The sequence below is a fragment of the Streptococcus sp. HN38 genome (genome assembly GCF_028335765.1).
Classification (GTDB): Bacteria; Bacillota; Bacilli; order Lactobacillales; family Streptococcaceae; genus Streptococcus; species Streptococcus suis_P.
Genome location: NZ_CP116604.1, coordinates 287505 through 518190, shown reverse-complemented (window position 1 = coordinate 518190; position 230686 = coordinate 287505). Strand labels below are relative to the sequence as shown.

Genomic DNA, 230686 nt, shown 5'->3' with positions numbered 1-230686 from the left:
CCCACGATTGGAGCATCTGATACCAAGTAGGCCAATTCAACCTCTGTCCATACTGGAATTCCTTTGCCAATTGCTTTTTCAACCATAGGATTATCATAGCGAATTCCTGGATTTTTTACCATCAAAGCGAAATCTTCATCCAATAATTCCAAGGGATGGCTCCCGCAAATTACACGGATACCATCTTCCAACAAAGATTGAGCAGTCGGATTTTCTTCAAAAGGCTTTCCATCGTTAACAGTGACGATAGCACCCAATTTATCTAGGAGACGGGCTGCAGATTCCCCTGATTTAGCTAAGCCTAGCACTAACACTTTCTTATTTTTTACAATATCAATCATCTTCATCTCAAATACCTTTACTTTCTAACACCTTATTTTACCCTTTACGAAGACCTTTTTCAAGCCAGAGGACAGAAAAACCGACGCAAAGCGTCGGTTACAGATTGCAGACAAACATCGTTTTGGTGTTTGTCTTTTTTACTGTTTTTAGAGAAAAATGGCTGTTTTAATGCTGAAACCACCCCATCTGGACAAAATAAAAAGGCCTTCTTGCCATCCTTTTAGCTAGTTTTTTGAGATTTAAGCACGCCAAAGTCAGTCCAATCTTATCCTCCATTTTGGACTTGCCTTTTTCTCTCGTGTAGCGCAGATTATGGTATTCCTTGGCTGTGCCAAATAGCCGTTCAATCGTCTCTTTCCGATGTTGGTAGAGTTCCTTCATCCCTCTTTGATGACGAATATCCTCGCACTGTTCCAAATACTCCTTCCAAATATGCCGCGTGACAACTTTTTGATGGTTCTTACTGGTCGTACATACTGATAATAGGGGACAGTTGGCACAAATTGCTGGATCGCTTTTGTATTCTCGGTAGCCTTCTCGGGTAGTCGTGCGATAGGTCAAGGCCTGATGTTCAGGACACAGGACACAATCGAAGTGTTCGTCATAGACAAAATCTTTAGGACGAAGTTGTCCCTTCTTCCCACGGGGACGGGTGTAGGGAAGGACAGGAGTGATTTCCTTATCAATTAGAAACTTGGCAATACTGGGAGTTTTATAGCCCGAATCTGCAATGATATACTCTGGTTTCAAGGGTTCAAGCTTGGCGAAAAGTGCAGGAAAAGCCTGACTGTCATGGATATTACCAGCCTCAACACTATAAGCAAGTGCCCAGCCATACTTATCACAGGCAACTTGGGCAGAATAAGCGAAAACTTCCTTATGATCACCTTTGTGGAACCAGCCACTTTCTGGGTCGGTTGTGGAGATTTTCTTAGCGATGGGCTCTGGCTCTTTGGCGGGCCCGAGCGGCTTTTTTCCGTGCTTTACCCGATCTTGATTAATTTCGATTTCCAGCTGTTCACTCATGAATTTGGCCTGCTTTTCCACCTCTTGGTTGATAAACTTACGATTATTGGCCGCAGCTTTAATATGAGTTCCGTCTATGAAAATCTCCGTCGGGTCAATTAGGCCTGCATTGATACACAGCCCAAGAATATGCGTGAAAATGGACTCAATCAACCCTTTCTCTTGAAAGCGACGGGAATAATTTTTGCCGTATGTCGTGAAGTGAGGCACCTTGTCATCTAGGGTTAAACCAAGAAACCAGCGATAGGCAGTATTCACTTCAATATCCTTGATGGTCTGACGCATGGAACGAATACCATAAAAGCACTGAATCAGAGGAATTTTAACTAACATGACAGGGTCAAGACTAGGACGACCATTATCAGACGAATAGGTATCTTCTACTAGGTCATAAATGAAGTCGAAGTCAATCACAGCTTCCACTTGGCGCAGGAAATGATCTGCAGGCACAAGCTGGTCAAGGGTATAGAAACCGTACTGATTGCGGTTATAGTCAGGTTTTTCTTTGTGTAGCATAGGAGAACCTCATAAGTCCTTTTTCTTATATTATACTCCTAAATACGAAGAAAAGCCCTTAGAAAATCAATTCTAAGGACTTTGTCTTCAGTCTGAAACCGACGCAAAGCGTCGGTTAATTTCATCTATATCTATAAGGACCAGGTCGCTCTGTTCTCCTCTGCCTGTCTTTCGGTTCTTTATCGAGATAATAAATATCCCGCATCGCCCAAAAACCAATCAGAATCATTAGTAGACCAACCCAAATTTCCTTTGAAAATTGCATGATTCTTAAAAATCCAAGTACCAAGGCAATCGCTAATGCTACCAGTAAAAATACTGCCGCAATCAAATTCATAGTCCCCTTAATATTGCGAGGTGCCACAAATATATAAAAAAGTACTAACATGATGGCGAGGATTAAATAAAACATGCTTCTTCTCCTAGAAATTATTCCTCAGTCGCTAATTTTTTCTTCTTCGCAGCCTTATCACGCTCTGCCTTGTTCAAGATTTGCTTACGAAGACGGATAGACTCAGGCGTTACTTCCATGTACTCATCATCGTTCAAGAATTCTAGTGATTCTTCAAGAGTCAAGATACGTGGTGTCTTGATAACTGACGTTTGGTCTTTGGTAGCTGAACGAACGTTGGTCATTTGTTTAGCAGTCGTAATGTTAACGGTCAAGTCATTTTCACGTGAGTTTTCACCGATAATCATTCCTTCATAAACCTCAGTACCTGGGTTAACGAAGATTGTACCACGCTCTTCGATACGCATGATTGAGTATGTTGTTGCCTTACCTTGATCGATAGAAACAAGGGCACCACGGTGACGACCACCGATCTCACCTTGAACAACTGGCAAGTATTGGTCGAAAGTATGGTTCATGATACCGTAACCACGAGTCATTGAAAGGAATTCTGTTGAATAACCAATCAAACCACGCGCAGGAACAAGGAATACAAGACGAGTTTGACCATTACCTGTCGCAACCATATCCAACATATCACCCTTACGCTCAGATAGAGATTGGATAACAGAACCTTGGTATTCTTCTGGAGTATCGATTTGCACGCGCTCGAATGGCTCCATTTTCACGCCGTCGATTTCCTTGATGATAACTTCTGGACGTGATACTTGAAGCTCATAGCCCTCACGACGCATGGTTTCAATCAAGATAGACAAGTGCAATTCACCACGACCTGAAACAGTCCATTTGTCTGGCGAGTCTGTAGGGTCAACACGGAGAGAAACGTCCGTTTGCAATTCCGCCAAAAGGCGCTCTTCAATTTTACGTGATGTTACCCATTTACCTTCACGACCAGCAAATGGTGAATTGTTGACCAAGAAAGTCATTTGAAGAGTTGGCTCATCGATACGAAGAACTGGAAGTGGCTCAACCGCATCTGTCGGAGTCACAGTTTCACCAACGAAGATGTCTTCCATACCAGAAACGGCAATCAAATCACCAGCTTTAGCTTCTTGGATTTCCTTACGCTCAAGACCGAAGAAACCAAAGAGTTTTGTAACACGGAAGTTTTTGGTTGTGCCATCTAGTTTAGAAAGGGTAACTTGATCACCAACTTTAACAGTACCACGGAAGACACGACCGATACCGATACGACCTACGAAGTCATTGTAGTCCAAAAGGGATACTTGGAACTGCAAAGGTTCATCTGAGTTATCCACTGGTGCAGGGATATGCTCAATGATGGTATCAAAGATTGGTGCCATTGTTTCTTCTTGGTCCGCTGGATTGTCAGACAAAGATGAAGTTCCGTTGATAGCTGATGCGTAAACCACTGGGAATTCCAACTGGTCATCATCTGCACCCAATTCGATGAAGAGTTCAAGCACTTCATCCACAACTTCTTCTGGACGAGCAGATGGCTTGTCAATTTTGTTAACAACGACGATTGGTGTCAAGTTTTGTTCAAGGGCTTTTTTCAATACGAAACGGGTCTGTGGCATGGTACCTTCGTAGGCATCGACAACAAGGACAACACCGTCAACCATTTTCATGATACGCTCAACCTCACCACCGAAGTCCGCGTGTCCCGGTGTGTCCATGATGTTGATACGTGTACCGTTATAAGCTACAGCAGTGTTTTTAGCAAGAATAGTGATTCCACGCTCTTTTTCGATGTCGTTTGAGTCCATGGCACGCTCATCCAACTGCGTACGTTCATCAAGTGTTTGGGATTGTTTCAATAATTCATCAACGAGGGTTGTTTTTCCGTGGTCAACGTGGGCAATAATGGCTACGTTACGGATGTCTTCTCTAAGTTTTGTCATAATATCCTCTATATATTTTAATTTAACTAAAAAAGTATATCATAGATTAGCGCAAAAATCACAGATAATCTTGTTGTAAATGTTTTCAGGTAGTTGATTGGAAGAAAAAGAAAAGAGATTGAAAATCAACCTCTTACAAAATATTTTCAAAACTATCTCGCACTTCCTGTGGCCAAACACTGGACTGCACTTCTCCGATATGTTTCTTACGAAGTAAGAACATGGCCAAACGGGATTGGCCGATACCGCCACCGATAGACAGCGGGAAGAGTCCATTCAAAAGGGCACGATGCCAATCAAATTCCAAACGGTCCTCGTCACCTGTAATAGCAACCTGGCGCTTCAGCGCTTCTTCATCCACACGAATCCCCATTGAGGACAACTCAAAGGCTGATCCAAGTGCTTCGTTCCAAACCAAGATATCACCATTCAATCCCTTGTAGCCTGGCTCAGAAGGGCTGGTCCAGTCATCATAGTCTGGTGCACGTCCATCATGTGGTTTACCATCTGCCAGTTCACCGCCGATACCGATTAGGAAAACCGCACCGTATTCTTTGGCAACCACATTCTCACGCTCTTTTGGTGTCAAGTCTGGGAAGTTCTTCACCAAATCCTCCGTGTGGATAAAGGTGATTTTCTTAGGTAAAACAGACTCAATATCATAACGAGCTTCAACTGCAAGCTCTGTCAATCGAATGGCCTTATAGATTTGTTCGACCGTTTCCTTCAAATAAGCCAAGTTGCGACGACCATCAGGGATGACCTTTTCCCAGTCCCACTGATCCACATACACCGAGTGAATCGGATCCAAGGAATCCTCATCTGGACGCAAGGCTTTCATATGTACAAAAAGACCTTCTCCTTCGTGAAATCCAAAGCGAGCCAAGGTATGACGCTTCCACTTAGCAAGTGAGTGAACCACTTCATAGGTCGCATCTGGAATCAGCTTCACATTAACAGTAACCGCATTCTCCACACCGGACAAATTATCCTGCATACCATCCCCGACACGACTCAAAATCGGTCCTTGCACTTCTACGATTTCTAGCTTGTCTTTCAAATACTGAGTGAATGTATTTTTGACGAAAGAAATCTCCTCTTGCTGATGAATGAAGCTTTTCTTCATACCTTACCTCCTTAAAATTTATACACCTTATTATACTCTTTTTTACCTACTTGTAAAGTCTTTTTATTAAATATTCTGATAATTTAATAAATGTTTTTAACCACCGATGTCAGGTATCGAATAAACTCTTCTGTCAACCGTCTAGGACCACGCACCGCCTTGACTCCCAAGTCCATCATGCGCGCTCTCGGCAAAACATCATCGGAAAACTGAGCGAGCAATTCCACCTGCATGAGTTTCTTTTCTGTCGGAATATCTGACTCTCCATGATTTTCCAAGTTTGCTCCTAAGACACGACAAACATAACGAATGGCCTGTACCGGCGCCGTCACGTAGATGGCAACGATGTCCCCGACTTTAATGGTTGATTTTTGCGGCCAATAGACTACCTTATTTTCCGCAAATTCGGTATCAATATCATAGACCTTTGGATTGGCTGGAATAACCCAGTAATCAGGCCCTTGCTCCGCCTTGTAGGTTTTTGGTCCTACCAGATAGCGACTTTTTTCAAGGAGGGCAAACACCGTCTGGTCCTCCACCGTATCATCCAGCAAGACCGACACCCAGGTCTTCTTCGACATATGGTAGGCAGGGAAGATGCCCGACTGACTCAGCAGCTCTGCTATTTCCCGACCATCGACCTTGAGATTGACAATCTCCACCTCTTCTTTAGACCCACTCCCATCCAGCTTGTCCCTCGGAATCTGACTGACCAAGGCATACCACTTGTTATTCGCAGGATGGCGAAAAGCCCCATAGGTCGGTAACTTGGCAAAGGGATAGTCAGGAAGGTCGCCCCACTGCTCCTTGATGAGCTGGGCTATGCGGTTGCTTTGGTCTTTGGTAAATGGCAGAGCGATACAGCAGGCTTCCTCTACTCGAGCCAAAATGGACTGATAAGCCTCACGCACCTGCCCCACAAAAGCCCCAGCTGGCGCAGTCACCAGATGGGCGGTATAGATCTCCTCCATCTCACAATCCCAAACATAGGACGACAGCTGACCAGCCTCATCAACCTCCACCACCGCCTCAAACTGCCCCTCCATGAAGACCTCACGGTAGGTGTAACGATTGTTGGAGAGGATAAAACCGAAAGGGATGAGGGAGGGGAGGTGGATTTTGTAAGAATTGATTTTGTTCATACTAATCCTTTCAATGTATTTGACTCTAATCCCACTCACCAAGGAGTACCTCTTTTAAAAATTTTTTAGGAATCCAAAATGAGTGCTTCGTTATTCTTCTGCCGTCTGGTAGTTTGTCAGTATCTGATAGCTCTATACTGCATAATGCTAGATCCTTCTAATTTTATTTCATCCATTCAGGTTTATTTTGCAAGATATAATGTATATTGTTAACAATATCTATCAATCATAAGTAAATCCTAGATGTTTAAAACAGTTTTTAAACTCCTCCATATTTTCAATATTATTACTATCAATCAATACAACCAATTCTTCTTCTGCTCGAGAACACCCAACATAAAAAAGTTTATAGGCTGTTAAAGTTGATCTAACTAAATTATTATTAAAAATAACTTTCATATCCTTAATTGCAGTTTTCTCTTGAAAAGTAAATGTACTTTCCTTTAAACAGATAAATTTAAAATATTCATTATCTAAATACCTATTATAGATAGTTTGAAAATCACCAAAGTATTCCTTTCTATCACTTGCTTCAATTTTACTCATTTTTTTCCCTATTTTTTCTTCCAGTAGTACAATATCATGATTGAAATTATAATAAAACTCTTGAAAAGCATCAAAATTAAATTCAATATTTCGCCTATAAAAACTTGTGAATAGGTTTAGAAATTCGTATATTTCGATACCTGGCTTACTTGAATTTTCTGCCACAAATAGTATCTTTCTATGTCCCTCTCCTTTAACCCCATGCTGAGTTGAAACCATAGGATTTCTATTATATTCATTAATCAATTTAAATAATTCGATTGAGTAACAGAATAAATCTGTATATAAAAATTCACCATTTCTTTCATATAAGAATATGAAATTATAAAAATCACTGCTGATAATTTTTTTATCCGCCAATTCTTGAATTATAACTCCCAATGGTTGAGTAGATTCTAACAATGTAACGAAGGAATTCATTTTTTCTCTCAGACTTACCTTATCCTTATGAAATTCTATTTTCAATAAATTTCCATCAAATACTGATATCAATTTACCATAAGGTAAGCTTTTTCTAACACTCTTTAAGATTCGAATTACTTCACCATAATTTTTATTATTATATTCATTCAATACTTGAAATAACAAGTTTAAAAAAGACATTAATTCATCAGGGTTTTCATCATAGTTACTGTTAGTCAAAACATCCATTACACTTATACGGCCATAATTAGGATATAATTCCTGATACTTTTCGTAGATTTCAATAGCTGATTTTCCACTATTATTGATATTTTCAAATCTTTTCTTATTGACTGTTCTTAATTTGTAAAACTCCTTGTAATCTCCAACATAATCAGATAAGTATTGTTCAATATCGTCTGTAAAGACTACACGAGGTAGCCTCCCTTTGTTACCTCTAGCAGAAGTCTGTTCCGCTTTATTAGAAGATATGTACAGATTATTTAACAAGTCAACTATCTCTTTGGAAGAACGATAATTTTTAGTAAATGTTTTAGAAATAGAATCGTCAAATTCCGCATATTCCCTCTCGAATGAACCGTCGTACTTATTGTAAATCTCTTGCATCTTATCCCCGAGAAAATATACTTTTGTCGAACTGTTCTTAGTAGAATTATAAAAGAATCTCAGAATATCCGCACCGGTATCTTGAACCTCATCAATAAAAATATAGCTATACATCTCACGTAACTTAAAACCAATCTTAGGAAATCTTTCTATTAGCTTGAACGAAAAATTCAATAAATCATCGTGTGACAGCCCTCCAGTTAAAACGAACGAGTTTTGACGTTCATTGTAATAGATTTCCTTTAAATTTTCTTTAATTCTTTCTTCAGAAACATCACCATTTATGTCAAATCCTTCTTTATACCTTTCAAGTAATTCTGGCTTTGAGTCAAGAATGGTTTTAATTTCTTTTTTATAAAACTCAAAATAGTAATTTAAAACTTTTTCATTTCTAAAGAATGGCTTTAAAAAATTATTTAAAAAACTATGAATAGTCGATATTTCAACATTTGGTGAAATAATCCGCTCTCGCATTACCTCTGAAGCCCTATTCGTATAGGTAATACATAAAATATTGGCAAATGGTTTTTTACCTAAAATATCATTAATCGTCTTACTTATAAAATAAGTTTTCCCACTACCCGCTGGAGCATTCACTCTGTAGAAATTACTTTCTTGTCGAGCCATGACAATCCCTCCTCAATATAGTTAGGTAATACTTCGATTACTTTGTTGTTCATAATAATAGAATACATGAAATTTGTTTTGTTTAAACTCTTCACAATATCTCGGATACTGATGAATGCTTTCTTGTTTGAAATTGAGAATTTTAAGTTTGTTTCGTCCTTTAATTCTTCCCAAAAATTCCTACTATGTCTAACAAATACACCTCTATATTTATTCTTCATTGAAATGTTATATTTTTTTGATTTTATAATTCTTCTAACTCTTTTAACATTACTCCATCCTGAAATCAACTTTCCTCTGTATTTCCTCATATTTACTTCAGAGTAATTTGATTTTGGAATGATTAATTTATAAAAAATAGCTTCTTCTAACGTCCTCGCAAACCCATCTTTAGAGGTCTGTGTAAAAATTTCGATACTATTTCTTCTAATTTGTTTCTGCTGTCGATATATGCTACCTATGTCCCCTGTAGCATCAGATAATAATGAATTTAGTGTTGCATTAGTAGATTTATCTTGTTCTATTTCAGTTATATCTTCCCGTTCTTTACCGTAATCAATATCGGTAAAAATACATGCCTTCATTCCTAATTCATTCAAGAGCGGAAAATATTTATGGGCATATGCTCCTCCACATTGACAATAACTGATATACTGACGAGCCAAATTATCATACTTCAACTGTTTCCTATTAATTAAATTCTCAAAGTACATTCGTTCTGCATCTCCTTCGTAGAAGATAACAGCATCTGAAAAAATTAAATCTGCAAAATTCAATTTAAAAAATGTTTCATAAAATTCTTTATCTCCATTTTTGACAAGAAACAGATGCAAATCAACTATACGATTCATAAAAATTTTTTCTGGACGAATCACTTTTATATCATTAACATCTACATTTTTTACAATTTCCGTAGAATGAGTTGTAATAATTCCCTGAACATTATCCGTTTTACTAAAAATAGTTTCAATATAGCTAACTAGCACTTTTTGCATCTGAATATGCATATGTGCTTCAGGTTCTTCTATGACAAAAAGATTAACACTATTATGTGGATTTTCTTGGATAGCCCTGCTAAATTTATCAATTTGGAGACTGATATAAATTAAATTACTAACTCCAAGTCCTTGAGATTCTTCAGTCAGACTGAATACAAAATCAGCTGAATTATGTGAATAGCTAATTAACAAACTATCTTTAATAAGGTTCAATAAATTCTTTTCATTAAAATTGAATTTTGCTTCCAAAGCTTCAATTTCATTTTTTGATACATTATCTAGACTATCTTTTAAAGTTGCTAAAACTTTTTGTGTTTCTTCTTGAACACTCAAATCAATTTTAGAGTCATCCAAGTTATCAGAAATTTTATTTTTTAAGTCATTAAATTTATTATCCCATGTAGAATCAGCTGATGAGAGAATTAACGTAGTAATCTTTTTATTTTTAAGGTTTTCATCATCTAGTTCTCTATCCGCAGATATGTATTCAAAATGAAATAACTTTTTAAATTCTTTATACTCAATATTCTTCTTATTATTAAAATCTTTGTCAGTATAAAAATAAATACTCTCGGCATTCCGTTCAATAATCTCTCGAAGTATTTCAGATGATTTGATACCTTGTTCAATAAACTCTTTCCGTATTTTTTGAGTATTAAGTCCATAGTTGTATTCAAAATAAAAATTATGCATATCATCTTCTAAATCCATTAAATAGTTTGCAAATAAACCAATAGGTTCTCCTACATCATAAGATAATTTCAGTTGAAGTTTTATTTTTATTTTTTTATCAATACACTCTATAAAATTCATAAATTTATCTTCATCAAACTCTGAGGAAAGATTCAATTCTTTAATTTTTTTATCCAGAAAAGCCTTTAATTCTATAGAGAAATCATTAAAAGTTAGTGAGCGTCTAGATGAATTATTAAACACAAAATCTAATAACTGTATCAAAGATGTTTTTCCACTATTATTCGCACCTGCTAAGATAGCAAAATTTCCATGTTCTAAATTAATAGTCCCCTTATTAAATTTTCGGTACCCATCAATATAAATTTCATCAATTCTCATGCTTTTTTCCTCCTTAAATGTACACATTCATTATACCACAAAACCCAGCCATTTTAGGATGGGCATTTATCATATTCTACCTACTTAACCAATTTTTTCATCTCTTCAATCCGTCCTACTATCACATCATATTTATTGTCATGGATCTCAAAATTTTTATTCTTCATTAAATTTTTCAAGCAACTCAGTTGCAATAGATTGACTTTCCAATCTCAACAAACTAGCTTGGTCATCCGAATGATATATAAAAGGGGATAAATTACCATACCAAACGAGATTACTATCTAAGATGACTGTGGTCGTACCAATCCTTTCTGGTACAAGCTTCACCTTCACATTGTCACTGTTTACCCCCGTCAGCCACTCACTTAACTTATGGCTTTTGGAAATATGAATAACGACTTGTTTTCCTAGGAGCAGTCCCAATAATTCCTGAATCCTACTAGAAGTGAATGAATGCAATTGTAAATGAACTGTTGAACGTGTGTTCAGCAAATCCTCTCTAAATTTCTCTTCGTAATCCCTACCACTATATAATACTTGGGTTTGCTCCTTTTCTCCAACTTGGTATGCCATTTTTCGATAGGCTATCTGACGTTTCTGATACATTCTTTCAAGATAAGGAACGTGTATATCTAGATAATCGACTATTCTCACCTCAGATTTACCTCGATAGGGACGGTGAAGCCGCCCTGCATACTGTATGAGGTTATTTTTCCAAGACAAAGGAGCTGCCAAAATTAGTGTATCCAACTTTGGCATATCGAAGCCCTCTCCAATAAATTTTCCTGTTGAAATGAGGACAAATGGACTATTCTCATCTAGCTCACTGATTCTTTTCAGGAGTTCTTTCGTATCTCTTCTTTTACTCGCTCCACTTAGACAAAAAATATTGGGCATTTCTTTTTCAATAAGTAGTTTTTCCAATAGTTCTATATGTTCCCGTCTATTGACTAAGACAAGGATGTTTCGCTTTTCTTGATATAGTTTGAAAATATCTTGCACAATCAAAGTATTGCGATGTAAATCTTTGGCAAGCCAATCATTAAGGGCTGAAAAGTTCGTACTATTCGACTGTTCTAAGTCCAATTTTCCAAAAGATGTTAGACGGAGTAGCAACCTCTTTTTAAAATCGTATTGGCCTGATTGGGCAGTATGTAAAATTGGGCCAATACGTTGAAAGACAATCGGTTGATGTCCATTTTTACGCTCTGGCGTTGCTGTTAGGCCATATAGATATTGACCAGCAAATTGAGCAACTACTTTTTCAAACTGCAAGGCTGTCACATGGTGGCACTCATCCACAATCATCATATCGTAATTCGACAAAAAGTCGGAAATATTGTCCAATTGGAAGAGAGATTGAATCATAACCACATCCACCAGTTTGCTCCTCCATTTTTTAGAAGCCCCGTATTGTCCGATGTGCCCTATTACTTTTACACGCCCTGAAGGAGTATAGCGAACCGCCTCTTTCTCTTCAATCTCTAAAAATTCACCCAACCTTTCCAACCACTGCTCCATCAGCTGACGATTATGAACTAAGATAAGCGTTCGGCACTTCCTTTGTGCAATCAAGGCTGCCCCTAAAACTGTCTTCCCGAAACCTGTTTCAGCACATAGTAAGCCATTCTCACTAGCTAATAGATCTGCCAAAGCAAGTTCCTGCTCAAAACGCAACCTCCCTTTGAAAGAAATCTGAATCGGAGATAAACTGTTGCGATTGTCCCTAATAGTTACTGTTTCAAATATTTCTTGTAAGCTTGCAAGTATTCCTCTTGGAAGATGCAATGCTTCATCCGTTTCTTCAAATAAATAGATGCGTTCTGGAGTCTGATAAGTTGGCTGTCTAGTCGCTTGTTTTAAATAAAATTCAGGATTAGAAAAAGATGCCAGCTTTCTCAATAAATAATTTGTCTTCGAAGAAATAGTCCTCTTCTCAACTCGAATAACGTTTGATAAGCTACAATCTAACACTGTATCATCTACAGAATCTGAAAACTCCTGTCCTAAGAAATCTAGTATTTTCTTCTGTTCAATTTTCTTAATCTGTTGAAGATAACTCCATTGTTCCAAATAGGGCTGAAAATGCCTATCAACAAAAACGGTTCTTCCCTTCTTGAAAGCTTCCCCTTGTAAGGGCAGTGCGATAAGATTGCCAAATCCTCCCTTGGGCAGAATATCTTGATTTGGAAACATACGGTCAAATGAAGAAAAGCGAATATCTTTTGACTCCTGCATAGCCAATTCCAGCAGTCTTTTTCCAACATTTCTCGCCTGCTGACAAGCAATTTCTTCCTCGAAGAAAAACCAGAGATGAGCACCATTGCCCGAACGAGAGATTTCGATATGCCCCTCAAAACCATGTTGTTCTGCTGTATCTCTTAGAATGGAGACCTCTTCTCTCCAATTATTTTTATCAAAATCAATCGCCAAAAAGGAACACGTGTCTGATAAACTCATTGGAAAAATGCCAATACTGATTTCGCCACGTAGGTGAGCCAACAATACCTGTTTGGTCAAGGGTTGACAAGTTCTCTTTTCAACAGGAAGTTTTTTCCAACCATAGTTGTAAGAAGGAAAATAGTTGATTTTTCCATTTTCATCAATATAGGATTTCGCATAAACATCTACACGTCCCTTAAATAGGCTGAACAGAATGGAGAGTTTTTCATCGGTACTTAGTTGATGTTTTTGTTCTTCAAAGTAATCATACAAATGCTTATCACTTACCAGAAATTGCTGATTGTTATCTTGAAATTGCATTAAATTCAGAATCTTATCGGTAGCATAATAGGGAAAACGAGCAAGATGCTTCGCAACCTTACCCGTTGATTTTTCATAATAATAGGACATGTGAGTTCCTCCAAATTGCCTAACAAGCTTATCAACGAAAAGTCAAAAGCCCAAGTATTCACTGGTCTATTTCCGGATTGAAAACTATCCTGTCTTTATTGATATTCATCTATCCCCAACTCCTCGTACATCCTCTCACTTGATAGATCATTCTGACCGTTCAAGAGGAGATTTTCAAAGAAGGCGGTTAAAAAGGCTGAGCGTTTATTGACTAACTTAGCATTGTCAAGTACAAGGGCATCTCGAAAGTATTTGGCATGTTTTTGAAAAGGTTCGTTGTCAATGTCGAAACCAAGTGAGCGAAGGTATTTGATGAGAAATACTGTGATTGTTCTAGTGTTCCCTTCTCGGAATGGGTGGATTTGCCAAATTCCTGAAATAAAGGATTGGATATGGGCAACAATGGCTTTTTTATCTAATCCAGCATAAGAAAAATCCCTTTCTTGCTGGAAATCATAGTCCAAAGTGGCGGCGATTAGTGGAAAATCTGAATAAATCACAGTGTCCCCCTTTAAAACTGGCTCGTTTTTTGTAATGTTAACCGTTCGATACTCACCAATTGGAACACTGCTATCAAAAATATCCTGAAAGAGCTCTTTGTGGATATGTAAGAGAGTGGTTGGTCGGAGGCTAAAACCATTTTGAGAAAGCATTTCAACAATTCGGAGAGAGACGATATCTGCTTCTTGCGTACTGGCATCAGTTGACTGGTGGTATTTCGTAATTTCCTCGTACACCTGCTCATAGGTGTACTCTCCACGAGCTTGCCTATCCGCCAACTCCTCCATATAAACAGACGGAGTCAACCCATCCACTTTTTGAAGACCAAAACCAGTTTCCCAGAGTTCTTGCTTGGCTTCGTAGGAAAGATTGGGATTATCAATATTGTAAGTTGCTTGCATAGACTCCTCCTGTTTGAATTTCTAGCCTTATTATACCACAAAACCCAGCCTTTTTAGGCTGGGTGTTTTATCCTATTCTACCTACTTAACCAGTTTTTTCATCTCTTCAATCCGCGCTACTGTCGCATCATATTTTGCTTGGTAGTCGGCTTGTTTTTCTTTTTCTTTTTCAACGACTTCTGGTTTGGCGTTGGCGATGAAGCGTTCGTTGCTGAGTTTTTTACCAACCATGTCTAGTTCTTTCTGCCATTTGGCAAGCTCTTTGTCCAGACGAGCCAACTCTTCTTCGACGTTGAGGAGGTCGGCTAGTGGCAAGAAGATTTCAGCACCGGTGATAACGGCTGACATGGCTAATTCTGGTGCAGCAATGATTGAGCTGATTTCCAACTGCTCTGGGTTGGTGAAGCGTCGGATGTAGTTTTCATTTGCCTTGAAGAAGGTTTCAAGCTCGCTATCTGCCGTCTTAATCAAAATGGTAATCGGCTTAGAAGGAGCAACATTGACTTCTGCTCTGCTATTTCGCACCGAACGGATCAAGTCCTTGAGGCTTTCCACACCCTTATGTGCTTCCGCATTTTCAAAGGCTGGGTTGACAACAGGGTAAGCTGCCACCACGATAGAGCCCTCTGCATACTGGGCGAAGATTTCTTCCGTCACAAACGGCATGATTGGGTGGAGGAGGCGAAGGATTTGGTCCATCGTGTAGAGAAGGACAGAGCGGGTCATGACTTTCTCAGCCTCGTTATCGCTGTAAAGGACCTCCTTGGTCAGCTCGACATACCAGTTGGCGAACTCTTCCCAGATGAAGTTGTAGAGGATGTGACCAGCCACACCGAACTCGAACTTGTCAAAGTTTTCAGTGACCTTGGCAATGGTTTCGTTAAGGTTGTGGAGAATCCAGCGGTCCGTCACGTTGCCAGCCTCACCAGTTGCGACTTTGGCAACATTTTCACGCGCCGCATCCAAAGTCAAGCCTTCATTGTTCATGAGGATGTAGCGGGAAATGTTCCAAATCTTGTTGATGAAGTTCCAAGAAGCGTCCATTTTCTCATAAGAGAAGCGGACATCTTGACCAGGAGCAGAGCCGTTTGACAAGAACCAACGCAAAGCGTCCGCACCGTATTTCTCAATGACATCCATTGGGTCAATCCCGTTTCCGAGCGACTTGGACATCTTGCGACCTTCTTCGTCACGGATCAAACCGTGGATCAGCACATTCTTGAAGGGCTGACGGCCTGTGAACTCAAGCGACTGGAAAATCATGCGTGACACCCAGAAGAAGATGATGTCGTAGCCCGTTACCAAGGTTGAGGTTGGGAAGTAACGCTGGAAGTCAGCTGCGTTTTCATCAGGCCAGCCCATGGTTGAGAATGGCCAAAGGGCAGAGCTGAACCAGGTATCTAGGACATCCTCATCCTGTACCCAACCGTCCCCTGCTGGAGCCTCTTCTCCGACGTACATTTCGCCAGATTCGTTATACCATGCTGGAATTTGATGCCCCCACCAAAGCTGACGCGAGATAACCCAGTCGTGTACATTTTCCATCCATTGTAGGAAGGTGTCATTGAAACGTGGTGGGTAAAATTCTACCTTGTCAGCTGTGTCTTGGTTGGCAATGGCATTCTTAGCCAATTGGTCCATCTTAACAAACCATTGGGTTGACAAACGTGGCTCAACTACGACACCTGTACGCTCCGAGTGACCAACTGAATGCACACGATTTTCGATTTCGACAAGGGCTCCCAGTTCTTGCAACTTAGCCACCGTTGCCTTACGTGCTTCAAAGCGGTCCATGCCTGCAAATTCGCCTGCTAACTCGTTCATGGTACCGTCGTCGTTCATGACATTGACTTGTGGCAGATTGTGGCGTTGACCGACAAGGAAGTCATTTGGATCGTGGGCAGGCGTAATTTTCACAACCCCTGTACCAAATTCTGGATCTGCGTGCTCATCCGCAACGATTGGGATTAACTTGTTAACGATTGGCAGGATAACGTTTTTGCCAATCAAGTCCTTGTAACGTGGATCTTCTGGGTTAACCGCCACCGCAACGTCACCGAACATGGTTTCAGGACGAGTTGTCGCAACTTGAAGGGCACGAGAGCCGTCTTCCAACATGTAATTCATGTGGTAGAAGGCACCTTCGACATCTTTGTGAATAACTTCGATATCAGAAAGGGCTGTGCGAGCTGCAGGGTCCCAGTTGATGATAAATTCGCCACGGTAGATCCAGCCTTTTTTGTAGAGTTCCACAAAGACCTTGCGAACAGCTTTTGACAAACCTTCGTCCAGCGTGAAGCGGTCACGTTGGTAGTCCAAAGACAGACCCAACTTGCCCCATTGCTCACGAATAGTCGCTGCGTATTCATCCTTCCATTCCCAGACTTTATCGAGGAATTTTTCACGACCCAAGTCATAACGGGTCACGCCTTGCTCCCGCAAGCGTTCCTCAACCTTAGCCTGTGTGGCAATCCCCGCATGGTCCATACCAGGAAGCCAGAGGGTATCAAAGCCCTGCATGCGTTTTTGGCGGATGATAATATCTTGAAGTGTTGTATCCCATGCGTGTCCCAAGTGCAACTTACCGGTTACGTTTGGCGGTGGAATGACGATAGAATAAGGCTTGGCTTCCGTATCGCCTGACGGCTTAAAGACATCTTGGTCCAACCAAGTCTGGTAACGACCAGCCTCAACCTCGGCTGGATTGTATTTTGGTGACAATTCTTTTGACATTAGTTTTTCTCCTTAACTTTTTTATTAACTAAGTACAAGTTTTGTTACATGCAGATAAATCAAAGATTGTCTTTATCTGATCCAAAAAAATGTTTAATAAGAGCTACCCCAACTAGCGATGAGAATCCTCCAAAAATCCATTTAAAAATTGTTTTTTCTTTGTCATCTTTTTTATTCTGGCAATCAAAACAAAGTTTTTTATCATCCCCTAACTCTCTCTTACATTTTTCACAAAAATATATATTAGTCACAGTCATCAAGTTCCTCCTTATTTTGAGATATGATAAGTTGTTCTGGAATAAAATGAACCTCTAAAAAATCATCATTATTGGCAATAAATTCTGTTAAAGATTTTGTTGATTCTAGCACCTCACTCGAAAAATACTTAAATGGATTTTTTGAGTTCGGAATAAATTCGTCTAATAAAAGTGCATCTCTCCCAGAGAAATCATCTAATATAATATTCTCAAAATCTAGTAAACAATAAAATAACGCCTCATATTCCTGCAATTCCGTTAAACATCCTATTTGAAAACTAAAAGTATCTTTCAAATACTGTAAATTCATTAAACATGTTTCTGCTAATTCATTAGCATCCTTAGTATAACTTTTAGATGTCCATTTTTGAAGCTGATTTCTATTTCTATACTCCTCGTACTGTTTTTCAATTTTATACCTAGAATCATAAATCTGTTGTAATAACAGATTTTTAGCGTTAGTAGCCTGAGAATAGGCTTCCCTTAGTAATTGTTTTCTTGTATCCTCATCTTGAATAAGAAGGGCGGTCTCATATTTTTCTTTAGCAGATAAAACTTCGGCATACCTGTTTAAGTCAAAATTTCTATTGACCTGATTTATTTTACTTTCTAGCAAATCCAATTTTGCTGAAAGATCTTCTAGTTTTTGGCTAAGTCCAGCTGTAGCTATACTTGAACCAAGTTCTACCGGAACTGATTTTATTGGCACTTGAGCAAACATTTTACCTGTACTAGAATCCACTAGGGTCGCCAATGACTCTCCAGTTTTATTTTTTCTCATGAATCGAATAGCACCAGTGGCAAGCATTTCAGAGAACTGAGTCATATCTAGTTCGTATCGTGAATTTTTCTGTAATTCTTCCAAAAATAGAGGAGCATTATTTAGTTGCGCCTTAATTTTTTTTACCAAGATATTTTCTTTTTGTTGGTTATACAATTCGACATTAAATGCACGTCTTCTTATTGGTGAAGGCGGGCTACTTTCGCTTGAAATTATCTCATTTTGTCTTGTAAACATATTTCCTCTACAGCACCTCAATAAATTTTATTCACTGTACATTTTTTTCCGAACAGTTGGACTTATGAAAATTTTACATAAATTGAAATTACTATCTTTATTCATATCCACTCCCCCACCAACTCAATCTTAATCCCATCCGGGTCTTCCAAATAGAGGGCGTAGTGGTCTGGTCCTCCTGCGTGGGGATAGCGGTCGTCGTAGAGAAGTTTGACTCGTCTGGTCAAAAATTCCTTCCGCCATTGGTCAACATCATCAGGTGTTCCCGCATGAAAGGCTAGATGATTGAGACCTATACGGCAACGGTGATAACCTGCCTCTAGGAAATCCTGTGGCGTTTGGACAAAGACCAGGTACTGCTCTGCTTTTTTGTAAGATAGCCCTTCCTCCCACTCCTGATAGAGCGAGTAGCCCAGCTTGGTCAGGAGAAAGTCGTAAAATGCACGCGAAGTTTCCAAGTCAGAAACGTAAATTTCAACATGATGTAGCATATTTCTCCTTTCCAAATGAAAATCCCCGCCTAGACTTGCTAGACAGGGACGAAGTTATTCCGCGGTACCACCCTTGTTCAGATAGATTATCTGCACTTTGCTTATTCGATTCACATCATCAGCAACCAGTTTTGACATTTGTGCGGATTTCTCAGTACCACCGCTTCCTGTGACAAATGGGGCTCAAAACACCTCTGAATGGCTTTATTGTAACAAATTGCACCTTGAAAAGCAAGGGATTTAAGCTTTCAACTCAATCCCTTTTTCCGTCAACTGCTTGATGGTAGCTGGCCCAATACCTTTAAGGGCCAAGAGCTCTTTTTCTGTATGGTTTGCAAAGTCAGACACAGATTTGATACCTGCTTCATAAAAGGTTTCCAAACGCGCTGCCGCAATGCCTTCCAATTCAGGAAGCGCCAAAAAGTCTTCCAATGAATTCACTGATGAAGTCACCTCTGCTACAATATCCTTAATTTTCTCAACAGCTTTTTCTACAATGGCAGCCGATTTTTGAACGACTGCTTCTGTTTGTTCACTTCCTACAACTGCACCCACACGACCAGCGCGTTTCAGATCTGCCAATTGTTTCTTCAATAATTTTTTACGATTGATTTTTTTCTTTGCCATGTTAACTCCTCTCCTTAATAATGTCTTTGGCCAAACAACTCATCTGGCAAATCATGAAAACCTTTGCCAGCATGGTAGTTGGCAAATTTCCCTTGAATGAATCGATAGGCATCCAGCTTGCTCTCATAACGAATATACGCATCCGCTGCCCGCTCATCCTTGTCTTCTTCCAAGACACGACGACTTTCTTCAACCGCCATCTCGTTTACCATGACCTGAGTGTTGACCCAAGCCTCAAATTCTTTTAAAAATTCTTGTTCTTTTGTCATTATTTTCCTCTTTCGCCTGCTTCGATTGAAACACACCGGTTTATTATACCATATTTTCTAGAAAACACAAGAAAACCCTAACTGTAACACAGTTAGAGTCCCCATTTTTTTACCCATTTTTTTACCAAGTAAAACGATAGGTCGTTTTAGACAAAAATTCTTCTCCTTGTTCTAACAAAATCGAACCAAATCCATCGACATTGCATGCATTTGGCAAGGCCTGACACTCTAAACTAAAGACACCATGGTAACAGGCCAAAGCTTCAACAGGAAAATTATATGTATATATAACGACCGCAGGCTGGTTGGTTTTGACACTGAGTCCAATTTTCCCATCTGGACTCAAAACTTCTACCGGAATATCCACCTCTTCCAATAACCATGGGTGGTCATAGCCTTTTACCAATACATTTTGAGGATATTGGCCATCAAATCCCTGAGCAAAAGGCGCAAAATCTCTAAAATCAAACGGCGTCCCTGTCACATCTTCTAAGACACCCGTGGGCAGGTTATCCTCCCCAAGCGGAGCATAGTGATTGGCCGCAATTTTAATACGGTGCTCGGCAACTGACCGTTGAAAATCACCAGTCAAGTTGAAATAGATATGGTTGGTCGGATTGAAAATCGTATCCTTATCCGATACAGCCCGGTACTCAACCATGAGCTCATTGGCATCTGTCAGACGATAAATTGCCTTGACCATCACATCGCCTGGAAAACCATTGAAACCATCTTTTAAGGTAATACCAAAGGTAACTTGATTTCTCTCATGGTCTAACTCAGCGTCCCAGTACTGCTCATTTGCCGTTCCAATACCACCATGCAAGGTCCGACCCGGTTCATTTTCTGTCAATGGATAAACGTGTCCACCAATTTCCACCTGAGCATCCGAAATCCGTCCTGCCACAGGGATAATCGTTGCCCCGGGATAGGGATCCGTCTGCAAATATTCCTCAGCCGCCCCCGCTCCCAAACTGACATTTCGTAAATTGCCACCTTCTTCCACAGGGAGGAACACTCCCACCACTCTAGCTCCAAAATCCGTCAAGGTTACTTGCATCCCATTCTTGTTTTCCAAGCAATACAGTTTTGCTTTTTCACCAAATGTTTTTACTTCAATCATTTCTTTTCCTCATAAGCCAAATGAGGGAGTCACTATTGTAACTCCCTCAGGATACTTAAAGCCTATCAACTATAGAACATTTTATAATTAACGAAAATCAAATCCGTCTGTAACAATCGGCTGAGTTAGCCTCACTCTCTTATTTCTAGGCTCGGGCTGAAACAGTCACTTAGACTTCCCTCGCTATCTTATTTCTAAGCTCGGGCTGAAAAACTCCACTGGAGTTTTTCACTCATCTTCATCACTTGTTAATAGACTATTGACATGAACTAGGTTGCTTGTCCCAAATTCTACATAATCCACAGCTTCTCCCAGCAGGACGCCGTTCAAGAAACCGATAACCATTGGCATGTTCATCCCTGCATAGAGGTCAAACTGCCCACCTTCAATCAATTTTCGTGATACGACGTTGGCTGGTGTACCGCCCAACAAGTCTGCGAAGACAACAAAATCTTCCAATCCTGCAATTGTTTCTTCAAATTTTTTCTGGAAGTCTTCTGGACCTTCTTCTGGTAAAAGAGCTACTGTATAGATATCCTCCTGAGGACCCATAATCATCTCAGTAGATTTCTTCAACTCTTCACAGAAGATACCATGACTTACTAATACTAAACTTCTAGTCATTATGCCATACCAAATACGAAGTGACCGATTGCAGAAAGTCCAACTGCAAGTGCGATGATAATCAAGATAGCTTTAGTAGAAGTCATGCCACGACGACCAAGAAGCCAGAAGACAAATCCTGTAAAGACAGCTGGAACAAGGCGAGGGAAGATTGTGTTGAGCAAGTCTTGAATGTCAATCACTTTCTCACCTACATGTGGAGCCCAAGTCACTTCAAAGTTAATCATAGTTGCAATCAAGGCACCCATCATGAAGACACCCATTACAGACGCAGCATCTACAAGAGCTGTCAACTTATCACGCATAGTTGTGATGAGTTTAGTCCCCTCTTTGTAGGCAACTTCCAACTGTTTCCAGCGGAAAATATCATATGCAACAGCCACGGCTACCCAAAGGAAAATACCTACCGGAGAACCTTCCTTACCCATAGTCGCTGCCACAGTACCCATAATCGCTGGAACAAGAGAACCAAAGATAGAGTCACCGATTGGGGCAAATGGACCCATCAAACCAGTCTTAATACCGTTAACCGCGTCTTTAGAAGCTACACCGTCGCTTTCTTCCAAAGCCAAGTCAATACCTGTGATGATGGTATGGAAGAATGGTGAAGTATTGAAGAACTGGGTATGTAGTTTCATCATTTCCTTCAACTCAGGAGTACCATCTCCATACATTTTACGCAATTGTGGCAAAATCATGTAGAGGTAACCAGACGCTTGCATCCGCTCGTAGTTCCAACCAAGTTGGAAAGTGAATAAACTACGTTTGTTGATTTGATTAAAATCTTCTTTTGTTAATTTGTAATTAGATTTCGTCATCTTCAATTTCCCCACTTTCTGAATTTGATGGAGCAACCACAGTTACTTTTTGGCTATTTTTGAAGTGAAGCACTGAAAGGAATGCACCCACAATAGCGATACCGATCATTGACAAGCCTTTGAAGTTGTTAACAAAAGCTACGCCTGCATCTTCAGGAAGAGTGCCAACGATACCAGCAACTGCACCACCCAAAGCTGATACGTTACCGTAAAGAACAGTCAACATAGCTGTAAGGGCGAAACCTACCGCCAAGTAGTGAAGGTTACGTTTAAGTGGAAGGTAGTGGAGCAAGATTGCAAATCCAAGACCTGGAAGCATACGAGCTGCAAGCGTCAAACCATTGGCAATCCATTGGTATTGTTCAATAGTTTTAACCATTGCATCTACAAACCCACCACCAAAAGCAAGAGCAAGGAAGACTGGAAGTGCACGAGAAAGTGCCCAAGGAATTGCACCAAGCAAGTAGTTGCGTTCGATACCAGCGTAGTCAAAGCGTTCAATCGCAGCATCTACACGGTGTGCAAAGAAAGTAGTTGAGAAACGACCAGCAATATCTGTATAAACAAGAAGTGCTGCTACTGGAACCGCGATAGTAGATACCGCAAGTTCAGGGTCAATACCTTGTGATACAGAGAAGGCAGTTGCCAATACCGCACCAGAGGTTGCGTCGATACGAGATGCACCACCGAAAGTACCTACACCAAGTACCATGAGCTGCAAGCTAGCACCGATTGCCAAACCTGTTGCCATGTCGCCCATGATTAAACCAGAGATGAACCCTGCAAAAACTGGTGATCCAGCTGACGATACGATGGTCAGCTCATCACAAATCTGGTAAGCAGAGTAGAGCGTTAGAAGTAATATTTGCCACCATTGCATAATAGTGATCCTCCTTTAAATTTTTCAAAAATATCCGAATATTATCTAACCTTATCCAATAATGGCATAAAGTCTTTTGGTGAATCGCCAGGTACCATTTGTGCAAATAATTTTACACCCTTAGCCGCCAAGGCATCAAAATCTGCAATATCCTTATCTACAACGTTAATAGAACGAGTTACAGAACGAGTTTCTGGTGATTGTGACATATTGCCGACGTTCAATTCAGCAAGTTCTACACCATATTCTACCAAGCGAAGGAAGTTTTCTGGACGACGAGCAACAATCAAGAGACGTTGCGCATCATATTTGCCTTCCTTGATGTTATTGGCTGCTTTTTCGATTGGCAAAATAGATAATTTTACCCCCGGTGGGCAAGCCAATTTCAAACCTTGTTTCTCAATGTCGTTTTGAGCAACCGCATCGTCAATAACCATGATACGACTAATATTTAATTTAGTAGTCCAAAGGTTAGCAACCTGACCGTGAATCAAACGACCATCAATACGCGTAGCAATAATTGCCATACAGTGTTCTCCTTTTCTTCATAAATCTTTCTGTTAGATGTTCTCTGCAGAACACCTATACCTCTTTATAAACGGGTTCCTGTGAAAAACTAATCTTCTCTCTATATTTTCCTTCCGTCTCGAAGACGACGATTTCATTTTCTCCTTTCTTTAAGTATCCTTTTGGAATATAGAGATAGAGGATTGGTCCTTTTTCCCAGAAACGTCCGATATTTACATTATTAACGAAAACAACTCCCTTACCAAAACCTGTCATGTTTAAGTAAGTATCCGCAAGTTCATCTAGTTCAAACTGATAACGATAGAAAGCAGCTTGACCTTCCTCCCAGCCCTTACTAAAATCCAAGTCCTCAACTGACTCAAGATGCAAAGGATAGGTTTCCCAATGACCAATAAAATGTAAATCAGCCATCGCACCTCGACCAAGCCCTTTAGACTGGGTAGGAGCCGTTAGTTTGTGCCCATAATTGACACGTCCCATATTTTCTACCAAAATATCTAATGTTAGCTTGTCATCTTTAAAATCCAATTCAACATCGTCACCAATCTCTGTCTGATACTGAGTTGCAACGAATTTTCCATCTGCATAAATTTGGATACGGTCACGCGCATCAACCACTCGGAAACGTTCCGCTTCTGTCTTATCCCGCTCCAACTCTGTTCTATATAAAATATAACCTGTTGACTGATCAAGTTCTTCCATATTCTTAGGATAAAACCCTTTTACGCAATCGCTTACATTTTCTAGAGTAGCAAATAAACTCACCTTATCATGAAGCAACACATCTGAAAAAGCTTTTGCCTCTTTTACAAGCGGTTCTGCATACTCTAATTCAGGATAGACTTCTTTCAAACGTTGTTGCAAAATATAAAACTTCTTAGTAGGATTTCCAGCTTCATCCAATATAGCATCATAATCATAAGAAGTTACCTGAGGCAAATCAATTTGACCACGAGCAGAGCAACCATTCATGAAACCAAAATTTGTTCCACCATGAAACATGTACAGATTCAAGGAGCCTAATTCGATACATTCCATAACCGAATCAACCATTTCCTCCGGCTCTCTACGAATAATTTCATCGCCCCAACGATTGAACCAACCATCCCAAAATTCCATACACATGAGTGGCCAATTCTTCTGATGTTCATTAAAGAATGCCGTCATATTTGCAAAATTCTCTCTAGCTTTAGAACCAAAGTTTCCTGTTACAAATACATCGTCCTCTATCAGTGTTCCTGCACGTAATGTTGCTCGCCAAGAACCGTCCGAGGTAAACAAGGGAGCAGTTAGACCATGTTTACGCATCAAGCTAGCCACCGATCTTAGATACTCCTTCTCCTCACCATAAGAGCCATACTCATTTTCCACTTGGAACATAAGTACATTTCCACCCTGTGCGAGTTGGAGCTTGGCCAATTTAGGAATAAGAGAAGCGTAATATTCATCTAAGTGCTGCAAGTACACCGAATCACTCGAACGTACTCTAAGCTCTTCCTTCATCAACCAAGCAGGGAGGCCACCCCATTCCCACTCCGCACAAATATAAGGGGAAGGACGTACAATTGCATAAAGCCCTAATTCTTGAGCCAATTTCAAAAATCGCTCAATATCCAATATACCCTCGTAACAAAACTCACCCTTTCGAGGTTCATGCATATTCCAAGGGACATAGGTTTCAACCGTATTAAAACCAAGGGCCTTTAAGTTATACAAAGAATGGTACCAATCATCAGGATGGACACGAAAATAATGAATCGCACCTGATAAAATCTTAAAAGGTTCACCGTCTAAATAAAATTGGTCTCCAATATAAAATTCTTTCATTTCTTCCTCCGATGCAACCGCTTACCTTTCTATTAATATACTAACACTTATTTGTGGTTATGTCCAGTACTTTTTAAAAAATTTTTACTTTTTTTTTGCAAACACATCTATTTCATCAGTCAGAAAGGGATTACATCTATTTTTTTATGGATTTCAGCTATTTTTTTTGATTTCCATCAATTAATTTAGTATAATGAGTTACGGAAAGGAAGGAAATAAGTATGAAAGTACCTAAGTACCAGCTTGTACAAAATGACTTACGTCAGCAAATCATTTCTGGTAAATTTGAAAATGGCGACAAATTTTACACAGAATCTGAATTAACAAAACTATTTAACGTTAGCTCTATCACCGTTATTCGTGCAGTAAACGAACTAGTTAAAGACGGCTACCTCGTTCGTCAACAAGGTAAAGGGACCTTTGTATCCCGTTCACGCAAAGGACGGCTTGTAGAATTTTCTGATATTGAGATTTTTCCGATGGATAAGGATAAGGTTACTGTTCTCTCGTGCGAAAAAGGCAATAAACCTGATATCCTTGAAAAACTAAATCTTGACAAGAATGAGTTTTACTATAAAATTGTACGCGTCCGCGCAGCAGAAGACACTCCATATATCTTCCACAATTCATATATCCCTCAACGATATATCCAGAATCCCGATGCTCCACTCGAGCACTATCGATCAATCTATCAACGCTTCAAACTGGACTACAATATCCACATGTCCGAGGAACCATTTGTAGAAACAAATGAAATTGTCAGCCCATGTCCAAAAGAGGTTGCCACTCATTTGAAATTAAAAGCGACTGAACCAGCTGTACTACAAAACAAAACAACTACTAACAGTACTAGCGGTGAAGTGATGGAATATACTGAAACTTACAAACACTGGAAGTATTACAAATTTGAAATTACAGCCAATCATCGCTAAAAAAACGCAGACTAACGTCCGCGTTTTTTTCATACCCAATAACAATCAAAAGTAGTCTAGGAAACGAAACCGAAGATAGAACTGGATTTCATCAAGGCTCTTGACAACGAATAATTTTGATTTTCGAAGAGTATTAATTCTAATATCCCCGTTGATGGGTAATCTTGTAACGAAACTGGTCTGCTCTAGCAATACTAAACGTAAACTCGATAATTCTATTCTTATCATTATACGTTTTTCTTACCAAATGAAGCACTGGACTATTGCTTGGAATTCCGAGTATCTTAGCTTCATTATCCAAAGCAATACTTGCATAGAACTCTTCTTCTGCTAGTCGAATTGTCTGACCATAATCCTCAAGAAAGATTTCATAGAGTGGTTTTTCCCTCATCCTGATGGCTGTTAAGGCAGGAAATAGCGAGGCAGGAACATATGTCCTTTCCAACATCATCGGAACCTCATCTGCAAGTCTCAAACGTTCAACTTCAAACACTTCCTCACCCTGACTAAGTTGTAAATGCTGCACAATATAGTCTGACGCCTTAACCAATTTAAAGGATAAAATAGATGTCCTCGGTACTTTCCCAATTTTTTTCATTTGCTCAGTAAAACTATAGGCCTGAGATAAATCAACTGCAGTATCTGAAATCTCAGATACATAGGTTCCCTTACCATGCTTCTTATAGACTAAGCCACGTTTCTCCAATTCTTGCAAAGCCAAACGAACTGTAATACGACTGACACCATAAACCTGTGTCAACTCACGCTCTGAAAATAACTTGTCATTCGGAGCCATCCTCTCACGAATTGCAACTTCCAATTTATCAACCAACTGCAAATAGAGAGGTTTTTCAACAGTTTGACTAACCATAGACTCCTCCTTTCTAACCCACATAAGCTTACAAATCTATTTTACACCAAATTTCATATATTAACAACATCTTAGGTGATAAAATACCAGCTCTTCAAGCTAAAGCAAGGTCACCTCATCTGGCAAAGTAATGGTCTCTTTTCCCTGCTTGTCCATTACCAAGATTGTTGATGGATAAAAAGGATCAAAACGACTACTTAGATCTACAGCCAGTACATTTTTATAACCTTCCTGCGAAAAGACCAGTGTAATCTTACCACGACGATTTTTGATAGAAAAACGGATTACATTTTTCAAAGGAATAACCCCTTTTAAGTAGTGATCAATAACATACCAGAAACTATCAATCACTTCCCCAGGAAGCGAGGTCACAACTCCAAAACTTGCATAGCGCCCATTTGTTTGTTCAAAGGCCATAAGCCCCTCCTTTACAATAAGAAAAAAGCCTGTAAAACAGGATTTTCTTTTCTAACTTTATCTACTTCTCAGTTCTAAATAGCGTTTGTACCAGATATTAACGTAGGCTGGAGAGAATGGTCCGCGCTGATTATTGATCCAATCAACCAGTATCTTGACATTTTCCTTCAAAATAAAATCAATATCATCCGAATACTTCATCGCCTTACGATGACGCTTATATTCATCCACATCCAGCAATCTCTTTTCACCATCAGCAAAGACCTTAACATCTAGGTCATAATCAATGTATTTGAGTGCCTCATTGTCGAGAACATATGGACTAGCAAGGTTACAATAATAGGAAACTCCGTTTTCACGAATCATTGCTATGATATTGAACCAGTATTTTTTATGAAAATAAACGATTGCAGGTTCTCTTGTTACCCAACGCCTACCATCATTTTCAGTCACTAAGGTATGATTATTGACTCCAATAATAGCATTTTCCGTTGTTTTTAATACCATGGTGTCACGCCAAGTGCGATGAATTTCACCGTCATGCTTATAACTTTGAATTGTAATAAAGTCGCCTTCCTTTGGTAATTTCACTTTGTTACCAACTTTCTACAATTACAATTTATCTTGACTATTATATCATATTTTTCTAACCTAGGCTAAATTTTTTCACAGATAATCACGAAGGACAGCCTGAATCCGATCAAAGTCATAACCCTTTCGTGCCAAAGCCTGTATCAACCTTTGCTTCAATTCGTAGCCTTCATATTTACGACTATATTTTCTATACTGCTTATCCAGTTCCTTGGCAATTAAGGCATCTTCATTTTCCTCATCAGCCACAAGTTCCAACTGACCCAGGCTTTGTTTGGCCGTCTCATAAGAAAAACCCTTGCCCATCAATCCCTGTACAACTTTATCTTGCAAAGCTCGAAGAGGCAATTTTCTTTGGTATCTACCCACCAATTTCTCCCCAATCTTCCTAGCAAGCTCTGAAAAATCTTCCTCTGCCAGCCTTTTATCAATCAGCAGTTTAGAAATTCCTTTCTGCATCAACTTCTGACGAAGCATAGCTGGTCCCTTATCTCCATTTAAAGCATTCTGACGAACATAGCTATCAACATAATTCTCATCGTCCAGCCATTTTTCCTCTTCTAATACCGTCACAATCTTGACAATATTGTTTTCTTCAATTTCATATTTTTTTAGATAATCACTAACTTCTTTTTTGGTACGTTGCTTGAAGGAAAGGTAATAAAGTGCTAGATTTTTCCCATAAGAAAACTGAGCAAAATCGCGAAGCTCACGAAACTCCTGCTCCGTGATTTCCTTTCCCTTACTAAGCATGAAGCGAACAATTGTGTCTTCCGTAATATATAAACTATCCTGACCATCCACTTCAAGTAAATAAAGACGTTTCTTCTTTTCAATTTTTGTAATTCTCATTCTTTCATTATACAGGATTTTTCGGTAAAATAATAATATGAATCTACAAGTAAACCAACGAATCCCTTTAAAAATCAAACGAATGGGCATCAACGGAGAAGGCATCGGATTTTATCAAAAAACGCTAGTCTTTGTCCCCGGTGCCCTTAAGGGGGAAGAAATTTTTTGTCAAATTACCTCAGTCAAACGAAATTTCGTTGAAGCAAGGCTGCTGAAAATCAACAAGGAATCAAAATTCCGTGTCAAGCCTGCCTGTGACATCTATCAAGCCTGTGGTGGTTGTCAAATCATGCACCTCCGTTATGACAAGCAACTGGACTTCAAGCAAGACCTGCTCCGACAAGCCTTGAAGAAATTTAAGCCAGCAGGCTATGAGGATTACCTCATTCACCCAACCATTGGAATGGAGCAGCCAAGTCATTATCGGGCTAAATTACAGTTTCAAACCCGTTCATTCAAGGATCAAGTCAAGGCTGGGCTCTACGCTGAAAATTCCCATCGCTTGATTGGAATTACGAATTGTTACGTCCAAGATGCCGAAACACAAGAGATTATCAACGGAATCGCAAAGCTACTCACCAAGCACCGTATTCCTATTTATAATGAGCGCAAGCAACACGGAATCCGCACGGTTATGGTCCGCAAGGCTCGAAAAACAGGTCAAGTTCAAGTGATCTTTATCACCTCTTGTCAGGTTAATCTTATTAAATTAATTGATGAACTCACCAGTCAATTTCCAAGTATAATCACTATTGCTCTAAACTGGAATAGACAGAAAACGAGTGATATTTATGGTGAAAAAACAGAAATTTTATGGGGAGAACAAGCTATCGATGAAGCTGTTTTAGATTACGAATTCTCACTATCTCCACGGGCATTTTACCAACTAAATCCCCAACAAACAGAAATTCTCTATGGCGAGGCCGTCAAGGCTTTGGATATTTCAGGAGATGAAGACTTGATTGATGCCTACTGTGGCGTGGGCACAATCGGCTTCGCCTTTGCTAAAAAGGTCAAATCTGTTCGAGGTATGGACATTATTCCAGAAGCCATCGAGGATGCTAAAGCAAACGCTAAACGAATGGGACTATCCAATACCCACTATGAGGCAGGTAAAGCAGAAGAAATCATTCCAAAGTGGTACCAAGAAGGCTACAGGGCCGATGCCTTGGTAGTTGATCCTCCACGAACTGGACTCGACGAAAAGCTCCTCAAAACCATTTTGGATTACAAACCAGCTAAAATGGTTTATGTATCCTGCAACGTCTCCACTCTTGCAAGGGACCTTGTTGAGCTAAGCAAAGCCTACAAGGTAGAATACATTCAATCTGTCGACATGTTTCCCCACACAGCACGGACAGAGGCGGTTGTTAAACTAAGCAAAAAATAAAAGGCACTATAAGACTATGACGGGTAAACCCACCATAGTCATATAGAGCCTTTTTGAGTGTAGAAAAAAGTCCCCTACGACCTACACTGAAAAACAACAAAACTCATATTTTCCAACACCAAATTAGAAACAACTAACAATCTCATCAAAGTCATTAAAAGAAATGCCTTTGGTTTCAGGAAGATGAAAACTAGAAAAACGGATTTTGATTGCCTTAAACACAAAAAAAGGGAGAACGAAGTTCGTCCTCTCTAGGTGTTAGCTTTTCATCTACCCACTACAGTTGACAAAGATCTAAAAAAGAACATTGCTGCTCTCTTACAATAATCGGGAAGACAGGATTCGAACCTGCGACACCTTGGTCCCAAACCAAGTACTCTACCAAGCTGAGCTACTTCCCGATACTATTAAAAATAAAGCTCCCCTAACGTCTCCATTAAGCGAGTGATGCACCCTAGAGGAGTCGAACCTCTAACCGCCTGATTCGTAGTCAGGTACTCTATCCAGTTGAGCTAAGGGTGCTAACTATTATAATCTTCATGCCGAGGACCGGAATCGAACCGGTACGATGTTGCCATCGCAGGATTTTAAGTCCTGTGCGTCTGCCAGTTCCGCCACCCCGGCCTCTCAAAGCGAACGACGGGATTCGAACCCGCGACCCCCACCTTGGCAAGGTGGTGTTCTACCACTGAACTACGTTCGCAATCTTTCCTAATGCCGGCTACATGACTTGAACACGCGACCCTCTGATTACAAATCAGATGCTCTACCAACTGAGCTAAGCCGGCTAAATTATATTTCTCCTATGCGGGTTAAGGGACTTGAACCCCCACGCCCGAAAGCGCCAGATCCTAAATCTGGTGCGTCTGCCAATTCCGCCAAACCCGCATATGACTCGTGCTGGGCTCGAACCAGCGACCCATTGATTAAAAGTCAATTGCTCTACCAACTGAGCTAACGAGTCGAAAATATGAAGCAAACTCCGTTTGCTCTATCTCCAACTTCAAATAGTCTCCCAGACTATTTGAACGGTCCCGACGGGAATCGAACCCGCGATCTTCGCCGTGACAGGGCGACGTGATAACCGCTACACTACGGGACCTATGGGAGTTAACGGGATCGAACCGCTGACCCTCTGCTTGTAAGGCAGATGCTCTCCCAGCTGAGCTAAACTCCCAATTTGCTAAGCGACTACCGTATCTAACAGGGGGCAACCCCCAACTACTTCAGGCGTTCTAGGGCTTAACTGCTGTGTTCGGCATGGGTACAGGTGTATCTCCTAGGCTATCGTCACTTAACTACTGAGTCTTGTCAACTCAAAATTGAATATCTATATTCTAACAAGAAACCGTGCGCTTGTCAATATTGACTCGTGAGTAATTGTACTCAGGCTAAATTCTTAGTGAAAAAGATAAACTTCCTAGAGTCTATTGACTCTGCGTCAGTTTCCTATTTTCATACAGAATTTGTAACGCCTTCGTTACTTATTCTTGGATAAGTCCTCGAGCGATTAGTATTGGTCCGCTACATGTGTCGCCACACTTCCACTTCCAACCTATCTACCTGATCATCTCTCAGGGCTCTTACTAACATAAAGTTATGGGAAATCTCATCTTGAGGTGGGTTTCACACTTAGATGCTTTCAGCGTTTATCCCGTCCCTACATAGCTACCCAGCGATGCCTTTGGCAAGACAACTGGTACACCAGCGGTAAGTCCACTCTGGTCCTCTCGTACTAGGAGCAGATCCTCTCAAATTTCCTACGCCCGCGACGGATAGGGACCGAACTGTCTCACGACGTTCTGAACCCAGCTCGCGTGCCGCTTTAATGGGCGAACAGCCCAACCCTTGGGACCGACTACAGCCCCAGGATGCGACGAGCCGACATCGAGGTGCCAAACCTCCCCGTCGATGTGAACTCTTGGGGGAGATAAGCCTGTTATCCCCAGGGTAGCTTTTATCCGTTGAGCGATGGCCCTTCCATACGGAACCACCGGATCACTAAGCCCGACTTTCGTCCCTGCTCGAGTTGTAGCTCTCGCAGTCAAGCTCCCTTATACCTTTACACTCTGCGAATGATTTCCAACCATTCTGAGGGAACCTTTGGGCGCCTCCGTTACCTTTTAGGAGGCGACCGCCCCAGTCAAACTGCCCGTCAGACACTGTCTCCGATAGGGATAACCTATCCGGGTTAGAGTAGCCATAACACAAGGGTAGTATCCCAACAGCGCCTCAGTCGAAACTGGCGTCCCGACTTCATAGGCTCCTACCTATCCTGTACATGTGGTACAGATACTCAATATCAAACTGCAGTAAAGCTCCATGGGGTCTTTCCGTCCTGTCGCGGGTAACCTGCATCTTCACAGGTACTAAAATTTCACCGAGTCTCTCGTTGAGACAGTGCCCAAATCATTACGCCTTTCGTGCGGGTCGGAACTTACCCGACAAGGAATTTCGCTACCTTAGGACCGTTATAGTTACGGCCGCCGTTTACTGGGGCTTCAATTCAGATCTTCGCTTGCGCTAAACCCTCCTCTTAACCTTCCAGCACCGGGCAGGCGTCACCCCCTATACATCATCTTACGATTTAGCAGAGAGCTGTGTTTTTGATAAACAGTTGCTTGGGCCTATTCACTGCGGCTCAGTTAAACTGAGCACCCCTTCTCCCGAAGTTACGGGGTCATTTTGCCGAGTTCCTTAACGAGAGTTCTCTCGCTCACCTGAGGCTACTCGCCTCGACTACCTGTGTCGGTTTGCGGTACGGGTAGAGTATGATACATCGCTAGAAGCTTTTCTCGGCAGTGTGACGTCACTAACTTCGCTACTAAACTTCGCTCCCCATCACAGCTCAATGTTAGAGATACAAGCATTTGACTCATATCACACCTCACTGCTTAGACGGGCACTTCCAATCGCCCGCTTTAGTTAGCCTACTACGTCCCTCCATCACTTCATACTCTAGTACAGGAATATCAACCTGTTGTCCATCGGATACACCCTTCGGTCTCTCCTTAGGTCCCGACTAACCCAGGGCGGACGAGCCTTCCCCTGGAAACCTTAGTCTTACGGTGGATGGGATTCTCACCCATCTTTCGCTACTCATACCGGCATTCTCACTTCTATGCGTTCCAGCACTCCTCACGGTATACCTTCTTCACACATAGAACGCTCTCCTACCATAACACTAATGTGTTATCCACAGCTTCGGTAAATTGTTTTAGCCCCGGTACATTTTCGGCGCAGGGTCACTCGACTAGTGAGCTATTACGCACTCTTTGAATGAATAGCTGCTTCTAAGCTAACATCCTAGTTGTCTGTGCAACCCCACATCCTTTTCCACTTAACAATTATTTTGGGACCTTAGCTGGTGGTCTGGGCTGTTTCCCTTTCGACTACGGATCTTAGCACTCGCAGTCTGACTGCCGACCATAAATCTTTGGCATTCGGAGTTTATCTGAAATCAGTAAACCGAGATGGCCCCCTCATCCAAACAGTGCTCTACCTCCAAGATTCTCAAATGTCGACGCTAGCCCTAAAGCTATTTCGGAGAGAACCAGCTATCTCCAAGTTCGTTTGGAATTTCTCCGCTACCCACAAGTCATCCAAGCACTTTTCAACGTGCCCTGGTTCGGTCCTCCAGTGCGTCTTACCGCACCTTCAACCTGCTCATGGGTAGGTCACATGGTTTCGGGTCTACGACATAATACTAATCCGCCCTATTAAGACTCGGTTTCCCTACGGCTCCGTCTCTTCAACTTAACCTCGCATCATATCGTAACTCGCCGGTTCATTCTACAAAAGGCACGCTCTCACCCATTAACGGGCTCGAACTTGTTGTAGGCACACGGTTTCAGGTTCTATTTCACTCCCCTTCCGGGGTACTTTTCACCTTTCCCTCACGGTACTGGTTCACTATCGGTCACTAGAGAGTATTTAGGGTTGGGAGATGGTCCTCCCGGATTCCGACGAGATTTCGCGTGTCTCGCCGTACTCAGGATACTGCTAGGTATAAAGAATATTTCAAATACGAGGCTATTACTCTCTTTGGCCTACCTTCCCAGGTAGTTCTTCTATACTCTTTAAGTCCACATTGCAGTCCTACAACCCCGAGGAGTAAACTCCTCGGTTTGCCCTCCTGCCGTTTCGCTCGCCGCTACTAAGGCAATCGCTTTTGCTTTCTCTTCCTGCAGCTACTTAGATGTTTCAGTTCACTGCGTCTTCCTCTTCACTACCTTAACAGTAGTGAGTGACAGGCATTACCTGCCGGGTTCCCCCATTCGGACATCCCTGGATCATTGCTTACTTACAGCTCCCCAAGGCATTTCGTCGTTAGTCACGTCCTTCATCGGCTTCTAGTGCCAAGGCATCCACCGTGCGCCCTTATTAACTTAACCTTATTAACCTAATTTTTTCAAAAATTAGAAAACTCATTAAATATTCACAGCGTTTTCGGTTTATTTTCTTGTTACTATTTCTTAATGTATCCTTTCAGATACATCAGGAATGTTTGATAGATATTCAATTTTCAATGGACAAATATAAGATACTAAGACCGTCCCGACTTGTCGGGCATTTTTGTAGAAAATTAGGAAACTGATGTAGTGTCGTCAGACACTAGGAAGTTTATCTATTTTCCTAGAAAATGAGGTCGTGTTCAATTACTTGAACAATATCTTTTGGTTTTAGGATAGGAAAACTCATCTCCTTACCCTATGGAGCCTAGCGGGATCGAACCGCTGACCTCCTGCGTGCAAAGCAGGCGCTCTCCCAGCTGAGCTAAGGCCCCGTACATTTTTATGTACCTGTTAACGTATTTAATTGTTTCGATATAATATCATTTTTGAGACGCTGGCCCCTGTCGTGCACTAGCTCCGCTAGTTTCGACAAAGCTTCAACCTAAAGGTTTCGCTTAGCTGAGCTAAGGCCCCACAAGACCTCTCAAAATTAAAGAAGACTGACGTACAGGTTTCCATTTCCTTAGAAAGGAGGTGATCCAGCCGCACCTTCCGATACGGCTACCTTGTTACGACTTCACCCCAATCATCTATCCCACCTTAGGCGGCTGGCTCCTAAAAGGTTACCTCACCGACTTCGGGTGTTACAAACTCTCGTGGTGTGACGGGCGGTGTGTACAAGGCCCGGGAACGTATTCACCGCGGCGTGCTGATCCGCGATTACTAGCGATTCCGACTTCATGTAGGCGAGTTGCAGCCTACAATCCGAACTGAGACTGGCTTTAAGAGATTAGCTTGCCGTCACCGACTTGCGACTCGTTGTACCAGCCATTGTAGCACGTGTGTAGCCCAGGTCATAAGGGGCATGATGATTTGACGTCATCCCCACCTTCCTCCGGTTTATTACCGGCAGTCTCGCTAGAGTGCCCAACTGAATGATGGCAACTAACAATAGGGGTTGCGCTCGTTGCGGGACTTAACCCAACATCTCACGACACGAGCTGACGACAACCATGCACCACCTGTCACCGATGCTCCGAAGAGAAACCCTATCTCTAGGGCGGTCATCGGGATGTCAAGACCTGGTAAGGTTCTTCGCGTTGCTTCGAATTAAACCACATGCTCCACCGCTTGTGCGGGCCCCCGTCAATTCCTTTGAGTTTCAACCTTGCGGTCGTACTCCCCAGGCGGAGTGCTTAATGCGTTAGCTGCGGCACTGAGTCCCGGAAAGGACCCAACACCTAGCACTCATCGTTTACGGCGTGGACTACCAGGGTATCTAATCCTGTTCGCTCCCCACGCTTTCGAGCCTCAGCGTCAGTTACAGACCAGAGAGCCGCTTTCGCCACCGGTGTTCCTCCATATATCTACGCATTTCACCGCTACACATGGAATTCCACTCTCCCCTTCTGCACTCAAGTTTGACAGTTTCCAAAGCGTACTATGGTTAAGCCACAGCCTTTTACTTCAGACTTATCAAACCGCCTGCGCTCGCTTTACGCCCAATAAATCCGGACAACGCTCGGGACCTACGTATTACCGCGGCTGCTGGCACGTAGTTAGCCGTCCCTTTCTGGTAAGATACCGTCAAATGAGAAACTTTCCACTCTTCTCACAGTTCTTCTCTTACAACAGAGCTTTACGATCCGAAAACCTTCTTCACTCACGCGGCGTTGCTCGGTCAGGGTTGCCCCCATTGCCGAAGATTCCCTACTGCTGCCTCCCGTAGGAGTCTGGGCCGTGTCTCAGTCCCAGTGTGGCCGATCACCCTCTCAGGTCGGCTATGTATCGATGCCTTGGTGAGCCGTTACCTCACCAACTAGCTAATACAACGCAGGTCCATCTCATAGTGAAGCAATTGCTCCTTTCAAACATCTACCATGCGGTAAATACTGTTATGCGGTATTAGCTATCGTTTCCAATAGTTATCCCCCGCTATGAGGCAGGTTACCTACGCGTTACTCACCCGTTCGCAACTCATCCGTCTAGTGCAAGCACCAGACTTCAGCGTTCTACTTGCATGTATTAGGCACGCCGCCAGCGTTCGTCCTGAGCCAGGATCAAACTCTCATTAAAAGTTTTGATTCAAACTCAAGCTATTGCTAGCTTTCCGTTTTATTGTTTTGTTTTGTTTTGTCATTGACGATTTATCCTTAGATAAATCACCCTGCACGTTTGGTTCGTCTTCTTTAATTTTCAAAGGTCTTGTTCATCGCTCTCGCGACAACTATCTTAGTTTATCATTTCTTGTGAACTTTGTCAACACTTTTTTGAAACTTTTTTTCGTCCCTCTGTTAACCAGTTCCTCAAGAGACAACTCAATCATTCTATCATCTTCTGATGGTCTTGTCAACACTTTTTCGAAACTTTTTTTTCGTTCCTCTATTAACTAGCCCCTCAAGAGACAACTCATTTATTCTATCACGACTTATATACTTTGTCAACCGGGTTTTTGAAAATAATAAAACAGCTGCAAAAACTGCAACTGTTTTATTATCCTTATTGACGTACCTCTAGAAGACCCAAATCTCCATCTTCACGTCTATACAATACATTTGTTGTACCGTCATTAGCATCTGTATAGATAAAGAAATCATGTCCAAGCAACTCCAATTGGAGGACTGCTTCTTCCATATCCATTGGTTTCAAGTCTACTTGCTTAGTACGAACCACTTTTACTTCCTCGCCTGTTTGCTCAACAAGTTCATCTGTAAAGACTTGACCAGTTGCCACTTTTTGACGATGTTTTCGTTCAATCTTGGTTTTGTTACGACGAATTTGGCGTTCAATCTTATCTACTACAAGATCGATAGAGCCATACATTTCTTGTGAAATATCTTCTGCGCGAAGTGTAACTGCTCCAACTGGAATTGTCACTTCTACTTTTGCACGCTTGTCACGGTAAACTTTTAGATTTACTTTAGCATTCAACTCTTGTTCTTCATTGAAATATTTCTCAATCTTAGCTACTTTCTCTTCTACATAGGTGCGAAGTGCATCTGTAACTTCAAGGTTTTCTCCACGAATACTGAATTTAATCATATTTAGTACCTCTTTCTTGGCTTTCGCCTTTCTTCACTATTATTATATCACATTATTAAATAAATGCAACCGTTTTCTCATCGTGTTAGTGAAAATGTTTTGATTTCTTTCCTACCAATTTTCATGAAAAGTTCTACAGCAAGTTGGATTGTGGCTCCTGTTGTATATATATCGTCGAATAATAATATTTTTTCTGGCACTTCTTTTTCATCTAATAGATAGAACATCTGTTTTGCTTCTAGTCTCTCTGCACGATTTTTAGATGATTGTTTTTGGCTTTCATACTTTCCAAGAAGGGACTGATAGGGAATATTTGTAGCACTCAAAAGTCCTTCCACTTGATTAAAACCGCGTTCTGATAGTCGTTTTTGACTAATTGGTATGGGAACAATTGTGTAGTCAGGAAATTGGCTTAACGCTATTCTAAGCTTTTTAGCAAAAATATTTCTTAAAACATAGTCTCCTTGAAATTTGTAGCGACTAAAATAATGTGCCATCGCTTGATTATATCGGTACAAAGCTGTGTGGACAACTGGTTTCCCTTGATTCTGCCAGTACTGACAATCCTTGCAACTTTCCGATTCTCCATTTTTATAACAATGTGGACAGTGTTGCTCTGCTATTTCCTCAAAAGTCGAAAAACATTCTTCACAAGTGCCCGATTTTTCTTTACTAAAGAAGATGAGATCTGAAAATCTTGTTTTATTTTTCATAGCTTGACCGCACAATAGACAATTAGACATAACCAGCCTCCTTGTTCATCTGTTTAATTTCAGCGATTGCCTTTTCAATGGCTCCTGTACTTCCCTCATGATAAAACTGGAGTAAACCAGTCGGACGTTCCATACTCCTGCCGACCCGGCCTGCAATCTGAACAAGACTTGACGCTGTGTAGAGGTAATGATTGGCTTGAACAACAAAGACGTCTACACATGGGAAGGTCACCCCACGTTCAAGAATAGTAGTCGAGATTAAGACTGTGATTTCTCTCTTGCGAAACCCTTCAACTATTTCAAGGCGATTTTCTGTTTGACTGGATACAAAGCCAATTGTTTCTTCTGGGAATGTTTTTTTCATTATCTTGGTAAATTCTTGACCTTTGGAGATTTCTGGGACAAAAATGAGTAAGGGAAAGCCCGACTTTCTCTGTTCTTCAATCGCTTTTTTCAACTTTGGAACTAGTCTATTTTTCTTTAGGGTATCATCGAATTTACTAAACCAGACTTTTTGCGGGACAACAAGTGGGTTGCCATGAAAGCGCCTTGGCAAACTAAGACGGCTTAATTTACCCATTCTGACTTTTTTATCCAATTCATCTGTTGAAGTCGCCGTCAGAAAAACTTGAACTCCGTCTTCCTTGACCGCATTATCTGCTGCTCGATAGAGCATGGGATTATCTGCATAGGGAAAGGCGTCTACTTCATCAATCAAAACCAAATCAAAGGCCTGATAAAATTTTAATAACTGATGTGTGGTTGCTACAACTAATGGAGTTCGGAAATAGGGTTCAGACTCTCCATGCAGTAAACTAATTGGAACTGAAAAGTCATTTTGCAGACGTTTATAGAGTTCGATACAAACATCAATTCGAGGACTGGCTAGGCAAACCGCTCCGCCTTTATCAATCACTGAGGCAACGGTGTGGTAGATCATTTCTGTCTTACCTGCTCCTGTTACTGCATGAACCAATGTCGCACGATTATTTTCCACGTTTGCAACTAGTCCATCTGAAATTCTTTGTTGCCAATCAGTTAATTGACCTTTCCACTTTAAACACTTAGTGATTGAAAAATCTTTCTGAGGAAAATGATAGAGTTTTTCGTCTGACCGTACTCTGCCTAGAAGCAAGCAGGCTCGACAGTAATAAGCATCGTTTGGCAATTTGTTTTCTTCTTCAAAAGTTGTTCCACAGCGAAAGCAGTTATTCTTTTTTGTAATACTTGGCACTTTTTCTGCTTTTTCTCTTTCTTTTGCTGTCAATTGGTATTTGGTAAATAATCTTCCATAATAATTTTCTAATTCTTTCATCACTTATTTATTCGGAATTTCTTGTCAGTTTTTAAAAAAATTAGTACAATTTGGTTATGAAAGAATTTAAAACAATTAGAGAAGATGGTATTGTTGAAGAAGAAATTAAAAAGTCACGATTTATCTGCTTTATGAAACGAGTGACCAGCGAGGAGGAAGCTCGCGACTTTATCAACAAAATCAAGAAAGAACAGTACAAGGCTACTCATAACTGCTCTGCTTTTGTCCTTGGAGAAAATATGGAAATCAAGCGTTCCTCAGATGATGGGGAGCCGTCTGGTACTGCTGGTGTGCCAATGCTGACGGTTTTAGAAAATCACAAACTGACCAATGTCGCAACGGTGGTTACCCGCTATTTTGGAGGTATCAAACTCGGGGCAGGCGGACTTATTCGTGCTTACGCTGGAGCCGTGGCTAATGCAGTCAAGGAAATCGGGGTTGTGGAAGTCAAGGAGCAGGAAGGGATTTCCATTAGCATGTCCTATGCCCAATACCAAGAGTTTGCCAATTGGCGAGCGGAGCGAGGTCTGGAAGAATTTGATACCCAGTTTACTACTGAAGTTTCAACCATGATTTTTGTAGATAAAGAATTCCTTGAACAAACCTTAGCAAGTCTCACTGACTTTTACCACGGAAAGGTATCCGCGGAAAAAGCTAACTCTCGTATCGTTGAGGTACCTGTCTATTAAAAAAAGCTATCGGCGAGATAGTTTTTTTATATTATACTTTTTAGCTTCTCTACTATATACTAGTGGTAACATAATTTGGAGGTGCCTTATGGCTATTTATCAAAACATTACTCAATTAGTTGGAAAAACACCTGTTATTAAACTCAATAATATCGTTCCAGAGGGGGCAGCGGAGGTCTATGTGAAATTAGAGGCCTTTAACCCAGGATCTTCTGTAAAAGACCGTATCGCCTTGGCTATGATTGAAGATGCTGAAAAAGCTGGTACAATCAAACCTGGAGATACTATTGTTGAGCCAACAAGTGGTAACACTGGTATCGGTCTTGCTTGGGTTGGAGCAGCAAAAGGTTATAAGGTGATTATCGTCATGCCTGAAACCATGAGTGTTGAGCGTCGTAAGATTATCCAAGCTTATGGAGCTGAACTTGTCTTGACTCCTGGTAGCGAAGGGATGAAAGGGGCTATCGCCAAAGCAAAAGAGATTGCTGAAGAAAAAAATGGCTGGGTTCCTTTCCAGTTTGCTAATCCATCCAATCCAAAAGTTCACGAAGATACAACAGGACAGGAAATTTTGGAAGACTTTGGCACAACCGGTTTAGATGCCTTTGTATCTGGCGTTGGTACTGGTGGTACCGTTTCAGGTGTTTCGCATATTTTGAAGACAGCAAATCCAGATATTGCTATCTATGCTGTCGAAGCTGATGAATCAGCTGTCTTATCTGGTGAAGCACCTGGTCCGCACAAGATCCAAGGTATTTCGGCAGGTTTTATTCCAGATACTTTGGACACTAGCGCCTATGATGGCATTATTCGTGTCAAATCCGATGATGCCTTAGCTACAGGTCGTGCTATCGGTGGAAAAGAAGGATTCTTAGTTGGTATTTCTTCAGGTGCAGCAATTCACGCTGCTATCGAAGTCGCTAAGGAGTTGGGAACTGGAAAAAAAGTGTTGGCAATCTTGCCTGATAATGGTGAGCGTTACTTGTCAACAGCTCTTTACGAGTTCAATGATTAAAAAAGAAAGAAGGTTAGGAATGCATCCTATACCTTCTTTTCTTTGTGTTCTTTGAGATAGCCTTTAGCTTCCTCAATCCATTTCGGAAGTTGTTTTGCTAAAGGGGAAAAACCAATTTTATTCCGTTCATTTGTAAAACGATGATGACGCGGAATTTTTTGTTGTTCTTCTTCTAAGGTCCGGATTGATAAACTAGCCTTTTCAGTATATTCATCAAAGTCGACTACCTGTACCAAAACCTCTTGCCCCAATTTTAAATGATCATAAATATTATCAACAAAACCTGTTTTGATTTCCGAGATATGGATTAGGCCCGTCGTCCCATTCTCTAATTGTACAAAGGCTCCATACGGCTGAATGCCCGTTACCGTCCCCTTGAGTTTATCTCCGATTTTCATCTTAATCCTCTATTTCGATGGTCTCAATTACAACATCTTCATGTGGACGATCTGCTGAATCTGTTGCAACCGCTGCGATAGCATCCAAGACGACGAAGGAGTCTTCATCAACTAGATGACCAAACACTGTGTGGCGTTGATCTAGATGTGGTGTCCCGCCATTTTTGACATAGGCTTCTGCAACTTCTTTAGGCCAACCGCCTCGTTCTAATTCTTTCGCATTGTATGGGAAGTTTTGGTTTTGAACGATAAAGAATTGGCTTCCATTTGTATTTGGTCCTGCATTGGCCATTGACAAGGCTCCTCTGAGATTAAAAGCTTCCATTGAAAATTCATCTTCAAACGCAGTACCATAAATAGATTCACCACCCATACCTGTTCCGGTTGGATCGCCACCTTGAATCATAAAGTCTTTGATAATACGATGGAAGATAATTCCGTCATAATAGCCATCTTTAGAAAGAGCTACGAAATTTGCTACAGTTTTGGGTGCAATTTCAGGGAAGAGTTTTACTGTTAACTTACCATGGTTAGTCTTGATATGCGCAACTGGTCCTGTAACATTTTCCAAATCTAATTGCGGGAAATATTTTTCTTTTTCTACCATACCTAATTTCTCCAAGGCATCAAAAATGCCATCTTCTTCTACTTTTTTTGTGATATAATCTGCATGCTTTTGCAGTTCTGGATGCGAATGCCCCATAGCGATACTAATTCCTGCATAATCGAATAACTCAATATCGTTGAGTCCATCTCCGAACACTAGGACATTTTCAGGTTTCAGGCCTAGTTTTTCAACAACCTTAGCAACACCAGTTGCTTTGGAAGAGCCTTTTAGCACAATGTCCGATGAAATAGCATCCCAACGAACACTACGCAATTCCGCTTGCAACTCTTCTGGAAGTTCTACTTCGTGACCATCTTTCTCGAAAGTTAGCAATTGGTAGATGTCATTTTCTTTATAAAAAGTTGGGTTTGTTTCCAAACCTTCATAAATCAAGTCAATTACTTGACTAATGCGGTCAGTTCGTGCAGAAAGTGTCCCTTTTTGACTACCAAGCATACCATATTCGATTCCAATTTCTTTAGCCCAATTTAATACAGATTCTACTAAATTTTGGGGCATCGGCTGATGGTACACTACCTGACCTTTGGCATCTTCTACGTAGGAGCCGTTAATCATAGCGAAAAAGTCTGGCTTTAAGGCTTTGATTTCTGGCACCAAACCATAAGGAGTTCGTCCTGACGCAATTCCTGTCAAAATTCCCTTTTCTTTCAGTGATTTGAAAACCTGCTGAATTGATTCAGGAATGTAGCCTGTATTCTTTACACGTAGCGTGTCGTCAATGTCAAAAAAGACTATTTTTATTTTTTTTGCCTTATATCTGAGTTTTGCATCCATATAATTCCACTATCCTTTGGTTGAAAATTAACTAATTTTCATTATACCACTATTGGTCCTCTTGCGCCACCAAACCATGCTGGAAAGCATAAACAACTGCTTGAGTACGATCGCTAACAGCTAGTTTGGATAAGATATTGGAAACATGGGTCTTAACAGTTTTTAGGGAAATGAAGGACTCATCTGCAATTCGTTGATTATCATATCCCTTGGCTAACAGCGTCAAGATTTCGCGTTCACGAACTGTCAAGTCATCATGTAAATCTGGGTGGCGTTTATGGTGCTCTACTTTTTTCTCTACTTCTGTCTCAATAGCATATTCTCCAAGAGCTACCTTGCGGATGGCGGCTAAGATTTCGTCAGCACTTGACGTTTTTAACATATAGCCACGAGCTCCTGCTTCCAGCACAGGATAGATTTTTTCATTATCTAGATAGGAGGTCAGGATGACAATCTGCGCTTGCGGCCATTCCTTCAGCAAGGCCAGGGTTGCTTCTACGCCAGTCATCTTGGGCATAACCAAGTCCATCACTACAACATCGGGTTTAACCTCTAATGCTTTAGCCAAACCTTCCTCGCCATCACTAGCTTCTGCAACTACTTCAACATCTGGCTGTAAATTTAAGTAACTTTTCAATCCTAGACGAACCATCTCATGGTCGTCAACCAACATCACTCGAATCGTATTCATCTTCTTTTCCTTTCAATAGTGGGATACGAATATCAATCGCCACTCCCTTATTTGGAGCTGTGCGAATTTTTATCGTTCCAGCCATGTCTTCAACCCGCTCACGTATGTTTTGAAGACCGTAACTTAATTCATCATCTGCACCTTGTTGGAAGCCGATACCATCGTCTGCCATTTTCAACTGAAGTTCTGTTTCCTTCTGCAAGAGGTAAACATCCAAATGCTTGGCCTTGGCATGTCGCAAGGTATTACTGATAATTTCTTGCGCAATGCGGAAGAGATGTTCTTCAATTAGTTTCGGTAGCTCCTCTACTTCATGTTGGAAATGAACGATAATATTACTTTTGTCACTAACTTCACGCAAAATCAGCTCAAATCCTTCAACCAAGGTTTTACTTTCGAGTTCACTTGGGCGTAGATGTAATAATAGGATGCGTAGGTCTCTTTGGGCAGACTCAATCATGTCTTTCACGAGCATCAGCTGTTCCTGCAAGGTTTCCTGCGGAAGAGTGGATAGATTGGACGATAATCCTGACAAAATCATGCTCGTTGCAAATAACTCTTGACTAACCGTATCATGCAAATCCCTGGCAATCCGTTTCCGTTCTCCCTCAACAATCTCTTCTTTCTTGACTAAATCTTGATTGTCAACCAGCTGCACCTGACGTGTGAGGTTTCTGACCTTATCCGACAACTGGAGCAAGAGTTGATCACTTTCGGTATCTGTTCGAATACTTTTATTCTTCAAGATAGCTTGTAACTTCGTCCGCATAACCTGAGTGGAGGCTAGACTGACAGTTTGTACCATTACAGCTAGAAAAAGGGTCAAAACAATAACTAGTAGAATGAGAGTAAACACGAGCTGCTCCGTTGAAATCCAGAGCGTAACATCTAGCAATGAATAATTTAAAAGTGGGAGGGTGGAAGCAATCACCACAAAAACAATAAGACAGGCAAACCAGGCGAGGAGTAGGTAGGTACGTTTTCTCATACGCGAACCACCTCCACATCTCCCAGTATATTATTGGTAACGACTTTTACACGTTTGTGTGATTCTTGATAATCGGGACTATTGACCGCTATACTTTCATTCCGCAAATCCCAGTATGATTCACCCAAGAAACTTACTCGTCCATAGATACTAGTTGCTGAAAGTGCTACCTCAACATCAATTGGAACAATAATTTTTGTCTGTCCAAACGTTTTACGAATTACAACAATATTATCTCTACCAACTAATACAGTCTTATCCAAATCAACTACATCATTGCCAAACAAGCGTACAATGTTAATATCTTCAAAACCAAACCTATCTTGAGAGTGGTCGTGGTTGCCAAACCATCTATTTTTCTCTTTTTGAACCTGTAGAGAATAGTCACTAAAAACAATGTGGGTATATTGGTTTCTCTTTTCATAACGTGAAAAGAAATTAATCAGCATGTACACGACTAGTAGCATAATCCCAATAATGAAGAAGGGATTTAAAACAAAGACCAAAAATAATAGAGATAAGGAGCTGACCAGTAAAACACTGTTGACTTTTCTTCCTAGGAAGTACCAAATGATGAGTAATAAGGCAGAGAAAAGTAGCAGGGTCCGACTGGCCTCATTGGCTACCACATCAAAGGCTGCCATCGTAAAAATCATACTTTCTATTAGTAGAAAAAATTGAACTTTCCGCATCTTCTCCATCCTTTCTATACTATTGTAACAAAAAATAAGTAAAAGAACTCCATCCAAAGTAGGAAATATTAGTTCAAAGCAACGAGATGCAGGCTATACTTGGGTACGGCAAAGTAAATTAACGAAGCAAGCAAAATAAACTAAACATGACTATAAACTATGCAAATCACTCCTAGGCCATCACTCTTGATGGACAGAAGGAAACAATTTTGGCATAAGGGATCGCTCACAAGCTACGCTCTCTAATCAAGAGAAAAAGGTTCGGCATCTGCCCAACCTTATTCATCTTTATCGTCCGCTATCTGTTGAAGTACTTGTGCTGGTGGAACTTCCTGTTGAGGAATCACTACTAGTGCCGGTCGATGCAACGGAGACATACAAGGTAACTGTTCCATCAATTGTTGCTCCAGCAGCAGGATATTGTCCAATGACGATGTCACTTGTCGTTGAGTAATAGCTTCTATCTTCTTGTTTTTCAATGCTTTCCACATTGACGCCTAGCGCTTGTAATTGACTACGTGCCTGTGAATAGGTGTAATTGCCAGATGTTAAATCAGGCATAATCAATTCTTTTCCTTTTGAAACAACTAGATTGATGATAGAACCTTTTGTTAACTCTGTATTGGCAACGGGATCTGTACTGATAACCTGACCCGCAGTAACAGATGAGCTATATTCCTGAGTAATAGTTCCAATACTGAAGCCTGCTGTCTGAAGAATTTGAGTAGCATTCTCCTGAGTTTTTCCAACAACGTTTGGCACAACTTGTGGCGCTACTCCTTTGGAAACATAAAGGGTAATTTTTGCCCCCTTCTCAGCAGAACTATTTGCTCCTGGATCTGTTTTGATGACAAGTCCTTGGGCAACTTTTTCGCTATATTCTTCTTTTATTGTCACTTGGAAACCAAGAGCCTCCAATTCCTGCCGTGCAGTATCAGAATCCTTATCTGTCACATCTGGAATAGATACCATCGCAGCCGTTGCTACTACAATATCAATCTTACTTCCTTGACGTCTGGTCGTCTTTGCAGCCGGAGAGGTCCGTATTACCAAGCCTTCATCTACAGTCGCTGTCGCTTCTTCTGTGATGTTTCCAACTTCCAATCCTGCCACTTCAATCATTTCTGTAGCTTTTTCAACGGTTTGACCAGACACATCAGGGACTGTAACTGTTCGTGGAGTGTTGAAAAACACGATTCCAGCCGCTATGACTGTTAACAAAATAGCCCCTATCAAGACTTTGTAGCGTGTACGCATACCTGGCCTTGGTTTTGAAACAGGCTTATTTCCCGACTTCGCCACTTCTTTCTTACCAGGCCCTTTATCCGTCGCAGAAACTTGGGCAGAACTATTTGTATGCGGTACTTTCGTTTCAACATTGGCCTGGGAGAGTTTTGGCAAGGTTTTTGTATCAACCTTGTTCCCTTCTAGTTCAACCCTGGGTTCATTCCGACGATCCATGGATAGAGCCGAAGCTAAATCTGCATACATTTCTGCAACCGACTTATAGCGCTCGTTTAATTTTTTAGCCGTTGCTTTTAGTACAACATTTTCTAAGGCCTGAGGTACGTTGGCATTCTCTTCTCTAACAGATGGGAGAGGTTTTTGGAAATGCTGAAGAGCGATCGTCACAGCACTGTCTCCATCATAGGGAATGCGACCCGTCAACATTTCAAAAAGGATGATCCCCATCGCATAAATGTCACTTTGAATGGTCGCCTTCGAACCACGCGCCTGCTCAGGTGAAAGATAGTGAACAGAACCCAACATGGAGTTGGTTTGTGTCAAACTCGTTTCAGCAAAAGCGACTGCAATACCAAAGTCTGTTACTTTAGCGACTCCATTGGAAGTCAAAAGGACGTTCTGAGGTTTCAAATCTCGATGGACAATTCCTCTCGTGTGCGCCATTCGCATAGCAAGGAGAATCTGTCCCATAATTCGCACCGCAACATCGTTGGAGAGTGGTGCATTTTCTTTTATATAACGTTTTAAATCGAGGCCATTGACATATTCCATAGCCAGATACTGTTGACCATCTTCTTCACCGATGTCCGAAATACGAACGATATTGGGATGGTCAAGTTCTGCCATGGCACGCGCTTCACGTTGAAAACGCTGGATAGCAATTTGATCTGTCTGATAGTTGGTCCGAAGAACTTTAACAGCAACCTCTTCTCCATCTAAAATCAAATCTCTTGCTAGGTAAACATCTGCCATACCGCCTCGACCAATTTGCCGAACGATTCGATACCGACCGGCAAAGATCTTACCGATTTGAATCATTACCTAGCCTCCTCCGTAATGTGAAGCAAACCTACTGTAATATTATCTAGACCGCCTGCATTATTGGCAAAACGTACAAGTGTTTCTACCTTGCTTTCAATTGAAACATCACTCAATACAATATCACGAATGTCCTCGGTTGGTACCATATTGGTTAAGCCATCGCTGTTAATAAGGACATAATCTCCAACCTCAAGAGTTTTCAAAGCAATGTCTGGTTCAATTGGTTCGGCTTGTCCAATGGACTGCGTTACAATATTTTTTTGAGGATGACGCTGTGCTTCTTCTTCTGTGAGCTGACCAGCTCGAACAAGGGCACCTACCAGCGAATGGTCGTTGGTTAGACGTGTGTATTCGCCATCTCTAATCAATCCAACTCGTGAATCTCCAACATGGGCATAGATCATTTGGTTGTCGATGACAACAACTGCTTCAAGAGTTGTTCCCATCCCCTTGTATTCTTCTGTCTGTCCAAGTTCATGAATCTTTTGGTTTTCAGCATCAATGATTGCAACCATCCATTCACGGACATCATTTAAGGTCACTAATTGAGTATCAACCCAAGCAGCTCCCAAATCTGTTGCTGCCATTTCACTAGCAATATGGCCGGCACGGTGACCACCCATTCCATCAGCTAACACGACCAAATCAATCCCTGCGCGGTTTTTGTAGCGATTGATATAGTCTTGGTTGTTCGAACGTTTCTGTCCTACATCAGTAAGTAATGCAATTTCCATAATTTTTATCGTTGCTAAGCAACTTCCTCCTCTTATTCTAGGATTTTCGTCTAAGTTGACCGATGAAAAATCCATCTGTTTGGTATTGTTCTGGGGTTATCAAGAGACAACCATCCACCATAATATCTGTTTTGGGATGGTCCAGCATGACCTGTTCAAAATTGGGATGGTTTTGCAGAAATTCTTGAATAACCTCTTGGTTTTCCTTAGCAATAATCGTACATGTGCTATAGGTTATTATACCACCAATTTTCAAGCTTTGGCAAACACTGTCCAGTATCTGCAACTGGATAGTCTTTAGAGAATCAAAGTCCATCGATGCCTTGTTATAACGAATATCTGGCTTCCGGCGGATGAGTCCAATACCTGAACATGGGGCATCCACTAGGATTTTATCAAAGGTATCTGGACCAAATTCCTCATGAACACGACTGGCGTCCAGACCTTTGGTCTCAATCTTATCTTCTAGGCCTAAACGACGTGCGTTTTCTTCAATCAGGTTTAGTTTATGATCATATAAATCCAACGCATAAACTTTTCCATCCGTAAGATAGCTTGCCATATGACAGGTTTTTCCACCCGGAGCTGCACAGGCATCCAAGATGATTTCATCTCCTTGAATATCCAAAGTCGGAGCTACCAATTGACTGGTTTCATCTTGAATGGTGATGAGTCCTTCCTTGAAATAATCTGTCCCCGCAAAGTGTCCGTGGGATTTGACCAACCCAACTGGTGATAACTGCGAGTGTTGAGCGCCTAGCTCCTCTGCCAATCGCTCCACTTGTTGACCATCTGTCACGCGTACGCTGGCCTTATTCCGATCATGTAAACTTTGGAAAATCTTCTCTGCACGTTCATCGCCATATTCTGCAATCAGGGTTTGGACCAGCCAAACTGGTACAGAATACTGAACGGATAGACGTTTATTTTTTCGTTTGATGTCCGCTGGATTTGGCAAAGTCGATTGACTGATTTTTCGCAAAATGGCATTAACAAATTTGTCAGTTCCAGGCTTTCGCTTGGCAATATTAACTGCCTCATTGACAACTGCGTGGGTAGGCAATTTGTCCAAATATACCAACTGGTAGAGGCTCAACATGAGGAGATAGTAGACCCAAGTGTCCAACTTTTCTCTATCTTCGATAAAATGTGCCAAATACCACTCTAGGGTAATTTTACGAGAAACCGTCCCATAAACCAACTCGGTCGCCAAGCCCTTGTCCTGTGCTGATAAACGAGAAGATTCTAGGGCCTTATTGAGAGCGATGTTCGAGTAAGCACCTTGATCAAAGACTTGTTCCAATACAGATAAGGCTAGACTTCTTGCTGTTTCATGTTTATTGATCACCAAATTGATCTCCTACTGCAATATCTCGACCTGCACCATTTAAAAAGTCTGCAATGGTCATTTTTGGCTTACCAGCTGGCTGGACAGTTTTCAGAGAAAGGGCTCCCTGACCTGTCGCAACGACCAATTCTTTCTTGCTTCGAACAAGCACTTGACCGACTGGACCTGAACCTTCTACTTCGACAGCTTCTTGAATTTTAAAACGTTCCCCTTGCCAATAGGTGTGGGCAACGGGCCACGGGTACATACCGCGAATGTGATTAAATAGTTGACGAGCTGACTTGTTCCAATCCAGTACTTCTTCTTCTGGCTGAATATTTGGTGAGAAAGTTACTTGTTCTGGATCTTGAGCGACTGGTTTCAAGTCACCAGCAATGTAGGCTGGCAAGGTTTGCAATAGCAAATCCCGTCCAACAACAGCCAACTTTTCAAACAAGGTACCAACATTATCCGTTTCTTCAATAGCAAGGCTATCGCTGGAAATCATGTCACCAGCATCCATTTCCTTGACCATTTCCATGATGGTTACGCCGGCACGTTCATCACCGTTAATCAAAGCGTAATGGATAGGGGCACCGCCACGGTATTTAGGAAGAAGAGAAGCATGAACATTGACTGCAAAGTCAACTGAGTTCAATAATTTGGTTGGTAGGAATTGCCCAAAAGCTGCCGTCACAATCCCATCTGCTCCTAAATTCATCAGCTCATCCATTTCTTGACTTCCAGATAGCTTCTCTGGTTGATAGACTGGTAAATTGTATTCCAAGGCTACTTCTTTCACAGGTGTCATTTGGATGACTTTTTTTCGTCCAACAGCTCGGTCAGGCTGGGTAACAACAGCGAGAATCTCATACTGGTCATCCGCCAAAAGCCCTTTTAAGACTGTCGCTGAAAATGCTGGTGTTCCCATAAAAATCAACTTTGTCATCTTTGCTTTCTCATCTCCTTTACATTACATCGTTCGTACTTATTCTATTATCCCTTAATTATACCATTTTTGCTTATTTTTTCCTTAATTAAAGGTTTTTAAAACAAAAAATGCAAGGTCAATAGTGACCTCACATCATATTCTGCGGTTCGTTGTCAATAATCAAACGCAAATCTTGATTTTCTCTCTCCTGTGTCCAATCCAAAATCTGATTCAATACCTCTTCCAAACGGTCCTCATGCCGGTATTTCAAGATGATCTGGTAGTGGTAGAGATTATGGGTTCTGGCAATAGGCTTGGGCGTCGGTCCCAAAATTTGGATAGCCTCCGTTAAGTGTTGACGAAGAAAGGCTACAGTTTCATAGGCTTTTTTCACGACAAATTCTTCTGACTTGTGCGAAAAGGTTAGACCAACTGTAAAATAGTAAGGTGGATAGCCAAGATTTTTCCGAATGCCCATCTCATAACGATAGAAACCTTCATAGTCCTGCTCTTTGGCAAAAGCAATGGCATAGTGATTGGGGTTGTAGGTCTGAATCAGGACCTCCCCTTCCTTATCAGCTCGACCAGCCCGACCAGCTACCTGAGTTAGCAACTGGAAGGTTCGCTCAGAAGACCGAAAATCAGGCAAATTCAGAGCCGTATCCGCATTGAGCACGCCAACTAGGGTCACATTTGGAAAATCCAAGCCTTTGGCAATCATCTGAGTTCCTAGAAGAATATCCGCTTCGCCTCGACCAAACCGTTCGAGCAAGTCCTCATGAGCACCTTTTTTCTTGGTAGTATCCACATCCATACGCAAAATTCGAGCTTCTGGCAAGAGCTCCTGCAATTCATCGTAGGCCTTTTGCGTACCCGTCCCATAATAACGAATAGAACGACTTTGACAGTTTGGACAGGTCTGAGGAATCCCCTTTTGAAAACCACAATAATGGCAATTCATCGTTTTTGTGTCCATGTGAAGCGTTAGGGAAATATCACAGTTAGGACACTGGTCAACGCTACCGCAATCACGACACATGACAAAAGAAGAATAACCACGCCTATTCAACATAAGAACGACCTGTTCCTTACGAGCCAATTTTTCTCTAATCTTCTCAATCAAAACAGGGGTAAAATTACTAGCCTCCTGCTGACCGATATAATCACGGAAATCCACAACTTCCACTTCTGGAATACGAGCCAAGGGATTGGCCCTCTGGTTAAGAGTCAGTCTTCCATAGACTCCTCGACTAGCCCGAGCCCGTGTTTCAAGACTCGGCGTAGCAGACCCCAAGACCAGGGTCGCTCGATTATAGTCTGCCCGCAACTTGGCCACATCACGCGCATGATAGCGTGGATTGCTGTCCTGCTTGTAGGTCGCCTCATGCTCCTCATCAATGATGATAACACCCAAGTTTGTCAAAGGGGCAAAAATGGCCGAACGGGCCCCGACAACCACCTGGGCATTTCCCGCCTCAATCTTCCGCCACTCATCGTACTTCTCTCCGTCAGACAATCCAGAATGGAGAATGGCAACCTGCTGACCAAAACGAGAAATAAAACGATTGGTCATCTGAGGGGTCAAGGAAATTTCAGGCACCAGCATGATGGCCGTTTTCCCCATTTTCAAGACCCTATCAATAACCTGGAGATAGACTTCCGTCTTCCCAGAACCTGTCACTCCTTGCAGTAGAAATGTCTGACTTTCCTGACCGATAGAGGCCACAATCTCCCGAACCGCAATCGCCTGCTCTGGATTCAAATCCAAGGCCTGCGTTTTTTCTACCTTATCAAAAACACCCTGAGTCCGCGACACTTCCTCCTCCCTGACTTCTATATAGCCGTTTTCTTGGAAATAGCGGAGCGTATCAGCTGAATAGTCTGCTTTTAGATTTGAAAGGAGCTGGTCTTCCGAGTGTTCTAGCAGAAATTCTCTTAATTGCTGCCGTTTTTTAGCCCGATTGCTGATGTCTGCATCTTGCAATTTATCTAGACAAACTCGGTACCATTTTTCTGTCTTGATTTGCTTTTTATCCTTGGCCACATAGTCTACCAAGATTTTTCCAGACTGGGCCAGACGCATAATTTTCCCTTGCTCTTTCATGTCTAAGTCAGAAAAACGAATCTGGTCCTTATCACCGAACAGACTGACCTGCTCTGCCATTTCCAAGCCATTCCCCGGTCTGAGTAATTTGTCATAGGTGGAATTGAGAAGACTTGGCAACATGGATTTTAAGAGGGTAATTTTATAGGAGAAGACCGACTTCCTCATCTGGTCCGCCAACCAAAATTGCTCTTGATTGAGAACAGGACTATAGTCCAAAACCTCGGCAAGCTCTTTCAAGTCTTGTAAATTATTTTCGTCATCTTCATCAATCAAGTCAACTACAATCCCTTGAATCAGCCGATTGCCCTTGCCAAAGGGGACATGGACTCGTACACCAACCATAAGCCCCTCTTCTAAGTCAGAAGGAATCCGATAAGAATAAGCTTGATCAGTCTGCATCAAAGGGACGTCTACAATAATCTGTGCTAACATACTTCCTTCCTCCTTTCTGTCAAAACTTTCATCATTCCGTAAGTGAAAAGAAACCCGGATGGCAATCCCAACCGAGTTTTTTATTAAATCTTTTCGCCTTCTTCTTTTTCTTTAGCGATTTGTTCTTTGATTTTCTTCTCTTCTTCTTCTGCCAGACGTTTCGCTTCTTCCGCACGGCGACGAACTGCCTCACGTTTTGCTTCTGGATCTGGGTGGATAACCACATTGCCAGATTCAATTTCTTCCAAGGCACGAAGGGTTGATTTTACTGAAGTAAATTCTTGAGTTGGCTTTGCGCCAGCTTCTAATTCATGGGCACGTTTTGCCTCAAGAATGACCAAGGAATACTTAGATGGTACCTTGTCCAACAAGGTATCGATAGATGGTTTCAACATCATAGTTCTATTCTCTACTTTCTATTAAGGTTCTATTACTTGTTCACATCACGAATCATTTCATCATAGCGACCGATTACGCGATCGACACGGAAATGCTCTGCTTCGATAATTCGTTTGACACGTTCAGCTGCCAAAGGAACTTTATCATTGACAACCGCATAGTCATACTCGCGCATGAGGGCAATCTCTTCTTTGGCACGTTCGATACGTTGCGCAATGACTTCCTCACTGTCTGTCCCACGACCAACCAAGCGATCTTGTAGTTCTTCCAAATCTGGTGGCGTCAAGAAAATGAAAACACCGTCTGGAACTTTTTTCTTCACTTGGAGGGCACCCTGTACTTCAATTTCTAAAAAGACATCAATTCCCTTATCAAGAGTTTCATTGACATAGGTCAGAGGTGTTCCATAGTAATTTCCAACGTACTCTGCATATTCCAACATCTGACCCTGGCGAATCAAATCTTCAAATTCCTCACGACTACGGAAGAAATAGTCAACACCATCAACTTCTCCCGGTCTCTGTGGACGTGTCGTCATGGATACAGAATATTCAAATTTATTATCAGAGCTTTCAAAAATTTCCTTTCGAACTGTTCCTTTTCCAACACCAGATGGGCCAGAAAAGACAATGAGTAAGCCTCGCTCTTTCATGATATCTCCTTTAAAATCTTTCATTCTAGTGTAACAAAAATCCCTAGGAATTTCAACTGATTTTAAATGAGCAGGGTATTTTTTCAAACAGAAAGGGAGCTGACTGGGCTCCCTCTGCATTATTTAGCAATATCTGTCGCTCTTGTTTCACGAATGACAGTGATCTTGATATTTCCTGGATAATCCAAGTTATTCTCAATTTTCTCACGAACATCATGGGCCAAGATGGTAATCTGATCATCAGTGACCTTGTTAGGATGAACGATAATCCGAATTTCACGACCAGCCTGAATAGCATAGGATTGTTTAATCCCTTCAAAACTGTTAGCGATTTCTTCCAAGTCTTGCAGACGTTTGATGTAGGCTTCCATAGATTCACGACGCGAACCTGGACGAGCAGCGCTCAGAGCATCTGCTGCAGCCACAATAACTGCAATAGTACTTGTCGCTTCTACATCGCCATGGTGGCTGGCAATCGCATTGATAACAATTGGATTCTCTTTATATTTCTTAGCCAATTCTGTACCGATTTCAACGTGGCTACCATCAACCTCACGGTCAATTGCCTTACCAACATCATGGAGGAAACCAGCTCGCCGTGCCAAATTCACATTCTCGCCCAATTCAGCAGCAAGTACTCCTGCTAATTTAGCAACTTCGATTGAGTGGCGAAGAACATTTTGTCCATAAGAGGTACGGAAATGCAAACGTCCCATGATTTTAATCAAGTCTGGATGAAGGTTTGGGGCCCCAACTTCATAAGCAGCAGCTTCCCCATACTCACGAATACGATTATCCATCTCTACACGGTATTTCTCAACCAACTCCTCAATACGAGCCGGATGAATACGACCATCTTGAAGCAAGGTCTCCATGGTCATACGGGCAATCTCACGGCGAATCGGATCAAAACCTGATAGAACAACCACTTCGGGTGTATCATCAATGATAACATCGATACCTGTGAGACTTTCAAAGGTACGAATATTTCGACCCTCACGTCCAATAATCCGTCCCTTCATCGCATCATCCGGTAAATGAACCGATGTAATCGTCTGCTCAGCCACATATTCACCTGATATACGTTGCATCGCTTGGGCTAACAAGTCCTTTGCCATCTTGTCAGAACGTTCTTTTACTTCACGCTCTGCTTCCTTGATACGAGTCGCAATTTCATGCGTCAGTTTATCACGTGTATCGGTAAGGATGATTTCCTTCGCCTCTTCTTGACTGAGGGCCGCCACTCGTTCTAACTCCAAAGCTTTTTGTTCTTCGAGTTTTACAACTTCTTGTTCACGCTCATCAATGTGCTTAGCTTTATCGGTCAGACTTTGTTCCTTTTGTTCCAAAGTCTTTTCCTTGTTGGTCAAATTATCGTCTTTGCGGTCCAAGCTGGTCGCACGCTCTGTCAAGCGTGATTCGATTTGCTTCAACTCTTGACGTTCTGACTTAAATTCTTCTGCAATTTCTTCTCGGTACTTACGAGCTTCTTCCTTAGCTTCCAAGAGTAATTCTTTTTTCAAGGTCTGGCGATCGCGCTCAGCTGTTTTTAGAATAACCTCAGCTTGCTCTTCTGCTCGACCACGAACATTACTAGCTTCTTGTTCTGCGTTTAAAAGTGTCAATTCTGCAGTTTCTTTTGCAGATTTCATCTTCAAAGAAATGGCAAAGTAGCCAATTACTAAACCAATGAGAGCAGAAACAAGTGTCACTACTACTGTAATGATATCCATATTTCTACCTCTTTTTTATAATTCGATTTTCACAAAATCTGTATCTATTTTATCATAATTGAACCGATTTCACAATTCCAAATTGTCAAATATGGTATAATAAATTCATCACTTATTTGGAGGAAACCATGAAAAAAGAAGTCACTGTCGAAAGCTTCGAGCTAGACCACACTATTGTGAAAGCACCTTACATCCGCTTAATTTCTGAAGAAGTCGGACCAAAAGGAGACATTATTACAAACTTTGATATTCGCCTTATCCAACCCAACGAAAACGCAATGGATACAGCTGGTCTACATACCATTGAGCATCTATTAGCTAAACTGATTCGCCAGCGCATCGATGGGCTAATCGACTGCTCTCCTTTCGGGTGTCGGACAGGTTTCCACATGATTATGTGGGGAAAACAAGACTCTGAAAAGATTGCTCAAGTCATCAAGTCGAGTTTGGAAGAAATTGCAGAAGGCATCACTTGGGAGGATGTCCCTGGAACAACCATTGAATCATGCGGTAACTACAAAGACCACAGCCTTCATTCAGCTAAAGAATGGGCCAAACTAATCCTTTCTCAGGGAATCTCTACCGATGCCTTTGAAAGAAAACCAATCTAACAAAAAAACGGATACACCGCTCAGAATGTAGACAAACTCCTAAAAATATAGTCGAATGAATTAACTTTCAGACAAGGAACTGAGGCGCAGGTTGCTAGCACAGCCTAGTGGCTGTGCTAGGTTGGAGATATAACTTGCAAAGCAAGTCACTTCTGCAGAGTACGGCAACCCGAAAGTGACGATGTATCAAAGTTAATTCAAATGACTGTATAAAAAATTGAATAAGTTTGCGAAAGATAGCAAGCCATTAAACTCTTAGAAACATTGATATTTCGGCGTTTCTGAGAGTTTTTTTATTTTCAACATAAAGAAAAAAGATTGAAGAAAATTGTCCAAAATGAACTTTTTCTTCAATCTGAAGCAGCTAAAACGCTTTTTTGTTTAATAATCCAAGGCATCAGAATGACCAGCACCATTGCCGACAAAGTAGCCTGTCTTACAATTTATAGAGAATAAGTAGGTCCCATCTGGTTTAAACATATTGTAGTAGCCATTGCCGTTGATAATATTAACTTTTTCCAAGATATATTGATTGCCTGTTATATACCCACGTTGTTGCGAGATAGTCACAATATTTTCAAGAATACCTAGATTGAAATTCCATGCTTCATTGTTTACATCATCAATCATCGCTTGATTATAAGGAACACGACTGCGGTCACGTTGCAAGACGACACCAGCTGGCACGGCAATACCAAAGTCGGTTGTTGAGCCTGAAACCGTTGTTGAAGCGACTTCTGTTGTCGCTGGTACACCAGTAGATACAGTTTCATCAGCACCTTGGTTGCTTGTGACTGCAGCCTCACTTGCTGCCGTAGCCGAAGCGACTTCCTGTTGCGAACGACCAAAATTCACGACCGATGCCAATAGACTGTCGACCGCACTAATCCCTGTCGTTGTCGCAGAAAGAGATTCTCCTGATTTAACCGTCGCCGTTGTATCAATTTCACCATTAACAACGACTTCTTTATCAAACTGGCCATTAATGGCCTGAATGGCTGCAATGGCTTTTTCAAGATGATCATACTGTTCTTTAGCTTTGGTATAACTGTCCGAATTCTTATCCAATTTTTCCAACAGCACTTTCAGTTCTGCTAATTTACCAAACTCTGAATTTTTTAGTTTGGTCAAACTACTATCCGTAAAGAAACTATTATAGAGCTGTTCAAAAGCGGTCACATTCGCATCTGTCGAACTTGATGCTGTCGATGACGTCTGGCTTGTACTTGTTGAACTTGAAGAAGTCGCAGTATTCGATTTGTTAACCGAATTCATCCAAACCAGCGCCGTCGCCATTACACCAATCATTGAAAGCCCTACTGCTGACCAGAAGAAAAATTTCTTTTTCTGTTCCCTATCTGCGCCCTCACTATGGTCCAAGTCTTCGGCTTCATCTTCTTCCAATTCTAAACTAGAATCATCTGCCACTGGAGATAACCCCTCCATTGCTACGGTACTTGCAATCACTGTTTCTTCCAAGGTTTCCATCGGAGTTACCGAAAGTTCTTCTACAATAGGAGTAATCTCCTCACTAACTTCCATAAGAGAAGACTCATTTGCTTCTACCTCTTCCGCGCTTTCATGTCCTTGATTTTTTTCCTCATCAGCCACCTCAACTAAAGGAAGAGGATTGATTTTGGTTTCAAATTTTTGAGATTCAATTTCTGCGCGGTGTTGCTTGATATAACGATCCAAGAGACCATCATCTTCTGTCACACCCGCTTCAATCTCCTTATGTTTTTTGACTGCTTCTTCGATTGTTAAATCTTTCGCCACTTCAAAATCTAAAACTTTCTCCTCATCCAAAGGAAGATGATGACTATTTTTTTCTCCCACGATGTCCTCCTATCCTTGCACTTCTTGCACTTGACGTTTCACTCGTTGACCAAAAAATTGATAAAGATCCACTTTTAGTGTCCCATTATACAGTTTGCGTTTCTTATCCGCTTGCTGTCCAAAACGGGTTTCAAACAACTCATCACTAGTTAGAATAAACTTAGACCATGTTTTGAGTGGTTCAAAAGTCTGCCCCATTTCTCGATACAGGGTAACAATGGCTTCATCATCCAACAAACGTTCTCCGTAAGGTGGATTAGAAATAATGACACCATTAATTTTATCTGTACGCAAGTCTTGCACACGCATTTGCTTGAAAACAATATCCTGCTCAACTCCTGCCGCAAATGCATTCTTCTTCGCAATTTCAATCATACGAGCATCAATATCTGATCCAGCAATATCTAATACCAAATCTGCTTTGATAGAAGCTTGCGCTTCTTTGCGTAATGCAGCCACCAATTGTTCCTCAACCCACGGCCATTCCTCAAATGCAAAACTTCTCTTCAAACCCGGAGCTATATTTTTGGCCAACATAGCTGCCTCAATACAGAAAGTTCCCGATCCGCAAGTAGGGTCAATAAGCGGTTTATCTGGATACCAATTCGATAATTGCAAAATAGCAGCTGCCATATTTTCTTTGATTGGTGCGCCACCTTTTTCCACCCGATAACCACGTTTGAACAAACTAGAACCTGTCGTATCAATCATGACTGTCGCCACATCTTTCAAAATCGACACTTCAATTTTAAACTCTGCCCCCATCTCTTGCAAGGGAACCCCTTCGGGACGAGAGAAGTGTTTCTGCAGTTTCTTTACAACTGCTTTCTTAGAAATAGCCTGCACACTTGGTTCATTATGCAATTTCGATTTGACACATTTGGCCTTGGAAATAGGGAACTTGCAGCCCAGAGGCAAGTAATTTTCCCAGTCCAAGTTAAAAACTCCTTGGAACAACTCTTCAAAAGTCTTTGCTGGAAATTGTCCAACAATGATTTTAATTCTATCTGCTGAACGCAGCCAGATATTGGTTTCGATAATGGATTTTACATCTCCTTGGAATCGAACACGGCCATTTTCCACTTGACATTCATAGCCAAGATTACGAATTTCTCGACCCACAACCGCTTCCAGACCTGCTGCTGCCGTCGCAATCAACTCAAATTGTTTTTTCATTTTTTTCCTCTACAATAAAAGCTAGCAGAGCTAGCTACCTATTTTATGCAATTTTCTGTAAGCCATGTTTTGTTCCGGTGGTACTAGGTTCTACCACCTTCGATAACCATCTGTCTACTGTTCTAAACAGTCAGGATTTCTGTTCATTTCCATCCATCCCATGCCCCGACCAAAGTTTGGGTTGCTAGCTTGAGGGGTTTACCGCGTTCCATTTTTTACGTTTCCATAAAAACTTCGTCACTGTGGCACTTTCAGATCTACTCTGGCATATCAAAAGACTTAGCCATTTTAACCGCCGTAACGCCCAAGGGCGTCCCTAGGCTTATTGATTCGCCTAGCACAAACACTACTGGCATCTCAGCCAGTGCTAGCATGGACTTTCCTCATGGTAGAAAACTACCACGCGATTATCCAAAAATTGCACCTTAATATCTTAGAACTTGTATCTATAAAGCAAGCCACTTTAAATCAAGGAATATCTCTGACACAAATACAGAATGTATTTGTGTACAAGAAAATTACTGCGAATAAAGTGTCAGTTTAGGTGTACAATTTTCTATTCTATTCTTGACCCTGAACGATTTGTTTTCCAAATACTTCTTTCTCCAGACGGTTCAGACGGCGGAGAATATCAAAGTTTGTCGCTGAAGATGGACGTTCTGTACGCAATACGTCGTTCGATTCTTCAGTAGGAAGAGTTGTTCTGGGAGAATTTGCTGCCTGCGCTTTCAATCTAGCAATTTCGCCTTTTAATTCCTTGATAATCGCTTCATAAGCATCATAGTCTTTCATAATATCGTCAAGAAAATCGTTCACTTCATCTTGATCATAGCCACGAAAACCAATTTTAAAATCTTGCTCGAAAATATCTTTTGTCGTAAATTTAATACTTGCCATCTCTCTCTCCCTAATCTAAAACGTCACTACTGCTATTATATTAAAAAAAATAGGGAAAAATCAAGTCAAATTACTCAGAATTTGAAAAATTTTCAGCCTCCTCATTCAATTCTTCAAAGGTAAGCGTTTTTCTATTATATCCTTCTTTCTTTAAGACCATGTGATATAAATATTTCAAATTGGTTTCATTTTCAGAATCGTAAAATAAATAACAACCTGTCGTATTATCCAGTAGAAACTGGTTATAGTCTCTAAACTGCCCTGGGTTTTCATAGCGTGGATAGGCATACTTTACAAAATCAACCTGCTTAAACCGTGCTAACTTTGCTTGGTTAGCCTCATTCCACTGTTCGCCATGATTTTCAAATGGAAATATTGTTGCAATACTCAGTTGATACCCCTCGGCTCGTAAATCTTCTAAGACTTCTAAGGACCAGTATTCAAAACCCAATTGACCTGTCAGTATAAACCAACTAACCCCCTCTTCTAAAAAACGAATAAAATTCCTACGAATTGCAGATTTAATAATGTGCAGTCGAGGATCTTTTTCTGAAAAAATTCCCAGGTCTGTATGTCTATAACCTGTTACCAAAAGGCTCTTAGTATCCATTTCTTGTACTCTTTTCGCTAATTATGGTATAATATGCTGATATTATTTTATCAAGAAGGAGTTCTATGGTCAATTATCCTCATAAGGTGTCAAAAAAAATCAATAGAACCAGTCCTACTTCATCCCAGCGAGTAAACTTTGCTAATCGCGGAATGTCTTTTGAGGCCGCTATCAACGATAGCAATCAATATTACCTTGCGCACGGCATTGCTGTCATTCACAAGAAGCCAACTCCCGTGCAAATTGTAAAAGTTGATTACCCCAAACGGAGCCGTGCTAAGATTGTCGAGGCATACTTTCGACAGGCATCTACCACAGACTACTCTGGTGTTTTTAAAAGACATTATATTGATTTTGAAGCGAAAGAGACACGCCAAAAAGCATCTATGCCCATGAAAAATTTTCATGCGCATCAGATTGAACACATGAAACAGGTTGTAAAACAAGGTGGCATTTGTTTTGTCCTTCTTCACTTTTCAACATTAAAAGAAACCTATCTCTTGCCAGCCACTCATTTGATCGAATTTTATCAAGTAGACATGGGTAGTAAGTCGATGCCTCTAACCTTTATTCGACAATACGGCTTTGAGATTCAAATGGGGCGTTTCCCCAGCATCCCATATCTGGAAATCGTTGAAAAAAATCTATTAGGTGGTGAATCTTTTGAAAACTACAACAATTAAAAAAGCTCTTCTAATCACTGCAAATATTTTACTGGCGGGGGCTATCATTGCCTGCCTGGCCGGAGCTGCATTGGTTGTTTACTACATCCAAAGCGCTCCAGAATTGACAGAAGAATCTTTGACAGCAACTGTGTCAAGTAAAATTTACGATAAGAACGGAAATCTTATTGCAGATTTAGGAGCAGAAAAACGTTCGAATGCCAAGACTGAAGAAATTCCAACAGACTTGGTAAATGCGATTGTCGCAATCGAAGACCAACGCTTCTTCAATCATAGAGGGGTTGACGTGATTCGTATTGCAGGTTCCCTGATTAATAACTTGAGCGGAGGACGTTTACAGGGTGGCTCGACACTTGACCAACAGCTTATCAAGCTGACTTATTTCTCGACATCCGTAGAAGATCAAAATCTAAAGCGGAAAATTCAAGAGGCTTGGCTGGCTACTCAATTGGAACGCCGCAATACCAAACAAGAGATTTTGACCTACTACATCAACAAGGTGAATATGTCAAATGGTAATTACGGTATGAAGACTGCTGCTCTTGCTTTTTATGGAAAAGAGTTAAAAGATTTGACTCTTCCTCAATTAGCTCTTTTAGCAGGAATGCCCCAAGCGCCAAACCAATATGATCCTTATACCAATCCAGAAGATGCAAAAGCACGTCGCGATTTGGTATTGGCTGAGATGCTGGAAGAAAAGTACATTGATAATACCCAGTATGAACAAGCTGTTCTAACACCTGTAACAGATGGTTTGCAACCACTATCTAATGCAGCTGCTTATCCTGCTTATATGGACAACTATCTAAAACAAGTCGTTGAAGAAGTTGAAGAAAAAACAGGTTACAACTTGCTGACAACAGGGATGGATGTCTATACGAACGTCGATCCTGCCGCCCAGCAACAACTTTGGAATATCTACAATACAGATATGTATGTCAGCTATCCAGATGATTTATTACAGGTAGCTTCAACGGTTGTGGATGTTTCTAATGGTAAAGTCGTTGCGCAATTAGGTGGTCGTAAACAAGAAACAAACGTCTCACTTGGTACCAACCAAGCCGTTGAGACCAACCGCGACTTCGGTTCTACAATGAAGCCAATCACAGACTATGCTCCTGCTTTTGAAAACGGTATTTATACATCTACAGCAGATTTAATCTTAGACGGTCCTTATAATTATCCTGGTACAACAACTCCTGTCAATAACTGGGATAAACAATACTATGGCAATATCTCTGTTAAGACTGCTATTCAGTATTCTCGAAATGTTACAGCCGTTAAAGCCTTGGAAGCTACAGGCTTAGAAAATGCCTTGAAATTTTTGAATAGCGTTGGTATCGATTACCCTGATATTTATTACTCTAATGCTATTTCAAGTAATACATCCGACACTGGTAGCCAGTACGGGGCAAGTAGTGAAAAGATGGCTGCTGCCTACGCCGCTTTTGCCAATGGCGGCACATACTACGCTCCGCAGTATGTCAATAAAATTGTCTTTAGTGATGGAACAGTAACAGAATACGCTCCTCAAGGTACTCAAGTCATGTCTGCCGAAACAGCCTACATGATGACCGATATGATGAAGGCTGTTATGTCTTACGGTTATGGATTAGACGCTTCTGTTAGTGGAGTTCCTATGGCAGGTAAAACAGGTACATCAAACTATACCGATAGCGAAACGGATACTATTCTAGCTTCAATTCCAGAAGCAAATTATAGCTACACGGTCGTTCCTGATGAAAACTTTGTTGGATATTCTAGTCAGTATGCAATGGCTGTTTGGACCGGATATACCAATCGTATGACTCCTATCCTTGATAACAGCATGCGAATTGCAACAGATGTCTACCACAATATGATGCTCTTTATGCATTCGGACTATACAGCTACCGATTGGGAGATGCCAAGCGGACTCGTACGTTACGGTTCCAACTACTATCTCAGAGGTAGTCGCTCACTATCCAATGCTTACAACACGTACACTAGCTATAGTACAAGTTCTTCTAGTTCGACTGAAACTAGCGAAACGGCCGAAGCGACGACAACATCAAGCGAAACATCATCTGGAACTTCCACCGAGACTGCAACTTCTTCAACTGAAACTGCAACAACAGGAAACAATCCTGCGACGGGACAGACAGATGGTCAATAAGAAAATTCCCAGACTCTTCTGGGTTTTTCTTTTGCTTAAATTATGATAAGATAAGATTATGAAACCTGAAGTATTTTATAAAACCTTGGCAGACCAAGGTATTCAATTAAGCGACCAACAAAAACACCAATTTCATCGCTATTTCCAACTATTAGTGGAATGGAATGAAAAAATCAATCTGACAGCTATTACCGAGGAAAGCGAAGTCTATCTGAAGCATTTCTACGATTCTATCGCTCCAATCCTGCGAGGCCATATTCAGAACGAACCTCTTCGGCTTTTAGATATTGGAGCTGGAGCTGGATTTCCTAGCCTACCTATGAAGATCATCTTTCCGCAACTAGATGTTACCATCATTGATTCTCTTAATAAACGAATTAATTTTTTACATTTGCTTGCCGAAGAACTAGAGCTCGAAGGTTTTCATTTCTATCATGGTCGTGCAGAAGACTTTGCACAAGATAAGAACTTCCGTGCACAATTTGACCTTGTCACAGCACGCGCAGTTGCCCGCATGCAGATTCTTTCTGAATTGACTATTCCTTATTTAAAGCTCAACGGAAAATTAATCGCACTCAAGGCGTCCAGCGCAGAAGATGAATTGACTCAGGCAAAAAACGCACTCAATCTCCTCTTCGCAAAAGTCATTGAAAACCACAACTATACTCTTCCAAATGGCGACCATCGAACATTGACCATCGTCGAAAAGAAAAAGGAAACTCCAAATAAGTTTCCACGCAAAGCTGGTATGCCAAATAAAAGACCCCTTTAAACATAAGAAAAGCGAGTTTCACTAAGAAACCCGCTCTTTTATTATCCAATTTTTGTAATATTGGTCGCTTGAAGACCGCGTTGGCCTTGCTCCACTTCAAATGTCACTTTTTGACCATCTTCCAAAGATTTGAAACCATTAGACTGAATTTCAGAAAAGTGTGCAAATACATCTGGACCGTTTTCTTGAGCAATAAAACCAAATCCCTTTTCTGCATTAAACCATTTAACTGTACCTTGTACCATTTGTGTTACCTCTTTTTATTTATTTGTAAAACTTATCAAGAGGAAAAACAAAAGATGAAACTGATACTTAAACTCTAAATTTATTTACATTCCCTACTGTAACAGTATATTTCCTATATGTCAACGATAAAGGGTTGATAAGCCCAATAAACTCAATAATCATCGCCACGGATTATAGAATCGACCCTGATTAACAAAAAATAGATAGATTGTCACGACTACTAGAGCAAGAATAAATAGCAAGACAGCATAATCTATTCTCTGTAGAGGCTGTTGGGTATACCATGTTCTTTTTTTATTTTTTCCAAAACGCCGCAATTCCATAGCCGTTGAAATCGTATCAATCCTCTCCAAGGAGCTGAAAATCAGAGGAATGACAAGGGATAGATTCCCTTTTATACGATCCATCACTTTTCCTTTCTTGGACAATTCCAAACCACGCGCTTCTTGAGACATTCGAATCGTATAAAACTCTTCTTGAATATCTGGAATATAACGCATGGTCAAACTGACTGCGTAAGCAACTTTGTAGGATACCCCAATTTGATTCAAGCTGGAAGCAAACTGACTAGGATGAGTGGTCATGAGAAAGATAATCGCTAAAGGAACTGTACAAAAATACTTCAAGAGAAGATTCACCAGATAAAATGCTTGCTGACTCGTCAAGGAATAAACTCCCAGACCTGATAGCAAGGGAGTGTCTGCTCCGTAAAGTTCCACTCCATACCGTGGTGCAAACAAGTGAACCATCAGGGCATTCATTGCAGCAAAAATGATCGTCAGAATTAAAACAAGAGAGATTTCTTTATAACGAATCCCTGACATTTTGAACAAGGCTAGAGAAAATACTGCGATAAAAAGAATCAAGCGGGTATCGTAAGTAATCATAGCAAGAATGGAAACTATGAGAAAAAAGAGTAATTTACTGACAGCCGATAAACTATGAATCAAGCCAGTTCCTGGATGGTAACCAATTAGTTTTTGTTGACTCATCTTCTTCTCCTTTCTTCCTGCATATAAAACGTCGTTAATTCTAAGGGATTAACTCCCACCCTCTCCGCCAAGTGAAAAATTGATGTTTCTTTTAAATTGGCTCGCTCAATCACCGTATCATCAGATAAAATTTCTGCTGGACTGGCATCTTCAATAATCTGCCCATCCACCACAACAACAGCTCTATCTGAATAATCTAGCATGAGTTGCATGTCATGGGTAATCATGACAATGGTGTGCCCTTGAGCATTTAATTGATCCAAAAACTCCATCATTTCCCGATAATGTCGTTGATCTTGTCCTGCTGTTGGCTCATCTAGCAAAATAATTTCTGGATTGAGAACCAAGATAGATGCTATCGTTACCCGTTTTTTCTGCCCATACGAAAGTGCCGAAATCGGCCAATTACGAAACGGATACAGACCACATACTTTCAAGATATGGTGAACTCGGTGTTCAATTTCTTCTTCTGTCACCCCTCGCATGCGCAAACCAAGAGCAACCTCATCAAAGATCATCGTTTGGCTAATCATTTGGTTGGGATTCTGAAGAACATAACCAATCCGTTCTGCTCGCTCTTTGACAGAATCTTCTTTGATTGACTGCCCCTTCCAGAGAATCTCACCCTCACCCTGAATAAAACCACAAAGCACCTTGGCTAAAGTAGATTTCCCCGCACCATTTTTTCCAACAATAGCTAGACGTTCTCCCTTATGAATCGTCAGTTGAATATCTGTAAGAACTTGTTTGTTAGGATAGGAAAAATGAAGATGCTTGACTTCTAACAAAGCCTCTTTCTCTCCATTTTCAAAGTGTAGAGTCGGTAGGGATGCTATATTCAAAGCCTTAATATCAATTTCCCAAACTGAGGAGAGGCGTTCTGCCTGCGCAATCGGATATCCTAAGGCGCGAAGAGTCGATAGATATAAGGGTTCACGGATGCCGTTTTCCTGTAACAATGAGGTACGTAATAAATCATCCGGTCCTCCATTGAACAAAATCCGACCGTCATTAATCAATACAACTCGGTCCACCTGACGATACAGTACGTCCTCTAAACGGTGTTCAATAATAATGGTTGTGGTCCCTTCTTGCTTGTGCAGACGATCAATCAAATCAATCGTATCTTGGCCTGATTTGGGGTCTAAATTAGCAAGTGGCTCATCAAACAGCAAAATAGGACTCTCATCAATAAGAACTCCGCCCAGACTGACACGTTGCTTTTGGCCTCCAGATAAATCTTGTGGTCGATGTGCTAGTAAATCGGTCAAAGACAGTCTTTCTGCCCAATCTCCTACTTTTTGCTTCATCACCACCTGGCTTTCCATGTCGTTTTCCAAAGCAAAAGCTAGGTCCTCGGCAACTGATAAGCCAATGAATTGACCATCTGTATCTTGAAGAACCGTTGATACGAGCAAGGACTTATCATAAATTGAAAGATTAAAAGCTTCCTGACCATCCAATAGTAAACTTCCGCTATGTTCTCCCTTGTAAATATTGGGAATAATACCATTAAGACATTGTCCAATCGTCGACTTTCCTGAACCAGATGGACCAATAATCAGAACTTTCTCTCCCTGATAAATCGTTAACTGAATATCTTTTAAAGTGGGTTCCTGTTGCGCTTGGTATCTAAATGTAAAATCTTTAAACTCAATGATTTTTTTCATAGGACTATTATAACGTAAATTGACTCTGAAAAAAAGGAAGAATCATCAGTTTCTCCCATTTCAAATAAGTTCATCCATGATTCTAGAGTAGATGAATTCTAACTTCCTACATCACAATCGCATTAAAATGATACCATCAAGGTCCGTAAAACTTGCTCCATAAAAGCCACGGGCATCTGTCGGGCATCCTGTAATTTGCCCGCCATTTGCTTCAACACGCTCGATAATTCTATCCACTTCTTCCCTACTCGCCACATTAAGCGAAATCAAGACTTCATTGCCACTCGCTACTACCTGAAATGGTAGGCGTTGAGCAAAGCTATCTGCCTGCACCAAAATCAAGTTGCCACCCTCAGGCAAAGTCGCAGACTTAATATCTCCAAACATCGCAACTGCAAAACCGATTGCTTCATAAAACCGACCAGCTATTCAAGGTCTGCTACTGCTAATATTCAATGAAAATCAAAAGTGACCGAGGAAACGAAGCGAAGATAGCACTAGAGTTCATCAAGGCAAGTTGACAACGGATAATGTTGATTTTCGAAGGGGATAAGTTCATCCAAAATGACTTCATCTCCTTCTCTTTTCTAATTGATAGGCTTCGTATAGAATGGACTGAAAAAATATAAAGAATTCTGATTGCACAAAAAAATTGCACTGATTTTTCAATGCAATTTTGGTATTACTAAGCATTTGCTGGAGTAAGAGTTTCCCCAATCGCTTCCAAGCGTTTTGCCCATTCTTGACGAGTCAAACCATTTTCAGAGATGTAACGGTTGCGCTCATGAGCACGGCATTCAGCTGAACAGCCACGAACATACTTGTGCTCATTCTCTTCTGATGTCAAAATACGACGGTTACAGAATGGATTGCCACAGTTGACATAGCGCTCACATGGTGTGCCATCGAACCAGTCCTTACCAACGACAACTGGGTCTACATGGTTAACATCGACCGCGATACGCTCGTCAAAGACATACATCTTTCCATCCCACAATTCGCCACGAACTTCTGGGTCTTTACCATAGGTTGCGATACCACCGTGGAGCTGGCCGACATCCTTGTAGCCTTCACGAACCATCCAGCCTGAGAATTTTTCACAGCGAACACCACCAGTACAGTAAACAACTACGCGCTTGTCCATGAATTTCTCTTTGTTATCACGGACCCATTGTGGCAATTCACGGAAGTTGCGGATATCTGGACGGATTGCACCACGGAAATGCCCAAGGTCATACTCGTAGTCATTACGTGTATCCAAAACAACTGTATCTTCGTCCAAGAGAGCTTCTTTGAACTCTTTTGGTGATAGGTAGGCACCTGTTGTTACAAGTGGATCAATATCGTTGTCAAAGTCGTTGTCTTCCAAACCAAGGTGAACAATTTCTTTTTTATAACGAACAAACATTTTCTTGAAAGCTTGCTCATTTTCTTCATCAATCTTAAACCACAAATCGCTGAAGAGTGGATTAGCATGAACGTAGTCCATGTATTTTTGTGTTGTTTCATAGTCACCAGAAACAGTACCGTTGATTCCCTCATCAGCAATCAAAATACGTCCTTTTAGTCCGATAGACTTACAGAAAGCTAGATGCTCAGCAGCATAGGCTTCAGCATTTTCAATTGGAACATACTTGTAATAGAGTAGAACGCGAATATCTTTTGACATAGTGTCTCCTTTTCAATCTTTGCAATAGATGATAAAACTCTGTCATTTCTAATAAATGATACCTTACGATTATATCGTTTAGCCCCTCAAAAGACAAAAATCTGAACTGAAAATTTAGAACCTGTATTCGCAGGTTCAGTGCTTATGTGTAAAAAATGAGGCTGGGCAAAAAGACCAACCTCGCTTCTCAGGGGTCGTGTCAACATCTCAGCGCAGTGGTTGATTGGGTTTAACAGTCCAGTGGACTGTTAAAGGTTGGAGATAGGATTTGCGAAGCAAATCTCAGCAATTCGTGTTTTACACTCCAAATCTAACCATTACGACTGTTGCGAACAAAGTTCGCTTCATCTCCAACCTCAAACTGTCTCCCAGACAGTTTTGTAGCGAACTTTGTTCGCTCTATTTCCAACTTCCAACTGTCCCCCAGACAGTTGGAACTATGCGGGGGTGGGAGTGAAACAGTCTGGGGATAGACTGTTTCAGCTCAACAACTTAAAACGAAAAATTGTTGACGAACTCTTTTTGACTTAATCGAGTTCTTTCCCGCTCCCATTTATTGAAGGTTCGCTATAACTTCTTAGTCGTCTAATTCTGTTTTTAGTTGTCGGAGTTTTTCCAAGGTATCATGTCCGATAAGTTGGTCCACTTTTCGCTTACGGCGTCTAGCAATATTTTCCTTCCATTTATCTTCAATAGGATTATGCGGCTTCTCGGCTTTCCTTTGCTCTTTGATTTCTCTTGCCTCCTGCCACTCCACTCCTTCAATAACTTCTTCCCAATAGCTGGCAATGGCAGAGCAGAGATAGAGTTGGACCTTATTCAACCAGTGTCCAAAAAAAGTTTGCGGAGCACTTTCCTCTACTAGCCGATAGGTCCTTTGGATTTCAATAAGTTGACTTTGGTATTTTTCCCACTGAAGCATAGCTTTACTCGGCTTTTTTCGATAAAGTTGACGCTGTTTGATTAGAGCTATGTACGGTGCAACAAAACGACTCGTCCGTATCTTGATAAAATTTCTGGAGGAGCGAATGGCCACCAGCATGCCTGAGGCCAATAAGCGTTCAACCTCCCTTGCCTGATTATCTGGAAAACGGTAATGGACTTGCCACCCCTCTTCTTCAACCACTAAGCGAATCTGCATTCTACCATTTTGCCAACTCGCCTCCACCTCTTGCTTTTCATCCCATAACTTTTGAAAAAAGAGAAGAAGGTAGTAGCTTTGTTTACTAAGTTCATACCAACTGTTCGTGTGGTAAAGGTAGGTCCGAATCGCTCCTTTCATATAAAATTCGCCATGGAAATCATAAAAAGTTGGCTGTTTATATGTAGATTGTGATGGGTGGTTACTAACTCGGAAAACCTTATAATAATAATTATTCCAAAGAATGCAGCCATAAATTGATTTCGTCGTTTTCGATTGATAAAGACTTAAAACTTCCTCGTCAGGATTGAGTATAGAATGAATAATCGGTCCCAACTTTTCTTCTGTCCAGACCATACTTCTCCCCTTGAACACATGTTTTTATTTGTTTTATATTATTATATCATATTTGTATTTTTTGGTATTGAAAAAACCCTAGAATTTTTTCTAGGGAAAATAAAAACTTAATCTTTAGACAAACTACCTGTCTTCGTTTGAGATTTTGCATAAACAGCCAAAAGGAGTGTCCCTGCAATAGCAACTGTAATACTATTTGCAATACCTGCCACAAGTCCCTGTGCAAAGACCTTATTCGCCGCCTCACTATAGATAAGAATATCTAAAACTGGGGCAATGACTCCCCAAGCAATGAGGTTAGCTACTGCTTGAAAAATATTGAAAGCAAAAATATCTTTTCCGTCAAAAATTCCTTCTTGAATACGCAGACGATTTCTAGCAAAACCTAACACCAAGCCGAAAACTGCTGAGGCTAGAACCCATGACCACCAAGGCGACCCACCTCGCAGTGCGTCTATAAAGGCATGACCAATAAGCCCTACAAAGAAACCAACAATTGGTCCAAAAACAATTGACAAGAGCGACTGAACTGCATACTGCAATTGAATGTAGGTATTTGGTACAAAGGTTGGAATACTAATCAGCAAACCAATAACCACAAAGAGGGCTGCGCCGATACCAGTAGCAACGACTGTTTTGATTGAATTATTTTTCATAACTATCTCCTAAAATTTCTTTAATTACTAATACGTTTGATTTCAATATGCCAGTTTTGACCTACACCGACATTATAAGCCTTGGCAAATGAGCCCTGATTAATCGCAACACCTACACGATAGAGGGAATTGATATAAATCAATGGCTGTCCGATACGTACATCCGCAAAGGACTTGCCATAGGTTACTTGGTTTTGATACACAAGCATGTCGTTATTGTATATGGTCACTTCAAAGCGATCTTCAAACTGCGGTTGCAAGGTGTAAAATTCTTCTCGCGTAATCGAGGTCCAAAGCGAGCCGAATCGAACATCCAGAATATCAATTGCACCTTTTACATAGTCCGAACCAACTTCCGTTGGGACTGTTGGAATTTCCACAATCTTATCCACGCTTAATTCTGGACCAACTTCTTCAAAGCTAATGTGTCCAGAAGCCAATTTAGCTCCCGTGTAGGCATAAACATCTCGACCATGGAAGGTGTACGAATGTTCTGTATTGGCACGGCGATTGGCCACCTCTGAAATTTCTCGAACCGCCTTTATCCCCACATATTTTTTGATGAAGGATAGCGTCCCATTATCTGGCGTTACAATGTAGTGATTTTGTTCGGTCAAAGCTACTACACTCTTACGTTTTGAACCAACTCCCGGATCAACAACCGAAACAAAAGTTGTGCCTTCTGGCCAGTATTCGACCGTTTGAAAGAGGCGATATGAACCCTCAAAGATATTGTACGGAGTAATATCATGAGTTAGATGGTGAACAACTAAATCTCTCGATTCTTGGAGAGCAACACCAATCATCGCTGATACAGCTCCATCCACTAATCCAAAATCTGATTGTAATACTAATAAATTATTCGACATAGCTCCTCCTAAAAATAATACCACTCTATCATATCAGAAAAGCTAGATGCTTTCAAATAGCTATTTCCTAAACAATGCTATAGTTTCGCCTTATAGCTAAATTATTTTAGAACAACTTATTTACATCTTCAATCTGAACATTTTACAGTTGGTTATCATTTGGCAATCTGGCACAAAAAAATTTCCCAACGTCCGTTCTAATTCCCAATCTAGAGCTTACACTTTCATATTCATGCAAAGAATACCGCCTAACGGCAGTTCCAATTTCCAACCTTTTAATATAAAAAAAGTGCTACTAGCACTTTTTTTATATTAAAACCCATCTACATTTGTGTAAATTTTTTGGACATCTTCGTCGTCTTCGAGGGCATCGTAGAGTTTTTCAAATGTTGCGAGATCATCGCCGTCAAGTGATACTTCTGATTGTGGGATCATTTCAAGTTCAGTGACGTTGAACTCTTGGATTCCTGATTCTTTAAGTGCCACGATGGCCTTGTGCAAATCAGTTGGGGCTGTATAGACAGTGATTGTGCCATCTTCTGCTTCTACGTCATCCACTTCGACATCTGCTTCTAAAAGCAATTCGAAGATTGCATCTGCATCATCACCAGCAAAGACAACCACACCTTTTTTATCAAACATGAATGATACAGAACCAGATGCACCCATGTTACCGCCATTTTTACCAAAGGCAGAGCGAACATTGGCTGCGGTACGGTTTACATTTGATGTCAAGGTATCAACAATAATCATAGAACCATTTGGTCCAAAGCCTTCGTAACGACCTTCTACGAAAGTTTCGTCTGTATTTCCTTTTGCCTTGTCAATAGCCTTGTCAATGATGTGTTTTGGAACCTGCGCTTGCTTAGCACGGTCGATAACAAATTTCAGCGCTGAGTTTGTTTCTGGATCTGGGTCACCCTTTTTCGCTGCTACATAGATTTCAACACCAAATTTGGCGTAAACTTTTGAGTTAGCACCGTCTTTTGCGGTTTTCTTGGCTACAATATTGGCCCATTTACGTCCCATGGGGAACCTCCTACATTTTATAAAATCGCTTTATTATACCATATTTACTAAGGATTGAGAAGTTTTTAAAAACAAAAGACAAGCTCGCATGAACTTGTCTTTTTATCTTACAACTCAACTGTCGCAACTTGACTATCTTGACTGACTTGCCCAAGGTTTTCAAGGCTGACAGATTTGATTTCAGCAGTGTTTGTGAAGGCAACAACGATGGTTGTTTCGCGTCCTGCTGAGCGAATGGCTTCCAAATCTGCGACAAGGAGCAAATCCCCTGCTTCAACACGTTGACCATCTGTTACCTTAGTTGAGAATGGAGCACCGTTTAGTGCAACTGTGTCTAAACCAACGTGAACTAAAACTTCTACACCCTTGTCAGACAAAATACCGACAGCGTGTTTGGTTGGGAAGACACTGGTTACAATACCCGAAACTGGTGCATAAACATTGCCGGAGCTAGGCTCGACCGCATACCCGTCGCCCATCATTTTTTGTGAGAAGACTGGATCTTTCACTTCTGTGATGGCAATGGCTTGCCCTTCAGCAACAGAGTAAACTGTCTCCGTCACACCTTTGAACTGAGTCTCAGGAGCAACTTCTTCAGTCGCAACAATTTCCGTACGAGGGATGGCTACGCCAGATTCTAGTAAGTCTTGAATGTCTGATTTGAGAACATCTGCTTTTGGTCCATAGACTGCTTGAACACCTGAGTCTTTGATAATCAAGCCCATAGCACCAGCCTGTTTCCAAGCATTTTCATCTCCAACCTGTGCCACATCTTTGACACTTACGCGAAGACGAGTCATACAAGCATCCACATCTGCGATATTATCACGACCACCAAGCAAGTTGATGATTTGTACCACTTGTGAATTAGCATCCGCAGTATCTACGTTTGAATTTGAAACCACATCTGTTGTTTCTGTATCATAGTTACCATTGCGTCCAGCTGTTGCTAGGTTGAATTTCTTAATCATAAAGTTGGCAATGAAGTACATTGCAACTGCAAAGAGGGCTGTTACCCAGATAAAGTTGAAAGCATCCATACCGATACCAGCTTTAATCGCCATCGGTGTACGTGTAAGGAATTCGATATTACCAAATGAGTGCATACGCAAATTGACAATATCCGCCATAGCAAAAGCAGCACCTTGTACAAAAGCATAAACGACATAGAGCGGCATTGCTGCAAACATGAACATAAACTCAATTGGTTCTGTTACACCTGTCAAGAAAACGGCTGCAGCAGATGAAAGGAACATACCACGGTATTTTTTCTTCTTATCCGGGTCAACATTACGGTACATAGCAAGGGTCAAGCCCATGAGAATACCAGAGGAACCAATCATTTGACCTACTTTAAAGCGAGCAGGGGTTACATTAGCAAGCAAGTCATTGTACTGCGCCAAATCACCAGCATCCTTGAGGTTAATCAAGTCTGTAATCCAAGCCAACCAGAGCGGATCTTGACCAAATACTTGTGTACCTGCTTGAGCACCTGTCAAGATGTCATAGGTACCACCAAGCGATGTGTAGTTCATTGGAATGGTCAACATGTGATGAAGACCGAATGGAAGAAGCAAACGTTCCAAGGTACCATAAACAAATGGGGCTACAATAGGAGCGGTGTCTTGTGAGGTTGCAATCCATTTACCAAAACTGTTAATACCAGTTTGTACAAGAGGCCAGAAGATTGCCAAACCAAGCGCTACAAGAACAGAACGATAGATGACTACAAACGGCACAAAGCGTTTACCGTTAAAGAAGGTCAATACATCTGGCAACTTGCGATAGTTGTAATATTTGTTGTAGGCAGTCGCACCAACAAAACCAGCAATAATCCCTACAAAGACACCCATGTTCAAAGCAGGTTGACCCAAGATATTGACGAAGTAGCCTGAAACTGGAATCTCTGTTCCAAAAACAGTGGTTACGGTTGCCGCTGCATCTGCAAGCATGTCAGTCGTCACGCCAAAGAAGTGACCAGTAATCAAGTTAATCAAGATAAAAGCAAGACCTGCCGAGAAGGCACCACCAGCCTTTTCCTTAGCCCAGCTACCACCGATAGCCAAGGCAAAGAGCAAGTGAAGGTTTCCGATAATCCCCCAACCGATTTGGGCAATGATATTCCCAATACGAATGAGCAATTCTGATTCAGGACTGATTAGTGGAATAGAGTTTCCGATAGAAACCATGAGACCTGCCGCCGGCATAACGGCGATCACGACCATCAAACATTTACCGAATTTTTGCCAAAATTCAAAACTAAGAAATTTTTTCATGTGTTTCTCCTAAATTTTTTCTTGGTCTGTTGACCTTTAAATACTTAATGTTACTTCCACTCCAAAGTGGTCCGAGATAACCGGAAGATTGTCCCCATTGAAAATCACACGACTGGATTGTACCTGTCTATTCTGATTTAAGAACACATAGTCCAGACGTTTTTCCTGACTATGACCTGCCCACCCATCAATGGCTTTTTCAACTGTAATCCCCCTATCCTTTTCCTCAGCCAAATCATAACTATCATATAAACCTAAGTCCTTGATAGCTTGATAGGCATGTGGATTTGACAAGGCATCCGTATTGAAATCACCCATAAGGATTTTCAAGCGATCCGAACTTGTCCGTTCCACAATCGAGCGAATATTCTCCAACTGATTTTCTTCTTTACTGTCAGGAAGGTTGATATGACAAGAATAAATGTCGATCAATTCCTTCTCATACAAGACCGTCAAACCAATGATTTTTCTAGACAAGATTGATATCAAATCTTGGTGCTGACTACAATAGAAGGCATCCACTTCATAGACAGGTAGTTTGGTCAAGAAGGCAATCCCTTCTTCGTACCTATCGTAACCAATATGGGAATTGGACCAGAAATAGGAATAGTCTGTCACTCCAAGCTCTCTTAGTTTCTCAAGCAGGACCAGACCATAATTGTCTTGCCGTAAGTCCTTGGTCACCAGAGGACTTGTCATCAACTGGTTGACTTCCTGAAGAGCGATTACATCATATTGCTTTTGAGCAATGGTCTGAGCTAAAATATCCAATTTCTCATGCTGGTCCTCTTCTAGCCAAGCATGAACATTGACTGTTAGTAATTTCATATCTCTCCTTTCTATTTACTTAGTAAAACCTTTTCAACTTGTAGCCTTATTATAACGTAAACGTTTTCACTTGTCAATAGTTTTACGGAATAATTTTATTAGTTTTACGTAAAAGTTTGTCTAGACTTAGAATACTGACCTTTGGCATTTTTTATGATATACTAGCGGTAAATAGCAAGCTAGGAAGTTACCCCCAATGAGTAAATACAAGAAAGTCTACGCTGACATCAAGGAAAAAATTGAACAAAATATCTGGCAGGCCAATCAAGAGATGCCTACAGAAAATGAACTGATGGAGATTTACTCCTATTCCAAGGACACCATCCGCAAGGCCCTATCGCTGTTGGAGATGGATGGCTATATCCAAAAACGTCAAGGGAGAAATTCCATTATTTTGGACCATAACCTGGTCAGAAAACCATTTGTGTCCGAATTGAAGACCGTCAGTGAACTCAACCGCTCTGCCCACCATCAAGTCCAGACCGAATTGACCAACCTCTATATTGTCCAAGGTCAGCCAGAGGTCATGAAGGAATTGGAAGTGGATGAAAAAACGGATCTCTATCGTGTTAGTCGCGTTCGGACTATCGACGGTGAGCGATTAGAGTATGAGATTTCCTACTTTGACCGCAGGATTGTCCCCTATCTCAGTAAGGAAGTCGCTGAAAGCTCCATTTATCAGTATTTGGAAGAAGAATTAGGTCTAGAGATTTCCCATTCTCGTCGAGAAATTTCCTTCCGTTTTGCTACGGAGGAAGAAAAATCCTTGCTTGATCTAGCTGACTACGACATGGTGGTTTCCGTCACTAGTACCACCTATTTAGCAGACGGCCGTCCCTTCCAGTACGGCACCATCACCTACCGACCAGACAAGGTCACCTTTGTCTCAATGGCCAAACGATAAAACTAAACATAGCAAAAAAGAATGTTCCCACTCGGAAACATTCTTTTATTTTGGATTATTTACTGTGCCAGATATCTTGGTTGTACTGTTCAATGGTACGGTCAGATGAGAAGAATCCTGCTTTGGCGATGTTGTGAACAACTTTCTTGTTCCATGAATCTTGATCTTCGTAATCTGCAAAGACTTGTTCTTTTACTTCAATGTATTCAGCCAAGTCAATCAAGGTCATGAACCAGTCTTTCGAAATCAATTCATGGTGCAGACGACCAAGACGTTCTTCATTACCAAGTGCTTTTACCTCATCGCTAACGATAAAGTCAACTGCACGTTTGATATTGGCATCGCCATTGTAGTAGTCCGCAGATACATATCCAGCCTTATCGTACAAGTCGATGATGGTATCTGAGTCTTTACCAAATGTATAGATGTTGTCCATACCAGCCAACTCAGCAATCTCAACGTTGGCACCGTCCATGGTACCAAGTGTCAATGCACCGTTCAACATGAATTTCATGTTACCAGTACCTGACGCTTCTTTAGAAGCAAGTGAGATTTGCTCAGAAATATCTGTCGCAGGGATGAGTTTTTCAGCAACGGTTACGTTGTAGTTTTCTACCAAGTGAACATTGAGGTACTTGCTCACTTCTGGGTCATTGTTGATCAACTCAGACAAGCAGAGAATCAAGTGAATGATGTCTTGGGCAATCACGTAAGCTGGGGCAGCCTTACCACCGAAGATAACGGTAATTTTACGTTTTGGCAGGTTGCCGTTCTTGATTTCAAGATACTTGTGGATGACATACAAGGCGTTCATTTGTTGGCGTTTGTACTCGTGGAAACGTTTGATCTGTGTATCGATGATAGAGTTTTCATCCAGCTCGATACCCTTATTGTCTTTCAAATAACGTTTGAGAGCCAATTTGTTGTTGTGTTTGATTTCCGCCAACTTAGCATGAACTTCTTTGTCATCTGCAAAGGCAAGCAATTTCTCAAGCTTAGTCGCATCTGTTAAGTACTCATCGCCAATCAATTCTTTGATGTAGTCAGCGAGGTCTTGGTTGGCAAATTCCAACCAACGGCGGAAAGTGATACCGTTTGTTTTATTGTTGAATTTTTCTGGGTAAAGCTCGTAGAAAGCTTTTAATTCAGAGTTTTTGAGGATTTCTGTGTGAAGCGCAGCTACACCGTTCACTGAGTTAGAGAAGTGGATATCCATGTGGGCCATGTGGACACGACCTGATTCATCAATGATTTGGACTGCTGGGTCTTTAATTTCTGCACGAATAAGGGCATCCAATTCTTTGATAATATCAACCAAGTGCGGCACCACTTCTTCAAGGAACTCAAGTGGCCATTTTTCAAGTGCTTCCGCCAAGATAGTGTGGTTTGTGTAACCAGTCATATTCTTAACGATGGCAACTGCTTCCGCAAATTCAATACCATGCTTTTCAGTCAAAAGACGGATCAACTCAGGAATCACCATTGAAGGGTGAGTATCGTTGATTTGCACATAAGCGTAGTCAGCCAAGTCATGCAAGTTTGAACCACGCTCAATTGCTTCATCAATCAAAAGTTGAGCCGCATTTGATACCATGAAATATTGTTGGTAGATACGGAGCAATTCACCATTCTTATCAGAATCATCTGGGTACAAGAAGAGCGTCAAGTTTTCTTTAATATCAGTCTTGTCAAATGAAATACCGTCTGTAATCAAGTCATAGTTTACTGACTCAATATCAAACAAATTGAGGTAGTTCTTAGTCTCTTTTTTATAGCCAAGAATATCAAGTCGATCTAACTTAGATTTCAACGTGAAGTTTTTAAATGGCACGTCATAGCTGATATCTGTAGGGATCAACCAAGAATCATTTTCAATCCAGAAGTTTGGTTCTGCATCTTGTTGGTTGTCTTTAAAGACTTGACGGAAAAGACCACAGTGGTAGTTCAGACCAACACCTTCACCGTTGATAGCAAGTGTTGACATAGAATCAACGAAACATGAAGCTAGACGTCCCAAACCACCGTTACCAAGTGATGGTTCTGGTTCAACATCTTCAACTTGAGCCAATGATTTACCAGCTGCTGCCAATTCTGCTTGAATGTCTTTGTACACACCCAAGTTAATCAAGTTGTTTGACAAGAGTTTACCGATAAGGAACTCAGCTGAGATATAGTAAACTTTACGTTTTCCTGTGTTTTTTGGTTTTGAAGCTGCAGCTTCTTTTACGTAGTTCAACAGTTGAAGATAGATTTCTTCATTTGTCAAATCAGCTAATTTCTTCGAAGTATTTGTTTCTGCAAATGTTGTAAATTTAGTCATGGTTTTCATTTCCTCGTTGGTATAGTAATGTCATTTTTGTCAAGAAGTCTTTGCGTTCTTGGGTCAAGTCTTCAGCTTTCATGCGCCATTCCCAGTTTCCACCGATAGTTGACGGCATATTCATTCGACTTTCTTCACCCAAGTCTAGGACGTCTTGCATGGTTGCAATAGCTGTATCACTCACTGTTGCAAACAGCATACGGAGCATAGCTTGGCTAACTTTTTCAATCGGCTTACGGTTGCTGTAGGCGTCCACGTATTCTTGTTGTTCTGGATCAAGATTGTTGTACCAGCCATTGACAACCTCATTATCGTGAGTTCCAGTGTAGGCAACTGAATTTGGAATGCAACGGTGTGGAGCATCGATACTCTTACCTGTTACATCAAAGAAACCAAATTCTAAGATTTTCATGCCTGGATAGCCACAATCCGCAAGCAATTTGCGAGCTTTAGCGTCAATGTTTCCAAGGTCTTCTGCAATGATTGGAAGGTCTCCAAGTGTTTCTTTGACAGCCTTGAAGAGATTGTAGCCAGGACCTGGTTCCCAGGTACCAACCTTAGCTACTTCTGCCTTACCATCAACTTGCCAGAAGTCTGAGAAACCTTTGAAATGGTCAATCCGAAGGACATCATAAAGTTTGAAACTTTCATGGATACGATAAATCCACCAGTTATAGCCAGTTTTTTCATGTTCTGGCCAATCGTAAATAGGATTTCCCCATAATTGACCATCTGCCGAGAAGTTATCAGCTGGTACACCTGCTACATAAAGCGGCTTGCGTTCACTGTCCAATTTGAATAGTTGGGGTTTTGTCCACACTTCAACGCTATCAGCAGAAACATAGATTGGCATGTCTCCGATGATTTTGATGTGGTGTTTGTTGGCATATTCTTTCAATTGTTTCCATTGGCTGAAGAAGAAATACTGTGTGACTTTGTAGTAGTCGATTTGATTTGCCAATTCTAAGCGGTACTTATCAAGAGCTTCCTCGTTGCGAGCTACAACTTTTTTATCTTCCCATTCTTGGAGAGCTTTATTACCAAAGTATTCCTTGATAGCCATGAACTCAGCATAATCTGTCAACCAAGATGAGTTAGCCTTTTCAAACTCTAGAAAAGCAGCTTTCTTCTTATCATCTTGTAAAAATGCTTGAACTGCCTTCTCCAAAATTGGTCGGCGAATTTGATAGATAAGAGCATAGTCTACTTTTTCAGGATTATCTCCAAAATTTACATCTTGGAAATCTTCTGTTGCCAATAAGCCATCTTCAACCAAGAGGTCAAAGTCTATCAAGTGTGTATTTCCTGCAATAGCAGAGAAAGACTGGTAAGGAGAATCTCCATAGCTTGTAGTTGTTAGTGGTAAAATCTGCCAGTAGGTTTGCTTGGTTTCCACCAAGAAATCTACAAAATCATAGGCAGACTGTCCAAAAGTACCAATACCAAACTTACCTGGAAGTGAGGTGATATGCATCAAAATTCCACTGGTACGATTTGTCATAAAAACGTTTTCCTTTCTGTCGGTTACGAATATAGTTTAACGCAAACGTTTGCACTTGTCAAGGATTTTATAAAAAAAGTTTTAATGTGCTCTAGAAAGCCTATTTTATAGCATTTGTTAGCGAATAACAAAAAAGAAAAAATCAGATATTTCTATCCGATTTTTTAAATTCTTCACTATTTTTAAGCAAAGCTTTGCTCTTTTATTTGGATGCTTCCATCAACCACATCCGCTTCCAGATATTTGACATCAACATGATCCAAATAGTAATCTGTTACCTTGTCTCGAATCTGATTTTCAATCACACGGCGCAGAGGACGGGCTCCCATGGCCTTGTCATAGCCTTCTTCCATCAAGAATTCTTTGGCAGTTTCCGTTACCGTTAATTGGATGCCTTTCTTCGCCAGGGTATTATTGACCTGGGCCAAGAGTAATTCTACAATGGCTTTGAGATCATCTTTATCCAAGTGCTTGAATTCGATAACTGCGTTAAAACGATTAAGGAACTCCGGACGGAAGAATGGTGCGATGCGGTCCATGATGTCTTGATTTTCTTCACCTTCTGCCATTCCATAACCAAAACCTGCATTAGATGTAGCGATGATAATGGTATTCTTAAAGTTAACTTGGTTGCCCTGTCCATCAGTCAAATGCCCGTCATCTAGCACTTGCAAGAGAAGGGTAATCACTTGTGGATCAGCTTTTTCAATCTCATCCAGAAGAACGATTGAGTACGGATTGCGGCGGACGCGCTCGGTAAGAGTATGGGAATTGTCATCGTAGCCAATGTAGCCAGCTGTGGTCCCAATCAGCTTGGAAACGGCTGTCCGATCGCTGTATTCAGACATATCCAAACGAATAATGGCATCCTTGTTACCAAACAAGTCTAGCGCTAACTGTTTTGCCAACTCGGTCTTACCTACACCTGTCGGACCGACAAAGAGGAAGGAACCAATCGGACGGTTTCCGTCATCAAAACCTGCACGATTCCGACGAATGGCACGGGATACAGCTTCCACCGCATCGTCTTGACCGATAACGTTAGCTGCCAGACGATTTTTCAATTCCTTGAGTCGTTCGATATCTGAGGCTCCCATTTGGGAAACAGGAATACCTGTCATGCGTTCAACTGCTTGAGCCACATCATTAACAGTCGCCACCACTTTCTGTTGCTCTGTATGATTATCAATCTGCTTTTGTAGCTTATCAATACGGACCTTTTCATTCAAGGCTTTTTCATAATCCTCTTTCTCAGCAGCTTCCAACTGCAACTGTTTTGCCTCAGCCATTTCTGCTTCTAAGGTCTGAATATCTGTCACAGGATGTTGTGCAGCCAAGTGAGCAGCGGTAACATCGACCAGGTCAATAGCCTTATCAGGCAAGCTACGTTGTGGAATATATTGGACAGAATAATCAACCGCAGCTCTCAAGACCTCATCTGGCAATTCAATATTGTGGTGGGCTTCGTAAAGCGGCTTAATTCCTTTCAAAATCTGGTAGGTGTCTTCTGCGGACGGAGCATTAACCTTGACTTCATTGAAACGACGAGCCAGAGCGGCGTTCTTGTGAATGGTATTGCGGTATTCGTCCTGTGTAGTGGCACCGATAACCGTCAATTCCCCACGGGATAAAGCTGGTTTAAGAATATCCGCTAAACCCTTGGAACCTGAGTCTCCGCCAGTGCTACCAGCTCCCAAAATCTGATGAATTTCATCAAAGAAGAGAATGATATTTCCTGCTTTTTTGACTTCATCCACAAGATTTTGCACATTTTCCTCAAAAGCTCCACGGTACTGAGTCCCAGCTTCCAAGCCTGAAATGTCAATGGAGATAATTTCCTTGTTCTTAATAGCTGCTGGCACATCACCATTGACAATGGCTTGAGCCAATCCTTCTACTACCGCAGTTTTACCAACACCAGCATCACCGACCAAAACAGGATTATTCTTGGTCCGACGTGCCAAAATTTCAGATGTTTCTTGAATTTCCTTATTTCGTCCAATGACTGGATCCAACTTACCTTCACGTGCATCTTGTGTCAAATTGCGGCCCAGTTTTGCCAGAATTCCGTCTGACTTTATCTGACCTTTAGTCTGTGTTTGAGCCACTTCTTCTGTCTGTGGCAGGCGACCAGTCTGACGGTAAATGGCAAATTCCTCCGGTGTCACTTCACGCCCATTGATAGAATAACGGCGACGCTCTGTGCTGTAACCTCCCATATTGCCCATGAGTTGATTGAAAATATCGTCCATATTGTTAAAGTTATTGAAATTGTTGTTCATAGTTTTTACCTCGTTTATAATTCACTTGTTTTTGACTTTTACTGATCTTTGTTTTAAAAAAAATAGCTAGTAGGGTATAATCCTGTCTTTCATATTAACCTCCTCAGAAGTTTGTCTTTTACTGATCATTTAGTTAATTAGTCAGTCAAACTTTTTAGTTTGACCTAAACTGACCTTTTGTTCAAAGAATTCGTAAGGTCCTTTACCTTACGAATCTTATTCTACACCATTAGTCAGTAAAAGTCAATAGTTTTGTTTGACCTTTTTTGACTTTTTGATAAAAAAATCTACCTGACGGTAGATTTAGATAATAATCCCTTCCAAATGATCCAGTTCATGCTGAACAATCTGGGCTTGGAAGTCTGTCAGCTTTAGGCTCTGCTTTTTCCATGAAGCATCAAAAAACTCCACTTCAATCTCCTGATAGCGTGTCGTCGGACGAGTACCTTCAAGCGACAGACAGCCCTCTTCTGTCTGATAGGGCTTGGCCTTGCTGATGAGGACGGGATTGTACATGACCAGGTTGGTAAAACCCATGTTGACGATGATAATCCGCTTTTTAATACCAATCATATTGGCTGCCATACCCACGCAGGCATGAGCGTTGGCTGCTAACGTATCCTGCAAGTCCTGACCGATCTGCACGTCTAGCGGAGTTGCAGGCTCAGACTTTTGTTGCAAGAAGAAAATATCTTTCATAATAGGTTGAATCATGGGAACCTCTTTCGATAAAGTATATAGTATTATTTTACTATTTTTTTGATAATTTGAATTATTTTATGCTTTATCGGATGAGGATAGTAATGAAAAGTACCAGCTTTTCTCAAAATATACCCATTAAAATTTTGCTTAAAGCGAAGAACACCATCTGAGTTGTCGAATATCCCTTGAATGCCAAGGAAATTATAACGCTTAAGATTTCGTTTTATTGCACGTTGCATCGCCTCATATTGAAGTAAGAAAGGTGCAGATAGGCTTTGAAACTCTGAATATGAGCCACCAAAAAGATAAGTTGCCTCGTTCATATCATAAATTATCAGTGCACATGCCAAAAAAATAGGAGCTGTCTGAGTTTGATTTAAAATATTTTGAACCACCTCCTGTTTTTTCAACAATTTCTGTACCTGCTGTGCATACTGTTTTGAATTTCTAACACTTGTTTCTATTTCCTTTTCAATTTGCTTTAGACTGGCTTTCGGGTCAAGTTCTGCAACTAAAAAATCTGCCTGTGTACCAAAGCTTTCAAAAAGACTGTTATAGTAACCACTATCTCTATCTTCAAAGCCTTGTCTAGCTCCAGTTTCCTCAATTATTTTTTTGAAAGCTGAAAGCTCCTTATGATTGATACTACGAATCCTGATACCGTAACTTTCTGAATTTTTTATGTTTCGTTTACTATTTTTATTGTAGGATTGCAATAACGACGTTGTTGAATACCCTTGCAAATCCTTCACATAATGCCAAACAGGCTCTCCATTTGGATAACCTGTTTGTAAGCCATCATGTTTAAATCCAACTTGCACCATCTTCTCAATTAGTTGAGTATCTGCTTCACTAATTGGATTCCCTACACTATCAAAGAGTTGATAGGCTTGGGAAGGCTTGACCACCAATTCAAGTACGCCTTCACGCTTAGCATAGTTTTTTAAAGATTGGTAAAATTCCTCCAAATAAGCATCATCGGTAACCAGCGGTCCAGAATTCAATTCCATATACAAACCACCAGCCATCTTCTTACAGAAAAGCAAAGTAGAAATAACAATCTCTGATTGTGAATTTTTAAAGCCAGCATAGCGAACATCATATCCTCGCTTGGATAGTAATCCAGCCATCTCAACAGATTGAAAAAATGATTTTTCATTTACTTGTTCACAATGCTTTAAAAATTCTTCTTTAGTTATTTGACAAAAAGTCATTATTTTTTCTTCCTTAATTTTTTTCTAATTTCCAGTAAAACTTGAAAAATCTTATATAATATTGGCGAAACAATCAGGTCGAATTCCCCAATATACTCTTCTACTACTGGATTCAAATGTGATTTAAAGTGATAAAGGCCTCCGTCTAAAGTTGGCTCTATTCCTCCTAAATTTTGCCATTTCACACCTCGTTCGAAAGCATACTTTGCTGTCTCCACCCATGTTAGTAAAGCAGGCTGATAATGTTTAAACTTTTCATCCATACCAGCATAGATAATTTCAGATGTTCCTGCAAAATCAATTGTCAAAGTACCAGCCAATGGAACTAACTTACTCCCGTTACGAATCAGAGAATTTATCATTTCTAATTCTGTATTTATTCTTCGGGTTTCTTTTTTATAATTGTCAATCTTCGATTGTTTTGTAGTGGAGGTGAAAGTCATGGCTTCTTTTACTAATTTTTCTTCAAGATAAGATAACTGTTCATATCTCTTTGCTAAATCCAAATAGGCAACTACAATATAAGAATTTTCTGGATAGGCATTCAATATTTTTTGATAATACTCTCTCCCCCGCAAGCGAATAGATTTGCGCTCCTCAGTCTTTTTTAATAGTTCTGAAAAATCTCTTAACAATTCCTCACGACCAATTCGAATCTCAATACCTTTATTACGCGCCGACCGAATATTTTGTCGAACTCGTTTATTTAGTGATTCCTCTGAGAAGGATTCGCTATATAATACTGCATGACAAGTAGGTTGGATTGTAGCCGACATGGTCTGCACCCGACCAGACCAAATACCTCCCAAATCAACAATCCTATCTTTGACGGCAAGTACATTTAATTCTTCTTCCCTATCTCCTGTTATAGTTTTACTAGATAGTCGAATAAATGGATCGAATTTTATAACAACACTGCGTTCTCGGAGGGCAAATTCTTTAATGGACTTAAATACAAATGACACTAATTCAGCATCTTCATAATCCATAACGGGGCCTCTAGGTATGTAGATCATGGTGAAGCCAAATGGTAATCCTAAATTTCTAATAAGCACCGATGCGACTGCCACTAACTTACCATCTCTATAAAATCCTAGTCGCTCATTTTCCCAATCACTCTTTACCTTAGCCCATTGAGAACTCTGTAAAAGATTTGTCTGATCGGATTGCTTAACAAAGAAATCGTGCTCCTCTGCAGAAATCCCTATTTTATACGTATACGCCATTCTTCTCGTCTCTCAGTCTAAGCCCCCTTATCGGGCAACTTTCCATAAAGTTCTTTCTTCCCAAAATTGATAACCACTAAAATAGTTTAACATTAGAAATATTGGTCGCTCGCTTAATAATTATTGAATCTAGCTTACTGAAATTCCATACCAGATAGTTTGCAATTACCTCCCCGGTTTTACATATGAATTTCATCATTCCTATGATATTTTAAAAAGTTTGGATGTTATCCATTGAAATAAGGTTGCTGTATTTCAAAAAATAGTTACTATAAAATCACCTTTGAAAATGAGTAAAAATTATGAAGTCGGGCTTTACAAAAATAGTATCAAACTTAAATTAGGTCATATTAAATCACTTACAAATAAGCATAGTATAACAAGCTACATGTAAATAATCAAGCAATAATATACTATGCTTATTTGCTGTTTTTGTCAAACAAAAAATGTAAGAATAACTGATATTTTCAATTTTTTTCTTATATTTTCAAATTTCAAAAAATAATAAAGAACTCTGCAAAAATCATTTCAATTATACCATTTATTTACTCAAAATATATCGAGATACTTCACAGGAACTAGCCACTCATCGAATCAAGCCAACAAGTCAAAGTTCGGTTTTCACAGAGTAGGGGCAAACTCACTTTTCTATTATTGTTGTATTATACTTCTTTAAAGCGGATTACGAAGCTTAGTCTTACTAATGAAAAATCCGTATTGATAAATCCGATGGTATCTCTAGAAATCCGCTTTTGAAGATCAGTCGAGTTTACCGCCTTGCCCATGTAGGTAGGAGAAGTGACTGCTAGTGTATGCTACAAATCTTGACCGACCTGCGGATCTAACTGAGTTGCAAACTTGGACTTTTATTACAAGATTATACTAGTTGTTAATGTACTAGCAATGAACCGCAGGTTACTTGACCACTTTTTAGGCTGGTCTAGATTGGAAAAAATTCTTGCCAAACAAGCTACTAATGCGGATTACGGTAAGGAAACGAAATCACCTATTACATTGTGGCAATCAAATATATACTGATTTGTAAAGCTTTTTTTAAGAAAAAATCAAACTTAGCAAAAAAATGAATAGTAGCTAGAAGGAGCCTAGTTCCCAGCTTCAAGCATTGGTCACTCTAATATTCTTGGTTTGATCACATACAGGACAATGATTCTACCTCAAGTCCTGTTATAAAAACAAGGGATTGTCCATGTGACACATAAATCTAGTATACAAAAAGCCTAGCTCGTACTAGACTTCTTTCGATTATTCTTGACAATAGACCGCGATGGCCTGACTGACAAAGGTTGCTGTTCCTGGTCCTCCCACTTGATCAATAAATTGAGTAAACCGGTTATCTGCAATATACATTTGTCCTAGACTTGCTAGAATTTCATTGGTACAATTATAAAAATTCTCACTAATATAAGCTTTAAGAACCTCTACCTGTTTCTGAACTTTAGAATCATCAGCTGATAATTTTTTCAATTGTCCAAATTCCATCATAATACCAGACATTTCTGCACTTATCTGAGCAAACCTTTCCTGATTCGTCTTAGCAGAAAATTCCTGAAAAGCTGCGGTATTACCCCATCTTTCTTTAGCTTCCTCCTGGAAAGCCAACAAATCTGACTTATCAAACACTTCAAAATTCATGTAATTTTCTCCCTTCTGCTGTAAAGACTTGGCATGCTGAATGACTTTTTCTAAGTGTCTTTTTTTCAATTCCAGTAACTGAATCTGGTCTTTCAAAGCCGCTTCTCTGTCATACGCCGCATTCCCTACAATTTTTTTAATTTCTTTGAGAGGAAATTCCAATTCACGAAAAAGTAAGATTTCTTGCAACTTTTCAAACGCCTCATTATCATAATAACGATATCCGTTTTCCGCAATAAAACTAGGTGTCAGCAAATTTATTTCATCGTAATAATGAAGTGTGCGCACGCTGATACCTGAAAGCTGACTCATTTCCTTCACTGTTTTCATGGGTAATCTCCTCTCTATGATTAGTATAAGGGGTAACGTAAGGTGAGAGTCAAGGGAAATATTACATTTTTTTCAGCTGGTTGTCCACAATAGCAATCTTATTTTCCTGGCACCATTCCAGTACAAGTTCTTTGTAACATTGTGTTTCAAAGACATACCATTCTTCCAAACGGTCACATCTCTCTAACTCATTCTTAAAACGTCTAAAAGCACCGCGACCTTGAATGGCTCGAGCCAGGCAGTCAGACAAGTTACCATCAGGCAAATAATAAACATAACGCTCGATGAATGTGTAGGGATTGAAGTCATAATAGGTCGGCAGCCTTACAAACCGTCCCGTCACATCCTCCTCAATCTCCTCTTCTAAACCTTCACGGGCTTCAAGTCCCGTCTCCTCAACAGACAGATAGACTAATTCATCTAAATAGCTATCATAATAGTACCTATCACCTTGACTAATCATCTGCAACGAATCAACCACATCTTGAAACCAAACAGTCATACCCTACCACCTCACTGCATCTATTTCCTCTATCATGGCTTTGCGTCGCGGATACTGGACTTTCCACGAGGTGCGAAGACTTGCACTCACCACTTTCCCATCAGGTAAACCTGCAATTTTTACTAAATACCCTGCTAACTGACGATAGCGGCTTCGACTACTAGCCACATCCATCTGCTGACAAAGAGCTTGAGCGTAGGCATCTCGTAATTGCTCAGGCAGTTTCTCTGATAAATAGTCTTCAAATCGATCCAAATTTTCTAAGACCCAGTAACTTGCTGTAATGCGGTCCAATAATTCCTGCGGTCGGTCTGCCAATTGCAACAATTTCAACTGCTGTGACCGGAAACGACCATCCTCCAGCAAATCATCTAAGTAGCTCTGCCATTCTTCCCTAGAAACATAGTCCCGTAACTCCTCTACCAGCTCCAAATCAGTATCACCAGCAGAGAAAATCATCTCCAGCAATTCTTCTCTGACCTTGTCATCCTGCCCCTGAGACCGGTAGATGTCCCGTAACTGCTGGCTATAATCCGACACCAGTCCCCTATACTGGGCATCCAGGCGCTTACTTTCCTGCAAGAGGTGAACGGCACGGTCTAGATGCTGATTTGCTACAGCCTGGGCAATGGCTAGTTTACGAAGTCCAGCCACCTCCCAATGATTGGCCTGGAAGGTCAACAAGTCTGCCTCACTAGAGTCCAACTGAACCAACAACCTGTAACAGAGCAAGGCAAATCGGTCACGACGGAATTTCCATGACCAAGAAGACTTGTCTCCTCCTTCTATCGCTTGCAAGACCGCTTGAAAATAGGTCAATTTCTGCTCAAGGAAATGTTCTTCTTGAAACTCCATTTCCACAAATTCCATGAGAAGGTCTTCTGCAACCTCATAACCACTTAGCTTTTCTAAGCACCAGTCTAGTAATTCTTGGACAATCTTATCCGGAGCTACAGTCAATAAATTCTGCCAGTACCAAGCAAGTCTATACAGCAGACTACCAGTCGTTCCATTGGAATCATCCAACTCCTGCCGGCAAATCTGATGGTAAAAGGCATCTGATACAGCCAAGAAATTCGCATACTCACACCTATCCAGTAAAGGCTGGAGATACTGATGCATCGCCTTTGTCACAGCCTGTTCGTAATCCCTAGTCTGCCTATACTCGATATAGCCCGTACGCCTGTCCTCAAAGGGACGACCGAGGTCTCTGATTTCCTTTTTCACATTCTCCACTTGCTGAGAAGTTAGCTGGGATGAGAAACGCAGTTGTAGCCGATTGGCTAGTTCCCTATCTTCTTGGGCTAATTCAAGAACAACAGCCCGTAGTTGCTCAACTGTCAGTTTATCCAGGAGCTGGGCAAGTGACACATCTTTGCCCTCAAGAGCTGGATGGCTATCTAATTCAGAAATAGCAAACAAGACTGCTGCAATATGCTTGCAGTGGTTCATTTCTTGAGCATATGGACACTCACACCACATACTGACCAGCTGACCGTGCTCAAAGCTAATCTCCACCTCATAGACTTGACCACCAATAACATGTGCATTGTAGCCATCACTGGTCTTTTGAAGCCCTTGAACGGCATCGTCTAAAAATAAACTGCAGCCCCTATCTACAATGTGAGGCTTAAAATAGTCCATCCAATTTTTCATGATTATTTCCTTTGATTTTTCTACTTAAATTATACAAAAAAAATAGGAAGTTTTTCAAGTCAACGACAAAAACTTCCCATTCTTTATTGCATCCATCTCACTCCACCCTCACCGGCACGCGCCCATAGGTCTGCTCTGCCATTGCGTCAGCGCCCAGTTGATAGACCACATCCGCCTGCTGGGTCAGGCTGTCCCAGGGCTCTTTGCCGATCCTCGTCACCAAGCCCACTCGCTCCTTGACCGTCTTGAGATAGGCCTGACCTCGAGTCGAGAAGCCTAGGACATGGACCGCATCTGGCAAGGGAGTTTCCACCGCATTGACCAGGATATAGATCAGCACACGCCGCACCCTTGCCTTGGTGTAGCGCTTGGTCGCAACAGCATCCACCAACTCCTCCACGGTCGCTACGCTCCCAATGGCAGAGCGGATACGACTGGCTAGTTCTTCGTTGACCTGAAAGACCTGACTGAGATCTGAGTGGGTCGCAATCTGGTAGCGGAGCAGAGGAAGATAGTTTCTCCAGCTTACCTTGGTCGCCTCTTCAAAGAGACTGGCAGACGGTAAAAAGTCACGCACCAAGTCCAGCTGGTCAGCACTCTTTCGGATAGCCGTCGCCGAGGCGTAAGTCGATTCCACCTCTTCCGAGTGAAAACCAGCCCCCTGCCGCTGAACAGGACAGAGTTGAATGCCTGTCCCTGCCACCGCCTTGGCATAAGCCAGAGCCAGAATATGATTGGGCGTGTCACCTGTGAAGGTTAGACCAGCAAACTCCTGCCACATGGCCTGGGTCTTCTGTGGATAAGAGAAATTGTCTGGCAAGTTTTTCACAAAATCTTCCATCTCTTCCGACTTATCCACATAGATATCCGCAATTTTCTGGTAATCCAGCATTTCTTCCGTACCGAAAACCAGTTTTTCCACACCTAGCTTGTGTAAAATGTTGATGGCTCCCTTGGCAAAATGGTCAGCCGACTGGACCGACACCAAGAAGGGCATCTCGACAACAAGATCTGCACCGTGTTCCAAAGCCATCTGAGCCCGTGTCCACTTATCCACAATAGCTGGCTCACCCCGTTGCATAAAATTGCCAGACATGACGACAATTTTCAGCCCCTCAGCCTGCTCCAGCAGGTACTTATGTCCCGTATGAAAAGGATTGTATTCTGCTACAATGCCTGAAATCATGCCCTACCTCCTAGACTTTATTCAACCATCTCCAACCTAATACCTAAATTACAGCAAACTCTTTTTCTGCAATCTGTACTGCTTCAAGTATATCCTCTTCTGCTAAAACCGTGCGTTTTGAGATAACTCGTTCAACCTCTCGTTCAATTATTGACTCTCTAGTAAACATCCTATTTTTAACAGATTGCTTTTTCTGGAACATGTCTTTAAGTCGTTCTCCTAATTTCTTATCGAAGATATTATTTTGAATTTCTTTAAACTCTTCTTCTGAAAGCGCCATAGCCATAACAATATCAATAAATTCTTCTTTTAGAATTGCAAACATCTCAATTCTGTCATCTTCTATAAAGTTGTCTAAAACAACCTTAGAACCAACAGCAGCCAATGTTCCACCAGCTACTGCACCTACAAATGACCCAACTGGACCTAAAAATGCTCCAGCAACCGCACCACCTGCAACTCCACCTAGTAAGCCTGTTCCTGCTACTAGGCTATTTTTTAATAACTGTTGGCTAGATATTCTACCTTGCAGTAGATCAAATACGTCCGGACCTACAGTAATTCCGAATGAAATAACTCCTGCTGCTTGTCTAGCAACAGTATTGGCTGCGACATTCTTAACTGTTTGTTCAGCGATTTTTTTAGTAAGAATTTTTCCAATTTGTTGAGAAGCTGTGTATATAGCCGCTCCCAACAATATCGTTTTTACTCCAGAATAGATTGCTGATTTTGCAGCTTCTTCAGTATCTTTTCCAGCCCATTTTTCCATTGCAAAAACAAGGACAAAGCTTATTCCTGCAGCTGGAATAGATTGAATAGCTCCATCAATGGCATCATATTTTAATGAAACAATATTTCCGCCCTTGGCAACCAGTTTTGCCTCATTATAAGTAACATTCCCTTTTCTAATAATCAGATAGGCATCATCAGGCTCACTATGACCCGGAACTTTTCCAGCTTTTATTTTTTTCTTCATGAGTTGAATTGATTCATTATACTGGTCTTTAGGAACTTCTAACTGCATCCCCTTATAACGGTATTCTCCTCCATTAGCCTTATCAAATGCTGCATTTATCGTTCCACTAGCTTTTGCATAGTATTTTGTTTGAATTTTTTGATTTCCAACAATTCTATCTGCCCCATTTTTGACATTATCTCTCCCTACTTGCTCTACTTTTTGGAAAGGATACTTTATCTTGTCTATTACATTATTAGCATATTCAGCTGCATGCCCATGTCCTTGTGGAGCTTTTGCGATAGCATTAAATTGAATATCTTTCAAATGAGAACCTAACATCATATTTAAACCTATAATTGATCCTATTTTAGTCCCATTTTGAAAATTCTCGGTATGAAAATCATTTTTTTGCAAACGATCAATAACTTTTTCTAAATAGTTTTCATGTAAATCTGCCGTATAACCTGTTTTAATAATTTCGTTTAAATTTGCAACTATATTTTTTTGTTGAGCGTCATCAAATTGGAAAGATAGTCTCTCAATCTTATTAGGATAAAAAAGTAGAATTTTTTTACCCTTACAAGAAATCTTCCATAAACCTTTTAAAGGGAAAAACTTTTTGCTAATTTTATACTTAATATCAGCGTCATTATTGCTATTTTCGATTTGTTCTCTAAAATAAAATCCATCCTGAGTTAACAACAAACCATATTCCAAAAACTCCTCGTCAATTTTGCTCCTAATAGGACTATAGCCAAAAATCTCCAAATTCTCTACGTCATTAACTGTACAAACAAAATCTTTGCTCCCCAATATAAACCATCTAGCCCGACCGTAGGGAATCTGCGTACTAGAATATTCAAAAGACTCGGCTAATTTGCATAAATAATCACGAATAATATCTTCATTGTATTCATGTATTTGACGACTTGATTTTAACCATATTTGAAACAAAGCTACATAAACTAATAATAACAATAAAAGAATAACAAATATTGCAACCAAGATAATGATAGCTACATTCATATCCAATACCGCCTATTTCTTCTTACACTTGAAAAACCACCGCTGGCTGATTTCTGTCGGAGCTTGATCTTCAAAGTCCGCAAAGACTTCCACAGATGCAAATCCAGCTTCTTTCAAACATTCCACATAGGTTTCAATCGGATAGGTCCGCTCTTCGTGAACTTCATCCCGACGGATAAATCGCTCCTCTTGACTGTCCTTATCTTTGACAAAGAAGGTCAATTCATGAACAATGGAATGCTCTTGCTCACCCTCATAGGTATCCCAGACAAAGGCAAAATCCTCATAGTTTTCATGGTAGCTATAACCTGCAAAGACTTCTTCCATTTGATAGATGGAGTGAACGTCAAAAAGGAAAGTACCACCTGAATTGAGAACAGAGTGAACCCCTTCAAAGACCCGTAAGACAGCTTCTTGGTCCGCCATGTAGCAAAGGCTGTCCGAGTAACAGGTCACCGCATCGAAATCTCCCACACCTTCCAGAGCCATCATATCTGCCTGGGCCAGTTCCATCATGACACCAGCAGCTTCTGCCTTCTTCTGGGCCAATTCCAACATTTCATAGGACAGGTCAAGCCCTGTCACTTCAAAGCCCTTTTGAGCAAAACGCACAGCCTGAATCCCTGTCCCACAGGCCAATTCTAAAATTGTCTTGGTGTCTTGTGGCAAGTTCCGCAAGCTAAAATCTGTCCATTTATCATACAAGCTGTCATCCATGATTTCATCATAGACCGCCGCAAAGGTTTCATAAGTTGCCATATTTTTCCTTTCATAAAAAGCAGCCAATCGACTGCTTCATTAACTCATGCTGTGTTCAAGAAGTCTATAACTTCTAATCACATAATAGTGAACTCTCTTTGGTCACTTTCGAGTTTTAAGGTGACCAGCTGAAACAGTTCCCCAGACTGTTTCACTCCCACCCCCGCACAGCTCCAACAGTCAGAGTAGTGACTGTTGGAGGTTGGAGATATAGCGAACAAAGTTCGCATCAGTCGTAGTGGTCAGATTTGGAGTGGGAAGCACGAATTGCTGAGATTTGCTTCGCAAATCTAATCTCCAACCTTTAACAGTCCACTGGACTGTTAAAGCCAATCAACCACTGCGCTGAGATGTTGACTCAAGTTTCGAATAGTGCACCCAAATCAAAATCTATCTTCATATTTTTCAAGAAGTTCATCACTTCTAATTACATAATAGTGAACTCTCTTTGGTCACTTTCGAGTTTTAAGGTGACCAGCTGAAACAGTCTATCCCCAGACTGTTCCACTATTCCTCATCTAAAAGTTCTGCGACTTCTAGGAAGCTGCCTTCATGCCATAATTTTTCAAGGTTGTAGAGGTCACGCATTTCTTCTGAGAAGATATGAACGACTACGCCTCCAAGGTCCAAAAGGACCCAGCCACCGTTACTATCGCCTTCTACACGGCTACTCTTGATTCCAACTTCCGCTACCTTTTCACGGATGTTTTCCGCAATAGCCTCCAACTGGCGACTGTTCATGGAACTGGCAATCACAAAGTAGTCTGTCAGGCTGGTCACGCCTTGAACATCAATTACAACAAGGTCCTCAGCTCGCTTGTCATCAGCAGCCTGGACCACAACTTTTACTAAATCTAGTTCTTTCATCTTATCCTCTAATTATATTTTCTAATCTATCTACCTGGGCAAAACTCCAGGACCAGATAGTTTCATATTGACCAATCAGTTCCTTTGCTGGAAGATCTGCTGTATAGGGAGTGGTAGTTCCATCTTTGATGACCGCCACGGTGTAGCCCAATTCAAAGGCCACCTTGATAGTTGTATCAATACAAAAATTGGTCGCCATACCCATGATGATGAGCTGCTCAATCCCTTGCTCATCAAGATAGGCTTGCAAGTTCGTATCCTTGAAGGCAGAACTGTACCTCTTGTCAATAATCTTCTCGCCAACCAAAGGAGCTACTGCTGGATGGACGCCCCAACCATGACTGCCTGTGGCAAATTCCTCGTCATTTTGACGGACATAGATAATCTCTATACCCGCTTGACGAGCTTTTGTGACGCTATCTTGCCAGAGGGCTAATCGCTCTTCAATGGCATAAGGTTTTTCCTCCACTAGAAGGTTTTGAATGTCAATGACTAACAATGCAGATTTCATAGCTTAACACCAGGCGTTTCCAAACGGAAGACCAATTCCCTTTCTTCTTCACTATCCAAGACAAAATCATTTTTCTCCAAGAGATGAGCCATCTTCTGATTGCCCTTAACATAGGCTGCAATCAAATGGTCGCAGACAGGATGTGATTGAGCCATTGCTATTACGACCTCCAAAGCAGCCTGGCCATAGCCTTTCCCCTGAAATTCTTGACCAATCATAAACCGCCAGAGCATGTACTGTTGGATGTCCTCATCAATATCAATCAAGGCAAAACCAACAACCTGCTCATCTGCCCAGATGGCATAAGGGAAAACATCACCGTTCTCTCTATATAACCAGGCATCTGCCAAGGAACGCACATTGGGAGCCACGAAGCCCTTGTCCTCCTCGGCTACTGTCAAGTCCAAGACTGCTTGATAGGAGCTTTCATCCACAGGTTTTAATGCAATCATCCCTACTCCTTCAACACAGCAACATAGCCATTATAGGTTTCCAAGGTTTGTGGATAAATGGGAATTCCCTTCTTGGCTAAGTAAGAAATGGTTTGGGCGGTTTCAAAGGCCACTGCCTTATCCAAGGACTCTCTTGCGATACGACGCGCCTCGTCCACCCCAGGAAAATCCCGATTGGGTTCGATGTAGTCCGCCACATAGAGAACCTTGTCCAGCAAGGTCATCTGCCCCGCACCAATGGTGTGTCGTTGAATAGCTTGGAAAATTTCCTCATCTTCCAAACCAAAATCTTCTGCGATTTTATAGGCCCCAACCACACCGTGCCAGATGTTATTAGCCCAGTTGAGCAGATCCCTATCCAAATCATACTTGGCAATCAAGTCCAAAAAAACTTGGTCTTCCACTTCCTTGGCATAGTCATGCAAGAGTGCTGCCAGACTAGCTTTTTTCGGATCACAGCCGTATTGTTCTGCCAAGGCAAGCGCCGCCTGCTCCACACCCAAGACATGTTGGAAGCGCGCTGGCTTCATGGCTACACGGATTTTTTCCAAAAGAGCCTGACGGTCAAAGGTCAAATCTGCTGCAATCATTGGTAAAGTCCTTTTTCTTCGATATAGTCCAGAACTTCATGAGGCACCATAAAATTCGGCACCCGTCCTTGCTTGATAAAACTACGCACCATGCTGGAGGAAATATCCATCAAGGGTACATCTACCCAGATAACCGGATAGGACGTCCCTGCCTTGTAACGAGGGCGCTGGACACCAACAAACTGCACCAACTGGACCAATTCATCAATCCTGTGCCATTTTGGCAGGTAGTCTACCATATCCGCACCGATGATGAAATAATAATCCGTATCAGGATTTTTTTCCTTCAGCAATTTCATGGTGTCGTAGGTATAGCTGACACCACGGCGTTCCAGTTCAATGGTTTCAATCCCCAAGCCCTCAATACCTGCAATAGCCATCTTGAGCATGGAATAGCGATGGTATTCGTCAATGGTTTCTTTTTTATCCACATGAGGCGGAATGAATTCTGGCATGAGCAAGACTTCATCCAATTTCAACTGTTGACGGACCTGGTCTGCCACTATCAAGTGGGCATTGTGGACAGGGTTAAAATTCCCTCCCAGAATACCCACTTGTTTGCGATTGGTTTCTTTCTTTTCAACCTCTAATTCAACCTTGGTAAAGGGTGTTAAGAGTTCAATAGCCATAGGCTCTCCTTCTTAGATTTCTTTGACCTGTTTGGAAATTTTACGGTTCTCTTTCTTGCTAGATTGTTTGAATAAAATCAAGATGCGACCGATTTTTTGGACCGTGTCCACACCGATTTCTTCTTCCAAGATTTCAGCTACTTCGTGGATATTTTCATCCGTATTTTGTAGCAAGGTTACCTTGATCAATTCACGCGCATCCAGCGCCTGACGAACACTGGTTTTAATCTGGTCATTTAGACCATTTTTCCCAATCTGAATAATGGGTTTAAGACTGTGTGCCTGACTGTTCAAAAAGGCACGTTGTTTTGAAGTTAGCATAATTTATTATACACAAAGGGCGTTGTAACAGACTGGGAGACTGTTACAATCGGGAAATAAAGAAAACAAAGTTTTTCCTTATTGCGCCGATATACTTAGCCCGTGTTCAAATCAGAAGACTTGAACTTCCTTTCTCTTTAATTGTAAAAACTGAAATCAAATACCTCTTATACTCAATGAAAATTAAAATCAGACTAGGCGACGCAGATGCAGATTAAACCCTACTACTTTCACGTTTTCAGGTAGCAGGCTGTAAAGCTCCACTGGAGCTTTACACTCATCAAATCAAGTCAACAACGTCTGCTTTTAATTTTCGAAGAGTATTAGATAATGGCCTTGCGGATCACCACATCAACACCCTTAGGCGCCCAGGCAGCAATCTTGGCCTTTTCATTGACACGAATCCAACCAAGACCTGAGAAGACCACATCCGTCTTTTCGTTGATGGTAAATTCATGACGAACCAATTCAGGAAATTCTTTCAATTCCTTGCTGGTTGGTGGCACTAAAAGTGAGCCCGCATGCTTCTGGTAAAATTCACTAGCCCCCTGCAACTTGGTACGGTGGAGCTGCAATTCATTGTCAAAGAAGGCCGTAAAGCCTTGGCGTTCACCAGCCACAAAGTCAAATCGTCCCAGACCAGCCAAGAACAAGGTTTGTTCTGGATTGAGCTGGTAGGTCTTTGGCTTGATTTCTTTCCGGGGGCTGATGTACTTGAGGTTTTTAGCCGTCAAATAATGGGCCATCTGGTGACGATGGATAATTCCTGGCGTGTCATAGATGTATGAACCATCATCCAAAGGAATTTCAATCTTATCCAGCGTTGTTCCAGGGAAACGTGAAGTCGTAATGACATCCTTGTCCCCTGTGATTTCTTGGATAATAGCATTGATCAAGGTTGATTTGCCGACGTTGGTCACGCCGACCACATAGACATCCCGACCTTTGCGGTATTGTTCTATCTTTTCAATCAAATCCTTGATAGCCTGCTTGTTTTGGGCTGAGGTCAAGACCACATCAACTGGTCGCATGCCGATTTCATGCGCCCGTTCGGTCAACCACTGAGTGACCTTACCTGTCTTGACAGACTTGGGTAAAATGTCCTGCTTGTTGCCGACCAAAAGTACATCATTGCCTGAAATAAAGCGAGGCAAACCTGGAATGACTGAGCCATTGAAATCAAAAATATCAATGACATTAACCACCAAGGCATCGCTTTCTCCTACGCTATGGAGAAGTTTCAAGAAATCGTCATCCGAGATATTGACATCTGAAATTTCATTGTAATGGCGCAAACGGAAACAACGTTGGCAGTAGAGTTGCCCTGTTTCCAGGCCTTTTTCTAGGGCTGATTGAGGTGTAAAACCAGCGACAGACTTGTCTAGCGTCTGAATCTGGGCACCACAGCCGATACAAAATAATTCTTCCACTTACATCTCCCTCTTGTAGTCTATCGCCCCATATTTGGCGATGATTTTCTTCATGGTCCGTCGCTCACGCCAACGATTAATCTGCGTATTGATCGAATCCGACTGAATTAAGGGCTTGACAAGGACCGACTTGAGCCCTGCACGCTTTGCAGCCCGAATGTCTGTCATCAGCTGATCACCAATCATAATCACTTCATGCGGTTGAACATCGAAGCGTTTTAAGGCACGGTTAATCCCAAAGGTGAAAGGCTTGAGTGCAAAGGCTTCAAACTCAATCCCAAAAGGAGCTACTGCTCGCTTAACCCGCTCATATTTGTTGTTGGAAACCACCACAACGGGAATGCCTGCGTCCTGCAAATCATGTAACCACTGGCGCATCTCTGGCGTACCATCGGGATTATTCCAAGCAATCAGGGTATTGTCCAAATCGACAAAGACCACCTTAATACCCTGTTTTTTTAAACTGTCAACTGTCACATCATAAGCCTTTTCCAAGGCAAAATCTGGCATGTAATTTTCTAATGTCACGGAGTTCTCCAAAGAATTTTATCAGATAATTATACCATTTTTCTAAGAAAAATGCGAATGGATGACCAAAATGAAAAACACCCGGCAACCCGAGTGTTCGTCAGCAAGTTTAGCTCTTTTCTAAAATCCAATCCTTTGGAATGAAAATCATGTGGGTTAACAACCAATCAATGTCTAGTGAGTACTTAGAAAAGGCAAAGCCAATTTCCTCTACTCCTGAATCATCCTCATCCAACCCCAAAATCGTCGCTGCATGACCGTAATCAGCATGACTATCGTCAAAGAGGCGCCAAGTTAGGGCCTTGTAAACCAATTTTTTGGCATCATATAGAGTATAGGTTTCTCTATATTCCGAAAAAGCCAAACAATCTTTTCCTTTAGGCTCTACACCCTTGATTTGAGCGATGGCAATCAGACTATCGTAATTGTGGTAACGTAGGGAATTGTTCAGAGACTGAGCCAAGCTTACTGCATAATCCAATGCTAAATCACTCACCTCAACAGCTACCGTTCCCAACTGTTCCCGTAGTGGATTGAGCAAATCAGCTGCAAAGCGTGCTAACTCTTCTCTGATTTCTTGCGATAAGTTTTCAATATCTGGTAGGATAATGTCTCTATCTTGCTCAGAGCCCTTATAGACATTGGTTTCAAGCCCCTGCTCCCCTAGACGCTCTAACTCGGGGTCGAAACCGCTATTCCCTTCACTTACATACTTTAATAGCGTTTCATAATAGCCCTTAGGTAGTAAAATCTGATCTACATTTTCCTTAGTTACGATAGTTTTCATGGTTTCCTCCTACCATTTATTTATAATGTTATTGTAACAAGATTACATTTTTTTGTAAACCATTTCAACTTTTTCCACAAATATAGTCAGGACCTGCCGAATTCACCAAAACAAACGTGTCCCATGAACCTGGTCAACTGGTAATTGTTCCAATAAGTCAGGCACATTGTCCACCGTCAAACCCCCACCAATCAAGATTTCAAGCTTACCTTGGGCATAGGAAATAATCTCTTGCAACCATTCCACATTGTTCAAGGCAGAACCAGTCAAACTTCCTCTGGTCAAAATCCGAGTTACTCCATGCCCAGCCAACCAATCAATCGCTTCAAACTGACGTTGACGAGGGATTTGGTCAAAAGCCATGTGAAAGACAAGCTGACAGCCCTGCGATACCGCAAACAGCCCTTCCAAAGCGACTTCATCCAGCCAATTATCCTCTGTCAGAGCACCAAATACCAAGCCATCCGAACCCAGCTCTTTAGCTACTTTACAATCCTCGAGCATGATCTCAAGCTCAGCCTCATCGTAGCAAAAATCACCACCACGGGGACGAATCATAGTCATGACTGTGGTATCCTGTTCATGCGCCAGTTGACAAACATATTTGATTACAGCATAGCTCGGTGTCGTCCCTCCGACTGCCAAATTGTCGCAGAGTTCAATCCGCTGGGTACCCATCGAAATAGCTTTGGCAACATCTAGATGGTTTTCAGAACAAAATTCTTTTATCATGGTCATTCCACTCCAAGTCTTTTTCTTAAGTATAACAAAAAAGAGTATATTAACCAATACTCTTTTCAGAAATAATGACATCCTTTAATGAAATAAGAAGGACTGCTCCTACAATCAAGACCATGCCAAGCAAATCCACTGTATAAAAATGCTCATTAACTAACCAGACCGCAAAGAATACTGACGCGATCGGTTCGATAGAAGCAAGCAGACTGGCATTGACTGGACCAACCATGGTAACACCTTTTAGAAAGACTGTATAAGCAAATATGGTCCCAACACCGACTATCCCTACTAGACCCAGCAAATTCCCTCCATCCAAAAAAAGTGGTTCTTGCCAGGTCTGTAGACCAAGAGTTACCATCAGACCACCCATCAGCATGCCCAGACCAATGACCACCAAGCTACCATACTGACCAATCAGTTTAACAGGTAAAATAATATAAAGGGCATAGGTCAGGGCTGAAAAAAGTCCCCAAGCTAAGCCAAGTGGTGTGATAGCCAACTCCGTCAACTGTCCATGGGTCGCAATCAATAGAGTACCTGCGATGGCCAAGACAATCGATACCACCTCTATACCCGATGGCTTTTGTCTGTGTTTTAAACAGGTATAGGCCAGAACCAAGATAGGACAAAGATATTGGAGAACAGTTGCCGTACCTGCATTTGTATAAGCGATAGCCTGCAAATAAGCCAACTGATTGAGGGTGAGACCAAACAAGGCAAAGAAAAATATGCCCAGCAAGGCTCGACCATTTTTCAACAGGGCAAATAACTCCCTTCTTGCCGTCAACACACATAGCCCTAGCAAAACAAGGCCCGAAAGTAGCAAGCGCAGGGAGGTTATCAACTCGACCGACATGCCTCGTCCAATCAGGTATTGCCCACTTACCCCCGAAAGTCCCCAAGCTATCCCTGCAATTAAAGTTATCAAGGTTCCCAATCTTTTTTCTGCCATCCTATCTCCTTTTCACAATGCGAATAGTCCTATTATACCAAAAGAGCAGGACACCGTCCCACTCTCTCATTTCATTATTATGCTAAGCCCACAAACTCTACGAATCGCATAAAGGCTTCCTGTCCTTCTGGAGTACGTTTGTAGACACCTGCATCCTCTAGGACACGGGCGAAAATTTGTCCGACAGATGCTCGAATGATTTCTTCAGCCCTTTCTTCTGTCACATCTGGATGCTCAGCCTTCAACCTATCCGCCCAAGGCTGATGATAGTCAGCCACCTGACTATCTTGACCCAGTAAGAATTTTTCTACTTCAGCCAATTCTGCCTTCAAGCGTGGAGGCAAAATCGCCAAGCCCATGACCTCAATCAAGCCGATATTTTCTTTCTTGATATGTTGCACATCTGGGTGTGGATGGTAGATGCCATCTGGAAACTCTTCTGAGGTCTGATTGTCGCGGAGAACCAAATCCAACTCATACAAATCTCCTCGTTTCCGAGCAATCGGGGTGATGGTATGATGGGGAGTTCCATCCGTCTCAGCCTTGATCTGAACGCTATCATCTGAGTAGCTCCGCCATTTTTCCAAAATCTTAGTCGCTAAACCAAGAAGCGATGGCTTATCTGCCGAGCTCAATCGAATCACCGACATGGGCCACTTGACAATGCCTGCCGAAACGGACTCAAAGCCGTCGAAGACCAGCTGACGCTCAATCGGTGCCTTTTCCATGGCAAAACTGTGCCGCCCACCTTGATAGTGATTGTGGGTCAAGATGGAGCCACCCGAGATGGGTAGATCAGAGTTGGAACCGACAAAATAATTTGGAAAGATGTCTAGCAGGTCCAAAAGTTGTTCAAAAGTTTGAGGACTGATAACCATAGGCACATGCTCTTGGTTCAAGAAAATCGCGTGCTCATTGTAGTAAGCATAGGGCGAATACTGGAAGCCCCACTTTTCCTGACCAAGATCCAAGCGAATAATGCGGTGATTGGCGCGTGCAGGATGATTAATCCGACCCTGATAGCCCTCATTTTCCATACAGAGTAGGCATTTGGGATAATTGCTTGCTTCAGCTTTCGTAGCAGCTGCAATAGACTTGGGATCCTTCTCGGGTTTGGACAGATTAATCGTGATTTCCAAATCCCCATACTCTGTCGAAACTGGATAATAGATATTTTTCGCAATCGCAGCCATCTTGATATAGTCATTGCGCTTGCTCAATTCATAGAAGTCACCAATCGCTTGCTCTGGACTATCCTGATAGGTCTGCCAAAAATCGCGATTGACCTGACTCGGACTCGGTGTCATCAAATCCATCAAACAAGCCCCAACAATGTCCTGCTCTTCCAGCAATTCACCCACAAAACCAGTTCGAACCCCGTGAGCCAATAATTCTTCCTTGAGTTCAATCAAGTCTGTTAGCTCTGTTTGGACAGTCAAAACTTGGTCCCCAACCAAGGCTAAAACCCGATTTCGCAAGTAGATAGCATCCATTTCCTCAAAATCACTGTTGGCAATAACCTGCTCAACAAAACGATCCACCAATCCTGTCATCATTTCTCCAATCTATTTTCGAGATAAGACGCGAGAGCCTCCAGCAATCTCCGCTACATAAAAGCTTGGTTCATAGCCAACCACTTCAGTATAGGTCTTGCCGACATTTTCTTTGAAGGCTTCCACCTTATCCTTGTGGACAATGGCAATACCACAGCCGCCGAAACCTGCCCCTGTCATCCGAGCACCAAGAACGCCTTCTTGTTCCCAAGCAGTATGTGCCAAGGTATCCAATTCCAAACCAGTCACTTCATAATCATGCTCCAAAGAAACATGAGAAGCATTGACCAAACGACCAAAGGTTGCCAAATCCCCTTCTTCTAAAGCCTTACGGGCCTGCAAGGTCCGTTGATTTTCTAAGACAGCATGGCGGGCACGCTTGAGGCGGTTTTCATCCTTAATCAAATAACTATATTGATCAAAGGTCCACTCATCCAACTCTCCCAGAGTTTGAATAGTCAAGACTGCATTCAATTCTTCCACTGCTTTTTCACATTCCGCGCGGCGTTCATTGTACTTAGAATCCGCCAATTCACGGCGTTTATTGGTGTTCATGATGACAATCACATGGTCACCCAAATCCAACGGTACCAATTCATACTCCAAGCTATTGGTATCTAGATAAATGGCACGTTGGTCTGCTCCCATACCGATAGCAAACTGGTCCATGATCCCAGAATTGACACCGATAAAATGATTTTCCGTCTGCTTACCGATTTTCACTAAATCAAGACGAGTCAACTCAAGACCGTACAATTCTTCTGCGATAATGCCGATCAAAAGTTCCAAAGAAGCTGATGATGATAAACCAGAACCATTTGGAATATTGCCATAGACAAAGACTTCCATCCCTGTATCAATGCTGTGCCCTGCCTCTTGCAGGAACTTGAGAACACCCTTGGCATAGTTGGTCCAGTTATCCGCCTTATCAAAGACCAGATTGTTCAAATCCACTTCGATAATTCCAAGTTCTTCAAAGTTAGCAGAATAAAAACGTAGTAGCTGGTCGTCACGTTTGCGAGCAGCTCCGTAAGTTCCCAAGGTAATAGCCGCAGGGAAAACATGACCACCGTTGTAGTCTGTATGCTCACCAATCAGGTTAATCCGACCAGGTGAGAAGAAAGTCGCATCCGCCTCTTGACCAAATACATCGAGAAAGGCTTGCTTGAGTTGTTCTGTGTTCATAGGAACCTCCTTGATATTGTAATCGTTTTCTTTTATTGTACAACTTAACAATATAAAAGTCAATATATTTACTAAAAATTTACTAATTTTAGTATTTGTGCTATACTAGATACAAATAGATAGGAGAATCCCATGGTTACTATTAAAGACATCGCTGAAAAGGCTCAATTATCATCCGCCACCATTTCCCGCGTACTCAAGGGAGACCTGACCCTATCCGTCAGCCAAGAAACCCGCGACCGCATTTTCAACTTGGCACAGGAATTGGGCTACACCAAGCACATCAAAAAACAAGCACCTCAACAAAAAGGCACCATCGGTATTGTCCAATGGTACACTGAAAGCGAGGAGCTAGCCGATCTCTACTATTATTCTATCCGTGCCAGCATCGAGCAGACCGCCAGCCTTCTGGGCTACCAAATCGTCCGCTCCTTCAACGACCTGACCAATCCCCTCCTCCAAGAAGTGGACGGCATCATCGCGGTTGGCAAATTTTCTTCTGGGCAAATAGCAGAGCTGGCCAGCCTATCCCCCAAGCTGATTTTTGTGGATTCTGATACGCTGACAGAGGGATTTTCCTGCATCACAACTGACTTTGAACACTCTGTACAGACCGTTATCGACCACTTCCGTGCACAAGGTCTGACTGATATTGGACTCCTAGTCGGACAGGAAGAAACCACAGACGGACACCAACTGCCAACAGATCCCCGCCTGACTGCCTTTCGTAATTACCTAAACACCTTGGGTATGCTCCAAGAAAGCTATATCTACCAAGGAAAATTCTCCACCCAATCAGGCTATGAGCTGATGAGCCAGGCAATTGAGGACTTAGGCGACCAACTACCGTCAGCTTTCTTCATGGCCAATGACACCCTGGCTGTCGGCGCTCTTCGTGCTTTACAAGAGCGTCAAATCGCAGTACCAGATAGAGTCCAACTCATCACCTTTAACGATACAGCCATCACGCGCCAAGTCTATCCTGCCCTGTCCTCCATCAGCGTCTTCACCGAAGAAATGGGACAAGAAGCCATGCAGCTGCTAGACCGTGTCATTGCTAGTCCGCAGCCCCACCATCCCCGTAAAATTAAGCTAGGTACACAGCTGGTTATACGCGAGAGTTCTTATTGATAAGGAAATCTTCCATCATTCCGTTACTTATATTGAATTTTATACAAGTGGTTTGATACCGAGTACGGCTTTTCAATAAGTATTAAAGATATTAAACTTCTTGTAAAACTTGTACTAAAATTTGCATAGCACATGCTCATAGCCAACATGAACAGATTATTTGCATTTTACAAGTAATCTGTTATAATGGATATAGAAAAAGGAGCTGGACGGCAATCCAGCCCCAAATGTAGAACCGTTAAAAAGACGGTGGCTCAGTTTAGATTATTTAGAAATAACCGTTACTGTCCAAAGTTTGACGGTTATTTCTTTTTGTCATTTTCTTTGAAGATTTTATAGCACAAGCCAATCAATGCAATAGTAAAACTACCAAAGCCTAGAATAGTTTGCACAACTTCAAAAGCTGTCAAAAGATGCTACTCCTTTCCGTCAGTTTTTGATGAATTGCCCATAGGCATCACCTCACTTTCAGAAAATCAAGAGCCACCGTCTTCACTTTTCTACTCATCTATTATAACATATTTCATTCCCAAAACTTGTTGAAATAGCGTAGTCTTTTCAATAAGTTTTGGGAATCCAAAAAAATCTTCCTACTATCTAAGTAAGAAGATTTTTTTATTTAGTATTGCCTTCTAGCTCTATCAGCATCAGCTCTTGCTTGTGCTGCTCGCATTTGGTCTTGATGGTGTCGTGTTTGTCTTGCACGTTCCTCTGCTATCTGAGCTTGTCGCTTTGTATCAAGCATCTTTCGTCGTGCTTCTTCCTGCTCCGCAGCAGCTCCGTTAAGTAGATCTTTATCAACAGGTACTGATCCGCTTGGTCCCATCGTTCCTAATGTTTTAAACAATTCTCTTTCAATATAGTTAAAAAGCGGTGCTACTAAACGGACAATAAACATTGAAATGTTCCAGTAGGTTTTGAAAATTGTCTTTATAATTTTCATTGTTTAACCCCTACGCTTTCTTCTTGCACTTGCAAGACCAAGACTAGATAATACTGCCACACCTGCGAGTGCCAACAAACTTGTTTGCTCCCCTGTGTTTGGCAAGGCCTTAGCACGGTCTACACGTGAGTAAGTAATACCTTGTGGTGTGACGGTGACACCTGCTTGTGGGTTCGTCACCACAATTTCACCGTCAACAACTGTCACATTTTGACCTTTATCAAGAGCGTCTTTGACTGCATCAATATCAATAGCTGGTTTTTCAACAGCAGTTGGTGCATCTTTTGGTACTGCAACAATTGTTCCGTCTGGAAGAGTAGCAATGATGTTATCTTTTGCTTTGTCTTCAAGTTCTTTAACTGTTGCGTATTCAGCTTGAAGTTCTGCCAATTTAGCTTTTTCTTCATTGAGTTTAGCAGTAACAGTTTCAAGTTTAGTTTGTGCAGTTTCAGCTTTAGTTTGTGCTTCTTTAAGAGTAGCTTCTTTTTCAGACAACTCAGCTTTTGCTTCTTTTAGCTTAGTACCAGCTTCAAGATAACCTTTAAGTTCAGTAGCAAGTGCTTTAGCTTCTTCAACCAAGCGGTCTTTTTCTGCAAGAAGAGCGTTTTTATCTTTGTTCAAGCTATCAAGTGTTGCTTGTTGTGTTGCAAGGTTAGCTTGAGCTGTTTTAAGAGCTTCAGCTTTTGCAGTTGCAGTAGCTTGTGCTGTAGCAAGTTCAGCTTTAGCAGTATCAAGAGCTGCTTTCTTTTCAGCAAGATTTGCTGAGAAGTTGTCAACTGCTTTTTGTGCATCAGCTTTGCGTGCTTCAGCATTTTGAAGTGCAATGGTTGCAAGACGTAGGTTGTTTTCAGCAACTTGAGTTTGAAGCGGTGTTGCATTAGCATCAGCAAGAGTTTTTTCTGCTGCGGTTTTTGCTTCAAGTGCGGTAGCGTAATTAGCGCTAGCTTTAGTCAATTCAGCCTTAGCATTGTCTGATGCAGTTTGGGCTACTGATTGGTCAGCTTGTGCTTTGGTAAGTGTTGCTTGAAGAGTTGTTGTATCATTTGGGTTGGTGATTTCTGTACCTGTGTAGACACCAAATACGTTGATAATATGTGGTTGTCCAGCAAATGTGGCAAATGCGACACCAAGGTCAGATGCACCTGTCATCATATTTTTCATATGACCCCAGTTTGATGGTGCATCTGCAAATGCCATAACTTTTACGGCATCATAAATTGATTTTTTCAAAGCATACATTGTTGTATTTTGAAAATTTGAAACGTTTCTATCAAAAAATGATGTTGTTGTTCTATCTACAAGATTTGAAACATTTTCACCGAAGTAATCACCGCCAGAAACATGGCCTGCACTTTGAATTGATTTATTACGAGCAATATACTTTTTAGCTTGATCATTAGCTGCTTTAAGTGACCCTGTATTGAGGGTAAGTGGTTGTGCACCAAGTTGTTCACGAACAGCGTTTACAACTTGTAGATTGTATAATGCAAGTTCTTGCAATTGTTCATCTGTTAAGGCATCAATGTTGACAATTTTGTTTTTATCAGCTGGACTGATAGTGGTGCTTGAGGCTTGAGCCACCTCAACACCTTGACCAGTCAATGTTAGTGACCATTGGCTGGTTCTATTTTTCATATACTTTTCATAAGCTGTTTTAAAGTTAGAAACATTTGATGTATACCCATTTCTTTGTTTCACTTCATCTGAAACAATTGTATCTGGCATAACAATTGTAACAGTATCAACATTTGCAAGAGCGTCTGTTACTGATTTGACAGCGTCAGTAGCCTTAGTTACTGCATCAGTTGTTGTTTTAACAGTATTTTGTGCAGTAGTCAATTTTGCTGAGGCAGTTGTTACCGCATCTGTTTTAACTGCAACGTCAGTTGTTGCTGCATCAATTGCAGTTTGACGTTCTGCATCTGCCTTTTTAGCTGTATCAACGGCTGTAGTAGCAGTTGTAACATTATCTTGTGCTGTTTTGACATCAGCTGTAGCTTGGTCAAGAGTTGCTTGAGCCTCTGCAAGACCAGTACCAGAAAGAGCATCTTGAGCTGCTTTAACATCAGCTTCTTTAGATGCTACTGCGCTATCTGCTTGGTCTTTTTCTGCTTGGGCAGTATCAACAGCAGTTTGTGCATCTGCAACAGCTTGTGTTTGTGCTGTGATTTCAGCATTAACTTCATCTGTTTCAGCAGCGTTTGCTGTTTGGTCAGCAAGGTTAGCTGTTTGGTCAGACTGGTTAGCTGCAATGTTTTCTGGTGTTGCTTTAGCAGTGTTTGCTTCTGCGTCAGCTACAGCTTGGGTTGCAGTATCAACGTCTGCTTGAGCAGTGGTAACAGCTTGGTTAGCTGCATCTGCATCAACTTGAGCTTGGTTAGTTTCAGCTACAGTAGCATCAACAACAGCTTGTTGAGCATCAAGAGCTGGTTTAACATCAGCTGATGTTTTAGATGCTTCGACAGCTGTAGTTTCAGTTGCAACTGGTGTTTCAGTTGTAACTGGAGCCTCAACAGTTGATGTTGCCAATGATGCTTGAGCTTCTTCATAAGAAGAGTAAGTTCCATTTGGTTCAGATTTTACAATTTCGCCTGTGGCGTGGTTAACAGTTTGCCACTCACCAGTCACACGGTTCAAGAAAATATCATATTGTGTGTCTGCTGATACGGTAGACGCACCAACGGTTGCAAGGGTGATAGCCGCACCTGTTGCTAAAGTTTTAAATGTTTTTTTGTTCATAGTTTTTTTCTCCTTTGTTACTGTTAGGATAGGTTTGACTGTAAAGTCAAACCTTGTTATATGTAGTATAACAAGCGATTTGTGCTCTATATTTTTAAAGTATACCATAAACTTCCTTACAATTATTTCCATAGAAAACTATAGGTTCAATATTGCAAAATAGCATCGAAAAGCAATGTATTTTTTTTTTTTTTTTTGAACCCATAGGTCATCTTTTTGTAGATTTTTATCCTAGTTTTAAGTATACTAATCTAAAAAAAGATTGAAAGGAATATTATGTCGAATCTATACCCGTTTGGACCAACCTTTAAACAATTACGAGAGAAAAGAGGGCTCAGCTTAAAAGAGGCTGCTTCTACGGTTGTATCACCGCAATTTCTGAGTCGTTTTGAAAAAGGAGAGAAGGGAATTTCCCTTGAAAACTTTAACCGTTTATTGATTGTGCTCGGCTTAGAATGGAAGGACTTTGCAGCTGCATTTGCAGATAATGGCGGAGATTGCATAGAATTTCCTGCTTACGAGTTTTCAAAACATATCACAAATGAAGAAGACATATTTCGCTATCTTCCTGAATACGAAAAATTATTTGATCGATACCTAACTGACAATCCTACACAGGCAGACATATTATTAAAGATAATCAAGCTTGGTCATTATCCAACGATTGCGAAGTCAGAAGAAACCGTCGAAAAAATCCAGCCTGTTATCAATCACTTGATGAAGCTTGAGACCTTTACTAGTTCCGAGCTGGAATTATACTGTCGTATCGTCAATCACTGTCCCCTCGAATTGGTGGAGCACATGTCCAAACAGCTTCTGGTTATGTACAAACAAAGTGCAGATACGGACACCTATATTCGTATTTTAAATGGACTGACCTTCACAGCCAAACACTTTTCCGAACAAGGGTATCATCTAAGGGCTGATAACATTATTAAAGAGGTGAAAAAGCTTCAAACATTTGAACGTGGTTATTTAGCTATACCTCTCATGTTCCTTGAGGTAGAACATATCTACAATCAATTCCGCTGGAATAAGACTGAAGCTATCGAACTCGCTAAAAATATGTTAAATTACTTGGAAAGTGCTAAATTTATTGACCAAAATTATTATTCGAATTTCATCAAAGCCTTTATCTACAACTGTCATAAATTAAATAAAACAGGCGAAGACCTATTTTAACGTTAAAGTAAGTTCTAGTCTGGCACAAAAACTAGAAATCAGACTAATACAAAAAATAAGGCAGAACCTACTACGAAAGCTTGACATAAACTAGGTAAAGTAAGCTAATCACTAAAATTAACAGATTATTTGTATTTTATAAGTAATCTGATATAATAGAGATAGAAAAGGGGTTGGTCTGCAAACCAACCCCATGTAGAACCGTTTAAGACGGTGACCATATATTAGACTATAACTCGTCCAACAACTCGATCAAAAGTGGGGACGGGTTATTTTTTATCACCATCTTTGAAGATTTTATAGCACAAGCCAATCAATGCAATAGTAAAACTACCAAAGCCTAGAATAGTTTGCACAACTTCAAAAGCTGTCAAAAGATGCTCCTCCTTTCCGTCAGATTTTGATGAATTGCCCATAGGCATCACCTCACTTTCAGAAAATAAAGAGCCACCGTCTTCACTTTTCTACCCATCTAGTATAACATATTCATTCCTAAAAATTATTGGAATAGTGCAATATTCCCGAAATCTTTGAGAAACCCCCAAAAAAATTACAACTCTTCTATAGTGATGATATTTTTTTCATTTTATACTCAATGAAAATCAAAATCAGACTAGCTCCAAAGGTTTGGGGAACCTTTGGAGGTTGGAGATAGAGCGAACGTAGTTCGTTTCTACTTACGCAGATAGAACCCTGTTACTATTTTGTTTCAAGGTAACAGGCTGAAAGGCTCCACTGGAGCCTTTCACTCATCAAATCAAGTCAACAACGTCTGATTTTGATTTTCGAAGAGTATTAGCTAACTATCCTTTAACAGTCAATACCCGCGCTACCTTCTAATACTTTATACCGTTTTTAAAATATAGCATAAAAATAAGATAGAAGTACCTAGTTTACAAGTAACAGCAAAAACCGCTAAGATTCAATCCTAGCGGTTTTCTTCTATTCATTTTAATCCAACAACTTAGCCAATTCCTGTGCCAAAAGTTGTTGTGCAACTTGCGGGTTAGCTTGTCCCTTGGTCGCTTTCATCAAGAAGCCTGTAAAGGCCTTATCAGCATTGCGTTTGCCAGACTTGAAGTCAGCTACAGCCGCTTCATTATCCGCAAAGACTTGGTGGATAATCGGAATCAAGACCGCAGGGTCTGAAATCTGTACCAAACCAGCCTTCTCAACATAAGCCTTGGCAGAGCCGCCTTCTTTAGCCAAGTGAACAAAGACTTTCTTAGCAATCTTAGATGAAATAGTGCCATCCGCAATCAAGGCAATCATCTCAACCAAGTTTTCAGGTGTTAAGGCGATTTGTTCAATAGTCTTACCTTCAGCATTGAGGAATTGAGCTACTTCACCCTGCAACCAGTTGGACACTTGTTTAGCATCGCCACCTGCTGCCACTGCTGCTTCAAAGAAGTCAGACAAAGCCTTGGTAGACGTCAATTGACCAGCATCGTAGGCAGTCAAGCCCAAGTTCTCCACATAGTGAGCACGGCGAGCCTTTGGAAAGACTGGCAATCCTGCACGCACTTCCTCAATCCAGCTGTCGTCAATCTCATAGAGCGGTAGGTCCGGCTCTGGGAAGTAACGGTAGTCCGCTGACCCCTCCTTGACACGCATGAGAATGGTTTCACCAGTAGATTCGTCGTAACGGCGAGTTTCCTGCTGGATTTGACCACCTGAACGCAAGATTTTGGCCTGACGTTCTACTTCATGCTGCAAGCCCTTGCGCACATAGTTGAAGGAGTTGAGGTTTTTCAACTCAGTCTTGGTACCAAATTTCTCCTGACCATAGGGACGAAGGGAAATATTGGCATCCACGCGCATAGACCCCTCTTCCATCTTGACATCTGAAATACCAGTGTATTGGATAATTTCCTTGAGGGCAGTCAAGTAGGCATAGGCCTCTTCAGGCGAACGCATATCGGCTTCTGATACAATCTCAATCAGTGGCACTCCTTGACGGTTGAGGTCTACATAAGAATAGCCATCTGTCCCGTGGGTATTCTTACCAGCATCCTCTTCCAAATGCGCACGCTCGATACGGATTTTCTTGGTTGAACCATCTTCTAGCTCAATCTCAATCCAGCCATTGTAGCCAATCGGCTCGTCAAACTGGGAAATCTGATAGGCTTTAGGGTTATCAGGATAGAAATAGTTCTTACGGTCAAAGTGCATGTCCTTGTGAATGTCCATATTCAAGGCCAAGGCAGCCTTAATACCAGCATCCACAACACCCTTGTTAAGGACAGGCAGAACACCTGGGAAAGACCAGTCAATCACGTTGGTATTGGCATTTGGATCCTCACCAAAATGCGCAGATGAAGGTGAGAAAATTTTCGAGTTGGTATTCAACTCCACATGGACTTCTAGACCAATAATCGTTTCAAAGTTCATTAGTTAGCACCTCCAAAAATCACTGGTTGTTGCTTGTGGTAATCTGTTGTCGCCTCAAAAGCAGCAGCCACTTGGTAAATGGTCTCTTCTGAGTATTTTGGACCAATCAACTGCAAACCAACTGGTAAGCCTTCTACAAAACCAGCAGGAATAGAAAGACCAGGCAGACCTGCCAAGTTGACAGGAATTGTTAGCAAGTCCGCCAAGTACATAGCCACAGGGTCATGGTTGAGCGTATCCAAACCAAAGGCAACTGTCGGAGCAGTTGGCCCCAAAATCAAATCATAGTTGGCAAAGACTTTTTCAAAATCTTGGATAATCAAGGTCCGCACCTGGCCAGCCTTCTTGAAGTAGGCATCGTAGTAACCTGATGATAAGCTAAATGTCCCTAACATAATACGGCGTTTGACTTCCTCACCAAAGCCTTGGCTACGGGTTTTCACGTAAATCTCTTCCAAGTTGGTCGCATCTTCTGCACGGAAACCGTAACGGATTCCGTCAAAACGCTGCAAGTTAGAAGACGCCTCTGATGATGCGATAATGTAGTAAACAGCAACCCCATACTTAGAATGTGGCAGGCTGACTTCCTCGATAATCGCCCCCAAGCTTTCCAAGTGCTTAGCCGCCTTGAGAATGGTTTCCTTGACTTGCGGATCAATCCCTTCGCCCATGTATTCTTTCGGCAAGGCAATTTTCATGCCTTTAATGTCCTGACCAATCTTGCTAGTGAAGTCAGCAATTTCATTGATGGTTGATGTTGCATCCTTGACATCATGACCAGAGATGACATTGAGCAACTGGGCATTTTCCTTAACCGTCTGTGAGAATGGACCGATCTGGTCAAGAGATGAACCAAAGGCAATCAGACCAAAACGTGACACCGTTCCGTAGGTCGGTTTCATACCGACGATACCATTAAAGGCTGCAGGCTGGCGGATGGAACCGCCTGTGTCAGAACCGAGTGACAAACGGACCTGACCAGCAGCAACTGCAGCTGCCGAACCACCAGAAGAACCACCAGGAACTTTTGTCTGGTCCCAAGCATTTTTAGTCGGTTTGAAGGCAGAGTTCTCATTAGAACCACCCATAGCAAACTCATCCATGTTGGTCTTACCGACAATAATCATATCCTTTGCATAGGCTTGGGTAACTGATGTCGCATCGAAAATCGGCTCATAGTTGTAAAGCATTTTTGATGCAGCAGTGGTCAAAATCCCCTTCGTAGAGATATTGTCCTTAACTGCCAAAGGAATCCCTGCCATAACATTGTCCGCGTCAATTCCCTTTTCATCAAGAGCAGCAGCCTGCGCCAAGGCCTCATCTTCTGTGATAGTCAAGAAAGCATCCACTGCTCCCTCACGGCTCTTGATGTCTTCCAAGGTTGCCTTGGTCAACTCAACCGCAGAAATCTCCTTTTTGACAAGGAGGTCATGCAATTCATCAATGGTTTTATTGTTAAAAGTCATTAGGCATCTCCTCCCCCGTCTAGAATAGCTGGTACCTTGATAAAGTTATCTTGGGCCTCAGGCACATTTTTGAAAAGTTCCTCACGGCTCTCTCCCTTTTGGGCAACGTCCGCTCGCAAGACATTCTTACGGTCAGCCATAGTGGTCGTTACCGCAACACCTGTCGTATCCACTTCATTGAGCAATTCAACCATATCGACAATCTTGCTCAAACTTGTCGCAAATTCCGCTGTTTCCTGGTCCGAAAATTCCAGCTTAGACAGCTTGGCAACGTGACGGACTTCAGCTTCAGAAATCTTCATTCTTACTTTCCTCCTAATGGAAATCTATCTTCTCATTATACCATATTTCCAGCCCCAGACAAAGGTAGAAATGACCTAATATGTTACCAATTTCCTCCTAAAAATCCGTTCTTTAAATTGCGAAGTATTCCTAATCTCACACCGTAAAACGATAAAAAACAGCAAGTTTCATCTTGCAATAAAACTTACTGTTTGCTTAGCCTATCTTTTTTATGAGCTAATCCTTTGCATGTTTGCGGTATTTTTCCATTTTACCTTTAAAAAGCTCCCCATTACTTGGTGCTGTATAGGAGACAGCATTGGCTCCAGCTTCGATAACCCGCCGAATAGAGTCCTCAGTCGGACCACCAGTCGCAATAATTGGAAAGTCAGGGAAAGCTTCTCGAATCTTCTTCACAACCCTTGGCGTTTCTATACCGCAAGAAACATTTAAAATATCTACTCCAGCTTTAATCCGTGAGGTTAAATCAGACTTTTCAGAAACAACGGTATAAATGATAGGAATATCTACTACCTTATTGATTGCCTCAATTGTTTTTACATCCGTTGGTCCATTTACCACAACAGCGTATGCTCCCTCCGACTCAGACAATAGACTCATATTAGCTGAACGCATACCTGTCGTCAAGCCTCCACCAACACCAGCCAAGACTGGAACTGATGCAACCAACATAATACTTTTGATAATAGCTGGACTGGGCGTAAATGGATAAACAGCCAAAATAGCATCTGCATTGTGATTGGCAATGATAGACACATCCGTTGTAAATAAGACTGAACGAATGCGACGACCATAAATACGAATTCCACTACATTCCTTGATAACCTCTGGCATCTGAACAATATCCTGCCGTAAATCTGATAAAACAGATGGAATAAACTGTTCGCTCATCCTCAACCTCCTCTATACTAGCTTCAATAATATATAGTATAACATATTATTTCATGGAAGATACACAAAAACAATCCATTTTACCACTGCTTTCACAATTTGGTACTTTTTCAACAGATTTTTTTAAAAAAAGAGACAGCTTTCGCTGCCCCCCATTCTCCGACTAAAATAGTCTGTAGGACTATCTTAACGACGGATTTCTTTGATACGTGCTGCTTTACCTTGCAATGCACGTAGGTAGTACAATTTAGCACGACGTACTTTACCGTAACGTACTACTTCAATCTTATCAACACGTGGAGTGTGGATTGGGAATGTACGTTCAACACCTACACCGCCAGAGATTTTACGGACAGTGTACATTTCTGAGATACCTTGACCTTTACGAGAGATAACAACACCCTCGAAGATTTGAATACGCTCACGAGTTCCTTCGACAACCTTAGCGTGAACACGAACAGAGTCACCAGGACGGAAAGAAGGGATATCAGTACGAAGTTGACCTTCTGTCAAACTTTGGATCAATGGATTCATTTTATTCTCCTATCTTTGTCAATCTTAGGTGCTTTTAAACCCAGCGGATAAACTGTATTTTTGTGCGTCCATTACACACAGACTATATTATACACCAAGTAATCACCTATGTAAAGCATTTTGATAAATTTATCATGGTCAATCACACCGCTTCTTTTACAAGTTAAGTCAACAAGGTCTGAGTTTGATTTTCGAAGAGTGTTAATAATACATTCCTGTTGGAGAAAAACGAAAAACCAGTCCACAGACTGGTCACTATACTATTAATCAATAATTGTCGCACCGAGTATATGACGCAAATGGTTAAGAGCAAACTGATGATTCTCCTCCGTCAATGCAGCAATGGCTGATGAGACCACCTCAATACGATAACCCTTATTATAAGCATCAATAGCTGTATGAAGAACACAAATATCAGACAAAACACCCGTCAAGACAACCGTATCTACACCACGTTCTCTTAGTCGAACATCCAAATCCGTCCCAGAAAAAGCAGAATAATGACGTTTATCCATCCAACGAACACGCGCATGCCCTTTATGTTTTTGATAAAAATCTGCTAAAGGACCATACAAGTCACGCCCTTGCGTCCCAATGATATTATGACTTGGAAAAAGCTGAGCTTCAGGATGAAATTCATCCCCCTCCTCATGACCATCAATCGCAAAGAAAATGTAGTCTCCATTTTCAAAAGCTTCTTGCGTAACCTGAGCAATTCGTTCAGAAATAGCCTGAGCTGATTTTCCAGCAGTCAACTTTCCTTCATCTGCCACAAAATCTATTGTATAATCAATCGAAATCAATGCTTTTGTCATTTTAGTAATCACGTTTCTTAATTTCATCAAAAATAGCTGGGATGAGAACTTTCAAATAAGTCCCCTTCATTCCCAAAGAACGACTTTCAATAATCCCTGCACTCTCCAACTTACGCAGTGCATTCACAATCACCGAGCGTGTAATACCGATACGATCTGCAATCACAGAAGCAGTCAATTGCCCTTCATTGCCATCTAATTCACCCAAAATAGCTGCAACTGCCTTCATTTCTGAGTAAGATAGCGTATTTACTGCCATATTAACTGCCGCACGACGACGGATATTCTTCTCGTCTTCTTCCCGTTGGAAATTAAGTAACTGAATACCAACTACTGTTGCCGCAATCTCAACCAAAATCAAATCATCATCGTGAAACTGCTCATCATTCCGCCAAATAATAAGCGAACCAAAACGAATCCCCGTTACGTGGATAGGCGCTATCGTTGTCAGCCCGTTTGGATAAGTCGATCGTGATTCGACAGGGATGGCAGTCAACTCGCTCTCGACAGGCAAATTAACCTGCGTATCGTAAACCTGCGCAACTGCTTTTACATATCCTTCTGGGAATTGTTTGTTTTGGAAAAATTCTTCCACACGATCATTGTTCGTCTCATAGTTCATGTGGTATCCCAAAACTTCACCTTCACTATTAATGATGCACGAGTTGCAGTCAATAATAGCTGATAAATGCTCAGCAATGGCATTGTAAGGCAATTCTTCTGCCAATTGCTCTTCGGAACGCTTCAAAATAGAAGTAATATTCCGTGTCTTCTCTAATAATGTTGTCATATTTTCCTCTTTACTCTGTAATTGCTTTCAGTATAGCAAAAAATATATAAAATTTCAACAATTATCAGAATATTTGCCGTTATCAGAAAAATTCAAACAATTTCATTCAAGTAAAAAGAAAAGGCTGATTAACATTCAGCCCAAAATTCCATTATCTACGATATTGCCGCAAAAATCGTGACATTTTTTCTTGAATTTCTGCCAACTCATCCACACGTGGTAAATACACAATACGGAAATGATCTGGATCCTTCCAGTTAAAACCTCGACCATGGACCAAAAGTACTTTTTCTTGCTTGAGGAAATCCAATACAAATTGTTCATCATCCTCAACTCGGTACATCTCACGATCAATTTTTGGGAAGACATACAGACCAGCCTTAGGTTTTACAGCAGAAAGTCCCGGAATATCATTAATCGCCTTGGTAATGAACTCCCTTTGTTCATATAAGCGTCCGCCAGGCATCAAGAGTTCATCAACCGATTGGTAACCTCCCAAAGAAGTTTGAACAACCTGTTGAGCCAAAACGTTTGAACACAAACGCATATTGGACAACATATTCAAGCCTTCAATGTAACCTTTTACATGCTTTTTCGGACCAGATAAGACCATCCAACCTACTCGGAAACCACAAATACGATGTGATTTAGACAGTCCATTCATCGTCACAACAAATAAATCTGGAGCCAGTGTCGCAATAGGGATATGAACAGCTCCGTCAAAGACCATACGATCATAAATCTCATCAGAGAAAATGATCAATTCATGTCTACGAGCAATATCAATGATTCCTTCTAAAATTTCTTTCGGATAGAGTGCACCAGTTGGATTATTTGGATTGATAAGGACAATTGCCTTGGTTCGAGAAGTCACCTTGGACTCCATATCTGCCAAATCTGGATACCATTCAGCTGCTTCATCACAAACATAGTGAACAGCTTTACCACCAGCCAAACTAACTGCGGCAGTCCAGAGAGGATAGTCTGGCATTGGCACCAACACCTCATCACCATTATCTAGCAAACCTTGCATAGACATAACAATCAGCTCACTCACGCCGTTGCCAAGATAAATATCTTCAATGTCAACATTTGGAAATTTCTTTAGCTGACAATACTGCATGATAGCCTTACGTGCAGAAAAAATTCCCTTACTGTTCGAATATCCCTCTGATTTACGGGCGTTATGAATCAAGTCACGAATAACTTCATCTGGAGCAGTAAAACCAAATTCTGCAGGATTCCCCGTATTCAAACGTAAAATCTGCTCTCCATTGGCACGCATACGCATGGCCTCTTCCAAAACAGGCCCACGAATATCATATGCTACATCATCCAATTTTGTTGACTTGTTAAATTGCTTCATGTCGTCACCTCGACTTTCTATCTTTTCTATTGTACTGTAAAAGCTAAAAAAGTACAAGAATCCTTTACATTTTCTCTCAAAAGGCTTATAATAAAAATGTAAGGAACTACTCTACCTATTTCGGGACAAAGCTCTTCTGAAAGGAGTTATTATTATGACACAATCTTACAAAACCATACTCGTCGCTGTAGACGGCTCTAAAGGAGCAGAATTAGCTCTTCATAAAGCCATTCATGTCGCACTACGCAACCAAGCACGTCTGATTATCGCCCATGTGATTGACACCCGTGCTCTCCACAATGTTGTTGCATTTGACGCCTCTGTCTATGAATCTTTAGAAAGAGAGGCAGAGCTCCTCCTCGAAGAATACAAACAAGAAGCCCTCAACGCTGGTCTGACCGATGTACAGATTCGCATTGAATTCGGTAACCCTAAAACCCTACTGGCTATCGATATTCCAAAGGAAACCGGTGCTGATCTTATGTTACTTGGAGCAACTGGTCTAAACGCCTTTGAACGTCTCCTGATCGGATCCTCATCCGAATATATCATGCGCCACGCAACTATCGATTTACTCATTGTTCGCGATGGAGAAAAAAGTTTATAAACCAAAAGACTTGATTTACGAATCAAGTCTTTTCATCTGTCTTTTCAGCTCTTCCTGAATCTTTTCCTCCGGCGCAAACCGTTCTTCCCAATCATCAGGTTTTAAAATTTTATGGCTAATTGGATCAAAATGGGCCTTCCCATCTGGAAATGTTTTCCCCATATTCGCAGTATGGACTATCTGAAAAATTGGTTCTGGATCAACCCCCATCAAAACAAACGAACCATATGTAAAATAAAGAATATCCAGCAAAGCATCTACCTGATCCTGCATCGAAACCCCGAAACCTCTCTTGCCAGATACCTTAGCAACAGCAGTATCTAAATCCTGATGAAGTTGTTGAATAAAATCATGAAACTCAACTTCAGATTCTGAAGCTGCATGTAGAAATTCTACCAACTCCTCCAATTTAAAACCAGCGCGATGCAAAGCCGTCTGTCCATCATACACACTGGGAAGTTCTTGGGTTTCACCATCCATTAAAAAATGAAAATCCTTTACCCTATTAAAATTATCGTCCTTGCTCTGAAACATCTTATCCCTCAATCACACCAAAATGAATTAATGCCTTATAAATCCCATCACGATTATTTGTATCCGTAACAAAGGAAGCTGCTTGTTTTACCTTTTTCGTCCCATTTCCCATCGCTACCGAATGCTGAATTTCATTCAACATTTCAAAATCATTATTAGAATCCCCGAATACCATAACTTCATCTAACTCAAAACCATATCGATCTGCAACCTTTACAATACCCGATAATTTTGAATTTCCCTTACTGATAATATCAGTCGCATAGGGACTCGAACGCGTAAAAGACAAGTTCGGAAAGAGCACCTCCAATGATTGTGTCTCCCTTTCCGTCGTCAGCAACATCAGCTGATAGATTGGTTGAAAGAGAAAACCTTTCAAATTCGTTTCCTGTTGAGGACTAATCCAACGTACCAAACGATTGAAAATAAAGTTTATGATTCCTGCCCAGGACTCCGGAATCATACGCGTCACACGATAGGCAAAATTTCCTGTTCCAGCACTCATAATCTTACTACCAAATATGCCTTTAGCAGTTCCAAAAGATAAATCCTTATGGTGAGTTTGCGCATACTCCATAATTTGTTCAATTTGCTTTGGCTCTAAACTCTGACTATAAATAACTTCTGCTCTTGAAAAAATATATTGACCATTATAAGCAATGGCCAAATCTAGCCCTAAACTAGCCATATACTGCAAAACAAAACGAGGGTCACGTCCTGTAGCTAAACCAACTAAAATCCCCTTCTCTTTCAAAGCATTAATGGCAAGAATAGTTGAACTACTAACCATACGATTGTCGGTCAATAAGGTACCATCAATATCGAAAAATACAGCCTTTATCGTCAACCAACTCACCTACTTTCTAAGAATTATGTTACAATTAGTATATCACACTTTGAAAGAAACTGAAAATTTATGAAAAAAATTCTAGTACTGCATACAGGTGGAACCATTTCTATGCAAGCCAATCATCAGGGTGAAGTTGCATCGAGTAAAATCAATCCAATGACCCAAATTGATAGCCCACTAGAAGAAATTCAAGTGACATCCTTGGATTTTCTCAATGTTCCAAGTCCACACATTCGCTTAGAACACATGATGACTCTATACCAAAAAATTAAAGAAGAACAAATGAACTTCGATGGTTTTGTCATTACACATGGCACAGATACTTTAGAAGAAACTGCCTATTTCATTGATACAATGGCTATTCCAGAAAAACCAATTGTATTGACCGGAGCCATGCGTTCCTCAAATGAACTAGGTAGCGACGGGATTTATAACTACCGAACAGCCCTACGTGTGGCTGCTGATGATAAATCCGCAGATAAAGGTGTTCTAGTGGTCATGAACGATGAAATTCATGCTGCTAAATATGTTACAAAAACCCATACCACCAATGTCTCAACCTTTCAAACACCAACCCATGGACCACTGGGTTTAGTCACCAAACGAGAGATTCTATATTTTAAAACTGCTGAACCACGTGTTCGATTTGACTTGTCAACAGTCACAGGAACGGTCCCAATCATAAAAGCTTATGCAGATATGGACTCCATTCTCCTTGACTCCCTCACTGCAAGCTCAATTTCCGGTTTAGTCATTGAAGCACTCGGCGCCGGAAATCTTCCGCCTACCATCCTTCCAGCTATTAAGAAACTCCTTGATCAAAAGATACCCATTATTCTGGTATCTCGCTGTTTTAACGGAATTGCTGAGCCTGTCTATGCCTACCAAGGAGGTGGCATCCAACTGGAGAAAGACGGCATTCTATTTGTTAAAGAATTGAATGCTCAAAAAGCCCGACTCAAACTCCTTATCGCTCTCAATGCAGGCTTAGAAGAGCAAAGCTTGGCAGATTACATCCAAGGTTAATCGCTAACGAACTATTCAATATGTCAAAAGACCAACACATGTGTGTTGGCCTCAGATTGCAGACAAACATCGTTTTGGTGTTTGTCTTTTTACTGTTTTTAGAGAAAAATGGCTGTTTTAATGCTGAAACCACCCCATCTGGACAAAATAAAAAGGCCTTCTTGCCATCCTTTTAACTAGTTTTTTGAGATTTAAGCACGCCAAAGTCAGTCCAATCTTATCCTCCATTTTGGACTTGCCTTTTTCCCTCGTGTAGCGCAGATTATGGTATTCCTTGGCTGTGCCAAATAGCCGTTCAATCGTCTCTTTCCGATGTTGATAGAGTTCCTTCATCCCTCTTTGATGACGAATATCCTCGCACTGTTCCAAATACTCCTTCCAAATATGCCGCGTGACAACTTTTTGATGGTTCTTACTGGTCGTACATACTGATAATAGGGGACAGTTGGCACAAATTGCTGGATCACTTTTGTATTCTCGGTAGCCTTCTCGGGTAGTCGTGCGATAGGTCAAGGCCTGATGTTCAGGACACAGGACACAATCGAAGTGTTCGTCATAGACAAAATCTTTAGGACGAAGTTGTCCCTTCTTCCCACGGGGACGGGTGTAGGGAAGGACAGGAGTGATTTCCTTATCAAGCAAAAACTTGGCAATACTGGGAGTTTTATAGCCCGAATCCGCAATGATATACTCTGGTTTCAAGGGTTCAAGCTTGGCAAAAAGTGCAGGAAAAGCCTGGCTGTCATGGATATTGCCAGCCTCAACACTATAAGCAAGTGCCCAGCCATACTTATCACAGGCAACTTGGGCAGAATAAGCGAAAACTTCCTTATGATCACCTTTGTGGAACCAGCCACTCTCAGGGTCGGTAGTGGATAGTTTCTGGTTTTTAACCTCTCTTTTTTCGACGGGCTTTAGTGGCTTTTTTCCGTGCTTTACCCGATCTTGATTAATTTCGATTTCCAGCTGTTCACTCATGAATTTGGCCTGCTTTTCCACCTCTTGGTTGATAAACTTACGATTATTGGCCGCAGCTTTAATATGAGTTCCGTCTATGAAAATCTCCGTCGGGTCAATTAGGCCTGCATTGATACACAGCCCAAGAATATGCGTGAAAATGGACTCAATCAACCCTTTCTCTTGAAAGCGACGGGAATAATTTTTGCCGTATGTCGTGAAGTGAGGCACCTTGTCATCTAGGGTTAAACCAAGAAACCAGCGATAGGCAGTATTCACTTCAATATCCTTGATGGTCTGACGCATGGAACGAATACCATAAAAGCACTGAATCAGAGGAATTTTAACTAACATGACAGGGTCAAGACTAGGACGACCATTATCAGACGAATAGGTATCTTCTACTAGGTCATAAATGAAGTCGAAGTCAATCACAGCTTCCACTTGGCGCAGGAAATGATCTGCAGGCACAAGCTGGTCAAGGGTATAGAAACCGTACTGATTGCGGTTATAGTCAGGTTTTTCTTTGTGTAGCATAGGAGAACCTCATAAGTCCGTTTTCTTATATTATACTCCTAAATACGAAGAAAAGCCCTTAGAAAATCAATTCTAAGGACTTTGTCTTCAGTCTGAGACCAACACATGTGTGTTGGCCTTTTTTATATGACTAGTCCAATTCCTCTCGATCTTTCAAATTAGCAAGCAAAATCGACCAATTAGGGTCCTCCTGCCAATTTTCCACGCTAACAATCTGACTAGCAACTCGTCTTGCTTCCTCTAAAATTGGATAGTCCTCGATAATATTTGCAACCTGAAATTCCGGCAAACCTGATTGACGAGTTCCAAATATTTCTCCAGACCCACGCATTTTTAAGTCAGCTTCAGCCAAAATAAAACCATCTGTCGTCTCTGTCATAATTTTCATGCGTTCCTTACCAGACTCTGTTTTAGGATTAGCAACTAACACTGCATAAGACTGCTTATGACCACGTCCTACACGCCCTCTCAACTGATGTAATTGGCTCAAACCAAAACGATCTGCATCCATAATAACCATCACCGTTGCATTGGGCACATTGACTCCGACTTCAATAACGGTGGTAGAAACCAAAATATTCGTTTTTCGCTCCTTAAAAGCCTGCATGATGGCATCTTTCTCGTCATTCTTCATCTTACCGTGTAACAAATCCACTGTAACTTGCTCTCCAAAATGCGCCTGTAAATCAGATTGCAGATCTACAGCATTCTTTAAATCTAAAGCCTCAGATTCTTCAATCAGCGGAGAGATAAAATAAACCTGAGCACCTACTTTTAACTCACTCTCCAACCAATCTAAGACCGTGGGCAGCTGTTGATGTTTGACCCAGCGAGTGATAATTGGCTTCCGACCAGCAGGTAACTGATTAATAATCGATACATCCATATCTCCAAAAGCTGTAATGGCTAACGTCCGAGGAATAGGTGTAGCAGTCATCATAAGCACATCCGGATTATCACCCTTCTCGCGAAACAGACGGCGCTGTTTAACACCAAAACGATGTTGCTCATCAGTCACAACCAAACCAAGCTTATGATACATCACACTTTCCTGGATAAGAGCGTGAGTTCCTACAATGATGTCTACCTGACCACTAGAAATCGCCTCTAAAGCAGTACGACGCTCCGCAACCTTCATTCCCCCTGTCAAAAGAGCAATAGAAAGTTCTGGAAAAAGCTGGCGCAAACTCTCAAAGTGTTGCTCAGCCAAAATTTCTGTCGGCACCATGATTGCAGCCTGCATCCCCGCAGTCACAGCAGCAAACATAGCCAATCCAGCAACTACTGTCTTCCCTGAACCAACATCCCCTTGTAACAAACGATTCATGTGCCCATAGGACTTCATATCTGATAGTATTTCAGCCAAAGCCCCAGACTGAGCATCCGTTAAGACAAACGGCAATTGTCTTATTTGCATAGCCAATCTATCAGCATCATAAGCAATCTTCAAACCATTCGAAATATCACGATTGCTGGCTTTCAGCATTTGCAACTGTAATTGAAAATAAAATAATTCCTCAAACTTCATACGTCGCAAAGCTTGTCTATACTCTTCTAAATTTGTCGGAAAATGCATCGCAAAAACCGCCTCTCGGCGATTCATTAACCGATAGCGCTCTCGTAAAACTGATGGCAAGTTCTCCTCTAATAAATGCAAATATCCCTGATCAATAGCTGTTTTAATAGCCTTAACCAAATTTACTTGCGAAATCCCTTGTGCCACATGATAGACAGGTTGGAGCTCATCTGATACTTGAGTCAAAATTTTCATTCCTGTCAAACTTGCCTTAGCCTTATCCCACTTTCCCCAAACTGCAATATCCTGCCCCAAAACAATCTTATCTGCTAAATAAGGCTGATTAAAAAACGAAACTGCTAAGACAACCTCACCCTGTTTCATTGAAAAACGGAGTCTATTTCTTTTGTAACCATAATACTGTACATTAGCTGGAGATACCACCTCCCCAACTACCACTGCCTTCTCCCCATCCTGCAAATCATAAATAGACTTACTCTCAAAATCTTCATATCTAAATGGATAGTAAGTCAGCAAATCATTAATATTTTGAATGTTAATTTTTAAGAATTTTTCAGCCGATTTTGGACCAATCCCTGGCAAAACCGATAATTCATCACATAGTTTTTTCATGTCTCTATTATATCAACAAACAATGAATTGACAAAGTAACAAGAAAAGAAAAAGGAGCCAAATTAAAGCCTATTCACCTCAAAAAACAAAAAAAGAGACCTAAGCAGCCTCCAAATATAGTCCGTACGGGATTCGAACCCGTGTTACCGCCGTGAAAAGGCGGTGTCTTAACCCCTTGACCAACGGACCATATACTAAAGATTTCTCTTTACTCCGCCAACAGGGCTCGAACCTGTGACATCATGATTAACAGTCATGCGCTCTACCAACTGAGCTATGGCGGAATATGCTAAGCGACTACCGTATCTAACAGGGGGCAACCCCCAACTACTTCAGGCGTTCTAGGGCTTAACTGCTGTGTTCGGCATGGGTACAGGTGTATCTCCTAGGCTATCGTCACTTAACTATTGAGTCTTGTCAACTCAAAATTGAATATCTATATTCTAACAAGAAACCGTGCGCTTGTCAATATTGACTCGTGAGTAATTGTACTCAGGCTAAATTCTTAGTGAAAAAGATAAACTTCCTAGAGTCTATTGACTCTGCGTCAGTTTCCTATTTTCATACAGAATTTGTAACGCCTTCGTTACTTATTCTTGGATAAGTCCTCGAGCGATTAGTATTGGTCCGCTACATGTGTCGCCACACTTCCACTTCCAACCTATCTACCTGATCATCTCTCAGGGCTCTTACTAACATAAAGTTATGGGAAATCTCATCTTGAGGTGGGTTTCACACTTAGATGCTTTCAGCGTTTATCCCGTCCCTACATAGCTACCCAGCGATGCCTTTGGCAAGACAACTGGTACACCAGCGGTAAGTCCACTCTGGTCCTCTCGTACTAGGAGCAGATCCTCTCAAATTTCCTACGCCCGCGACGGATAGGGACCGAACTGTCTCACGACGTTCTGAACCCAGCTCGCGTGCCGCTTTAATGGGCGAACAGCCCAACCCTTGGGACCGACTACAGCCCCAGGATGCGACGAGCCGACATCGAGGTGCCAAACCTCCCCGTCGATGTGAACTCTTGGGGGAGATAAGCCTGTTATCCCCAGGGTAGCTTTTATCCGTTGAGCGATGGCCCTTCCATACGGAACCACCGGATCACTAAGCCCGACTTTCGTCCCTGCTCGAGTTGTAGCTCTCGCAGTCAAGCTCCCTTATACCTTTACACTCTGCGAATGATTTCCAACCATTCTGAGGGAACCTTTGGGCGCCTCCGTTACCTTTTAGGAGGCGACCGCCCCAGTCAAACTGCCCGTCAGACACTGTCTCCGATAGGGATAACCTATCCGGGTTAGAGTAGCCATAACACAAGGGTAGTATCCCAACAGCGCCTCAGTCGAAACTGGCGTCCCGACTTCATAGGCTCCTACCTATCCTGTACATGTGGTACAGATACTCAATATCAAACTGCAGTAAAGCTCCATGGGGTCTTTCCGTCCTGTCGCGGGTAACCTGCATCTTCACAGGTACTAAAATTTCACCGAGTCTCTCGTTGAGACAGTGCCCAAATCATTACGCCTTTCGTGCGGGTCGGAACTTACCCGACAAGGAATTTCGCTACCTTAGGACCGTTATAGTTACGGCCGCCGTTTACTGGGGCTTCAATTCAGATCTTCGCTTGCGCTAAACCCTCCTCTTAACCTTCCAGCACCGGGCAGGCGTCACCCCCTATACATCATCTTACGATTTAGCAGAGAGCTGTGTTTTTGATAAACAGTTGCTTGGGCCTATTCACTGCGGCTCAGTTAAACTGAGCACCCCTTCTCCCGAAGTTACGGGGTCATTTTGCCGAGTTCCTTAACGAGAGTTCTCTCGCTCACCTGAGGCTACTCGCCTCGACTACCTGTGTCGGTTTGCGGTACGGGTAGAGTATGATACATCGCTAGAAGCTTTTCTCGGCAGTGTGACGTCACTAACTTCGCTACTAAACTTCGCTCCCCATCACAGCTCAATGTTAGAGATACAAGCATTTGACTCATATCACACCTCACTGCTTAGACGGGCACTTCCAATCGCCCGCTTTAGTTAGCCTACTACGTCCCTCCATCACTTCATACTCTAGTACAGGAATATCAACCTGTTGTCCATCGGATACACCCTTCGGTCTCTCCTTAGGTCCCGACTAACCCAGGGCGGACGAGCCTTCCCCTGGAAACCTTAGTCTTACGGTGGATGGGATTCTCACCCATCTTTCGCTACTCATACCGGCATTCTCACTTCTATGCGTTCCAGCACTCCTCACGGTATACCTTCTTCACACATAGAACGCTCTCCTACCATAACACTAATGTGTTATCCACAGCTTCGGTAAATTGTTTTAGCCCCGGTACATTTTCGGCGCAGGGTCACTCGACTAGTGAGCTATTACGCACTCTTTGAATGAATAGCTGCTTCTAAGCTAACATCCTAGTTGTCTGTGCAACCCCACATCCTTTTCCACTTAACAATTATTTTGGGACCTTAGCTGGTGGTCTGGGCTGTTTCCCTTTCGACTACGGATCTTAGCACTCGCAGTCTGACTGCCGACCATAAATCTTTGGCATTCGGAGTTTATCTGAAATCAGTAAACCGAGATGGCCCCCTCATCCAAACAGTGCTCTACCTCCAAGATTCTCAAATGTCGACGCTAGCCCTAAAGCTATTTCGGAGAGAACCAGCTATCTCCAAGTTCGTTTGGAATTTCTCCGCTACCCACAAGTCATCCAAGCACTTTTCAACGTGCCCTGGTTCGGTCCTCCAGTGCGTCTTACCGCACCTTCAACCTGCTCATGGGTAGGTCACATGGTTTCGGGTCTACGACATAATACTAATCCGCCCTATTAAGACTCGGTTTCCCTACGGCTCCGTCTCTTCAACTTAACCTCGCATCATATCGTAACTCGCCGGTTCATTCTACAAAAGGCACGCTCTCACCCATTAACGGGCTCGAACTTGTTGTAGGCACACGGTTTCAGGTTCTATTTCACTCCCCTTCCGGGGTACTTTTCACCTTTCCCTCACGGTACTGGTTCACTATCGGTCACTAGAGAGTATTTAGGGTTGGGAGATGGTCCTCCCGGATTCCGACGAGATTTCGCGTGTCTCGCCGTACTCAGGATACTGCTAGGTATAAAGAATATTTCAAATACGAGGCTATTACTCTCTTTGGCCTACCTTCCCAGGTAGTTCTTCTATACTCTTTAAGTCCACATTGCAGTCCTACAACCCCGAGGAGTAAACTCCTCGGTTTGCCCTCCTGCCGTTTCGCTCGCCGCTACTAAGGCAATCGCTTTTGCTTTCTCTTCCTGCAGCTACTTAGATGTTTCAGTTCACTGCGTCTTCCTCTTCACTACCTTAACAGTAGTGAGTGACAGGCATTACCTGCCGGGTTCCCCCATTCGGACATCCCTGGATCATTGCTTACTTACAGCTCCCCAAGGCATTTCGTCGTTAGTCACGTCCTTCATCGGCTTCTAGTGCCAAGGCATCCACCGTGCGCCCTTATTAACTTAACCTTATTAACCTAATTTTTTCAAAAATTAGAAAACTCATTAAATATTCACAGCGTTTTCGGTTTATTTTCTTGTTACTATTTCTTAATGTATCCTTTCAGATACATCAGGAATGTTTGATAGATATTCAATTTTCAATGGACAAGTTCTAAGATATTAAGAACCGATGCGACTTGTCGCAAAACTTTCGTAGAATAAGGAGATAACCAACGACGTGTCTTTAGACACTAGGTGGTTTTGACTTATTCCTAGGAAGTTTAGGTTCGTATTCAGTTATCTTAGTTATCTAGGCTACTCTGTATTCTAGATAATGGAGCCTAGCGGGATCGAACCGCTGACCTCCTGCGTGCAAAGCAGGCGCTCTCCCAGCTGAGCTAAGGCCCCGTACATTTTTATGTACCTGTTAACGTATTTAATTGTTTCGATATAATATCATTTTTGAGACGCTGGCCCCTGTCGTGCACTAGCTCCGCTAGTTTCGACAAAGCTTCAACCTAAAGGTTTCGCTTAGCTGAGCTAAGGCCCCACAAGACCTCTCAAAATTAAAGAAGACTGACGTACAGGTTTCCATTTCCTTAGAAAGGAGGTGATCCAGCCGCACCTTCCGATACGGCTACCTTGTTACGACTTCACCCCAATCATCTATCCCACCTTAGGCGGCTGGCTCCTAAAAGGTTACCTCACCGACTTCGGGTGTTACAAACTCTCGTGGTGTGACGGGCGGTGTGTACAAGGCCCGGGAACGTATTCACCGCGGCGTGCTGATCCGCGATTACTAGCGATTCCGACTTCATGTAGGCGAGTTGCAGCCTACAATCCGAACTGAGACTGGCTTTAAGAGATTAGCTTGCCGTCACCGACTTGCGACTCGTTGTACCAGCCATTGTAGCACGTGTGTAGCCCAGGTCATAAGGGGCATGATGATTTGACGTCATCCCCACCTTCCTCCGGTTTATTACCGGCAGTCTCGCTAGAGTGCCCAACTGAATGATGGCAACTAACAATAGGGGTTGCGCTCGTTGCGGGACTTAACCCAACATCTCACGACACGAGCTGACGACAACCATGCACCACCTGTCACCGATGCTCCGAAGAGAAACCCTATCTCTAGGGCGGTCATCGGGATGTCAAGACCTGGTAAGGTTCTTCGCGTTGCTTCGAATTAAACCACATGCTCCACCGCTTGTGCGGGCCCCCGTCAATTCCTTTGAGTTTCAACCTTGCGGTCGTACTCCCCAGGCGGAGTGCTTAATGCGTTAGCTGCGGCACTGAGTCCCGGAAAGGACCCAACACCTAGCACTCATCGTTTACGGCGTGGACTACCAGGGTATCTAATCCTGTTCGCTCCCCACGCTTTCGAGCCTCAGCGTCAGTTACAGACCAGAGAGCCGCTTTCGCCACCGGTGTTCCTCCATATATCTACGCATTTCACCGCTACACATGGAATTCCACTCTCCCCTTCTGCACTCAAGTTTGACAGTTTCCAAAGCGTACTATGGTTAAGCCACAGCCTTTTACTTCAGACTTATCAAACCGCCTGCGCTCGCTTTACGCCCAATAAATCCGGACAACGCTCGGGACCTACGTATTACCGCGGCTGCTGGCACGTAGTTAGCCGTCCCTTTCTGGTAAGATACCGTCAAATGAGAAACTTTCCACTCTTCTCACAGTTCTTCTCTTACAACAGAGCTTTACGATCCGAAAACCTTCTTCACTCACGCGGCGTTGCTCGGTCAGGGTTGCCCCCATTGCCGAAGATTCCCTACTGCTGCCTCCCGTAGGAGTCTGGGCCGTGTCTCAGTCCCAGTGTGGCCGATCACCCTCTCAGGTCGGCTATGTATCGAAGCCTTGGTAAGCCGTTACCTCACCAACTAGCTAATACAACGCAGGTCCATCTCATAGTGAAGCAATTGCTCCTTTCAAGTACCTACCATGCGGTAAATACTGTTATGCGGTATTAGCTATCGTTTCCAATAGTTATCCCCCGCTATGAGGCAGGTTACCTACGCGTTACTCACCCGTTCGCAACTCATCCGTCTAGTGCAAGCACCAGACTTCAGCGTTCTACTTGCATGTATTAGGCACGCCGCCAGCGTTCGTCCTGAGCCAGGATCAAACTCTCATAAAAAGTTTTGATTCAAACTCAAGCTATTGCTAGCTTTCCGTTTTATTGTTCTTTGTCATTGACGATTTATCCTTAGATAAATCACCCTGCACGTTTGGTTCGTCTTCTTTAATTTTCAAAGGTCTTGTCGTTATCGCGCTCGCGACAACTATCTTAGTTTATCATTTCTTCAACTTCTTGTCAACACTTTTTTGAAACTTTTTTTCGTTTCTCTGTTAACTAGTCCCCTCAAGAGACAACTCATTCATTCTATCATCTTCTGATGGTCTTGTCAACACTTTTTCGAAACTTTTTTTCGTTCCTCTATTAACTAGCCCCTCATGAGACAACTCATTCATTCTATCATGACTTATATACATTGTCAACTAGTTTTTGGGATTTTTTGGATTTTTTTATGAAATTTGGCGAAAAACTGAGAAAAACTCTCTATTCTTCCAGTTCGTGATTTCCTTCTTGTAGACCCCGTACGGATATGCTCTCTCGTACAACTCCTAATGTCAATCCAAGTTTATATGTTCGTGCTTGAGAAAATCTCCCACATCAATACACAGTTTATTTTTGACATCATTCCTTCTTTGTTAACTTTTCAGCAACAATGTGAAGAGCTATATAGCTGATATTCTTTCCTGTTTATTATGTAGTGGCCGAATTTGCTCCTCACCGACTTTATATCTAGGCTATTTTTCCAAAAACAAAAGTCGCTAGATTTTTCTAACGACTTTGTTATTATACGCGTTCAACTTTGCCTGATTTTAGTGCACGTGCTGAAGCCCAAACTTTTTTAGGTTTACCATCAATCAAAACAGTTACTTTTTGAAGGTTTGGTTTAACTGCGCGTTTAGTTTGGTTCATAGCGTGTGAACGGTTGTTACCTGATACAGTCTTACGACCAGTGAAATAACATACTTTAGCCATTGTATCTTCCTCCTCATTTGATCAAATATATCGGATGTGCTAGCACCACATACCATACTATTCTAACAGAAAAGATTGGACTTGGCAAGAATTATTTTCATTTTTATTTTTTTAAAGTATCTATACTCATAGGTAAATATTTTAACACTACTGTTTGCGTCCCATCCATAATTCTTCGTTCTCTAAGTCATTAGAGTCATGAAAACTTTGGAGCAGTTTATATTTTAACTGTTCTCTGCTCACTTCTATCGTAGATTTCTTCATAGCAAAGAACTAGATCAAACTTAATCAACTATTATAATAAAAAGGATTCTCGAAAGAAAATCCTTTTTGGTTTAATCTAAGAAACTTATGCTTTGTTTGCTTGAAATCTAAGATTTCTTCGCAGTTACATTAAGCTTTGTTCGCTGAACCGAATACGTCGATACGCTCTTCAACAGATGCTTGGATAGCTTTCACGCCGTCTGCCAAGAATTTACGTGGGTCAAAGAGTTTTTTCTTATCGTATTCTGCTTCGTTTGCTTCATAAGCTGCTGCAAACTTACGAGTTGCGTTTGCAAATGCGATTTGGCACTCAGTGTTTACGTTAACTTTAGCAACACCCAATTTGATTGCTTCTTGGATTTGTGCATCTGGAATACCTGAACCACCGTGCAATACGATTGGGAAACCTGGTACAGCTTCAGTCAATTTACGCAAGTGGTCAAGGTCAAGACCTTCCCAGTTTGCTGGGTATGGACCGTGGATGTTACCGATACCTGCTGCCAAGAAGTCAATACCAGTTGCAACCATTGCTACTGCATCTTCAATTGGAGCCAATTCACCAGCACCTACGATACCATCTTCTTCACCACCGATAGTACCAACTTCAGCTTCAACTGAGATACCTTTAGCGTGCGCCAATTCTACAACTTCTTTTGCTTTTGCAAGGTTTTCTTCTACTGGAAGGTGTGAACCATCAAACATGATAGAAGTGTAACCAACTTCGATACACTCAAGTGCATCTTCGTAGTGACCGTGGTCAAGGTGAATAGCAACTGGAACTGTAATGTTCATTGATTCAATCAAGTTTGCAATCAAGTTACGAGCTACTTTGTAACCACCCATGTACTTAGCTGCACCCATAGAAGTTTGGATAAGAACTGGAGCTTGTTTTGCTTCTGCTGCACGCAAGATAGCTTGAGTCCACTCAAGGTTGTTTGTGTTAAATCCACCAACTGCATAACCGTTGTCACGCGCTGCTTGGACAAATTTTTCTGCTGAAACTAATGGCATTTCGATAGCCTCCTAATATTTTTTGAGGTTGCACCTCATACTCTTCTATTCTACCATTTTTATTTTGAAAATGCTAGTTGAAACCGTCTAGTTTTGAGAAAACTTTCACATATCTTTTCATGAAAGCCATAATAATGCCTGTTTCGTATCATTCTTGTAATTTATGAACTAGCATATATCGTGCTCTGCACTTATCTAGACAAAGCAAAAGGACTAGCCTTAGCTAGTCCACTATGCGGAGAGTGGGACTTGAACCCACACGACCTAAAGCGGTCACAGGATCCTTAGTCCTGCGCGTCTGCCAATTCCGCCATCCCCGCTTAACACAAGAACTAGTATATCATTAGGTACTAGCCTTGTCAACACTTTTTTTGAATTTTATTTTTTATTTTTACCTTTTTTGCCAAAACGTATTAATTTAGCTGATTCTTTTGCAATATTCTACTATATAATGCTTAAAACCATCTAGACAATGATGCCATATGGGGGTGGTATTTCGTATTTTCTTCTATAAAATACTGACACTTTTTTTGTTTCTTTATATAAAATCATGACCACCCGTCAAACGGGTGGTTTGAACAAGGGCTATAAGCCCACATCACCAGCTAGCGCCTAAAGACGCTGGCTTTCACTTTGTTCAAGCCTCACTGCTTTTGACTCGTCACTAGCCTCTTAAAGAGGCATTCGTACTACTTGCCATTATCCCTAAAGGGATCTTCATACTCTTTTACACTTAACTTATCAAGTGCTATATCATGTTTAACTCGCTTTCAATATCTTACCTCGTGAAGAAATCATCCACTGGATAATTTCTTTATTCTTGTATATGTTTCTTAATCGTGGCTTCATTAAGTCCAACTTACACTCTTCAACAATTCCCCAAATTGTTGAAGCTCTCTGCCCAGAAATGACGATTCCCAAATTTATAGAGAGATTGGCGTGTTTATCAAACATCATAAGAGCACTCTTGCCTTTTAAATAGCCCATAAAACTGGATACACTTAACCTTGGAGGAATACTGACTAACATGTGAACATGGTCTGGCATCAGATGACCTTCGATAATTTCAACACCTTTATAACTACACAATAGTCGAAATATCTCTCCAAGACTACTTCGATATTGATTATAGATAATTTTTCGTCTATACTTAGGGGTGAAGACAATGTGGTAGAACACAGCCACTTTGTATGTGATAAACTATGTGCCTTTTGCGCCATATTTTTCTCCTTTCGCTTTACAATAGGCTTGAACACCTTTATTGTATCGCGTTTGGAGTTTTTTTGGTATAACCTTCGTCGCGCACCCGCATAGCGGGTGGTTTATTTGTCACGCACCTTACGGAGCGTGACGGACTAAAAGTCACATAATATAAAAGAAGATTGAATAATACCAATCTTCTTCTATAACAGTTATACTTATTTTTCATTCTCCATAGCTGCTGAAACAAAGGCTGTATACAAACCTTCAGGGCGATTAGGACGAGATTGTAGTTCTGGATGATATTGGCAGGCAACGAAGAATTTATTTTCTGGAATTTCAACAATTTCTACCAAACGGTTGTCTGGTGACACTCCTGAGAAAACAAAACCTGCTTTTTCAAATTGTTCACGGAAGTCATTGTTAAACTCATAACGATGACGATGGCGACGTTGTACAACTTCTTGATTATCATAAGCAGCTGCAGCCTTGGAGCCACGTTTGAGCTTGCTTGGATAAAGACCTAGGCGGAGAGTTCCTCCTAAATCTTCCACACCAATTTGATCACGCATGATGTCAATAATTGGATATTTGGTTTCTGGGTCTAATTCAAAGCTGTTAGCACCTTCTAAACCGAGAACGTGACGTGCAAATTCTACACAGGTCAGCTGCATTCCCAAGCAGACCCCTAGCATTGGCACGTCATTCTCACGAGCATAACGAATGGCTTGTATTTTCCCTTCTGTACCACGTTGTCCAAAGCCACCAGGAACGATAATTCCTTGTGCTTGTCCTAGACGTTCAGCTACGTTTTCTGCTGTCAAATCATTTGCATTGACCCAGTCCAATTCGATAGCAGCATCATTTGCATATCCTGAGTGTTTTAGAGCTTCAACTACAGAAATATAGGCATCTTGTAATTCTACATACTTACCAACTAAAGCGATTTTTACTTTTTTCTGGAGATTAAGAACCTTGTTTACCATTGCTGTCCACTCTGTCATATCTGCTGGAGGTACGTCGAGCTTCAAGTGATCGCAAACAATTTGATCCATGTTCTGCGCTTGCATATTTAATGGGATTTGGTAAAGATGTTCGACATCCAAGGACTCAATAACTGCTTCTGGAGCAACATCACAGAATTGTGCCAGTTTATTTTTAATTCCTTGTCCAGCAGACTGCTCTGTCCGAATTACCAACATGTTGGGCTGAATACCTAGACCACGCAACTCTTTTACAGAATGTTGTGTTGGTTTAGTTTTCATTTCGCCTGCTGCTTTGAGATAAGGCAAGAGTGTTGTATGGATATACATAACATTGTCTGAACCGACATCTGCCTTCATCTGACGAAGCGCTTCAAGGAATGGCAAGCTTTCAATATCACCTACTGTACCACCTACTTCCGTAATGATGACATCTGCATCTGTAGTACGAGCTGCACGCTTGATTTTGTCTTTCAAAGCATCTGTAATATGTGGAATAACTTGAACTGTTGCCCCTAAGTATTCCCCTTTACGCTCTTTACGGAGGACTTCGCTATAAATTTTACCTGTTGTAACATTTGAATATTTGTTCAGGTTAATGTCGATAAAACGCTCATAATGCCCAAGATCCAAGTCGGTTTCTGCGCCGTCGTCCGTCACAAAAACTTCACCGTGTTGATACGGACTCATTGTTCCCGGGTCAATGTTGATGTACGGATCAAATTTTTGGATTGTTACCTTGAGACCTCGATTCTTCAATAAACGACCTAGGCTGGCTGCTACAATCCCTTTGCCGATAGAGGAAACAACGCCACCTGTTACAAAAATATACTTTGTCATGCAAACTCCTTTTCTACGATTCAGGCTAATAGGAAGCAATTTGTGGGGATACTTCCTGTTAACTTGAAGAAAAAACAAAAATAGCTCCCTATCGCTAGGGAGCTCCGACCTCAAAAGAGGTGCCCGATAATATCTTATCGTAATTCAGTAGTCTTGTCAAATTATTTTTAAGAATCTATGGGGATATAATTCTTATTCGTCGACGACCTCTTCATCTGAATACTCGTCGTCATCTTCACCTAAATCAACATCCTCTTCATCCAATTCGTCATCTGGGATAATTTCGTTGATTTCCGAATCATAGGACTCAACTTCATCTTTTTCGTCATCTGGATTTTCATCATCGTATTCTGATGATACACTACCCGGATAGTTGTCCTCATCTTCTGGATCGTCATGTCCATAGTCAATCGCATCATCATCACCGTCCATGAAGGCATTGACACGTTTCTTCTTGCGTTTTGGTGCATCTTCATCATCTTCTTCAAGAGTGATCACTTCTTCATCAATCTCATCGATTGCGTACCAAGAACGTAAGCCCCATTTGTTTTCGCCAAGTGGAATGAAGCTTCCATCCACATTCAAATCAGAATAGAAGGTTGGGAGGGCTGCGCGAATCTCGCTGTTTGATTTTTCAAGGTAGTTTTGAATTTCATTGACCAAGTCGTTGAAATACATTTCGTTGTCACGTCCACGTTCTTCCAAAATAGCACGGGCTACTTCAATCATGGAAAGTTCGCTTTTTTCTTGTCCTGCAAATACGTTAAGTTCCAAGGCTGTTCTCCTTTTTTGTCTTTCCTTTCTATTTTACGCTAAAAAAGGCAAATAGTCAAAGATAATCTTTATCGTTTTTCTGTAAAAAAATACCTGCAGAGCTCAGCGCTACAGGTATTTTGTTTACTATACTTGTTCTTCTAAACTTGGAAGGGAGATGGTCCGTTTGACCCCATCCTTATCTACAAGTCGAACAACTTTGCTTGTTCCATCATATTCGAAAGCTTCAAAAGAAACTTTGTAACGGTCTGAGAGTGTGACCAGACTTTGTTCAAAGGTTTTGAAGTCCATGCCGAACTCTTCTGCTCTTCGTTTTAATTCTTCTGTAAACTCGTCAATTTCCTCGGTTTCTTCATCACTTTCTTCCGTCTCTGTTTCTTCTGTTGATTCAGATGGTGTATTTGGTATAAATACTCCCCAGCCATCGTCTGAAACTGGGCGTTCTTGTGGATTAGTCATGTAGTACTTAACCGTTGCTAGGAAATCTTCTAGACTATACCCTTCAGGACTTCTTGCACTACCTTGGTCAAACCATTTAAAGGATACATAGTGATAGTGATCTTGATGCGGAATTACCAGAGTCCCGTTGCGTACTTCGGTCGCATAGCCAGCATTGTAGGTCAGTGCTTCGAAAGGAACGACTTTCTTCGCTTCCACTCGGTTATAAATTTCCTCTGCTGTTTCTTTTGCAACTTGCGGCTGTTCTGGCGTTGTTGGCTCGCCTGCACTTGCTTCTGTTTCAGTTGGTGCAGGTGTTGACGGTGAACTAGAATTAGATTTCTCACGTTGAGCCACCATAGCCTCTGCTGGGATCAGCTCGCTTAAGTAATTCAAATCACTCTTGTTAATCCGACGGTAACCATCTGTAATCACACGTGGGATGCGATAGTTATCCGTACCTATTTTCACTTTGGGGTCTAATAGGTCTGCTGGATCAAAAATATAGCCGTCTTTCGTTGTATATTTTCCTGCTGCCTTAGCTTCTGCCAATTCTTCTTTAGATAAATCTTTCTTGGAAATTGAACGTAGAGAACCTCCTGTCGCTCTTGGTAGACTGAACGCTTGACTAAAGACAAAACTTGCTGGATCTAGTACGTCTTCCGCCGAGAAGATATAGCCATCATTTGTTGCAAATTTCCCTTTTGCACGTGCATCCATAACTTCTTCTGCTGTGTGAATGATTTGCCAATTTTTCAAGCCTAAGCGGTTGGCTTTAGGTGTTGCATTTAGAATTGGGGGAACAAGATCCGTTGCTTCTCCATCACCATGTCCACTTGTAGTCCAAGCAGATGGACGAATTTCAGGATGTTGCATGATATAGCGGATCGTTGCAATTTGTTCCTTACTCAACCATGTGTAAGGTAGAACGTGGATGTGATCAATGTGTGGAATAATAAAGGATTGTCCAGTATCATAGGTTGCATTTGCTCCCTTCATCGGAATTTGATCCATACCGACCAACATGGCTGGCTTAAGATCTCCTTCTGCAAGCGGTGCAATATCAAAGATATACTGCTTATCTTTTTCTGCCAAGGTCAACTCAGCAAAAGAGATTTTCATCAAATCTAGTTCGTCACGACCATACGTATAAGTTTTTCCACCTACTTCCATTTCATAAACAACTTTTCCAGCCAATTTACGTTTAGCCGTTACTTGTTTGTATTCAAATGCAGGGCGGTTTTCTTCTTGAATTAGTTTTACAGGTTTTGAATCATTCCCTTGACTTGGTGTTGTGGGGTTAGCATCGTTTCCTACTTGTTCAGAAGTTTTCGGTGGCACTTGTTTGCCCGCCTTCTCATTAACCCATTCCTCTACTTGCTTGATTTCAAAATCTTCGAGTTCGCCAAAACCAACATAATGGAAATGATCTCCATGACTAGCTATCAGCCCTTGATCATCAACTGAGGTAATAGAGGATTTGCTAAAGATGTATCCATCACTTGTAAAATATGCCTTACCATCTAACCCTTTTCCGTAAGCAGGAATTTGACGTCCCATATAGGAAACCACTTTCCCTGTTGACTGCTTCGGTTGTGTTGGTAATACTGGTTGTGTAGGCGATACCGGTTGCGTTGTAACCGTGCCGATTGGTGTTACTGGACGATTTGGTTGTGTTGGTGTATGTTGGGAGTGATTTGCTTGTGCGCCAGAAGAAACACCTGCTCCATTTACACCAATCATTCGAGAAATCTTCTCTTCTAGAGGAGACATCTGGCTGTATGGAATAAAGTGGTAATGGTCGCCGTGTGGAACGATGACACCTGCTGCGGTTTTCTTCGTAATCGTTCTTGGGTCAAATACCAATCCATCTGCTTCTACATGGCGTTGAGATAGGGGTGTTGCATCCAATTGAGCCAATAAACTAGCCAAATCCTGACCTTGCCCCGCACTAATTGTTGTCTGTTGAGCTCTATTATTTCTATCGCCATATTGACTACCACTAGCCGAACTCACACTTCCTTTTTGATTCCAGTAATCTTGAGCAGCCTTCAATTCGGTAGCTGATAAATCTTTTTTAGGAATAAAGTGGAAATGGTCGCCGTGTGGAACGATAAAACCATCTCCCGTGTCTTCAATAACATCTGTCGGATTAAAGACATAGCCATCGTCTGTTCTGTAGCGGCCATCTTTACTATTTCCTGCTGCCTGATTTTTGCTGTCAGCAGAAGAGATTCCTTTTTGCCGCTCCACTTCTTCTTTGCTACGAACATTTTTATGTTTGCTAGGATCTTTTAGATAGAGATAGTATTTCCCATCAACTTTTATGACGTAGCCATCCTGGACTTCATTGATGATGTGACTGTCTTGTAAGACATAGTTTGGGTCCTTCATGACCAACTCTTCACTAAAAATCGCATCAAAGGGGACTTTACCATTATAGTAGTGGAAATGGTCACCGTGTGATGTTACATAGCCTTGATCAGTAATTTTAACGACTATCTGCTCAGCGTCAATATTTTCCTTGGCAGAAACTTGATCAGGTGTTAATTGTTCAGCAACGGTAGTTTGTACACTTTGACTATCTTCAATATAGGACACACGATTTTTTTGCTCTTCCATCGCTTGGAAACGTCCAAGCTGATAGCTACAGAGACTCACCCCTAAAACAAGGGCGGCTACGGAGCCAACAACTGCTTTTTTCTTCATTTTTTCTCCTTTCGGTCGATAGAATTCGGCCTTTTATTTTAACTCTTGAGCTAATGTTTCTAAGACTTGCTCTAGATTTTCTAGATAGGTTAAATTATTTTCTGGATCTGCTTCAAGAGGATCCAACACTTTTAAATCTACACCTGTCGAACTCGCCAATGCCTTGGCAAGCTTATCCGAGGCACCTTTTTCTGTAAAAATTGTTTGCACATTGTAGGTGTCAACAAATTCTTTAATTTCCGCCAACTGTCTAGGACTTGGTTCTTCCTCTGAAACTCCTGCGATCCCCAACTGCTTTAGACCGAATCGTTGGGCAGTATAGGAAAAGGCAGTGTGTTGAGTGACAAATGTTTTTGATGTGGCTTTTAAAAAGATTGGGCTATACTTGTCTGCCAACTTTTGCGCCGTTTCCTCTAAAGCTGCGGCATTTTGACGATAATAATCCGCATTCTTAGGATCACTTTCTGCTAAAAGTTCACCAATCGCAACAGCTTCCTGACCAACCAAAACTGGATCCAGCCATGTGTGGGGGTCATACAAACTAGCTTCATCAATCCCTTGACCAGCTTCCATGTCTTCTAACCCTGGAACCTTTGTCAGCGGTAAATTAGTCGAAGCCTCCAAAACCTTGACAGATGAACCTTGCAAATTAGGTTCCAAACGTCCTGCCCAGGATTCCAAAATTCGCGAATGATAGATAAAAACATCTGCATCGTATATGGCCTTTATGTCCGCAGCCGATGGTTCATAAGAGTGTATGCCCGACCGCGAGCCAATCATCCGAACATCATTCTTATCTCCCGACACTTCCTTAACCAGTGAATAAATCGGGTAAAATGAGGTCACAATCCGCATTCCTGACTGAACCTGACTAGCCTCTTTCTGAACCGAGCAAGCCATCAAGCACAAACCAGCTAGAACCGAAAGACAAGCTCCAAGTATTTTCTTTAGCATATTTCCTCCTTTTCACAAAAAAACATTAACCAGTTAAGTTTATACCACAAAATAATTAACCAGTCAAGTTTATAGTGAAAAAAATAGCAAAAAAGCACAAAAAAAAGAAACCAGTCGAAACTGGCTTCCTAATTTATTATTTTACAGTTGCAGTGCTTGTGATCACTTCTACAGCTTTCTTGACAGCGATGTCGTGTTTAAGCATTTCTGGTGAAAGCAAGCTACGAACTTGTGCCACTTCCATTTTGTAAGTTGCTGCCAAGTCTTCGATTTCTTTCTCGATTTCAGCGTCAGTTGCTTCGAAACCTTCTGCTTTCGCTACTGCTTCAACAACCAAGTTTGTCTTAGTACGTTTTTCAGCATCTGCTTCGTATTGTTTATGAAGGTCTTCACGAGTTGTACCAGTGATTTGGAAGTACATATCTGGTGAGATACCTTGTTGTTGCATACCACCCAAGAATTCATTGATTGCACGGTGAACTTCTTCGTGGATCATTTCTTCTGGCAATTCAACGATTTCAGCGTTTTCTACAGCCAATTCAAGAGCTGCTGATTCAACTGCATCGTCAAAGGCAACTTCTTTTGCTGCTTCCAATTCTTTGCGGTACTTAGCTTTCAACTCATCAAGTGTTTCTACTTCTTCGTCGATGTCTTTTGCCAATTCGTCATCCAAAGCTGGAACTTCTTTTGCTTTTACTTCATGGATTTTTGTCACGAAGAGGGCTGGTTTACCAGCAAGGTCAGCTGCTTGGTAGTCTTCTGGGAAAGTCACTTCAACATTTACTTCTTCACCAGCTGCGTGACCTACCAATTGGTCTTCAAAACCTGGGATGAATTGACCTGAACCAAGTCCAAGCGAGAAGTTCTCGCCTTTACCACCGTCAAATTCAACGCCGTCGATTGAACCTACAAAGTCGATAACAACTGTATCGCCTTCAGCTGCTGGACCTTCTTTGATGACCAATTCAGCCAAGTTGTTGCGTTCACGTTCGATTTTTGCATCTACTTCTTCGTCAGATACTTCTTTAGTTGCTTCTACTGAAACTGTCAAGTTTTTGTAGTCACCCAATTTTACTTCAGGTTTTGTCACAACTTCCGCAGTAACTGTCCAGTCCTGACCTTTTTCCATTGATACGATGTCAATTTTTGGTTGTGCAACCACTTCAAGACCAGCTTCTGCAACAGCTGCTTCATAGGCTGCTGGCAAGAGAGCATTGACTGCGTCTTGATAAAGAGCTTCTTCACCAAACTGTTGGTTGAAGACAGCACGTGGCAAGTGACCTTTACGGAAACCTGGAACGTTCAAGTCTTTTTTAACTCTGTTAAACACGCGGTCCAATTCTGGTTTGATAGCATCTTGACCAATTGTGAAAGTCAATACGCCGCGGTTTGTTTCTTTTGCTTCAAATGATACAGACATTCTGTCATTCTCCTTAAAATTTTATTGCATACTCTTCATTATAACACAATTGGCAGGGATTTCAACGATTTTATAACGTACTTTTGGGAAATGGCAGAGCGCTTCTACCCAATCTTCTAATCTGGTTGTTGACCGTCGTGGGCCAACCACTTGCAGTCAGTCAAACTCATTTCTGTAAAGACAGCTTCAAAGGAAGAGTCTTCTGGCGAGCAGGCATAGATACCAAAACGAATTTTCCCGCCGCCTTCATGCAGGTGGCAAATCCGCATTTGCTCAAAATGAATACCGTCTTTGGAGTTTTCGATGCAGAAATCACTACCACGTCGGCTCAAACGGTAGTAAATTGACTTGACAGAAGCTGGAATTTCCTGGGTTGCCCAGTCTGAAAAGCCCTGATTGGTCACAACGCTGCCCAAATGCTGAAAATCTTCATTCTCATACTCAATCGAGCCCTTAATCCAGTTTTCCGAATCCTGATAGACCACGACACCGCACTGATCAAAACGAGTATGACTATTGGAAAAATCCGTCTTAACCGTAAAGGAAAAATACTCTTCCTCCGTGTCCATCAAGAGCAGGGGAGCATTGTCATTGACAAAATGGTAATAGGTCTTCTGCCACAAGTCTGTATGAGCTTGGGTTGTGATTCTGATTTCATTATCCGAAATCTGATAGTTTTCTGGTTCTCGCACCCAGTAAAAATTTTTGGTGTTCATGTTACTCCTTAGTTCGTTCGTCTATAAAAGTCATCATCCGCTCAAATGCTTTGGCAGACACCGGGTCAGTTCGTAAATTCGCCACAAAGCCATGTGGCTTTTCAAGCCCTTCTTCCGCTAAAGGATCGACCAATTCATTCTCAACTCCCGCTTGCTTCAAGGCTTTATTGAGCGATACCATATCTGTCCGATACTCGCTTCCCAGGAGGAAACTTGCTGGGTAGTCCTTGTTCACATGGAAAATCGGGTTATAAGCATTGATTTCTTCCTCACTTAGATAAATGGTTTCTGAAACATAATTTCCAACCAACATCTTCGTACCTAAGCTAAATTTGGCATAATCTAAGGGAGCATCGTCGATGACCAAAGCCTTGACATGTTCTTTTACAATACTTGGTTCAATGTTCAATAGTTGAGCGTACTCCTGATTGGCTAAGACACTACCATATTGAGCTACCATGATGGCACCTGCTGATGAGCCCATCAAGACGACATTGTCCATGTTCAAATGGTATTCTTCAGCGTGTTCCTTTATGTAGGCGATAGCCTGATTCATTTGAATCACAGGTGTTGGAAAATGATAGTCTGGAACAAGCGCATAATCCACATTGACAACATTATATCCTTTTGACACGATGTCGTCAATGAGGTAGGTCGCTTGGCTGGCAGCCAGTGGATCCCCCATATTTTTGCTGCCTCCAAAGAATCCACCACCGTGGAAATAGAAGAGGGTTGGTCGGTCAGCTTCAAGATTTTGGTCTGGATAGGTAATATCTAAAAAGCTGTTAGGATATTCCTTGCTATAGGCAATCTCACTTTTCAAATACTGACCATTCTCTTTCAGACCATCAATGGGGGCATAAAGAGGACTGTAAGAGTTCGGTGAACTTTCCTTGTACATAAACGATTGAATGACACCGACCATCAACTGCGGATGATTGGTAACCGACACATAAGCAATGATACCGAGACTAGCTACAATCCCAAGGATCCATAAGATGATTTTTTTGAATTTTTTCATGTTGTTCTCCTAATCTAATAGTTCTAACCCGTAACTCTTTACCTCTCCGTTAACCGCATCATCCAGCCATTCTGCCACACTCTTGTCTTGAGACATAGGGGTAAAGAATGTTGAGAAGTTAATGGTGGTGTGCTGAGTAGCGGTAGTTTTTTCATCTTGCCCATAATTCCAGACAAAAATACCCACGCCATCAATTTTAGATTGCAGTTCTTGAATCATTTTTTTAAGTTCTTTTTGAAAGTGCTTACTACTCTCTTCTGTTGCATCTGCTAGTTTCCCTTGGTCAATATAGGCTTGATATTGCTGAAGAATTCCATCTCGATAGGAAATATCAAACAATATCTTAACACTATCCCCGCGTTTCTCATGGAGGGCTACTAAGCTATCTAAAACAAGATTGTCTGAATGCAGGTGATCACTAATAGAAGTCGGCGTTTTCCAGACATTTTCCGCAATACTTTTCCAGTTATCATGTCTCAAAAAAGAACTGTCCACTGCAACGGTGACATTTTTCGCTGTCGGAAAATGAGAAATGACATCATCCGCTAGCAGTGAGGTCGCAAATCCGCCAGCTGAAAATCCAGTCACCAGAAGCGTATCGGGATTGCCAACGTGCGGCTTGGCTGCTGCTAATATACTTGACAAATTATTATAACCCTGATGATGGATCGTTTGTTTCTTACCTTTATCATCTACGTAAGTAAAATTCTGTGTGCCAGCATGAAAATCTCCTGTCCCATACGGAAGCACAATCATAGTCCAGTCCTTAAATGGATTATCTTCCTGCGAACTACCAATTCCCCAAGTTGCGACATAATCTTGATGGCCAGTTGTGGTCGCAAAATAGCGTGTGCCACCACTAGCAGTCTCTTCATTGATACTCACACCACCACCGAAGAAATAGACCATCACCTTATTCTTCTCTTTACCGATACGAAGCAGGCCGTGTGCCTGATTGCCCTGAGAATCTACAACCCCTTTAGGACTGAGGCTGTACCATTCATTCACTTGTGGGGTCTGATCAACAAGCTCAGGAGCTGACCAGCCAAAGGTCATTTTATAGGCAATAAAACCAAGCAAGGCTAGAACAACTGTCACAGCCGCTACTATTTTCCAAACTTTTTTCATACTTTCTTTTTTCTGTCCTTTATGGTATATTTTTAGAAACAAGTGTTTCGTTTTTTATTAGTATAGCAGATGGACAGTGGAAAAACTAGTCCCAGCTCTGCTATTTGCCCAAAAGGAAACAAAGGAAAGGAAGTGTTTCGCATGGAAAGAGTGAAGCGGAAAGAGTCGTTATTTGTGGAGAGTGTCGTGGAGGCTTTGTGGGAGTTGCTGGAAGATAAATCTTTTGAAAAGATTAGTGTGTCAGAGTTGGTGGAGCGAGCTGGCATCGGTCGGGTGACCTTTTACCGAAACTTTTCCAATAAGGAAGAGGTGCTCGAACGATCCTTCAACTTGGAGTTGCAAGTCTGGTTGTCAGAACGGCAGATTGACTTGTCGGATTGGTCAGATGCTCATCTCTTACTAGCTTTACGGCAATTTTTTGACTTTTGGTATGAGCAACAGGATAAGATTCGCTTATTGACAGCCAACCACTTGGACTACTTGCTCGAGGAGGTCTTGGATCGCTATTTCAAAGAAAGGCTGGGGGACTTGACTGATGATTTTCACCTGCAATTTATAGTAGGTGGATTTTTCCGAGTGCTCAAAACCTGGGTTACTAGAGGCTGTAAGGAAAGCCCTGATGACATTATGCGACTGATGGGTGAGCGATAGGACAAGCTGATCAACGTTCTTGACCAGACCAAGCAAAAAGACTTAGACAACTGTTTTCAGTCACTCTAAGTCTTTTTTGTATGTGTTCATTGTGAAAAATGACAATTTAAGTCCTTTTCACTTTTTCTTCAATGGCTTTTTCTAGGTCAACCAGAACATCAGACATATACATAGTTTTCAATTCTTTCTCCATAGCTGTCTGGACTTGGACTAGTTTGTCGTCCACAGCAGCATGGATATTTCCCCCCACGATACAGTCAGGATGGGGATTTTCATGAAAGTTGAACAAGCCTTTCTTATCAATATTGTCAACTGTAACAAAGATGTCATAAAGACTAATGTCATCAAGTGTCTTTGCTAAACGAAAACCGCCGCTGCCCTGCTTGGCATCTACAATCCCCGCTTCCTTCAAACCAGACAGAACCGAGCGAATGATAACGGGATTGGCTTGAATGCTGTTTGCCAAAACCTTGCTGGTGACACGTTGCTGGTCTTGAAAGAGATGGATAAAGGCCAAGGCGTGAATGGCAATGGTAAATTTATTTGAAATCTGCATAACACTCTTTTACTCACTGACAAGGCTGATACGTGCTTTGAGATGATCACCTGATGCAATCTCGTCAATCATACCAATGGCGTAATCTGCATAGGAAATCACACTTTCTCCCTTGCTATTCAAGACCAACTCTTCACCGCCAAGAATATAGCGACCTGTCCGTTCGCCGTCTGCTTGGAAATCACCTGCCGGGCTTACATAGGTCCAGTTGACATCATCTACTTGACGAAGGGCCTCAAGTGCTTCCTTGTGAGCATTTAGCACAGGCAATACTTCCGATGGAAACTCTGTCACATCTGCCACAGTCAAGGTACGCTCTGGATTAACATACAGGCTTGCTGCTCCACCCACCACAAGCAAACGTGTTTGTGAATCTTTTAGGATAGCCGCCAAATGTTTGGCTGCATCAGGAACCACATGTACAGTGTCTGCTGTCCAGGCACCTACTGCATCCACTACCGCATCAAAACCAATCACATCATCGGCTGTCAGGTCAAAAACATCCTTTTGAAGAACCTGCTGTGCGACTGTCTTATTTTCACCACGAACGATGGCCGTTACTTCAAAACCACGTGCTACCGCTTCTTTCACAATCAAGCTACCTGCTTTACCGTTTGCTGCTACTACTGCTATTTTCATTTTCTTTTCCTCCGAAATGTTTTTTGTTGTAAATTGTTTTGTTACAACTTTGCATGCACTAGTATATCTTAACTCTTTGAAGTTGTCAACAGTTTTGTTACAACTTTTTAAAAATTGTTGACAGGTTCATTTGTCGCAGAAAAAAGATCTGGGATGAACTCTCAAATCGTTTCTAGTCTATTCTACTTCCTCCTTGGCTTCAAGGCTGACAGGCCGTGTGCTAGTCAGTTAAATTCATCCAAGAAGAGGCTAGGGATTTGGAGAAACTTGTCAGTTGTATCAATTGTCATAAATGAAACAAAGTAGTAAAAGCGACTTGTTTCAAACAGAATGTTGAGGTAAACTAGTAAGTAATGAAACCAAGGGAGCGGACACTATGACTGAATCAGCCAAAATAAAACTACAACAAGCATTGATTCTTCTCTTAGATAAGGAAGAATTTGGACGTATTTCCGTCAGCAAAATTTGCAAGGAGGCTGGGGTACATCGCTCTACTTTTTACCATTATTATGACAATCAACTTGACTTGTTAGAGGATGCTTATCAATACCTTACCCAACTTTTCTTAGCTGAATTCCAATCTTATCCCGCTAACAGTCTACCAATTGAAACCGATCTAACAGGCGATGCCTACCTCATTTCCTACCTACAATTTGTAAAAGACCACCAGAAAATCTATCAGATTTATCTCCGTCACGAATTAGATTTTCACCACAAAGAACGCTTTGAACACTTGGTAGAATTGATTTTTACCCCTCGCTTCCATGCTCAAGGGATCCAAAATCCAGTACAAATCGCCTATGTATCTAGCTTCTTTCTGGCAGGCATAACACAAGTCGTATCCAAGTGGGTGAGAAATGGCTGTGCTGAATCGATTGAAGAGATGGCTGACATTATCCAAATCTGTATCTCTAGAAAGCAATAAGAACCTGAGGCATCCCTCAGGTTTTCTTTAATTTTTTAAGCCAACAGTTACAGGAATCATCCCAATCACTAATACAAGACCAACAAGGCCTAGGACTAGACCCAGAACAAAATTCCCAGTTGTCACAAGGGCGAAGCCTCCACCAAAAACCAACAAGGCAAAAACACAGTAGATAACTTTAACAATCTGTTTCCAATCAAACTTAGGAGCCCCTTTACCTGCTAACTTCCTCTGTAGAACCCAAGATAGTGCAAGTAATAGCAGACCGACTACCGATAAGGGCATTCCTAGGGTAGTCATTTCCCATTCTGGCAAGGTATAAAAGCACATCCCTAAAGCTAAGACCAATAAACTCACCGTATAAGCAATCAAACTGATAAAATCTCTTTTTTTCATAATATTCCTTTTCTTCTTATTATTTAGTATGGTTAGCAAGAAAATCTACTCTTGCTTACTTATCATCACCCTTAGATAAGTTAGGGTGATTAAAGTCCATTTTAGACATGCGGGCCTTTGCTTCTTCAACTGTTTCATTATCCTTTGTAAAAAATGCTCCGATAAATTTATCTGAGATTGTATTGAAACCTGAAACTGCGGCTTTTTCTGTTGCCTTATAGCCTCCCACAACCGTTTTTTCTATTGCCTTATGGGCACCAACAACTTTCTCTGCGATTTTTTCGTTTGCTTCTAAAAATGACATCAAGCAAACCTCCTTTCTTTTGATATATTTAGTTTACCCAAATAATGACTGTTAGAGAACGACAATTTTTAACAAAAGTGTCGGATTTATATTTTTCATCTCAATTTATCGAAAAAAGATCTGAGATGGACTCTCAAATCTTTTCTAGTCTATTCTACTTCCTCCTCGGCTTCAAGGCTGACAGGCCGTGTGCCTTGACGGTTTGGAGAAGATAAGTCCAGGCGTTTTGACTGACAGTGACAGATTTTCCCTTGGCCAAGCCTTTCATCTGGGCCTCGTAATAACTGACACCGATAATAGGACCAAGGGCCTTATCCAGTTTTGGAAGACCTGTTGTCAGGCGAGGCGTTGTCAGTTGCACATCACCGTCTTGACGGTAATCACTGACAAGACTTGGACGAAGGACAAAGGGTCTGGCAAGACCAATCATGGACACACCATCCTTGATAGCCTCTTCCATCTGAGTGACTTTTCGGAAACCGCCTGTTGAAACAATAGGAACAGAAGTCAAATCTGCTAGAGCAAGGGCGTAGGTCACAAATCCAGCACCATTCTCATAGTCACTGCCAAAGACAGGTGTCTCATAATTGCCACCTGAAATTTCAATCAGGTCGATCCCCAAGTCAGACATGGTTTTCACCACATGCTTACAATCTTCAAAACCAAAGCCCTCTTCCTTAAAATCAGAAGCATTCAATTTCAAGGCGATGGTAAAATCTGGTCCCACTTTGTCACGCAGACCTTGATAGACTTCCACCAAGAATCGCATGCGATTGTCCAGATTGCCACCATATCGGTCCGTCCGCTGATTATCTGCTGGTGAGAGGAATTGATTGATCAAGTAACCATGTGCAGCGTGTAACTGTACACCTGTAAATCCTGCTGCTTTTGCCCGAAGGCCTGCTGCAATAAATTTATCTCTAGCTTCTTTGATATCAAACACGGTCATTTCTCTCGGTGGACGAAAGGCCGAAGCTGAGCCTCCAGAAATCGGAATGGCACTGGGTGCAATCGGAGTTTGATTGATCGACCGATACATCTGTTTGCCAGGGTGATTGAGCTGGAGCCAGATAGGCACACCGTTCTTTTTCCCAACGGCTGCCCATTTCCGAAATTGAGCCAGATGAATATCTGAATCTAGGACCACATTGCCCGGCTCACCAAGGTAGCGGCCGTCCACCATGACATTGCCTGTCACTAGGACACCCATTCCCTGCTTGGACCAAAAATCATATAAGGCAATCAAGTCATCCGAGGGAGCTCCCTGACTATCTGCCAGGGTTTCGCTCATGGCGGATTTGAAAAAGCGATTGTCTAAGACCTGACCATTGGGCAGTTGGAGGTTTTCTAACAAAATCTTAGTCACCGTAGCTCTCCTTAAATACTTGAATTTTCTTATCAAGATAGGCTAGTAAGGCTTGGCTCTTTGCCAAATCAAATCCCTTCAAGCTGACCTTAGCCAACCTTTTCTCCGCAAAATAACGGCCTGATACTCCAGCTACCTCTGGTGATAGGCTTAAGTAGTAACCTGTTTCAATTCCTTGGTCCAAATCTTTGGAAAATGGTTTCATCAGACTGGTGAGAATCCGACTTCTCAGATTGCGTTTGATACCATCATTGCCCAAATTTGTCGCAATCAAGCCAGGATGGTAGGCATTGACGGTCACAGATGACCCTTGCTTTTCTAAGGCCTCTGCCTGAGCAATGGCCAGCCAAATGGTGTATAGTTTGGCATTATTGTAAGCCATGGCTGCAGAATAGCTCTGCTCTAAACCAAAATCCAAGCCTCTGGTTTGTGCAAAATGGTGCATAAAAGAAGAGGTGTGAATGACCCTGCCTCTTGCTTTTTCCAGCAAGGGCAGCAACTCCGTCGTCAAGATATACGGAACTTGGACAGACAGCATAAAGGTCATCTCGATATTTTCTGCCGTTGCCACACGGGCATCTCCAAAGTAAGCACCCGCATTGTTTACCAAGACATCAATCTGCTCAAAATCGCGTTTAATTTCTTGGCCGAAACGATAGACATCTGCTAACTTGGAAAAGTCTGCAAGGTAGCCGTGAATCTTTTTATTTCCTGTTTTTAGTTGAATATCACTGAGGGCTACACGGAGCTTTTCGCTATTTCGCCCGTGCAAGATGACTTCATGACCTTCACTCGCCAATTTCATGGCTAGGTGTTTGCCGATTCCATCCGTCGAACCAGTGATTAAAATGGTTTTAGGCATTGCTTTCCTCCAAAAAGGCTAGTAAGGCTTTCGAAAAATCCTCTGCATTTTGGAAGATCGAGCCGTGTCCTGCATTTGGATAGATGATCAGTTGGCTATTTTTGATTTTCTCATGCATGGTATAAGAATTTTCTGTTGGAACCTGCATATCCTTATCACCGTTGACGATCAGAGTTGGTTGGGTGATAAAGGTCATGTCGTCTTGCGGCTCTCTTCCCCAGCGTTTGATAGCTTTTAGCTGGGGCAAAAATCCTGGGACATTCATGTCCTTGTCTGCATGAGCAGCACTTCTTTGCCCCATACGACCCAAGACTTTTTCTGCCTCGAGACGACCTGCCTCATCATGATTGTAGAAGATGTAGCGTTTTGGATCCACACGCTCCAAACCAGCCTTCAGCATGTAGCGGAAGGTTTTTCCAGTCACCTTATCGACTTCAAAACCACCACGAGGACCTGTGCCTGCTAAAATCAAGCGGTTGACCAGCTGACTATCCAGGCGAACGATTTCTTGAGCAATGAAACCACCCATAGACAGACCTAGCAAATTGATTTTCTCATGACCCAAAGCCTTGATAATAGAAACAGCCTGCTCAGCCATTCCTGGAATAGTCGGAGCAACCTTGCCTTGACTAGCTCCCACGCCAGGAAGGTCTAGGACAATTACATGGTGCTTTTCAGCCAGCAAATCCAGCAATTTTGGATCCCAGTTGTCCAAGGTCGCCGCTAGGTGAACCAGCATGACCAAAGGAAGGGTCGACTTGCCCTTGCTAAGCTCACGATAGGCGATTTTATTGTTTGAAACGGTGATGTATTGGTTTTTGGTTGTAATATATGACATGATGTTTCCTTGTATATTTTATTATTTTAGTTGAAACTGAGGACGGTTTTTCCGCGTGAACGACCGTTGGCAACCTTATCAAGTGCTGCATTGACTTCTTCAAATGGGTAAACAGTATCGATAGACGGTTTGATTTCTAACTTGCTGAAAATATCTGCTACCTCTTGTAGTTGGCGACCATTGCTCTCTACGAAAATGAAATGGTAGTGAACACCGTATTTCTTAGCCATTTTGTCAAATGAACGACCAGCTAGGCCAAACAAGATTTGCTTCCATTTTGGCAAATTCATACGTTTGGCAAATTCGCCATTTGGCATGGCACGAAGGGAAACCAGCTGCCCACCTTTTTTCATGATTGACATTTGTTTTTCCGTTTCTGCACCGCCAAGTGTGTCCAAGACATAGTCAACATTGCTAAGGGTTTTGGTGTAATCTTCTGTCTTGTAATCAATAAACTGGTCTGCACCCAGTGACAACACCCGCTCTGCACTTGCCCCATCACCGTTGGTAATGACGGTCAAGCCCTTGGCTTTGGCAATCGGAATAGCCATACCGCCGACACCACCAGTTCCACCTGAGATGAAGATGGTTTTGCCTGCCTCAGCACCCATGAGGTCAAGAGCCTGCATGATAGTCAAGGCTGTCAGAGGAACAGCTGCTGCTTCTTCATCTGTCAAGTAGGCAGGAACCTTAGCAAGAGCTTGAGCGTCAACCGCTACATACTCAGCGAAAGCACCGATACTATCAAGCGGAAGACGACCAAAGACACGGTCACCTGCTGCAAATGTCGTCACGCTTGAGCCTACTTCTTCGACCAAGCCGACTACTTCATTTCCAGCTGTTTGGGGCAATTTGTAAGGGACAATCAATTTCACATCTCCGCGTGAAATCATGTTGTCCAAGGGGTTAACGCCTGCTGCGGTCACTTTGACAAGGACTTGGTTGGCTTGAATAGTTGGTTTAGCAATTTCTGTAAGGTTAAGGGTGATATTGTTTTTGTTATAAGATGTATGTTGTGCTGCTTTCATGTTCTTCTCTTTTCTATTCTTTTATTTGTTCCTGTATCACTTACAGGTCTAAGTTTGAATTTATAAAATCTGACCGAGGTCAGATTCGGGTTTCTTGTGCGGATTGATAGAGATTATCAATCACATTATCTAAGGATTGACGACTGAGTTGATTTTCCAGTTCTTGTTCAACACTGGAAAAGATGGGAACCATTGCACCTTCTATATGCTGCCCAACCGGACAAGAAAGATTGGCATTCTGGTGTATCTGAAACAGTCGAATATGCTCCACTTCTTGCGTCGCAAGGTAGATTTCCAATAAGCTAATATCCTTAGGGGACTTGCTCAATTGGTAGCCTGATCGCCCTTGGTGCGAAGTGATTAAGCCTGCATTTTTCAAGAGTGCAATCACCTTACGGATGTAGCTAGCATTGGTGCCAACGCTCTCAGCCAAGGCTTGCGAGCTAAGTATTTCCTTGCTCTCACTGATCATGGTCAGTATATGAAGGGCTACTGAAAATTTTGTATCCATCTGGTCTCCTTTCTGTTCTTGTATCGACTACAAGAACAAGTTTACCATAAGCCAGACCTCTTGGCAAGGATTTGGCTCAAAAGATAAAGAGGCTGGGCAAAAAGCCCAGGACCACTACTCAGAGTTCGTGTCAACATCTCAGCGCAGTGGTTGATTGGGTTTAACAGTCCAGTGGACTGTTAAAGGTTGGAGATAGGATTTGCGAAGCAAATCTCAGCAATTCGTGTTTTACACTCCAAATCTGACCTATACGACTGATGCGAACAGAGTTCGCTTCATCTCCAACCTCCAACAGTCACTACTCTGACTGTTGGAGCTATGCGGGGGTGGGAGTGAAACAGTCTGGGGATAGACTGTTTCAGCTCAACAACTGGAAATAAGGACTTGTTGACGAACTCTTTTTATCTTGGTCGAGTTCTTTCCCACTCCCCCTGATACTCAATGAAAATCAAAAGTCGCCTAGGAAACGAAGGCGAAGATTGAACAGGAGTTCTTCAAGGCAAGTTGACAAGGGAACATTTTGATTTTCGAAGAGTATGAGTTTCAACTATTTTTCTGTCACTACTTACCTAAGACTCTCACTAGATTTCATCTGGCTCTTGGCCATCATGGGCCTGCCATTTGCAGTCGCTCAATTCCATATTGGTAAAGCGAGCTGTAAAACTGGAGTTTTCTGGAGAACAGGCATATAGCCCAAAAGCTATTTTCCCTGCCCCTTGATGAAAATGGCAAACCCGCATTTGTTTGAAGTGGATACCATCTTCGGAATTTTCAAAACAGTAATCAGCTCCCCTGCGACTGAGCCTAAACCACATGGATTTGACTTGTGAACTGATTTCAGTAGTTGCCCAGTCAGAAAATCCGTGATTAGTCACCACACTTCCCAAGTGTTGGAAGTCATCATTTTCATATTCTATCGAACACTTTAGCCAATTCTCCGAATCTTGATAAAGGACAATCCCACACTGGTCAAATCGAGTATGACTACCCGCAAAATCCGTCTTCACAGTAAAAGAAAAATAGTCCTCCTCTGTCTCCATCTGTAAGACAGGAGCATTGTCATTCACAAAATGGTAATAGGTCTTCTGCCACAAATCCGTCTGGGGGTGGGTGGTAATGGTAATTTCTTCATCTGAAATAGTGAATTGTCTCGGTGGACGGGTCCACACTAAATCCTTGACCGTAAATTTTTTCATTATGAACCTTTCCGTATGGTATCTTCCTGATAGGCTGCACGAGCTCCACCGATTAGTTTTGGGCGGCTGGCAAGGGCGGTGACATGGGCCTGACCAATCTCACGCAGGCTAGGCCTAATCGGAACTTGGACATGCTTGATGTGCATGCCGATAGCTGTGTCGCCGATGTCTACACCAGCCTGAGCGGTGATAAACTCGACTTCCACCGGATCCTTCATATACTTGAAGGCCGCCAACTGACCAGAACCACCTGCATGAAGAGTTGGGAGGACATTGACTATTTCCAAGTCCTTCTGGATTGCCAATTCCCGCTCCACCACCAAGGCACGATTGAGGTGTTCGCAGCCTTGGACAGCTAAATAAATCCCCTTGGGAGTCAAAATATCCAAAACGGTTTCAACAATCACTTCACCAACTTCCAAACTAGAATTTTTGCCAATATGCCCACCAATGACCTCACTAGAAGACAAACCTAGAACAAATATCTGCCCCTTTTGAAGATTGCTGAGTTCTAGGACTTCTTGCACAACTTGCTGGGTCTGTTCCTTAATTTCCTTTAATGACATGATTTACTGCACCAATTCTTTCTATTGCCTGAGCCAAGACGTAACCAACTACCAAACCAACTGTGTTTTGCAGAGTATTACTCATCAGACTTGTAACAGCGTCAGCTACATTATACATGAAACTAGATGCCACAAAATAGCCCCCAACCATAGAGAGCGTCGCCAAGACTAAACCGAGAATCCGTTTCTTACCTGTCCAACCCGCAAAGTAACCTTGAGCCCCGTGGAATACTAGACTAAAGAATGCCCAATGGGGATAGCCCAACAAGAAGTCAATCAATAGCCCTGCCAAACCGCCGACAATCGCTCCCTCTTTCTTGCCCAAGTAAAAGGCGGTAAAGAAGACACCCACATCCAACAAAGTAAAAAATCCCGTCGGTGTTGGCACATGAATAAAGGCCAAAACTAAACTCAAGGCTGTTAAAATAGCGAGCAAGACCAATTCCTGCGTTTTTTTATTTCTCATATTGAATCACCCCATAATCATCTGATTTTTCAATCGCCGCATGGACAAAGTCCTTGGACAGTCTGACCGCCTCCAAAGGCTCTTGACCCAGCAAAAGCTGACTGGCAATGCTGGACGCAAAGGTACAGCCCGCCCCCACGTTGTTTTCTGACAACAGAGGCGACTGGAGCACCACGATTTCCTGACCATCGTAGAAAACATCGACCGCCTCTGGGCCACCCAGACGATCGCCGCCCTTGATGACCACCGCCTTGGCACCAAAGTCATACAAGGCCACTGCCGCCTGCTTCATCTCCTCCACCGTTTTGATGTCTTTTTGGAGCAATAGCTGAGCTTCTGCCAGATTTGGCGTGATCATGCTGACATAGGGAAGGAATTTCAAGAGTTCATCTCGCAACTGGCTGACCTCAGTATCATGCGTTTCCTTGCAGACCAAGACCGGATCCAGTACCAAAGGAATCTCCTGGTGAGCCTTGATAAACTCCAAAGCCTGCTCTGCTATTTCCACAGAGGGAAGCAAACCAATCTTAATCGCAGAAAAGGGGACATCCTTCACACTAGCAAGTTGCTGGGCAAATACCGCAGCCTCCGTCGGAATGACCTCGAAACCTTTTTCCGTCATAGCTGTCAAGCAGGTCACCGCCACAAAGCCATGCAGCCCATGAACAGTGTAGGTGGTCAGGTCTGCATGGAGGCCACCACCACTGAAAATATCATTGCCAGAAAGTGCTAAAATATACTTAGTCTTCATAGATAATCTCCTTTAGATAGAGGCCGTTGCCTGCCGCAGTCGGACCCGCCAAACCACGATCCTTCTCTGCTAAAATCCGCTTGATCTGCCCAACAGGCATGCGACCATTACCAATTTTCAAGAGGGTCCCGACCATATTCCGCACCTGCTTGTACAAAAATCCGTTACCAGAAAAGGTAAAAATCAAGAACTGCCGCCGCTGGTCGTATTCCATAGTCGCCGCCGTAATGGTCCGCACCTTGTCCTCGACCGAGGTCCCTGAAGCCGTAAAGCCTGTAAAATCATGGGTCCCCACCAAGTCCTGAATAGCTTCTTCTATCAAGCTCAAATCCAAATCATAGGGATAGAAGGTCGCATAGTGGCGCATCATGGGATTCTTAGGCCGCCCAATATCCACCAGAAACTCGTAGGTCTTGCTGTGCTTAGCATAGCGGCAATGAAAATCATCCGCCACCTGCTCCACACTGACCACATCAATATCCTCAGGTGTTTGAGTATCCAGAGCAAAGCGGAGCTTCTCAGCATCTCGACTGCCAGCCAAGTCAAAGTGAATCACCTGACCATAAGCGTGCACTCCTGCGTCTGTCCGACCTGCACCATGAACGGTTGCTGGCTGGCCACTGTTTAGTCTTACTAGTGTTTTTTCGATTTCTTCCTGAACTGTACGGGCATGGGGCTGGCGCTGGAAACCAGAAAAATCATGGCCGTCGTAGGAAATAATTGCCTTATATCGTGTCATGTTCTGATTGTAGCACAAGCAAACTTAGAAAAACAAGCCTATAAAACAAAAACTGTACTAGTACAGATGGACCCCTTCTAAGTTTGACAGCTTTCATAAAAAGGATTATAATGAAGAAAAGTAAATTAGAATTATTCTTGAAAAGAACAGGAGGCACGAATGGAACTACACTCTCACCTTAACGCAGAAAACCAAACTGCCTTTGAGCATGTTATTCAACACTTAAAGGAAAAAGGGGTTCGCATTACAGAAACACGTAAGGCTGTTGTAGCCTATATCATTGATAGCGACGATCATCCAAGTGCTGAAATGATATACAAAGACCTCCTGCCCAACTATCCTAACATGAGTTTGGCAACTGTCTATAACAACCTCAAAGTGCTCTTAGAAGAAGGATTTGTCACTGAACTCAAGCGTACCAATGACACGACAACCTATTATGATTTCATGGGTCACGAGCACCTCAATGTTATTTGTGAAGTCTGTGGAAAAATCACTGATTTCATGGATGTAGAAATCCCGAGCTTGAAGAAGGAAGCTCATACCCAAACTGGTTACAAAATTACAAAAGAGGTACTATCCATCTACGGCATTTGTCCTGATTGTCAACTAAATAAAGAGTCTTAGAAAGCAACCAGTAGTTGCTTTTTTGCTTTCTCTTTGAATTGTCTGAACTTTATTATTTAGAATTATTCTAAAAAGACTTGACTTTCTATTTAGAACTGTTATAATCAACTTAGGTAAATGATAATTATTCTAAATAAAGGAACTAAAACTATGACACTCGTAACCAACCTCAAACAACACAGCCACATCATCACAACCGCTCTCTGCTTGGCGCTCATTCTAATAGGTATCCTTCTGTTTCAGACTGGACAAGGATGGGCACCCATCCTCTTCATTTCAGCCTTTATCATCGGGGGCTACCAGTCAGCCAAGGAAGGCATTTCTGAGCTGATTTTCGACAAGCACCTGTCTGTCGACCTGCTCATGATTTTGGCTGCTATCGGCTCTGGTCTGATTGGCTACTGGATGGAAGGGGCTCTACTCATCTTCATCTTCTCCCTGTCTTCTACATTGGAAGAATTAGCCATGGAGAAAAGTAAAAATGCTATCGCAGCTCTGATGAACATGACGCCTCCAACGGCTCGCAAAATCGAGGAAAATGGTGACATTACTGTCTTAGACACCGCAGCCATTCGCATCGGTGACCTCCTGCAAGTCCGCAAGGGTGACACGGTTCCACTGGATGCTACCCTCATCAGTCCCCAATCCATCTTTGACGAATCCATGATTACAGGCGAGCCACTTCCTGCGGAGAAAATGGCTGGCGCTACTGTTATCGGCGGCACCATCAACCAAGGGCCAACTGTGACCGTTCAAGTTACGGCTGAGAAAGGAGATGCCCTCTTCGATAAAATCGTCCAAATGGTTGAAAACGCCCAAGAATCTAAATCACAAACAGCGACTTTCATTGAAAATATGGAAGATACCTATGTCAAGGTTGTTTTGGTGGTAGTACCGCTCTTCATTCTCTTTGCCCATTTTGCACTGGGCTGGGACTGGTTAACTGCCTTCTACCGTGGCATGATTCTCTTGACCATCGCTTCTCCTTGTGCCCTCGTAGCTTCTTCTTCACCCGCAACACTTTCTGCCATCAGCCGTGCGGCACGCAAGGGCATGATTATCAAGGGCGGTGATATTGCGGATAACATCGCCAATCTAGAAGCCATCGTCTTTGACAAGACGGGTACCCTAACCATTGGTAAACCTGAGGTTGTAGGGGCATGCTATCTTGGCGATGAAGAGCTTATCAAGCAGGTTGTTCAGGCAGTTGAAAAACAATCGAGTCACCCAATCGCTCAGGCTCTCATGACCTATACGGCTGACAGCTCTGCTATTGCCCTCCAAAGCCTAGAAGACGTGACCGGAAACGGCTTGGTGGCAGGCTATCAGGGCGACAGCTGGAAAATCGGTAAGGCAGGCTTTGTGGTGGATAGCTTGGTCCGTCCGCTGTCTGTGGACTTAGTTGCACAGATTGATGAGGCAGAAAGCACTGGAAAAACCCTGGTCTATGTTAGTCAAAATGATGTCCTTGTGGCGATCTTCATGGTGGAAGATAGTTTGAAACCTGAGAGCAAGCAGCTAATTGCCCAGTTGAAAGAAATGGGAGTGACACCAATTCTCTTGACAGGTGACCAAGAAAAGACGGCTCGTTACGTAGCGAGTCAGGTCGGTATCGAGCGGGTCATTGCCAACTGCTTGCCGACGGACAAGGCTTCTGTCATCCAAGACTTACAGCAAGAATTTTCTTCTGTCGGCATGGTGGGAGACGGTATCAACGATGCTCCCGCCCTTGCCCAAGCCAATGTCAGCTATGCAATGGGAAGTGGTACGGACATCGCTATGGAGTCGGCCGACATCGTGCTCATGGAGGACCTGACGAGAATTCCTTACTCTATCCGCCTGTCTAAGAAAATGCGGGGTATCATCAAACAAAACATCGTCTTTGCCCTGTCTGTCATTGCTCTTCTTATCATTTCCAATCTCTTCCAGTCTATCAATCTGCCACTCGGCGTAGTCGGACACGAAGGATCTACCATTTTGGTCATTCTCAACGGACTGAGACTCTTGTATTTCAAATAGCAGAAAACCGCCAGGTAGTTGGCGGTTTTCTTATTATTCTTTTTTTAAAAAAACGCTTGCATTTCAAAAATTATTGTTTTATAATAATTTTACAGATAATATTATCATAAAACAATAATAATCGGAGGTTTGCTATGAAAACCAATCTACTCAAAACAGCTGGCATTGTGGCTACTTGTGTTCGCTATTTCTTCTATTTCACGATTGCTCTTTATACCATATTTACATTGGCTGGTCTTGGAGGCGACTCCTTTGCGATAGGCTCTTGGGAATACTCCTTTAACAAACCCATTGACCAGATTGATATCTGGCTCATTCTGTTAGCGACTGGATTGATTCTAGTTGTCTTAGTAGCACTCAGTCACATTGCTCACTTGCTTCAAAAGTTATGTAAATTGCTTCTGGAAGAAGATTATTTCGCTTCAGCTAGTCTGGAACTTTATCAGAAACTCTTCATCAGTTTGCTCGTCTTGACTGCTGGGCAATTTTGCCTAACCAGCTTGTTTGCCTTGACAAATGCTGCTGGACCAAACAACTTCCTCAATCTGCGTTGGTCAGATTTCATCCTCAATGCTCTCTTCCTCCTCGCAACTTATTTTGTCTGGAGATTGGTTCAAAAAGGGCAACAATTAGCAACTGAGAACAGTGAGTTTATCTGATATGGAAATGATTCGCGTAAACCTAGACAAGGTCCTCAAAGATCGACAAATAACTTCCAAGGACTTGGCAGAGCAAGTCGGCATCACCGAAGCCAATCTGTCCATTCTCAAGACAGGCAAGGCAAAAGGTATTCGCTTCAATACCCTGATGAGCATCTGCCGAATCCTAGACTGCCAACCAGGAGATATTTTGGAATATGTGAGGGAGGGGGAATAGCATGAACAAAAAGATATTTTTCAACATCGTCATACAGTTGCTAACGTTTATTCGTTATGGATTGATTGCCTTAACGGGACTGATAATGTTGGCACTTCTTATTCTACTTATAGGCGGGAAACCTATTCAAAATAGTCTACGATTAGATGTCCCCTTGCCTATCATTGTTATTATTCTAATCATAAGTATCCTATTAGTAGCCTGCTTTATCTACATGGCCACCATACTCAAAAAATTGCTCATCAACTTTCAAACAGGAACTATTTTCTCAACTGAAAATGTAGTCTATACAAAGATAATTTTAGGAACCTTAATCGTATGGACGAGCATACAATTTGCAAGTGCTTTTTTCCTATCTTACCTAGATTTAAAGAATGTAAGTGATTTATATGATTTTTCACTTAGTGACTACTTCATAAATGGTGTGCTGATTATTATTGCACTACTAGCAAAGATGGTGTTGGAAAAAGGTGTGCTTTTACAAGCTGAAAATGATGAAATTATATAAAGGAGCCCATGATGAAAAAGTATATTTCCCTCATTGCACTCTGCATGATAATACCTTGCTTAAGTGCTTGTCACTCTGTCACTTCAGAAGTTAATAAAGAAATACAAAATGAGCTAACAGCAGCGTCCATTGAAGCAGAAAAAGCTCTAAAAACAGATGAACGTCTGGCTAAGATTGATAACTTTCAGCAAATTGTTGAAATCACGACATCCAAAGGAGAATTCTCTCTTGAATCTCCTTTCTCTGGCAAAATCTATTTAATGGCAACAAAAGAAAATCTCGAGAAACTCTCAAAAGAAGAGTTTACTCTGAATGAAAAGAGCTTCTCAACTATCGATGCTGGTAGTAGCAGCGATTTTAATATCCGCTACAAACATCAAACTTACTTCACTATTCAAAGCTTGTCCGTGCAAGATCTGGAGGATTTCGAATACACCAAATCCTCTTCCACTTCTGCTATTCTTGTCTTCTATCCAGACTAGCAAAAATTCCTCGATTCAAAAGAACCGAGGAATTCTTTTAATACGTCGCTAAGCGTTTTTCCAGCTTGAGCTGACCGAAGGCGTAGAGAGTGCAGATAACCCAATAAATGAGGGCTACACAGATATAAACCGTCATATAATCCGACTTAGCTCCACCGACTATTTTTGCCTTATTGAAAATCTCTGGTACAGTAATCATAGCGGTCAAGGACGTACTTTTCACCATATCCAAGAGAACATTACTCAGCGGTGGAAGGGCAATCCGAAAGGCTTGGGGGATGATGATTTTTCTGTAAATCACATTGGTCCGCAAGCCCAGGGAACACGCCGCCTCCCATTGTCCCTTATCAATGGCCGAAAGAGATGCACGAATAATTTCAGAAATGTAGGCACTGGACATGGAGGTAAAGGCGATAATAGATGCGGAGATAGCATCTAGTTGTAGCCCCATGAAAGGCAATCCAAAATAGATGAAAAAGAGAAGAACCATGAGGGGAATTCCACGCATGAGAGAAATATGGGCCATAGCTAACCAACGCAAGGGGCCAAACTTAGACATCCGCATGAGGGCTACAAAAAATCCACAGAAAGTCCCCAAGACAAAACCAATTAGGGATAGGGATAGAGTGTAGGGAAGTCCCTCCAAAATCTGCGGAATAGCCTCTCTTGCAATATCTGCATTAAAAACTGCCTGCCAGTTAATATCCATATCTTCTCCTCTTTCCTAAAAATCAGATAGACCTTGCCAGTCTGTGACTGACAAAGTCTATACAAGATGCATTTAATTTGTTACGAGGTCTTATTCAACTTCGATAACTGGCAATTGGTCTGCATTTTCAACAGGGACTGTCAAGTCTTGTCCTGCGTAGTATTTCTCAGAAATTGCCTTCAAAGTTCCGTCAGCTTTCATCGCTTCAAGAGCTTCGTCAATTTTTTCTTTCAAGCTTGTGTCAGCCTTGCTCATGACAATACCTTGTTCAGTTGGGTTGTATTTAGCTTCACCCATCTTCACTTTGATATCTGGGAAGTTGGCATTGACCCATTTGATAGCCATCACTTGTGTGTAGTAGTCGTTTGGAATGAAGTCTGTACGGCCTGTTGAAACATCACGCAAGTAAACATCATTGGTTACGTTGTCATAGATAACTGGCTCTGCGCCTTGCTTTTCAGCAATTTTCATGTACTGAGTACCTGCGCCACCACCAGCTTTTTTACCAGTCCAGTCGCTCAGGTCAGCTGCTTCGATTCCTGATGAACCGTCTTCACGGACAATGTAGCCACCAACTGAATACTTGTAAGGGATAGAGAAGTTGTACTTTTCCTTACGTGCTTCTGTCATGTCAAAGTTGTTAACAGAAATATCGACCTTACCACTATCAACAGCTGTAAAGGCTTCTGCCACACCGATTTCTTGGTATTCGATTTCCAATTTCAAACGTTTACCAATTTCATTGATCATATCAATTTCATATCCGACCAATTCTTTAGCATCGTTGTAGTAAGAAGTTGGGAAAAGGGTACCTGGTGTTGCAACCTTCAAGACACCTGCTTCTTGTACTTTTTCCCATTGAGTCTGTTCAGCAGAAGAACTGCTAGTATTCGAACTTGAGCTAGAACATGCTGCCAAGGTCAAAGTAGAAACCAAGAGAGCTGAGGCCAAAACTTTTTTCAACATAAAACAATCTCCTTTGGAAGCCATAGCTTCCTTTTTACTTTTTCGGTGTTAACCCACCAACTTTTACAGGTTAACATTTTGAAAACGTTTTGGCAAATAATTGAACTGAAAAAATGAATTCCCTTACAAGTTGAGTAAACCTGCTGCCTCCATTTGGTCTGCCAACTGCAAGAGTAAATCCTCTCGTCCCTTGGCTGCTGTCAATTGGATGCCGATTGGTAAGCCTTGTGGGGTCTTATAAGTTGGCAAGCTGATAGCCGGTTGGCCGGTGATGTTTGCCTGCTGGGTAAAGGGTGTCCAGGCTAGACTATCTGCAAACATCTCCCAAATCAAGCTCTGCTGCTCTGCCATTGCCAACTCCTGCGTGTGCAACAAGCGGTCTAGCATCTCTTGCGAGTGAGTGAACTGGTCTAGCTTGGGAGCCACATCAGCCACTGTCGGCGTCAGAAGGAGATCATAGTGCTGGTGGAAGTCCGCCATGCTGGCACTGTAACGGTCCCAATCCTGTAAGACCTTAGAATAGAGTTTAGCTGGAACGGTCTGCCCACTCTGGTAAATGGCCCAGGTCATGACCTCCATGTCATCAGGGGTCATGGGACGACCCAGCCCCGCTTCAATCTCGTCAAACATCTGAGCTGTTTCAACACTGTTCATCAGGTAATAGGCCTGCATGACTTCAAGGCCGTCCAAAACAGGACCTGTTAGCTCGGTAATCTGGTGCCCCAGTGCTTCTAACTGAGGCAGAAGGGACAAGACAGCCTGTTTGGCATCAGCGGAAACTGGACTGCCAATCGGCGATTCCAGACTGTAGGCAATTTTCAGAGGTTTATCTTGCGGTGCAAGGAGACTCTGCTCAGACAGGAGAGCCAGAGGAAAGGGAGCTTCCACCTGATAGGTCTGCAAGTGATAAAGAAGGTGTTTGGTATCGCGGACTGACTTAGTCAGAGCAAAGTTGCTGGAAGCGCCCTGCCAACCTCGATAAGAAATTGGTCCAACTGGAATCCGACCCCGACTGGGCTTGAGCCCAATCAAACCATTGAAGGAGGCGGGAATACGGATAGAACCGCCACCATCTGAAGCTGCTGCCAAAGGTACCATACCAGAAGCTACTGCCGCTGCTGCACCACCACTGGACCCACCTGCATTTCGGCTCAAATCTAGCGGCGACTTGACTGGCCCATGTAGGCTAGAGTCAGATATGTTCTTAAAACCAAACTCTGGCGTATTGGTCCGGCCCAAGATGATGAAACCCATATCCTTGAAAGCCTGTACCAATTTATCTGTATGCCCCGCTCGGTAATTCTGGAATAGACGAGAGCCCGCTGTTGACAAGTGCCCTTCTTCATTTTGCCCCAAATCTTTCAACAAAAGAGGAACACCACCAAAGGGCTTATCTTGAAAGTCCCCTGTTTCTGCTTCTTGCAGGGCTTGCTCATATTGCTTGCTGACGACAGCATTGAGAGCAGGATTTTCCTCTTCTATTCGTTCAATAGCATCCGCTACCAATTCTTTAGCAGAAACCTGACCTGTTCGAACAGCCAAGGCCATTTCCGTCGCATCTTTCCACATAGGCTTCTCCTTGTATTTTTTATTAGCTTATCATGAAAGTAAAAAATCAGCAAGCCACGCTTACTGATTTTGAATATCTGTTCAAAACAAATTACAATTCATCAAAGGCATCTTTTACCTTGTCAAAAAATCCTTTTTTATGGGGCTTGACATCAATATTTCCAGCTGCCGCAAATTCTTTAAGAGCTGCTTTTTGGCGGTCATTCAAACCTGTCGGAGTGACGATATTTACCGTCACATATTGGTCACCGATGACTCCACCACGAACACTTGGTGCACCTTTTCCTTTGAGTCGGAAGGTCTTACCAGTCTGGGTACCTTCAGGAATGACCATATCCACATCACCGTGAACCGTTGGCACATGAACTGTATCTCCAAGTGCGGCTTGGACAAAGTTGAGGTTCAGTTTATAGTGAATAGTAGTCCCTTCACGTTCAAACTTGTCTGAAGGTTGGACCTGAATGACAACGTAGAGATCTCCGTAAGGACCTCCATTGAAACCAGCTTCACCTTGACCTGCCAAGCGAATACGTTGACCGGTTTCCACACCAGCTGGTACCTTAACCGTTACCGTATGAGCTTGTTTTTCATGACCAGTTCCATGACAGGTTGCACATGGATCTTTGATTTGTTTCCCACGACCGTGACAGACATCACAAGTCATTTGACGACGCATGGTTCCAAGTGGAGTTTGGGTATCCACATTGATCACTCCAGAACCATGACAACGCCCACAGGTTACCGGACTTGTTCCAGGTTTGGCACCTGAACCTGTACAGGTTCGACAAGTTGCCTCACGGTTATAGGAAACTTCACGTTCCACACCAAAAATCGCTTCTTCAAATTTCAAATTGACCGCATATTGCAAGTCATCCCCTTGACGAGGTGCATTAGGATTGCGCGTCGCACCACCTCCACCAAAGAAACTAGAGAAAATGTCTTCAAAGCCACCGAAACCTGCTCCGTCGAAACCACCAAATCCACCTGCTCCTCCGCCGAAGCCTCCATTGGCACCAGCAGGACCATACTGGTCATAGGCAGACCGTTTTTGAGGGTCGCTCAGAGTCTCATAAGCCTCTTGGACTTCCTTGTATTTATCCTCCGCACCCGGATCCTTATTAATATCTGGATGGTATTTCTTTGAAAGCTTCCGATAAGCCTTCTTAATCTCGTCTGGCGAAGCATTCTTAGAAACCCCCAGACGATCGTAAAATTCTGTGTTGTTCATATAAGATACTAAGGGCGTAAAGCGGACACAGCCAAAATAGGAGTTTTGACGCAGGACCTCACCGTCCTAGGAAAAACTATCTTTTTGGCACAGTCCGTAGCCCGTGTTCGATTACGAACACTTTCCTTTCTATCATGGTTTTGGAAAAGTGAAAATAGGAAACTGACGCAGTGTGTAAAACACACTAGGAGGTTTATCTTTTTCACTAGGTTTTTAGCCTGTGTTCGAATAAACGAACTTGTATTCCTTTCTTTGAAAATTAGAAAGTAGCCCGTGTTCAGTTACGAACACTTTCCTTTCTATGAAGATATTAAGCCGTTAAGCGCCTCAAAGAAAAATAGGAAACTGTCCGACGATGCCTCGCATCTAGGTAAAGTTTATCTTTTTTCAAAGAGTCGTAGGCGTATTCAATTCTGTAAAAGTTAGAAGGGTATTTACCCAAAAACAGAGGCTGGGTTGCAACCTCTGTGATTGGAAATTTTATTGACGAATGATTTCTATTCTCGGAAAGATAAGAACTGAGTTCGAGCTAAGAACTTCGGAAAAAAGATAACTTTCCTTGAATGCAAGCATTCAGCATCAAGTTCCTATTTTTCTGTCGTTCTCTTAACGCTCTCACATCTTAACTTACTTCTCCGTAAACTCGCCATCCACTACATCATCGCCTGCGTTGTTAGCTGTTTGGGCACCTTCTTGGCCTGCGGCTGCTTGTTGTGCTGCTGCGGCTTGCTCGTAGAGTTTCACTGCAAGGGCTTGGGCTTTTTCGTTGAGGTTTTCAAGTTTAGCCTTCATGTCGTCCAAGTTGTTAGCTTCTTGAGCTGCTTTCAACTCATCAAGAGCTGCTTGAGCTTGGTCACGTTCTGCGTCGAAGCCTTTGCCTTCAGTTTCTTTCAGCGTTTTCTCAGTCGCAAAGATTGCTTGGTCCACATCATTACGAAGGTCCACTTCTTCCTTACGTTTCTTATCTGCTTCCGCGTTTGCTTCTGCATCTTTCATCATGCGATCGATTTCTTCATCTGTCAAACCTGAGTTAGACTGGATAACGATAGTTTGTTCTTTTTGCGTACCAAGGTCTTTGGCTTTTACAGAAACGATACCGTTCTTGTCGATGTCGAATGTTACTTCGATTTGTGGAATACCACGAGGTGCTGCAGGGATGTCAGTCAATTGGAAGCGACCAAGCGTCTTGTTGTCCGCTGCCATTGGACGCTCACCTTGAAGCACGTGGATGTCAACAGCTGGCTGGTTGTCTGCAGCAGTTGAGAAGACTTGTGATTTAGAAGTTGGGATGGTTGTGTTACGGTCGATGAGTTTTGTAAATACACCACCCATTGTTTCGATACCAAGTGATAACGGTGTTACGTCAAGGAGGACAACGTCTTTGACATCACCAGTGATCACACCACCTTGGATTGCCGCACCCATAGCAACAACTTCATCAGGGTTTACAGATTTGTTTGGCTCTTTACCAGTTTCAGCTTTTACAGCTTCCACAACGGCTGGGATACGAGTTGAACCACCGACAAGGATGACTTCGTCAATTTCTGACAAGCTAAGACCTGCATCTGAAAGAGCTTGACGAACAGGTACTTTTGTACGTTCTACAAGGTCATAAGTCAATTCGTCAAATTTGGCACGTGTCAAAGTCATTTCCAAGTGAAGCGGACCTGCTGCACCTGCTGTGATGAATGGCAAGCTGATTTGAGTTGATGTTACACCTGAAAGGTCTTTCTTAGCTTTTTCAGCCGCATCTTTCAAACGTTGAAGAGCCATTTTGTCAGCTGACAAATCGATGCCGTTTTCTTTCTTGAATTCTGCTACCATGTGGTCGATAATCTTTTGGTCAAAGTCGTCACCACCGAGCTTGTTGTCACCTGCTGTCGCAAGTACGTCAAAGACACCGTCACCAAGTTCAAGGATAGACACGTCGAAAGTACCACCACCAAGGTCGAATACCAAGATTTTCTCGTCTTTGTCAGTCTTGTCCAAACCGTAAGCAAGGGCTGCTGCAGTTGGTTCGTTGACGATACGTTCTACTTCAAGACCTGCGATTTTACCAGCGTCTTTTGTTGCTTGACGTTGAGCATCGTTGAAGTAAGCTGGAACTGTGATAACGGCTTTGGTTACTTTTTCACCAAGGTACTCTTCAGCGTAACCTTTCAAGTATTGAAGGATCATAGCTGAGATTTCTTGTGGTGTGTATTCTTTACCGTTTGCTGAAACTTTTTCAGAAGTTCCCATTTTTGATTTGATAGAGATGATGGTATCTGGGTTGGTTACTGCTTGGCGTTTTGCCGCATCACCAACGATGATTTCACCATTTTTGAAAGACACAACAGACGGAGTTGTGCGGTTTCCTTCTGGGTTTGCGATGATTTTTGATTCAGTTCCTTCAAGAACTGCAACTGCTGAGTTTGTTGTACCTAAGTCAATACCGATAATTTTAGACATAATAATGATACCAAGAACGCCGAAAATGCGACTGAAAATTAGGAAACCAACGTAGCATTCGATGAATGCAAGGCGGTTTATCTATTTTCCGAGCATTTCGTTCGGGTTCAAATCCTTTCAAAAATTTAATTTTCTTTTATTTGATGCACTCTTCTTAAGTAGCGCAGATTTTGCGAGCCATTAACTCGCATTTTCTTATTTCAAGTAGTTTAACGACATCTCGGTCAAGTTTCTTTTTGGGAAAATAGCAGAGCAACTACTCAGATACCACCACCATAGCCGGTCTCAGCAAGCGTTCATGCAAGGTGTAGCCTTTTTGGAAAACCTGTGCAATGCTGTCTGCTGGGTGTTCATCATCTGCTGGAACCGTTTGGACAGCCATGTGGAGATTTGGATCAAAGATGTCTGTTGCGACTTCTTCCACCCCTTCTTCTTTAAGGGCTTGAATCAAGCTTTCCTGTACCATCTCAATGCCCTTTTTGACATCTTCTGTCAAACCTTCAACTTGAAGGGCACGTTCCAAGTTATCCAAGCTCGGCAAGATTTTCTTGGCCAAGTCTTGCGAACGGTAACGCTGAATGGTTTGGCGTTCCTCGTTAGCACGGCGTTGGATATTTTGCATTTCAGCGTGGGCACGGAGGTACTTGTTTTCAAATTCCTCTGCACGCTCGTTTGCCAAATCCAATTCTGATTTTTCAGGTGTCTCCACAACTTCTTCTGTTGCTTCAACCTCTTCTACGATTTCTTCCTTTTTGATTTCTTCTGACAAAGCATTCTCCTTCTAATTGACTTCGTAATGATTACTACTTAGATAACGGTAGTAATCGGTTAATTTCATAAATAGGACGCGGCTGATGATGTTAATCAAACTCAGCTGCCTGCGGTAGTCCATGTCAACAGGACCAAGCAAGCTCATCTGGGCCATGCCCCGATAGGGGATTGGAAAACGATGATGAATGACCGTCACATCCGCTAGAGCTGGATCCCTATGTTCCGCCACGGAAATGCTGGTCTGCTGGTCTGGAGCCAAGCCCTGCCGCAACTCTGGTGCCAATAACTGAGGACTATCCAAGAGTTGGTAGGTAGCTAGATTGCCGTAAGTCAGCGAGGCAACTTTTCCACCGATAAAGACAGATTCTTGGAAAAGATTGGAAAAGATGTAGTCCATGAGATCCAAGACATTGTCCGTCGTGGCAAAGTAACGCTGCACCACTTGGGGAACCTCCGTCCGCAGCTTATAGTGGATGGATAAGACCGTCTGTCCAACGAAGCGTTCATCCACCAGGCGTTTGAGCACCTCCAAGTCCCTAGTCAAAAAGTTCTTGGGAATGGCAAACTGAACGGTGACAGGTTTGGACTGGTCCAAGGTCAAGACTGCTAAGGCATCGTGGCTGCTGAGTTGCACGATGTCAAAGGAAGTCAACTGCTGACTGGTAGGCTCCACATCTAAGATAACCGAAGTGTAGCCTGTCAAATCCGCTAGGACCTGACTTGCCCGCTCCAAGATGTCTTCCAGCTTGAAAGCTTCAAAGTCGAAGGCCTTGACCACCTGATAAACATCTTCTTCATTGATGTGTTCCAGATTGAGCGAGTGGTTGACAAAGTATTGAAAACCAGCCCGACTGGGCATCCGACCACTTGACGTGTGGGCCTTTTCTAGCAAGCCCAACTGTTCTAGCTTAGCCATATCATTGCGAATGGTAGCAGAGCTAGAAGCAATCATTTCCTGTAAGGCCTTAGAACCAACTGGCTCATGATGGCGCGTAAACAATTCAACAATCAGATTCAAAATATCATTTTGACGTTGGGTAATCATCTCCGCTCCTTTCATGAACACTGTTTTAGTTACGCTCAATGAAAATCGACAGTAGCCTAGGAAGCGAGGCCGAATGTAGAACTGAGGTTCACAAAGGCAAGCTGACAACGGATAGTGTTGATTTTTGAAGAGCGTTAGCACTCTATAGCATCGAGTGCTAATTACTTATACTCTCATTATACGCCGAAAAAATGGATTGTCAAGAGAAAAAGACAAAAAATTAGCACTCTTTTGCTTAGAGTGCTAAAAATCAGTCTGAGGACCTAGTTGTTTTTTACAAGTCGATAAAAACGCAAGCCAAGTAATAATAAGAGAGGTATATAAATAATAGAAATACCTAAGACAAAACTTGGACGCGAACCCAAACTTGTTCCCAGTAGAATGCCGTACAGTCCCAAAGATGGCAAATAGCGTCTTTGGAAGATTGTTTTCACAAACTCTACCTTACTTTCCCTATCACCGTATATCTCAAGATCTCCCTTTACAGCTACCTTCCTAAAAATAACGAAGTTTTGGCAGGATATGACAAACTCCCACCCATAATCTTCGTACATATGTAGATAGTTTTCTCGATCTTTATTTTTTGATTCCTTAAAATCAACCTGATACACAACCTCTTCTGGCTGGCATTTTTCAAAATGATAAAAGAAGAGCCAGCTAATCTTAACTAATTTCCACCCTTGCTGATGCATCTCACTGAGATAGTCTGCTTGTTGACTAAAGTCTGTGATAAAAAATACCTTGCACTCTGTCTTAGTCTCCATAACTTTCCCCCTTACTATTTCGATAGAGCCGTTCAATCCGAGCCAATTCTATGTCTAGAATTTCTCGACCTGTTTCTGTTATCCTATAAAACTTCCGCTTATCTTCTTCCCTGACAAAGGCAATCAAGCCGTCTTTCTCCATTTTCGACAGGGTGCCGTACATGGTCCCAGGGCTAATCACGACCTGACCTGCCGTGACTTGCTTGGTCTTTTGCGTAATATCATAGCCATGCCGTTCTTCCTGTAAATGAAATAAAATATAGAAGGCTGTTTCTGTCATGGGAACATAGACACGTTTTAACTGGTTCTGTTGCAAAGTTTTAAATAAAGAATAAAATCCCTTACGGTATCTATGATTTAAGCTGGGATTCCCAATAATACCTTGATTTCAGTACAGACCGAAAACCCGAAGAGAGTGCCTTCTTTTCGGGTTTTCTTATATAATCCTCGGATGGCTTCCATACCTTTAATCGTGGTAGAGGCAGTGCGTAAACTTCGATAGAATTTATTGCGTCTCTTTACTGGACGATGGTCTTGTTCAATCAAATTATTCAGGTATTTAATGGTACGATGTTCTGTCCCTTGATAAAAGCCGTATTCTTTTAGTTTCTTAAAGGCACTTGTAATAGAGGGGGCTTTATCTGTGACTACAACCTTCGGTTCATCAAACTGCTTCACTAACCGCTTAAGAAAAGCATAGGCTGCTTGTGTGTCCCGTTTTTTACGTAACCAAATATCCAAGGTTAAACCATCTGCATCGATGGCTCGATACAAATAATGCCATTTTCCTTTAATTTTGATGTACGTTTCATCCATTTTCCATGAATAAAAGGATTTTTTATTTTTCTTTTTCCAAATTTGATAGAGTAGTTTGCCATATTCTTGCACCCAACGATAAATCGTCGTATGAGAAACGTTAATGCCACAATCATATAAGATTTCTTGAACTTCACGATAGCTAAGGTTATAACGAAGATAGTAGCCCACGGCTACAATAATCACATCCTGCTGAAATTGCTTTCCTTTAAAATGATTCATCGTCATTCCTCCTGCTATCTTTTTCTATTATTCTACCTTATTTGATAGTAGATTTAAAACTTTGCAACAGAACCCTCCAAGATAATTGAGAAACTGTATTCACAGTTCAGCACTTCTAGCTAAGGCTAGCTTTTCAGCTACTCACCGCTCGTTTTTTTCAAAATACAGTTAGTATTCCCTCAAAAAACTGCCTTGATTAGCGAAAAACCATCTCTTCTCTAAAAGCACTTTTCTTGTGAATACAGTTTCTAAACATTGTTTTGTAAAGTTGTAAAACTTACAAGTATTATCTTACAGGAAATGACGATCCACTTAAAATTCATTACATATCTGTAACTTTCTCAATTTCCTTATTGATCTGGTGGATTAAATCATAGCAATCTAAAAATTTGGCAATATGCAGGCATTCCTTCATTATTTCTAGGCCACCATCATTTCCATTCATGTAGGACAAGCGTGCTTTTAGGAGCTTAAGCAGCAAGCGATCCCGCATATTCTTTTCCATGATATTGACAGAGTCAAGAATTTTGAGAAAGCGAATCGCAGCAATCTCCTCTCCCCTATCTAACAAACTACTCGAAATATTGATGAGCACCTTATAGACATTATCTCTGTTTTCTGTGATGTCCATATAAAACTTTGTTCGATTGAGAACTTCCATTCCCAGAACTTCCAACATTTTGCTAGGAAGACCTCTGCTACAATTTCCGAAAATCCAGAGTTCAAATTTCCCCCAATCATCTATGGACATTAAATAGTCCGATAGAATAGCTTTTTCATCCTCAGAAACATCATAATCAGGATCACACCATTGTTGCTTAAAAATATGAAAGGCTGCAACCATCACCCTATCAAACGGACGTCCATCCCTATCATACTCTGCTTGATGGTACAAAATTCTATCATCCATATACTGAGTATTGTGACTATAAACTGCACGGACAAATCGCTCTGATGAAAACAAATTATCTATCTGAAAGTAGGACTGGTAGAGGGTAGAAAATTCGCCCTCTACCACATTCATCCGTCTCAAACAATTAAAAAATGTATCTACAGAAAGATTACTCTTTCCATTTTCAAAGCGTGATAACTGAGCAGGTGTCACGAAATCCCCTGCCACTTCTTTTAGAGACATATTTTTTGATTCACGAATGAGTTTAAAAATTTTTCCGTAAGTTCCCATTATATTCTCCACGAGTTACATTTATGTAACGAAATTTGCTAACTTTTGAATCTAGTATATCATAGATTTATCATTTTTTTATAGAAAGGCAGGTAGTTATGTCATCTCTCTTATCTACCCAAGAATTATCAAAGCAATATGGGAAACAAAAGGCCGTTCAGCAGGTTTCCTTGACTATTAATAAAGGAGAAATCTGTGGCTTAGTCGGTGAAAATGGTGCTGGGAAAACAACGCTTCTCAGAATGTTATCGGGTCTCATTTCCCAAACTTCAGGTACCATTAATAGTTCAAAAGATTGTCGTATTGGAGCTTTAATTGAATCCCCTGCTCTACAACCTAATTTATCTGCGATTGATAATCTTCGTTACATGTCTCTGCAATTAAATCTCAAGCAAGCGGATGAAAAAATCTTAGAGACATTAGCAATTGTTGGTTTAGAGGATATTGATCCTAAGAAAAAATCCAAAGATTTTTCACTGGGAATGCGTCAACGTTTAGCCATTGCCTTAGCTATCCTAGATGACCCTGATTTTTTAATCCTAGACGAACCGATTAATGGTCTTGACCCTGTTGGAATCAAAGAGATGAGAAGTATTATTTTAAATCTTCGAAATCAATATGGGATGACCATCCTTATCTCCAGTCATATCCTATCAGAGCTTGAGATGGTGGTTGATCGCTACATTATCATGCATAAGGGTCTTATCGTCAAAGAATTCTCAAAGCAAGAGCTTGAACAAACCCTAGAAGAACAGCTCTATCTACAAACGAACAACCATCCTAAGACCTTGACTATCCTTGAAGAGCAGGGCATCGCTTACAAAATAGATAAGGATTATATCAGTCTGCCATCAAATACGAATGTTATGAGCCTCATTCATCTCTTGATAAACCATGAGATTGAGGTCAAAGAAATTTTTAAACAACAAATGTCATTTGAAGATTATTACCTGACATTGATTCAAGAAGGAGAAGAGCATGATACATTACTTTAAAGCTGATTTATTTAAGATTCAAAAAGAACAGAGATTAACGATTTCATTGGGAATATTGGCTTTACTGTCCTTTTTATCCGCTTTTTTGCTACATGGCAACGAAGACTTCACTAGCTCTCTTATTCAATTGCTTTCTCAATTTATCACACTATTTTTTATCGTTCCAGCCAACCTATTCTTTGGAGAAGATTTTACTTACCGTACCATCAATAATATTATTATCAAGCAACAAACAAGAAAAAGGGTGTTTTTCTATAAAGTCTTAGCAACCCTTGTACTAGATCTCGCTTATATCCTTCTAGCCTATTTATTGAGCAGCAGTGTTGGCTTACTTCTAGGTGATCGTGTTGATTTTGCAGTAATAATACAAAGTTTCATTGCTCAAACACCTTTATTTATCTGTATCTCTCTGTTGTCCATCCTGATATTTGTCAAGTCTAATAAGGTCAATCAAGCCTATCTTGCCTTTAGTTTAATGAGCCTTCTTTTTGACAATATCTCCAATCTCATTACTAGTAACCTACTCCATATGAAATTACCAACAGATTATTTTCTATTCCTTTCCCTCCAACAAGGGGACCATATTTCAAGGCTATCCATGGGTGTTAGCTTTATGGCTACTATACTATATCTCTATCTGAGTTACTTTATCTTCAGCAGGAAAGAGTTAAAATGATGTAACTTAGATTTCATATATAAAAAACAGGTATGTCACACATCCGAAAAAACGTATGACATACCTGTTTTCATTTCACATTTATTTCCCTTGGGCAATCAACTCGGCTCCGCGTTGGCGGTAGGACATATCCCCAACCGCTTCAATCAAGAGCTTGCCATTTTCGTATTTGAGGACGGTGATTGAGCCGTTATCGAGAAAGACATTAGCACCACGCTCTGGCTCTAACAAATGAGCCAATGTTGCAATGGTCATACCGTGACTGACCACAAGGGCATTGCCGCCGCCTTGCTTTTCCAAGTCTTGGGCGATAGCCTCAAAGCCTGTCAGGATACGATTGCTCAAGACTTCCCAAGATTCCGCCCAGCCAGCTGTATCTGCTTCTTGAATACCTGCTGCGATTTCCGCAAAGGACATGCCCGTCGCATCAACTGTCCCTTTCAAACGAGGCAGGACACCTTGAAAAAGCTCGGCATCATACATGCCTTCAAAACTACCAAAGCACCATTCACGGATACGCTTGTCTTGGTAATATGGGATTTTTCCTAAAATTCCCAACTCACGCTGGGCGATGGTCATGGTCTGAACAGTCCGCCCCAGATCACTAGATACAGCTAGTTTAAAATCAAGGCCCGCATCCTTGAGCCCCAAGCCCAGCTCACGAATCCCTTCCTCACCAGCCTTGGTCAGCGGTGTATCACACCAGCCCTGCACGCGCCCGATGGTATTAAACATGGTTTTCCCATGTCGAGAAATATATAATCTTACGTCTGCCATAGTGTTCTCCTTGTCTTTTCTTACTATCTAGTATAGCAAAAAACCGACTGCTTGTCGCAATCGGTCTACGTTTTTTAGTTCTTAAAACTATGAATCGGTGCTGGAATCTGTCCGCCACGGTTGATAAAGTCCACAGAAGAAGCCTGATTGACCTTCATCACAGGAGCTGTTCCCAGAAGGCCGCCAAATTCAATCATGTCACCTTCTTTTCCAAGCGGAATAATGCGGACCGCAGTCGTTTTCTGATTGATAACCCCAATGGCTGCCTCATCCGCAATCATAGCCGCAATGGTTTCAGCAGGTGTTGTTTCTGGAATAGCAATCATGTCCAAGCCTACAGAACAGATAGCTGTCATGGCTTCCAATTTTTCAAGGTTAAGGGAGCCATTTTGCACCGCCGCAATCATGCCCTCGTCCTCAGACACAGGGATAAAGGCACCAGACAAGCCACCGACCTGGTTGCAGGCCATGACTCCACCCTTTTTGACTGCGTCATTGAGCAATGCAAGGGCAGCAGTCGTTCCGTGCGTACCTACGGTTTCCAAACCCATTTCCTCCAAAACCCGTGCCACTGAGTCGCCAACGGCTGGCGTTGGAGCAAGCGACAGGTCTACGATACCGAACTTGACACCCAGGCGTTCACTGGCCATATTGCCGACCAACTGACCGATACGGGTAATCTTGAAGGCAGTCTTCTTGACGGTCTCCGCCACCACATCAAAGCTCTCACCACGCACTTTTTCAAGGGCACGCTTGACCACACCAGGTCCAGACACGCCGACATTGATGACCACATCCGCCTCACCGACACCATGGAAGGCACCTGCCATAAAGGGATTGTCCTCGACCGCATTGGCAAAAACCACCAGTTTAGCCGCCCCCATATCAGAAGCCTCCGCCGTCTCCTTGATGATCCGCCCCATGTCCCGCACAGCCGTCATGTTGATACCTGTCTTGGTTGAGCCGATATTGACTGACGAGCAGACCTTAGAGGTTTGGGCCAATGCCTGCGGTATAGAGTTGATAAGGATTTCATCACCTTTTTGGTAGCCCTTTTGAACCAGAGCTGAAAAGCCACCGATAAAATCAATGCCGATCTCATGAGCCGCCTTGTCCAAGGCATGAGCCAAGGGCAGATAATCCGTGGCATCTGTCGCCGCACCAATCAAGGCAATAGGCGTCACCGACACCCGTTTGTTAACAATGGGAATGCCCAGCTCTGCCGCAATCTCATCGCCGACTGCTACCAAGTTCTTGGCCTTGGTTACAATTTTGGTATAGACCTTCTCCGCAGCCTTATCGATATCCGCATCGATACAGTCCAAGAGGGAAATTCCCATGGTAATGGTCCGAATATCGAAGTGCTGCTCCTCAATCATCTCAATGGTTTCTCTAACCTGTCTAATATCCATGAAATCTCTCCTTACAAGTTGTGCATGGCATCAAAAATGGCAGCACTTTGAATGTTGATTTTCACGTTCAAGGACTGACCAAAAGCATCCAATTCTGAACGAAGTTGCGTGAAATCTTTCTTTTCATCTGATGACACCACTGCCATCATGGTAAAATATTCATCCAAAACTGTCTGGGAAATATCATCAATATTGAGCCCTAACTCCGCAATCTTAGTCGCAACACCCGCAACAATTCCTGACTTGTCCTTACCGACAACTGTAACAATAGCCTTCATATACATACCTCTTCTAAATTTTCATTTATTTTATCATAATTATACAGAAAAAGGTAAAAATCTTTTGATTTCTACCTGTATCGTACGTGTTTACAACTCCAACTGTTTCTTCTATTCGGCCACGGCTAGAGTTGCCTAGTTTTTAAGTTCCAAACTTTCTATTTCTACCAGTCTGTGATACACTAGTGTCATCGAATTCTATTATTTGTTGGTGGCGACAAACTACCAACCTTTCTTTTGTTCAGAAAGGACACTTATGAAGATTATCAAGCAATTGTGGTGGTTCTTTTCCCTTGAGAAAAAGGCCTACCTGATTGGGATTTTATCACTCTGTTTGGTCAGCGTCCTCAATCTCCTTCCCGCTTCTATCATGGGGCAGTTGATTGACCAGATTGCCAGCGGACAGCTGACTGAGCACCACTTGCTACTCGGGGTAGCCGGGCTCATCTTGTCAGCCTTGGCCATGTACGGCCTCCGCTATCTTTGGCGAATGAACATCCTGGCAACATCTTATCGTCTAGGAAAAATCATGAGGGCTCGGCTGTTTGACCACTTTATGCACCTATCTCCTTCCTTTTTTCAGCAACATCGAACTGGGGATTTAATGGCCCATGCGACCAATGATATCAATGCCCTGACCCGACTAGCAGGTGGTGGCGTCATGTCCTTTGTTGATGCTACCGTTACTGCCTTGGTTACACTGGTCACCATGAGTGTGAGCATTTCCTGGCAGATGACCTTGGTGGCAATCTTGCCCCTACCCTTCATGACTCTAACCACTAATTTTTTAGGTCGTCGCACTCATGAAAATTTCAAGGCTTCACAGGCAGCTTTCTCAGAGCTTAACAACAAGGTACAGGAAGCTGTTTCTGGTATTAAGGTCACCAAATCCTTTGGCTACCAAGAACAAGAAACGGCGGCTTTTCAGGAAGTCAACCAAGCAGCCTTCTTGCAGAATATCAAAACCATGCGTTACGATGCCCTGTTCAACCCTGCCGTCCTCTTTTTTATTGGCTTGTCCTACCTGCTGACCCTTCTGGTCGGCTCTCACTTCATCTCGCAAGGCCAGGTCAGTCTGGGCCAACTAGTAACTTTCATGACCTACTTGGATCTCCTAGTCTGGCCTCTCATGGCGATTGGTTTTTTGGTCAATATTAGCCAGCGTGGTGATGTATCTTACAATCGGATTCAGACCCTTCTCAGCATTTCTTCAGAGGTGGTTGAAACAGAGCAGTCGCTGCCTGCACCGAGCAATGGAGAGATTGTCTATGAGATTTCCGAATTTGCCTATGATAACATACCAGTCCTCCAAAACATCCAGTTTCACATCGAAAAAGGCCAGACGATTGGCCTTGTGGGGCCAACAGGCTCTGGGAAGACCAGCCTGCTCAAGCTCCTGATGCGAGAATACGATGTGACAAATGGACAGATTTTGCTCAATCAAGAAGATATCAAGAACTACAAGCTAGCTGACCTGCGACGATTAATCGGCTATGTACCCCAAGACCAATTCCTCTTTGCGACCAGCATTGCTGAAAATATCCGCTTTGGTAATCCAGACCTCTCACTAGACCAGGTAGAAGAGGCCGCTCGGGCTGTTCATGTCTATGAGGATATTCGGGATATGCCCGATCGCTTTGATACCATGGTCGGCGAAAAGGGGATTTCCCTTTCTGGCGGACAAAAACAACGGTTGGCTATGGCCCGTGCCATGATTCTCAATCCAGATATTCTACTCTTGGATGATTCGCTCTCAGCGGTGGATGCTAAAACAGAACACGCTATTCTCGAAACCATCAAGCAAGAACGCCTTGATAAGACCACCATTATCACTGCCCATCGCCTATCAGCCATTGTCCATGCAGACTTGATTCTGGTTCTTGAAGATGGGAAAATCGTAGAGCGAGGTCGTCACCAAGAATTACTAGATGAAAAAGGCTGGTATTACGATACCTATATGATGCAGCAATTAGAAAAGGAGGAAAGCGATGCTCTCTAAGACCAAACAAGCTAGTGTTTTTTGGCGACTCTTGTCCTATCTCAAAGCCTATCGACTGCTGACAGTCCTTGCCCTCAGCTTTTTGCTGCTGACGACTGTTGTTCGCAGTTTGATTCCCCTTCTGGCTTCCTATTTTATCGACCACTACATTTCTTCTATTTCTGAGACTGCGGTTGCTATTCTAGCGGCCTACTTCGCCCTCTATCTGCTTCAAATGCTGCTCCAGTATTTTGGAAATCTCTGGTTTGCAAAAGTTTCCTATAGCATTGTGAGGGATATTCGCAGGGATGCTTTTGGGAGAATAGAAAAGTTGGGAATGGCTTACTTTGATCAGACTCCTAGTGGCTCCATTGTCTCTCGCATCACCAATGATACAGAGAGTATTTCAGAGATGTTTTCAGGGATTTTATCCAGTTTTATCTCCGCTCTCTTTATTATCATCACGACTCTTTCGACAATGTTTGCTCTGGATTGGAAATTGACCTGTCTGATCATCCTCTTTCTTCCCTTGATTTTCGTCTTGGTTAATCAATACAGAAAACGGTCAGCTCCTATTGTGGCCAAGACTAGAAGTCTGCTGAGTTCTATCAACAGCAAACTGGCTGAAAGTATTGAAGGAATTCGGATTATCCAGGCTTTTTCTCAGGAAGATCGATTGAAAGAAGAGTTCGAGGCTATCAATCAGGAACATCTGGATTATGCTAGTCGCTCCATGGCCTTGGACAGCCTCTTTCTCCGCCCTGCTCTTTCACTTGTTAAGATTTTGGCCTACGCTCTGCTCATGACCTATTTCGGTTTGGACTGGGCACAGGCTGGGATTTCTGCTGGTCTGATCTATGCTTTCATCCAGTACGTCAATCGTCTTTTCGATCCCTTGCTGGATGTCACGCAACATTTTTCCACCCTCCAAACCTCTATGGTATCTGCCGGACGAGTCTTTACGCTCATGGACCAGACCATCGAGGAACCTCTACAGCTGGACCGAGGAGCCAAGATTGACAAGGGGCATATTGTCTTTGAGGATGTTTGCTTTTCCTATGACGGTAAGCGGCAAATTCTGGATAAGGTTTCCTTTGAAGTGAGACAGGGCCAGACCATCGCCTTTGTGGGTGCTACAGGGTCAGGCAAGTCTTCTATCATCAATGTCTTTATGCGTTTCTATGAGTTCCAATCTGGGCGGATTCTGATTGACGGTCAGGATATTCGTAACTTTTCGCAGGAAGAATTGCGGTCCGCGATCGGCCTAGTCCTGCAAGATCCCTTTCTATTTCATGGGACCATTGCGTCCAATATCCAGATGTATCAGAATATTTCCCGAGCGGAGATTGAAGATGCGGCTCGATTTGTGGATGCTGCCCCCTTTATTGAGAAACTTCCTGAGAAATACGACCACCTGGTCACTGAGCGGGGTACCTCTTTTTCGACTGGTCAACGGCAACTTCTGGCCTTTGCACGCACCATGGCCAGTCAGCCTAAGATTCTCATTTTAGACGAGGCTACCGCCAATATCGATTCGGAAACGGAGCAAACGGTGCAAACCTCTCTTGAAAAAATGCGAAAGGGGCGGACAACCATCGCCATCGCTCACCGTTTATCAACCATTCAAGATGCCGACTGTATCTATGTCTTGGACAAGGGGAAAATCATCGAGTCAGGCAATCACGAAGAACTTCTAGCCCTCAAGGGTCACTACCACCGCATGTACCAGTTGCAAGCAGGCCAGTTAGCAGCGACCTAGGCACCACTCCATTACAAAAGCCAAGTTCCAAAATGGACCTGGCTTTTTTATTTTTCTACATTGTTGAGAACTGAAGACATCAGTCTATCTCTCTTTAACTCACATTCGCTGACCGACGGGCATAGGCTTTCCAGTCGATCCCACGCGCTTCGCACCAGTTTTGTACATTTGGAGCCAAAACCAAATCTTTCTTGCGAAGGTCTGCAATATTCTTAGCCCCCAACATGGTCATGATTTCAGCCATCTGCCATTGATAAGTCTTAATAGCCTGCAAGCCGTCGTCAAAACGATGCCCCTTACCATCCTTGACATACTGGAGGAAATGGTTGGACATACCGACAAGGTCTGCACCGAGGGCCAATGATTTGACAATATCTAGTGGCGTCTTAATACCACCAGATGCAATCAGGCTTGGGCGAACTTCTTCAGAAACAGACATAGCCTCTACCAAGGAAGTCACAGTTGACTGACCCCAACCTTCTAGATAAGTATAATCATTGAAGGTACGGCGGGCATTTTCAATCTTGGCGAAATCCGTCCCCCCAGTACCAGATACATCAATAGTTTGCACACCGACAGAAGCCAGCTGGGCTACTGTTTCACGGCTCATGCCAAAACCAACTTCCTTGACGATGACAGGTACTTCCATCTCACGTACAAGGGTTTCAATATTTTTCAACCACATAGTAAAGTCACGGTCTCCCTCAGGCATGACAATCTCCTGGGGGGCATTGACATGGATCTGAATGGCATTGGCCTCCAACAAATCCACCGCTCGCTTGGCATTCTCCACACTATGATGGGCACCTAGGTTGGCAAAGATAATCCCGTAAGGATTTTCCCGACGCATCACGGAGAAGGTTTCCGCAACAGACGGATCCTTAATCGCCGCACTAACCGAACCAGAAGCCAGAGCAATCTTTCCAAAATGCCCCATAATTCCCAACAGACGATTGATTTCCCGCGTCTTCTTACTTCCACCGGTCATGGCATTGATGAAGAAGGGAAAAGCAAAGTCCAAACCAGCTACACTGGTCGAAATATCCACTTCATCCACCTTGGTCTGCGGCAGGGAATGATGGACAAACAAGGTCTCCGTAAAATCCTTGGCCGGTGTGGCACTATATTGCTGGTTGGCCAAGCCAACGTGTTGATCCTTGCGGTCTAAACCAAATTCTCCTAGATAAAACATAGGGTTCTCCTTATTCTCTACTTGCGATGTTTAGGGTGAGTGGAAGAATGCCGGCTTGTTGCCAAGCCGTCTCTATCGCTACTTTTTGTTCCGTACTGTCAACCAGGCAAATGCCGCAGTCACCACCACCTGCACCAGATGATTTGGCCACCGCTCCATAAGTCTGAGCCAGGTCACAGAGTTGACTCAGTTGAGGGGTTTCAATGACCAAGCCCATTCCTCTCGCAAAATCTTGTAAGAGCTTGCGGTTTTGAGTAATAGCCTGTCTTACTGACGCTGAGTCATTTGTCTGACAAGCTACTATCAACTGCTCTACACAGGTCTTGGAGTCGGCTAGAAACTGGCTATGAATTTGCTCTTTTTCTGCCTGACTTTTTTGGTCTTCCATCTGGGAAACTAGCCTGTCCGTCGAAGCCGCCGATCCTGTCCATCCCACCAAGAGGTCTAAGCCTTGGGGTAACTGGATAGGGCTGATAGACAAACCTTGCCAATCACTTTCCACCACGTCCAGCAGGGACAGCTCTGCCATTTTCCCTAAAAGCCAAGAACGGTCCAGGGAATGATAGGCGATCAAGCCACCGAAACTGGAGGACGCCAAATCCCCAAAGGAGCCTGTCATGCCTAGCTTGGTCTGGGCCAAGGCTGCCAGCTTGTAGGTCAGGAGGGCATCTGGTCGGTGACCGTAGTAGGTCAACAAGGCCTTGACCGTCGCAACCGTTACTGCCCCTGACGACCCCAGACCATACTTGGCACCTGAAGTCTGGTCATCCAGGTCAGACTGGACCGCTAGACTGTAAGTTCCATGACAAGCATAGCCCTTGGCTGTCAGATAGGCTTCTGTCACCTGCATGGCTGTCTCAATCAGAGCATAGGGATGGTCATCTTGGATGAAAACCTCATTTCCCTTACGCTCCCAGGTCAGATAAAGGTCCGCCTTTTGGCTGGAATGAAGACTGCCTTGGTCACTTGTTTCAATGGTGACGGTTAGGTACTGATCAAACGCCGCAATCACCGCAGGATAACCAGCCTCGACAACTGCGTATTCCCCTGCTAGAAAGAGTTTTCCAGGTATCTTTACTTGTACCATCATGCTACAAGCCCTTTTCAAATGCTGCTTGTGATGCCTGCCAATCGTCTTCGCTGAGAACATACGCAGCAGGTCCAGGCTTGCTGGTGATGATTTTCTCTCTTGGAAAGACTGCTGATAGTCCCTCAACCAATTCATCCATCTGACTTGCTCGGCAGAGGACCTTGACATTTGGTCCAGCATCCATGGTCATGTAGGCTGATAAGCCACTTTCCTCACGAACCTGACGGACGGCCTCTTGGGCCACTAGGCTATCGGCTGACCAATAGGTAAATGGTGGATTGGCAGAGAGCGTTGTTGCATGCATTTTCATGCCATTGTGCTCTGTAATCTGACCAAGTTTTACAAAATCACGGCTGGCAATAGCTGCCTTGATGTCCACCAAGTCTTGCTTAGCGGTTTCTACCCAGGCTGTGTAAAATGGTGAGGTGGCAACCGTGTGGTCCATTCCCTCTCGACTAGCAATCTTTTTCGGTCCGGTATTGACCGCCAAGACGACCATGCCGATATCCCAATCCGCATCGTCAATGGGGTGAGCCATAGAATCTTCCGAACCAGTTCCCATATCCCACTCAACAAATCCACCGAATAGGCTACGGGTGCTAGAGCCAGAACCCCTGCGAGCAAGGGTTGATAGGGTGGCTGGGGACAAATCTAAATCCAAGGCAGTTGCGGTTGCAAGTGCAAGGGCTGCGAAGGCTGATGCTGAGCTTGCCAAACCAGCCGCAGTCGGAACAAAATTTAGACTTTCCACTCGGGCAAATGCCCTTTCACCTATATATTCGCAAAACAAATCCAAAAATCGAGAAATTTTTAAAATTTCTTTTTCTTTTTGTAAAATTCCGTTGAGATAGAACTCATCGGCAGTTAATTCTGGGTCAAAAACAACCTTGGTATCCGTATAAAATGCGTCAAGGGTTAGGGATAAACTGGAATTCATAGGTAGAAATAATTCCTTATCGCGTTTTCCCCAGTATTTAATCAAGGCAATATTGGTATGGGCACGGGCAAGGCCTGTTTGTTTAGTCATTGGTTTCTCCTAAGTACTGTATCCAGGTTTGGCGGGCGCCTGCTTGGTCAAGGATGTGTACAAGTTTTTGGGCATCCTGAGCTGTTCTTGCCAGGGCAATCATGCAACCTCCTCGGCCGCCACCAGTTAATTTGGCTCCGAGGGCTCCATTTTCTTGGGCAAGGCTGACTAGCTTATCCAGGCTAGGATCAGACACGCCTAATTTTTGCAGAAGAGCATGAGCTTGGTTCATTCTGCTACCTAGAAGCTCTGCTTGGTCTGTGGCTAAATCTTCCTTGGCCTGTCGGGTCAAGTTCCCCAGTTCTTCTACTAGCTTGATAGCCTCTGGCTTTTTCTCCAACAAATCCGCCACGTCTGAAATGGCTTCTAAGGTGTTTCCCGTCACACCTGTATCAGCCACCACCAAATAGGCATGGAGTTTCAGCTCAAAAGGTTCGATGGGCTGGTGCTTGATAAAAAAGACGGGGGACTTGCCGCTGGTGGTTGCCGCATCAATGCCTGAGGGATTGCCGTGGGCAATTTTTTCCGAAGACTGGACGATGTCCCAGAGTTCGCTGTCGGTCAGCTTTTTTTCATAATAGGCAAAGAGGGCGCGTGCTACTGCTACTGCCACGGCTGCACTGGAGCCCATGCCGCGCTCGGCAGGAATAGTGGAGCTGATTTCGATGTGGATAGCAGGATCTGTCGGCGCTCCGAGACGATAGAGCGAGAAACGGATGGCATGCTTGAGGCTTTCCCAGATTTTTGGCATCTTGTGCACCAAGCCTTCGTAAAAATCACAGGCTACACTGAGAGCCTGGCCTTGGGCAGTCACCTGAGCAGTAATTTCCACAGCAGAAAAAGGCATAGCAATTGCTGGCTGCCCATAGACCACCGCATGCTCTCCCATCAAAATGATTTTTCCATTTGCTTTTCCTACTACTGACATACTTTTCTCCTTATTACAATCACTACTATTATACCATTTTTACATAAGAATAGAACACACGAAAACAGCCGACCGCAGTCGACTGTTCTCTGGAGATTATATGATACCTAGCTCTTTGTCGCTTGCGACTTAGAGATAGGGATACCTTTAGGTGAAAAGATGAGCGAATATAAACTAATACTCAATAAAAATCAAAAATAGCAAGTCTAAGCTACTTATAACATGCGAAACCTTAATTTATAAGTTTGAGTTGAGAATTGTGGATTTCAAGTAGCTGTTTTCTTCTCAAAAAATAACAAAATCAAAACGCTCCATATCCACTTTGAGTGGTAGGTGGCTATTTTTGATTTTAAATGAGTATAAACAAACTTCCAAAATGCGCCGAAACACGAAAACAGCCGGCCGCAAAATGAGGCTGTATATTTCCTCTTTGCTTTGAGTTTCAAGGCTCAGACCTCTTACAGTCCACTGAACTGTAAAATTCATACGATTTTATATATTATCGTATCTAAAAATTTGAATACAGCCTAGAAACTCGGAACTATAGTAGAGTGAATTAGAAACAGGACATATCTAAGTTTGTCAATTTGAGAACTCTAAAGTCATTTTAGGAGTGGGTTATTAACACTATAACTTAAAACCGTCCTTTTCCTAATTCAAACCACTATATTAATACTTCTCATCTTTTTACACCAATCAAAAGCACCTAATTCCGACTTATTCTGAGGAATTTAGGTGTTTTATCATCATCTAAACCGATTCCTAATGTCAACTTAGTATTACTGGTGGAATCTTATCTCCAAATAAAATCACATATGTAAGCAATAATACACTAAATTTAATTAATTTCTTTTTCATCTTTCGACTCCTGTTCCAATAAATCTATAAAGAATGACTGAGCTAAATTTTTTAAGAGCTCGTCGCCTTCTAAGTCATAAACAACTATTGATTTTTTGACCATATCAATTGCTTCTGAAATAATGGAGCGTTTTGCTAATATGTTGGCTCTCATTAACAAAGTATTGCCTAACATAAATAAAGTGTTTCGATTCTTTAATAATTCTAGTGATTCTGCATTATAAACCAAGGCTTTTTCAAAGTTGTTACACAGGTACAAAATTCTAGAATATCCGTATTGAAATAATACTTTCAACTCCCAATCATTTGACTCATGATAGTGATGAATGAGACTTTCATATTGGTTCATTGATGCTACATGCTCTTCTAACTCCGAATATATTCCCGCAATGGCAATCCCAACTCGTAAAAATAGATTAGCATTTTCAACCAAAGTAGGCAGCAACCCTTCCAAAATCTCTAAAGCTTCATTTGACTTTTTGTATTTCCCAAATAACAATACCCCGTTAAGGTATTGTATATATGGACTTTGAATCGGAGATACAGAATCTTTTGAAAAAAACTGCAAAAAATATTCCAATGTATCATACTCTCTTCGGTAAAGAATGGATTTCAATTCATCCGTAAGAATAGATTCTTCTGTACTCTTCTTTAGTTGAAACAATTCCAATATCACACTAGAATCAATGTCTAATTTTTTGACGAGCTTAAAAAATAATTCGACTGATGGAGAAACTTCAGCTTTTTCAATTTTACTAATAACTGCTTGAGCACAAATACCCTCAGACAGTTCTTTTTGACTAAATCCTTTCTCCAAACGCGTCCGCTTAATAAGACTAGCAATCTTTTCTTTCACAATTCACATTCCAATTCATAATATTTTCTCTATTGTACCACTATTCGGATGAATTTCCCATATCTCATCGTATAGACCAAGATCCGACTCTGAATAGTGATGAGCAACCTCAAAGATTGTAATTGGTAAATTGGCAAGTTTTTTACGAATGAGGGCTGAGGATTGTTTATCAATTGCCGATGTCCCCTCATCAACTAACAAGATTTTCTTATTATGAAGGAGGGCTCTGGCAATCTCAATACGTTGTTTTTGTCCTCCTGATAACTGCGCCCCATTTTCACCATAATATTTCTCTAAACAATCTTCACCCAGCTCTTCTACCAACCCCAGCTCTGAAAGCAAGGTTAACAACTCCTCCTCACGCACTGACTCAAGCGCCATTAGGAGATTCTCTTTTAAGCTTGCCTCAAAATAGTAGGGCGATTGTTGGATTCTTGCCATTTGATTGCTAGGATTACTTATTTTTTTCTGATGATTTAATACAGATATTTCCCCTTCCAACGGTTGCAGTACACCCTGTATGCTATCTAGTAAGGTCGTCTTTCCACTTCCTGAAGCTCCTCTAATCAGTACTTTACGACCATATGGGACTGTAGCATTAAAATTTTTGATAATTGCTGCTCCATGTCCAATGGCTACTCCTGAAAAATGAATCTCAGGCTTCAATATTGATTCAACAATATGATTTTCAGACACTTCCTGTTGCCGAGAATCCTGTAACATTTTCTCTAATTTTTTTCGAGTTGGCTCCGTTGATTGTATCATTCGTAAATAGTTCGAAACATTTCTAAATGGATAGATAACACGGTCACTGGCTAAAAATAAAGCGATAACAATACTAGCATCTAGTTTCCCTTGGGTTACAAATACTAGAGCTACAGTTATTGGAACAATATAACTTAACCACGACAGCATGGAAGAAACAAGATTAACTATGCTGTGTTTATTATTTAATGCCTCATTACTATTTTCTAAGTCATTGACAACTGTCTCAGCCATCCCTAAAAACTTACGATTCGCACCATATGTCCATAGAACCGAAAAACCTTGAAAAATATCTTTTATGCTACGAATAAATTTCTCATTCGACTTAGTGAAGTTCTCTGTTGCAGTTCCTAGATATTTGCTAAATAGTATTGCTGGCAACATTGGAAGAAATGAGAAAATAATAAATAATACAGAAATTGCAGGACTTAGATAGACAAGATATATCAATGAAACTGCCCCTAAAAGACTGTAGTATAAGCAATCAAAAAGAACGGAAAAATATTTATCTTCTACTAACTTTAAATCCACTGTTAATACTGCAAGAGACTCTGTAACATCTAATGCATTCCCCTTATTTCCAAGATAGTTTAACAGTTCCATCTTATACTTTTTATGCAGATTTTTTAGTAAGTCGTTTTTTATTATTGAAACAAATAAATCTGATAATTGAATCAATAAATAGAACAATATACTGCAACCGGCGAATAGTAAAACATCTTTTACAGTTGATTCCGAACTAAATTGACTAACTCTCGAAATAACCTGAGACATAATAATCCCGTCAAAGCTCGCTCCTACCAATGCAAGCAAGAGTAAGCATATTTTAAACTTAGGCAATATTCTCCATACCTGTTTTAATTTCATAACCCGTTCTCCATTTTCTAAAGATTTCATCAAGTAAATATAAAGCAAATTCTGAGGATGCTGTTTGTATGCCTTGCTTATATTTGACGTATCTATATAAGACGAGCGCTATTCCACTACTACCTGAATGTAAATCATGGGAAATTTTTAAATTTCCTTCACCTAAAAATCCAAATAATATCTCACTCTCATCTCTCTGTTCAAAAAGATTCAAAGTTTTGATTTGCTGATCAACTACTTTTGATGTTCTTTCTGAGACTTCATCACACAATACTCCCTCTTGTAAACAAGTAATTAATAAATCAGTTATCCCTGCCAATCCACGCATCAGAGTAGCAAAATAATGGATATCATAATCTAAACTCAAACAAATACTGTTTAACACGTTTGAGTATTCGTCATTTTTAGTTACTTTATAATAGTAAAGCAACATATACCCGATTCCTGACAAACCATTGTATAAGAATGGAGACTCAATCTTATTTCCAGAATTATTTTTTCCAACTCGATCTACAGTGAGGTTTCCATGTGAGTTTTCATATACATACGTCAAGATATTTGCTACATGACTCTCTCCAATATCTAAATAACGTCTATCGTTTGTAACCATATACATTACCAAATATATTAACGCAACACCAGATTCCCCCTCATATAATCCTACTACATCTGTTTCTAGCCGTCTTTCCAGCAACAATTCTTGTAACTCTGAAAACATTGTTTCAGAACATCCTTCAAATCCAAAGTATGCCCCTAAAATAACCAATCCAGAAATACCATAATATATCCCCGTATTATCACTATTTTTTAATGTTTGGAAACTTCTATTAAAAACATTCCATGCTTCTAATATTTTGTTCTCACACATGAGAAAATATACAAAACTCAATTCTCCAATCATTAATCCACTCGAAATATCAATAGAATCATTAAATAACGCCCCATATGTAGTATTAATAATATCGTTACTAATATTTTGAATTTTGGTTAATATAGTTCTTTCTTTTCCATCAGAAATTCGTAGTAACGAATACAAAACACCTAGCCCCCCATGAGCAATGCTATAGGGATTTGTATTATAAACTTGCGGATCTGCTGGGAAAAAAATTTTTTTATGGTCTACTTCTAAAACACAATAACTTTCAAGTATACAATTTATTATCTGATCTAACTGCTGACTGACATCATCGGGAGAAATTTTACATATATTTGTTGCACCATCAAATGATCTAATATACTTTTCTATTTGATTCAGCATTTTCTGAGCATACTTATTATTAATTATATTTTTTAAATACTGGATACTTTTGAAAACATTGGCACGGTTAAATTCAAACATGTTTTGTATTGGAAATATCATACATATTCCAATAATGTAACCTTTATAAATATCTATACCTTCAATTTCTCCAATATAGGAGAATCCGGGGGTTTGAATATTGGTTATACCATTTAATTCTTTTTTCAAAATTGCATATTCTAAATCAATTAATTTAACAGTCGGCTCATTTGTTTCAAAGTTCACAATAATATTCGTCTCGGACAAATCCTGTACATAAATACCAAAATCATTAATTTTGCCTATTCCTGCAATTATATTATTGAATATTATTAAACAGTTTTTAAAATAATCATCAATTTTTTTGACATCTTTTTCATTTGTCAATAATGGATTATGCAGATAAATATATTCTCTTAAATTTATCCCTTCTAGTTTTTCTTCAATTAGGTAACTATTCCCTTTTTCTTCAATTATTTCAAATACTTGTGGAACAAAATCTGTCCTCTCCAATAATTTCAAAAATGAGAATTCTCTTTTTAACCTATCAGTAGAATAAAATTTGGTATTATCTTGTCCAGTGAACTTTCGAGCCTCTTTCATTACAAAAATTTTTCGTGAATTCACCTCAGTAACTTCGTATACACCTCCTGATGAAGAAAACTTTATTGCTTGCATAGGAATATATTTCTTTAGTAACAAAGATTCTTCATTACTCGCATCTTCTAAAGATATTTTTTTTATCCAATCCGGTGTAAATGGATAAGGAAACTTTTCGTCTTTTACAAAATTAGCTTCATTATCTAAAATGTATGTCTCAACCACACCATAAGTATTTATTCTTCTTATAGGGTCAATCTCCCCATATCTATAATAAATTATTTTCGATGAAGAATACCTATAATCAGTCAATACTTCCGGTCCATCATACATAATTGTTAAATCTGAAATATCTTGAATTACTGTCCTGAATTCAGATTCTTTTGGATAAACTACAATAAATTTTCCCGCTGAAAGTCTAGATACTTCTTTACTATTAATTTCTTTCAAAAATTTTTCGTTTGCAAGGAATTTGAAATCAATTTTATTTTTAATGCAGTATCCACACACTATATTAAATATTTCAAGATAATTCTCCATAGTTGCTGACACATGGATTTTCCATCCTGCCGTTCGTCCTTCAGAAGTAGATTGAGAAAACTTCAAAAAAATCCAAGGTTTTTTCGTATATACACTTACATCATCTATACTGTATGAGAGTAGCTTTAAAAAAGATTCTTCCGTAACAACTTGATTACTCATAATATAAAAATTTGTACTATTCGATGAAGCATACCAATGAATCGCCATATTTTCTTGCATTTTTACACCACCATATAAAATAACATTGAACACTGCATAATTTTTATACTATGCAGTGTTCAACATTAACAAATTATGAAAAAGACGCACCTTAACTACTGTTCTCTAGTAGTTGTATTACAACTAGCAAATACACAAGACCCCTGTGCCGTAGCTCCTGTACTGTCTACGAAACTACTCTTAACAGATAATGTTTGTAATTGACGCAAATCAGACATAGTTTTCTCCCTTCTAATTTTTTAGCTGATCAACTAAATACAGTATAATATACTCATTTTAAAAAGTCAAACACTTTTTTTGTATATTTTATAATTTTTATAATATTTTTGAACTATATTTTGTTGTTTAGTGTTTTTTACTAAAAATCTATCTAACGAGAAAAATTCACTTTACAGATTTAACTAGATATAAAAAAGCCTTAAAAAGATTTTAGTTGAAAAAGACTGTTAACGTAGATAGGGACACCTTTAGGTGAAAAGATGAACGAATATTACTTTCAAAGCACACCGAAACACGAAAACAGCCGGCCGCGGCCGACTGTTCTCTGGAGATTATATGAAAAAGAAATTCGCTATTTCTAGCTTGAATATAGTATATAGCTACAAACTTAAACGAAACTGAAAATCAAAAAGTTTTTCTGAAAATATTTTCTTGACTATGAAATTACTAATTGCACCCAAACACGAAAACAGCCGACCGCGGTCGACTGTTCTCTGGAGATTATATGAAAAAGAAATTCGCTATTTCTAGCTTGAATATAGTATATAGCTACAAGCTTAAACGAAACTGAAAATTTTCTTAGCCTTATCTTAAATTGATTCTTGTTTTGAATACCTATACTGAAAAAATAGCACCCCTGATCGGAAAGCATTATCTAAAATCGTTGCAATCCAAATGGCTGACAAACCGATTTTAAAAAATGTTACAAGTAAATAAGCTATGCCAATCCGTACTAGCCACATACCGATAGTTGTGGCATAAAAGGGTAATCTAGCATTTCCCAAACCTTGCCAAAGAGCTGTCATAATAAGAGTGCCAGCTGTAAAGGGAACTCCCAACATGGCATAAAATAATACTGTTTGACTAGCTTGTACCGCTTGAATATCCTTAGTATAAAGACTGATTAGGAAAGGCCCCGCAAAATAAGTCACACCAGCCACCAAAAACATAAACAGCAAAGAAAGACCAAAGCTTGTTCGAAAAATATGTCGAACCATAGCCTTATCCTGTCTGTGTTTCGCTGTAAGGATAATTGTAGCGGTAGCAATCCCTAAAGCCGGCATATAGTTAAACTGCGTCAGGGTTTCTCCAATCGCATTTCCAGCTACCGTCGCTGTTCCTAAACTGGTAATCAAAGCCACGACTACCACATCTCCCACCCGCATCATCAACCGTTCACCAGTTGCTGGCAGGGCAAGTCTAAGCAGTTCTTTATCAAAGGACCAGGTCCATGGTTTTAAAGAAATTGGTAAGCGAGACCAAAGCAGGCTACAACCAATCAACCGCGATAATACCGTGCCAATCGCAACTCCAGCTACACCTGCATGAAGCACAAAGACTGCAAATGCTGAAAATAGTGCATTTAGAACATTTGAGAGCAGGCTGATATACATAGGAAAACGTGGTTCCCCCAAGGTTCGTAAGATTGCACTCAAACTTGTCATGAGTCCCAAAAAAGGTGCTCCCCCACCAACCAATATCAAATAAAGACCTCCAGCCTGTACCACTTCTGACTCTGCCCCCAAGCTAGTAAGTACTATTGGACCTGCCAGAACTGAAAAAATTCCTAAAAGGAGACCGATAAAAACTGTAAACTTGACACTTTCACTAGCAGTTCCTCCAATGCCTTCTGAACCCCCTTCACCCAAATCCTGAGCCAAACGAGAAGACACCGCTGCTGCTAGGGCAATAAAAACCGCCTGATAGACGGCTAAAATATTATTAGCAAGGGAAACTCCAGACAAAGCTACGATACCAATACTGGCTACTAGATAAGAGTCTACTACCCCCATTAACATCTGGAGAAGGTTTTCCCCCATGGCTGGAAAGGCAATGGTTAAAATTTCTTTATAGGTTTGTTTGTTCATAATCTCTATTTCAACTGTTTAATATCTACTATTTTATCACAAACCAGATTCAATAGCTCTTCATCGTGAGAAATTAACAAAACCAACTTATTCTTCATTTTTAAGTCTACTAAAGCGGAAGCAACTTGCTGCATTCGTCTCAAATCCAAGCCACTCGTCGGTTCATCAAAAATGAAAATTTCCTTATCTGCCAGTAAGCTAGCTACTATCATCACACGCTGTTGTTCACCACCCGATAAACTGACCGGATGTCTCTCCAACAAATCCGATAGGCCAAAACGAGCTACCAAATGTTCATCGACAGTTCTATTTTTCCTTCCAAGAGTAAGTTCTCGCTCAACACTTTCCGCAAATAGTTGGAGTCGAACATCCTGCATAACAAAGGCTGTTTTTTCCAATCTCTGGCGACTAGATAAGGTTTGACCTTGCCAAGAAATCCTACTCTTCTTATCTTCCGCTAAACCGACCATATAACGAGCAAGGCTTGTTTTTCCAGAACCATTCGCTCCAACCAAACCCACCACCTGTCCTGGTGCCAAGCAGAGTTTTTCAATCTCGTAGAGAGTATTCTCTTTCTGACTTACCGATAAATTTTCAACAAGTAAACCCTCTTTATCATTAACAAACTGGTCTGCCAGCTCTGCTATTGCCCGCCCATAAGGCTCCGAGTCATAACAACGCAGTCCCATATCCTGACGACATTCTTCTGTCCGACTTAAAAACTCATCTGCTAGATAATCCGTCACCACTTGCCCATCTTGAAAATATAAATAGCGATCTGCCAATTGACTGAGATAAGACAGTCTATGCTCGGCAATAATAATGGTCTTGCCTTGGCTTTTTAAAGTTTTCAAGATGTCCTCTACAATCGCAATCCCTTCCTGATCTAGGTTGGCAGTCGGCTCATCTAAAACCAAGACATCTGTCCCTTGCATGGCTGCAACGGCCAAGGCTAGACGTTGTTGCTGACCACCTGATAGACTGGAAATCGTTCGCTGGCTAAGAGAAGCCAAACCAAATAATTCCATAACCCAAGCCAGGCGATTCTCGATTTCTTCTCTTGACAAACCCTGATTTTCACAAGGGAAAACCAATTCCTGCAAGACCTGACTATGAAAAAATTGAGTAGACGGATGCTGAAAGACTGAAGCAATGTGCCGAGATATTTCTTCCAGACTAGATTTTTGTAAATCCAAGTCCCCTAAGAAAATTTTTCCCGAAAGCTGAGCAGGATAATATTCTGGCGTCAAACCATTTAACACCTTGAGAAAACTAGACTTCCCAGAGCCACTCTCCCCACATAAAACAACACACTGGCCTTCTGGAATGGTCAGATCCTCTATCTGCAAGGCTGGTTTATCTGCCCCTGAATAAGTTAATGCTACATTTTTCACCGTCACAGCCGGACGAGAATCAGAAAACCGAGACAACATAAACAAAGACTCCAATCTAGCACGGTCCAAGACGACCGAATATAGGCAGGTGATTTCGTAGATACAGCCAAACCTTTTGTCAGACTGGCTACTGTCAATTCCTGAGCTGTTCGCAAGAGAGACATCATCAAGGGAACCAAGAAAAACTCCATGTACTGGAGTGGCTTACAAACCACATCTCTCTTCCGTAAAAAAATTCCTCTAACCTTCAAAGAGGCACAAATCGTACGAGAATCCTGTTTAATGGCAGGTAGGAAACGAAACATTACTCCCAACGTCAAAAGAAATACCTCTGGTAGGTGCCATTTCCGCAAGCCATGAATGAGTTCGTAACCACTTGTCGTCATCAGTAATAGATGCCCTGCCAAAAGCGGAGGCCATGTATAGGTCAATACAAGCAACAAATGCGTCAGCCATACTGGTAAAAATGTAATATAGGACAACAGACAAAAAATAGAATAGGCTATCGGACTCATTATAGCCATTTTCCGCTTTCCAGAAAACCAGAAAAGCAGGCTAAGGCCTAAGACCAGCACTGCATTTTCTAATATTGTAAGCCTCATCCCATAGGTAAAACTAGTGAAGATGACGAGAATAATTTTTGTACGAGCATCTAATTTCATGAAAGATAACCTGATTGTTTAAAATAGCGCTGAAGCATATATTGACCAAACAAACCACTGATAAGAGCTGTTAAGATAATGGTCGTTGACAACCATAGCACATTCTCTGGAGTGAAATCAAGCATGACACGAGCGATGTATTCTGCTGATTTTCCACGTGCCAATAGACTAGCTTCATAGGCATCTCGCATGAACCACATAAGAATAATAGGTCCTAAGTTTCCAAAAGAGAAAATGACATAGCTAAGAAGATTGGTCCATTTTTGTTTATAGTGACCTGACTTCGCTACCATTTCTGCCAAAAAACCAAAGGTCAAACTTGGGAGAAAGGCCGCTGTCATATAGCCTGACAGGAAAAAGAAACAGGCCATGACCGCACCAACCAGACTAATTGAACCAAATTTACCAACCTTGGCTACCAATAACATATAAACAGGTCCTGCCAAAAGGGCTGCTCCAGCAGGTGCATACATCATGTTACCCGAACGATCAAAAACCAAGCTCAACAAGGTTCCTAGACCCACACAAACAAAGTAGAGGGCAGCAAAAGCCCCTGTTACCATCAGATCTTTTACTTGTAATTTCTTCATTTACTTTTCCTTTACTAATTGCCCGTCTTCCAAGCGGAAAATGGTATCCGCACAGGCCATGGTCGAGCTTCTATGAGAAATCAAGAAGACCATGCCCTGACAATGTTCCTTAACCAGTTGGATAAAGCGGGCTTCATTGAGCGAATCTAGGTTACTAGTTGGCTCATCAAAGATATAGCAGTCTGCGTTTTTGAGCAAGGCCCGCATGAGTTCCAAGCGTTGTCCCTCTCCTGCTGAAAAGTCACTAGCCTCTACTAGCGTATCCAAGCCCTGCGGTGCTACCAAAATCCGTTCTTTCATGTGGCATTTTTCTGCCAAGTCCATGATGGTTTCATCCGACACATCTGTCCGACCCAAGAGGAGATTTTCCCGAATGGTCTGGCGGAAGATTTGCGGCACCTGTGGTACATAGGCAAAGGCCCCCTGCAAATGTGCCTTATCTACCTGCCGACTATCCAAGCCAGACAGGCGGATTTGACCTTGCTGCCAATCATACCACCGCATGAGCAATTTCATTAAAGTGGATTTACCTGCACCGAACTCACCGACTAAACCAATAATACCACCCTGTTCAAACTGAACAGACAGGTTCCGATAGAGCCCTGTTTCTCGGTCATCGTAGTCGAAGTCCAGTTGTTCGATAGCAATGTCCGCCACGCTGACCTCAACCAGCTCACCTGTTCGCTCTGCTTCTTTTTCATCCAAAAGAGCATAGATATTGCGACCAGCATTCATAGCCCGCTTGAAACCAAGCGGCAGACGGCTGAGCTCCAAGAAGGGAGCAAAGGAGCTAGTGAAAGAAACTAGCAGGGCTACTCCAGTTGCCAAGTCCAAACTCTGACTGCCCACCAAGTCGAAGGTCAGCCAGGCAAAGCCCATGATAGACAAACCAACCACTAGGAAAGAAACGGCATACTGCATAAAGTTAGTTTGAGCGACCTTTCGCTCCTGACCATTGACCTCTTGGCTTTTCTGCGTCAGATTGGCAAAGCGAGCATCTGTCTGCTGGAACTGCATGAGATCCTTCATGCTCTTGAGACTTTCAGTAAAGTAGGACACATAGCCCTTACGACTGGTATTTTGCTCCTTGAGCAAGGACTGCAGCTGCTTGGCAAACCGATTTGGAATAGCAATTGCCAAAAGGGCATAGGTCACCAGAGCCAGCAAAGCCAAACCCCAGCTAGATAAACCAAAATAGACCGTCAAACCAAGAGCCACTAGAATCCCTGTACAAATAGGAGCAATGGTATGGGCAAAGAAAACTTCCAAGGCCTCAATGTCCTCCCCAATCATCTTAAGCAGGCTACCGCTGTCCTGCCGGTCCAATTTCCCAGGAGCCAAGACCCGCAGTTTTGCAAAAATCAAACGACGATAGGCCGCCAGCGTATGAAAGGCCACATAGTGACCAAAGTAATGCTCATCATAGCGGAAGGCACCACGTAAAAGAGCTAGGAGAATGAGGGCTCCCAAGGTCCATAGCGGAGCAGGATTGCCAGCAAGTGCATCAAAAGCCAGATAGACCAGCATAACTGGAATAGCAATGGTCACCACCTGTCCCAAGACCGCAAAGCAAACCGCCACCGCAATCCGTGGCAAGAGGTGCTTCATGGACTGCAAGAGTCTCGGAATCAGCACACTTGTTGGCATTTCTTTCTTATCCATAAACGGCTTCCTCCAATTCTCTTTGTTGATCGACCAGCTGACGATAGACCGAGCTAGTCTGATAAAGCGTAGCATGATTGCCTGTCACAGCTCCTTCAGCAGACAGGAAGAGGATGTCATCTGCCTGCTCAACCTGTTTCATCTTATGGGTAATAATAATAACAATCGCATCCTTGGCCACCAAGTTAATCAGATCGTAAATCAAGCCTTCATTGTCCTGATCGACACTGGACGTCACCTCGTCAAAGATATAAAGGGAGCGTTTGGCCAAGACCGCACGGGCACAGATAACCTGCTGGCGTTGACCAGGCGACAAGAAAGCACCATCATCACCCACAATCGTGTCCAACCCGTCTGGCAAATCCTTGACAAACTGCAAGACCCCATGCTGATCTGCCCAAGCCAAGACCTCCTCCTTGGACCAGTCACAAGCCATGCGTAAATTTTCATAGATTGACTGGTTAAGCAAGGTTGACTGGCCCGACACATAGAGGACCTGCTCATTCAGAGACAACTGACTGACAGTCGAAATCTCCTGCTGCCCCAAGTAAATAGCTCCCTTATCCGCCCGCAAGCGTCCCAAGAGCAGCTGGGCCAAGGTCGTTTTCCCCTGCCCTGACTCGCCCGCCAAGGCATAGACCTTACCAGCCGTCATGGTCATGGAAATATCTTCTAGGACCGGCTTTTCTCCGTAGGCAAAGGCCAGATCTTCTAGTTTTAGACTTTCAAAAGCAGGCACATGGACAGAATCGATTTCCCGCTCCGCTGTCATACTGTCCAAGAAACCAAAGATACGATCCGCCATCTTGGTATTCATCATCACCAAGTGCATACCGTAGCCCTGCTCCCGTATGGGTGCAAAAAACTCCGTCGCAATGAGGACAAAGAAGAGCATACTAAAGAGGGACAAATTGCCTGCCGCTAGGCTATTGACCGCCACAAAACCAGACAGTCCAATCCCCAGATACATGACCGCATCCATGTAGCCCACCGCCTGCAGCTGAAAACTGAGCAACTCCATGGTCGCATCGCGGAAGTCCTCAGCCTGCTCATTGAAGGTCTTCTCATAAGTCGCGTCCGCCTGATAGGAATAAAGGGTGTTGAGCCCCTTGAGGTCATCCAGGAAAAGATTGCCCACATCCATGTAGGAGCCCCAGTAGCGATTCATAATCCGCTTGGACCGCTTCTGCATAGCTATAATGGAAATGGGAATCAGAGGCAAGGCCAAGATGAAAATGACCGCACCCAGCGGGAAAATCAGAAAGACCAGCAAGAGAACGGTCGCACAGTTGAACTGGGTCCGCAAGGAAGAAGCCATGTAGTAAGAATAGTAGGTATCCAGGCTATCAATCCCCTGTGAAGCGATGTTAAAGACATCCGCCGCTGTCGCCTGTGAATCAAACTGACCGTCCTTGGCCAAGAGGGCCTCAAAGAAAGACTGCTTGAGCGAATCCCGAGCAAACTGGGAGCCCAAACCCTGCAAACGCTTGGCAATCAAGGCTACACCATAGCCAAAGGCATTGAGCCCCAACAAGATGAGGACGAAGCGTCCCAGATCAACCTGACCACCCTCATAGTAGCTCACAAAACCCTTAGCAATCAGATAGAAGGAAATAATCCGCATCAAAAATTGCACCCATGATAGAAAGGCTGCCAAATAAACCAGCTTCATCTTGGGTTTGATGCGTTCTTTGAGCCGCTTCAAGAGGGCTTTTTTCTTTTCTCTGGAGATTTTCTCCTGCTCTTGTGCCATAGGCCACCTCATCTACAAGTATTCCTATATAGTATATCATTCTTTGAATTATCTGTAAATTTTAATTTAAATAACAAAAAGAAAACAAACTGTTCAGCTGAACAGTTTGTTAGTAATCATTTATAGATTAAACACCCAAATAGCGCTCTACCTCAGCCTGCATATCTGCAGCTGCAACGACGGTAGTGTGGCGGACAGGTGCAGTTTCCAATCCGTTCACAGCTGGTGGCAGGGCTACACCTGAAATCTCATACAATTTTGCCAGGGCTTCAAAGTCAGACAAACCTGACTGGCCTGTCACTGCTTCAACCGCAACTACTGGGAACTTGTAAGGACTTGCTGTAGAAGCAATCACTGTAGGAGTCTGGTCCCCTGTTTGCTCCACATACTGTTTATAGACAGCTGAGGCAACAGCCGTATGTGGATCTTCAATGTAGTTTGACTCGTCATAGACACGCTTGATTTCCGCAGCGGTTTCTTCTTCCGTCGCAAAGGCGGCAGCAAAGAGAGAGAGGATATCCGCGTCAGCCCCTTGAATGTCGTACTGACCAGCTGTGTTCAAAGCTTCCATGAGATCGGCTGTTTTGCCAGCGTCATTGCCAAAGAGATGGAAAATCAAGCGCTCCAAGTTAGAGGACACCAAGATGTCCATGGACGGACTGGTGGTCACGCGGAAGGTACGGTTCTTGTCATAAACGCCTGTCGAGAAGAAGTCAGTCAAGACATTGTTGTCGTTGGACGCACAGATGAGCTTGCCAACTGGCAGACCGATTTGTTTGGCGTAATAAGCCGCCAAGATGTTTCCAAAGTTACCTGTTGGAACGGTGAAGTTGACCTTGTCGCCCGCCGCAATCTCGCCAGCTTTGACCAGCTGAGCGTAGGCATAGACATAGTACACAATCTGTGGCACCAAGCGGCCGATGTTCATGGAGTTGGCTGATGAAAACTGGAGTTTCTTAGTCGCCAACTTGGCACGGAGGGCCTCATCGTTGAACATGTGTTTGACATTTGTCTGGGCATCGTCGAAGTTACCGTCAATAGCCACCACGTGCGTATTAGCCCCTGTCTGCGTGGTCATCTGCAACTCCTGAACCTTAGACACACCGTCTCGTGGGTAAAAGACGATGATTTGCGTGCCAGGGACATCCGCAAAGCCAGCCATAGCTGCCTTGCCTGTATCGCCTGAAGTCGCTGTCAAGATGACAATCTCATTTTCCAAACCATGCTTTTTCGCCGCAGTCGTCATCAAGTAAGGCAGGATGGACAGAGCCATATCCTTAAAGGCAATGGTTGAGCCACGGAAAAGCTCCAAGTTGTACTGACCATTGAGCTTTACAATCGGGGCAATAACTGGCGTGTCAAACTTGCTGTCATAGGCATTGTTGATACAGTAGTCGAGTTCATCTGCCGTAAAATCATCCAAGAAAGCTGACAAAATCAGTTTAGCAACTTCTTGATAAGAAGCGTCTTTGAGAACAGAAAAGTCCAAGTCAACTGTTGGAATGGAAATCGGTGTAAACAAACCACCATCTGTCGCCAAGCCCTGCAAAATCGCCTGACTAGCCGATACAGTATTTTTAGCATCGCGTGTTGATTGATATACTAATGTCATGGTATCCCTCATAAAAAATCTATTTTTTCTATTCTACCATAAAACCCACCTAAATTGACAGAAAATTGGCAAGATAAAACAAAAAACCGAACGCTAGACCGGTTTTGGCTCTTACCTTCTCTTACGAAATATCAAAACACCAGCCTACTACATGTAAACTGGTGTTTGAGAAAGTTTTGGAGGCTAGTCCAATTGTTTATACAAGGATTATTAAGAAATGATTTGTTAACAAACACTTGCATGTTCATTTGAAATCAGTTTTTCCAAAAATCATCAAGAGATGATTTTCTAAACGAGACAAGGCAAAGCGACGCAGGCATAACTGAAGTTAGGCAAGGAGCTTTAACGATGCATCGTGACGAAAATCCTTACTTGATGCGACCTGGACGTTCTTTGTAACCATAGTAGGCATCTTCGATGATTTCTTGCATGTGGTCAACCATTGCTAGACGTGGGTTAGCTGGGGTACATTGATCTTCGTAGGCAAGAAGAGCCAATTCACGAGAGTGTTCTTTGAGTTCTTTCTCGTCGATACCTTGTGCTTTCAAGTTCATTTGGATACCGATGCGTTCACCGAGGTCGTAAACTGCTTGTGCGTATGCTGCAACAGCTTCTTCTGGTGTTGAGCATGGCAAGCCTAGAAGACGAGCGATGTCTTGGTATTTTTCATCTGCTTTATAGTAGTTGTACTTAGGCCATGTAGCTGTCTTGGCTGGACGAGTACCGTTGTAGCGGATAACGTACGGAAGCAAGATAGCGTTTGTACGACCGTGAACGGTATGGAAACGTCCACCAATCTTATGAGCCATTGAGTGAGAAATACCTAGGAATGCGTTGGCGAAGGCCATACCTGCCATAGTGGATGCGTTGTGCATTTTTTCACGTGATACAAAGTCAGCATTCTTCACTGAGCTTTCAAGGTTTTCAAATACTAGTTTGATAGCTTGAAGTGCTAAACCATCTGTAAAGTCGTTAGCTACTGTTGAAACGTATGCTTCTGTAGCGTGAGTCAATACGTCCATACCAGTATCGGCAGTAACGTGTGCAGGTACTGTCAATACGAGTGCTGGGTCAACGATTGCCACAGTTGGTGTCAATGAGTAGTCAGCGATTGGGTATTTACGGTTGTTTGCTTTATCAGAGATTACGGCGAACGGTGTTACTTCTGAACCTGTACCTGATGTAGTTGGAATCGCGATAAACTTAGATTTCTTACCAAGTTCTGGGAACTTGAAGGCACGTTTACGGATATCCATGAATTTTTGAACTAGGTCATGGAAATCAACTGTTGGTTGTTCGTAGAAGAGCCACATAACTTTGGCAGCATCCATTGGTGAACCACCACCGAGTGCGATGATTGTATCTGGTTTGAAGGTACGCATCAATTCTGTACCTTTATAGACCGTTGTGATGTCTGGATCTGGCTCAACGTCTGAGAAGATTTGGTAAACAACTTTATTACGACGAAGGTCCAATTGTTCGATGATACGATCTAGGAATCCAAGTTCTACCATGGCACGGTCTGTAACGATCATGACACGTTCAACGTCACGGCATTTTTGGAGATATTGGATAGAATCACGTTCGAAGTATGTTTTAGAAGGAACTTTAAACCATTGCATATTATTTCTACGTCTTCCTACTTTCTTGATGTTGAGCAAGTTCATAGCACTTACGTTATCACTGATTGAGTTGCGTCCGTAAGAACCACAACCAAGTGTCAATGATGGCAAGAATGCGTTGTAAACATCACCGATACCACCGAAAGTAGATGGAGAGTTCCAAATAACACGGATAGCACGTACGATTGTACCAAACTCTTTCGCCAATTCTGCGTCTTCCGTATGAATAGCTGCAGAGTGACCGAGACCGTGGAATTCAACCATTTGGCGAGCTGCTTCAAGACCTTCTGCACGACCATCAACTTTCAAGACGGCAATAACAGGTGACAATTTCTCACGAGTCAATGGTTCTTTCTCACCGATTTCAGCAACCTCAGCTGCCAAGATGTTTGTACCTTCTGGTACTGAGAAGCCGGCCTGCTCAGCGATCCATGCAGCTGGACGACCTACGATGTCCGCATTCAATTTGCCTTCTGCACAGTTTTTGCTGTTAGCTTTCACACCGAAGCAGTACTCTTCAAGAAGTGCTTTTTCTTTCTTATTAACAAAGTAAGTTTTGTACGATTTGAATTCAGCTACAAACTCGTCATACACTTCCTTATCAATGATCACTGCTTGCTCTGACGCACAGACCATACCGTTGTCAAATGACTTAGACATAACGATGTCATGTGCTGCCTGACGGATGTTTGCTGATTTTTCAATGTATGCTGGAACGTTACCTGCACCTACACCAAGGGCAGGTTTACCACAAGAGTAAGCTGCACGCACCATTGCGTTACCACCAGTTGCAAGGATTGTTGCAATACCATCATGTTTCATCAACTCAGATGTTGCTTCCATAGATGGTTTTGTAATCCACTGGATACAGTTTTCAGGAGCACCAGCTGCCACAGCTGCTTCATAGACAACACGAGCTGCATGAGCAGAAGATTCTTGCGCAGATGGGTGGAAGGCAAAGACGATTGGATTACGTGTTTTAAGTGCAATCAATGATTTAAAGATTGCTGTAGAAGTTGGGTTTGTTGTTGGTGTGATACCACAAACAACACCGACCGGCTCAGCAATCAAAGTCAAACCTGTCACTTCATCTTCTTCGATAACACCAACAGTTTTTGTGTGGCGCATGTTATTGACAACGTGCTCACAAGCAAACAAGTTCTTAGTAGCCTTGTCTTCGAATACACCACGTTTGGTTTCTTCAAAAGCGTGCATTGCCAATTCACCGTGCTTGTCAAGAGCAGCTACCGAAGCCTTAGCTACAATATAGTCTACTTCTTCTTGACCAAGTTTACGGAACTCATCAAGAGCAACCAAACCTTTTTGAACAAGCTCATCGACGTGCTTGCGCGCTTCTACCAACTTTTCTTCTGGTGATACTACTTTTTTATCAGCCATTGTGTTCCTCCAAATATACTCGCTAACTATTTGTTAACTTTTTCACAATGTTATTCTACTATTTTTTATTTTATTTGTAAAGAGAAATTGTTAATTTTTTCACATTTTTTCTGTTTTGCTTTAGAAAGCGCTTACTTTTTCCTGTTTTCAGAAAACATTCAGATTTGTTTCTGCTTTGTTTGGTCGAAAAATACATAAAGTAAGACAAATCTTTATCATTTATTCTTTCTCTAACATTTACGATACTAGTTTATCAAGAAAACGCTTCCATGTAAATAGATTTTTTTGAAAATTTTGTAGTAATTACGTGATAATTTTCAATTTTATATTCATTTGTTCCTCCTTCTCTACTCTTGCATTTTTGTTCACATTGTGATATTATTAACAAGAAAATATCTATATTAACACATTCAAAAAATGTGCTGCAATAAATAGGAGGTCTGCCATGAAAGCAGTTGTTGTTAATCCAGAATCTACTGGTGTTGTCGTTGTTGAAAAAGAACTTCGTCCACTTGAAGCTGGCGAAGCTTTGGTCCAAATTGAGTACTGTGGTGTTTGTCACACTGACCTCCACGTTGCCAATGGTGATTTTGGTAAGGTTCCTGGTCGCGTTCTTGGTCACGAAGGAATCGGTATTGTTACAGAAATCGCTCCTGATGTGACCAGCTTGAAGGTCGGCGACCGTGTCAGCGTTGCTTGGTTCTTCCAAGGCTGTGGTATGTGTGAATATTGTACAACCGGTCGCGAAACTCTCTGCCGTACCGTAAAAAATGCAGGCTACTCTGTTGACGGTGGTATGGCTGAGCAATGTATTGTAACAGCAGACTATGCAGTAAAAGTTCCAGAAGTTCTTGATCCAGCTCAAGCAAGTTCTATCACTTGTGCTGGCGTTACTTGCTACAAAGCGATTAAAGAAGCTCACTTGGAACCAGGTCAATGGATCGCTATCTATGGTGCTGGCGGACTCGGAAACCTTGCTGTACAATACGCTAAAAAAGTCTTCAACGCTCATGTTATCGCTGTAGACATTAATAATGATAAATTGGAACTCGCCAAAGAAGTTGGTGCAGATGTGACGATCAACGGACTTGAAGTAGAAGATGTTCCTGGATATATTAAAGAAATTACTGGTGGCGGTGCTCACTCAACTGTCGTAACGGCTGTTTCTAAGGTTGCCTTCAACCAGGCTATTGACAGCGTTCGTGCAGGTGGCTATGTGGTGGCTGTCGGACTTCCATCTGAATACATGGACCTCAGTATCGTGAAGACTGTGCTAGACGGTATCAAAGTGGTCGGCTCACTAGTTGGTACTCGTAAAGATTTAGAAGAGGCCTTCCACTTCGGTGCTATGGGACTAGTTGTTCCAGTCGTTCAAAAACGTCCTGTCGAAGATGCCGAAGCAGTCTTTGATGAAATGGCAGCGGGAACTATTCAAGGCCGCATGGTCTTAGACTTCTGCCACTCACACTAATGCGTTCTCCACTATTTTCAAGAAGTGATTATCCAATCGCTTCTTTTTTGCTTTCTAAAATAAAAAGAAGCAGCTTAGACTACTGCTTCTCCAATTCTTCTAAAATGCTTGCGAAATCTGTTTTTAAGATTTCCAAGCTTGTTTCAACTTGACTTCTTGTCTGGTTATTTTTAACCACCACCTGTCCAGATTCAATTTCACTACCACCCAGGGTAATGATGGCCTTGGCTCCAAAGACATCTGCCGACTTAAACTGGGCCTTGAGCTTGCGGTCAAGGTAGTCTCGTTCTGCACGGAACCCTTGCTTGCGGATGGCTTGAACCAACTCAAGCGCTCCGCTATTTGCCTCCTGACCCAAAACAGCGATATAAACATCTAACTGGGTGTCGAGAGGGAGCTCAATGCCTTGCTTTTCAAGGACGAGGATAAGGCGTTCAATTCCCATACCAAAGCCAAAGGCTGGCGTTTCTGGTCCGCCAAAGTAGGTCACCAAACCGTCATAACGGCCACCGGCACAGATGGTCAGGTCGTTGCCACCTACCTCTGTCATAAACTCGAAAATAGTATGGTTGTAGTAGTCCAAACCACGCACCATGTTGGTGTCAATGGTGTAAGCAATACCTAGGCTGTCCAACATAGACTTGACCGCTTCAAAATGAGCTGTACTTTCTTCATCTAGATAGTCCAAGATAGACGGTGCGTTTTCCACAGCAATCTTGTCTTCTTTTTCCTTGGAATCCAAAACACGCAAGGGATTTTCTTCTAGACGGCGCTGGCTATCCTTGGACAGCTGGTCCTTGAGCGGTGTCAGGTAGTCAATCAGGGCCTGACGATAGGTGGCACGGCTCTCGGGATTTCCCAGACTGTTGAGGTGGAGGCGAATGTCCTTGATTCCCAACTCTTCAAAGAAGTGATAGGCCATAGCAATGGTTTCTACGTCTGTCGCTGGGTTATTGGAACCAAAACACTCCACACCAATCTGGTGGAACTGGCGCAGACGACCAGCCTGCGGACGCTCATAGCGGAACATTGGGCCCATGTAATAGAACTTAGCAGGTTTTTGTACTTCTGGGGCAAAGAGCTTATTTTCTACATAAGAACGGACAACGGGCGCTGTCCCTTCAGGACGAAGAGTGATATGGCGGTCCCCCTTGTCATAGAAATCGTACATCTCCTTGGTCACAATGTCCGTCGTATCGCCAACCGAACGGCTGATCACCTCGTAATGCTCGAAAATCGGTGTGCGAATCTCAGCGTAATTGTACTGTTTGAAAATGCTACGAGTAAAGTTTTCCACGTACTGCCATTTGGCCGTATCCTGCGGTAGTAAATCCTGTGTTCCTTTAGGTTTTTGTAGTTTCATAGTTTTTCTCATTTCTCTAAATCTTACCCTTTATTTTATCATATTTTGGACTTTTTTGGAAATGGCAGAGCAGACAAAAGGCCGTGCCTACTGACACGACCTTGTTTAAAAAAACTATTTCTTATCCACAATCTGGAAATTCAAGTCTGCAACTTCGATTTCAACCTCAAGTTTTTCTTCGGAGTTGAGATTGAGGAGGTTTTCTAAGGCTGTTTCTGCAAAGGCCGCTACTTTTTCTTGGCGTCCTGTGTCATTCGATACTTCCTCGCTTGTCTTGTAAATGGCTTCTTGGGATTTGTCATTTAGAAATTCCTGAGCCTTTTGTCCAGAAGTGAAGACATCGACAGCCTTGTCTAGCAGACCATTGCTATTATTGCTGATTTTGATTTCTCCATGTTGCTGAGAATCAACTTCAACAAGCACAGGTTTCTTGAAGGTTAAGGTATTGTTTTGAATCTGAACATCAGACTGACCAATGCCCTCCAAGACCAGCTTGAACTCCGTCTGCACAGGAATATCTACAGACATTTCCCGCCCAACAAAGAGCTTGGTAATAGGCTCTGTCCAGTCTGGCCATTCCTTTAATTTATTGTTTTCAAAGGTCTGGTTGGCAGTCGTATCCACCTCAGCACCTGCTACAACCAGCTTGCTTTCCGCTTCAAACTTCTTAATGACAAATTCATATTGAACCTTATGGGTTCCCTGGAACCATGCTAGGATGCTATTTCTAAACCAGAAAATACCTATACCTAAAACCAGCAGCAAGACTAAGAGGCTAGCCAACTTTTTCGCAAAAAACTTTCCAACTGTTTTCATACAGCTCTCCTTTATATTGAATAATTGGAACTCGTCCTATAATCATTATATATATATATGCTGTCAAGTATTTTCTTTCTTTTTTGACTATTTTAGCAAAGTCCTAGATTTTTTTCTGTTTTAACTCTTCTCAATAAACATCACCATTCCAATTAACGGTAAAAGAAATCATTAAAAATTCCCCAAAACTGTCGGAATAGAACAAGCTTTTCAATAATTTTAGCAATCCAAAAAATCTTCCTACTATCTTTAGTAAGAAGATTTTTTATATTGACTACCTATCCTTGTTTGCGTCTTCTTGCACTTGCAAGACCAAGACTAGATAATACTGTCACACCTGCGAGTGTCAACAGACTTGTTTGCTCCCCTGTGTTTGGCAAGGTCTTAGCACGTTCTACACGTGAATATGTCACTTTTTCTCCAGTAGCTGTTTGTGTCACGGTGACACCTGCTTGTGGGTTCGTCACCACAACTTCCCCGTCAACAACTGTTACATCTTGACCTTTATCAAGAGCTTGTTTGACTGCATCTACATCAACAGCTGGTTTTTCAGCAGCAGTTGGTGCATCTTTTGGTACTGCAACAATTGTTCCGTCTGGAAGCGTTGCAATCACATTGTCTTTTGCTTTGTCTTCAAGGTCTTTGAGTTTGTTGTACTCAGCTTGAAGTTCAGCCAATTTGCTTTCTTCTTCAGCAAGTTTAGCAGTAACAGTTTCAAGTTTGTTTTTTGCTGTTTCAGCTTTAGCTTGTGCTTCAGTTAGAGCCGCTTGTTTTTCTGTGAGGGTTGCTTGAGCGTTAGCAAGAATAGCTGGTGCTTCAAGATAACCTTTCAACTCAGTAGCAAGTGCTTTAGCTTCTTCAACCAAGCGGTCTTTTTCTGCAAGAAGAGCGTTTTTATCTTTGTTCAAGCTATCAAGTGTTGCTTGTTGTGTTGCAAGGTTAGCTTGAGCTGTTTTAAGAGCTTCAGCTTTTGCAGTTGCAGTAGCTTGTGCTGTAGCAAGTTCAGCTTTAGCAGTATCAAAAGCTGCTTTCTTTTCAGCAAGATTTGCTGAGAAGTTGTCAACAGCTTTTTGAGCGTCTGCTTTACGAGTTTCAGCATTTTGCAAAGCAATAGTAGCAAGACGCAAGTTATTTTCTGCTACCTGTGTTTGAAGCGGTGTTGCAGTAGCATCAGCAAGAGTTTTCTCTGCTTGAGTCTTCAATTCAAGAGCTTTAGCATAAGCATCACTTGCTTCAGTTAAGTCAGACTTAGCTTTGTCTGATGTAGATTGTGCTTCAGTTTGTTCAGCTTGTGCTTTGGTAAGTGTTGCTTGAAGAGTTGTTGTATCATTTGGGTTGGTGATTTCTGTACCTGTGTAGACACCAAATACGTTGATAATATGTGGTCGCCCAGCAAATGTGGCAAATGCGACACCAAGGTTAGGTGCACCAATCAAAGTATTGAATAGATGACCCCAGTTTGATGGTGCATCTGCAAACGCCATAACTTTGACGGCGTCATAAATTTCTTTTTTCAAATCATACATTGTTGTTGTATTTCGAAGATTTGAAACGTTTTCACCAAAGTAATCACCGCCAGAAACATGACCTGCACTCATAATTGATTTATTACGAGCGATATATTTGTCAGCTTGATTTTTAGCTGCTTTAAGTGATCCTTCATTAAGGGTGAGTGGTTTTACACCAAATAGTTCGCGAACAGCGTTTACAACTTGTAGATTATAAAGTGCCAGTTCTTGCAATTGTTCATCTGTTAAGGCATCAATATTGACAATTTTGTTTTTGTCAGCAAAACTAATATTGGTTCTTGAGGCTTGAGCCACCTCAAAACCTGCGGCACGTAATGCACCTTTTGTTGCATTCGTGCTATTTTTATTGTCTAATGCGTATGCTTCAGCAAATGTTAGTTCGTCAACGGATACTCCAAGGACTTCTTTTTGTTTGCTAGTAAGTTTAAGAGGTTTGTTGACAATTGTAACAGTATCAGCATTTACAAGAGCAAGAGCATCTTGTGCTGATTTGACAGCATCAGTAGCCTTAGTTAGTGCATCAGTTGTTTGTTTAACAGCATCTTGTGCAGCAGTCAATTTTGCTGAGGCAGTTGTTACCGCATCTGTTTTAACTGCAACGTCAGTTGTTGCTGCATCAATTGCACTTTGACGTTCTGTATCTGTTTTCTTAGCAGCGTTAGCAGCCTTAGTTGCAGCATCAAGAGCAGTAGTTGCTGTAGCAACATCAGCTGTTGCTTGGTCAAGGGTTGCTTGAGCTTCAGCAAGACCAGTACCAGAAAGGGCGTCTTGTGCTGATTTGACGTCTGCTTCTTTAGCAGTTACGTTAGCATCAGCGGCGTCTTTTTCTGCTTGTGCTGTATCAACAGCTGTTTTAGCATCAGCAACAGCTTGAGTTTGTGCTGTGATTTCAGCATTGACTTCATCTGTCTCAGTTGCGTTAGCAGCTTGGTCAACAAGGTTATCCTTTTGCTCAGCTTGGTTTGCTGCAATGTTTTCTGGTGTAGCATTGGCTGCGTTAGTTTCTGCGTCTTTGACAGCTTTGGTTGCAGTATCAACGTCTGCTTGAGCAGTGGTAATAGCTTGGTTAGCTGCATCTGCATCAGATTGAGCGTTAGTTGCATCTTGAGCAGTTGCATCAACAACAGCTTGTTGAGCATCCAGAGCTGGTTTAACATCAGCTGATGTTTTAGGTGCTTCGACAGCAGTAGTTGCCGCTGTTGGTGTTTCAACAGTTGATGCTTGAGTTTCTAACCATGAGGATAAACCTGCGTTTGCTTCGTCATATGTAGAGTATGTACCATTTGGTTCAGATTTTACAATTTCGCCTGTGGTACGATTGACAGTTTGCCACTCACCAGTCACACGGTTTAAAACAATACCGTATTGTGTGTCTGCTGATACGGTAGATGCACCAACGGTTGCAAGGGTGATGGCAGTAGTTGCCGCAATTGTGCCATATATATACTTGTTCTTTTTCATTATTTCCTCCTGTTTAGGCTAATAGGAAGGGCTTGGCCGAAGTGTCAAGCCCTGCTATACTAGTATAGCAGGCATTTTGTCAAGTTTTTTGCATGATTTTTGAGAAGTTTGTCAAAAAATTTGGGGGGAAGAAAAATTAAGTGCAATACTTAAATAAAAATAGGAAAATACAATTGAACAAATTTTTTTCAAAAAATCTGTCAAGTAACTTTACTTTACAAAAAACTTTTGTTATACTGTTAAAGTTGGCGAAAGTCATACGCACTATTTTAGATTGAAAAAGGGCTTGACCCTGACATTTAATGGAGGAAGAAAGAAATGGCAGTACCTGCACGTCGCACTTCAAAAGCGAAGAAAAACAAACGTCGTACTCACTATAAAGTAGCAGCTCCAACTGTGAAATTTGATGAAACTACTGGAGATTACTCACGTTCACACCGTGTATCTTTGAAAGGATACTACAAAGGACGTAAAATCGCTAAGGCTGCTTCAGCTGAATAATAGAAGGGAGATACCATGCGCGTAAATATTACACTTGAACACAAAGAATCTGGTGAGCGTTTGTACCTTACTTCAAAAAACAAACGTAACACTCCAGACCGTCTTCAATTGAAAAAATACTCACCAAAATTGCGTAAACACGTTATTTTTACTGAGGTTAAGTAAGGGTTTCAGTACACGTCAATAGACGCCAAAATATTGATTTTAAGCGATTTTTGATTTTTTGAAACTCATTATATCGCACTACAAATCAATAAAAACTCTACCTTTTACTCTACCTTTTTTAGATGAATATATCATTTGGATATTGAAGTTAAACCCTGTTATCATTTGGATGGCAGGGCTTTTTTATATTTGGTACACTAACTTCTTATCTATATTTTGGTGGAGCTGAAGTTGACATCTACAATGTTTAATGTTAAAATACATTCAAAAATATATTTGAATGAGGTGTTTTATGATTCAAAATGTTGTTACTTCAATAATCCTGTATTCTGGGACAGCCGTAGACTTACTTATTATCCTAATGTTATTTTTTGCCAAAAGAAAAAGCAGAAAAGACATCATTAACATCTATTTAGGACAATTTCTAGGATCTGTTAGTCTAATATTGCTAAGTTTGCTTTTTGCATTTGTCTTAAATTATATTCCTAGTAAAGAGATTTTAGGTTTACTCGGTTTGATTCCAATTTTCCTAGGCCTCAAAGTTTTGCTTTTAGGAGATTCTGATGGAGAAGCTATTGCAAAAGATGGTTTGCGAAAAGACAATAAAAACCTGATTTTTCTAGTCGCTATGATTACTTTTGCAAGTTGTGGCGCTGACAATATTGGTGTCTTTGTCCCATATTTTACTACCTTAAATTTAGCGAATTTGATAGTGGTTTTACTTACCTTTCTAGTCATGATTTATCTCTTGGTTTTTTCTGCCCAAAAATTGGCACAAGTCCCTTCTGTTGGAGAAACTTTGGAAAAATATAGCAGATGGTTTATTGCCGTTGTCTATTTAGGATTGGGGATGTATATCCTGATTGAAAACAACAGCTTTGACATGCTATGGGCTGTGTTAGGCTAGGAGAAAAAATTATGAAAAAAGATAGTATCTGTCAAGTGGATGTTATTAATCAACAAAATGTTACAACCGCAACGAACTACCTTGAAAAGGAAAAAGTTCAAAAATCACTTCGCATTTTATCAAAGTTTACCGATAATAAACAGATAAATATCATCTTTTATCTCCTTGCTGTTGAAGAACTCTGTGTCTGCGATATAGCCTGTTTACTAAATCTCAGCATGGCATCTGCCTCCCACCATCTTCGTAAACTAGCCAATCAAAACATCTTGGACACTAGAAGAGAGGGGAAAATTATATATTATTTTATAAAAGATGAGGAAATCAGAGATTTTTTTAATCAACTAGGATAACAATGGATACTTACGCTGAATTAGCACCTCAACGAATGTTAGAAGCTGTGGGTATTTATCTTGATAAGATTGCTGAACTAACGCAATAACTACTCTACCATTCACTCTACCTTTTGCTAAGGAACATTACAAAAACGTTGATATATAAACGTTTCTAACAGCTAAAATAGACAATACTTAATCTTTACTGATGTGAAATAGGGATTCACTACACGTCAATTGGCGGTAGAAACCTTGATTTTAAGCGATTTTTGAAAGATGAACTTTCATTACATTGCAGTACAAATCAGTCGAATCACTACCTTTTTCACTACCTTTTTTGAAATAAGTTTTTGATTCGGATAAGTAATAAAACCCACTGGCTAATTAAGTCAGTGGGTTTTTTGAGTGATTAGAAAGAAGTGAAGTTACGGATTAACAAGATCTACAATGATAATTTCTGGGCGATTAAAGAATCTTGGTACTCGTGTAGATTCTTTGGCCAGACCCCTGCTTACAATAAAATGCGAGTTTTCAAATTCATATAAACCACCTGCATATTTCGGAAAAAATCCTTGATTAGGTGCAAATACACCATTAACCAAATAAGGTATTCTCCATTGTCCTCCATGTGCATGACCTGATAATACTAAATCAAATCCATACTTTTGATAAGTATCAACTAGTTCTGGGCGGTGCGCTAGTAAAATTTGAAAGTCAGTACTTATTTGCTTCCCTTTTATGTCTTCAAGTTGGTCTAGCAAATTCAAACTAGTATCATACTTTTGAAAATATTCAGGATCGTCAATGCCTGAAATAGTGATTGACTGCCCTCTTATATCAACTCTACTAGTATTTCCAGATAATATGGCTACATTCTGTTGTCGCAGATGTTCTAGCATCTGTTCATATCGATTACTCCATATTTCATGATTACCTGACACATAGTAAGTATGATTAAATTTACTTAGCCCGCTCAACAGTTCTAGTGTTTTTCTGTCTGAAAGTTCATCATCAAAAATATCTCCACCTAATAAAATGATATCTGGGCCTTCTTTCTCTAATACTTCCAAGATTTGTATCTGATTTTTACCGTAATTTGATGAGTGTAAATCAGTAATTAGAGCAAGTCTGATCGGTTGAGATATTTTGGGACTAACAAGCCTGTAATGAGTTACTTGAAGCCGACTGTCAAAACCTAAAGCAAGAAAAATTAGGATACAAATAAGAATAAACCATCGTGGCTTAATATTTTTTAGTTTTTTCATCATATGAACTATTTTACCAAATTTCTGTAACGAACAAACATTTTCAAAAGGTTTCTCAATAATAATATCAAAATGTTTTTTATCAACTTCTTTTGGAGCAACGTAACTAATATTTCGTTTGGCATTAAAAATATCAGATTCTTCCATTGAAGTCGATAGTCCGCTCCATGGTTCTAATGCGATAAAGGGACTCTGATTTGTAGTTGACCAAATCACTAAATATGGAAAATCATCAAATGCAATCGAAAGTTTCTTCTGACCCCCAAGAAAACCTTGTTTTTCCTATCCTTTAACGAAAAGAGCACAAGACCTTAAAATCTTGTGCTCTTTTCTTATGAGTAACACTCAGCTACGTTACTTTATAGGGAACATAAATAAAATTGTTCTTCGGTAATCTTGACACTAATTCACCTAGAGACTACTCAGAAAGTAGAGTTTTAAAAAATTAAGATTTCTTTAACCAATCCTTTCCTTCTACAAAGCGAGTCACAACCATAGCTAAACCTGTATCTCCAGTAACATTAACTGCTGTTGCAGGAGCATCAGTAATGGTGCCGATGAGAACCATAATTGGAATCGCTACTGCTGGGAATCCAAAGGCTGACATAATGAAGATTTCAGCAACATAACCACCACCAGGGATACCTCCCATAACTACTGAAACAATGACAGATACCGCAATGGCTATTAGAATATTGCGAGGAGTCACAAATTCAATATTGAATACTGAACAAAGGAAAGCTATTTTTAGGATTTGAATAACGCAAGCACCATCTTTATGTAGGTTGGCTCCAAGTGGCACGACTAAGTTAGTAATTTCATCAGGGATACCTATTTGTTTCGCCTGTTCAATATTTACTGGTAAAGTAGCTGCAGAGGAACAAGTTCCTAGGGCTGTTAATGTTGGTTTAACGGCAGTTGCCCACCATCTCTTCACTCCTTCTTTACCAGCTCCGATGTATGCATAAGCTGTTTGCGAAACGATAAAGTAGATAACAATTACGACCATATACATGAGGATTGCTTTAGATAATGGAGCAATCACATCACTACCATTTGTGCCGAGCAAAATAGCAAAATAACAGCCTAGTCCAAGTGGAGCAATCTTCATGACAATACCAATAATTTTAACAATAACCTCGGTCATATTTTCTAGGCCTTTGACGATACCGTGAGCTTTTTCTCCGACTTGAATAAGAGCAAAAGCAAAGATTACTGTAAAGACGATAAGAGCCATTAGATTAGAGCGGGAGAAGAGTTCCGGAAAATCCCCAACAGTAAACATTCCCAAAATATTCATACTACCGGAAGCATCTTCGACTGTTTCAGTCAGACTAACAGTTGAACCTGCAGCGGGGTCAAAAATCATACTAGGAATGAGCATAAAAAGACAAGAAATAATACCTGAAATAAATGTTCCGGCTAAGAAAACACCCAGGATCTTTTTCAGTTTGGTTAAATCTTCCATTCTTGCAATAGCTGCAGAAAGAGAACAAAAGATTAAGGGAACAACACAACAATACAATAAGTGAAGGAAAGTATCTGCAACTGGCTGAAGAATAGCTGCATCTGGTCCCCAAAATAAACCAATAGCTCCACCAATAACCATGGAGGCTAACAGAATAAATGATGATTTATACGTATTCCAAATGTTTTTCATGATTAATTCTCCTTACTGCTCCCATTTTTCATGTTTATCCATCGCTTCTTTTAATTGTTCCATAGCTTTAACGACAGTGGAACGTGGGCAGGCAATATTAAAACGTTCAAATTGAGCTGTTGCAGGACCAAAAATTTTACCTGAATCTAACCACAATTTTGCTTCTTCAACCATAATATGTTGCAATTCTTCATCACTAAAACCATAACCAGAGAAATCGACCCAAATTAGGTACGTACCTTCAGGCTCAACAAATGTAGCTTTAGGGAAGTTATCCTTCACAAAGTCACGCATATAGACCATGTTACCATAGAGATAGTCTACCATTTCATCGACCCAGTCACCACCAAGAGTATAACAAGCTTTTACTGCTAACATCCCCATGAGTGAAGCATTTGAATAAGCGGCAGAATCATTTGAAGCACGATATTTAGAGCGTAATTCTGGGTTTGGAATAACAATATTAGCTGGTTGGAAACCTGCTACATTAAAGGTTTTTGAAGGTGATAGGAAGAGTACTAAGCTATCATGGTATTTCTTATCTAAGGTCATAAAATTGGTGGTTTTATGTCCAGGATAAACAAAGTCACAGTGAATTTCATCACATAAAATCACAACATTGTGTTTGAGACAAATATCAGCTAATTGAGTTAATTCTTCTTTTGTCCAAACACGTCCAACAGGATTATGAGGATTACAGAGAATAAATACCTTGACATTATTATCAATGATTTTTTGTTCAAAATCTTCAAAGTCGATACTATAATGTCCATCATCATAAATCAATTGACTATTAACAAATTTGCGGCCATTTTTCTCAATAACATCACGGAATGGGTAGTAAACTGGTTGTTGGATCAATACAGCTTCGCCTGGTTCAGAATATGCTTTAACTGCAGTTGCCAAACCATAAACAATACCAGCACCTAGCGTAACTGTTTCAGGATCAATCGTAAATCCATGACGTGTACCGAACCAATGATTCATGGCTTGCCAGTATTCTTCATCAGGGTCAGAATAGCCGAAGATTCCATGGTCAATTCGTTTTCTAAAGATATCTAGGATTTCTTCTGGTAATTTGAAATCCATATCAGCTACCCACATAGGTAAAAGATCCGTCCGTCCCATACGTTGCATACCATAGTCATATTTAATACAACTTGATCCATAACGACTAATTTCTTCATCAAAATTATATTTGCCCATTTTTGTTCTCCTCCATTTAATTTGATTTAACAGCTATGGCTTCAATTTCAACACGTGCATTCTTTGGAAGCGCCGCAACTTGGAAAGCACTTCTAGCAGGATAGGGCTCCGCAAAGAATTCTCCATAGACTTCATTCATAGCTGCAAACTCAGTAATATCCGATAAGAAGACTGTTGTTTTGACAACGTCACTCAAATCCATATCAGCTGCATTAAGGATGCCCCGTAAATTTTTTAACGATTGTGTTGTCTGTTCCTTTATATCCGAACCTGCAAACTCACCTGTCGCAACATCAATTGGTAATTGTCCCGAAACATAAACTGTTTTTTGACAATTTCCTTTTGTTTCTATGGCAGTAGAATAGGGACCAATGGCCTCCGGAACCAAGTTAGTTTTAATTGCTATATTCATGATAGCCTCCTTTTTGTTATTGATAATATTTTTATTTTGTTGATATTATTTATTTCACTTTTATTATAACTCTTTATTCGTATATGTCAATAATTTTTTTATCTTTTTGATATTTTTTTTATCTCCCCTCTTTCCTCTTTCTTTTTTTCTCGTTTTGAGCTATCATATCAATTGTAAAAAGATTTTAATAGGAGGAATGAAAAAATGACTGATGAAGAATTGTTAGATATTTATATTCAATTGCTTCCTTTTCTACAACAAGTACTTGGAAGTAACACCGAAATCGTTATTCATGACATAAGAAAACCTGACTGCTCACTAATCGCTATAGAAAATCCTATTTCAGGACGAACTGTAGGGGCTCCATTGACAGATATGTTCCGACAGATGATTGCCAACAAGGAGTATGAAAATAAAGATTTCATCTCCAATTATAACGGCAGCTCAAAGTCTGCCAACTTCGTATCCTCCACATTTTTTATCAAGAACCAGAAAAAATTAATTGGACTACTATGCATTAATAAGGATACAAATAGTGTATCTGAGTTAAATTTAGCTATTAAGAGTCTATTGCAAGGCTACAATCTTTCTCTCCCAGAGGATAGTACTTATTCAGAGACATTTGAATCCAATGCCATGGATGAAATTATTAAAGAACGTATTCAGAATACTATTCTCAACACTCGGACTCTTCCTAAAAGAATGTCAGCAGATGAGAAAATTATGGTCATTAAGACCCTCCAACAGGAAGGGGTCTTAACGATGAAAGGAGCTGTCACTGAAACTGCCAATCAACTTCATATTTCAGTTCCTACTTTGTATCGCTATATCAAAAGAGCTTCTCACGATAGCAAATAAACAATAAAGCTAGTTTAAATTTTTAGACTGATTGTAGAATCATTGTAAAGTCACAAAAAAAGCACAAGACCTTAAAAATCTTGTGCTCTTTTTGTGTGAGTAAACTCTTTTGTCATTTTTTAAATCAGACAGCATATCATTATCATAAAATTCATCAACGGACTGTTTTAATAGTTTTTTTTCATTATTCGAACTATTTTACCAAATTTCTGTAACGAACAAACATTTTCAAAAGGTTACTCAATAATAATATCAAAATATTTTGTATCAACTTCTTTTGGAGCAACGTAACTAATATTTCGTTTGGCATTAAAAATATCAGATTCTTCCATTGAAGTCGAGAGTCCGCTCCATGGTTCTAATGCGATAAAGGGACTCTGATTTGTAGTTGACCAAATCACTAAATATGGAAAATCATCAAATGCAATCGAAAGTTTCTTCTGATGATTTTTTGATTTCAAGGTTACCTTTCGTGATGCTAATTGATCCAATGTGATGGCATCATGCTCAAACAGTTTATAGGACAAGTCCAAGGTCTTTTGATTTTCCAAGAATGGCCGGCGGTCCTGCAGATCAAGTAAGCCAGTTTCTGGAAAACTTCTAGGTACTGTACAAGATTCTACTTTTTCAAATTCTAAATAATAGTCTTCATAACTCTCACCATCCAACAAGGGACAATTAAAACCTGGGTGACCCCCAATAAAGTAAGGTAGCTTTCTATGTCCCTCAAAGTTTTTCACCCGATATTCAGTTCGAATTGTATTGCCAAGTAGTGAGTAGTTAATGGAAAGTTCAAATTCAAATGGATAATTTTTGACAGTTTCCTCATTTGATGAAATAGAAAATTCCAAAGAGTTTTCAGTACTTTTTACATTTTTGAACAGCATTTTTCTAACAAGTCCATGCCTTGGAATTGTGCCTGTAAATGTCGGTCTTTCTGCAGGTTCATAGATAGCCCAATCATTTCGTAAACTTCCACAAATCGGAAATAGAACTGGTGCTTGACCGCTCCAATAGGTCGGATCGCCTTGCCAAAGATACTCGATACCATCCTTGTCTTTAATAGAAATAATTTGACCACCTAATTCAGAAAATTGTACTGTTAAGTTCTCATTTTTTAATTCGAGCATAAAAACTGCCTCCCTTATATGAAAACAAGGATGCTAACTTGAGCTAGGCATCCTTGTATTAGTTTTATTCAATAACCTGTGTTTCCGCTACTTTTTTATACCAATAAGCACTTTTCTTTGGATAACGTTCTTGGGTCTCAAAGTCAACATAGAACAAACCATATCGTTTCTCGTATCCATTTGACCAAGAAAATACATCCATCAAGGACCAGATGAAATAACCTTTAACATTGGCACCATCTGAGATAGCATCTGAAATCACTTCTAAATGCTTTTTCACGTAGTCGATTCGACCATCGTCATAGACTGTACCATCTACAAACTCATCTTTATAGCCTAGACCATTTTCAGTGATGTAAATTTTCTTATAGTTTGGATAGTCATTTTTTACACGCATGATTTGATCATAAAGGCCTTGCGGATAGATAATCCAATCCCAGTCCGTTTTTGGAATATCAACTGGAGATTCTCTACGACCAACTCCCTTGATTTGATACTTAGAACTTCCCTTTTCACCTTTACCATTATGGATAATTTCAGTCTCACCGTTATGAGCCCTCATCCAATCACTCATATAGTAATTGATGCCCAAGAAGTCGTTCAAATCTTTTGCGGCATCTAAGGCAGCGAAGTCTTCATCACGAAGGTCTAATTCCCCACCATTTACTTTCAGAATATGTCGAACACCTTCAAGTGTTTTTTCAGAATAGTAACCCAAGTATGTAGCATCGAGGATAAATTTATTATGAATAATATCTTCTAGTTCCGCTGCACGAACATCATCAGGGTTGCTTGGATCATAAGGATATTTCGTTGGCAATGCGTGTACAACACCAATTTCTCCACTATAACCAGCATCCTTGTAGAGCTTAACCGCCTTAGCATGTGAAACCATCATATTATGATGAGATTGGAATACCTTAGCTAAGTCATACTGAATCCCTGGTGGGAACTTCCCAACTAGATATTGCCCATCACCAATTGGACCGATTTCATTAAAGGTTGTCCAGTAATTAACTTCAGGGAATTCTTTGAAGCAAAACGCTGCGTAATTGACGAAGTGTTCAATGTTATCTCGATTCAGAAAGTCACCATTAGAATGTAGCGTTTCTGGTGTATCAAAATGGTGAAGCGTTACAAATGGTTCTACGTGACGCTTATGGCATTCCGCAAATAATTTATGGTAATACTCTACTCCCTTTGGATTCACTTCTCCAAAGCCTGTTGGGAAAATACGAGACCACGCAATTGAAATCCGAATGCCGTTTACCCCAAATTGTTCACTTAGTTCTAAATCAACTGGATAACGATTATAAAAATCAGAAGCCGGTTCCGCAGTGTACCAGTAATTATCTTCTAGATACTTGTCCCATGCAACACGACCTTTTCCATCCGTCTGTGTAGCACCCTCTGCCTGATATGCAGCAGTTGCTCCACCAAATATAAAATCTTTCGGTAATGTTTTAACCATATGCCTACCTTCTTCTATCAAAAATAAATAAAGGGGTAGGAGTTAGAGATGATAACTCCCTCCCCTTTTGATTAAGAACCTGTATTCACAAGTGAAGTGCTTGTATATAAGAGATAGTTTTCGCTAATCAAGGCAGTTTTTTGAGGGAATACTGACTGTATTTTGAAAAAAACTAACGATGAGTAGCTGAAAAACTAGCCTTAGATGGAAGTGCTGAACTGTGAATACAGGTTCTAGAACTGTTGTTTGACAAAGTCAAGAGCACCTTGACCATCACGTGTGAGTTTAATGTATTGAGCACCTTCAGTTTTGGCGAGTTTAATGCCCAATGCATCGGTTTCTTGTTTAATGTCCTCGTAGTTCGATGCCACTTGAGGAGCAAGGATGACTAATTGATACTCAGGTAAAATCTCGCGGTGAGCTCCATAGCTTCCTGCTGTCGCTGTTACTGGAACACCATATTCTTTTGCAGCTTTAGTTAGAGCGTTGGCAAGCAATCCACTTGTACCACCCCCTGCACAAAGTACCAGAACGTTTGTTTGTTCAGAAATTTCGGTATCGACTGCAGCCTTTTCAAGAATAGCATCCGCTTTGGCGGTATTAAAGTTAGCCGCCACTTTCTCTTTCAAACTATTTTCAACTTTCCCTGATTGTTCCTCAGCAAGAATTTGCTCATCGTAAACTTTCAAGAATGGATAATAGATAAGTACATCGACAACGACCAATAAGATAGCTAGTACAAAGGCGAGTGGAGCAAAGTTTGTTCCCATTACAATCCCCAACGGTCCTGGAGTTGTCCATGCTAAGTTGACGCTGAAACTGTTCATTTTTAACGTATCAACAAAGAATTTGAAAATCCATACGTTAGCAATTGGAGCTAAGATGAATGGAACAAAGAATACTGGGTTGAGTACAAGTGGTGCACCGAACAAGATTGGTTCGTTTACACCAAAGAAAGTTGGAACAACTGAAGCACGTCCAATTGCTTTATTTCGTTTAGACTTAGTCAACCACATAAACATGAATGGCACAACCAAGGTAGCACCTGTACCACCCATTGTCACGATAAACATTTGAGTACCTGAAGTCAGGATTTTGTCCGCATGTTGACCCGCCTGTAAAAGCTGGAAGTTGGTTTCAATATTGGCATAAGTAATGGCTGCAATTGCTGGTTCCACAATAGATGGACCATGAATCCCTACAAACCAGAACAAAGCATAGGCACCAAAGATAATTGTAATACCAACATAACCATCTGCGGCTGTAAATAGAGGCTCAAATAATTTCAGAATCGCCTCAGCAACGTTTGTTCCAAGGAATTGACGTGTCACAAGATCAATTCCATACAAGACAAAGATAGACAATGCATATGGAATCACATCTTTAAATGCCTGGGATACGTTCGGTGGAACTTCGTCTGGCATACGAATGGTAACATTGTTTTTCACACAGACCTTATAGATATTAACCGTAATGAAGGCTGCTAGAAAGGCTGTCAAAAGTCCCTTAGTTCCCATGTAACCATTGGCAAATCCACCTTCAATACCATCAGAAGCCAGTAATAAGAAACCTGAAATTGAGGCAATCATGGTTGAAATGAAGTTAATCTGATTGGTTTTTGGCAATTGACGGTTAAACGCATCTGTCAAAGATTTTGCGGTCGTTCCTGCAACTAAGACAGCTACAATACCCATTGTATAACCGTAAGGTTTCATGATAGCCGCAACTGCTTCATCAGACCAAGTAAATCCAAAGATATTAGGTACAAATGCTACCATTAGAAAGATACTTGAGAACAAGATAACCGGCATAGCAGCAATAAAACCATCACGGATAGCCCTTAAATAAGGGTTTCTCGAAATCTTTTCAAAGAAAGGCTTCCCTTTCTCAATGAATTCAATCAATTTATTCATTACTTATCACCTCGTTTGTAAAGTTCAATCATATGACTCATCATATCTTTCAATAACAATGTTGTCATGAGATGGTCTTGGCCATGCATGAGCGTCACACTAAATGCTAAATCCTCACCAGCCGCTTCTTTCTGCAACAAACTTGTCTGAGCATGGTGGGCTTCAACAATACAAGCATTGGCAGCTTCAACTAGTTCTTCTGCTTTTGCGTAATCACCTTTTTGAGCAGCAGCCAGTGCCTCTATCAAACGAGAACGTGCATCACCAGCGAATGCAACAATCTCAAAACCTAATAACGTAATTTCTTCTCTGTTCATAATATGAACCTCCTTTTAAAATTGAATTGATTTACAATAATCGTTGAATATGTAGTACAATATAGAACCTTTCACTATCATTTACTGGCTCATCAACCAATGATGTAATCATCTCAAAAATCTGACTTCCAACCTGATGGGCTCTTGGATTCTGGAGCTTGATATACTGTTCCAAACTAGCAATCGATTCATTTGACTGATGGGATCTATCTAAGTAATTCAGAAAATAGGACAAATGAATCATAAAGCGATCATAAAAATTGCTATTTTCTTTTGAGCGTCTAATCCCATTCTCTAACAAAATTTGTTCAACCTCAGCAATAATTTTCTTACTGATGTCATGTTCTTCACTAGTGGGATGAATTGTTTCACCTTTTGCATTAATTAAGTGAAGTGCAATTTTACCAATCTCATCATTTGGAAAATCATTTAGCAACTTTTCACGAAACATAGCTAAGGCTTCACGCGCCATTTTATATTCTAATGGATATTCGGCTGAAATATTGGGTAGCCTACTTTCTTGATAACTATTCTTTAAAACCGCCTGATATGCACAATAGATATGATCTGTCAGTGTCACATATAGATATTCTTGTACAGGGTAATGATAAGTTTCTACCAGATGATTGATAACCGTGTAGGTTGCCGAAATAAAATCTAGTGGAATATCTTTTAATAAGGTTAGAAAATTTTCTTTGGCTTCATCATTTTTTAGCGAAAAGATATTTTCTATCTTGTCCTTAACAATTAAATCCCCTTTCTTCTTTTGAAAGGTTATACCTAATCCCATCACGACTGCCTGTTCCCCAAGTTCATTTTTCACCAGGGCAGCGTTATTATTTAGTGACTGTATAATCCTAAACATATATCCCTCCTATATTTTTAAGCAAAAAAAGACTACAAACAAACCGAGAATATCCTACTCTCAAATCCATTTGTAGTCTTGCCTAATCGAATTAGTTACAATCCACTCTATTCTTGCTGATGAGATTATTATAGCATATTCTTAGAAAATGTAAACCCTTTCTTTTAAGAAAATGGTTATTTTTTCAATTATTTTTCTAGCCAAGAAGTTGCTGTTTGAGACAAGACTGCATCAAGTCCCTCGATATTTTCACGACCAACAGTACGTAACCATTCACGCGCAGCTTCTTCACCTTGTTCAATATAGACTGGCACAACACCCGCCCACGTCGCACGACCACAGAGAACACCGTTAAATTTTGCACCTGCTTCATGAGCAAACACCAGAGTATCTTGGAAAAGCTTAGCAGAAACACCTGCACTTAGATAAATGTATGGCAAATGAGTTGATGCTTCTTGTTGACGGAAATATTCAGCTGCTTCTTCTTTTGTATAGACGACTTCCCCTGTTCCAAAGCCTTCTACAAAATTCATGTTCACAGGTACTTCTACCTTGAGAACATCCACTCCAAAGCGTTCATCCGAAAATACTTTCATAGCCTCATTTACTTTTCGAGGTTTGACTTTTGCAAATTCCACACTGGCATTGTCTTCAATCGTTTCATCATAGCTCAAAATTTCCAAGAAGAATGGTAAACCTTCAGCCTGACATTCTGAACCTAAGCGTTCAATATAGGCATGTTTTTGAAGGTTGACGTATGGGTCTCCATCAACATCATAATAGAGTAAGAACTTGATAGCATCTGCCCCTTCTTCTTTTAGTCGTTTTACAGACCACTCTACTAGGCAATCTGGTAATCGACTAGTAGAGCTTGTATCATAGCCAGTTTTTTCATAAGCTAGGAGCAAACCGCACTGTTCGTCACGGGCGCGTGATGCTGGCAAACCAAATTCAGGATCTAACAGAATTGAGGAAGAAAACTGTGTTAATTCTTCTGAAACTAGTTTCTTTAGTTCTTCCATCTGCTCCACAGTAGGTTCTTCTGTCTGATGTTTTGCCATCATTTTTTTCAGGGCTCCACGTTGGTCAAAAGCTAAAGCTGAAATAATACCTGCTTCATTGCTTACTTTTTCCATGTATTTTCTTTTATCTGCTGTTACTACCATATTATACCTCCTCAACTTCGATTTGAGAATACAACGATTCTGCATTTTCTAAATTGACATAACCTGTCTGTTCTTCCTGGGCATTTAGCATGCCCAAAACATTAGCCTTTTTAAGTAATTCTGTATCAGGTAAGGCATGTACCAAACTAGCTGCAATACCTGCAACTGTTGAATCTCCTGATCCTACTGGATTGACGACTTTGATTTTTGGAATTCTGACACGATAGAACTTATCATTGTGCTTGGCAAAAGCCCCCTGTGCCCCTAATGAGACGACTATCCAATCAATTCCTTGGAAAAGTTGACCAGACAAAACCGATTTCAACTCTTGAATATCATCAGTAACTTCTTTACCAATCAGTTGTGATAACTCCTCTGTATTCGGCTTAATAACTGTCGGCTTCTGCTGGCTTTCTAAAACGTTTTTCAGCGCCTCACCAGAACAATCCAAAACAACAGCTACACCGCGTTTTTTACAAAGTTCTACAATCTCAACATAATAATTGCTAGCAAGTCCCTTAGGCAAACTTCCTGAAATAACAACTACATCTACATTGTTCAGGATGATTTCAAGGTGTTCAATAAAATTCATGGCTTCATGTTCTTGAATAGTTGGTCCTTGTTCTAAAATCTCCGTCTGTTTGCCATCATGAAGGACCGCAATGCAATTACGTGTTTCATTCCCAATTTCCACAAAGGAATTTTTAATAGCATTTCGAGTGAGTTGTGTCTTTACATAACTTCCAATCTCACCGCCAATAAAGCCTGTTGCTACAACATCTTCACCAATTTGTTTCAAAACTCGTGTAACATTGAGCCCCTTGCCTCCAGCTGTTTTTTGAACCTTTTCTACTCGATTGACCGTATCCAAATGAAAGGTATCCAATTGATAGGCAATATCAACTGACGGATTTAATGTGATCGTCAAAATCATGTGAGCCTCCTAGTCGTGGTATTCTCCACGATCCCACTTTTCAAGAAATTCCGTAAAGAACTCTGGATTAGCTTGCTCTTGATTGAGCGTTTCAACTGCAGCAATCTTTTCAATCAAACGTTTGTTTGCTTCAGTTGGTTTATATTCTGCTTTAATGAAGGCTTCAATGATGTCGCACATGAGCAACTCACCTGTAATCTTTCCTCCAAAACCAATGACGTTGGCATTTAACTCTTCCTTAGCGTAAAGTGCGGAGGTCATATCACGAACCAAGGCTGATCGAACACCAGGTACCTTGTTTACAGCATTGTTGATTCCAACACCTGTTCCACAAATACAAATTCCCAAATCTGCTTGTCCGCTTGCAACAGCTTCACCAACTTTTTTACCAAAGATTGGGTAATGAGTACGAACATTGTCATAAGTCCCAAAGTCCAATACTTCATATCCTTGATTTTTCAAATAATCTACCACAGCGATTTTTTCATAGGTTACAATGTGGTCACAACCGATTGCAATTTTCATCTCTTATTCTCCTTTGTTTACAACAATTAGCACATTTTATTTAGCATATCGACACGAATTTGGTGACGGCCACCATCATACTCACCTTCAACAAATCCTTTAACGATATTTTTAGCAATTCCTTCTCCTACAATCTCACTACCGATTGTAATAATACGCGAATTGTTGTGTCCTCTTGTCATATAGGCAGAACGTTCGTCTGAAACTTCTGCAGCGATCATGCCTTTGACTTTAGTTGCGGTCATAAATGGACCAACACCATAAGCATCAATCACAATGCCAAGATTTCCTTCCTCTTGATTAACTTCTGCAACTACTGCCAAAGTTGTATCAACAAAATCACTTCCATCACTGACATCTTTAAAGTCATATGATTTTTCTAGCAAATAATCTTTAATAACGTCTTTTAGTTTTGAACCCGCTGGATCAGCACCGATAATGATTGTCATAACCTATCTCCTAACAAAAATAGAAAGTTGTAGCCATATTTGGCAGAAAATCTTTGTTTTGCAAAACTTAGAAAAGCGTTTTCGCTTTTTATATTTAAATTATACAACCAAACAAACATAAAGTCAACATATTTTGTTTTATTTTTGTTTATTTTTTTCGTATGCAAACAAAAAACCAACATTTCGCTGTTGGTTTTGATAACTTTATGATTTTGTAGTGATAATTTCGATGTGCTTACTTAATAATTGGTAATTTTCATCCTTTGCATTCATATCGGTCACTAGAGCAGTTACATCATTCAAATCACAAAAAGAAGTAAAATCATCTTTTCCAATTTTTGAGGCATCCAGCAGTAGATATTTTTCTAAAGAATGTTTAATGGCAATATTTTGCGTATAGGCTTCGGCTAGGGTAGAGGTCATGACATCAGTTCCCTTAAGTCCGTTACCTGAAAAGAAAATCTTGCTGAATCGCATTTTTTCTAAACTTGTATTGGTAATTTCTCCTACAAAAGATTCTGTCAATTGGCGATATTCTCCTCCAAGGAGAAAGACTTGAAAATCCTCCGTCTTCTTTTGTGATAGGATGGTAAAAACAGGCATACAGTTTGTGATGACTGTTAGGCGAGGATTTTTAATGGCCTCAGCCAGAAAGGCCACTGTTGTTCCTGGGCCTAAGAACACCGTGTCTCCATCTTCTATCAGTTGTGCTGCTCTTTCTGCTATCTCTTGCTTGGCTTCCTTATTCTGAATGTGTTTCTCAGAATGGGAATATTCCCGATATTGAAAAGCCTTATTACTTCTAGCACCGCCGTGAATTTTCGTTAAGACACCTTGCTCTTCCAATTCAATAAAATCACGTCGAACAGTCATATCAGTAACATTTAGCAATTCAACAATCTCAGAAATTCGAACTGTGCCTTTTTTGTTAACCAATCGTGTAATTTCTTCTAGTCGTTCTCGTTTATTCATGTTTAATCCTTTGTTGTTTTTTACATTATATCAAAAATAAATAAGAATATGTTGGAATTTTGAACATTTGTTCTAGGTGAATTGAAGCTTCTTATCCAAATCTCAGTTCAGAATTTTGTTACATCATTAAGATAGAGCCAAGCCCTTCTTTGATAAAGGTTACTAAAATTTCACAAAAATCACCTGATTTTGGTGAAGGAACACTTGGTAATTTATTTTCATTTAAATATTTCGAAGATTCTATCCCCATTACATATGTCATATGTTGTAATTTTTCATCCAAACAATAATTTCTTCTGAATTGATTTGCCCAATCTTCAAAAATTTCTGGTTCATCTTGAATGTCTAAATGAAAACCTCAATCTGCTTACCTTTATCAGTAATAATAGGTTCTTCTTGAATTAGATACTGCATATAACTATACATCGTTTTCATTACTTTTACTCATCTCTCTCAACCGTTCCCGTCCAACCTTCATCATTTCTTCCTCTACTTTACTCCAATCTCCGAAAAGGCAGTTTTGAAGAACTTCTGCTGCTGAACCATCATCAGTTTCAGAATCATAAATGCAAGTCCTGTCTCTTTGATAAATCTGAATGCGGTCAAAGATCTTATCGCTTTCTAACTCTCTTAGGTTATCAACCAAGTTCTCTACAATCCCATCATGGTGGTCTTTGGGTGTTGCTCTGGCCTGCGTCGGATCGATGGCATAAAGCTCTTCGTAACGAATCAAGGTGCTGAGATAGGACAGTTCTGGTTTGGTACCAATAATAGCTAAAGAAACTTGGTAACCTTTAGAAGTTAATAATTGAGCAGTCTGACGAGGAACTTGAGTGGTACGCAAAGTCCCTTCAATTAACAAATGATAACCACGTTTACTGAGTTCATCAACCAGATGTTCTACCATCTTTCCTGCAAATCCCTTGGTATAGTCCACGC

The 230686-nt window shown here is 41.5% G+C and carries 196 protein-coding genes, 14 tRNA genes, 6 rRNA genes, 1 other RNA gene and 9 pseudogenes (2 of these 226 only partly in view); 32 read left to right on the top strand and 194 right to left on the bottom strand.

The window, feature by feature from the left end; translation table 11 throughout:
- The 22 genes and pseudogenes from murD to PHA78_RS02480 form a co-directional block, all read right to left on the bottom strand.
- Positions 1 to 347 carry the start of a UDP-N-acetylmuramoyl-L-alanine--D-glutamate ligase gene (murD, locus tag PHA78_RS02585; protein WP_024409762.1) on the bottom strand. Its footprint begins 1003 nt before the window's first position, so the window shows 347 of its 1350 coding nt (coding positions 1-347); the start codon lies at positions 345 to 347; the stop codon falls past the left edge of the window.
- Between the two features lie 91 nt (positions 348 to 438).
- Positions 439 to 1884, bottom strand: a pseudogene (locus PHA78_RS02580) (IS1182 family transposase).
- 121 nt (positions 1885 to 2005) lie between these two features.
- The gene (locus PHA78_RS02575) at positions 2006 to 2296 is read right to left on the bottom strand and encodes a DUF3165 family protein (RefSeq protein ID WP_002943024.1); all 291 of its coding nucleotides are present in this window, start codon (positions 2294 to 2296) and stop codon (positions 2006 to 2008) included.
- Between the two features lie 17 nt (positions 2297 to 2313).
- Positions 2314 to 4161 carry a translational GTPase TypA gene (gene typA / locus PHA78_RS02570; protein ID WP_002943010.1) on the bottom strand — a complete coding sequence of 616 codons (1848 nt, stop codon included), beginning with the start codon at positions 4159 to 4161 and terminating at the stop codon, positions 2314 to 2316.
- A 133-nt stretch (positions 4162 to 4294) separates the two neighbouring features.
- Positions 4295 to 5287 carry an aspartate--ammonia ligase gene (gene asnA / locus PHA78_RS02565; RefSeq protein WP_024375930.1) on the bottom strand — a complete coding sequence of 331 codons (993 nt, stop codon included), beginning with the start codon at positions 5285 to 5287 and terminating at the stop codon, positions 4295 to 4297.
- A gap of 83 nt (positions 5288 to 5370) precedes the next feature.
- Positions 5371 to 6429 (bottom strand): MmcQ/YjbR family DNA-binding protein, encoded by a 1059-nt coding sequence (locus PHA78_RS02560; RefSeq protein ID WP_272158419.1) that lies wholly within the window; start codon positions 6427 to 6429, stop codon positions 5371 to 5373.
- A 222-nt stretch (positions 6430 to 6651) separates the two neighbouring features.
- Positions 6652 to 8631 carry a UvrD-helicase domain-containing protein gene (locus tag PHA78_RS02555; RefSeq protein WP_272158418.1) on the bottom strand — a complete coding sequence of 660 codons (1980 nt, stop codon included), beginning with the start codon at positions 8629 to 8631 and terminating at the stop codon, positions 6652 to 6654.
- On the bottom strand, positions 8598 to 10703 hold the full coding sequence (locus tag PHA78_RS02550; protein WP_029176608.1) for an ATP-dependent nuclease: 2106 nt from the start codon (positions 10701 to 10703) through the stop codon (positions 8598 to 8600). Before PHA78_RS02550 ends, PHA78_RS02555 begins: the two co-directional genes overlap by 34 nt.
- A 156-nt stretch (positions 10704 to 10859) precedes the next feature.
- The gene (locus tag PHA78_RS02545) at positions 10860 to 13559 is read right to left on the bottom strand and encodes a TOTE conflict system archaeo-eukaryotic primase domain-containing protein (protein WP_272158417.1); all 2700 of its coding nucleotides are present in this window, start codon (positions 13557 to 13559) and stop codon (positions 10860 to 10862) included.
- 95 nt (positions 13560 to 13654) lie between these two features.
- Positions 13655 to 14461 (bottom strand): Fic family protein, encoded by an 807-nt coding sequence (locus PHA78_RS02540; RefSeq protein WP_024375922.1) that lies wholly within the window; start codon positions 14459 to 14461, stop codon positions 13655 to 13657.
- A gap of 81 nt (positions 14462 to 14542) precedes the next feature.
- The gene (locus tag PHA78_RS02535) at positions 14543 to 17194 is read right to left on the bottom strand and encodes a valine--tRNA ligase (protein WP_024375921.1); all 2652 of its coding nucleotides are present in this window, start codon (positions 17192 to 17194) and stop codon (positions 14543 to 14545) included.
- Positions 17195 to 17253: 59 nt separating this feature from the next.
- Positions 17254 to 17451: a hypothetical protein gene (locus PHA78_RS02530; RefSeq protein ID WP_024375920.1), complete on the bottom strand. Its 198-nt coding sequence runs from the start codon at positions 17449 to 17451 to the stop codon at positions 17254 to 17256.
- Positions 17438 to 18469, bottom strand: a complete 1032-nt coding sequence (locus PHA78_RS02525) for a hypothetical protein (RefSeq protein ID WP_024375919.1) — start codon at positions 18467 to 18469, stop codon at positions 17438 to 17440. Before PHA78_RS02525 ends, PHA78_RS02530 begins: the two co-directional genes overlap by 14 nt.
- Positions 18470 to 18570: 101 nt before the next feature.
- A complete protein-coding gene (locus PHA78_RS02520; RefSeq protein ID WP_024375918.1) occupies positions 18571 to 18960 on the bottom strand; it encodes a VOC family protein in 390 nt (129 codons plus the stop codon).
- A 240-nt stretch (positions 18961 to 19200) separates the two neighbouring features.
- Positions 19201 to 19587 carry a helix-hairpin-helix domain-containing protein gene (locus tag PHA78_RS02515; RefSeq protein WP_024377991.1) on the bottom strand — a complete coding sequence of 129 codons (387 nt, stop codon included), beginning with the start codon at positions 19585 to 19587 and terminating at the stop codon, positions 19201 to 19203.
- 14 nt (positions 19588 to 19601) lie between these two features.
- Positions 19602 to 19856, bottom strand: coding sequence for a DUF1912 family protein (locus tag PHA78_RS02510; protein WP_002943432.1), 255 nt, complete (start codon positions 19854 to 19856; stop codon positions 19602 to 19604).
- A gap of 121 nt (positions 19857 to 19977) precedes the next feature.
- On the bottom strand, positions 19978 to 20979 hold the full coding sequence (locus tag PHA78_RS02505; RefSeq protein ID WP_024377992.1) for an aldose epimerase family protein: 1002 nt from the start codon (positions 20977 to 20979) through the stop codon (positions 19978 to 19980).
- Positions 20980 to 21207: 228 nt separating this feature from the next.
- Positions 21208 to 21603 (bottom strand): PTS sugar transporter subunit IIA, encoded by a 396-nt coding sequence (locus PHA78_RS02500; protein WP_004195639.1) that lies wholly within the window; start codon positions 21601 to 21603, stop codon positions 21208 to 21210.
- Complete coding sequence (locus PHA78_RS02495) at positions 21603 to 22421, bottom strand: PTS system mannose/fructose/sorbose family transporter subunit IID (protein WP_004195637.1); 819 nt, start codon at positions 22419 to 22421, stop codon at positions 21603 to 21605. The genes PHA78_RS02500 and PHA78_RS02495 overlap by 1 nt, the downstream gene beginning before the upstream one ends.
- Positions 22408 to 23304, bottom strand: a complete 897-nt coding sequence (locus PHA78_RS02490; protein WP_024375914.1) for a PTS mannose/fructose/sorbose/N-acetylgalactosamine transporter subunit IIC — start codon at positions 23302 to 23304, stop codon at positions 22408 to 22410. Before PHA78_RS02490 ends, PHA78_RS02495 begins: the two co-directional genes overlap by 14 nt.
- 38 nt (positions 23305 to 23342) lie before the next feature.
- A complete protein-coding gene (locus PHA78_RS02485) occupies positions 23343 to 23828 on the bottom strand; it encodes a PTS system mannose/fructose/N-acetylgalactosamine-transporter subunit IIB (RefSeq protein ID WP_004195634.1) in 486 nt (161 codons plus the stop codon).
- Between the two features lie 55 nt (positions 23829 to 23883).
- Entirely contained in the window at positions 23884 to 25656 is a 1773-nt protein-coding gene (locus PHA78_RS02480) for a glycoside hydrolase family 35 protein (RefSeq protein WP_099806794.1), read from the bottom strand.
- Positions 25657 to 25877: 221 nt separating this feature from the next.
- Between PHA78_RS02480 and PHA78_RS02475 the strand changes: the two genes are divergently transcribed.
- Positions 25878 to 26588, top strand: a complete 711-nt coding sequence (locus PHA78_RS02475) for a GntR family transcriptional regulator (protein WP_044688168.1) — start codon at positions 25878 to 25880, stop codon at positions 26586 to 26588.
- Positions 26589 to 26727: 139 nt separating this feature from the next.
- Here the strand turns inward: PHA78_RS02475 and PHA78_RS02470 are convergent, their stop codons facing one another.
- From PHA78_RS02470 to recX, 4 genes are all read right to left on the bottom strand, one after another.
- A complete protein-coding gene (locus PHA78_RS02470; RefSeq protein WP_002942716.1) occupies positions 26728 to 27459 on the bottom strand; it encodes a GntR family transcriptional regulator in 732 nt (243 codons plus the stop codon).
- A 99-nt stretch (positions 27460 to 27558) separates the two neighbouring features.
- A complete protein-coding gene (locus PHA78_RS02465; protein WP_002942715.1) occupies positions 27559 to 27876 on the bottom strand; it encodes a DUF960 domain-containing protein in 318 nt (105 codons plus the stop codon).
- Positions 27877 to 27933: 57 nt separating this feature from the next.
- A complete protein-coding gene (gene ntdP, locus PHA78_RS02460; RefSeq protein ID WP_024375910.1) occupies positions 27934 to 28467 on the bottom strand; it encodes a nucleoside tri-diphosphate phosphatase in 534 nt (177 codons plus the stop codon).
- Between the two features lie 75 nt (positions 28468 to 28542).
- Positions 28543 to 29319, bottom strand: coding sequence for a recombination regulator RecX (recX, locus tag PHA78_RS02455; RefSeq protein ID WP_029178122.1), 777 nt, complete (start codon positions 29317 to 29319; stop codon positions 28543 to 28545).
- A gap of 37 nt (positions 29320 to 29356) precedes the next feature.
- Between recX and rlmD the strand changes: the two genes are divergently transcribed.
- Together rlmD and PHA78_RS02445 are read left to right on the top strand one after the other, a co-directional pair.
- Complete coding sequence (gene rlmD, locus PHA78_RS02450) at positions 29357 to 30709, top strand: 23S rRNA (uracil(1939)-C(5))-methyltransferase RlmD (protein ID WP_272158416.1); 1353 nt, start codon at positions 29357 to 29359, stop codon at positions 30707 to 30709.
- Between the two features lie 99 nt (positions 30710 to 30808).
- Positions 30809 to 30971 (top strand): annotated as a pseudogene (locus PHA78_RS02445) (transposase); the annotation flags it as partial.
- Positions 30972 to 31036: 65 nt separating this feature from the next.
- Here PHA78_RS02445 and PHA78_RS02440 read toward each other — a convergent pair.
- The 16 genes from PHA78_RS02440 to PHA78_RS02365 all read right to left on the bottom strand — a co-directional run bounded on the left by PHA78_RS02440 (position 31037) and on the right by PHA78_RS02365 (position 40233).
- A tRNA-Pro gene (locus PHA78_RS02440) sits at positions 31037 to 31110 on the bottom strand.
- Positions 31111 to 31157: 47 nt separating this feature from the next.
- Positions 31158 to 31231, bottom strand: a tRNA-Arg gene (locus PHA78_RS02435).
- Between the two features lie 18 nt (positions 31232 to 31249).
- Positions 31250 to 31333, bottom strand: a tRNA-Leu gene (locus PHA78_RS02430).
- A 7-nt stretch (positions 31334 to 31340) separates the two neighbouring features.
- Positions 31341 to 31412, bottom strand: a tRNA-Gly gene (locus tag PHA78_RS02425).
- A gap of 12 nt (positions 31413 to 31424) precedes the next feature.
- Positions 31425 to 31497, bottom strand: a tRNA-Thr gene (locus PHA78_RS02420).
- Positions 31498 to 31515: 18 nt separating this feature from the next.
- Positions 31516 to 31597, bottom strand: a tRNA-Leu gene (locus PHA78_RS02415).
- Positions 31598 to 31600: 3 nt separating this feature from the next.
- Positions 31601 to 31673: transfer RNA gene (locus tag PHA78_RS02410), tRNA-Lys, on the bottom strand.
- 65 nt (positions 31674 to 31738) lie between these two features.
- Positions 31739 to 31811, bottom strand: a tRNA-Asp gene (locus PHA78_RS02405).
- A 2-nt stretch (positions 31812 to 31813) separates the two neighbouring features.
- Positions 31814 to 31886: transfer RNA gene (locus PHA78_RS02400), tRNA-Val, on the bottom strand.
- A 5-nt stretch (positions 31887 to 31891) separates the two neighbouring features.
- Positions 31892 to 32007, bottom strand: a 5S ribosomal RNA gene (gene rrf / locus PHA78_RS02395).
- Between the two features lie 192 nt (positions 32008 to 32199).
- A 23S ribosomal RNA gene (locus PHA78_RS02390) occupies positions 32200 to 35103 on the bottom strand.
- 319 nt (positions 35104 to 35422) lie between these two features.
- Positions 35423 to 35495, bottom strand: a tRNA-Ala gene (locus PHA78_RS02385).
- A gap of 195 nt (positions 35496 to 35690) precedes the next feature.
- Positions 35691 to 37239: ribosomal RNA gene (locus tag PHA78_RS02380) — 16S ribosomal RNA — on the bottom strand.
- The 16S, 23S and 5S rRNA genes sit together here with 10 tRNA genes alongside, the layout of an rRNA operon.
- A gap of 423 nt (positions 37240 to 37662) precedes the next feature.
- Positions 37663 to 38205, bottom strand: a complete 543-nt coding sequence (gene hpf, locus PHA78_RS02375; protein ID WP_014637536.1) for a ribosome hibernation-promoting factor, HPF/YfiA family — start codon at positions 38203 to 38205, stop codon at positions 37663 to 37665.
- Between the two features lie 77 nt (positions 38206 to 38282).
- Positions 38283 to 38948 carry a ComF family protein gene (locus PHA78_RS02370; RefSeq protein ID WP_024377224.1) on the bottom strand — a complete coding sequence of 222 codons (666 nt, stop codon included), beginning with the start codon at positions 38946 to 38948 and terminating at the stop codon, positions 38283 to 38285.
- Positions 38941 to 40233 (bottom strand): DEAD/DEAH box helicase, encoded by a 1293-nt coding sequence (locus PHA78_RS02365; RefSeq protein WP_024377223.1) that lies wholly within the window; start codon positions 40231 to 40233, stop codon positions 38941 to 38943. The genes PHA78_RS02370 and PHA78_RS02365 overlap by 8 nt, the downstream gene beginning before the upstream one ends.
- Positions 40234 to 40289: 56 nt before the next feature.
- Between PHA78_RS02365 and PHA78_RS02360 the strand changes: the two genes are divergently transcribed.
- Both PHA78_RS02360 and cysK read left to right on the top strand, forming a co-directional pair.
- The gene (locus tag PHA78_RS02360; protein WP_272158415.1) at positions 40290 to 40922 is read left to right on the top strand and encodes a YigZ family protein; all 633 of its coding nucleotides are present in this window, start codon (positions 40290 to 40292) and stop codon (positions 40920 to 40922) included.
- An 88-nt stretch (positions 40923 to 41010) separates the two neighbouring features.
- Positions 41011 to 41937: a cysteine synthase A gene (gene cysK, locus PHA78_RS02355; protein ID WP_029173960.1), complete on the top strand. Its 927-nt coding sequence runs from the start codon at positions 41011 to 41013 to the stop codon at positions 41935 to 41937.
- A 26-nt stretch (positions 41938 to 41963) separates the two neighbouring features.
- Here cysK and PHA78_RS02350 read toward each other — a convergent pair whose 3' ends face one another.
- The 14 genes and pseudogenes from PHA78_RS02350 to PHA78_RS02290 form a co-directional block, all read right to left on the bottom strand.
- Positions 41964 to 42335, bottom strand: coding sequence for a S1 RNA-binding domain-containing protein (locus PHA78_RS02350; protein WP_002937017.1), 372 nt, complete (start codon positions 42333 to 42335; stop codon positions 41964 to 41966).
- Between the two features lies 1 nt (position 42336).
- Entirely contained in the window at positions 42337 to 43737 is a 1401-nt protein-coding gene (locus PHA78_RS02345; protein WP_029173958.1) for a bifunctional Cof-type HAD-IIB family hydrolase/peptidylprolyl isomerase, read from the bottom strand.
- A gap of 49 nt (positions 43738 to 43786) precedes the next feature.
- A complete protein-coding gene (locus PHA78_RS02340; protein WP_024398623.1) occupies positions 43787 to 44428 on the bottom strand; it encodes a response regulator transcription factor in 642 nt (213 codons plus the stop codon).
- Complete coding sequence (locus PHA78_RS02335) at positions 44400 to 45416, bottom strand: sensor histidine kinase (protein WP_004195187.1); 1017 nt, start codon at positions 45414 to 45416, stop codon at positions 44400 to 44402. The genes PHA78_RS02340 and PHA78_RS02335 overlap by 29 nt, the downstream gene beginning before the upstream one ends.
- Positions 45413 to 46072 carry a cell wall-active antibiotics response protein LiaF gene (gene liaF / locus PHA78_RS02330; RefSeq protein WP_232503813.1) on the bottom strand — a complete coding sequence of 220 codons (660 nt, stop codon included), beginning with the start codon at positions 46070 to 46072 and terminating at the stop codon, positions 45413 to 45415. The genes PHA78_RS02335 and liaF overlap by 4 nt, the downstream gene beginning before the upstream one ends.
- 324 nt (positions 46073 to 46396) lie before the next feature.
- Positions 46397 to 46612: pseudogene (locus PHA78_RS12510) on the bottom strand (serine/threonine protein kinase); the annotation flags it as partial.
- 120 nt (positions 46613 to 46732) lie between these two features.
- A pseudogene (gene pknB / locus PHA78_RS02325) lies at positions 46733 to 48391 on the bottom strand (Stk1 family PASTA domain-containing Ser/Thr kinase); the annotation flags it as partial.
- Positions 48391 to 49128: a Stp1/IreP family PP2C-type Ser/Thr phosphatase gene (locus PHA78_RS02320; RefSeq protein WP_004194145.1), complete on the bottom strand. Its 738-nt coding sequence runs from the start codon at positions 49126 to 49128 to the stop codon at positions 48391 to 48393. The pseudogene pknB and the gene PHA78_RS02320, both read right to left, overlap by 1 nt.
- A gap of 37 nt (positions 49129 to 49165) precedes the next feature.
- Positions 49166 to 50479 (bottom strand): 16S rRNA (cytosine(967)-C(5))-methyltransferase RsmB, encoded by a 1314-nt coding sequence (gene rsmB, locus PHA78_RS02315; RefSeq protein WP_272158414.1) that lies wholly within the window; start codon positions 50477 to 50479, stop codon positions 49166 to 49168.
- Complete coding sequence (gene fmt / locus PHA78_RS02310; protein ID WP_029179613.1) at positions 50466 to 51404, bottom strand: methionyl-tRNA formyltransferase; 939 nt, start codon at positions 51402 to 51404, stop codon at positions 50466 to 50468. The genes rsmB and fmt overlap by 14 nt, the downstream gene beginning before the upstream one ends.
- A 130-nt stretch (positions 51405 to 51534) precedes the next feature.
- Positions 51535 to 53925 carry a primosomal protein N' gene (locus PHA78_RS02305; RefSeq protein WP_272158413.1) on the bottom strand — a complete coding sequence of 797 codons (2391 nt, stop codon included), beginning with the start codon at positions 53923 to 53925 and terminating at the stop codon, positions 51535 to 51537.
- A gap of 83 nt (positions 53926 to 54008) precedes the next feature.
- Positions 54009 to 54323 (bottom strand): DNA-directed RNA polymerase subunit omega, encoded by a 315-nt coding sequence (gene rpoZ, locus PHA78_RS02300; protein WP_004195201.1) that lies wholly within the window; start codon positions 54321 to 54323, stop codon positions 54009 to 54011.
- Positions 54324 to 54355: 32 nt separating this feature from the next.
- Complete coding sequence (gene gmk, locus PHA78_RS02295; RefSeq protein WP_024377213.1) at positions 54356 to 54976, bottom strand: guanylate kinase; 621 nt, start codon at positions 54974 to 54976, stop codon at positions 54356 to 54358.
- Between the two features lie 119 nt (positions 54977 to 55095).
- Positions 55096 to 56709 carry a ribonuclease Y gene (locus PHA78_RS02290; RefSeq protein ID WP_024398631.1) on the bottom strand — a complete coding sequence of 538 codons (1614 nt, stop codon included), beginning with the start codon at positions 56707 to 56709 and terminating at the stop codon, positions 55096 to 55098.
- A gap of 128 nt (positions 56710 to 56837) precedes the next feature.
- Between PHA78_RS02290 and PHA78_RS02285 the strand changes: the two genes are divergently transcribed.
- Positions 56838 to 57320, top strand: a complete 483-nt coding sequence (locus PHA78_RS02285) for an S-ribosylhomocysteine lyase (RefSeq protein ID WP_004194159.1) — start codon at positions 56838 to 56840, stop codon at positions 57318 to 57320.
- 381 nt (positions 57321 to 57701) lie between these two features.
- Here PHA78_RS02285 and PHA78_RS02280 read toward each other — a convergent pair whose 3' ends face one another.
- From PHA78_RS02280 to PHA78_RS02260, 5 genes are all read right to left on the bottom strand, one after another.
- The gene (locus tag PHA78_RS02280) at positions 57702 to 59156 is read right to left on the bottom strand and encodes a cell division site-positioning protein MapZ family protein (protein ID WP_100881155.1); all 1455 of its coding nucleotides are present in this window, start codon (positions 59154 to 59156) and stop codon (positions 57702 to 57704) included.
- 9 nt (positions 59157 to 59165) lie between these two features.
- Positions 59166 to 60332, bottom strand: a complete 1167-nt coding sequence (locus tag PHA78_RS02275) for a THUMP domain-containing class I SAM-dependent RNA methyltransferase (RefSeq protein WP_004195209.1) — start codon at positions 60330 to 60332, stop codon at positions 59166 to 59168.
- 53 nt (positions 60333 to 60385) lie between these two features.
- An RNA gene (gene rnpB, locus PHA78_RS02270) (RNase P RNA component class B) lies at positions 60386 to 60751 on the bottom strand.
- A gap of 142 nt (positions 60752 to 60893) precedes the next feature.
- Complete coding sequence (gpsB, locus tag PHA78_RS02265) at positions 60894 to 61229, bottom strand: cell division regulator GpsB (RefSeq protein ID WP_004195212.1); 336 nt, start codon at positions 61227 to 61229, stop codon at positions 60894 to 60896.
- Between the two features lie 70 nt (positions 61230 to 61299).
- A complete protein-coding gene (locus PHA78_RS02260; protein WP_004194171.1) occupies positions 61300 to 61839 on the bottom strand; it encodes a DUF1273 domain-containing protein in 540 nt (179 codons plus the stop codon).
- A gap of 65 nt (positions 61840 to 61904) precedes the next feature.
- Here PHA78_RS02260 and recU point away from each other — a divergent pair, with 65 nt between their 5' ends.
- The 3 genes from recU to rsmG are packed head-to-tail and all read left to right on the top strand — an operon-like array spanning position 61905 to position 65449.
- Entirely contained in the window at positions 61905 to 62522 is a 618-nt protein-coding gene (gene recU, locus PHA78_RS02255; RefSeq protein ID WP_004195218.1) for a Holliday junction resolvase RecU, read from the top strand.
- Positions 62503 to 64677, top strand: a complete 2175-nt coding sequence (pbp1a, locus tag PHA78_RS02250; protein WP_272158412.1) for a penicillin-binding protein PBP1A — start codon at positions 62503 to 62505, stop codon at positions 64675 to 64677. The genes recU and pbp1a overlap by 20 nt, the downstream gene beginning before the upstream one ends.
- Positions 64678 to 64735: 58 nt before the next feature.
- Positions 64736 to 65449, top strand: coding sequence for a 16S rRNA (guanine(527)-N(7))-methyltransferase RsmG (rsmG, locus tag PHA78_RS02245; protein WP_029175816.1), 714 nt, complete (start codon positions 64736 to 64738; stop codon positions 65447 to 65449).
- Between the two features lie 41 nt (positions 65450 to 65490).
- Here rsmG and PHA78_RS02240 read toward each other — a convergent pair whose 3' ends face one another.
- The 11 genes from PHA78_RS02240 to PHA78_RS02190 all read right to left on the bottom strand — a co-directional run bounded on the left by PHA78_RS02240 (position 65491) and on the right by PHA78_RS02190 (position 77182).
- Complete coding sequence (locus PHA78_RS02240; RefSeq protein ID WP_004195223.1) at positions 65491 to 65694, bottom strand: cold-shock protein; 204 nt, start codon at positions 65692 to 65694, stop codon at positions 65491 to 65493.
- 159 nt (positions 65695 to 65853) lie between these two features.
- On the bottom strand, positions 65854 to 66687 hold the full coding sequence (locus PHA78_RS02235; RefSeq protein ID WP_024377453.1) for an energy-coupling factor transporter transmembrane component T family protein: 834 nt from the start codon (positions 66685 to 66687) through the stop codon (positions 65854 to 65856).
- Positions 66684 to 68357 (bottom strand): ABC transporter ATP-binding protein, encoded by a 1674-nt coding sequence (locus PHA78_RS02230; protein ID WP_272158411.1) that lies wholly within the window; start codon positions 68355 to 68357, stop codon positions 66684 to 66686. Before PHA78_RS02230 ends, PHA78_RS02235 begins: the two co-directional genes overlap by 4 nt.
- Positions 68358 to 68468: 111 nt before the next feature.
- Complete coding sequence (locus PHA78_RS02225; RefSeq protein ID WP_216655424.1) at positions 68469 to 68744, bottom strand: VOC family protein; 276 nt, start codon at positions 68742 to 68744, stop codon at positions 68469 to 68471.
- Positions 68745 to 69042: 298 nt separating this feature from the next.
- The gene (trhO, locus tag PHA78_RS02220; RefSeq protein ID WP_272158410.1) at positions 69043 to 70026 is read right to left on the bottom strand and encodes an oxygen-dependent tRNA uridine(34) hydroxylase TrhO; all 984 of its coding nucleotides are present in this window, start codon (positions 70024 to 70026) and stop codon (positions 69043 to 69045) included.
- Between the two features lie 577 nt (positions 70027 to 70603).
- Complete coding sequence (locus PHA78_RS02215; protein WP_099806673.1) at positions 70604 to 71524, bottom strand: hypothetical protein; 921 nt, start codon at positions 71522 to 71524, stop codon at positions 70604 to 70606.
- A gap of 107 nt (positions 71525 to 71631) precedes the next feature.
- Complete coding sequence (locus tag PHA78_RS02210) at positions 71632 to 72180, bottom strand: ECF-type riboflavin transporter substrate-binding protein (RefSeq protein ID WP_024377202.1); 549 nt, start codon at positions 72178 to 72180, stop codon at positions 71632 to 71634.
- Between the two features lie 20 nt (positions 72181 to 72200).
- Positions 72201 to 73049, bottom strand: coding sequence for an SAM hydrolase/SAM-dependent halogenase family protein (locus tag PHA78_RS02205; RefSeq protein ID WP_004194192.1), 849 nt, complete (start codon positions 73047 to 73049; stop codon positions 72201 to 72203).
- Positions 73050 to 73361: 312 nt separating this feature from the next.
- The gene (locus PHA78_RS02200) at positions 73362 to 74078 is read right to left on the bottom strand and encodes a YebC/PmpR family DNA-binding transcriptional regulator (protein ID WP_004195244.1); all 717 of its coding nucleotides are present in this window, start codon (positions 74076 to 74078) and stop codon (positions 73362 to 73364) included.
- Between the two features lie 107 nt (positions 74079 to 74185).
- On the bottom strand, positions 74186 to 76354 hold the full coding sequence (locus PHA78_RS02195) for a PTS transporter subunit IIBC (RefSeq protein WP_272158409.1): 2169 nt from the start codon (positions 76352 to 76354) through the stop codon (positions 74186 to 74188).
- Positions 76355 to 76390: 36 nt separating this feature from the next.
- Complete coding sequence (locus tag PHA78_RS02190) at positions 76391 to 77182, bottom strand: endonuclease/exonuclease/phosphatase family protein (RefSeq protein WP_272158408.1); 792 nt, start codon at positions 77180 to 77182, stop codon at positions 76391 to 76393.
- 196 nt (positions 77183 to 77378) lie between these two features.
- Here PHA78_RS02190 and PHA78_RS02185 point away from each other — a divergent pair, with 196 nt between their 5' ends.
- Complete coding sequence (locus tag PHA78_RS02185) at positions 77379 to 78086, top strand: GntR family transcriptional regulator (protein ID WP_024377461.1); 708 nt, start codon at positions 77379 to 77381, stop codon at positions 78084 to 78086.
- Between the two features lie 55 nt (positions 78087 to 78141).
- Here the strand turns inward: PHA78_RS02185 and glgP are convergent, their stop codons facing one another.
- From glgP to PHA78_RS02060, 25 genes are all read right to left on the bottom strand, one after another.
- Positions 78142 to 80406 (bottom strand): glycogen/starch/alpha-glucan family phosphorylase, encoded by a 2265-nt coding sequence (glgP, locus tag PHA78_RS02180; protein ID WP_272158407.1) that lies wholly within the window; start codon positions 80404 to 80406, stop codon positions 78142 to 78144.
- Positions 80399 to 81907, bottom strand: coding sequence for a 4-alpha-glucanotransferase (malQ, locus tag PHA78_RS02175; protein ID WP_272158406.1), 1509 nt, complete (start codon positions 81905 to 81907; stop codon positions 80399 to 80401). The genes glgP and malQ overlap by 8 nt, the downstream gene beginning before the upstream one ends.
- Before the next feature lie 182 nt (positions 81908 to 82089).
- On the bottom strand, positions 82090 to 84189 hold the full coding sequence (locus PHA78_RS02170; protein ID WP_272158405.1) for an AAA family ATPase: 2100 nt from the start codon (positions 84187 to 84189) through the stop codon (positions 82090 to 82092).
- A 303-nt stretch (positions 84190 to 84492) separates the two neighbouring features.
- Complete coding sequence (locus PHA78_RS02165) at positions 84493 to 84903, bottom strand: peptide deformylase (RefSeq protein WP_172011263.1); 411 nt, start codon at positions 84901 to 84903, stop codon at positions 84493 to 84495.
- A 29-nt stretch (positions 84904 to 84932) separates the two neighbouring features.
- Positions 84933 to 86105 carry a peptidoglycan bridge formation glycyltransferase FemA/FemB family protein gene (locus PHA78_RS02160; protein WP_272158404.1) on the bottom strand — a complete coding sequence of 391 codons (1173 nt, stop codon included), beginning with the start codon at positions 86103 to 86105 and terminating at the stop codon, positions 84933 to 84935.
- Complete coding sequence (locus tag PHA78_RS02155) at positions 86105 to 87331, bottom strand: peptidoglycan bridge formation glycyltransferase FemA/FemB family protein (protein WP_004195265.1); 1227 nt, start codon at positions 87329 to 87331, stop codon at positions 86105 to 86107. The genes PHA78_RS02160 and PHA78_RS02155 overlap by 1 nt, the downstream gene beginning before the upstream one ends.
- A gap of 1263 nt (positions 87332 to 88594) precedes the next feature.
- On the bottom strand, positions 88595 to 89314 hold the full coding sequence (locus PHA78_RS02150; RefSeq protein WP_272158403.1) for a MerR family transcriptional regulator: 720 nt from the start codon (positions 89312 to 89314) through the stop codon (positions 88595 to 88597).
- A 61-nt stretch (positions 89315 to 89375) separates the two neighbouring features.
- The gene (locus tag PHA78_RS02145) at positions 89376 to 89816 is read right to left on the bottom strand and encodes a UPF0158 family protein (RefSeq protein ID WP_099871240.1); all 441 of its coding nucleotides are present in this window, start codon (positions 89814 to 89816) and stop codon (positions 89376 to 89378) included.
- Between the two features lie 3 nt (positions 89817 to 89819).
- The gene (locus PHA78_RS02140; RefSeq protein ID WP_272158402.1) at positions 89820 to 91472 is read right to left on the bottom strand and encodes an SWIM zinc finger family protein; all 1653 of its coding nucleotides are present in this window, start codon (positions 91470 to 91472) and stop codon (positions 89820 to 89822) included.
- 97 nt (positions 91473 to 91569) lie between these two features.
- Positions 91570 to 92658 (bottom strand): nucleotidyltransferase, encoded by a 1089-nt coding sequence (locus tag PHA78_RS02135; protein ID WP_272158401.1) that lies wholly within the window; start codon positions 92656 to 92658, stop codon positions 91570 to 91572.
- A 43-nt stretch (positions 92659 to 92701) separates the two neighbouring features.
- A complete protein-coding gene (locus PHA78_RS02130; protein WP_272158400.1) occupies positions 92702 to 94642 on the bottom strand; it encodes a hypothetical protein in 1941 nt (646 codons plus the stop codon).
- Positions 94643 to 94654: 12 nt separating this feature from the next.
- On the bottom strand, positions 94655 to 95401 hold the full coding sequence (locus PHA78_RS02125; RefSeq protein WP_029185403.1) for a class I SAM-dependent DNA methyltransferase: 747 nt from the start codon (positions 95399 to 95401) through the stop codon (positions 94655 to 94657).
- Positions 95402 to 95908: 507 nt separating this feature from the next.
- On the bottom strand, positions 95909 to 96268 hold the full coding sequence (gene rsfS, locus PHA78_RS02120; RefSeq protein WP_024381737.1) for a ribosome silencing factor: 360 nt from the start codon (positions 96266 to 96268) through the stop codon (positions 95909 to 95911).
- Between the two features lies 1 nt (position 96269).
- Positions 96270 to 96779, bottom strand: coding sequence for a cysteine hydrolase family protein (locus PHA78_RS02115; RefSeq protein WP_272158399.1), 510 nt, complete (start codon positions 96777 to 96779; stop codon positions 96270 to 96272).
- The gene (locus tag PHA78_RS02110; protein ID WP_272158398.1) at positions 96776 to 97231 is read right to left on the bottom strand and encodes a GNAT family N-acetyltransferase; all 456 of its coding nucleotides are present in this window, start codon (positions 97229 to 97231) and stop codon (positions 96776 to 96778) included. The genes PHA78_RS02115 and PHA78_RS02110 overlap by 4 nt, the downstream gene beginning before the upstream one ends.
- A 2-nt stretch (positions 97232 to 97233) precedes the next feature.
- Entirely contained in the window at positions 97234 to 97821 is a 588-nt protein-coding gene (gene yqeK / locus PHA78_RS02105) for a bis(5'-nucleosyl)-tetraphosphatase (symmetrical) YqeK (protein WP_272158397.1), read from the bottom strand.
- Complete coding sequence (locus tag PHA78_RS02100) at positions 97818 to 98450, bottom strand: nicotinate-nucleotide adenylyltransferase (protein ID WP_014637492.1); 633 nt, start codon at positions 98448 to 98450, stop codon at positions 97818 to 97820. Before PHA78_RS02100 ends, yqeK begins: the two co-directional genes overlap by 4 nt.
- 12 nt (positions 98451 to 98462) lie before the next feature.
- Complete coding sequence (yhbY, locus tag PHA78_RS02095; protein ID WP_024379048.1) at positions 98463 to 98774, bottom strand: ribosome assembly RNA-binding protein YhbY; 312 nt, start codon at positions 98772 to 98774, stop codon at positions 98463 to 98465.
- Positions 98775 to 99094: 320 nt separating this feature from the next.
- Positions 99095 to 100201 (bottom strand): ribosome biogenesis GTPase YqeH, encoded by a 1107-nt coding sequence (gene yqeH, locus PHA78_RS02090; RefSeq protein ID WP_272158396.1) that lies wholly within the window; start codon positions 100199 to 100201, stop codon positions 99095 to 99097.
- Positions 100202 to 100729, bottom strand: coding sequence for a YqeG family HAD IIIA-type phosphatase (locus PHA78_RS02085; RefSeq protein WP_272158395.1), 528 nt, complete (start codon positions 100727 to 100729; stop codon positions 100202 to 100204).
- A 109-nt stretch (positions 100730 to 100838) separates the two neighbouring features.
- Positions 100839 to 101516 (bottom strand): SEC10/PgrA surface exclusion domain-containing protein, encoded by a 678-nt coding sequence (locus PHA78_RS02080; protein WP_272158394.1) that lies wholly within the window; start codon positions 101514 to 101516, stop codon positions 100839 to 100841.
- A 102-nt stretch (positions 101517 to 101618) separates the two neighbouring features.
- Positions 101619 to 102248, bottom strand: a complete 630-nt coding sequence (locus tag PHA78_RS02075; RefSeq protein ID WP_272158393.1) for a copper homeostasis protein CutC — start codon at positions 102246 to 102248, stop codon at positions 101619 to 101621.
- 49 nt (positions 102249 to 102297) lie between these two features.
- Complete coding sequence (locus PHA78_RS02070) at positions 102298 to 103206, bottom strand: DMT family transporter (RefSeq protein ID WP_272158392.1); 909 nt, start codon at positions 103204 to 103206, stop codon at positions 102298 to 102300.
- 77 nt (positions 103207 to 103283) lie between these two features.
- Positions 103284 to 104762 carry a UDP-glucose--hexose-1-phosphate uridylyltransferase gene (gene galT / locus PHA78_RS02065; protein ID WP_272158391.1) on the bottom strand — a complete coding sequence of 493 codons (1479 nt, stop codon included), beginning with the start codon at positions 104760 to 104762 and terminating at the stop codon, positions 103284 to 103286.
- A gap of 9 nt (positions 104763 to 104771) precedes the next feature.
- Positions 104772 to 105944, bottom strand: coding sequence for a galactokinase (locus PHA78_RS02060; RefSeq protein ID WP_099806717.1), 1173 nt, complete (start codon positions 105942 to 105944; stop codon positions 104772 to 104774).
- A gap of 132 nt (positions 105945 to 106076) precedes the next feature.
- On the opposite strand from PHA78_RS02060, the gene PHA78_RS02055 reads away from it, so the two are divergent.
- Complete coding sequence (locus PHA78_RS02055; protein WP_272158390.1) at positions 106077 to 107075, top strand: LacI family DNA-binding transcriptional regulator; 999 nt, start codon at positions 106077 to 106079, stop codon at positions 107073 to 107075.
- A 302-nt stretch (positions 107076 to 107377) separates the two neighbouring features.
- Here the strand turns inward: PHA78_RS02055 and PHA78_RS02050 are convergent, their stop codons facing one another.
- From PHA78_RS02050 to PHA78_RS02040, 3 genes are all read right to left on the bottom strand, one after another.
- Positions 107378 to 107485 carry a putative holin-like toxin gene (locus PHA78_RS02050; RefSeq protein ID WP_079267781.1) on the bottom strand — a complete coding sequence of 36 codons (108 nt, stop codon included), beginning with the start codon at positions 107483 to 107485 and terminating at the stop codon, positions 107378 to 107380.
- A gap of 209 nt (positions 107486 to 107694) precedes the next feature.
- Positions 107695 to 108018 (bottom strand): hypothetical protein, encoded by a 324-nt coding sequence (locus PHA78_RS02045; RefSeq protein ID WP_024376444.1) that lies wholly within the window; start codon positions 108016 to 108018, stop codon positions 107695 to 107697.
- A gap of 3 nt (positions 108019 to 108021) precedes the next feature.
- Entirely contained in the window at positions 108022 to 110757 is a 2736-nt protein-coding gene (locus PHA78_RS02040) for an SEC10/PgrA surface exclusion domain-containing protein (RefSeq protein ID WP_272158389.1), read from the bottom strand.
- Between the two features lie 276 nt (positions 110758 to 111033).
- Between PHA78_RS02040 and PHA78_RS02035 the strand changes: the two genes are divergently transcribed.
- Complete coding sequence (locus PHA78_RS02035) at positions 111034 to 111939, top strand: helix-turn-helix domain-containing protein (protein ID WP_029178172.1); 906 nt, start codon at positions 111034 to 111036, stop codon at positions 111937 to 111939.
- A gap of 269 nt (positions 111940 to 112208) precedes the next feature.
- Here PHA78_RS02035 and PHA78_RS02030 read toward each other — a convergent pair whose 3' ends face one another.
- From PHA78_RS02030 to PHA78_RS01990, 9 genes are all read right to left on the bottom strand, one after another.
- The gene (locus PHA78_RS02030; protein WP_073259299.1) at positions 112209 to 112361 is read right to left on the bottom strand and encodes a putative holin-like toxin; all 153 of its coding nucleotides are present in this window, start codon (positions 112359 to 112361) and stop codon (positions 112209 to 112211) included.
- 529 nt (positions 112362 to 112890) lie between these two features.
- A complete protein-coding gene (gene gatB / locus PHA78_RS02025; protein ID WP_272158388.1) occupies positions 112891 to 114330 on the bottom strand; it encodes an Asp-tRNA(Asn)/Glu-tRNA(Gln) amidotransferase subunit GatB in 1440 nt (479 codons plus the stop codon).
- Positions 114330 to 115796: an Asp-tRNA(Asn)/Glu-tRNA(Gln) amidotransferase subunit GatA gene (gene gatA / locus PHA78_RS02020; RefSeq protein ID WP_272158387.1), complete on the bottom strand. Its 1467-nt coding sequence runs from the start codon at positions 115794 to 115796 to the stop codon at positions 114330 to 114332. The genes gatB and gatA overlap by 1 nt, the downstream gene beginning before the upstream one ends.
- On the bottom strand, positions 115796 to 116098 hold the full coding sequence (gene gatC, locus PHA78_RS02015) for an Asp-tRNA(Asn)/Glu-tRNA(Gln) amidotransferase subunit GatC (protein ID WP_205026568.1): 303 nt from the start codon (positions 116096 to 116098) through the stop codon (positions 115796 to 115798). Before gatC ends, gatA begins: the two co-directional genes overlap by 1 nt.
- Positions 116099 to 116315: 217 nt before the next feature.
- Positions 116316 to 116990, bottom strand: a complete 675-nt coding sequence (locus PHA78_RS02010; protein WP_024376328.1) for a hydrolase — start codon at positions 116988 to 116990, stop codon at positions 116316 to 116318.
- A 186-nt stretch (positions 116991 to 117176) separates the two neighbouring features.
- Positions 117177 to 117524 carry a 50S ribosomal protein L19 gene (rplS, locus tag PHA78_RS02005; RefSeq protein WP_024376329.1) on the bottom strand — a complete coding sequence of 116 codons (348 nt, stop codon included), beginning with the start codon at positions 117522 to 117524 and terminating at the stop codon, positions 117177 to 117179.
- 263 nt (positions 117525 to 117787) lie between these two features.
- Complete coding sequence (locus PHA78_RS02000; protein ID WP_272158386.1) at positions 117788 to 118339, bottom strand: cysteine hydrolase family protein; 552 nt, start codon at positions 118337 to 118339, stop codon at positions 117788 to 117790.
- Between the two features lies 1 nt (position 118340).
- Positions 118341 to 119129, bottom strand: coding sequence for a GTP-sensing pleiotropic transcriptional regulator CodY (gene codY / locus PHA78_RS01995; protein WP_023369388.1), 789 nt, complete (start codon positions 119127 to 119129; stop codon positions 118341 to 118343).
- A 151-nt stretch (positions 119130 to 119280) separates the two neighbouring features.
- A complete protein-coding gene (locus tag PHA78_RS01990; RefSeq protein WP_014637482.1) occupies positions 119281 to 120495 on the bottom strand; it encodes a pyridoxal phosphate-dependent aminotransferase in 1215 nt (404 codons plus the stop codon).
- Between the two features lie 154 nt (positions 120496 to 120649).
- On the opposite strand from PHA78_RS01990, the gene PHA78_RS01985 reads away from it, so the two are divergent.
- A complete protein-coding gene (locus PHA78_RS01985; protein WP_004195772.1) occupies positions 120650 to 121102 on the top strand; it encodes a universal stress protein in 453 nt (150 codons plus the stop codon).
- 15 nt (positions 121103 to 121117) lie between these two features.
- Here the strand turns inward: PHA78_RS01985 and PHA78_RS01980 are convergent.
- Positions 121118 to 122483 (bottom strand): annotated as a pseudogene (locus tag PHA78_RS01980) (Cof-type HAD-IIB family hydrolase).
- A 69-nt stretch (positions 122484 to 122552) separates the two neighbouring features.
- Here PHA78_RS01980 and PHA78_RS01975 point away from each other — a divergent pair.
- A complete protein-coding gene (locus tag PHA78_RS01975; protein ID WP_024376334.1) occupies positions 122553 to 123512 on the top strand; it encodes an asparaginase in 960 nt (319 codons plus the stop codon).
- Here PHA78_RS01975 and PHA78_RS01970 read toward each other — a convergent pair.
- The 20 genes and pseudogenes from PHA78_RS01970 to PHA78_RS01875 all read right to left on the bottom strand — a co-directional run bounded on the left by PHA78_RS01970 (position 123463) and on the right by PHA78_RS01875 (position 147150).
- Positions 123463 to 125006, bottom strand: a pseudogene (locus tag PHA78_RS01970) (IS1182 family transposase). The gene PHA78_RS01975 and the pseudogene PHA78_RS01970 sit on opposite strands and share 50 nt — an antisense overlap.
- A gap of 130 nt (positions 125007 to 125136) precedes the next feature.
- Entirely contained in the window at positions 125137 to 127155 is a 2019-nt protein-coding gene (gene recG / locus PHA78_RS01965; RefSeq protein ID WP_024377443.1) for an ATP-dependent DNA helicase RecG, read from the bottom strand.
- A 117-nt stretch (positions 127156 to 127272) separates the two neighbouring features.
- Positions 127273 to 127344: transfer RNA gene (locus tag PHA78_RS01960), tRNA-Glu, on the bottom strand.
- 22 nt (positions 127345 to 127366) lie between these two features.
- Positions 127367 to 127439 (bottom strand) — tRNA-Asn (locus tag PHA78_RS01955).
- A 4-nt stretch (positions 127440 to 127443) separates the two neighbouring features.
- Positions 127444 to 127559: ribosomal RNA gene (rrf, locus tag PHA78_RS01950) — 5S ribosomal RNA — on the bottom strand.
- Between the two features lie 192 nt (positions 127560 to 127751).
- A 23S ribosomal RNA gene (locus tag PHA78_RS01945) occupies positions 127752 to 130655 on the bottom strand.
- A 308-nt stretch (positions 130656 to 130963) separates the two neighbouring features.
- Positions 130964 to 131036 (bottom strand) — tRNA-Ala (locus tag PHA78_RS01940).
- Between the two features lie 195 nt (positions 131037 to 131231).
- A 16S ribosomal RNA gene (locus tag PHA78_RS01935) occupies positions 131232 to 132780 on the bottom strand.
- A 723-nt stretch (positions 132781 to 133503) separates the two neighbouring features.
- Complete coding sequence (gene rpmB / locus PHA78_RS01930) at positions 133504 to 133692, bottom strand: 50S ribosomal protein L28 (RefSeq protein WP_001140948.1); 189 nt, start codon at positions 133690 to 133692, stop codon at positions 133504 to 133506.
- 393 nt (positions 133693 to 134085) lie between these two features.
- Positions 134086 to 134967, bottom strand: a complete 882-nt coding sequence (locus PHA78_RS01925) for a class II fructose-bisphosphate aldolase (protein WP_013730139.1) — start codon at positions 134965 to 134967, stop codon at positions 134086 to 134088.
- Positions 134968 to 135201: 234 nt separating this feature from the next.
- Positions 135202 to 135287: transfer RNA gene (locus PHA78_RS01920), tRNA-Leu, on the bottom strand.
- Positions 135288 to 135656: 369 nt separating this feature from the next.
- Positions 135657 to 136187: pseudogene (gene tnpA, locus PHA78_RS01915) on the bottom strand (IS200/IS605 family transposase).
- A gap of 198 nt (positions 136188 to 136385) precedes the next feature.
- Positions 136386 to 137990, bottom strand: a complete 1605-nt coding sequence (locus tag PHA78_RS01910) for a CTP synthase (RefSeq protein WP_024377876.1) — start codon at positions 137988 to 137990, stop codon at positions 136386 to 136388.
- Positions 137991 to 138182: 192 nt separating this feature from the next.
- Positions 138183 to 138764 (bottom strand): DNA-directed RNA polymerase subunit delta, encoded by a 582-nt coding sequence (rpoE, locus tag PHA78_RS01905; protein ID WP_011921912.1) that lies wholly within the window; start codon positions 138762 to 138764, stop codon positions 138183 to 138185.
- A 126-nt stretch (positions 138765 to 138890) separates the two neighbouring features.
- Positions 138891 to 141911 (bottom strand): pneumococcal-type histidine triad protein, encoded by a 3021-nt coding sequence (locus tag PHA78_RS01900; protein WP_272158385.1) that lies wholly within the window; start codon positions 141909 to 141911, stop codon positions 138891 to 138893.
- Positions 141912 to 141944: 33 nt separating this feature from the next.
- The gene (locus tag PHA78_RS01895; RefSeq protein ID WP_099806818.1) at positions 141945 to 142865 is read right to left on the bottom strand and encodes a metal ABC transporter solute-binding protein, Zn/Mn family; all 921 of its coding nucleotides are present in this window, start codon (positions 142863 to 142865) and stop codon (positions 141945 to 141947) included.
- 136 nt (positions 142866 to 143001) lie between these two features.
- Entirely contained in the window at positions 143002 to 144285 is a 1284-nt protein-coding gene (gene tig, locus PHA78_RS01890; protein WP_024377873.1) for a trigger factor, read from the bottom strand.
- Between the two features lie 116 nt (positions 144286 to 144401).
- The gene (locus PHA78_RS01885; RefSeq protein ID WP_024375971.1) at positions 144402 to 145001 is read right to left on the bottom strand and encodes a DUF1349 domain-containing protein; all 600 of its coding nucleotides are present in this window, start codon (positions 144999 to 145001) and stop codon (positions 144402 to 144404) included.
- Between the two features lies 1 nt (position 145002).
- Entirely contained in the window at positions 145003 to 146022 is a 1020-nt protein-coding gene (locus PHA78_RS01880) for an alpha/beta hydrolase (protein WP_024375970.1), read from the bottom strand.
- Between the two features lie 9 nt (positions 146023 to 146031).
- Entirely contained in the window at positions 146032 to 147150 is a 1119-nt protein-coding gene (locus tag PHA78_RS01875) for a pectin acetylesterase-family hydrolase (RefSeq protein WP_099806819.1), read from the bottom strand.
- A gap of 141 nt (positions 147151 to 147291) precedes the next feature.
- On the opposite strand from PHA78_RS01875, the gene PHA78_RS01870 reads away from it, so the two are divergent.
- Positions 147292 to 147801, top strand: a complete 510-nt coding sequence (locus PHA78_RS01870; RefSeq protein WP_024375968.1) for a TetR/AcrR family transcriptional regulator — start codon at positions 147292 to 147294, stop codon at positions 147799 to 147801.
- Positions 147802 to 147907: 106 nt separating this feature from the next.
- Here PHA78_RS01870 and PHA78_RS01865 read toward each other — a convergent pair whose 3' ends face one another.
- Positions 147908 to 148357, bottom strand: coding sequence for an Rrf2 family transcriptional regulator (locus PHA78_RS01865; RefSeq protein WP_011921901.1), 450 nt, complete (start codon positions 148355 to 148357; stop codon positions 147908 to 147910).
- 9 nt (positions 148358 to 148366) lie between these two features.
- Positions 148367 to 148996 carry an NAD(P)-dependent oxidoreductase gene (locus PHA78_RS01860; RefSeq protein WP_024375967.1) on the bottom strand — a complete coding sequence of 210 codons (630 nt, stop codon included), beginning with the start codon at positions 148994 to 148996 and terminating at the stop codon, positions 148367 to 148369.
- Between the two features lie 376 nt (positions 148997 to 149372).
- Between PHA78_RS01860 and PHA78_RS01855 the strand changes: the two genes are divergently transcribed.
- Complete coding sequence (locus PHA78_RS01855) at positions 149373 to 149921, top strand: TetR/AcrR family transcriptional regulator (RefSeq protein ID WP_024375966.1); 549 nt, start codon at positions 149373 to 149375, stop codon at positions 149919 to 149921.
- Between the two features lie 27 nt (positions 149922 to 149948).
- Here the strand turns inward: PHA78_RS01855 and PHA78_RS01850 are convergent, their stop codons facing one another.
- The 12 genes from PHA78_RS01850 to truA form a co-directional block, all read right to left on the bottom strand.
- Positions 149949 to 150317: a hypothetical protein gene (locus PHA78_RS01850; protein WP_024375965.1), complete on the bottom strand. Its 369-nt coding sequence runs from the start codon at positions 150315 to 150317 to the stop codon at positions 149949 to 149951.
- 55 nt (positions 150318 to 150372) lie between these two features.
- The gene (locus PHA78_RS01845; protein WP_024375964.1) at positions 150373 to 150621 is read right to left on the bottom strand and encodes a hypothetical protein; all 249 of its coding nucleotides are present in this window, start codon (positions 150619 to 150621) and stop codon (positions 150373 to 150375) included.
- 154 nt (positions 150622 to 150775) lie between these two features.
- Positions 150776 to 151987, bottom strand: coding sequence for an NADH:flavin oxidoreductase/NADH oxidase family protein (locus PHA78_RS01840; RefSeq protein ID WP_272158384.1), 1212 nt, complete (start codon positions 151985 to 151987; stop codon positions 150776 to 150778).
- Positions 151980 to 152849, bottom strand: a complete 870-nt coding sequence (locus PHA78_RS01835; RefSeq protein WP_272158383.1) for an SDR family NAD(P)-dependent oxidoreductase — start codon at positions 152847 to 152849, stop codon at positions 151980 to 151982. The genes PHA78_RS01840 and PHA78_RS01835 overlap by 8 nt, the downstream gene beginning before the upstream one ends.
- Positions 152842 to 153687, bottom strand: coding sequence for an alpha/beta fold hydrolase (locus PHA78_RS01830; protein ID WP_272158382.1), 846 nt, complete (start codon positions 153685 to 153687; stop codon positions 152842 to 152844). The genes PHA78_RS01835 and PHA78_RS01830 overlap by 8 nt, the downstream gene beginning before the upstream one ends.
- Positions 153688 to 153713: 26 nt before the next feature.
- Complete coding sequence (locus tag PHA78_RS01825; protein WP_024375960.1) at positions 153714 to 154715, bottom strand: NADP-dependent oxidoreductase; 1002 nt, start codon at positions 154713 to 154715, stop codon at positions 153714 to 153716.
- Between the two features lie 79 nt (positions 154716 to 154794).
- Positions 154795 to 155226: an Rrf2 family transcriptional regulator gene (locus PHA78_RS01820; protein ID WP_024375959.1), complete on the bottom strand. Its 432-nt coding sequence runs from the start codon at positions 155224 to 155226 to the stop codon at positions 154795 to 154797.
- A gap of 581 nt (positions 155227 to 155807) precedes the next feature.
- On the bottom strand, positions 155808 to 156422 hold the full coding sequence (locus PHA78_RS01815; RefSeq protein WP_024375958.1) for a DUF1349 domain-containing protein: 615 nt from the start codon (positions 156420 to 156422) through the stop codon (positions 155808 to 155810).
- Entirely contained in the window at positions 156422 to 156988 is a 567-nt protein-coding gene (locus tag PHA78_RS01810) for a TIGR01440 family protein (RefSeq protein WP_024375957.1), read from the bottom strand. The genes PHA78_RS01815 and PHA78_RS01810 overlap by 1 nt, the downstream gene beginning before the upstream one ends.
- A complete protein-coding gene (locus tag PHA78_RS01805; RefSeq protein ID WP_024375956.1) occupies positions 156969 to 157454 on the bottom strand; it encodes an ECF transporter S component in 486 nt (161 codons plus the stop codon). The genes PHA78_RS01810 and PHA78_RS01805 overlap by 20 nt, the downstream gene beginning before the upstream one ends.
- Complete coding sequence (locus PHA78_RS01800) at positions 157444 to 158205, bottom strand: bifunctional hydroxymethylpyrimidine kinase/phosphomethylpyrimidine kinase (RefSeq protein ID WP_272158381.1); 762 nt, start codon at positions 158203 to 158205, stop codon at positions 157444 to 157446. The genes PHA78_RS01805 and PHA78_RS01800 overlap by 11 nt, the downstream gene beginning before the upstream one ends.
- Positions 158195 to 158944 (bottom strand): tRNA pseudouridine(38-40) synthase TruA, encoded by a 750-nt coding sequence (gene truA, locus PHA78_RS01795; protein WP_029176367.1) that lies wholly within the window; start codon positions 158942 to 158944, stop codon positions 158195 to 158197. Before truA ends, PHA78_RS01800 begins: the two co-directional genes overlap by 11 nt.
- A 159-nt stretch (positions 158945 to 159103) precedes the next feature.
- Here truA and PHA78_RS01790 point away from each other — a divergent pair, with 159 nt between their 5' ends.
- The 6 genes from PHA78_RS01790 (at position 159104) to PHA78_RS01765 (ending at position 163456) form a co-directional block, all read left to right on the top strand.
- Entirely contained in the window at positions 159104 to 159571 is a 468-nt protein-coding gene (locus PHA78_RS01790) for a Fur family transcriptional regulator (protein ID WP_099778925.1), read from the top strand.
- 150 nt (positions 159572 to 159721) lie between these two features.
- On the top strand, positions 159722 to 161590 hold the full coding sequence (locus PHA78_RS01785; protein WP_272158561.1) for a heavy metal translocating P-type ATPase: 1869 nt from the start codon (positions 159722 to 159724) through the stop codon (positions 161588 to 161590).
- 134 nt (positions 161591 to 161724) lie between these two features.
- On the top strand, positions 161725 to 162249 hold the full coding sequence (locus PHA78_RS01780) for a hypothetical protein (RefSeq protein WP_029187640.1): 525 nt from the start codon (positions 161725 to 161727) through the stop codon (positions 162247 to 162249).
- A gap of 1 nt (position 162250) precedes the next feature.
- The gene (locus PHA78_RS01775) at positions 162251 to 162466 is read left to right on the top strand and encodes a helix-turn-helix domain-containing protein (RefSeq protein ID WP_029187639.1); all 216 of its coding nucleotides are present in this window, start codon (positions 162251 to 162253) and stop codon (positions 162464 to 162466) included.
- 1 nt (position 162467) lies between these two features.
- Complete coding sequence (locus PHA78_RS01770; RefSeq protein WP_002943097.1) at positions 162468 to 162974, top strand: DUF2975 domain-containing protein; 507 nt, start codon at positions 162468 to 162470, stop codon at positions 162972 to 162974.
- 11 nt (positions 162975 to 162985) lie between these two features.
- Positions 162986 to 163456 (top strand): hypothetical protein, encoded by a 471-nt coding sequence (locus PHA78_RS01765; protein WP_024375950.1) that lies wholly within the window; start codon positions 162986 to 162988, stop codon positions 163454 to 163456.
- A 37-nt stretch (positions 163457 to 163493) separates the two neighbouring features.
- Here the strand turns inward: PHA78_RS01765 and PHA78_RS01760 are convergent, their stop codons facing one another.
- The 11 genes from PHA78_RS01760 to PHA78_RS01710 all read right to left on the bottom strand — a co-directional run bounded on the left by PHA78_RS01760 (position 163494) and on the right by PHA78_RS01710 (position 175180).
- Positions 163494 to 164165 (bottom strand): amino acid ABC transporter permease, encoded by a 672-nt coding sequence (locus PHA78_RS01760; protein WP_029187638.1) that lies wholly within the window; start codon positions 164163 to 164165, stop codon positions 163494 to 163496.
- 90 nt (positions 164166 to 164255) lie between these two features.
- Positions 164256 to 165131, bottom strand: coding sequence for a transporter substrate-binding domain-containing protein (locus PHA78_RS01755; RefSeq protein WP_044687355.1), 876 nt, complete (start codon positions 165129 to 165131; stop codon positions 164256 to 164258).
- A 123-nt stretch (positions 165132 to 165254) separates the two neighbouring features.
- Positions 165255 to 166700 (bottom strand): amidase, encoded by a 1446-nt coding sequence (locus PHA78_RS01750; RefSeq protein ID WP_272158380.1) that lies wholly within the window; start codon positions 166698 to 166700, stop codon positions 165255 to 165257.
- A gap of 91 nt (positions 166701 to 166791) precedes the next feature.
- Positions 166792 to 167928, bottom strand: coding sequence for a molecular chaperone DnaJ (gene dnaJ, locus PHA78_RS01745; protein ID WP_272158379.1), 1137 nt, complete (start codon positions 167926 to 167928; stop codon positions 166792 to 166794).
- Positions 167929 to 168555: 627 nt separating this feature from the next.
- A complete protein-coding gene (gene dnaK / locus PHA78_RS01740) occupies positions 168556 to 170379 on the bottom strand; it encodes a molecular chaperone DnaK (protein WP_002943084.1) in 1824 nt (607 codons plus the stop codon).
- Positions 170380 to 170635: 256 nt separating this feature from the next.
- Positions 170636 to 171148, bottom strand: a complete 513-nt coding sequence (gene grpE, locus PHA78_RS01735; RefSeq protein WP_272158378.1) for a nucleotide exchange factor GrpE — start codon at positions 171146 to 171148, stop codon at positions 170636 to 170638.
- A gap of 12 nt (positions 171149 to 171160) precedes the next feature.
- Entirely contained in the window at positions 171161 to 172195 is a 1035-nt protein-coding gene (gene hrcA, locus PHA78_RS01730; RefSeq protein ID WP_024418868.1) for a heat-inducible transcriptional repressor HrcA, read from the bottom strand.
- A gap of 263 nt (positions 172196 to 172458) precedes the next feature.
- The gene (locus PHA78_RS01725) at positions 172459 to 172959 is read right to left on the bottom strand and encodes a DUF2812 domain-containing protein (RefSeq protein ID WP_104930562.1); all 501 of its coding nucleotides are present in this window, start codon (positions 172957 to 172959) and stop codon (positions 172459 to 172461) included.
- Positions 172949 to 173239 carry a PadR family transcriptional regulator gene (locus PHA78_RS01720; RefSeq protein WP_105097323.1) on the bottom strand — a complete coding sequence of 97 codons (291 nt, stop codon included), beginning with the start codon at positions 173237 to 173239 and terminating at the stop codon, positions 172949 to 172951. The genes PHA78_RS01725 and PHA78_RS01720 overlap by 11 nt, the downstream gene beginning before the upstream one ends.
- Positions 173240 to 173316: 77 nt before the next feature.
- Positions 173317 to 173997, bottom strand: coding sequence for an IS6-like element IS1216 family transposase (locus PHA78_RS01715; RefSeq protein ID WP_161941131.1), 681 nt, complete (start codon positions 173995 to 173997; stop codon positions 173317 to 173319).
- 322 nt (positions 173998 to 174319) lie between these two features.
- A complete protein-coding gene (locus PHA78_RS01710) occupies positions 174320 to 175180 on the bottom strand; it encodes an Rgg/GadR/MutR family transcriptional regulator (protein WP_029187634.1) in 861 nt (286 codons plus the stop codon).
- A 98-nt stretch (positions 175181 to 175278) separates the two neighbouring features.
- Between PHA78_RS01710 and PHA78_RS01705 the strand changes: the two genes are divergently transcribed.
- Together PHA78_RS01705 and PHA78_RS01700 are read left to right on the top strand one after the other, a co-directional pair.
- Complete coding sequence (locus tag PHA78_RS01705) at positions 175279 to 176175, top strand: ATP-binding cassette domain-containing protein (protein WP_272158377.1); 897 nt, start codon at positions 175279 to 175281, stop codon at positions 176173 to 176175.
- Positions 176159 to 176851, top strand: a complete 693-nt coding sequence (locus tag PHA78_RS01700; protein WP_105120582.1) for an ABC transporter permease — start codon at positions 176159 to 176161, stop codon at positions 176849 to 176851. Before PHA78_RS01705 ends, PHA78_RS01700 begins: the two co-directional genes overlap by 17 nt.
- An 81-nt stretch (positions 176852 to 176932) precedes the next feature.
- Here the strand turns inward: PHA78_RS01700 and PHA78_RS01695 are convergent, their stop codons facing one another.
- The 3 genes from PHA78_RS01695 to PHA78_RS01685 all read right to left on the bottom strand — a co-directional run bounded on the left by PHA78_RS01695 (position 176933) and on the right by PHA78_RS01685 (position 179318).
- Positions 176933 to 177628 carry a histidine phosphatase family protein gene (locus tag PHA78_RS01695; protein ID WP_105108695.1) on the bottom strand — a complete coding sequence of 232 codons (696 nt, stop codon included), beginning with the start codon at positions 177626 to 177628 and terminating at the stop codon, positions 176933 to 176935.
- A gap of 74 nt (positions 177629 to 177702) precedes the next feature.
- Positions 177703 to 179040 carry a PFL family protein gene (locus PHA78_RS01690; RefSeq protein WP_272158376.1) on the bottom strand — a complete coding sequence of 446 codons (1338 nt, stop codon included), beginning with the start codon at positions 179038 to 179040 and terminating at the stop codon, positions 177703 to 177705.
- 11 nt (positions 179041 to 179051) lie between these two features.
- Entirely contained in the window at positions 179052 to 179318 is a 267-nt protein-coding gene (locus PHA78_RS01685; protein ID WP_027972534.1) for an ACT domain-containing protein, read from the bottom strand.
- 256 nt (positions 179319 to 179574) lie between these two features.
- On the opposite strand from PHA78_RS01685, the gene PHA78_RS01680 reads away from it, so the two are divergent.
- Both PHA78_RS01680 and PHA78_RS01675 read left to right on the top strand, forming a co-directional pair.
- Positions 179575 to 181317: an ABC transporter ATP-binding protein gene (locus PHA78_RS01680; RefSeq protein WP_099806863.1), complete on the top strand. Its 1743-nt coding sequence runs from the start codon at positions 179575 to 179577 to the stop codon at positions 181315 to 181317.
- Positions 181307 to 183055, top strand: a complete 1749-nt coding sequence (locus PHA78_RS01675; protein WP_099806862.1) for an ABC transporter ATP-binding protein — start codon at positions 181307 to 181309, stop codon at positions 183053 to 183055. Before PHA78_RS01680 ends, PHA78_RS01675 begins: the two co-directional genes overlap by 11 nt.
- A gap of 94 nt (positions 183056 to 183149) precedes the next feature.
- On the opposite strand, the gene fni is transcribed toward PHA78_RS01675, so the two are convergent.
- The 15 genes from fni to adhE all read right to left on the bottom strand — a co-directional run bounded on the left by fni (position 183150) and on the right by adhE (position 206059).
- The gene (gene fni / locus PHA78_RS01670; protein ID WP_044781555.1) at positions 183150 to 184247 is read right to left on the bottom strand and encodes a type 2 isopentenyl-diphosphate Delta-isomerase; all 1098 of its coding nucleotides are present in this window, start codon (positions 184245 to 184247) and stop codon (positions 183150 to 183152) included.
- A gap of 10 nt (positions 184248 to 184257) precedes the next feature.
- On the bottom strand, positions 184258 to 185337 hold the full coding sequence (locus PHA78_RS01665; protein ID WP_002941247.1) for a phosphomevalonate kinase: 1080 nt from the start codon (positions 185335 to 185337) through the stop codon (positions 184258 to 184260).
- A 1-nt stretch (position 185338) separates the two neighbouring features.
- A complete protein-coding gene (gene mvaD / locus PHA78_RS01660; RefSeq protein WP_002941246.1) occupies positions 185339 to 186364 on the bottom strand; it encodes a diphosphomevalonate decarboxylase in 1026 nt (341 codons plus the stop codon).
- A complete protein-coding gene (mvk, locus tag PHA78_RS01655) occupies positions 186357 to 187292 on the bottom strand; it encodes a mevalonate kinase (RefSeq protein WP_002941245.1) in 936 nt (311 codons plus the stop codon). The genes mvaD and mvk overlap by 8 nt, the downstream gene beginning before the upstream one ends.
- Positions 187293 to 188130: 838 nt before the next feature.
- Complete coding sequence (locus tag PHA78_RS01650) at positions 188131 to 189006, bottom strand: helix-turn-helix transcriptional regulator (protein WP_029185492.1); 876 nt, start codon at positions 189004 to 189006, stop codon at positions 188131 to 188133.
- Positions 189007 to 189021: 15 nt separating this feature from the next.
- Positions 189022 to 190638 carry an ATP-binding cassette domain-containing protein gene (locus PHA78_RS01645; RefSeq protein ID WP_272158375.1) on the bottom strand — a complete coding sequence of 539 codons (1617 nt, stop codon included), beginning with the start codon at positions 190636 to 190638 and terminating at the stop codon, positions 189022 to 189024.
- Positions 190604 to 193279: a class III lanthionine synthetase LanKC N-terminal domain-containing protein gene (locus tag PHA78_RS01640; RefSeq protein WP_272158374.1), complete on the bottom strand. Its 2676-nt coding sequence runs from the start codon at positions 193277 to 193279 to the stop codon at positions 190604 to 190606. The genes PHA78_RS01645 and PHA78_RS01640 overlap by 35 nt, the downstream gene beginning before the upstream one ends.
- A gap of 809 nt (positions 193280 to 194088) precedes the next feature.
- On the bottom strand, positions 194089 to 195366 hold the full coding sequence (locus PHA78_RS01635) for an MATE family efflux transporter (RefSeq protein ID WP_105097069.1): 1278 nt from the start codon (positions 195364 to 195366) through the stop codon (positions 194089 to 194091).
- Between the two features lie 5 nt (positions 195367 to 195371).
- Positions 195372 to 196799: an ABC transporter ATP-binding protein gene (locus tag PHA78_RS01630; protein ID WP_105256284.1), complete on the bottom strand. Its 1428-nt coding sequence runs from the start codon at positions 196797 to 196799 to the stop codon at positions 195372 to 195374.
- Entirely contained in the window at positions 196763 to 197422 is a 660-nt protein-coding gene (locus PHA78_RS01625) for an energy-coupling factor transporter transmembrane component T (protein WP_105256285.1), read from the bottom strand. The genes PHA78_RS01630 and PHA78_RS01625 overlap by 37 nt, the downstream gene beginning before the upstream one ends.
- Positions 197419 to 198012 carry an MptD family putative ECF transporter S component gene (locus tag PHA78_RS01620; protein ID WP_014637420.1) on the bottom strand — a complete coding sequence of 198 codons (594 nt, stop codon included), beginning with the start codon at positions 198010 to 198012 and terminating at the stop codon, positions 197419 to 197421. The genes PHA78_RS01625 and PHA78_RS01620 overlap by 4 nt, the downstream gene beginning before the upstream one ends.
- Positions 198013 to 199674 carry an amino acid ABC transporter ATP-binding/permease protein gene (locus PHA78_RS01615; RefSeq protein ID WP_105256286.1) on the bottom strand — a complete coding sequence of 554 codons (1662 nt, stop codon included), beginning with the start codon at positions 199672 to 199674 and terminating at the stop codon, positions 198013 to 198015.
- Positions 199667 to 201427 carry an ABC transporter ATP-binding protein/permease gene (locus tag PHA78_RS01610; RefSeq protein ID WP_272158373.1) on the bottom strand — a complete coding sequence of 587 codons (1761 nt, stop codon included), beginning with the start codon at positions 201425 to 201427 and terminating at the stop codon, positions 199667 to 199669. The genes PHA78_RS01615 and PHA78_RS01610 overlap by 8 nt, the downstream gene beginning before the upstream one ends.
- A 127-nt stretch (positions 201428 to 201554) precedes the next feature.
- Positions 201555 to 203039 carry a threonine synthase gene (gene thrC / locus PHA78_RS01605; RefSeq protein WP_272158372.1) on the bottom strand — a complete coding sequence of 495 codons (1485 nt, stop codon included), beginning with the start codon at positions 203037 to 203039 and terminating at the stop codon, positions 201555 to 201557.
- Between the two features lie 368 nt (positions 203040 to 203407).
- Positions 203408 to 206059 carry a bifunctional acetaldehyde-CoA/alcohol dehydrogenase gene (gene adhE / locus PHA78_RS01600; protein ID WP_002941214.1) on the bottom strand — a complete coding sequence of 884 codons (2652 nt, stop codon included), beginning with the start codon at positions 206057 to 206059 and terminating at the stop codon, positions 203408 to 203410.
- 445 nt (positions 206060 to 206504) lie between these two features.
- Here adhE and adhP point away from each other — a divergent pair, with 445 nt between their 5' ends.
- Positions 206505 to 207530, top strand: a complete 1026-nt coding sequence (adhP, locus tag PHA78_RS01595; RefSeq protein ID WP_272158371.1) for an alcohol dehydrogenase AdhP — start codon at positions 206505 to 206507, stop codon at positions 207528 to 207530.
- A 79-nt stretch (positions 207531 to 207609) separates the two neighbouring features.
- Here adhP and hisS read toward each other — a convergent pair whose 3' ends face one another.
- From hisS to PHA78_RS01580, 3 genes are all read right to left on the bottom strand, one after another.
- Positions 207610 to 208893: a histidine--tRNA ligase gene (gene hisS, locus PHA78_RS01590; RefSeq protein WP_272158370.1), complete on the bottom strand. Its 1284-nt coding sequence runs from the start codon at positions 208891 to 208893 to the stop codon at positions 207610 to 207612.
- A gap of 114 nt (positions 208894 to 209007) precedes the next feature.
- The gene (locus PHA78_RS01585) at positions 209008 to 209709 is read right to left on the bottom strand and encodes a hypothetical protein (RefSeq protein WP_272158369.1); all 702 of its coding nucleotides are present in this window, start codon (positions 209707 to 209709) and stop codon (positions 209008 to 209010) included.
- Positions 209710 to 209987: 278 nt separating this feature from the next.
- Positions 209988 to 212699, bottom strand: coding sequence for an SEC10/PgrA surface exclusion domain-containing protein (locus PHA78_RS01580; protein ID WP_272158368.1), 2712 nt, complete (start codon positions 212697 to 212699; stop codon positions 209988 to 209990).
- A 318-nt stretch (positions 212700 to 213017) separates the two neighbouring features.
- Here PHA78_RS01580 and rpmF point away from each other — a divergent pair, with 318 nt between their 5' ends.
- Positions 213018 to 213200 carry a 50S ribosomal protein L32 gene (rpmF, locus tag PHA78_RS01575; RefSeq protein WP_002937589.1) on the top strand — a complete coding sequence of 61 codons (183 nt, stop codon included), beginning with the start codon at positions 213018 to 213020 and terminating at the stop codon, positions 213198 to 213200.
- A 15-nt stretch (positions 213201 to 213215) separates the two neighbouring features.
- Positions 213216 to 213365, top strand: coding sequence for a 50S ribosomal protein L33 (rpmG, locus tag PHA78_RS01570; RefSeq protein ID WP_002262412.1), 150 nt, complete (start codon positions 213216 to 213218; stop codon positions 213363 to 213365).
- A 78-nt stretch (positions 213366 to 213443) separates the two neighbouring features.
- On the opposite strand, the pseudogene PHA78_RS01565 reads toward rpmG, so the two are convergent.
- Positions 213444 to 213629, bottom strand: a pseudogene (locus PHA78_RS01565) (FanG protein).
- A gap of 28 nt (positions 213630 to 213657) precedes the next feature.
- Here PHA78_RS01565 and PHA78_RS01560 point away from each other — a divergent pair.
- Both PHA78_RS01560 and cadX read left to right on the top strand, forming a co-directional pair.
- Complete coding sequence (locus tag PHA78_RS01560; RefSeq protein WP_330847534.1) at positions 213658 to 214272, top strand: CadD family cadmium resistance transporter; 615 nt, start codon at positions 213658 to 213660, stop codon at positions 214270 to 214272.
- An 11-nt stretch (positions 214273 to 214283) separates the two neighbouring features.
- A complete protein-coding gene (gene cadX, locus PHA78_RS01555) occupies positions 214284 to 214622 on the top strand; it encodes a Cd(II)/Zn(II)-sensing metalloregulatory transcriptional regulator CadX (protein ID WP_000711078.1) in 339 nt (112 codons plus the stop codon).
- Between the two features lie 407 nt (positions 214623 to 215029).
- Here the strand turns inward: cadX and PHA78_RS01550 are convergent, their stop codons facing one another.
- From PHA78_RS01550 to PHA78_RS01530, 5 genes and pseudogenes are all read right to left on the bottom strand, one after another.
- Positions 215030 to 215869, bottom strand: coding sequence for a metallophosphoesterase (locus PHA78_RS01550; RefSeq protein ID WP_272158560.1), 840 nt, complete (start codon positions 215867 to 215869; stop codon positions 215030 to 215032).
- A 57-nt stretch (positions 215870 to 215926) separates the two neighbouring features.
- Positions 215927 to 216124, bottom strand: a pseudogene (locus PHA78_RS01545) (aldose 1-epimerase family protein); the annotation flags it as partial.
- 190 nt (positions 216125 to 216314) lie between these two features.
- Entirely contained in the window at positions 216315 to 217529 is a 1215-nt protein-coding gene (locus tag PHA78_RS01540) for a dicarboxylate/amino acid:cation symporter (protein WP_105146241.1), read from the bottom strand.
- A 12-nt stretch (positions 217530 to 217541) separates the two neighbouring features.
- A complete protein-coding gene (locus tag PHA78_RS01535) occupies positions 217542 to 218735 on the bottom strand; it encodes a MalY/PatB family protein (protein WP_105202544.1) in 1194 nt (397 codons plus the stop codon).
- A gap of 16 nt (positions 218736 to 218751) precedes the next feature.
- Positions 218752 to 219147, bottom strand: coding sequence for a RidA family protein (locus tag PHA78_RS01530; protein ID WP_002941153.1), 396 nt, complete (start codon positions 219145 to 219147; stop codon positions 218752 to 218754).
- A gap of 204 nt (positions 219148 to 219351) precedes the next feature.
- Between PHA78_RS01530 and PHA78_RS01525 the strand changes: the two genes are divergently transcribed.
- Positions 219352 to 220005 (top strand): helix-turn-helix transcriptional regulator, encoded by a 654-nt coding sequence (locus PHA78_RS01525; protein ID WP_105202543.1) that lies wholly within the window; start codon positions 219352 to 219354, stop codon positions 220003 to 220005.
- 236 nt (positions 220006 to 220241) lie between these two features.
- Here PHA78_RS01525 and PHA78_RS01520 read toward each other — a convergent pair whose 3' ends face one another.
- The 12 genes from PHA78_RS01520 to pezT all read right to left on the bottom strand — a co-directional run.
- Positions 220242 to 221135: an aldose 1-epimerase family protein gene (locus PHA78_RS01520; protein WP_272158367.1), complete on the bottom strand. Its 894-nt coding sequence runs from the start codon at positions 221133 to 221135 to the stop codon at positions 220242 to 220244.
- Positions 221136 to 221199: 64 nt separating this feature from the next.
- A complete protein-coding gene (lacG, locus tag PHA78_RS01515) occupies positions 221200 to 222606 on the bottom strand; it encodes a 6-phospho-beta-galactosidase (protein WP_272158366.1) in 1407 nt (468 codons plus the stop codon).
- Between the two features lie 233 nt (positions 222607 to 222839).
- Positions 222840 to 224519 carry a lactose-specific PTS transporter subunit EIIC gene (locus PHA78_RS01510; protein WP_024380148.1) on the bottom strand — a complete coding sequence of 560 codons (1680 nt, stop codon included), beginning with the start codon at positions 224517 to 224519 and terminating at the stop codon, positions 222840 to 222842.
- Entirely contained in the window at positions 224519 to 224836 is a 318-nt protein-coding gene (locus tag PHA78_RS01505; protein ID WP_024403454.1) for a PTS lactose/cellobiose transporter subunit IIA, read from the bottom strand. Before PHA78_RS01505 ends, PHA78_RS01510 begins: the two co-directional genes overlap by 1 nt.
- Before the next feature lie 31 nt (positions 224837 to 224867).
- The gene (locus PHA78_RS01500) at positions 224868 to 225701 is read right to left on the bottom strand and encodes a PRD domain-containing protein (protein WP_024378033.1); all 834 of its coding nucleotides are present in this window, start codon (positions 225699 to 225701) and stop codon (positions 224868 to 224870) included.
- A gap of 188 nt (positions 225702 to 225889) precedes the next feature.
- On the bottom strand, positions 225890 to 226867 hold the full coding sequence (lacD, locus tag PHA78_RS01495; protein WP_024378034.1) for a tagatose-bisphosphate aldolase: 978 nt from the start codon (positions 226865 to 226867) through the stop codon (positions 225890 to 225892).
- 1 nt (position 226868) lies between these two features.
- On the bottom strand, positions 226869 to 227801 hold the full coding sequence (locus tag PHA78_RS01490) for a tagatose-6-phosphate kinase (RefSeq protein WP_024378035.1): 933 nt from the start codon (positions 227799 to 227801) through the stop codon (positions 226869 to 226871).
- Positions 227802 to 227810: 9 nt separating this feature from the next.
- Entirely contained in the window at positions 227811 to 228326 is a 516-nt protein-coding gene (gene lacB / locus PHA78_RS01485; RefSeq protein WP_002941130.1) for a galactose-6-phosphate isomerase subunit LacB, read from the bottom strand.
- A 26-nt stretch (positions 228327 to 228352) separates the two neighbouring features.
- Positions 228353 to 228775: a galactose-6-phosphate isomerase subunit LacA gene (lacA, locus tag PHA78_RS01480; protein ID WP_002941127.1), complete on the bottom strand. Its 423-nt coding sequence runs from the start codon at positions 228773 to 228775 to the stop codon at positions 228353 to 228355.
- A 204-nt stretch (positions 228776 to 228979) separates the two neighbouring features.
- Positions 228980 to 229747 (bottom strand): DeoR/GlpR family DNA-binding transcription regulator, encoded by a 768-nt coding sequence (locus PHA78_RS01475; RefSeq protein ID WP_029185508.1) that lies wholly within the window; start codon positions 229745 to 229747, stop codon positions 228980 to 228982.
- Positions 229748 to 229865: 118 nt separating this feature from the next.
- Positions 229866 to 230030: a hypothetical protein gene (locus PHA78_RS01470; RefSeq protein WP_180273797.1), complete on the bottom strand. Its 165-nt coding sequence runs from the start codon at positions 230028 to 230030 to the stop codon at positions 229866 to 229868.
- A gap of 135 nt (positions 230031 to 230165) precedes the next feature.
- Positions 230166 to 230686, bottom strand: partial view of a type II toxin-antitoxin system toxin PezT gene (gene pezT / locus PHA78_RS01465; protein WP_272158365.1) — the 3' portion only. The gene runs 256 nt beyond the window's last position; the window shows 521 of its 777 coding nt (coding positions 257-777); the start codon falls outside the window, past its right edge; the stop codon is at positions 230166 to 230168.

Excerpts from the sequence above, each read along its gene's own strand:
- PHA78_RS02575 (WP_002943024.1), bottom strand. The coding sequence starts at position 2,296 with ATGTTTTATTTAATCCTCGCCATCATGTTAGTACTTTTTTATATATTT.
- typA (WP_002943010.1), bottom strand. The coding sequence starts at position 4,161 with ATGACAAAACTTAGAGAAGACATCCGTAACGTAGCCATTATTGCCCAC.
- asnA (WP_024375930.1), bottom strand. The coding sequence starts at position 5,287 with ATGAAGAAAAGCTTCATTCATCAGCAAGAGGAGATTTCTTTCGTCAAA.
- PHA78_RS02560 (WP_272158419.1), bottom strand. The coding sequence starts at position 6,429 with ATGAACAAAATCAATTCTTACAAAATCCACCTCCCCTCCCTCATCCCT.
- PHA78_RS02555 (WP_272158418.1), bottom strand. The coding sequence starts at position 8,631 with ATGGCTCGACAAGAAAGTAATTTCTACAGAGTGAATGCTCCAGCGGGT.
- PHA78_RS02550 (WP_029176608.1), bottom strand. The coding sequence starts at position 10,703 with ATGAGAATTGATGAAATTTATATTGATGGGTACCGAAAATTTAATAAG.
- PHA78_RS02545 (WP_272158417.1), bottom strand. The coding sequence starts at position 13,559 with ATGTCCTATTATTATGAAAAATCAACGGGTAAGGTTGCGAAGCATCTT.
- PHA78_RS02540 (WP_024375922.1), bottom strand. The coding sequence starts at position 14,461 with ATGCAAGCAACTTACAATATTGATAATCCCAATCTTTCCTACGAAGCC.
- PHA78_RS02535 (WP_024375921.1), bottom strand. The coding sequence starts at position 17,194 with ATGTCAAAAGAATTGTCACCAAAATACAATCCAGCCGAGGTTGAGGCT.
- PHA78_RS02530 (WP_024375920.1), bottom strand. The coding sequence starts at position 17,451 with ATGACTGTGACTAATATATATTTTTGTGAAAAATGTAAGAGAGAGTTA.
- PHA78_RS02525 (WP_024375919.1), bottom strand. The coding sequence starts at position 18,469 with ATGTTTACAAGACAAAATGAGATAATTTCAAGCGAAAGTAGCCCGCCT.
- PHA78_RS02520 (WP_024375918.1), bottom strand. The coding sequence starts at position 18,960 with ATGCTACATCATGTTGAAATTTACGTTTCTGACTTGGAAACTTCGCGT.
- PHA78_RS02515 (WP_024377991.1), bottom strand. The coding sequence starts at position 19,587 with ATGGCAAAGAAAAAAATCAATCGTAAAAAATTATTGAAGAAACAATTG.
- PHA78_RS02510 (WP_002943432.1), bottom strand. The coding sequence starts at position 19,856 with ATGACAAAAGAACAAGAATTTTTAAAAGAATTTGAGGCTTGGGTCAAC.
- PHA78_RS02505 (WP_024377992.1), bottom strand. The coding sequence starts at position 20,979 with ATGATTGAAGTAAAAACATTTGGTGAAAAAGCAAAACTGTATTGCTTG.
- PHA78_RS02500 (WP_004195639.1), bottom strand. The coding sequence starts at position 21,603 with ATGACTAGAAGTTTAGTATTAGTAAGTCATGGTATCTTCTGTGAAGAG.
- PHA78_RS02495 (WP_004195637.1), bottom strand. The coding sequence starts at position 22,421 with ATGACGAAATCTAATTACAAATTAACAAAAGAAGATTTTAATCAAATC.
- PHA78_RS02485 (WP_004195634.1), bottom strand. The coding sequence starts at position 23,828 with ATGGCAATTATTGCTACGCGTATTGATGGTCGTTTGATTCACGGTCAG.
- PHA78_RS02480 (WP_099806794.1), bottom strand. The coding sequence starts at position 25,656 with ATGAAAGAATTTTATATTGGAGACCAATTTTATTTAGACGGTGAACCT.
- PHA78_RS02475 (WP_044688168.1), top strand. The coding sequence starts at position 25,878 with ATGAAAGTACCTAAGTACCAGCTTGTACAAAATGACTTACGTCAGCAA.
- PHA78_RS02470 (WP_002942716.1), bottom strand. The coding sequence starts at position 27,459 with ATGGTTAGTCAAACTGTTGAAAAACCTCTCTATTTGCAGTTGGTTGAT.
- PHA78_RS02465 (WP_002942715.1), bottom strand. The coding sequence starts at position 27,876 with ATGGCCTTTGAACAAACAAATGGGCGCTATGCAAGTTTTGGAGTTGTG.
- recX (WP_029178122.1), bottom strand. The coding sequence starts at position 29,319 with ATGAGAATTACAAAAATTGAAAAGAAGAAACGTCTTTATTTACTTGAA.
- rlmD (WP_272158416.1), top strand. The coding sequence starts at position 29,357 with ATGAATCTACAAGTAAACCAACGAATCCCTTTAAAAATCAAACGAATG.
- hpf (WP_014637536.1), bottom strand. The coding sequence starts at position 38,205 with ATGATTAAATTCAGTATTCGTGGAGAAAACCTTGAAGTTACAGATGCA.
- PHA78_RS02370 (WP_024377224.1), bottom strand. The coding sequence starts at position 38,948 with ATGTCTAATTGTCTATTGTGCGGTCAAGCTATGAAAAATAAAACAAGA.
- PHA78_RS02365 (WP_024377223.1), bottom strand. The coding sequence starts at position 40,233 with ATGAAAGAATTAGAAAATTATTATGGAAGATTATTTACCAAATACCAA.
- PHA78_RS02360 (WP_272158415.1), top strand. The coding sequence starts at position 40,290 with ATGAAAGAATTTAAAACAATTAGAGAAGATGGTATTGTTGAAGAAGAA.
- cysK (WP_029173960.1), top strand. The coding sequence starts at position 41,011 with ATGGCTATTTATCAAAACATTACTCAATTAGTTGGAAAAACACCTGTT.
- PHA78_RS02350 (WP_002937017.1), bottom strand. The coding sequence starts at position 42,335 with ATGAAAATCGGAGATAAACTCAAGGGGACGGTAACGGGCATTCAGCCG.
- PHA78_RS02345 (WP_029173958.1), bottom strand. The coding sequence starts at position 43,737 with ATGGATGCAAAACTCAGATATAAGGCAAAAAAAATAAAAATAGTCTTT.
- PHA78_RS02340 (WP_024398623.1), bottom strand. The coding sequence starts at position 44,428 with ATGAATACGATTCGAGTGATGTTGGTTGACGACCATGAGATGGTTCGT.
- PHA78_RS02335 (WP_004195187.1), bottom strand. The coding sequence starts at position 45,416 with ATGAGAAAACGTACCTACCTACTCCTCGCCTGGTTTGCCTGTCTTATT.
- liaF (WP_232503813.1), bottom strand. The coding sequence starts at position 46,072 with ATGATTTTTACGATGGCAGCCTTTGATGTGGTAGCCAATGAGGCCAGT.
- PHA78_RS02320 (WP_004194145.1), bottom strand. The coding sequence starts at position 49,128 with ATGGAAATTGCATTACTTACTGATGTAGGACAGAAACGTTCGAACAAC.
- fmt (WP_029179613.1), bottom strand. The coding sequence starts at position 51,404 with ATGACAAAGTTGATTTTTATGGGAACACCAGCATTTTCAGCGACAGTC.
- PHA78_RS02305 (WP_272158413.1), bottom strand. The coding sequence starts at position 53,925 with ATGTTAGCACAGATTATTGTAGACGTCCCTTTGATGCAGACTGATCAA.
- rpoZ (WP_004195201.1), bottom strand. The coding sequence starts at position 54,323 with ATGATGTTGAAACCATCTATCGATACCTTGTTGGACAAGGTACCATCT.
- gmk (WP_024377213.1), bottom strand. The coding sequence starts at position 54,976 with ATGAAAGAGCGAGGCTTACTCATTGTCTTTTCTGGCCCATCTGGTGTT.
- PHA78_RS02290 (WP_024398631.1), bottom strand. The coding sequence starts at position 56,709 with ATGGATATCATTACAGTAGTAGTGACACTTGTTTCTGCTCTCATTGGT.
- PHA78_RS02285 (WP_004194159.1), top strand. The coding sequence starts at position 56,838 with ATGAAAAAAGAAGTCACTGTCGAAAGCTTCGAGCTAGACCACACTATT.
- PHA78_RS02275 (WP_004195209.1), bottom strand. The coding sequence starts at position 60,332 with ATGAAAAAACAATTTGAGTTGATTGCGACGGCAGCAGCAGGTCTGGAA.
- gpsB (WP_004195212.1), bottom strand. The coding sequence starts at position 61,229 with ATGGCAAGTATTAAATTTACGACAAAAGATATTTTCGAGCAAGATTTT.
- PHA78_RS02260 (WP_004194171.1), bottom strand. The coding sequence starts at position 61,839 with ATGGATACTAAGAGCCTTTTGGTAACAGGTTATAGACATACAGACCTG.
- recU (WP_004195218.1), top strand. The coding sequence starts at position 61,905 with ATGGTCAATTATCCTCATAAGGTGTCAAAAAAAATCAATAGAACCAGT.
- rsmG (WP_029175816.1), top strand. The coding sequence starts at position 64,736 with ATGAAACCTGAAGTATTTTATAAAACCTTGGCAGACCAAGGTATTCAA.
- PHA78_RS02240 (WP_004195223.1), bottom strand. The coding sequence starts at position 65,694 with ATGGTACAAGGTACAGTTAAATGGTTTAATGCAGAAAAGGGATTTGGT.
- PHA78_RS02235 (WP_024377453.1), bottom strand. The coding sequence starts at position 66,687 with ATGAGTCAACAAAAACTAATTGGTTACCATCCAGGAACTGGCTTGATT.
- PHA78_RS02230 (WP_272158411.1), bottom strand. The coding sequence starts at position 68,357 with ATGAAAAAAATCATTGAGTTTAAAGATTTTACATTTAGATACCAAGCG.
- PHA78_RS02225 (WP_216655424.1), bottom strand. The coding sequence starts at position 68,744 with ATGTTTGGAGATATTAAGTCTGCGACTTTGCCTGAGGGTGGCAACTTG.
- trhO (WP_272158410.1), bottom strand. The coding sequence starts at position 70,026 with ATGTCAAAAGATATTCGCGTTCTACTCTATTACAAGTATGTTCCAATT.
- PHA78_RS02215 (WP_099806673.1), bottom strand. The coding sequence starts at position 71,524 with ATGGTCTGGACAGAAGAAAAGTTGGGACCGATTATTCATTCTATACTC.
- PHA78_RS02210 (WP_024377202.1), bottom strand. The coding sequence starts at position 72,180 with ATGAAAAATAATTCAATCAAAACAGTCGTTGCTACTGGTATCGGCGCA.
- PHA78_RS02205 (WP_004194192.1), bottom strand. The coding sequence starts at position 73,049 with ATGTCGAATAATTTATTAGTATTACAATCAGATTTTGGATTAGTGGAT.
- PHA78_RS02200 (WP_004195244.1), bottom strand. The coding sequence starts at position 74,078 with ATGGGACGTAAATGGGCCAATATTGTAGCCAAGAAAACCGCAAAAGAC.
- PHA78_RS02195 (WP_272158409.1), bottom strand. The coding sequence starts at position 76,354 with ATGAAAAAATTTCTTAGTTTTGAATTTTGGCAAAAATTCGGTAAATGT.
- PHA78_RS02190 (WP_272158408.1), bottom strand. The coding sequence starts at position 77,182 with ATGAAATTACTAACAGTCAATGTTCATGCTTGGCTAGAAGAGGACCAG.
- PHA78_RS02185 (WP_024377461.1), top strand. The coding sequence starts at position 77,379 with ATGAGTAAATACAAGAAAGTCTACGCTGACATCAAGGAAAAAATTGAA.
- glgP (WP_272158407.1), bottom strand. The coding sequence starts at position 80,406 with ATGACTAAATTTACAACATTTGCAGAAACAAATACTTCGAAGAAATTA.
- malQ (WP_272158406.1), bottom strand. The coding sequence starts at position 81,907 with ATGACAAATCGTACCAGTGGAATTTTGATGCATATCACCTCACTTCCA.
- PHA78_RS02170 (WP_272158405.1), bottom strand. The coding sequence starts at position 84,189 with ATGAACAACAATTTCAATAACTTTAACAATATGGACGATATTTTCAAT.
- PHA78_RS02165 (WP_172011263.1), bottom strand. The coding sequence starts at position 84,903 with ATGATTCAACCTATTATGAAAGATATTTTCTTCTTGCAACAAAAGTCT.
- PHA78_RS02160 (WP_272158404.1), bottom strand. The coding sequence starts at position 86,105 with ATGACTTTTTGTCAAATAACTAAAGAAGAATTTTTAAAGCATTGTGAA.
- PHA78_RS02155 (WP_004195265.1), bottom strand. The coding sequence starts at position 87,331 with ATGGCGTATACGTATAAAATAGGGATTTCTGCAGAGGAGCACGATTTC.
- PHA78_RS02150 (WP_272158403.1), bottom strand. The coding sequence starts at position 89,314 with ATGAAAACAGTGAAGGAAATGAGTCAGCTTTCAGGTATCAGCGTGCGC.
- PHA78_RS02145 (WP_099871240.1), bottom strand. The coding sequence starts at position 89,816 with ATGACTGTTTGGTTTCAAGATGTGGTTGATTCGTTGCAGATGATTAGT.
- PHA78_RS02140 (WP_272158402.1), bottom strand. The coding sequence starts at position 91,472 with ATGAAAAATTGGATGGACTATTTTAAGCCTCACATTGTAGATAGGGGC.
- PHA78_RS02135 (WP_272158401.1), bottom strand. The coding sequence starts at position 92,658 with ATGATTTCAGGCATTGTAGCAGAATACAATCCTTTTCATACGGGACAT.
- PHA78_RS02130 (WP_272158400.1), bottom strand. The coding sequence starts at position 94,642 with ATGAATGTAGCTATCATTATCTTGGTTGCAATATTTGTTATTCTTTTA.
- PHA78_RS02125 (WP_029185403.1), bottom strand. The coding sequence starts at position 95,401 with ATGGCAACTTATGAAACCTTTGCGGCGGTCTATGATGAAATCATGGAT.
- rsfS (WP_024381737.1), bottom strand. The coding sequence starts at position 96,268 with ATGAAAGAACTAGATTTAGTAAAAGTTGTGGTCCAGGCTGCTGATGAC.
- PHA78_RS02115 (WP_272158399.1), bottom strand. The coding sequence starts at position 96,779 with ATGAAATCTGCATTGTTAGTCATTGACATTCAAAACCTTCTAGTGGAG.
- PHA78_RS02110 (WP_272158398.1), bottom strand. The coding sequence starts at position 97,231 with ATGATTGCATTAAAACCTGTGGATGAAAGCTCCTATCAAGCAGTCTTG.
- yqeK (WP_272158397.1), bottom strand. The coding sequence starts at position 97,821 with ATGATTGCAGCAGATTTGACCTTTGACCGTCAGGCTCTTTTGGAAAAA.
- PHA78_RS02100 (WP_014637492.1), bottom strand. The coding sequence starts at position 98,450 with ATGGCTATTGAACTCTTAACACCCTTTACCAAGGTTGAATTAGAGGTT.
- PHA78_RS02080 (WP_272158394.1), bottom strand. The coding sequence starts at position 101,516 with ATGAAAACTATCGTAACTAAGGAAAATGTAGATCAGATTTTACTACCT.
- PHA78_RS02075 (WP_272158393.1), bottom strand. The coding sequence starts at position 102,248 with ATGATAAAAGAATTTTGTTCTGAAAACCATCTAGATGTTGCCAAAGCT.
- PHA78_RS02070 (WP_272158392.1), bottom strand. The coding sequence starts at position 103,206 with ATGGCAGAAAAAAGATTGGGAACCTTGATAACTTTAATTGCAGGGATA.
- galT (WP_272158391.1), bottom strand. The coding sequence starts at position 104,762 with ATGATGACAGGATTGGTGGATCGTTTTGTTGAGCAGGTTATTGCCAAC.
- PHA78_RS02060 (WP_099806717.1), bottom strand. The coding sequence starts at position 105,944 with ATGAACACAGAACAACTCAAGCAAGCCTTTCTCGATGTATTTGGTCAA.
- PHA78_RS02055 (WP_272158390.1), top strand. The coding sequence starts at position 106,077 with ATGGTTACTATTAAAGACATCGCTGAAAAGGCTCAATTATCATCCGCC.
- PHA78_RS02045 (WP_024376444.1), bottom strand. The coding sequence starts at position 108,018 with ATGAAAATTATAAAGACAATTTTCAAAACCTACTGGAACATTTCAATG.
- PHA78_RS02040 (WP_272158389.1), bottom strand. The coding sequence starts at position 110,757 with ATGAACAAAAAAACATTTAAAACTTTAGCAACAGGTGCGGCTATCACC.
- PHA78_RS02035 (WP_029178172.1), top strand. The coding sequence starts at position 111,034 with ATGTCGAATCTATACCCGTTTGGACCAACCTTTAAACAATTACGAGAG.
- PHA78_RS02030 (WP_073259299.1), bottom strand. The coding sequence starts at position 112,361 with ATGCCTATGGGCAATTCATCAAAATCTGACGGAAAGGAGGAGCATCTT.
- gatB (WP_272158388.1), bottom strand. The coding sequence starts at position 114,330 with ATGAACTTTGAAACGATTATTGGTCTAGAAGTCCATGTGGAGTTGAAT.
- gatA (WP_272158387.1), bottom strand. The coding sequence starts at position 115,796 with ATGACTTTTAACAATAAAACCATTGATGAATTGCATGACCTCCTTGTC.
- gatC (WP_205026568.1), bottom strand. The coding sequence starts at position 116,098 with ATGAAGATTTCTGAAGCTGAAGTCCGTCACGTTGCCAAGCTGTCTAAG.
- PHA78_RS02010 (WP_024376328.1), bottom strand. The coding sequence starts at position 116,990 with ATGAGCGAACAGTTTATTCCATCTGTTTTATCAGATTTACGGCAGGAT.
- rplS (WP_024376329.1), bottom strand. The coding sequence starts at position 117,524 with ATGAATCCATTGATCCAAAGTTTGACAGAAGGTCAACTTCGTACTGAT.
- PHA78_RS02000 (WP_272158386.1), bottom strand. The coding sequence starts at position 118,339 with ATGACAAAAGCATTGATTTCGATTGATTATACAATAGATTTTGTGGCA.
- codY (WP_023369388.1), bottom strand. The coding sequence starts at position 119,129 with ATGACAACATTATTAGAGAAGACACGGAATATTACTTCTATTTTGAAG.
- PHA78_RS01990 (WP_014637482.1), bottom strand. The coding sequence starts at position 120,495 with ATGAAGCAATTTAACAAGTCAACAAAATTGGATGATGTAGCATATGAT.
- PHA78_RS01985 (WP_004195772.1), top strand. The coding sequence starts at position 120,650 with ATGACACAATCTTACAAAACCATACTCGTCGCTGTAGACGGCTCTAAA.
- PHA78_RS01975 (WP_024376334.1), top strand. The coding sequence starts at position 122,553 with ATGAAAAAAATTCTAGTACTGCATACAGGTGGAACCATTTCTATGCAA.
- recG (WP_024377443.1), bottom strand. The coding sequence starts at position 127,155 with ATGAAAAAACTATGTGATGAATTATCGGTTTTGCCAGGGATTGGTCCA.
- rpmB (WP_001140948.1), bottom strand. The coding sequence starts at position 133,692 with ATGGCTAAAGTATGTTATTTCACTGGTCGTAAGACTGTATCAGGTAAC.
- PHA78_RS01925 (WP_013730139.1), bottom strand. The coding sequence starts at position 134,967 with ATGCCATTAGTTTCAGCAGAAAAATTTGTCCAAGCAGCGCGTGACAAC.
- PHA78_RS01910 (WP_024377876.1), bottom strand. The coding sequence starts at position 137,990 with ATGACAAAGTATATTTTTGTAACAGGTGGCGTTGTTTCCTCTATCGGC.
- PHA78_RS01900 (WP_272158385.1), bottom strand. The coding sequence starts at position 141,911 with ATGAAGAAAAAAGCAGTTGTTGGCTCCGTAGCCGCCCTTGTTTTAGGG.
- PHA78_RS01895 (WP_099806818.1), bottom strand. The coding sequence starts at position 142,865 with ATGCTAAAGAAAATACTTGGAGCTTGTCTTTCGGTTCTAGCTGGTTTG.
- tig (WP_024377873.1), bottom strand. The coding sequence starts at position 144,285 with ATGTCTGTATCATTTGAAGCAAAAGAAACAAACCGCGGCGTATTGACT.
- PHA78_RS01885 (WP_024375971.1), bottom strand. The coding sequence starts at position 145,001 with ATGAACACCAAAAATTTTTACTGGGTGCGAGAACCAGAAAACTATCAG.
- PHA78_RS01880 (WP_024375970.1), bottom strand. The coding sequence starts at position 146,022 with ATGAAAAAATTCAAAAAAATCATCTTATGGATCCTTGGGATTGTAGCT.
- PHA78_RS01875 (WP_099806819.1), bottom strand. The coding sequence starts at position 147,150 with ATGAAAAAAGTTTGGAAAATAGTAGCGGCTGTGACAGTTGTTCTAGCC.
- PHA78_RS01870 (WP_024375968.1), top strand. The coding sequence starts at position 147,292 with ATGGAAAGAGTGAAGCGGAAAGAGTCGTTATTTGTGGAGAGTGTCGTG.
- PHA78_RS01865 (WP_011921901.1), bottom strand. The coding sequence starts at position 148,357 with ATGCAGATTTCAAATAAATTTACCATTGCCATTCACGCCTTGGCCTTT.
- PHA78_RS01860 (WP_024375967.1), bottom strand. The coding sequence starts at position 148,996 with ATGAAAATAGCAGTAGTAGCAGCAAACGGTAAAGCAGGTAGCTTGATT.
- PHA78_RS01855 (WP_024375966.1), top strand. The coding sequence starts at position 149,373 with ATGACTGAATCAGCCAAAATAAAACTACAACAAGCATTGATTCTTCTC.
- PHA78_RS01850 (WP_024375965.1), bottom strand. The coding sequence starts at position 150,317 with ATGAAAAAAAGAGATTTTATCAGTTTGATTGCTTATACGGTGAGTTTA.
- PHA78_RS01845 (WP_024375964.1), bottom strand. The coding sequence starts at position 150,621 with ATGTCATTTTTAGAAGCAAACGAAAAAATCGCAGAGAAAGTTGTTGGT.
- PHA78_RS01835 (WP_272158383.1), bottom strand. The coding sequence starts at position 152,849 with ATGCCTAAAACCATTTTAATCACTGGTTCGACGGATGGAATCGGCAAA.
- PHA78_RS01830 (WP_272158382.1), bottom strand. The coding sequence starts at position 153,687 with ATGTCATATATTACAACCAAAAACCAATACATCACCGTTTCAAACAAT.
- PHA78_RS01825 (WP_024375960.1), bottom strand. The coding sequence starts at position 154,715 with ATGAAAGCAGCACAACATACATCTTATAACAAAAACAATATCACCCTT.
- PHA78_RS01820 (WP_024375959.1), bottom strand. The coding sequence starts at position 155,226 with ATGGATACAAAATTTTCAGTAGCCCTTCATATACTGACCATGATCAGT.
- PHA78_RS01815 (WP_024375958.1), bottom strand. The coding sequence starts at position 156,422 with ATGAAAAAATTTACGGTCAAGGATTTAGTGTGGACCCGTCCACCGAGA.
- PHA78_RS01810 (WP_024375957.1), bottom strand. The coding sequence starts at position 156,988 with ATGTCATTAAAGGAAATTAAGGAACAGACCCAGCAAGTTGTGCAAGAA.
- PHA78_RS01805 (WP_024375956.1), bottom strand. The coding sequence starts at position 157,454 with ATGAGAAATAAAAAAACGCAGGAATTGGTCTTGCTCGCTATTTTAACA.
- PHA78_RS01800 (WP_272158381.1), bottom strand. The coding sequence starts at position 158,205 with ATGAAGACTAAGTATATTTTAGCACTTTCTGGCAATGATATTTTCAGT.
- truA (WP_029176367.1), bottom strand. The coding sequence starts at position 158,944 with ATGACACGATATAAGGCAATTATTTCCTACGACGGCCATGATTTTTCT.
- PHA78_RS01790 (WP_099778925.1), top strand. The coding sequence starts at position 159,104 with ATGGAACTACACTCTCACCTTAACGCAGAAAACCAAACTGCCTTTGAG.
- PHA78_RS01785 (WP_272158561.1), top strand. The coding sequence starts at position 159,722 with ATGACACTCGTAACCAACCTCAAACAACACAGCCACATCATCACAACC.
- PHA78_RS01780 (WP_029187640.1), top strand. The coding sequence starts at position 161,725 with ATGAAAACCAATCTACTCAAAACAGCTGGCATTGTGGCTACTTGTGTT.
- PHA78_RS01775 (WP_029187639.1), top strand. The coding sequence starts at position 162,251 with ATGGAAATGATTCGCGTAAACCTAGACAAGGTCCTCAAAGATCGACAA.
- PHA78_RS01770 (WP_002943097.1), top strand. The coding sequence starts at position 162,468 with ATGAACAAAAAGATATTTTTCAACATCGTCATACAGTTGCTAACGTTT.
- PHA78_RS01765 (WP_024375950.1), top strand. The coding sequence starts at position 162,986 with ATGAAAAAGTATATTTCCCTCATTGCACTCTGCATGATAATACCTTGC.
- PHA78_RS01760 (WP_029187638.1), bottom strand. The coding sequence starts at position 164,165 with ATGGATATTAACTGGCAGGCAGTTTTTAATGCAGATATTGCAAGAGAG.
- PHA78_RS01755 (WP_044687355.1), bottom strand. The coding sequence starts at position 165,131 with ATGTTGAAAAAAGTTTTGGCCTCAGCTCTCTTGGTTTCTACTTTGACC.
- PHA78_RS01750 (WP_272158380.1), bottom strand. The coding sequence starts at position 166,700 with ATGTGGAAAGATGCGACGGAAATGGCCTTGGCTGTTCGAACAGGTCAG.
- dnaJ (WP_272158379.1), bottom strand. The coding sequence starts at position 167,928 with ATGAACAACACAGAATTTTACGATCGTCTGGGGGTTTCTAAGAATGCT.
- dnaK (WP_002943084.1), bottom strand. The coding sequence starts at position 170,379 with ATGTCTAAAATTATCGGTATTGACTTAGGTACAACAAACTCAGCAGTT.
- hrcA (WP_024418868.1), bottom strand. The coding sequence starts at position 172,195 with ATGATTACCCAACGTCAAAATGATATTTTGAATCTGATTGTTGAATTG.
- PHA78_RS01725 (WP_104930562.1), bottom strand. The coding sequence starts at position 172,959 with ATGGAGACTAAGACAGAGTGCAAGGTATTTTTTATCACAGACTTTAGT.
- PHA78_RS01720 (WP_105097323.1), bottom strand. The coding sequence starts at position 173,239 with ATGACAGAAACAGCCTTCTATATTTTATTTCATTTACAGGAAGAACGG.
- PHA78_RS01715 (WP_161941131.1), bottom strand. The coding sequence starts at position 173,997 with ATGAATCATTTTAAAGGAAAGCAATTTCAGCAGGATGTGATTATTGTA.
- PHA78_RS01710 (WP_029187634.1), bottom strand. The coding sequence starts at position 175,180 with ATGGGAACTTACGGAAAAATTTTTAAACTCATTCGTGAATCAAAAAAT.
- PHA78_RS01705 (WP_272158377.1), top strand. The coding sequence starts at position 175,279 with ATGTCATCTCTCTTATCTACCCAAGAATTATCAAAGCAATATGGGAAA.
- PHA78_RS01700 (WP_105120582.1), top strand. The coding sequence starts at position 176,159 with ATGATACATTACTTTAAAGCTGATTTATTTAAGATTCAAAAAGAACAG.
- PHA78_RS01695 (WP_105108695.1), bottom strand. The coding sequence starts at position 177,628 with ATGGCAGACGTAAGATTATATATTTCTCGACATGGGAAAACCATGTTT.
- PHA78_RS01690 (WP_272158376.1), bottom strand. The coding sequence starts at position 179,040 with ATGGATATTAGACAGGTTAGAGAAACCATTGAGATGATTGAGGAGCAG.
- PHA78_RS01685 (WP_027972534.1), bottom strand. The coding sequence starts at position 179,318 with ATGAAGGCTATTGTTACAGTTGTCGGTAAGGACAAGTCAGGAATTGTT.
- PHA78_RS01680 (WP_099806863.1), top strand. The coding sequence starts at position 179,575 with ATGAAGATTATCAAGCAATTGTGGTGGTTCTTTTCCCTTGAGAAAAAG.
- PHA78_RS01675 (WP_099806862.1), top strand. The coding sequence starts at position 181,307 with ATGCTCTCTAAGACCAAACAAGCTAGTGTTTTTTGGCGACTCTTGTCC.
- fni (WP_044781555.1), bottom strand. The coding sequence starts at position 184,247 with ATGTTTTATCTAGGAGAATTTGGTTTAGACCGCAAGGATCAACACGTT.
- PHA78_RS01665 (WP_002941247.1), bottom strand. The coding sequence starts at position 185,337 with ATGATGGTACAAGTAAAGATACCTGGAAAACTCTTTCTAGCAGGGGAA.
- mvaD (WP_002941246.1), bottom strand. The coding sequence starts at position 186,364 with ATGACTAAACAAACAGGCCTTGCCCGTGCCCATACCAATATTGCCTTG.
- mvk (WP_002941245.1), bottom strand. The coding sequence starts at position 187,292 with ATGTCAGTAGTAGGAAAAGCAAATGGAAAAATCATTTTGATGGGAGAG.
- PHA78_RS01645 (WP_272158375.1), bottom strand. The coding sequence starts at position 190,638 with ATGAAATTAAAACAGGTATGGAGAATATTGCCTAAGTTTAAAATATGC.
- PHA78_RS01640 (WP_272158374.1), bottom strand. The coding sequence starts at position 193,279 with ATGCAAGAAAATATGGCGATTCATTGGTATGCTTCATCGAATAGTACA.
- PHA78_RS01635 (WP_105097069.1), bottom strand. The coding sequence starts at position 195,366 with ATGAACAAACAAACCTATAAAGAAATTTTAACCATTGCCTTTCCAGCC.
- PHA78_RS01630 (WP_105256284.1), bottom strand. The coding sequence starts at position 196,799 with ATGTTGTCTCGGTTTTCTGATTCTCGTCCGGCTGTGACGGTGAAAAAT.
- PHA78_RS01625 (WP_105256285.1), bottom strand. The coding sequence starts at position 197,422 with ATGAAATTAGATGCTCGTACAAAAATTATTCTCGTCATCTTCACTAGT.
- PHA78_RS01620 (WP_014637420.1), bottom strand. The coding sequence starts at position 198,012 with ATGAAGAAATTACAAGTAAAAGATCTGATGGTAACAGGGGCTTTTGCT.
- PHA78_RS01615 (WP_105256286.1), bottom strand. The coding sequence starts at position 199,674 with ATGGATAAGAAAGAAATGCCAACAAGTGTGCTGATTCCGAGACTCTTG.
- PHA78_RS01610 (WP_272158373.1), bottom strand. The coding sequence starts at position 201,427 with ATGGCACAAGAGCAGGAGAAAATCTCCAGAGAAAAGAAAAAAGCCCTC.
- thrC (WP_272158372.1), bottom strand. The coding sequence starts at position 203,039 with ATGACATTAGTATATCAATCAACACGCGATGCTAAAAATACTGTATCG.
- adhE (WP_002941214.1), bottom strand. The coding sequence starts at position 206,059 with ATGGCTGATAAAAAAGTAGTATCACCAGAAGAAAAGTTGGTAGAAGCG.
- adhP (WP_272158371.1), top strand. The coding sequence starts at position 206,505 with ATGAAAGCAGTTGTTGTTAATCCAGAATCTACTGGTGTTGTCGTTGTT.
- hisS (WP_272158370.1), bottom strand. The coding sequence starts at position 208,893 with ATGAAACTACAAAAACCTAAAGGAACACAGGATTTACTACCGCAGGAT.
- PHA78_RS01585 (WP_272158369.1), bottom strand. The coding sequence starts at position 209,709 with ATGAAAACAGTTGGAAAGTTTTTTGCGAAAAAGTTGGCTAGCCTCTTA.
- PHA78_RS01580 (WP_272158368.1), bottom strand. The coding sequence starts at position 212,699 with ATGAAAAAGAACAAGTATATATATGGCACAATTGCGGCAACTACTGCC.
- rpmF (WP_002937589.1), top strand. The coding sequence starts at position 213,018 with ATGGCAGTACCTGCACGTCGCACTTCAAAAGCGAAGAAAAACAAACGT.
- rpmG (WP_002262412.1), top strand. The coding sequence starts at position 213,216 with ATGCGCGTAAATATTACACTTGAACACAAAGAATCTGGTGAGCGTTTG.
- PHA78_RS01560 (WP_330847534.1), top strand. The coding sequence starts at position 213,658 with ATGATTCAAAATGTTGTTACTTCAATAATCCTGTATTCTGGGACAGCC.
- cadX (WP_000711078.1), top strand. The coding sequence starts at position 214,284 with ATGAAAAAAGATAGTATCTGTCAAGTGGATGTTATTAATCAACAAAAT.
- PHA78_RS01550 (WP_272158560.1), bottom strand. The coding sequence starts at position 215,869 with ATGAAAAAACTAAAAAATATTAAGCCACGATGGTTTATTCTTATTTGT.
- PHA78_RS01540 (WP_105146241.1), bottom strand. The coding sequence starts at position 217,529 with ATGAAAAACATTTGGAATACGTATAAATCATCATTTATTCTGTTAGCC.
- PHA78_RS01535 (WP_105202544.1), bottom strand. The coding sequence starts at position 218,735 with ATGGGCAAATATAATTTTGATGAAGAAATTAGTCGTTATGGATCAAGT.
- PHA78_RS01530 (WP_002941153.1), bottom strand. The coding sequence starts at position 219,147 with ATGAATATAGCAATTAAAACTAACTTGGTTCCGGAGGCCATTGGTCCC.
- PHA78_RS01525 (WP_105202543.1), top strand. The coding sequence starts at position 219,352 with ATGACTGATGAAGAATTGTTAGATATTTATATTCAATTGCTTCCTTTT.
- PHA78_RS01520 (WP_272158367.1), bottom strand. The coding sequence starts at position 221,135 with ATGCTCGAATTAAAAAATGAGAACTTAACAGTACAATTTTCTGAATTA.
- lacG (WP_272158366.1), bottom strand. The coding sequence starts at position 222,606 with ATGGTTAAAACATTACCGAAAGATTTTATATTTGGTGGAGCAACTGCT.
- PHA78_RS01510 (WP_024380148.1), bottom strand. The coding sequence starts at position 224,519 with ATGAATAAATTGATTGAATTCATTGAGAAAGGGAAGCCTTTCTTTGAA.
- PHA78_RS01505 (WP_024403454.1), bottom strand. The coding sequence starts at position 224,836 with ATGAACAGAGAAGAAATTACGTTATTAGGTTTTGAGATTGTTGCATTC.
- PHA78_RS01500 (WP_024378033.1), bottom strand. The coding sequence starts at position 225,701 with ATGTTTAGGATTATACAGTCACTAAATAATAACGCTGCCCTGGTGAAA.
- lacD (WP_024378034.1), bottom strand. The coding sequence starts at position 226,867 with ATGGTAGTAACAGCAGATAAAAGAAAATACATGGAAAAAGTAAGCAAT.
- PHA78_RS01490 (WP_024378035.1), bottom strand. The coding sequence starts at position 227,801 with ATGATTTTGACGATCACATTAAATCCGTCAGTTGATATTGCCTATCAA.
- lacB (WP_002941130.1), bottom strand. The coding sequence starts at position 228,326 with ATGAAAATTGCAATCGGTTGTGACCACATTGTAACCTATGAAAAAATC.
- lacA (WP_002941127.1), bottom strand. The coding sequence starts at position 228,775 with ATGACAATCATTATCGGTGCTGATCCAGCGGGTTCAAAACTAAAAGAC.
- PHA78_RS01475 (WP_029185508.1), bottom strand. The coding sequence starts at position 229,747 with ATGAATAAACGAGAACGACTAGAAGAAATTACACGATTGGTTAACAAA.